Origin of the sequence: Plantibacter flavus (assembly GCF_051487245.1) — a bacterium.
Classification (GTDB): Bacteria; Actinomycetota; Actinomycetes; order Actinomycetales; family Microbacteriaceae; genus Plantibacter; species Plantibacter flavus_B.
Window position 1 is genome coordinate 170,951 of record NZ_JAHVDH010000006.1, and the last position, 225,437, is coordinate 396,387.

Sequence of the window (225,437 nt, forward strand, 5' to 3'; positions counted from 1 at the left end):
ATCCTCGGCTTCGCGGCGAACCACCCGACGATCAGCAGCGGGATGAGAACGAGGAGTGACGCGAGCACCCAACGCCCTGTCTCCGAGAAGCCCATCGTCACGAGGACGAACAGCAGGAACGCGAGCGTCAGGTACGAGGTGAACGGCGCGCCGAACAACCGGAAGGACGGCCGTTCGAGCTTCCCCTGCTTCGCCCAGCGCTGCAGCTGGATCTGGCACAGGATGATGGTCGCCCAGCCGCCGATGATGCCGATCGCGGAGATCTCGAGCACGATCTCGAACGCCTTCGACGGGACGAGCGCGTTGAGTCCCACACCGAGGAGGGTGAGCGCCGCCGTCAGCAGGATCCCACCGTACGGGACACCGTTCTTGCTCATCTTCGCGGTGAACGCCGGCGCGGAGCCGTTGACCGCCATCGAGCGCAGGATCCGTCCGGTCGAGTACAGACCGGCGTTGAGGCTCGACAATGCGGCCGTCAGCACGACGAAGTTCATGACCGACGCCGACACGGCACCCGCCTGCTCCGAGCCGATGTGCGAGAAGAAGGTGACGAACGGGCTCTCGCCTGCCTCGTACACCGTGTAGGGCAGGAGCAGGGACAGCAGGAGGACCGAGCCGACGTAGAAGATCGCGATGCGGAAGATGACCGTGTTCACGGCCTTCGGCATGATCTTCTTCGGCTCAGCCGTCTCACCCGCGGCCGTCCCGACGAGCTCGATCGCCGCGTACGCGAAGACCACGCCCGAGATCGCGACCATGGGGGCGAAAGCCCCGACGGGGAACAGCCCACCGTTGTCGGCGATGACCGAGAACCCGACGTCGCCGATGTCCGTGCGCCCGCCGAAGATGATGAAGCAGACGCCGACGATAAGGAAGATCACGAGCGCCGACACCTTGATCAGCGCGAACCAGAACTCCATCTCGCCGAACAGCTTCACCGAGACCAGGTTGAGCGAGAGCACGATCACGAGCGCGATGAGCGCGAAGACCCACTGCGGGAAGTCGGCGAGCTCCTGCCAGCCGAACAGCTTGCCGAACGTCTTCACGTACAGCGCCGCTGCCGTGACGTCGACGATCGAGGTCATGGCCCAGTTGAGGAAGTACAACCACCCGGCACCGAACGCCATCTTCTCGCCGTAGAACTCGCGGGCGTAGGAGATGAAGGAGCCGGAGGACGGCCGGTGGAGGACGAGCTCGCCGAGGGCGCGGAGGATGAGGAACGCGAAGAAACCGCAGAGCGCGTAGACGAGGATGAGCGCCGGGCCGGAGCTGTTCAGCCGGCCACCTGCGCCGAGGAAGAGCCCGGTGCCGATCGCGCCGCCGATGGCGATCATCTGGATCTGTCGCGGCTTGAGGGTCTTGTGGTACCCCTCCTCCTCGCTCGAGAAGTCCTGCACGGCGAGCATCTCGTCGCCGACCGTCTCCCGGTAGTTCTCGAGCTCACCGGCCCGTTCGTGCTGCGGTGATGTGCCTTCGGTCATGGCGTCCCCCTCGGGTCCGGGTCGTCCGGCACGTCATCGTGTCGTCCGCCGCCCACGTCGGAGCGACCCGCTCCACGTTAGTCGGGACTGTTCGAGATTTTCGGCCACAGCTGTCCGATTTTTGGAGGACACCGCGATCAGGAGTCGGGGCGCGACGCCTCGTGAGCCGGGCGCTCGGCGACGACGGGGAACGAGCCGGTGTACCCCTCGCGCGCCGCGGCAGCAGCCAGGATGCCGGGCTTCGCCACGTGCCAGCCGACGACGAGCGCGGGGACGATGACCACGATCGAGGCCAGCACCCATCGGCCCGTCTCGGAGAAGGCCAGTGTCGCCAGGACGAAGGCCAGGAACCCCAGCGTGAGGTACGCGGTGAACGGGGCTCCCGGCATGCGGAAGCTCGGGCGCTCGAGCAGACCCTGCTTCGCGCGCCGCTGCAGGGCGATCTGGCAGAGCACGATCGTCGCCCAACCGCCGACGACGCCGAGCGCCGACATCTCCAGGACGACCTCGAACGCTTTGGACGGGGCGACGGCGTTCAGGACGACGCCGAGGAGCGTGACGACGCCGGTGAGCAGGATGCCGCCGTAGGGCACTCCGGAGCGGTTCATCCGTGCCATGGATCGTGGTGCGGAGCCGTTCGCCGCCATCGAACGCAGGATGCGTCCCGTCGAGTACAGGCCGGCGTTCAGCCCGGACAGCGCTGCTGTGAGCACGACGAGGTTCATGACCGAGGCCACCGTCGTGCTCGTCTCGGGCGAACCGAGGTGGGAGAAGAAGGTCACGAACGGGCTGACACCGGCCTCGTAGGCGGTGAACGGGAGGAGCAGAGACAGGAGGAGGACGGACCCGACATAGAACACGGCGATGCGGAAGATGACGGCGTTGATGGCCTTCGGGATGCTCTTGCGCGGGTGCTCGGTCTCCCCCGCCGCGATCCCGACGAGCTCGATCGCCGCGTACGCGAACACCACACCGCTGATCGCGACCATCGGGGCGAGGGCACCCAGGGGGAAGAACCCGCCGGCGTCGGCGATGAGCGCGAAGCCCGTCTCGCCCAGATCGGTGCGTCCGCCGAAGACGATGAAGCAGACACCGAAGACCAGGAAGACGACGAGCGCCGCCACCTTGATGAGCGCGAGCCAGAACTCCATCTCGCCGAAGACCTTGACCGAGACCAGGTTGAGCGCGATGACGAGCACGAGGGCGACGAGCGCGAAGATCCACTGCGGGAAGTGCTCGAGTTCCGTCCACCCCGTGAGTCGCCCGAAGGTCTTCAGGTAGATGGCGATGGCCGTGACGTCGACGATGGAGACCATCGCCCAGTTCATGAAGTAGAGCCACCCTGCCCCGAACGCGAGCTTCTCGCCGTAGAACTCGCGCGCGTAGGAGATGAAGGAGCCGGAGGATGGGCGGTGCAGCACGAGTTCGCCGAGGGCGCGCAGGATGAGGAAGGCGAACGCGCCGCAGACGGCGTAGACGAGCATGAGTGCCGGCCCCGAACTCGCGAGCCTGCCGCCCGCGCCGAGGAACAGGCCGGTCCCGATCGCGCCGCCGAGGGCGATCATCTGGATCTGGCGTGGGGACAGACTGTGGTGGTACCCGCGTTCCTCAGCGCTGAAGTCGGGCGGGGTCGCGGGCACGGACGGCCCTGTGGACGGGTGAGAGGGCTGGTGCTGCACAGTGATCTCCGATCGTCGTGGCACGACGCCTCCCCGGACGCCGCATGAGTACCATCGACATTACTGAGATTTATGGTTGTGATGTATCAGGTGTCTGGATTGTGGATAATTCCGTGTCCGTCAGGCGAGCAGGGCCGCGACCACGATGAGCACCGGCACCGAGAGGATCGTCGTCAGGAGCACGGTGTCGCGAGCCAGCGCGACACCCTGCTCGTAGCGACTCGCGAAGTTGTAGACGTTCTGCGCTGCCGGCAGCGCTGCGAGCACGACCGAGGCGAACAGCGGGGTGCCGCTCAACCCGAAGCCGACGTGCGCGATGAGATAGGCGAACAGCGGCATCCCCACCGCCTTGATCATCGTCGCGACGAGGATCTCGCGACGCCCGCTCCCCGCCTGGAGCGGTCGCATACCGTGCAGGGACATGCCGAACGCCATGAGGATGAGCGGCACTGCCGCACCACCGATGAGTTCGAACGGCGCCATCACCGACTCGGGGAGGCGGACCCCGAACAGGTTGAGCACGACGCCGATGATGGACGCCACGATCATCGGGTTGCGGAACGGCTGCGTGATGATCCCGACGAACGAGACGCTCCCACGCTGACGGGCGTCGAGGATCGTGAGCGCGATGGGCGCGAAGACGAGCAGCTGCAGAAGGATGACGGGTGCGACGTACCCGGCCTCACCCAGCACGTACACGGCCACGGGGATGCCGATGTTGTTGGCGTTCACGTAGCCGGAGCCGAGTGCGCCGATGGTCGCGACCGAGATGTCCTTCCGGAACCACACGGCGTTCAGCAGCACGAAGAGTGCGGCTGCGGCGACCGCACTCGCGAGCGCCACCCAGATGAAACTGCTGAAGACCTCGTGGAGGTCGGCGGTGGCGAGCACGGTGAAGAGCAGTGCCGGATTGGTGACGAAGAACGCGACCCGGTTGAGCACGTGACCGGTGGTCGGCCCACCGATCTCCAAGCGCCCCGCGATGTAGCCGACGAGGATGACGGTGCCGATGATCGCGAATCCCGTCAGCACTCCACCCATGTCCCCAGCCTAGGGGCGGGGCGTCCTGGCCCAGACGCCAGGTGGCGGTTGTGGGCCGGGTGCCGGACGTGGAGAATCTGTGGAGGAGACTCGGGCACCACCACCGCATCGACGATCCGCTCCCACCAGGAGCCCGCACCAATCACCCACGAGGAGATCCGACGATGTCGTCATTCGACCCCGTCGCGTCCAGCGACGCGATGCACAGCACCACCCTTCCCCACGAACGCCTCTCGATCACGCACGGCCCCCGCTCCGGCCTCACGATCAGCGTGGCACTGCACTCGACCGTCCTCGGCCCCGCCCTCGGCGGCGCGCGGCTCTGGCGCTACGAGAACTGGCTCGACGCCGTCGACGACTCACTCCGGCTCGCGGCCGGGATGACGATGAAGAACGCCGCAGCCGGCCTCGCCCACGGTGGCGGCAAGTCCGTCATCCACCTGCCCATGGGCCGCACCCTCGACGACACCGAGCGGCGCGACGCCATGCTCGACCTCGGCGACGCCGTCGAAGCGCTCGGTGGCGCGTACCGCACCGCGGAGGACGTCGGCACGACCGCTGAGGACATGGCCGTCGTCGCGGAACGCACCGCTCACGTCAGCGGGTTGCCCGCCGACCGCGGTGGCGTCGGCGAGCCGAGCGACGCGACAGCAGCCGGCGTGCACGCCGCCGTCACCGCGACCCTCGAGACCGTCTTCGGCACGCCACTCGTCGCCGGACACCGCGCGACGATCTCGGGCCTCGGCCAGGTGGGCGGACGCCTCGCAAGGCGACTCGCCGCCGAGGGCGCACGACTCATCGTCACCGACGTCGACCCGCGCAAACGCGCGCTCGCCGAGGAGATCGGCGCCAGCTGGATCGAACCGGGCGACGAGCACCTCGTCGAGACGGACCTCTTCATCCCGTGCGGCGTGGGCGGCGCGATCAACTCGCGCGTCATCGGCCAGCTGCGCTGCCGCGCCGTGGTCGGCGCGGCGAACAACCAGCTCGCGACGCGTGCCGACGCCGTCGCGCTGGAGGAGCGCGGCATCCTATGGGCACCGGACTTCGTGGCGAACGCCGGCGGCGTGATCTACCTCGCGATGGCGTCTGAGCCCGGGGCGGACGCCGCGGCGATCGAGCAGCGCGTGGCCTCGATCGGCCGGACCGTCCAGGCGATCTACCGCGACGCATCGGCCGAGGGCATCACGACCCTCGAGGCCGCCGAACGGCTCGCGATGGCACGCGTCGACGCAGCGGCGGGTGTCCTCACCCCGGCCTGACGACGACGCGCGGTCCGTCCGCCCGAGTCGGGAGGACGGACCGCGCGTGGCCCTGGTGAGGGCGGACGAGGCGGGAGCCGCTAGAGCTTGACGACCATCTTGCCCGTGTTGGCGCCGCGCATCAGCGCGAGGAACGCGTCGAGGGAGTGCTCGATGCCCTCGTACACGGTCTCATCGAAGACGACCTGGCCGGCCTGCAGCCACGGGCCCATCTCGGCGGAGAACGCCGGGAAGTGCTGCGCGTAGTTGCCGACGGTGAAGCCCGTGAGTGTGAGGCCGCGCGTGACGATGTTGGACAGGTTGCGCGGTCCCTCCGGCTGCTCGGTCTCGTTGATCTGCGAGATGACGCCGCAGAGCGCTGCACGCCCACCGTCGTTGAAGGCGCCGATCGCGGCTTCGAGGTGCTCGCCGCCGACGTTGTCGAAGTAGACGTCGATCCCGTCGGGGGCAGCGGCCGCGAGCTGTTCGGCGACAGGGCCGTCCTTGTAGTTGAACGCGGCGTCGTACCCGTACTTCTCCGTCAGGAGTGCGACCTTCTCGCCGCTCCCGGCGGAACCGATGACCCGCTTCGCGCCCTTCAACCGGGCGATCTGGCCGACCATCGTGCCGACCGCGCCAGCGGCACCCGAGACGAACACGGTGTCGCCCTCGCGCATCTTGGCGACTTCGAGCAGGCCGACGTAGGCGGTCAGCGCCGTCATGCCGAGCACACCGAGATAGGCCGACAGCGGGATGCCTGGAAGCTCGGGGACGACGCGGAAGCCGGACGCATCCTCCTGCACCAGGTCGCGCCAGCCGAACTGGTGCAACACGACGTCGCCCACCGCGAAGCCGTCGGCCGCCGATTCGACGACGCGGCCGATCGCGCCGCCGGTCATCGTCTCACCCAGTTGGTAGGGGGCCACATACGAACGGACGTCGTTCATCCGGCCGCGCATGTACGGGTCGACGGACAGGAAGAGGTTCTCGACGCGCACCTGGCCGGCGTCCAGTGCGGGGAGCTCGACGGAGACGGTGCGGAAGTCGGCCTCGGTCGGCCAGCCGACGGGCCGGGAGACGAGCTGGATCTGGGTGCTGCGTGCTGGAGTGTTCACGTGGTGCCTTTCCGGGGGAACGGTGTTTCGGTGGGGAGGGCGCAGCACGTCTTCGGGTTGCGGACGGATGGGACTGACGTCCGGTGGGTCAGATCGCGAGGGCGATGATGAGCGCGATCACGCCGAGCGTCGGCGCGGTGCCCTGCACGAGTGCCGCGCGGGCCTTCGTGCGGTCGGCGGTGACGAGCACGAGGGCTGCGAGAGCCATCGAGCCGGCGGATGCGAAGACGAGGGCTGCGCCGATGCCGGTCTGCCCGGCGACGAGGAAGACGATGCCGACCGCGGCGCCGATGGCGAGGAAGAGGTTGTAGAAGCCCTGGTTGTAGGCGAGTCCGCGGGTGGTCTCGGCTTCGAGCTCGCTCGTGCCGAAGGTCTTGCGTGTGGCGGGCTCTGTCCAGCGAATCGACTCGAGCACGAAGATGTAGACGTGCAGCAGGGCCGCGATGCCGACGAGGATCAGACTGACGACGAGCATGGACGTGCCTTCCGGTGGTTCGGTCTCCGGTCACCAGGTCTGGTGATTTCTGTACCGATGGGTCTACTATAATAATGGAACGCTCGGTACACAACCCCGGGTGTCGATTCGATCGGGAGATCCACGAGGAGGACGCCATGGGGCGCACACAGGAGTTCGACACGGTCGCCGTCGTCCAGGCCGCCCGCGACGTCTTCTGGGACCGCGGCTTCGAGGCGACCTCCCTCGCCGACCTCGAGGAGGCGACAGGCCTGCGCCGATCAAGCCTCTACCACGCCTTCGACAGCAAGCGCGGGCTCTTCGACGCAGCCGTGCAGGACTACCTCGACACCGTCATCCGCCCCCGTCTCGCGGTCCTCGCGGCGGCGGACGACGGACGCGTCGGCCTCGCCGCCTACTTCTCCGGCGTGCAGACGGTCATCGCCACCCTGCCCGCCGGCTCCCCCCGCCGAGGCTGTCTGCTCCTCAACAGCGCCGCCGGGTTCGCCGGGCACGACGACGCCCTCCGACAGGTGGTCGACGGCTACCGCGCCGAACTCACCGGTGCCGTCTCAGACGCCCTCTCGCTCGCCCGACCAGACGCCGACGCGGCAGAACTCGCCGCAGAGGCGCGACTCCTCACCTCGCTGTCGGTGAGCGCACTCCTCCTCGCGCGGGTGAACCGCGAGGAGGCCGTCGCCATCCTCGACGTCGCCCTCGCTCAGCTCGACCGCTGGTAGCACGTCGCGCCACCGTCTCAGCGCCTACACCAGCGTGGGACGCCGTGTCACGGCGACGCGCGAATGTGACGTTCTGTTTCGACGGCCGGGAGCCGTGTTCCGACCTCGCGTAACATGCCGAGGGACCCCCACCACCGGAGCCCCGACATGACGACCGCAGCGCCCACTTCGATCCCTGCCGGCGATCACGCCGCGGATCGCGCGTTCCCGGTCGCGTTCACGGGCGTCGCCCGCGCCTTCCCGAGCGGCACGGGGAAGAACGCCGGCGAAGCTCGCCCCGTGCTCCGCGACGTCACGATCACGGCCGAGGCCGGCGAGGTCGTCGCGATCCTCGGGACGAGCGGGTGCGGCAAGTCGACCCTGCTGCGCATCGCCGCGGGGCTCGATCACCCCACGTCGGGCTCCGTCCTCATCGACGGCACCCCGGTCGACGGCATCGACCCACGGACGGCCTTCGGCTTCCAGGAGCCCCGGCTCCTCCCCTGGCGCACGATCGCCGCGAACGTCGCCCTCGGACTCCCGAAGCGCACGCCGAAGGCCGAAGGTCTGGCCCGAGTGGCCGAGCTCCTCGAACTCGTCGGTCTCGCCGACTTCGCCGGCCACCGCCCCCGCGAGGTGTCCGGCGGCATGGCCCAGCGTGCCTCACTCGCCCGCGCGCTCGCCCGCCGCCCCGGCGTCCTGCTGCTCGACGAGCCGTTCGGCGCCCTCGACGCGCTGACGAGACTGAAGATGCAGGACCTCCTGCTCTCCGTCCACGTCGCGGCGCCCACCACCATCCTCCTCGTGACGCACGACGTCGACGAGGCCCTCCAGCTCGCCGACCGGGTCATCCTCCTGGGTCGGGAAGAGGGACGCCCGGGTTCGACGATCGCGCAGACCGTGACCGTCCCGGGCCACCGGCCGCGCGACCGCGGCTCAGCAGAGCTCGCCGAGCTGCGCGGCCGCCTCCTCGACGGCCTGGGCATCGACCGCCACGGCCTCGCCCGCGGCGACCAACGCATGCCGGCGATCCCGCATTTCCCGTACTGAGCGATTCAGCCCCACCCGCGACGCCCTCGCACCAGCTCGACGCCGAGCAGCGGCTTTCCGCCGCGCCATCGGCCTCCACCAGCCCAACCCACCGCGCACGATCCACAGCAAGGACCAACGCATGACCATTCGCAGCCTCCTCACCGCCTCGCGTGCCGGCCGCACCGCGCTCGTCGCGGTCACCGCCGCCGCTGCCCTCGCGCTCTCCGGATGCGCGGCGGGCGAGAACGCACCCGCCGCAGGTTCCGACGGCACCACCTCGGGCGGCACCCTCAACATCGACTTCGCGACGTACAACCCGCTGTCGCTCGTCATCAAGGACCAGGGCTGGCTCGAGGACGCCCTCGACGACCAGGACATCACCGTCAACTGGGTGCAGTCGGCCGGCTCGAACAAGGCCAACGAGGCCCTCCGGGCCGAAGCCATCGACGTGGGCTCGACGGCCGGTTCCGCCGCGCTGCTCAACCGTGCCAACGGCTCACCGATCCAGGCGATCGACGTCTTCTCGCAGCCCGAGTGGTCGGCGATCGTGGTCGGTGCCGACTCGACCATCACCGACGTCGCCGAGCTCAAGGGCAAGACGGTCGCGGCCACCAAGGGCACCGACCCCTACTTCTTCCTCCTCCAGGCGCTCGAGGAAGCCGGGCTCTCGGCCTCCGACGTCACGATCGAGAACCTCCAGCACGCCGACGGCTGGGCCGCCCTGCAGAACGGCTCCGTCGACGCCTGGGCGGGCCTCGACCCGATCATGGCCGGCGCAGAGGAAGCGGGCGCGAAGCTCATCTACCGCAACGTCGACTTCAACAGCTACGGCATCCTCGCGGCGACCGAGTCGTTCACCCGGGACAAGCCCGATGTGGCCCAGACCGTCGTGAACGCGTACGAGCACGCCCGAGCGTGGGCCGCCGAGAACCCCGAGGAGACCGCGCAGATCCTCGCGGACGCCGCCGGCCTCGACCTGGCCGTCGCGACCAAGGTCATCACGGAGCGCTCGAACCTCGACGTCGACCCGACACCGGGCGAAGCGCAGGAGCAGGTGCTGTCCATCATCGGCCCGATCTTCGTGGAGTCCGGCGACGTCTCCTCGCAGGCGAAGGTGGACGACGCGCTGAAGAACCTCTTCAACCCGACGTTCGTCACGGACGCCGACCCGTCGGCCATCGGCGGCAAGTAGTCACCAGCCCTCGACGAGCTCGGGGACCGGTGGGGCTCGGCGAGCCAGGTCGGTCCCTGAGCCGCCTCGGTCCCTGAGCCGCCTCGGCCCCTGAGCCACATCGGTCCCTGAGCTTGTCGAAGGGCCCACCCACCACACAGCACCACCCGAGAGGACACCATGAGCGAGTACGCCGGCCTCGGGACGCCGACCGCAGGTTCCGCCGACGCCGCCGCGGGAGCCCGAGCGACGCAGTCCGGCCGTGAGGCGCGCACCGTGTCGGGCTCGCGCCGCATCGTCGTGGTCCTCGGCGGCTTCCTCGTCCCGGTGCTCATCCTCGTCGCGTGGCAGCTCGTCACGAGCCTCGGCCTCGTGCCGCCGACGCAGCTCCCCTCACCCGCCGAGGTCTGGGCAGCGGGTGTCGATCTGGCGCAGCGCGGCTGGCTCCAGACCGACGTCGCGATCTCCGTGCAGCGGGTCCTGATCGGCTTCGCGATCGGTGCGGCGCTCGGGCTCGTGCTCGGCGCGATCGTCGGACTCTCCCGGCTCGGCGACATCCTGCTCGCGCCCACCTTCGCGGCGATCCGCGCGGTCCCCTCCCTCGCCTGGGTGCCGCTGCTCATCCTGTGGCTGAAGATCGGCGAGGAGTCGAAGATCACCCTGATCGCCATCGGCGCCTTCTTCCCGGTGTACACGACCGTGTCGGCCGCGCTCCGCCACGTGGACAAGCATCTCGTCGAGGCAGGGCGCGCGTTCGGGCTCCACGGCGTCCCGCTGTTCACCACGGTCCAACTGCCGGCGGTGACCCCGTCGGTCGTGTCCGGCTTGCGGCTCGCGCTCGCGCAGTCCTGGCTGTTCCTCGTCGCGGCCGAACTCATCGCCTCGTCGATGGGTCTCGGATTCCGACTCGTCGACTCGCAGAACAACGGCCGGATCGACCGGATCTTCTTCGTGATCATCGTGCTCGCACTGCTCGGCGCGATCACCGACGCCCTCGTCGGCCTGTTCGACCGCTGGATCAAGCGGCGCTTGGGCTGATCCTCCCGAACACGGCGCCGGTCATCGGGCGGCAGCGCGCGTCTCCGCCCGGCCCCGTCTCGGTGGCAGTGGGACGAGCGCCGACACCCGGCGCTGGTACTCGGCGTACTCCGGGTATCGCCCCCGCGTGATCGACTCGGTGAACACGGTTGAGCCGATGAAGAGGAGTGTGAGCAGTGCCGCGCCGAGCACGGTCCACTGCACGAGACTCCCGGCGGCGACGGCACCGAAGAGGAACAGGATCCACCACTGCGCCTGCTCGAAGAAGAAGTTCGGGTGACGCGACCAGGCGAAGAGGCCCCGCTGGAGGAAGCGGGGTTGCGGATCGCGGCCGGCGGCGTGCTCGGAACGCTTCCATGCGTGGAAGTCCCACTGCTGCTGGTCAGCGACGGTCTCCCCAGCGAGCGCCGCGAGGAACAGGGCGGCGAGGAGGATGTCCAGCGGACCGAGCGCCGACGGATGCTGCCAGGCGGTGAGCGCGGGCAGTGTGATGAGCAGGATGATCGCGTTCTGGTACAGCGTGATGAAGACGAGGTTGAAGGCCTGGAACTGCCACGGTCGCATCCGGCTCCGCAGCACTGCCCAGCGGTAGTCCTCGCCACCTCGCGCATACCCGCCTTTCCGAGCGAAGTTGTAGGTGAGCCGGACACCCCAGAGCGTGACGAGCACGGCCATGAGGATGAGGCGAGGATCCTGCAGCCCACTCGCTCCGGCGAACACCCAGACGTAGGCGATCGGAAGGATGGACCAGAGGCGGTCCACCCAGGAATGCTCGTTCGTGACGAGCGAGAGGATCCACGCCACGGCGGAGGCACCGACGGCGATCCAGAGGCACAGCGACAAGGGGCTCACGGTCGGCATCCTATGCCCGGAGACGCCCGTTCGTGCACGCATCGGCGCAGGAGCATCCGCTCGCCGCAGAGTGGGCGGACGAACGCGCAGCTCCATGGCGCAAACGGTCAGATGTTGCAGAGAAGTCGCTCCTGACGCAAGAAAACTCCGCCGGGTTCGCCCGTACGCTCGAAGGGACCGCGATTCACTCGGAACACGCGGCACCTGCGCAGCGGTAAGGAGGTTCACCATGTCGAACGTCGCCACCACCCACACGAAGAGCATCGTCGGAGAGCCGGAGGTCGTCGAAGACGCCGCCGCCCTCGCGACGCACCCCGCCTGGCTGGACCTCAAGGCGGCCGCGATCGCACTGCAGGCCGTGCAGGTGAAGGACGGCTCGATCCCCGAGCCCACCGACCACAGTGCAGCCGCGACCCATGTCGCGACGATCACGAGTGCCGTCCGCACGCTCGCCCCGAGCTTCCCGCACGACGCCGAGTACCTCGACGCCCTCGTCGTCGACTTCGAACGCTGGGTCGCCGACGGCTTCGGCGTGCCCGACTTCCTCGACTCCCTCGTCGCCTTCCACCCCGAACTGCACCGCGTCGACGGGCTCGCGCACCTCGTCGTGTTCCCCATGGTCACGCAGAACGGATCGACCGACCGCCACATCGAAGCCGTGCTCGTCGAGGTCATCTGGCCGGCGTTCATCGCCGCGCTCGAAGCAGGCGAGTACACGAACGCACTGTTCGTCCCGATCCGGTTCGTGGACTTCACCCCCGGGTACGACACGAACTCAGCGGTGCTCTTCCCGGAGACCGTCGCCATGCGTGCGATCCCCCCGTTCACCTGGGGCGCGATCTTCCAGGACCGCGAGGCTGCGCGGTACCGCCGCGTCGTCCGGGAGGCGGCAGCCATCACGAAGCTCGACCTTCCGGCCGACGCCGCAGCCCTCCTCGACGACCAGCAGCTCGCCGAGGAGACGTTCGTGATGTGGGACCTCATCCACGACCGCACCCACATGCGCGGCGACCTGCCGTTCGACCCGTTCATGATCAAGCAGCGGATGCCGTTCTTCCTGTACTCGCTCGAGGAGCTGCGCTGCGACCTCACGGCGTTCCGGGAGTCGGTGCGCCTGGAACGCACACTCGCGGTGCGTGCCGAGACCGAGACGCTCGATCCAGCCGACGCGGCCGTCGCCTCGCACGCGAAGCTCGTGCAGTACGCGATCATCTTCGACCGCATCTTCCGCTTCGCGATCACCGGCTCGCGCGTACGCAACTACGACGGCCTCGGCGGACAGCTGCTGTTCGCCTGGATGCACCAGCACGGCGTGCTGCACTGGACGGACACGCAGCTCACGATCGACTGGGACGAGGTGCCCGACGTCGTCGTCCAGCTCGGCGAGAGCATCGACGAACTGTACTGGCGCTCCATCGACCGCCCGAAGATCGCCCACTGGCTGGCGGCCTACGAGCTGGTGTCGACGACGCTGACACCGCACCCGGCGTCGCAGTGGGCGCGCGGACTGTCCGACGAGGTGCTGAGCGGACCGCCGCGCGGACTCACCGACGCCGTCCTCGACGACGAGTTCCCGCTCTCGATGTTCTATGAGGCGCTCGGCAAGAAGATGACCGATGTGATCGCGTCGACCGCCGGCATCACGGGACGCACGGCCGCATAGGCGCCGCTCGCTGTCCGCGAACCGGTCCCTGAGCCCCAACCGGTCCCTGAGCTTGTCGGTCCCTGAGCGTGTCGAAGCGCCCTCGACACGCTCGGGGACCGACTCGTTCCAGGGACCCACCGCGTCGCGCGCTGGCGCCCGGGTGCGCGCCTCCTGCACAATGAGCGGACACCGCGACGTCCGTCCGGCAGAGCACACCCGGCGCGGATCGCCCGGCGACGATTGCAGGACTTGTGGACACAGCATCGATGAAGCCTCCGCACGCGGCGGCCGTCCTGACCGCGCTGATCCTCGCGGCAGGTGTCGCGAACATCAACCTCTCTGTCGCGAACGTCGCCCTCCCGACCATCGGCCTGGCGTTCGACGCCTCGCAGGACGCCCTGAACCTCGTCGCTGTCGCCTACACCCTGGGCCTCGCCGGCACCGTCCTCTACCTCGGGGCGCTCGGCGACCGGTTCGGGCGGAAGCGGATGCTGCTCATCGGCGTCGCCGTGAGCATCCCCGCCGCACTGCTCGCGGCGTTCGCGCCCAGCCTGCCGGTGCTGGTGCTCGCGCGCCTCATCGGTGGCGTGGCGGCCGGTGCCGCGTACCCGACGACGCTGTCGCTCATCACGGCACTCTGGTCCGGCAAGGCCCGGACACAGGCCATCGCGATCTGGTCGGGGGCAGGGGCCGCCCTGTCGGTCATGGGCCCACTGAGCGCCGGGTGGATCCTCGAGTGGGCGACGTGGGGGATCGCGTTCCTCGTGGCGATCCCGCTCGCGGTCGTCAGCATCGTGCTCGTGGTCGCCGTGGTGCCGTCCGGCGTGCACGAGTCGAGTGAGCCCGTCGACCACCTCGGCGGGGTGCTGTCGATCATCGCGGTGTCGAGTCTCGCGTTCGCCGTCCACACGCTCGCCTCCCCGGACGAGGCCGGCAAGGCACTCGCGTTCCTGGCCGTCGCGGTCGTCGCCGGCGGGGTGTTCGCGTGGCGGCAGTTGCACGTGAGTGAACCCCTGTACGACCTGCGGGTCGCGAAGCGGCGCGTGTTCTGGGTCGCCGCGGTGTCGGGCACGATCGTGTTCGGTTCGCTCACGGGCGCGATCTACGTCGGGCAGTTGTTCCTGCAGAACGTGCTCGGCTACTCACCGTTCGAAGCCGGGCTGTCGATCCTGCCCGCAGCCCTCCTCCTTCTGGCGAGCGCACCGGTGTCGGGGATCCTCGTGGAGCGGTTCGGCTCGCGCGTGGTGTTCCTGCTCGGCTTCGGGATATCGCTCGCCGGGTTCGCCGTGATGCTCCTCACCTGGAACATCGACACGGGCGTCGTGCCGGTGGGGGTCGCCTACGGGCTGATCGGCATCGGTGTCGGTCTCGCGGGCCTCCCGGCCTCCCGTTCACTCACCGGCTCCGTCCCGGTCCGCCGCGCCGGGATGGCGTCGAGCACCTCCGACCTCCAGCGCGATCTCGGGGCAGCCATCCTGCAGTCCCTCCTCGGCGCCGTGCTCACGGTCGGGTACACGGCCTCCTTCGGCAGACGGGTGGCCGAGGTCAACGCCGACCAGACGCTCGGGCTGACCGTCGGACCCGAGATCACGGGCCAGCTGCAGAAGTCCTACTCCGGCGCCGAGCAGATCGCCGAGCAGTACCCGCAGTACCACGACCAGGTCATCGGGGCGGCACGCGACTCCTTCCTCGCCGGGGCACAGGCCGCGTACCTCATCGGCATCATCGCCATGGCCGTCGGGGCGCTCATCGTCGCCATCTGGTTCCCCCGCAAGTCGCGCGAGGACGAGCTGTTCGCCCAGTACGCGCGCGAGGACGCCGAGCCACCGACCACCTGACCTCCGTCGTGCGACGGATGCCGGCGAACGCCCTCCCCGCTACCGTTGACGACATGAGCTCCTCCACCGCCGACCAGGGTCCGGAGACCCCGGTCGACCCCTACGACGCCCAGTGGCGGCGCCCGGGCGCGACACCGGCCGAGCTGCGCTTCGACATCGTCCTCGCGATCGCCCTCACCGTGGGTACGGTCCTCAGCCTCACGCTCTACTCGATCGCCGGTCTCTATCCAGAGCCGGCGCCGATGTGGGCGTCCCTGATCTGGGCGTTCGGCATCACCCTGCCCCTCGTACTCCGGCGACGCTTCCCGTGCACGGTCGTCGTCTCGGCGATGTTCATCGTCGGGGGCACCATCCTCGTGCCCGAGGTCCTGTTCACGAACATCACACTGTTCCTCGCCATCTACACCGTCGGCGCCTGGGTGCCGAACCGGCGCCGCGCAGCGATCGCCCGCGTCGCGATCATCGTGGCCATGTTCCTCTGGCTGCTCACCTCGATGTTCCAGCAGGCGACCGATCCCGATGCCCTCCCGAACTTCTCGCGGGTCGGACTCTTCTCACCGCTGGTCGCGTTCCTGCTCATCCAGATCCTCACGAACATCCTGTACTTCGGGGCGGCGTACTTCTTCGGCGAGCGCGTGTACCAATCGGCACGCGAACGAGCGGCCCTGGAGCAGCGGACGGCGGAACTCGAGGCGGAGCGCGCACGGACGGCCCGCCAGGCGGTCGCGCTCGAGCGGGTGCGGATCGCCCGTGAGCTGCACGACGTCGTCGCCCACCATGTGTCGGTGATGGGGGTCCAGGCCGGCGCGGCACGCACCGTGCTCGAGGTGAACCCTGCCGCCGCCCGCGATGCGCTCGCGAACGTCGAGCTCGGCGCTCGGAGCGCCATCGACGAACTGCGGAAGATGCTCGGGACGCTCCGGGCGCATGGCGAACAGCCCGATGCGAGCAGCCCGTCGACGGTCGGGGTCCGACAGCTCGGCGCGCTGGCCGACGAGGCGACGGCGAACGGCCTGCCGACGCAGTTCGAGCAGATCGGCGAAGCGGTCGCGATCCCAGCCGTCGTCTCGTTCAACCTCTACCGCATCGCCCAGGAGGCGCTTACGAACGCCCGGAAGTACGGCGGCACCGAGGCGACCGCCGAGCTGCGCCTTCGGTACCTCACCGACGGTGTCGAGCTCGAGGTCACGAACACCGGCACGGTCCAGCCCGTGGCACGACGTGGCGGCCTCGGGCTCATCGGGATGCGGGAGCGCGTCGCCTCGTCCGGAGGTTCGCTCGAAGCAGGTCCGCGCACCCGCGGCGGCTATCTCGTGCGGGCGTGGATCCCACTCGCCGGCTCGACCGACCAGGCCATGGAAGCCGCGGCGACCGTGTCGCCCGACACCCTCGAACCGACCACCGCGAAGGACCCAGCATGACCGAGCACCCCACCCGCATCCTGCTCGTCGACGACCAGGAGCTGCTCCGGGCCGGTTTCCGCATCATCCTCGGCTCGCAGCCCGGCTTCGAGATCGTCGGCGAGGCGTCGAACGGTTCTGAGGCGGTCGAGTTGGTGGCGACGCTGCAGCCCGACGTCGTCTGCATGGACGTCCAGATGCCCGTCATGGACGGACTGGAGGCGACCCGTCGGATCGTCGCCGACCCGGCACTCACCGCTGCGGTGCTCATCCTCACCACCTTCGACCGCGACGACTACCTCGCTGAGGCGCTGCGAGCCGGTGCGAGCGGGTTCCTCCTGAAGAACTCGTCGCCGGAAGAACTCGTCGCTGCAGTCCGGATCGTCGCCGGTGGCGAAGCGCTGCTCTCCCCCGCCGTCACCCGGCGGGTCATCGAGGGATTCGCCCAGCGGTCCGCCCCCGAGCAGCCCGCAGCGGTCGAGCCCGCCGCGGTCGCCTCGCCGCAGCTCGGATCCGACTTCGGAGCGCTGACGGAACGGGAGCGCGAGGTGCTGCAGCTCGTCGCGCAGGGGCTGTCGAACCAGGAGATCGCCACGGAGCTGTTCGTCGGGGAGGCGACCGTGAAGTCGCACGTCTCGAAGGTGCTGCAGAAGCTCGCGCTCCGTGACCGCATCCAGGCGGTCATCTACACCTACGAGCACGGACTCGCGACGCCTCGCGGCTGAGCGTTCGCTCCGGTTCTCCCCGAGGGGATCGAGGGGCGTCCGCTCAGGAGTAGCGTGACGACCATGGAATTTCGATACCTCGGAAACAGCGGATTCAAGATCTCAGAGATCATCTTCGGCAACTGGTTGACCCACGCCTCGCAGGTCGAGAACGACGTCGCCACGGCCAGCGTGCGGGCTGCGCTCGACGCCGGCATCACCACCTTCGACACCGCGGACGCGTATGCGAACACCGCGGCGGAGCAGGTGCTCGGTGACGCGCTCGCGGGTGAGCGCCGTGCGGGCATCGAGATCTTCACGAAGGTGTACTGGCCGACGGAGGCGAAGGGCCACAACGACGTCGGCCTCTCTCGGAAACACATCATGGAGTCGATCGACGGGTCGCTGAAGCGCCTCGGCACCGACTACGTCGACCTGTACCAGGCGCACCGCTACGACAGCGAGACGCCGCTCGAGGAGACGATGCAGGCGTTCGCCGACATCGTGCGTGCCGGAAAGGCGCTCTACATCGGTGTCAGCGAGTGGAACGCCGAGCAGCTGCGGGCCGGGCACGCGCTCGCGAAGGACCTCGGTTTCCAGCTCATCTCGAACCAGCCGCAGTACTCGATGCTGTGGCGGGTCATCGAGGAGGAGGTCGTGCCGGCCTCCCGTGAACTCGGCATCTCGCAGATCGTCTGGTCGCCGGTGGCGCAGGGCGTGTTGAGCGGCAAGTACCTGCCGGGCGCCGCACTCCCCGAGGGCACCCGCGCGACCGACGAGAAAGGCGGCGCGAACACCATCAAGCGCTTCCTCGACGACGAGGTGCTGACAGCGGTGCAGCAGCTGAAGCCGATCGCCGACGAGCTGGACCTCACCATGGCGCAGCTCGCGCTGGCGTGGGTGCTGCACAACGACAACGTCGCGGGCGCGATCGTCGGGGCGTCGCGTCCCGAGCAGGTCACGGCGAACGCTGCGGCTGCGGGTGTGAAGCTCGACGAGCTCGTGGTCGAGCAGATCAACCAGGCGATCGGTTCCGTCGCGGTCACCGACCCGTCCCAGACGGTCTCGCCCTCCTCCCGCCCCGCCTGATCCCCCTTTCCCTCGAGAGAGCGGCGGGAATTGACGACGCCCGGTATCCCCCATCCGATGGAGAGGGGTGCCGGGCGTCGCCGCGTCAACCCGCCACACGGGGGATGACCGTGGCCACCGCCGACCCGTAGCGTGATCGTCATACCGGGAGACCCCGGACGAAGACGCACAGGAGGCGGCCGATGCTCGAACTCAGCCACATCGACAAGTCGTACGGGGATCGGAAGGTGCTCGACGACGTCAGCTTCCAGGTCGCGCCCGGACGCATGACCGGCTTCGTCGGCGGCAACGGTGCCGGCAAGACCACGACGATGCGCATCCTCCTCGGTGTGCTCGCCGCGAACCGCGGGACCGTCACGCTCGACGGGACGCCGCTCACGCCGGAGGACCGCCGTCGTTTCGGGTACATGCCGGAGGAACGCGGCCTCTACCCGAAGATGCGCGTCGAGGAGCAGCTCGTCTATCTCGCCCGTCTCCACGGGTTCACGAGCCATGCGGCCAAGCGCAACGCCGACGAACTGCTCGACCGCCTCGGCCTCGGTGAGCGCAAGAACGACGCCCTCGAGAGTCTCTCGCTCGGCAATCAGCAGCGCGCGCAGATCGCCGCCGCCCTGGTCCACGACCCCGACGTCCTGGTGCTGGACGAGCCGTTCTCCGGCCTCGATCCGATGGCCGTCGACGTCGTCGTGGGGGTGCTCGGCGAGTTCGCCGCCGGCGGGGCGCCCGTCCTGTTCTCCAGCCACCAGCTCGACATCGTCGAGCGTCTCTGCGACGACCTCGTCATCATCGCCGGCGGCACCATCCGTGCCACCGGTTCCCGCGACGCCCTCCGTGCGGCGCACGCCGGCAACCGCTACGAACTCCTCGCGTCGTCCGACACGGGGTGGCTGCGCGAGCGCGCCGGCGTCCAGGTGGTCGACTTCGACGGCGGGTACGCCCTCTTCGACGCCGATGATGCGTCGGCGGCCCAGGCGGTCCTCCGCGAAGCCCTGACCCGCGGTGACGTCGCCAGCTTCGCCCCCCTCCGTCCCACCCTCGCCCAGATCTTCAAGGAGGTCATCCAGTGAGCACCGCAACGCACACCCCGACCGAGCCCGCCGCCAGCCGTCGCAGCGGCCCCGCATCCCCGAGCCTCACCCAGTCGATCGGCCTCGTCGCGGAGCGCGAGGTGAAGATGCGGCTGCGGAGCAAGACCTTCCTCATCTCCACCGGCATCCTGCTGCTCGTGATCCTCGCGGGCATCGTCGTCGGCGGATTCCTCGCGAAGAACACGGCGACGGAGACGACCAAGATCGCGGTCGTCGGCAGCGCCGGGTCTGGACTCACCGAGGGGTCTGCCGGGAAATTCGACGTCAGTGGCGTTCCGGACCGCGCTGCGGCCGAGGCCCTCGTGAAGGCCGGTGACGTGAAGGCCGCGATCGTGCCCTCCGACACGAACGCGACCGGCTTCGAGCTGATCTTCGCAACCGAGGCCGATCCGGCACTCGTCACGAGTCTGAGCGTCCAACCCGAGGTCACCATCCTCGACCCGGGCTCCGACGGCTCGGCCGGCTTCCTCCTCTACATCGTCTCGCTCGGGTTCGGCCTGGTGTTCTTCGTCTCCGCCACCACCTTCGGTGCGTCGATCGCGCAGAGCGTCGTCGAGGAGAAGCAGACGCGTGTCGTCGAGATCCTCATGTCGGCGATCCCGGTGCGAGCCCTCCTCGCCGGCAAGGTCCTCGGCAACAGCATTCTCGCGTTCGCGCAGATCATCGCGATCGCCGCGCTCTCGGTGATCGGACTGACGGTGACGGGGCAGACGGAACTCCTTGCGGGCATCGGTCTGCCGGTCGTCTGGTTCGTGGTGTTCTTCGTCCTCGGCTTCATCCTGCTGGCCGCCCTGTTCGCCGCTGCCGGATCCCTGGTCTCGCGTCAAGAGGACATCGGGTCGACCACGACTCCGATTACGATGCTCATCATGATCCCCTACTTCGCCGTCATCTTCTTCAACGACAACCCGTTGGTCATGACGATCATGTCCTACGTGCCGTTCTCCGCGGCCGTCGGCATGCCGGTGCGCCTGTTCGTCGGCTCCGCGCAGTGGTGGGAACCGCTCCTGTCGCTGATCATCCTCGCGGCGACCGCGGCGTTCGTCATCTGGATCGGGTCCCGCATCTACGAGAACTCGCTGCTCAAGATGGGCGGTCGTGTGAAGATCTCGGAAGCGCTGAAGGGATGACCGGGCTCGGCGGGCTCGACGAGGTCTTCAACCCGGGCGCCTTCGAGGCGAAGCAGTTCCTCGACGCGGAGCAGCAGCTGCCGGCTCCCGCACCCCTCGCGGGTGATCCGGTCGGCGACATCTACGGGGACGAGCCGATCAAGCTCGACCTCGTGGACCTCGACGAGGAGGACCAGGACGCGCGGTTCCCGACCGACGGGTCCCCCTCGGACGACGACGATTCCGCCGCTGCGGCGTCCTCGATCGCCGTGCACGCCCTCGCCTACGAGCATGCGCTCGCCCAGGAGGCCCCCGAACCGGAGGCGGACCCCGGAGCGCATGCCGATGTCGAGACGGCGATCGACGCGCCCTCCGCGGACGTCGAGCCCTCGGCGGACGGCCCGCGGCACGCTGCCGACTGACCGCACCACCCCATCCGCTCCCGCCCCTCCCATCCCTCCCCTTTTCCGACCCTTTCTCAGGAGACCTCCGGCGCGCCGCCCTCCGCGCGCTCCGGCACGCCGGAGGTCTCCTGAGAAAGGGCATCACCGCAAGAAGTCGGAGCCGGACGCAAGGAACATGCGGCACGTATGGGACAGGATGGTGTGGTGACCTCATCCCTGCATGACACCAGCGTCCGCGGTTTCGCCTCCGACAACTACTCGGGCGTGCACCCCGAGATCCTCGACGCCCTCGCCGCGGCGAACGGCGGCCACCAGATCGCGTACGGCGAGGACGACTACACACGCCGCCTCCACGAGGTCTTCGCCGAGCACTTCGGCCGCGACGTCTCCGTCTTCCCCGTGTTCAACGGCACCGGTGCGAACGTCGTCGGTCTGCAGTCGATGCTGCCCCGCTGGGGCGCGGTCATCTCGGCGTCGACCGCACACATCAACTCCGACGAGGGCGGAGCGCCCGAGCGCGTCGGCGGCATCAAGCTGCTGACGGTCGACGCCCCCGACGGCAAGCTGACGCCGGAGCTCATCGACCGCGAGGCCTGGGGGTGGGGCGACGAACACCGCGCACAGCCGCTCGTGGTGTCGATCACGCAGACGACGGAGCTCGGCACGCTCTACACGCCGGAGGAGATCCGCGCGATCGCCGACCACGTGCACGGTCACGGCATGAAGCTGCACCTCGACGGTGCCCGCATCGCCAACGCGGCGGCCGCCCTCGGGCTTGGGTTGCGCGCCTTCACGACCGACGCCGGTGTCGACGTCCTCTCCTTCGGAGGCACGAAGAACGGCCTGCTGTTCGGCGAGGCGATCGTCGTCCTGGAGCCGACCGCCTCGGAGGGTCTCGTCTACCTGAGGAAGCTCAACATGCAGCTCGCCTCGAAGATGCGGTTCGGCGCGGCCCAGCTGATCGCTCTGCTCGAACCCGCGGCCGACGGGGGCGACGGACTCTGGTTGCGTTCCGCATCCCACGCCAACGCGATGGCCGCGCGGCTGCGGACCTCTCTCGAAGAGCTCATCGCGGCGGGCGACGCCCCCGGACTCGGGTTCAGCCAGCCGACCGAGGCGAACGCGGTCTTCGCAACCCTCCCGGCGGGCGTCCCCGATCGTCTGCGCGAGCGCTTCCGTTTCTACGACTGGGACGCCGCCAAGGGCGAGGTGCGCTGGATGTGCTCGTTCGACACGACCGAGGCGGACATCGACGCATTCGTCGCCGCCATCCGTGAGGAACTCGCCCGCGCGTAGCATCCGTGTTCCGCCGATCGCACGGCTGCGCACGCCCGCCCACGGTATGGCATGGTTGATGACTGGGCTTCCCACGGATGAGAGAGACGGTCATGCACTATCAGTCGACGCGCGGTCACGACCTGCCGCAGCACTTCTCGGACATCCTCCTCGGCGGCCTCGCCCCCGACGGCGGCCTGTACCTGCCCGTGGAGTACCCGCAGCTGACCGCTGACGAGCTCGAGTCGTGGCGCGAGCTCTCGTATGCAGATCTCGCGTTCGCGGTGCTCTCGAAGTTCGCCGACGACATCCCTGCCGACGACCTCCACGACATCACCCGCCGCACCTACACCGCCGAGGTGTACTCGAACGGCCGCCCCGGCGACGACGCCGAGTTGATCACGCCGATCCGCACCCTCGGCGAGGAGGGCGGCGCAGCCCTGCAGCTGCTCGGCCTCTCGAACGGTCCGACGCTCGCCTTCAAGGACATGGCGATGCAGCTGCTCGGGAACCTGTTCGAGTACACGCTCGCGAAGAACGGTCAGGAACTCAACATCCTCGGCGCGACGTCGGGAGACACCGGGAGCGCCGCTGAGTACGCCATGCGCGGCAAGGCCGGCATCCGCGTCCTCATGCTGAGCCCGCACGGCCGTATGAGCGACTTCCAGCGCGCCCAGATGTTCAGCCTGCAGGACGACAACATCGTGAACCTGGCCGTCGAGGGCAACTTCGACGACTGCCAGGACATCGTGAAGGCCGTCTCGAAGGATGCCTCGTTCAAGGCGCACCACGCGATCGGCACCGTCAACTCGATCAACTGGGCTCGCGTCGTCGCGCAGGTCGTGTACTACGTCCACGGCTGGCTGCTCGCAACCGACGGCCCCGGCCAGAAGGTGTCGTTCTCGGTGCCGTCGGGCAACTTCGGCAACGTGTGCGCCGGTCACATCGCCCGTTCCATGGGTCTGCCCATCGACCAGCTGGTCGTCGCCACCAACGAGAACGACGTCCTCGACGAATTCTTCCGCACGGGCGTCTACCGTCCACGCTCGGCAGCCGAGACGCACCACACGTCGAGCCCGAGCATGGACATCTCGAAGGCCTCCAACTTCGAGCGCTTCCTCTACGACCTCGTCGGCCAGGACGCGTCGCGGCTCGGTGAGCTGTTCCGTCAGCTCGACGAGGACGGCGGCTTCGACCTGTCGGGCACGCCCGAGTTCGACCGGATCGCCGAGTTCGGTTTCGTTTCGGGTCGCAGCACGCACGCCGACCGTGTCGCCACCATCCGCGACGTCTCCGAGCGCTACGACATCACGATCGACCCGCACACCGCTGACGGCGTCGGGGTGGCCCGCCGACACCTGCGCGCCGGCGTGCCGATGATCGTCCTCGAGACGGCGTTGCCGGCGAAGTTCGCCGACATCGTGCGTGAGGCACTCGGCGAGGAACCGGAGCGGCCGGCGGCGTTCGAAGGCATCGAGGGTCTTCCGCAGCGCTTCGAAGTGGTCCCGGCCGACGTCGACCGCATCAAGGCAGTCATCGTGGAGCACACCGGCCGCTGAGCCGTCTCCTGCTGAGCGCACAGCCCCGAACCTGTCGACGGGCCGTTGCCCGGACCGTCGGCTCCCCGTACGCTGGCGCCATGGACGATCCGAGCACCCCTTCCCGCACCGACCCCATCGGTGGCGACGACGTGGTCGGCGACGCAGGACTCGACGACCCCAGCGACACCGAGGACGCCCTGGAAGCACTCGACGACGAGGACGAACTCTCCGAGCTCGAGCCCGTCGAGGACAGCTTCGGCGAGGGACCGGAGTAGTCGTCCACCACGCGGACGCGGTGCGGCACGCCGTCGACCGAACGTCTCGCTCTGTCCGGCGCGCCGCACGCGCGGCCTGAACCGTGGACGGCGAACCGCTCTACGGAACGAGGATCAGTTTGCCGCTCGGGTGACCGGACTCGCTCTCGCGGTGGGCCTCGGCGGCCTCGGCGAGTGGTCGGATCGTGCCGAGCTCGAAGCTGAAGCCGCCTCGCTCGGCGAGTTCCGCGACCGCCGGGATCGCCTCCGCGCGCCACGCCTGCTCCTGATCGGTCAGGGGAAGCGGGTTCCCACCCGACCACGCCTGGATTCCGAGTGCCGCCGCCTTCGCGCCGACGACGATCGTGCCGATGTGCTGCCGGTCGTCGACGAGCTCGAACGACGCCTCGAGTGCCTCATCCGTGCCGACGGCGTCGAGCACCCGGTCGATCCCCTGCGGGGCCGCCTCACGGATGCGCTCGACGAGCCCCGGGCCGTAGGCGACGGGGATCGCACCGATTTCACGGAGTCGTTCGTGGTTGCGTTCGCTCGCGGTGGCGATCACCGCTGCACCCCAGGCACGCGCGAACTGCACGGCGGCATGGCCCACCGAGCCCGATCCGCCGTGGATGAGCAGCGTCGTCCCGTCGGTGACCCCGAGCGAGCGGAGCGCCTGGTAGGCGGTGCTGACGGGGATGCCGATCGCGGCGGCCTCCTCGAAGGAGATCGCCGCTGGCTTCGCGATGATCTGCCGAGGCGTCACCACGAGGTGCGTCGCGTAGGTGCCGTCACCGTTCACGATGACGACCTCGTCGCCGACCGCCCATCCGTCGACGCCGTCACCCACCTCGACGATCACGCCTCCGCCGTCGCTCCCCACCCTGCGGGGTTCGGCGAGGTGCTGTCCTCCACGGATGCCGCTGCGGAGTTTCCAGTCGATGGGGTTCACCCCGGCCGCGCGGACCTCCACCACGAGTTCACCCGCCGCGGGGTGCGGGGTGGGGACCTCCACGAGCTGGAGGACGTCTGCCGAGCCGAGCTCGTCGTATTGGACGACGGTTGCCATGTCGTTCCCTTCTGTGCGGCACCACCTCGTGCGCGCCGCGTGTCGGCGATCGCCACGATGCCGTGGCTGCTCTGAGGCTAACCGTGACCGTCCTCCACAGCTTCCCGATCCGTCGATCGATGACGTCGGATGACCGTCGGATGGCGGAGGCGAGCGCCGGGGACGTAGCGTTGAGACATGCCTCCCACTGATGGACCGTCGTCTGCCGCGCCCGCCACGATCTCGAACCTGCTCGCCGAGACGCGCAGCTTCGCGCCGCCAGCGGACATCGCACGGACGGCCAACGTCGGACCGGGCGAGTGGGCCCGTGCTGCGGCCGATCCCATCGCGTTCTGGGAGGAGCAGGCCCACCGTCTCGACTGGGTGACACCCTGGGAGTCCGCTCACACCTGGGAACCCGCACGGCCGGTCGACGGCTCCGACCCGGCCGACCCGGCCCCCGAGCTCACCGTCCCCGCCGCGACCTGGTTCGCCGGCGGCACCCTGAACGTGGCCGTCAACTGCGTGGACCGCCACGTCGACGCCGGACGAGGCGACAAGATCGCGCTGCACTTCGAGGGCGAACCGGGCGACCGCCTCTCGATCAGCTACGCCGAACTACAGCGGGAGGTCGCGAAGGCCGCCAATGCGCTCACCGCGCTCGGCATCGGGAAGGGCGACCGAGTCGTCATCTATCTGCCGGTCATCCCCGAGACGGTCATCGCCACCCTCGCCGTCGCACGCATCGGCGCCATCCACTCGCTCGTCTTCGGCGGGTTCTCCGCTGAGGCACTGCGCTTCCGTGTCGAAGACACCGAGGCGAAACTCCTCATCACCACCGACGGCCAGTACCGCCGGGGCACCGCCGTGCCGGTGAAGCAGAACGCCGACGCCGCGGTCGAGGGTGTGCCGTCCATCGAGCACGTGCTCGTCGTGTCGCGCACCGGCGAGCAGACCCCGAACGTCCCGTGGACCGAGGGCCGCGACGTCTGGTGGCACGACGCCGTCGGAACCGCCGCAGACACCCACGAGGCCGAGGCGTTCGACGCCGAGACCCCGCTGTTCATCATCTACACGAGCGGCACCACCGGCAAGCCGAAGGGGCTCGTCCACACCTCGGGCGGCTACCTCACGCAAGCCTCCTGGACGCACTGGGCCATCTTCGACGCGAAGGACGACGACGTGCACTGGTGCACCGCCGATCTCGCCTGGGTCACGGCGCACACCTACGAGATCTACGGCCCGCTCTCCAACGGACTCACCCAGGTGATCTATGAGGGCACCCCGAACACGCCACACCAGGCCCGTCACTTCGAGATCATCGAGCGCTACGGCGTCACGACGTACTACACCGCGCCAACGCTCATCCGCACCCTCATGACCTGGTTCCCAGAGGGACCGCCCGCCCAGTACGACCTCTCCAGCATCCGACTGCTGGGCACCGTCGGCGAGGCGATCAACCCCGAGGCGTGGATGTGGTTCCGCGATCGCCTGGGCCGAGGCGAGGCGCCCGTCGTCGACACCTGGTGGCAGTCGGAGACCGGTTCGGCCGTCATCGCCCCCCTGCCGGGTGCCACGACGATCAAGCCCGGCTCGGGCAGCCGTGCGCTCCCGGGTCTCGAGGCGCTCGTCGTCGACGAGGAGGGCACGACCGTGCCGTACGGCTCTGGCGGGTACCTCGTGGTGAGTCGCTTCGGGCCGTCGCTCGCGCGAACCGTGTGGGGCAACCCCGAACGGTACCGCGACTCGTACTGGGCCAAGTACTGGAAGCAGGGCTACTTCTTCTCCGGAGACGGCGCGAAGTGGGATGAGGACGGCGACATCTGGGTGCTCGGCCGCGTCGACGACGTCATCAACGTCTCGGGCCATCGGCTGTCGACGATCGAGATCGAGTCGGCGCTCGTGTCGCATCCCCACGTCGGTGAGGCCGGTGTGGTCGGTGTCGACGACCCGATCACGGGCAGCGCGATCGCCGCGTTCATCATCCCGTCCTCCCGCTCCAACGGCCCCGAGGCCGACGGCGAGCAGTACTGGCTCGAGCGGGCCGCGGCGCTCCGCGAGTCCTTGCGCGGGCACGTCGCGAACGAGATCGGACCGATCGCGAAGCCGCGCGACGTCTTCATCGTGCCCGACCTCCCGAAGACCCGGTCCGGCAAGATCATGCGTCGGCTCCTCGGCGACATCGTCGATCGCCGCCCGCTCGGCGACACCACGTCGCTGCAGGACGAAGCGGCTCCGCACCGCATCGCCGAGATCGTGACCGCTTCACGGGAATAGGCCCACAACCCATTCAGTTGCATCGAGAGTCAATGGCGACGACCCCCATCCGTACCACACACCTCTTTGGAGATCACATGTCCATTGCCACCCGTACCGCGACGACCGACGCCCCGATCCTCGAGGTGCTCGCCGAGCGTTGGAGCCCCCGCGCCTTCGTGAGTGAGCCGGTCGCTGAGTCGAAGATCGCCTCCGCGCTCGAAGCCGCACGTTGGTCGCCGAGCGCGTACAACATCCAGCCGTGGCGCTTCATCGTCGGCAACCGTGGCACCGAGACCTTCGACCGCATCGCGGAGCAGCTCGTCGAGTTCAACCAGGCGTGGGCTGCCAAGGCAGGCACGCTCATCGTCGCCGTCGCCGAGACGGTCGACGAGAACGGCAAGGAGCGCTCGCACGCGATCTACGACCTCGGCCAGGCCGTGGCGCACCTGAGCGTGCAGGCGCACAGCGATGGCCTGTTCGCCCACCAGATGTCCGGGTTCTCGCCCGAGGGTGTCGCGGCGGCGTTCAACCTTCCCGACGGCCTCGTGCCGGTCACCGTCACCGCTCTGGGTGAGGTCGGCGACCCCGAGTCCCTCCCCGAGGGCATGCTCCGCGAGCGCGAGACCGCTCCGCGCACGCGTCTCCCCCTGGCAGACCTCATCATCGCCCAGGGCTAGTCACCCGCAACCCTCCTGCGAGGGGACCACGGTCCCCGAGTGCGTCGAGGCCACCTGAGCCGCCCGGTCCGCCGGGCGGCTCAGCTGCGTTTCGCAACGTGACGCTCGCTCCGCAGCCCGCGCCCTGAGCCTGTCGACGGGCACGGGTGTCCGGTCGAGACCGGTCTACAGTCCGGCGACGAGGTTGATGACGGTCGCGAGGATGACCGAACCGAAGAGGTACGACAGCAGGGTGTGTTTCAGCACGGTGCGGCGGAACTCGCTCGTCCGCAGCGTCGTGTCCGACACCTGGTAGGTCATGCCGAGGTCGAAGGCCAGGTAGGCGAAGTCGCTGTACTGCGGAGCCTCCTCCTGATTGAAGTCGATGCCGCCCTCGGGAGCCGCGAAGTACATGCGTGCGTAGCGGAGCGTGTAGATCGTGTGGATGAGCGCCCAGGAGAGGGCGACGCTCAGCACCGAGAAGCCAGCGATCACTCCCTGCTCGAACGCGGACGTCGCCGCGCGGGCTTGCAGGATGACGACGCTGAGCGCCACGAGACTGCCCACGCTCGCGAACACGATGAGCACTTCGCTGGTCGCTCGTCCCGGTTCCTCGCTCGTCGCGTGCTCACGGGTCCGCTCGGGGTCCATACGCCAGATCCGGAGCCACATCGTGACGATGAACACGAGGCATGCCGCACCCCAGCCGGCGAGGATCGCGCCCGCCCAGAACCAGGTCACCCCGGCGACTCCGCCGACGAGCAGCCCGACGGCGACCGAGACGGCGAGGCGCAGCTTCGCCCCGTGTCGCATCGCGACAGGTCCACCCGGAGAAGTGCTCACGTGCTGATCGTGGCACTCCCAGCGCCCAGGGCCGCTGAGGCTCGCGGAGGTGCTGTCCTCCCGCGGCCAGCGCGGCGCGCTGGCCGGTGACCGCCCCGGAAACCTGGGAGACGCACGGCCGCGCTTCCGACGAGTCGACTCAGTAGCCGCGGTCGGGGTCGTATCGGTTGAGGAGGGGTTCGCCGGTGCGCCAGCGACGGAGGTTGTCGACGAAGAGCGCGGTGAGCGTCGCGTTCTCGGTCTCGACCGTCGACGCCGAGTGGGGCGAGATCAGGACGTTGTCGAGGGTCCAGAGCGGAGAGTCGACTGCGAGCGGTTCCTCGGTGACGACATCGAGTGCGGCACCAGCGAGACGACCGCTCGCGAGCTCCTGGACGAGCGCGTCCTCGTCCACGACCGCGCCACGCGCGATGTTCACGAGGATCGCGCCGTCGGGAAGGGCAGCGAGCGCGGCGCGATCGATGAGGCCCTCGGTCTCCGGCGTGAGCGCGCAGCACAGCACGAGGACGTCGGTGTGCGGCAGCACGAGCGCGAGACGATCGGTGCTCGAGACGGCGACACCGTCCGCCAGGCCGTAGTCGCGCCCTGCCCGCCCGACCGCTGTGACGTGGCACCCCATCGCATCGAACACGCGGATGACGTTCCGCCCCATCGCACCCACGCCGACGACCGTGACCCGGCGACCCGCGAGCTGGCCGGTCGCCGCACGCTGCCAGTGTCTCGCCTGCTGGTCGCGACGCAGTTTCGGGACGTCTTTGACGAAGTGCAGGGCTCCGGCGAGGGCGAATTCCGCGAGGGGGATGGCGTGGACGCCGCTCGCCGTGGTGATCTCGATGCCGCGGCGTTCGAGGCGATCCGTTGCACGAAGGCGCCGATGCCCGCGCTCGTCGCCTGGATCCAGCGGAGGTCGGGAGCGCGGTGGGGGAGCGCGGCCGGGTCCTGCCAGTCGAAGTCGAAGGCGACGTCGGCCTGCGCGAGGAGACGTCGCCAGCGGTCGTCGTCGGCAGGCGAGAGCGTCGGGGCCGGGCCGTGGTGATCGGCAGGGTAGGCGGGGTGCGGCAGGAGATCAGGCGCATACAGCACGTCGACGCCCGGCTCCGCGGCGATCGTCGCCACATGCTCCGGCTCGAGCCAGCTCGCGATCAGGACGCGCACGTTCTCCGTCATGCGTCCATCCTGCCAGCGCGGTGCGCTGGACCGAACGCTGGGGCACCACACACACGCCAGCGACGAGCGCGAGGAGGAACGGGTGCCGGTCAGGACGTCGGGCGGGGCTGCTCTCGACGCGGGACGCGCAGGGTGGTCACACCGGCCGCCGCGTTGATCCGACGCACCACCGACCTCCAGAGGAATGCGGAGGCGACCGCGAGCAGCACCATGACCGGCACAGCGAGACCCACCATCGCCGGCGTCTCGGGGAACAGCAGAGCCCAGATCACCGTGTTGCCGTCCCAGAGACCGTGCATGAGCGCGACCCCGAGGTACGCTCCCACGACGCCGAGGCTCAGACGGAACCGGCCGTTCCTCGCGGCGGCGAACACCGCGGCAGCGAACAACGCCGTCCAGAGCGGGTGACCGACCGGGTCGAAGACGGTCCGGGCGAACGCCGTCCGTGCCGCCTCGAACGCCGGGTGCACGAGGATGACCTCGATCAGTGACGCACCCGCGGGGAGCTTTTCCGACGCCTCTGCCCCCGCCGCCCAGGACTGCCCGATATACCAGAGGTTCTCGAGCACCGCGAAGCCCACACCGACTGCACCGCCGACGAACAGTCCACCGCGGGCGGTCTTCACCGGGAGACGCCAGGCCACCACGACGACCGCGACGATCTTCGCGAGTTCCTCCGCGAGCCCCGCGGCGAACAGCCCCACGTCGTGCGGGTTCTGCCGGGCCTCGGTCGCTGCGACGCCGACGAGCGAATCGAGGCTGCTGCCGAGGGCGATGGCGACGAACCCGCCGACGAGCGCTGCCCAGAGCAGCACCGACACGGTCACACCGTCACCCGGCTGCAGGCGACGCGCCATGACGAAGAGCAGTGTGCCCGCGGCGAGGCCGGCACCCAGCAGGATCCAAGCGGGCACGATCGCGTCGTTGCCGAGCAGCACGTGGGGCACGAAGAGCAGGAACAGCCAGAGCCCGAGTCCGGTGAGGAGGAAGGCACGCGTCGCACGCGGTCGACGCCAGAGCGGCACCGTCGCGTCTGCGACCGCGGACGGCGGCGTGGGGGCTGCGTGCGACATCGGATCCTCTCGACCGCGGCGCCGGCTGTCGGCGCGAGCATCACGCTAGCGGCAGGAGACACGCGGAGACCAGATGTCGCGACGGTTCGCGTGTCGGGTGGACGGCGGAGTGAGGATGCGGGGCGAAGCCCTTCGACACGCTCAGGGACCGGCGACGCACGCGGGCACCGGGGACGGGACGGCACCGGGGACGGGCTCGGCACCGGGGACGGGCTCGGGCTCGGGCTCGGGCTCGGGCTCGGAAGAGCGTCGTCCGTGGGACGGCGGAAGGCCCGGGAGCGAGAACCGCTCCCGGGCCTTCCGGCGCCGCCGACGGGTCAGATGCCCACCGTGAGGCTGTCGCCGTCTGCAGCGAGGCCGACGCGCACGGTGTCGCCGTCGTGGATCGTGCCGTCGAGGATGGCGCGGGCCAGTCGATCGTCGATCTCGCGCTGCATGAGCCGACGGAGCGGACGCGCGCCGTACAGCGGGTCGTAGCCGCGCTCGGCGAGCCACGCCCTCGCATCGGGTGTGACCGCGAGGTGCAGTCGTCGCTCACCGAGTCGTCGCTGCAGGCGGTCGATGTACAGTTCGACGATCTGCCCGAGTTCCTCTTCGCTGAGCGCCTGGAAGACGACGATGTCGTCGAGCCGGTTGATGAACTCCGGCTTGAACGCCTGCCGCACCAGCTGCTGGACCGCCTCCTCCTTCTGCTCGATGCTGAGCGACGGGTCGACGAGGTACTGCGAACCGAGGTTGGAGGTGAGGACGAGGATCACGTTGCGGAAGTCGACCGTACGGCCCTGACCGTCGGTCAGACGCCCGTCGTCGAGGACCTGCAGCAGGACGTCGAACACTTCGGGGTGCGCCTTCTCGACCTCGTCGAGCAGCACCACCGAGTACGGTCGGCGCCGCACGGCCTCGGTGAGTTGACCGCCCTGCTCGTAGCCGACGTACCCGGGTGGGGCGCCGACGAGCCGCGACACCGAGTGCTTCTCGCCGTACTCGGACATGTCGATGCGGACCATGGCCTTCTCGTCGTCGAAGAGGAACTCGGCGAGTGCCTTCGCGAGCTCGGTCTTACCCACACCGGTGGGCCCGAGGAACATGAACGACCCTGTGGGCCGGTCGGGATCGGAGATCCCGGCCCTGGTGCGCCGAACGGCGTCGGAGACGGCAGCGACCGCTCGGTGCTGCCCGATGAGGCGGCGCGAGAGTTCCTGTTCGAGGTGCAGCAGCTTCTCGGTCTCGCCCTGGAGCAGGCGCCCGACGGGGATGCCCGTCCAGGCGGCGATGACCGCGGCGATGTCCTCGGAGGTGACCTGGTCGTTCACCATGCGCGGTTCGCCGTCCGCCTCCTGTTCAGCCGACTCGGCGAGGGCGAGCTCACGCTCCAGTTGCGGGATGTCGGCGTACAGGAGCTTCGAGGCCTGCTCGAGCTTGCCCTCGCGCTGCGCGCGCTCGGCCTTGCTGCGGGCCGCGTCGATCTGCTTCTTGAGGTCGCCGACGCGGTTGAGGCTGGCTCGTTCGCGCTCCCACCGCTCCTGCAGCACGCCGAGCGAGGCCTGGCGCGCGGCGAGGTCGTCGCGCAGCTTCGCGAGGCGTTCCTTCGAGGCGTCGTCCTTCTCCTTCTTGAGGGCGAGCTCCTCGAGCTTCAGTCGATCGACGCTGCGACGGAGCTCGTCGATCTCGACGGGTGCTGAGTCGATCTCCATGCGGAGACGGCTCGCCGCCTCGTCGATGAGGTCGATCGCCTTGTCCGGCAGCTGGCGGGCGGTGATGTAGCGGTTGGACAGCGAGGCTGCTGCGACGAGGGCGTTGTCGGCGATCGACACCTTGTGGTGCGCCTCGTAGCGTTCCTTGAGTCCGCGGAGGATCGCGATGGTGTCCTCGACGCTCGGCTCGCCGACGAACACCTGCTGGAAGCGCCGCTCCATGGCGGCGTCCTTCTCGATGAACTCGCGGTACTCGTCGAGCGTCGTGGCACCGATGAGCCGGAGTTCACCGCGGGCGAGCATCGGCTTCAGCATGTTGGCCGCTGCCACGGAACCCTCACCGCCACCGGCTCCCATGAGCACGTGCAGCTCGTCGATGAAGGTGATGATCTGGCCGTCGGACTCGTCGATCTCCTTGAGGACGGCCTTCAGGCGTTCCTCGAACTGGCCGCGGTACATGGCGCCGGCGACGAGCGCCGAGAGGTCGAGGGACACGAGCTGCTTGCCCTTGAGGCTCTCGGCGACGTCGCCCGCGACGATGCGTTGGGCGAGCCCCTCGACGACGGCGGTCTTGCCGACGCCCGGTTCGCCGATGAGCACCGGGTTGTTCTTCGTGCGCCGAGTGAGCACCTGGCTCACCCGACGGATCTCGGCGTCACGACCGATGACCGGATCGAGCTTGCCGGAAGCCGCGATCTCGGTCAGGTTGACGCCGTACTGCTCGAGCGCGCTGCGCTGGTCTTCCTGCTGAGGCTGCTGGCCTGCTGGCATCTGGACTGATCTCCTGTTCAAAAGTTGAGTTGACTTGGCTCAAGTTTACCACCGAAGTCCTGCCCCGACAAGGTCCATACCGGGCTCGCGCAGGTCCGAAGCCGACGCCAGCCTGTGGAGGAGCCTCGATCCTCGCCGACCAATGGCCCCGCCGAGCTTCGAAGGGTAGGCTTACCTACCGATGTCCCGACTCAGCCAACAATCCCCCGACTCGATCTTCATCCTCGTCGCAGCCGTCGTCACGCGGATCGAGCAGGTGAGCCCGAGCTACCGGCGTTTCACCTTCACGGGGCCCGAGGTGCAGCACATCGCGGACAACCGTCACGACCAGCGGATCAAGCTCCTGTTCCCGCTGCCCGAGACCGGCTTCGACGGACTCCCGATGCACGACGACTGGTACCAGGCCTGGCGCCTGTTGCCGACGCCCGAGCGGCACGCCATGCGCACGTACACGATCCGCGAGGTGCGTCAGGACGTCGCCGAGTTCGACATCGACATCGCCCTGCACGGCCGCGTCGGACCGGCGTCGACCTGGGCCCTCGACGCCCGGATCGGCGACGAACTCATCGTCAACGTGCCCAACGCGCGCGCTGCCGTCACCGCGGGCGGCGTCGACTGGCACGCCCCCGAGAGCGTCGACCAGGTGCTCCTCGCCGGCGATGAGACGGCACTGCCCGCCATCGCCGGCATCCTGGAGAGCTTGCCCGACACGTCCCGTGGGATCGCGGTCGTCGAGATCCCGCACCCCGACGACATCGCTGTGCTCTCGACGAAGCCCGACGGCGTCGAACTCGTCGTCCTCCCCCGCGGCGACCAGCCGGTCGGCACCCTGCTCATCCCCGAGGTCGAGCGCATCGCGAGCCGTCTCGCACCCACCGTCGACACCGCCGCGATCGCGACCCTTCCGACACTGGAGGACGTCGACATCGACCGCGAGCTGCTGTGGGAGGTGCCGGTCGACGAGCACGGTGGCCCCGTGCTCGCCTCCGCCCCGCTCTACGCCTGGCTCGCCGGCGAGGCCTCCGCCATCAAGACCCTCCGTCGCCACCTCGTCTCCGGCTGCGGGGTCGACCGGAAGTCGGTCGCCTTCATGGGCTACTGGCGGTACGGCAAGTCCGAGGACAACGGATAGTCGGTGAGCGCCGACCTCGACAGCCTGCGGCTCCCCACCGCGGCCGCACGCGCCCGACAAGCGTCGACCGGCATCGCCCGGACGACCGCGTCGAGGTCGCTGCTGCTCGTCGTCGCCATCGCCGTCCTCGCGGCGCTCGCGGTCGCCAGTCTCTTCATCGGTTCGGGAACGATCAGTCCGTCCGAGGTGTGGCGTGCGCTCACCCACGGAGGGACCGACACCGACGCCGTCCTCGTCACCGGCTTCCGTGTGCCCCGCATGCTGCTCGCGGTCGGTGTCGGTGCGGCACTCGGCCTGGCGGGAGCGATGATGCAGGCCGTCACACGCAACCCGCTCGCCGACCCCGGCATCCTCGGCGTGAACGCAGGCGCCTACTTCGCGGTCGTCGTCGCCGTGGCCCTCGCGGGTACCGCAGACCTCAGCTCGTACGTGTGGTGGTCGTTCCTCGGCGCCGGTGTCGCCTCGGTCGTCGTGTACGTCATCGGCTCGAGGGGCCGTGCCGGCGCGACCCCCGTCCGGCTCGTGCTCGCTGGCGTCGCGCTGTCGGCGGCGTTGCAGGGAGTCACGTTCGCCATCACGATCCGCAACCCGGACATCTTCGACAAGATCCGCTTCTGGCAGGCCGGTTCACTGCAGAACCGGCAGATCGACGTCTTCCTCGGTGTGCTGCCCTTCCTCGTCGTCGGCGTCGTCCTGGCACTCATCGTCTCGCGGTCACTCAACGCGGTCGCGCTCGGCGACGACCTCGCGACCTCGCTCGGCACGCGTGTCCTCCGCACCCGCATCCTCTCGGTCATCGCCATCACCCTACTCTGCGGTTCCGCCACGGCCGCCGCCGGACCGATCGCGTTCCTCGGTCTCATGTCGCCCTACCTGGCACGCGCGATCGTCGGCCCGGACCAACGCTGGGTCCTGCCGTTCACGATGGTGTTCGCACCGATCATCTTCCTGCTCTCCGACCTCGTCGGCCGCCTCGCCGTCCCGGGCGAGATGCCCGTGGGCATCGTCACGGCCTTCGTCGGTGCGCCCGTGCTCATCGTCCTCATCCGCCGGTCGAAAGCGCAGGGACTGTGAACGGGCCGCATCCCGGCGGTCGGCGGACGGACGCCGTCACCCTGGAGCCGGGCGCGCCGGTCGTCGGCAGGCAACGCGGCCGGGGAACGGTCCGCATCGGGCCGATCAGCTGGGTGATGCACCGGCGCGAGGTCCTCGTCGTCGGCATCCTCATCGCCGTGGTCGTCGCCGTCGGCGCCTTCGCCCTCACCCAGGGCGAGTACCGCATCCCGCTCGACCGACTGCTCGCGGCCTTCGCCGGTGACGGCTCGGAGAGCGTGCTGCGAATCGTCCTCGACTGGCGGCTCCCCCGCGTCGTGGTCGCGATCGTGGGCGGGATCGCCCTCGGGCTCTCCGGGGCCGTCTTCCAGTCGATCACCCGGAACCCGCTCGGCAGCCCCGACATCATCGGCTTCAACTCCGGCGCGTTCACCGGTGCGCTCATCGTGACGCTCGTGATCGGCGGGAACTACGCGGCGACCGTCACCGGGGCGCTGCTCGGAGGACTCGCGACGGCACTCCTCGTGTACGTGCTCGCCTGGTCGCGCGGCGTGCAGGGATTCCGTCTCATCGTCATCGGCATCGCCATGAGCGCGGTGCTGAACGCGTTCAACGACTACCTGCAACTGCGGGCCGACCTCAACGCCGCCATCGTCGCCGCGAGCTGGGGGATGGGTTCGCTCGCCGACCTCGGCTGGAGCGAGGTCGTTCCGGTCGCCGTCGCGGTCGCCGTCCTCGTCCCGCTGCTCGCGCTCCTCTCCCGCCGACTCGGCACGCTCGAACTCGGTGACGACATCGCGAAGTCGCTCGGCATCCCCGTCGAACGCACTCGGCTGATGCTCCTCGTCATCGGCGTCGCCCTCACGGCGACGGTGACCGCGGTCGCCGGGCCCATCATCTTCGTCGCCCTCGCGGCGCCGCAGCTGGCCCGCCGACTCACGAGGTCCGCCGGCATCCCCCTCGTCCCCTCAGCCGCCATGGGTGCGGCGTTGCTCCTCGTGAGTGACGTCGTCGCCCAACGGATCATCGCACCGGCGGCCCTGCCCGTCGGGGCGGTGACCGTGACGCTCGGCGGCATCTATCTGATCGTCCTGCTCATCGTGCAGGCGGGAAAGCGTTGACATGCAGACCGTAACCCCCACCTCGAGACTCGCCGGATCGAACCTCCGCGTCGGATACGACCAGCGGACCATCATCCACGAGCTCGACATCGCCATCCCCGACGACTCGTTCACGGTGATCGTCGGGCCGAACGCATGTGGCAAGTCGACGCTGCTGCGGACACTCGCGCGACTCCTGAAGCCGACGCAGGGTCAGGTCGTGCTCGACGGCAACGAGATCACGAGCTACCCGTCGAAGGAGGTCGCGAAGCGCATCGGCCTGCTGCCGCAGACGTCGATCGCGCCGGACGGCATCTCCGTCATCGACCTCGTGTCGCGCGGCCGCTATCCGCACCAGTCGATCCTGAAGCGCTGGTCGGAGGCAGACGAGGCCGCAGTGCTCGCCGCGATGGAGGCGACGAACGTGACCGAGCTGTCGGGGCGGCTCGTCGACGAACTGTCCGGCGGTCAGCGTCAGCGGGTGTGGGTGGCGATGGCGCTCGCTCAAGAGACGCCGCTGCTGCTGCTCGACGAGCCGACCACGTTCCTCGACATCACGCACCAGGTGGAACTGCTCGACCTCTTCACGCGACTCAACCGGGAGGGCGGACGGACACTCGTCGCGGTACTCCATGATCTGAACCAGGCGGCGCGCTACGCGACGCACCTCATCGCGATGCGCGACGGTCACGTCGTGGCCCAGGGGGCGCCGGCCGACATCGTGACGGCCGAGTTGGTGGAGGAGGTCTTCGGGCTGCGCTGCCGGATCATCGACGACCCCGAGTCGCACACGCCCCTCGTCATCCCGCTCATGGGAGCCCACTGACTTGTCTACGGTGATCGCCAGCGCGATGCGCTGGCGCCACCCCAGGACGTTATGCGGTTGTGACCTAGGAAGCTTAGGCTTACCTCATCCCCCGCACTCCGATCGAAAGCAGAACATGCGCAGCATGCCCCGCACCCTGACCGCCGTCGCCGCTCTCGCGGTCGCCGGACTCGCCCTCGCCGGCTGCACCTCGAGCGCCCCGAGCGACGACTCCTCGGCCGCCGTCCTCGGCACGGTCGACACGATGTTCGGCGAGGTCAGCGTGCCGGAGCCCACCGGCGACCTGACCGTCGTCGCGCTCGGCTGGTCCGACGCGGAGATGGCCCTCGCCCTCGGTGTCGTGCCCGCCGCCGTCTACGACTGGCAGGGCTTCGGCGCCGACAACAAGGGCGTCGGCCCCTGGGCCACGGACCTCTTCGGCGACGTCACCCCGGAGATCATCGAGGACAGCGGCGACACGGTCAACTACGAGCAGATCCAGGCCCTCGAGCCCGACCTCATCCTCAACACCCGCTCGGCCGGCGACGAGAAGCAGTTCGAACGGCTCTCCGAGATCGCCCCGACGGTGTACGCCCCCACGGGCACCGCGGCATTCGCCACCCCCTGGGACGTGCAGCTCGAGCAGGTCGCCGCGTCCCTCGGCAAGACCGAGGAGGGTGACGCACTCGTCTCAGCCACGAAGCAGTCGATCAACGAGGCAGCTGAACTGCACCAGGAGTTCGCCGGTCTCACGACGGTCGCCGCGACGAAGTTCGGCGACGCGTACGGGGCCTACCTCGAGGGTGACGGCCGCTTCGACATCCTCGCCGACCTGGGCTTCCAGCAGAACCCGGCCGTCCTCGACCTCGAACCCGCTGGTTTCTACGCGTCGGTCTCGGCCGAGCAGGTCGCGGCGTTCGACGCCGACGTCGCCGTGATCCTCCCCATCGGCTTCACCGCCGCCGAGACGACCGCCGACCCGCTCCTCGCGAGCCTCGCCGTGGTGCAGTCGGGTCGCGCGATCGTCCTCGACCCCGCGGACGAGCTCACGCAGGCCTACAGCGCCGCCTCGGTGCTGAGCATCCCGGTCGTGCTCGAGCAGCTCGTCCCGAAGCTCGCGGACGCAGCGGCGAAGGTCGCCGAGTAGGACCTCGCGCCAGCGCGCTGCACCACGGCAGGAGAAACGCACGGGAGCCGGACGGAATCACGCATTCCGTCCGGCTCCCGTGCGTTTCTCCTGTGGCTCAGGCGGGACGGGACAGCTTCTGCAACCGCGCGAACCCGATCGACCCCACGATCAGCAGCATGACGAGCAACACGACGACAGCGGCACCCGTCGCCACGGGGAGCAGCGCCGTCAACCCACCGCCCACGAGCAGGGCGAGCAGCACCGCGTCCGACTGCCAGAGCAGCACGTTCGCCGACGACGCGTCACCGAACGGCGTCGGGACGGGCATGAGCAGACCGATGGGCAACGGCCCCTTGGCCGCGTCGAACACGCGCAGGACGACGATCCACACCGCGAGCAGCAGCCACCACCACACCGGCACGAGCAGGCCCATGCCGCCCGGCGCGGCGGACGCGAGCGCACCGACGAGGGCACCGGCCCCACCGAACACGACCGCCGCACCGAGCGGCGCGACCGCCCCGGCGAGCACGAGGGCGAGCGGGCTGCGACCGTAGAGCGTCGGCGTCCCTGCGCTGTCGACGCCGTGTCGCACCGCGTCGCACCAGACGCCCACCGCGAGGTACGCGAGGAAGGCCGTCGGGACGGCGAGCATCCACCGCACGCCGTCGGGGAGTCCCAGCGACAGCCCGACCCCCAGGCCGCAGGCGAGGAGCACGATCGAACCGAGGAGCACGCGTCCCGCCGTCCGTCGGGCGCCGACGAGCGTCCGCCGCAGGACGACGAGCCAGAACGGGCCGTCCAACGACAGCTGGATGCGTCGTCCCCGGGTCGGCCTGGTTCGGAGCCCACCGATCGCGCCGGCCGCATCGCCCGACTGCAGGAGCATCCCGACCCGCTGCCAGCGACGCGCCTGGTCGAGCAGCGCAGCACTGCGCAGGCCGTCGAGCGACCGCGGGACGAGGAGCAGCGCGGCGATTCCGACCAGGAGTGCGGCGACCGCCGGCCACCACAGGGTGGGTGCTGGTCCAGCCGTCGCGAACCAGCCGGAACCCACCGCGAAGAGCGAGAACGACCCGCTCCCGGAGAGCGCCTGCGAGATGACGAACGCCTCCGGGCCACCGACGAGCATCGTCCAGAGCAGGCCAGACCACCCCCACGGCGTGACCAGCAGCGCAATCGGCACGACCATGCCGAGGAGCCCCGTCCCCGCGGCGATGACCGCGATCGACGCCACGACCCGGCGAGACCCTCGTTGGCCGAGCAGCCACACGACGCCGAGCATGAGGGCGAAGCCCACCGTGCCGACGAGGAAGGCGACGACGGCCCCTGGCTCCGTCGGCCCGGCGATCCCGATGATCAGCGCTGACGTCGTGCTCGCCCCGGCGGAGACGACGCTCCGCTCCCCCGGGATCAGCAGCCGTGACAGTCCGAGGACGCCCGCACCGAGCACACTGAGCCCGACGAGTGCCAGCAGCGATCCGATGAACGGCCGTCGCAGCGTCAGGCGACGAGGCAGCGGCGAATCGGCGAGGAACTGGACGGCCGCCGGACGGGGGACGACCGGTCCGCGCACCCGACCGCCGAGCGCGACGAGCAGCACCAGCAGTGCCGCAACGACGGAGGCGACACCCGCCCGGGTCGAGGCGACGACGCTCGCAGCATCCGGCTCGATGAGTCCGAGGACCGCGAACCGCACGAGCGGGGCTCCGACGATGAGGGTGACGAGGAGGCCCGCGTAGGCGATGTACGCGATGTCAGCGATGCGCGGTCGACCGTCGCGTGCCGCGAGCACGGCACGGCTCGCACGGAACACGTGGCGGTCGGCCCGACGTGTTGAGCGCTCGTCCCGACCGTCGCCGACGGCACCGGGCCTCCTGCCGTTCGGCGGCGTCACGGGGCCTCGACGGTGATCGCCTCGTCCGCGATCCGCTCGATCAGTTCGCCGTTGTGGCTGGCGAAGACGACGGCCGCACCACGTTCCTTGGCGAGGAGGACCCGATCGGCGACGAGCCCACGCCGCTCGGCGTCGAGGCGCTGCTCGGGTTCGTCGAGGATGAGGACGTCGAACGGGCGGACCAACGCGGTGGCGAGCGCGAACAGCTGCGACTGGCCGGAGGACAGCTCGTGGACGAAGCGCCGGGCGAGCGCGTCGATCCGGAACGCGGCCAGCAGTTCGTCTGCAGCGGCATCGGCGGCGCCCCCGGTCACGCCCCATGTCGTCGAGATGTACCGGAGATGCTCACGGAGGGTGAGGTCGGGTGCGTACGCGGGTGTGCCGATGAGCGCGGACACCGAACGGCGGACCGCTCGATCCCGGTCGTCGATGGTGCGGCCGGCGATGGTCGCCGTCCCGCTCGACGGCTTGAGGCGACCGCTCAGGATCCGGAGCAGTGTCGTCTTCCCCGAGCCGTTGCGACCGCGTACGGCGAGCGCCAGGCCAGGGTCGACCCGCACGTCGGTCGGCGCCAGCAGCACTTCGCCGTCGATCACCGCCCCGATGCCGTCCGCCTCGATCAGCGGCTGCACCGCACCGTTCACTGGTCCGTCGTCGTGTTCCCCCATCCGTCCATCCTGTCAGGCCGCAGGAGAACTGCACGGCCGGGCGGGTGCAGGGTGCAGAATGCTGAGCATGGTGATGAGCACGGGGACGAGCGCCTACGACGAAGCCGTGCGGGCAGTCCGGAGCGGTGGGCTCGGCCCCGACGCCGCAGCGGACCGACTCGTCAGCCAGCTCACCGACGCTGAACTGCTGTCGCTGCTCGACGGCGACGCCCCGCGATGGCAGCTCCCCCTCATCCCCTTCCTCCTCGGGCGACGGGCGTTCGTGGCAGGGGCGGTGCCACGGCTCGGTATCCCGGGCATCCGCTTCAGTGACGGTGCGCGCGGCGTCGTGATCGGCCGCTCCACCGCCTTCCCGGTGACGATGGCGCGAGCTGCGAGCTGGGACCCGTCGCTGGAGGAGGAGGTCGGCCGAGCGATCGGCGCGGAGACGAGGGCGCGCGGCGCGAACTACTCCGCGTCGGTCTGCGTGAACCTCCTCCGGCACCCCGCCTGGGGTCGCGCGCAGGAGTGCTACGGCGAGGATCCGGTGCTCACCGGGGTGATGGGCTCGGCGCTGACCCGCGGCGTCCGCATCCACACGATGGCCTGCGTGAAGCACTACGCACTGAACTCGATGGAGAACGAGCGGTTCGAGGTCGACGTCTCGGTCGACGACCACGCGCTGCACGAGGTGTACCTGCCGCACTTCAAGGCGGTGATCGACGCCGGTGCCGATTCGGTGATGAGCGCCTACAACCGGGTGCGCGGCGAGTACGTCGACGTCAACCGCCCGCTCCTCACCGACGTGTTGCGGGAGGAGTGGGGGTTCACCGGCTTCGTGACGAGCGACTGGGTGTTCGGAACGCACGATGCCGTCCAGAGCCTCGAGGCAGGGCTCGACATCGAGATGCCGCTCCGGCTCCGCAGGGCACGCGCATTGCCGGGTGCCCTCAGGGACGGCACCCTGCGGAGACAGACGGTCCTGCGTTCGGCCCGGCGCATCCTGCGGACGACACTGCAGCACGCCGCCCTCCGCGCCGCCGCGCCGCCGAGTACGGGGGCCATCGCCTCCCTCGAGCACCGCGCACTCGCCCGACGCACCGCAACCCAGTCGATGGTGCTGCTCGCAAATGCACCCGTCGACGGTGCACCGCTGCTCCCACTGGCGCCGGACCTCCGCCACGTCGCCGTCATCGGTCGGTTGGCGCGGGACGCGAACCTCGGCGACCACGGCTCGTCACGGGTGCGCCCACCGACCACCGTCTCACCGTTGCAGGGGCTCCGAGAGGCGCTCCCCGGCGTCCGGATCACCACGGACCTCGGCCACAGTGAGCACGCAGCGGCAGCCGTCGCGGCCGAGGCGGAGACCGCCATCGTGGTCGTCGGTCTGAACGAGCGCGACGAGGGCGAGTCGGTGCTGACCGGCGGCGTCGACATGGGTGTGCTCGGCGCCGCATTCGACTCCGGATTCGCGCGACGGCTCGTGACGGGCGTCGCACGGCTGGCGTCCCGGCTCGTCCGCGGCGGTGATCGCGCCTCCCTGACGCTCCGCCCCTCAGACGAGCGCCTCATCCAGGCGGTGGCCGCAGCCAACCCGCGGACGGTCGTCGTGCTCATCGGAGGCAGCGCGATCCTGATGGAGCGCTGGCGCGACCGCGTCCCCGCCATCGTGCTCGCCTGGTACGGCGGGATGGAGGGGGGCCACGCGCTCGCCGATGTGCTGACGGGGGCCGCCGAGCCCGGCGGGCGACTGCCGTTCGTCATCCCGACGGACGCCGCCCACCTGCCGCCCTTCGACTCCGCCGCGAAGTCCGTCTTCTACGACGCCCGCTGGGGCCAGCGCCTGCTCGACGAGGACGGGCACACACCGGCGTTCCCCTTCGGCTTCGGCCTCGGGTACACCACGTTCGAGCATCACCTCCTGGCGCACCGCTTCGACGACGACGGCGGCACCGCGGACGTCTCGGTGACCAACACCGGCGAGCGCCCTGGCTCGACCGTCGTCCAGATCTACGCTGCTGATGCCGCTCTGCATCGTCCGATCGCCCAGCTGCTCGGCTTCCGCAAGGTGACGCTGGCACCGGGCGAGGAGGTCACGGTGCGCATCGACCTCGACGCGGGGCCGACGCTGCAGCGGGACCCGCACACGCGGCAGTGGTCCGCGCGCGCCGGCGACTGGGTCGTCATCGCGGCGCAGCACAGCCCGTCGGAGTGGTCAACGGCCCAGCCGCTACGGCGTGCGAGCGCCACGACACCGGCCGAGCCCGCATCGGACGAACTGTCCGACTGACCGCCCCCGCGTTCGACTACTCCGGCGTCGGTACCGACGACGTCCCGAGGGGCTCGACGCGGACCCGCAGCGTCTCGTCGCCCCGCAGCACCGCACGCAGGAGCCGCTCCGTCCGGCGGCGCAGCGTGACGATCGACTCGTCGCGTCGGAGCAGGAGCCCGCCGTCGGCATGCGCGTAGCGGTGCTGCAGGTCGTCGACCTCCTCGGCCCGGAGCAGCGCGACCGTGCTGTCGTCCGCCGGGTCGACGAGCCTCGCGAGCGCGCCGGAACCCGTGAGGTCGCTCGCGACGATGCGCCTGGCGCTCGCACTGAAGATCGTCTTCTGCGCCGCCCTCGTCACGATCAGCGGCCGCGCGGGACCGTCGAGCAGCCACGAGACCACGTCGCGAGCCGCGTCCGGTCGACCGACCCTGCGTGCCGCCTCCTGCATCCGCTGGAGCTTGCCCGGTTCCTGCAGGATCTGGTCGATCTTCCAGCCGATGGTGGCAGCCGTGTTGCAGCGGACCGCCGCCCCTTGCTCCATCAGGTAGTCGCCGTTGCGGACCTCCTGCCCGGGGATCGGGTTCACGAGCACCATCGGCAGCCCGGCCGCCATGCACTCCGACGCCGACAGTCCACCCGGCTTGCCGACGAACAGGTCCGCCTGACGCAGCAGCTGCGGCATCTCCGTCGTGAACCCGTGCACCGTGTAGCGATCGTCCGACCCGACGACGCTCTCGATGCTCCGACGCAGTTCGTCGTTGCGTCCGCAGACGATGGTGGCGGTGAAGGACGAACGCAGGTGCATCGTCTGGCGCACGACGGCAAGGGCGTAGTCGCCACCCGACGCGCCGGCCGAGATCAGCAGCATTGGCGGCGCCGTGGCATCCCGTTCGGGCACCTCGACCGGCTGCGGTCTGATCGGGATACCGGTCGCCGCCACCCGGTCGACCGGCAGCCCGAGGGCGGTCAGCTGGACCCGACCCTCCTCCCTCGCGAGGAAGAGCTTGTGGAAGGCGCTCGTGAGCCACAACCCCTGGAAGTCGTAGTCGGTCGTGACGACGGCGGTCCGGGCGTCGATCGAACCACGGATGATCAGCGTCGCCACGAGCTGGGCGGGCAGGAAGTGCGTGCACACGATCGCCGTCGGCTGGAAGCGTTTGATCGCGCTGACGACGGGCATCGCGTTCGCCTGCGTCCACGGGTCGAGCGGTCCTCGGCGCCGGAACGGGGCGTCGCTCAGGTCGTAGCCCCACTCCACGAGCCACGGGGTCTCCTCGACGAGGACGAAGTAGCCCTTGCCGAGCACGTCGCGGTAGAGCGAGGTGCTCGCCTGCAGGACGTCGAGCACCTGGACCTCGGCGATGTCCGCGCGGCCCTCGCAGGCCTGCTGGACCGCCGCTGCGGCGCTGTTGTGCCCTGATCCGACTCCGGCCGAGAGGATCAGGACGCGCTCGGCGCCGTGGTTGTTCCCGGTTGTCGCTGCTGTCGTCCCCATGCAGTGATGCTACTGGGCGGCCCTCCCCACCAGCCGTGTGGGCGGATGCCGTCGTGGACGGTCGGTGGTGCGGGTGCGGCTATTCGGATCCAGGTCCGCCGAGCGCCGCCTCGTACAAGGCGATGAGGCGGGTCGTCTGCGTCGACTGCCGGAGGGTGTGCGCGAGCTCTGGCGCCACGACCGGCGCCGTGCCCGACACGATCTCGGCGACCGCCTGGCGCAATGCCTCTGCGAGCGCCTCGACGCTGCCGTCGGCGGGCTGCCAGATCGATTCCGCCGGAAGCTCGGCCGCGATGTTCGGGTCGCTGACGATCGGCGGGGTGCCGAGCGCGGCAGCCTCGAAGACGGTCATGCCCTGGGTCTCGAAGCCGATCGAGGTCTGGACGAGGGCGTCGGCGTCGGCGATGGCACGGAGCGAGTCCTGGTAGGAGACGCGACCGACGAAGACCACGTGGTCCGCGAGGTCGTGCTCGGCCACGAACGCCTGCGCCTTCCCGAGCAGGAGCCCCGCGCCGTAGAGGCGGAACACCGCGTCGACCCTCGCGAGACGGACTGCCTCGAGGAACTCCATGAGCCGCTTCTCGTGGCTGAACCGCCCGATCCAGACGAACGACGGCAGGCTGTGCGGTGCGGTCGGTTCCGCAGCGCGTTCGGCGAGGATCTCGTCGAGGACGGCGTCGTCCACGCCCGTCGACAGCACCTCTGCGTCACCCGTCACGCCGTTCTCCCGGAGCACCCGCGCGAAGTGGTGGGAGGGCGCGATGACGACCGCCGCACGCTTCGCGAACTCCTGCAGGTACGCCCAGACGCCGGTCGGCAGCGTGGAGAGCCGCGGCTTCAGCACCCGGTGCTGCCACCAGCTCAAGGCACCGATGACGAGCTGGGGCGCCGGCATCGTCTCCTCGATACCGACATCCATGCGGTTGTGCATGGTGTGGATGGCGGGGATGCCGTGGCGTTCGGCATACCGGTAGGCGGTGATGGCCTGCCAGAAGTCGGCCTGCACGTGCACGACGTCGACGGGCGGGAGCGCGGCCAGCCGGGCGTCGAGCCAGCGGTCGGTGAGGCGCCCCGGGACCGTCATCGCGTACTCGCGGTCGAGCGTGATCGGCATGGAGGGGGTGTCGAGGTAGTTCGGGTCGTCGTCGTGCGCCTGGTGCATGCGCGGCGAGCACACGGTCACGGTGTGACCTGCCGCTTCGAGGAACCGGCGCTGCAGTCGGATCGACACCTGCGCCCCGCCGGACGACTCGGGATGCTGGTCGCTGAAGACGAGGATGTGCATGGTCCCCAAGGCTACCCGCCCTCACTGAGTCGCCCGGAACTGCGCGTTTTCCGGCGATGTTCGAACCGTTCCGGGCGACTCAGGGAGTACGGGACGGCTTCGCGGCGTTCGTGAGGAACGACGCGGCGAACACGACGACGAGCACGACGACGATCGCACCGCGGAGGCCCACATGCTCGCCGATGAACCCGAGCAGCGGCGGCCCCACGAGGAACGCGACGTACCCGGCGGAGGCGACGGCGCCGACGGTCGTCGTCGGGTCGTCGCTCTCCCCCGCGGCCGACAGGGTGACGGGGAAGCCGAGCGCGGCACCGAGACCCCAGAGGACGACCGCGAGCCCTGCGACCACGACGTTGTCGGAGAAGATGACGAGCGCGATGCCGACGGCCGACACGAGGGCGCTCACGCGGAGCACCATCGCCTTGCCGAAGCGGTCGATGAGTGGTTCGCCGGAGAAGCGACCGATCGTCATCGCGAGCGCGAAGGCCGCGAACACCATCGACCCGACGGCCGCGGTCGTACCGTGCCCGTCGACCATGATGAGCGGGAGCCAGTCTCCGGCCGCGCCCTCGGCGAGCGCGAGCGCGAGGACGATGAGGCCGAGGAAGACGACGCGCTGCTGCTTCCACACCGCGAGCTGGGCGCGGATACCCGGCGCTCCCCCGGTGCCCGGTGCCTGGCGTCCGGTCTCCGAGGGGACCTTCGGGATCGCCCAGGCCATCGCGGCGATCGCGATACCCGCGACGACGAGCAGGTGGATCCACACCGGGAACGCGATCGCCGTCAGCACGATGCCTGCGACGGCCCCGATGACGGAGCCCAGGCTGTAGCAGCCGTGCAGCACCGGCAGGATCGAGCGGCCGGAGGCGTGCTCGATGGCCGCACCCTCGATGTTGATCGCGATCTCCGCGAGCCCGAAGCCGAGCCCGATCCCGATCAGTCCGAGGAACACGCCGACCCCTTGGCCCGCACTCGCCATGACGGACAGCAGCACGAGGCCGGTGATGAACGACGCACCGCCGAAGAGGATCGGGCGGCGCGCACCGAAGCGCCGGACGAGTGCCGCCGAGCTGAGGATGCCGGTCATCGAGCCGACCGAGATGCCGAACAGGATGAGACCCATCTCGGCCGTGCTCGCATGCACGAGGTCGCGGATCGCGGGCGTGCGCACGATGAACGACGACAGGCCGATGCCGATCGTCAGCATGAAGAGGAAGATCGCCGCCCGTCGACGGCGCAGCGGGCCGGACAGCGCCGGACGTGGGATCGCCTGGCCGGCGCGCGTACTCATACCTCGACCCTATTGGGCGAAACGCTCCCCTTTCACCGCATGACGCAGGTGATTGTTCAGGCCTCGTCGAGGACGGCGACGATCGACTCCTGCAGGTAGCCGAGCCAGGCGTAGATCGCTATCATCAACTGCGGGTCCTGCTCGTCGTCGTCGCTCGCGGGCGGGGGCTCGAACGGCTCGGTGTCGTCATCGATGCCGAGGCGGGCGGCGATGGTCAACCGTGTGTCGTTGAGGAACCGGAGCCAGGTCCACGCGGTGTCGCCAGCGAGCGTGACGGCAGCACCGTCCTCATGGCCCGGCGGGATGTCTCCGGGTGCCTGGGCGTCCCGCCCGGTTGCGGTGAGCGCGTCGAGCACGGTCTGCGCGGCGCTCACCTTGCCGCCGACGAGGTCGTCTGCGGTGAATCGACGGAACTCCTCAGCCGCCTCCGGATCGTCGCGGTAGCCCTCAGGGACGAGCCGCGCCATCGCGGGGTCGAGTTGCACGGCCGCTGCGATGCCTGCTCGGGTCGCGTCTTCGAGCATCTCCACGAGCTGCTCGGCGAGCTGACTCAGGATGGAGGTCTCCTGCTCGTCGAGCCGCAGCACGACGGGTCCCTCGGCGGGTCGGACGAACGCGCTCACGCGTCGGCCTTCGCCATCGACGCCCAGAGCCCGTAGCCGTGCATGGCCTCGACGTGCCGCTCCATCGCCTCACGGTTGCCGGTCGCGACGACGGCCCGACCCTCGTGGTGTACCGCGAGCATGAGTCGTTCGGCTTCCTCGTGCGTGTAGCCGAAGTAGCTGCGGAAGACGAGCGAGACGTACGACATGAGGTTCACCGGGTCGTTCCACACGATGGTGACCCAGGGCTGCATCGTGAGCGTCGTCTCGTCGACGATCGGCTGGTCGAGGATCTGCGCCATCCCTCAAGCCTGCCACGTCTCGCTGTGTCCGGGGCGAGTGGAACGGCCGACCTCGAACGTGTCCAGCGCCCAGTCCGGCACGTCGCCGGTGAGGTTCCGCGCGACGGCGCACACTCAGATCGGCATCGACGGCCCGCCCGCCACGGTCCGCGACTGACGCAGCGGCAGCACCACGGTGAACGTCGAGCCACGCCCCGCCCGACTCGCGACGCCGATCCGCCCCTCGTGCGCCTCCACGATCGACTTGACGATCGACAGGCCGAGGCCGACGCCCGGAAGCGCGTCATCGCGAACCGCACGCGCACGGAAGAAGCGGTCGAAGAGCTGGCGCTGGTCGTCCGGCGAGATCCCGATGCCGGTGTCGACGACGTCCAGTTGGCAGGCGTCGCCGGTCACGGTGAGCGTCAGTGTCACCCGCCCACCGCTCGGCGTGTACTTCACCGCGTTGGACAACAGGTTGTCGACGACCTGGCGGAGTCGCCCGGCGTCGCCGTCGAGCTCGACGAGAGCGGGCAGCTCTGTTCGCACGGCCACGCCGGCGTCTGACGCACGCGGCAGGATCGCGGCGGCGCTCTCGCGCGCGACCGCCGCCAGGTCGACCCGCCCGATCCGCACCCGCATCTCCGCGTCACCCGCAGCGAGCAGGTCGCCGATGATCGCGTAGAGCTGTTCCGCGTTGCGCTGGATGGTCGCGACCTCGCGATCGAGCCCGAGCGCCTGGAGGTCGTGCCCTTCGGACAGGAGGTCGAGGTAGCCGATGATCGAGGTGAGCGGCGTGCGCAGTTCGTGCGAGACGGCGATGAGGAACTCTTCCCGCACCGCGACGGCGTTCGCGAGGTCGGTGACGTCGTGGCCGACCGTCATGGTGCCGACGAACGTTCCGTCGGCGGTGTGCACCTGGCGGGCGTTGCCGATGAGCGCCCGCTGGTTCCCCGGCTCGCCGATCCAGTACAACTGCCCACGGAAGCTCTCGCCGCGCAACGCACGGTTCACGACCTGGTCGGCCGCCGGCATCTTCGTTCGTCGATCGGGTCCGTACACGTGGACGCCGGACTTCGTCGCGCGGTCGTATCCGGCCAGTTCCGCCTGCTCGTACGTGGCCTGGTTCCGCAGGGCGACCGTGCCGTCCGGGCGGAAGAACGCGACGGCGGCGTCGACCGATTCGGCGACCGTCGTCGCCACCGCCGCCGCCTCCGTTGCTGCCGCGAGGGCGATGCGTGCCCGGTCCTCGTGCGCGCGGAGCTGGCGCGCCCCGAGGTAGACGGTCACGGAGATGACGAGCACGAGTGCCGGGATGAGGAGGATCGCACCCCACCCTCCCGGGGTGGTCGGCCACGAACCCGAGCGGGCGACCGGGATGAGCGAGGTGAAGACGGTCCCGAGGACGGCGACGGGGACGGCCGAGACGCCGAACCCGCCCGAGAGCCACAACACCGGGACGACGATCAACAGACCGGAAGTGGGCAGGTTCGGGATGGTGTCGCGGAAGAACGCCACCGCGAGGATGTCGATCGTCGGCACGAGCACGAGCAGACCGCGCAGCCCGCCCGAGCTCGGCACGGCGAACAGGAGCGAGGTCGCGGCGGCAGTGAGGGCGAGGCCCAGGAGGAACTCCGGTGACAGGAGCGTCCAGCAGTCGGTGAAGGCGAGGTAGCCCCCCAGGAGGAGCACCGTCGCGATGAACGCGAACTGCGCGCCCGAGAACAGGTGGGCCGAACGCGGTGGGGCCACGGCGGCAGGCGGCACGGTGATCCCGGAGGTGGCAGCGGCGTCGACCGTGGGGACGGGACGCACTGTTCGTCGCTCTGCCATCGTCGCTCCTGATCGGGCCGAGGCCGTTTCAGTCACGGCGGTCATCCCGAACTGTACCGGGTGACCGGCGTGCCGTCGTGCGCTCAGACCCGGCGGAGAGCGGCGCCTGGGGCGTCACGTTCGATCGGAGGCTTCGGCGGATACACCCAGGTGACCATGACCACGGAGATCATCATGAGCAGGAACCACGACACGAGCTTCGTCAGGGGGACGAGCTGCCAGCCGTCCTCCTGGTTGGGGTAGAGCCAGGCGCCCGTGACCGTCCCGATGTTCTCGGCGATCCAGATGAAGCATGCGACGAGCAGGAATGAGAGCAACACAGGCATGCGGTGGGTGCCACGGAACACCCGGTAGTGCATCATCGTGCGGGCGAACACGACGAGCACCGCGGCCAGCAGCACCCAGCGGAGGTCGACGATGTAGTGCTGGCTGAAGAAGTTGACGTAGATGCCGGCCGCGATCAGCGTCGTGAGCCACACCCGTGGATAGCGGTCGAACCGGAGATCGAACAGTCGGTACACCCGCACCATGTACGAACCGACCGCCGCATACATGAAGCCCGTGTAGAGCGGCACGGCGCCGAGGTGCAGCACTCCCCCGCCGTCGTACTCCCACGAACCGACGCCGGTCTTGAACAGCTCCATGCCGGTGCCGACGATGTGGAACAGGACGATCACCCAGAGCTCGCGGCCCGTCTCGAGCCGTGTCGCGATCATCACCACCTGGATGGCGATCGCCGCGATGACGAGGGCGTCGTTGCGGGCGAGCCACACGTCGTCCGGGTACCAGAGCCTGGCGGCGACGATGACGACGAGCATGGCGGCGCCGAAGATGCACGCCCACGCCTGCTTCGCCCCGAACACGAGGAACTCGACGAGTCTCGCGCGGCCTCCACCCGAAGGAGCGTCGCGCAGGAGCCGGTTCGCACGGCTGTCGATCCACCGTTCGACGGCGGTGAGCTCGTGCCGATCCGCCGGTGCGGCCGCCCGCGGGGGCAGCTCGGCGGGCGTGGTCGGCTCGGGCATCGGGCCAGCATACGTGAGGCGGGAGCGCGGAACCCGGGCATCCCCCGTCAGCTCCGCCGTGCGCGGGCGAGGCCGTGCACTGAGCGCGCTCAGACGGCAGGATGGAGGGGGAGGAAAGGTGGGTCGGATGACCGAGTTGGAAGAGATCACCCAGGCATGGACGACGATCGAGCGAGTGCTCGCGGAGCACCTGCCAGAGGTGCTGCCGACCCTGCGGCCCGGGGCGAGCGATGCGACCATCGCCCGTCTGGAACACGAGGTCGGCCCGCTCCCCGAGGCGCTGATCGCGAGCTTGCGCATCCATGACGGTCAGGACAACCCCACGCGCTTGCTCGACGTGTACGACCACCTGACATTCCTCAGCGTCGACGCGATGCTCGAAGACCACCAGATGCGCATCGATGTCCACGGCGACGACGTGGACTCGACCGACTACTCCTGGATGACGCCGGACCGGGTCCGCACCATACCGAACAGCCGAGGATGGCTCCGATTCACGGACTCCGAGGGCCTTGGCCATGTCGTCGACCTCGACCCGCTCCCGAACGGTGAGCGCGGTCAAGTGATCTGGTGGCCGGTCGACGGCCCGACGCCGGTGCCCGTCGCACAGTCCTACGGGGCGTGGCTGACCGATCTGGCACGGCGGCTGGAGGCCGGGGAGTTCACCGTCGACGAGGAAGAGGGTCTGTGGCTCGATCCTGAGGCGACGACCTGACCGTCGACGCCGTCGCGGCCGGGGAAGGACCGTCTAGCGCCGGCGCGAGACGGTGACGGTGAACTTCTGGTTGCGGCCCAGTTGCTCGGTCGGGCCGACGATGCGCTCGAGCGCCTGGCGGTACCCGAGGTGGGAGTTCCAGACGACGGCGAGCGTTCCCCCGGGTCGCAGGACGCGCTGGGCGTCGGCGAAGAGGTCGAGGGCGACACCCGTGTGCACGGTGGTGCCCGTGTGGAACGGCGGGTTCAGGACGATGAGGTCGGCCGAGGCGTCGGGTTGGACCGACAGCCCGTCGTCGCGGACCACCGTGATGCGTTCGGCGAGACGCAGGTCATCGCGGTCGTTCGCGGCGATCGTCGCGGTGGTCGAGGCGACCGCCGACGCCGACTGGTCGGTCGCGATCACACGGATGTCCGGTCTCGCCTGCGCGAGCGACACCGCGAGGACGCCCGTGCCGCAACCGAGGTCGATCGCGACCTCGGCGTCGGGGACGATCTCCGGCAGGTATCCGAGGAGGAAGCGGGTGCCGATGTCGAGCTTGGTTCCGGCGAAGGCCGCACCCGCCGCGACGATCGTCAGTCCGACGTCGTCGTGACGCTCGCTGCGGAGCGTGACTGCCTCGGCGCCGCCCGCCGCATCCGGGTCGTCGGCGGAGGCCGAGGCACCCGGGGCGGCAGAGGTCGCGATGGGGTCGCTGGCTCGCAGCACCCGGGACTTCTGACGGGCGAGGCTCGCCGTGACCGTGCCGAAGCTGCGCTCGAGTACCTCGGTCATCGCGGGCGTCAGGTGCTTGACCCGGGCGCCGGCGAACACGCGCACCTCGGGGGCGGCCCAGCGTGCGATGGCTGAGGCGATCTCCGCAAGGGCGTCGAGGTGTTTCGGCAGCTGGACGAGCACGAGCGTCGCCCCCGACAGCACGTCCTCACCGAGCGGGAGGGTGCGGTACGTGCGGCCCAGACCGAAGGCCTTCGCGTTGGCGGCGAGCGCCCGTTCACCCACGAGGGCGTCCTGGTGCACGCGCACATCGGTGGCTCCGAGGAGCGCGACGGCCCCGAGTGTGAGCGCCCCGTAGTGGTCGCCGATCACGACCACGCTGCCGGGCGCGGGAGCGTCGCCGCCTGATCCGAGCAGGGCGTCAGCTGCGAGCGCCGCTGCTGCTTCGTCGAGCAGGAGGCGGTCGGTCGCGTCGGAGGCGAAGAGGTTGGCTGCCTCGTGGTCGGGGTGGCGGCGGAGTGCGTCGAATGAGAACTCGGGCATCGTCCCAGCCTAACGACCTGTCCAGTGTGCCCGTTCCGTCGTCCCGCCTGGCGACGGAGGAACGTCCGCGCTCGGCGCTACGGGCTCGGAACAGCCGCGATGGCGTCGATCTCGACGAGCGCGCCCGGACGGGCGGGCGAGACGGCCAGCACGGTGACGGCCGTGCGTCGGCCGCCCCACACGGTCGCCGTCGCCGCGTAGCCGTCACTCGGGTCGATGCCCGGGGCGAGGTAGATGGTGAGCTTGGCGACGTGTTCAGGGCCGGAACCCGCCTCTGCGAGCACCGTGAGCACGTTGCGGAGCGCCTGTTCCGTCTGCGGTCCGAGGCCGTCGAGCAACCTCCCCTCGGCGTCGACACCGTTCTGCCCTCCGACGTACAGGGTGCGTCCCGCCGGCAGGATCATCCCCTGCGCGAACGCAGGACTCCGGTACATGCCGGCCGGGTCGACACTGATCGCCTCTTCCATCCCTCCATGATGCGCGCGTGCGTTCCGGATGGCTAGACCTCCGACGCATCCGCCGCTCGTCCGCCCCTGATCGGGGCGAACCAGGCCTCGTTTGCTCGAAGGTGGGCGAACGGACGGCTCAGGCCGAGCGGCCGGCTCGTCGAGAGGCCCTGCTCGGCTTCTCCGCCTTGACGGCCCGCAGCACCGCCGGGAAGATCAGGGCGCCGAGCCCGGCGGACACGAACAGGTTCACGACGGTCGCGATCGCGATCCCCTGCCCGAAGGCCCGCACCGTCTCGATGCCGCTCGCGTCGTCGGCGCGGACCGAGGCGATCGCGCCGAACACGATGAAGACGCTGATGAGCGCGAACACGAGTTGCAACGGCACGGTCGCCCACATCCCCCAGTGCGTCACCGCGCCGGCCCGCTTCACACCGTGGGTGCGCAGCAGGCGGAGGCTGAGTGCGACACCGCCGAGGAACGCCACGACGCCGACCGCCACGTAGCCCCACACCCACACGCCGAAGGGCGGTGACAGGAACAGCAGCACGAATCCGAACGCCCGTGCGAAGCCGTCGACCCACTCGGCTTCGCCCGCACCGAACAGCACACCGAACAGCACGGGAGCGCCGATGACGACGAGGGCGATGAGCGGGAGCACCGCGGCGATCACGCCGAAGTACATCAGCGGGTACGCGAGCGCCCCGGCCAGCCTCGCCCCACGACGACGACGCGCGGTCGCGGGCGCCGTCTCGCCTCGGCTCGCCTCAGGGGTTGACGTTCCGGGCAGGGGCGTCCCGGGCGTCAGCGATCCGGTCGGGGCGGTCATGCTCCAACCCTACGCGGCAAGCGGGCGCACGGACCCGCTCAACCTCGGGCGGGTGCGCGATGTCCCTCTGTCCGGTGTCGGCGGCCGGGCGTAGCGTTTGCGCATGAGCGAACCACGAAGCTACCCGCTGGGTGTCACCTCCTGGATCGACCTCGAGTCGTCCGAGCTCGACGCCGCCATGTCCTTCTACGGCGCCCTGTTCGGCTGGACGTTCGAGCAGGCGACGCCACCCCAGGCGCCGCTCCGCTATGTCATCGCGAAGCTCGACGGCGCAGACGTCGCCGGGTTCGGCGAGCTCGGCACTGAAGACACCGATGGCGACGCCGCGGTGCGCGCGAGATGGAACACCTATGTCGCCGTCGACGACATCGAGGCCACCTGCGCAGCGGTACTGGCTGCGGGAGGCACGATCATCGACCCCCCGACGCCTGCCGGCGAGGCCGGCATCAGCGCCGTGTGCCTGGATCCGGCCGGCGTGCGGTTCTGCCTCTGGCAGGCGAAGTGGCGGCTCGGCGCCCAGGCCGTGAACGTGCCGGGCGGCTGGAACTTCAGCGACCTCCACGCGGCCGACCTCGCTGCGTCGCAGGACTTCTACCGACAGGTGTTCCCCTGGCGGTTCGTCGACATGGGCTTCGCGACCGTGATCCAGGTGCCGGGTTATGGCGAGCACCTGGCGGCGACGAGTGATCCCGACATCTTCGAGCGCCAGGCGGGCGTCGCACCGGAGGGGTTCGTCGACGTCATCGGCAGCATCCTCCCGGCAGGCTCCTCCGAGCCGCACTGGCAGGTCGTGTTCGCCATCGCGGATCGCGATGAGACCCAGCAGCGCGCCGTCGCTCTCGGGGCGGAGGTGCTGGGCGTCGAGCAGAACCGCTGGACGAAGGACGTCCTCCTCCGAGACCCCCAGGGCGCGATCGTCCGGGCGAGCCAGTTCGCGCCCTCAGACCGCTAGGCCCTCACAGACGCGCCAGGCGTCGTCATTCAGAGGGAATGACGACGCCGGGCGCGTTCTGATGATCTCTAGTTGTGCTCGGCAGGGCGCCAGACGACGACCTCGGTGCGACGACGCGTGCGAGTGCCGCTGCGGAGCGGTACGACGCCGCCCTCCATGCCGGCTGCGAAGACGCGGTTGCCGGGCGAGCGCAGGAGGGCGTCAGCGAGGGCGTGCTCGAGTTCGCGCACCCGGCCCTGGAGGGACGCGACCTCGTTCTCCAGCGTCAGGATTCGGGAGATGCCCTCGAGGCTGACACCCTCGGCACTCAACCGGGCGACCTCACGCAGCTGGGCGATGTCGCGCATCGAGTACCGGCGCGACTTTCCGGCAGTACGCGTCGGGGACACGAGTCCCAGACGGTCGTACTGCCGGAGCGTCTGCGGGTGGAGCCCGGCGAGCTCGGACGCCATCGCGATGGCGAAGATCGGCGACCGCTCGTCCATGCTCCCTACCCTTCCGTGTGCTTCCGCTTAACCCTTTGCCCGTGCGAGGAGTTCGTCGCGCGGGTTGTCCTTCGGCTCCAACTCGTGGAACCGTTCGAGTGCTTCCTTGGCCTCGCCGCCGAGGTGTGCGGGAACGACGATCTGGACGACGGCGAGGAGGTCGCCGGTGCCCTTCGTCGTCGCGACACCGCGGCCCTTGACCCGGAGGACACGGCCCGACGGCGTACCCGGGGCGACCCGCAGCTTGACGGGGTCGCCGCCGAGCGTCGGAACCTCGATCGTCGCGCCGAGCGCAGCCTCCACGAAGGTGACCGGCACGGTCACGCGGAGGTTCAGGCCGTCGCGTTCGAACACGGGATGCTTACGGACACTCACGGTGACCACGATATCGCCGGGCTCGCCGCCGTCAGGACTCGCCTGACCCTTGCCGCGAAGTCTGATCTTCTGCCCATCGGACACTCCCGCCGGGATCTTCACCTTGATGGTGCGACCCTCGGAGGTCTGCAGGGAGATCGTGTCTCCCTTGGTCGCCGTGATGAAGTCGATCGTCGTGTGCGCCGAGATGTCGCGTCCGGGCGTCGGCCCGCCGTAGCCGCGGTAGCCGCCGGTCGTCTGGCCGAAGCCTCCCTGACCGAACATGCCGCCGAGGATGTCCTCATAGCCCTGCGGCGCCTGCTGGTAGCTGTAGCTCTGACGACCACCGCCAGCACCACCACCGAACATCGTGCCGAAGACGTCCTCGAAGCCACCCTGCCCGCCACCGGAACCCGGGGCGGTGAAGCGTGCCCCACCGCCCATGGCACGCACGGCGTCGTACTCCTTGCGCTGCTCCGGGTCGGAGAGCACCGAGTGCGCCTCGCTGATCTCCTTGAACTTCGCTTCGGCCTTCGCATCGCCCGGGTTGGAGTCCGGGTGGTACTGACGCGCGAGCTTCCGGTAGGTCTTCTTGAGGTCAGCGGCCGTCACATCCTTCTTGACGCCGAGGACCTTGTAGAAGTCCTTGTCGAACCAGTCTTGACTCGCCATGGCTAGCTCGCCGGGACCGCGACGACCACCTTCGCGGCACGCAGCAGGGTGGACCCGAGCGTGTACCCGGTCTCCACGACGTCGAGGACGGTCTCGCCCTCGGCGCCCGGCGTGGGCTGCTGGAAGATGGCCTCGTGCACGTTCGGGTCGAAGGTCTCGCCGACCGCACCGAAGGGCTTGAGGCCGAGTTTCTCGGCGGCGCCACGGAGCTTGGCCGCGATCTGGGAGAACGGGGCGTCGCCGTCGAGGTCGCCGTGCTTCTCAGCACGGTCGAGGTCGTCGAGCACCGGCAGGAGGACCTTGGCGACCTCGCCGGTGGTGCGCTCGCGCTCCACCTCGCGGCCGGCCTCGGTGCGCTTGCGGTAGTTCGCGTACTCGGCGGTGACCCGCTGCAGGTCCTCGAGGCGTTCTGCAGCGAGCTTCTCGGCGGGCGAGAAGTCGCCCTGGATGGGCTCCTCGGGAGCGGCGTTGAGGATGTCCTCGACGGTCAACTCCTCGTCGGAGGCGGAGTCGTCAGCGGAGGCGGCAGGTGCGCCCGAGGGGCCGGCCGCGTCTGCGGCCTGCCCCTCGGTGCCAGGCTGACGAACCTCGCCGGTCTCCGGGTCGATGTGATCTTCCGGGTTCTGGTTCTGGTTCGCGTCAGTCATGGTTACTTCTTGTCCTTGTCGTCTTCGTCCTCGACGACCTCGGCATCCACGACGTCCTCATCGGACGCGGTGTCCTCCGCGGGCGCCTCGGTGCCTTCGGCCGACTCGGCTGCCTGCGCCTGAGCGTAGATGGCCTCGCCGAGCTTGACCTGGCTCTCGTTGAGCTTGTCGAACGCGGTCTTCACCGCGTCCTCGTCCTCACCGGCGAGCGCGCTCTTCAGGGCGTCGACGTCGCCCTGGACGTCGGTCTTGACGTCCTCGGGCAGCTTGTCGTCGTTCTCCTTGATGAGCTTGTCGATCGAGTAGGCGAGCTGCTCGGCGCTGTTGCGGACCTCAGCCTGCTCACGGCGGGCCTTGTCGTCGGCCGCGTGCTCTTCAGCCTCGCGGACCATGCGCTCGATGTCCTCCTTGCCGAGCGAGGAGCCACCGGTGATCGTCATCGACTGCTCCTTGCCGGTGCCCTTGTCCTTGGCGGACACGTGCACGATGCCGTTGGCGTCGATGTCGAAGGTGACCTCGACCTGCGGCACACCGCGCGGAGCCGGAGCGATACCGGTCAGCTCGAAGGTGCCGAGGTTCTTGTTGTCGCGGGTGAACTCGCGCTCACCCTGGAAGACCTGGATCGCGACGGACGGCTGGTTGTCGTCTGCCGTGGTGAAGGTCTCGCTGCGCTTGGTCGGGATGGCGGTGTTGCGCTCGATGAGCTTCGTCATGATGCCACCCTTGGTCTCGATACCGAGCGAGAGCGGGGTCACGTCGATGAGCAGGACGTCCTTGCGCTCACCCTTCAGCACACCGGCCTGGAGGGCTGCGCCGACGGCGACGACCTCGTCAGGGTTGACGCCCTTGTTGGGCTCCTGACCACCGGTGAGCTTCTTCACGAGCTCGGCGACGGCCGGCATACGCGTCGAACCACCGACGAGCACGACGTGTGCGATGTCGGAGACCTTCACGCCGGCTTCGGCGATGACGTCGTTGAACGGCTTGCGAGTGCGCTCGAGGAGGTCGTGGGTGAGCTCTTCGAACTTCGCGCGGCTGAGCGTCTCGTCCAGGTTCGCCGGGCCGTTCTCCGTGAGGGAGAGGTACGGGAGCTGGATGGAGGTCGACATCGAGGAGCTGAGCTCCTTCTTCGCCTGCTCAGCGGCCTCCTTGAGGCGCTGCTTCGCGATCTTGTCGCCCGAGACGTCGACACCGGTCGAGTCCTTGAAGCGCTTGATCAGGTAGTCGACGACACGCTGGTCCCAGTCGTCTCCACCGAGGCGGTTGTCACCGGAGGTGGAACGCACCTGGATGGTGGAGAAGTCGTCGTCCTTGCCCACTTCGAGGAGCGAGACGTCGAAGGTACCGCCACCGAGGTCGAAGACGAGGATGAGCTCGTCCTCCTTGCCGCGGTCGAGGCCGTAGGCCAGGGCTGCTGCGGTCGGCTCGTTGATGATGCGGAGCACGTTGAGGCCTGCGACCTCACCGGCCTCCTTCGTGGCCTGACGCTCGGCGTCGTTGAAGTACGCGGGGACGGTGATGACCGCGTCGGTCACCGTGTCGCCCAGGTACTGCTCGGCGTCGCGCTTCAGCTTCGCGAGGATGCGGGCCGACAGCTCCTGCGGCGTGTACTTCTTGCCGTCGACATCGAACTTCCAGTCGGTGCCCATGTGGCGCTTGACGCTCGCGATGGTGCGGTCGACGTTGGTGACGGCCTGGCGCTTCGCGGTCTCGCCGACGAGCACCTCGCCGTCCTTCGTGAAGGCGACCACCGACGGGGTGGTGCGGAAGCCTTCGGCGTTGGCGATGACGGTGGGTTCTCCACCTTCGAGGACGGCGACCACCGAGTTGGTGGTACCGAGGTCGATGCCTACTGCACGTGCCATGTGTTGGTTCTCCTTGTGTTGGCTGCCGGTTCAGAGTTCGTCGATCCGGCCGGCCTGCGGCGATCCTGCACTGCCGCTTCCGGCCGATTCGACGAGCTCGGCACCGAGCTGATTGGATGGGTGTTCCTGGTGGTTCATCAAGACTTGAGCCTCGATGACTCAATGCTACCGAAGGCGATTTCCTTCGTCAAGAAAGTTGAGCCTCAGCGACTCAACTCTCAGCGGATGGCCAGACTGCGACGGTGTCACGACGGGAAACGGGCCCGCGCATCTGCACGATGCACGGACCCGTTGCGACGATTCCCGACGACTACGCGGCCTGCACCAGGTCCGCAGCGGACTCGGTGACGACGATCGCGCCGTCGACTGCGTCGACCCGGACGACGACACCCTCGCCGACCCCTCCGGCCACGACGAGCTCCGCGATGCGGTCGTCGACCTCGCGCTGGATGAGGCGCCGAAGCGGGCGGGCACCGTACTCGGGCTCGTAGCCGAGCTCGGCGAGCAACGCCAGCGCAGCGGGCGTCGCCTCGAACGCGGCACCGCGGGCGGCGAGGCGTTCCGTCGTGCGTCCGAGCATGAGCCCGACGATCTCCTGGAGCTGCGCCTGGTCCAGCTTCCTGAACAGCACGATCTCATCGATGCGGTTGAGGAACTCCGGCCGCATGGCCTCACGCAGCTTGCCCATGACACGGGCCCGCAGCGCCTCCTCCGAGCCGAAGCCCGTCGGGTCGTCCGCTCCTCCGGCGACGAAGCCCATCGCGCCGGAACGCGACGCGAGGAACTCGGATCCGAGGTTCGAGGTCATCACGATGACGGTGTTGCGGAAGTCGACCGTTCGCCCCTGACCGTCGGTGAGACGGCCGTCGTCGAGCACCTGCAGCAGCAGGTTGAAGACGTCGGGGTGGGCCTTCTCGATCTCGTCGAAGAGCACCACCGAGTACGGGTTGCGGCGCACGCGCTCCGTCAACTGACCGGCCTCGTCGTACCCGACGTAGCCGGGAGGGGAACCGACGAGCCGCGACACCGTGTGACGTTCGCCGAACTCACTCATGTCGAAGCGCAGCACGTTCTCAGCACCAGAGTTCGTCGACGACGCGAACAGCGAGCCCGCGAGCGCCTTCGCGAGCTCCGTCTTGCCGACACCCGTGGGGCCGAGGAAGAGGAAGCTGCCGACGGGACGGTTCGCGTCGCCCATGCCCGTGCGATTGCGGCGCACAGCCTTGGCGACGGCCGTGACGGCATCATGCTGCCCGATGACGCGGGCGTGGAGTTCGCCCTCGAGGTCGGCGAGGCGCTCGCGCTCGCCCTCGGTGAGACGGCTGACCGGGATGCCGGTGGCACGGGAGACGACCCCCGCGATCTGCGCCTCGTCGACGACGGCACTGCTGTCGAGGCGGGCGCCTGGGCCCGCCGACGCCTCGTCGAGCTTCGCCTGCACCGCGGTGATCTCGTCACGGATCCGCGACGCCTCCTCGTAGTGCTCAGCGGACACCGCAGCATTCTTCGCCCCTTCGAGCGTCGCGAGCTCCTCGACGAGGGCACTCACGTCGACGGCGTTCCCGAGGCGCAGACGCAGCCGCGCTCCGGCCTGGTCGATCAGGTCGATCGCCTTGTCGGGGAGCACGCGGTCGGGCAGGTAGCGCGCCGAGAGTTCGACAGCGGCACGCAGGGCGTCATCGGTGAAGCGCACCGCGTGGTGCTCCTCGTAGGCGTCGCGGAGACCGTCGAGGATGAGGACGGCGTCCTCGATCGACGGTTCGCCGATGCGCACCGGCTGGAAGCGACGCTCGAGCGCCGGGTCCTTCTCGATGCCGCGGTATTCGCGGAGCGTGGTGGCGCCGACCAGGTGCAGTTCACCTCGGGCCAGGCGCGGCTTCAGGATGTTGCCTGCATCCATACCGCCCTCCCCGGAACCGCCCGCGCCGACGACCGTGTGCACCTCGTCGATGAAGACGATGAGCTCGGACCGGTTCGCGGCGATCTCGTCGAGGAGCCCCGTGAGGCGCTCCTCGAAGTCACCGCGGTAGCGGGTGCCCGCGAGCATGGCAGGCAGGTCGAGGGACACGACGCGCTTCTCGCGCAGCTGCTCCGGCACGTTGCCGTCGACGATCGCCTGCGCGAGGCCTTCGACGACGGCGGTCTTGCCGACGCCGGCCTCGCCGACGAGCACCGGGTTGTTCTTGGTGCGGCGCGAGAGGATCTCGATGGTCTGCTCGATCTCCTCACTCCGGCCGATCACGGGGTCGAGGGATCCACCGGCGGCGAGCGCCGTGAGGTCCGTGCCGAACCGGTCGAGCATCGGGGTGTCGGAGTCGGCGTCCTCGGCCTCATCGTCGACCGCACCGCCATCGGCCGACACGCCGGCGTCGCCCATCGTCTGCCGCATGCCCTGCGTCAGGGCGTCGGCGGTCACGCCGGCACGGGCCAGGACCTCACCCGACGGCGAATCCTGGTTGATGACGAGAGCGAAAAAGAGGTGTTCGGGGTCGACGTAGGTCGAGCCGGCTGCACGAGCCACCTGGTAGGCGTGGAACAGGGCGCGCTGAGCGGACGGCGTGATCGCCGGGTCCTTCACGCTCGGCGACGAGGCCTGCGGGAGGCGCTGCTCGGCGGCGCGCGCGATGGCCTTGGGGTCGACGCCGAGGCGGGCGACAGCGTCCTTGGCTGGCTCCTCGCTCACGATGACGCGCAGGATGTGGAGCGCGTCGAGTTCGTTCTGACCGCGTTCGAGGGCGAAGCGGCCGGCGCGCTGCAGGATCTCCTGCGTGCGGGCGGTGAGGAAGCGGCTGAGGTCGATGGTGCGGGCGGAACGAGCCCGTTCACCCTCGAGGTAGCGGGCGAGGAAGTCGTCGAACGACGACGATCCGCCGTCTGCAGCGGCGCTGTCCGGAGTGCGATCTTCGGGCACGTGAACCTCCTGGATTCAAACTTGAGTGTCTTGCGCTCAAGTTCAACGCGTCGGCCTCGTTCCTATTCCCGGTCGCCGATCCCGACTCAGCACATCCCCAGCATCCACAACTCCTGCTGCGGTTCGCGTGCGGCGCGGCTCGGGCTCACCGTGTCCGGATCCAGCCCGGATTGCAGGAGTTGTGCGGCCAGGCGAGGCGCTACCCACCGTTCACCGGGCGGCACTAGCCTCAGACCATGAGCACGACTCCGCCCGGCGGCACCGACGACTCCGGCATCAACGGCACCGAGGGCGAGCCACGCCTCGGCGCCCGCCCCCGCAACTTCCCACCGCCGCCACTGGTCAGCCCCGATGCGGCGGCGGCGACCGTCGACCTCGACACCTCCACCGTCGCGGCAGTGAAGGCGCAGTCGGCGCGGAAGGGTCGCATCTTCGCTTGGAGCCTCTGGGACTGGGGATCGGCGTCGTTCAACGCGGTCGTCACGACCTTCGTGTTCACGGTCTACCTCACCAGCAGCTCCTTCGGCGAGGAGGCGGCCGTCTCGGCGTCACTCGGCTGGGCGCTGGCCGCAGCAGGACTCCTCATCGCCGTGCTCGCCCCGGTCGTCGGCCAACGCTCCGACGCCGGCGGCCGCCGCAAGTTCTGGCTCGGCTTCAACACCTACGTCGTCGTCGCCGTGACGGCGCTCCTGTTCTTCGTCGCACCGGATCCGAACTTCCTCTGGCTCGGGCTCGTCCTCCTCGCCGTCGGCAACATCGTGTTCGAGTTCGCCGGCGTGAACTACAACGCGATGCTCGCGCAGGTGTCGACCCCGACCTCCATCGGCAAGGTGTCCGGGCTCGGCTGGGGCATGGGCTACATCGGTGGGATCGTCCTGCTCCTGATCGTGTACTTCGGCTTCATCTCCCCCGAGGTCGGCTTGTTCGGCGTGACGAGCGAGAACGGCATGGACGTCCGCGTCGCCATGCTCATCTCCGCCGCCTGGTTCGGGATCTTCGCGCTCCCCGTCCTGTTCGCGGTGCCCGAGTACCACGCGCCGAAGGCCGTCGCCCAGCCGCATGTCGGGTTCTTCGCCTCGTACGGGCTGCTCGCGAAGAGCATCGCCGAGCTCTGGCGCGACAGCCGCCAGACCCTCTACTTCCTCCTCGCGAGCGCCGTGTTCCGCGACGGGCTCGCCGGTGTCTTCACCTTCGGCGGCGTGCTGGCGGCGGGCACGTTCGGGTTCTCTCCGAGTCAGGTCATCATCTTCGCGATCGCCGCGAACGTCGTCGCCGGCGTCGCGACGATCACCGTCGGCCTCCTCGACGACAAGGTGGGCCCGAAGCCCGTCATCGTCGCCTCGCTCATCGGCCTCGTCGTCGCCGGCAGCGCCGTGTTCCTCTTCCATGAGGGCGGTACGACCGTCTTCTGGGTCTTCGGTCTCATGCTGTGCCTGTTCGTCGGCCCCGCGCAGTCCGCGAGCCGCTCGTTCCTCGCGCGCATCATCCCGGAGGGACGGGAGGGCGAGGTCTTCGGCCTCTACGCCACCACGGGGCGCGCGGTCTCGTTCCTGGCACCGACGGCGTTCGCAGTGTTCGTGACCCTCGGCGGCGAGCAGTTCTGGGGCATCCTCGGCATCGTGCTGGTCCTCCTCATCGGACTCGGCCTGCTGCTGCCGGTGCACGCGAAGCAGGGCAAGCTCACGCACCGGAGCTAGGCGATCCGCTGCCGTGGCTTGATTTCGTAATTACGGAATTTATACACTGGGGCGATGACCAGCAGCGATACGGACGACCTCGAGGCACGGGTACGGCGACTCGAGGCCGCCGTGTTCCCGAAGGCGTCCGATGCGACGCTCACCGCTCCGAGCACCACCGAAGGGGCCGCGGTCGCCGCCGACGAGCCGTTCTGGGCCCTCCGTGGCCTCGAGCAGCGCACCGCCGACCTCGACCACGGAGCAGTGCTCTTCACCGGTTCGGTGCGCACCGCCGCAGGCCCCGTGCAGTGGCAGTACGCCCGTACGACGGACGATCTCCTCGAGCTCGCGGCAACCGGCGCGGAGGACTCGCACCTCACCACGACGGCCGCGCGCTTCGCAGCGATCGGCTCACCCGTCCGCCTGCACCTCCTCCTCGCCGTCGCGAACGGCACGACCGCGCTCACGGACCTGGCCGCGCTCGACGGCATCGGAACCACCGGCCAGGTCTACCACCACGTGCGCGTGCTCACGACGGCCGGCTGGTTGCAGGCCGCCGGCAGAGGCCGCGTGACGATCCCGTCGACGCGGGTCGTGCCGTTGCTCGCCGCCATCGCCGCCATGGAATGACCGAGAAAGGACCGCACGCATGTCTCCATCGAAGCGCCCCAGGACCGCGCGAACCATCTCCGTCGTCGCCGCTGTCTGCACGGCGGCCGCCCTGATCATCGGGCTCTCCGTCCGCCCCGGCCCGTCGAAGCTGCCCGCCGAAGCGACCGGCGACCAGGACCTGGCCGCGACCGTCCGCGAGCTGACCGGCGACCATCGGAAGGCCCTCATCGCCGTCGTCGTCTCGCCTGACGGCACCCGCACGGCGACGATCGGGGCGGATACCGACACCCGATTCGAGATCGGCTCGATCAGCAAGGCGTTCACCGGGCTCCTCCTCGCGGACGCCATCGAGCGCGGTGACGTGACGTCGGACACCCGAGTCGGGGACCTGCTCGACCTCGGTGACGCACCGGTGGCCGACGTCACGCTCGAACAGCTCGCGACGCACAGCTCCGGGCTCCCCCGCCTGCCCCTCGACGTCGCGACCTTCGCATCCTCCGCGTGGTTCGCCCTGACCACGAGCAACCCCTACGGAGAATCCGTCGAGCAGATGCTCTCCCAGGCGAAGGCCGCATCGCTCGACACCCCGGCAGGCACCTACTCGAACCTCGGCTTCGAACTCCTCGGCGCGGCCCTCGGTGCCGCGTCAGGCACGAGCTACGACGAACTGCTGCAAGAGCGGATCACCGAGCCGCTCGGGCTGACCGCCACCGCACCGGTCGCCGACGACGCCGGACTCGGCCCAGCCGACCTGCTCGGCGAGACCGCTGGCGGCCGCGAGGCGGCAGCCTGGACGGGCCAGGCCCTCGGACCGGCCGGGGGCATCCGCTCCAACATCTCCGACCTCGCAACCTTCGCGGAGAGCCTGGTGGACGGTTCGACACCGGGGCTCGACGCACTGGAGACCCGGCGCGAACTCGGGGATTCGGAGATCGGATACGCCTGGATCACCGACCGCGAGGTGATCGACGGCGACGACCTCGTCTGGCACAACGGTGCGACCGGCGGCTTCGCCTCGTTCATCGGAGTCGTCCCCGAGGCAGGGACAGCCGTCGTCCTCGTCTCGGCGACCCAGGAGTCCGTCGATGCCGCCGGAGTCGCCCTCCTCGAGCGGATCGGAGCGGAACGATGATGGACATCCTGATCCCCGCAGTCGTCTTCCTCGTCGTCGCGTTCTTCGTGGGTGTGCAGCTCTCCAGGGCCTGGAGCACGGGTCGATGGGCGGCGAGCGACCGGTATCACCTCATCACGAGCGCTGTCGACAGTATCGTGGCACTCGCGCTCGTCCGAGCGGTCGCGACGCCGGTCGGTGTGTGGTCATGGGTGTGGGTGGTCGCCGTCGCTGCTGTCGGTTTCGGGATCGCCGGTGCAGCCCTCCGCTGGCGGGATGTGCCCTGGCACGCGCCCAAACCGAAGCGGACGCTCGACGCGGACGGCGTCGAGCAGGAGTCGACCGGTCCCTCCAACCCGCGCGGCCGTCAGACCATGGCAGGCGCCTACGCGCTCGTCGGCGCCGCCGTCGTCGCGCTCTGCTGGTAGGCACCGGAGATCCGCACCACAGCAGGACGTGTGCTCGCGAAACACCTGCTGTGGCGCTGATCTCCGAGTGTCACGCAGTCGGAGCCACGAGCCCCTTCCGCAGGGTGACGTTGCCGTACTTCCGCGTCTCACCCGTTCGGATCACGAGGAACGCGTTCGCCGCTTCCTCGTAGTAGGCGAAGCGGTCCACGAACCGCACCGCGGCCCGCGTCGTCCCGGCGGCCTCGATCAGCTCCTGCTGGACATCGAGCACCGTACCGTCGGCACTCGTCATGAGGTCGAGCACGGGTTCGTCGTCGAGCGGGATGACGGTCCGCACCGCCCGCAGCACCTCGGGCGTGCTGAGCGTCGGCAGCACGACCAGACGCGAGGACAACCGTGCCGCCGGGAAGTGGGCGTCGGCGACGACCACGGCGTCCGAATGGCCCATCGCGTCCAGGTGCAGCAGCAGTTCGCCGCTCAGGATGGGGTCGATCCCTGTCAACATCGTGACCTCCTCGTCGGTGTTGCGTTGTGTGCTGGGTGGGTGTTGCGATCCGGTCAGGCGCGGTGGCCGCCGAGCGGCGCGAGTCGGTAGACGGCGGCCGCGGTACCGCCGCGCAGCGACTGCTGTTCGGCCAGCGAGAGTTCGTCGACGAGCTCCGACAGGCCCGACCACACCGGCACGTATCCGCCGCTCGTGATGGTGATCGGCCAATCGCCGCCGAGCATCAGCCGATGGGGGCCGAACGCGTCGAGTGCCACCTCCCATGCACGGCGGGCGTCGGCCGCTGCGAACGGACGATCGGCGGTGCTCAGCCCGGACACCTTGGCGACGGTGTTGGGGAGGGCTGCGGCCGCCGCGAGCTCGGCCCTCCACCGCTCGAAGCCTTCGGTGCTGGCCGGTGGTTTGCCGAGGTGGTCGATCACGACCGTGAGACCGTCCTCGCTCGCGGCGAGTGCTGTGGCGTCGGCGAGCAGGCGCGGGAATCCGTCGGGGATGTCGAGGGGGAGGCCGCGTGCTGCGAGCATCGACGCGAGCGAGCGCCCGTCGGAGGTGAGCAGCAGACCGTCGCGCGGATCGTCGTGCAGGAGTTGCCGCACACCGCAGAACCGCGGGTGATCGGCCCACCGATCCAGGAGCGCTGCAGCCCGCGCGCCGTCGTCGATCGGCACCCAACCGACGACGCCCATGACCCAGTCGTTCGTGTCGGCCGTCGCCAGCAGGAACGCCGTGTCGTCCGCGGTGTCGTCGGCCTGCACGAGGATCGCTCCGTCCACTCCTGCCGCGTCGAGTTCCGCACGCGCCGCAGCCGCCGTGAAGCTCGCGTGGAGCGGGCCGGTGATGCCATCGAGCCAGCCGTAACCACCGGCGCCGAGCTCCCACAGGTGCAGGTGCGAATCGATCACGGACATCAGCCGAGCAGCCCAGCACGCTCGAGCTCGGTCCAGAAGCCCTCCGGGATCACCGCGCTTGCGCGCTCGACGTTCTGCACGATCTGCTCAGGGCGCGAGGCGCCGACCGCGACCGACCGCACTGCTGGATGACGCAGCGGGAACTGGAGGGCGGCCGATGGCAGCTCCACGCCGAAGCGTTCGCACACCGACGCGATCTCGACCGCGCGGTCGAAGACCGCCGCAGGCACCGCCCCGTACTCGTACCGGCCGCCGGAGTCCGGCACGGCGCGGGCGAGGAGGCCGGAATTGAACACCGAGGCGGCGACGACGCCGACCCCGTGCTCCACGCAGGCCGGCAGCACCTCGGCTCCGGCCGGCTGCTCGGCGAGTGTGTAGCGACCGGCGATCATGATGAGGTCCGTGAGCCCCGTGCGGACGGCCGCCAGCAGCGCTCCGACGTCCATCGAACCGATGCCCACCGAGCCCACCAAGCCTTCGTCGCGCAACGCGGCGAGCGCCGGGATGCCCGACGAGACGCCCGCCTCGGGCTCGTGCCGCTCCGGATCGTGGAGGTACAGCACGTCCACCCGGTCCAGGCCGAGCCGCTCGAGGGATTCGTCGAGGGAGCGTCGGACACCGGCCTCACTCGCATCCCACTCCCGCCGGAGCGTCGCGGGGACAGCGAAGTCGTTGGCCGTGTCGAGGGTGCCCTCTCCGTCCGGGTTCGGCACGAGGAGACGGCCGACCTTGGTCGACAGCACGTACTCGTGGCGCGGCTTGGTCTGCAGGAAGGCCCCGAGGCGGCGCTCGGACAGGCCGAGGCCGTAGTGCGGTGCGGTGTCGTAGAAGCGGATACCGCTCTCCCACGCGGCGTCGAGGACGGCCCAGGCCTCCTCGTCGCTCAGCGCACGGTACAGGTTGCCGAGGTTCGCTGCTCCGTAGGCGAGGCGCGGTACGGTCAACTCACTCATGAGCGGTGGATGCCAGCTCGGCTGGAACCTCGGCTCGGAACGTGAACTCCGCGATGGACGAGGCGAGCATCTCCGATCCGCCGCCCGGCACGAGCGGCGCGCGGTAGCGACCTGCGACGATCTCGACCGGGGCCACGAAGTGCTCGTGGAGGTGGTCGACGAATTCGATCATCCGTCCATCCTCGCTGCCCGAGACGGCGACGAAGTCGAACATCGACAGGTGCTGCACCGCCTCGCAGAGTCCGACGCCACCGGCATGGGGGCAGACGGGCACGCCGAACTTCGCGGCGAGCAGCAGGATCGTCACGTTCTCGTTGACTCCGGCGACGCGGGTCGAGTCGATCTGCAGGATCTGCAGGGCGTCCGCCTGGAGGAACTGCTTGAACATGATGCGGTTGGCCATGTGCTCGCCCGTCGCAACGGGGATCGGGGCGATGCCACGGGCGATGGCCGCGTGCCCGAGGACGTCGTCGGGGCTCGTCGGCTCCTCGATCCAGGCGGGGTCGAACGGCGCGAGCTGTGCCATCCAGTCGATCGCCTCGGCGACGTCCCAGCGCTGGTTGGCGTCGACGGCGATGCGGATGTCCGGCCCGACGGCGTTCCGGGCGATGCCGAGTCGGCGGACGTCGTCGGAGACGCTGCCACCGACCTTGAGCTTGATCTGCGCGAACCCGTCGGCCACGGCCTCCCGGCACAGACGGTCGAGCTTCGCATCGGAGTAGCCGAGCCAGCCCGGGGTCGTCGTGTACGCGGGGTACCCGGCGGCGAGGAGCGCCTCGGTCCGGGCGGCGCGACCAGGCTCCGCGCGCCGCAGGATGTCGAGCGCGTCCTCGGGGGTGAGGACGTCGCTCAGGTAGCGGAAGTCGACGAGCTCGACGAGCTGCTCCGGGGTCATGTTCGCGAGGAGCTGCCAGAGCGGCAGACCGGCGCGCTTTGCCTTGAGGTCCCAGAGCGCGTTGACGACTGCGCCGATCGCCATGTGCATGACGCCCTTCTCCGGGCCGAGCCAGCGCAGCTGCGAGTCGTAGACGAGTTCCTTCCAGAACGCGCCGAGCGAGTCGAGGACCGGCTCGACCTCCCGACCGAGCAGGTGGCTTCGCAGCGCGTCGATCGCCGCGACCTCGACGTCGTTGCCCCGACCGATGGTGAAGACGAAGCCGTGACCCTCGAGCCCGTCGTCGGCATCCGTGACGAGGCGCAGATATGCGGCCGAGTAGTCGGGGTCCGGGTTCATGGCGTCCGAGCCGTCGAGGCTGGTCGAGGTCGGGAACCGGACGTCGTGCGTCTCGAATCCGATGATGGTACTCACGTCGGCGTGCTCCTTACGATGGTGATGCGAGCATAAACATCCGATGTCTGGTCTGTCAATCTCTCCTCGCAGAGGATTTCACCGCCCAAATCGGATGCGGTTCGAGCTAGAGTTCAGATGTTATCGGCTACGAAGCCGGGCCTCAGGCAGCTGCGGACCCCGGCGCACCCGGAAGGACCAGCATGCGATTCGCCAGACTCGGCACCGTGGACGCGGAGATCCCCGTCGTCTTCGACGGCACCGGCACCACCGCCTACGACCTCCGCTCGATCACGGGCGACATCGACGGCCACTTCCTCGCCGGCGGCGGAGTCGAACGGGTGCGCGCAGCCCTCGAAGCAGGCTCACTGCCCGCACTCGACGGCGCGGACGACCTCCGCATCGGCGCCCCGATCGCCCGCCCGAGCGCCGTCATCTGCATCGGCATGAACTACGCGGCACACGCCGCCGAGTCCGGCTCTGCACCGCCGGAGATCCCCATCATGTTCCTGAAGACGCCCAACACGGTGGTCGGGCCGAACGACGACGTCCGCATCCCCCGCGGCAGCACGAAGACCGATTGGGAGGTCGAGCTCGGCGTCGTCATCGGCGAGCGCACCGCATACCTCGACAGTCCGGCCCAGGCACGCAGTCGCATCGCCGGCTTTGTGACCGCCAACGACGTCTCGGAACGCGACTTCCAGATGGCGGCGAGCGGTGGACAGTGGTCGAAGGGCAAGTGCGCACCGGGCTTCAACCCGACGGGGCCATGGCTCGTCACCGCAGACGAGGTCGACCCCGGTGCGCTCCGTCTGCAGAGCTGGGTGAACGGCGAGCCGCGCCAGGACTCGAACACCGCCGACCTCATCTTCGACGTCGACACCGTCATCTGGCACCTCAGCCAGTACGTGCAGCTGGAGCCCGGAGACCTCGTCCTCACCGGTACCCCGGAGGGCGTCGCACTGTCCGGCCGGTTCCCGTACCTCTCCCCCGGTGACGTGTGCGAGGTCGAGATCGAAGGACTCGGTCGCCAACGTCAGCGCTTCACCGAACCGGTCCCCGGCGTCGCACCCGCCGCGAAGCCCGCCGAGGCGCTCGGAGCGCGCGCGTGAGCGCCACGGCGGCTCGCCCCGGTGAGTTCGCCGGGCTCGTCGCCGTCGTGACGGGCGGCGCATCGGGCATCGGGGCGGCGATCGTTGACCGGTTGGCCGCGGACGGTGCGAGCGTCGCGATCCTCGACCTCAATCCGTCGACCGCCGCGGACTCGGCGACCCGCCTCTCCGTACAGGCGGACGTGGCCGACGACGCATCCGTGCGCGCAGCCGTCGACGCAGTGGTCGCACACTTCGGGCGGATCGACATCGTCGTGAACAACGCCGGTATCGGAGCGCAGGGCAGCGTCGAGGACAACAGCGACGAGGAGTGGCACCGGGTGTTCGACATCAACGTGGTGGGCATGGCCCGGGTGACGCGAGCAGCCCTGCCGCACCTGCGCGAGTCACCGTCGGCCGCCGTCGTCAACACGGCCTCCATCGCGGCGACCGCCGGACTCCCCCAGCGCGCCCTGTACTCCGCGACGAAGGGCGCCGTGCTGGCGCTCACGCGCGCGATGGCCGCCGATCACCTCCGCGAGGGCGTCCGCGTGAACTGCGTGAGCCCCGGTACTGCGGACACCCCGTGGATCGGTCGTCTGCTGGAGTCGGCTGCAGACCCGGTGGCCGAGCGCGCCGCCCTCGAGGCCCGGCAGCCGCACGGCCGACTCGTCTCGGCCGATGAGGTCGCCGGTGCGGTCGCCTATCTGGCGAGCCCGCGCTCCGGATCCACCACAGGCGTCTCCCTCGCCGTCGACGGCGGCATGCACGAGCTCCGCCTCCGCCCGGAGTAGCCACCGTCCGTCTCTCCCGACGCCCCCCCAGAACCCACCCCCCAACGCAGGAACCCATTCCCTAACTCAGGAACGCGTCGGCGTGTCGGGCTCAGGCAGCGCCCATCCGGGCCGACGCGCCGCCCGGGTCCTGAGTGAGGCAGGTGCGCGATGCCCGGACAGCGAGCGACTCATTCGTCGGGCGACTCCGCTGCACCGGCACGGGGCCAAGCGGCGACGAAGCGGGTGAGGTAGGCGGCGAACTGCGCGGCCTCCTCCTCGGAGAAGTCGGCGAGGGCGGTCGTGACCGCGTCGCGACGACCCCGATGCGCCTCCTGGAGCACCGACCGCCCGCTGGCGGTGAGCTGCACGACACTGCGCCGACCGTCGTTCGGATCGACCGCGCGGGCGACCTCGCCACGCTTCGTCGCTTCAGCCACCAACCGACTCGCGCGAGGCTGATCGACCCCGATCGCCTCGGCCAGCGCACTGATCCCCATCCCCTCGGCGACCTCCGGCCGGGCGAGCGCGTCGAGCATGCGGAATCGAGCCGCCTGGGCGATGGCCGCCTCGCGCGGGTGTCGCCCGCCGCCCGGACCCCAGGCAGCACCGGCACCCGGGCCCCATGGGCCGCCGAAACCGGGGCCGAAGCCGGGTCCACGACCGCGCCCTCGGCTGGAATCCTCGTCGCTTGCAGCGTGGCCATGCTGCTCGCCACGCTGCCCGTGCTCACCGCGATGTGGGCCGCCCGGGCCACCGCGCCCGCCGCGACCACCCGGGTGGCGCCTCGACTGGTCTCGACGGATCTGCACGAGGGCCTGCTCGATGAGCTGGACGGCGTCCGTTCCTGTGGGTTCGCTGGGCTGCGCTTGACGATCATCCGACATACATGTCATTATACATTTACATGTAACAGAGCATGCAAATAGGAGATCACTCATGAACACCACAGACGTCACTTCAGACCAGTCACACCAGCCCATCGGCCAGACCGTCGAGCGCCCGCTCGGCTCCTGGCTCCGCACCGTCGACCACTCGATCAAGCGATCGATGCACGACGCCCTCACCGAGGACGGCCTCGGCCGCCGCGCTTGGCGCACGCTCAGCGTGATCGAGTCCGGCGCGACGAGCGTCGACGAGATCGACGCCGCGCTCCCACCCCGTCGTCGTAGCCCGCATGGTCCCGGCCGTCGCCGCGGATTCGGGCCAGGCCGCGGATTCGGACGCCCTGATGGCGCCGAGCGCCCAGAGCGGGACGAACGCTCCGCAGATGCCACTGTCGGCGCCGACGCCTCAGCGCGTCCCGAGAGCGCCGCCCCGCCGAAGAACCACGAACACGGCCACCCCCTCGACGGACGCGGCATCAATCACGAACGCGACACCACCCACGAACGCCACTTCGGTCCAGGCTTCCGGCCCGGCGCAGGCGGCCCGTTCCGCCCAGGCTTCGAACGCGCACACGTCGGCGGCGCTCCGTTCGGCCACGACTTCCGCGGACAGCACGGCCCGCGCGGCCGTCGTCGTTCCACCGAAGAGGTCGTGCTGGACTTCGCCGCTCGCGGCTGGGTCACGATCGACGCCGCCGGCATCACCCTCACCGATGCCGGACGAGAGGCACACGCCGCGCTGCGCACGAAGGTCGATGCGGTGCGTCAGACCGTCACCGATGCCGTCTCCCCCGAGGACCTCGCGACGACGCTCGCGAGCCTCGAGAGCATCGCCCGAGCCTTCGGCTGGGACGAGCAGACGGCCCGCGAGCACGGCCCACGTGGCCGGTTCGGTCGCGGCCCGCGCGGCAACCGCTGATCGGTCGCCGGCGCCTCCCGCCCATGCGGACCCCAGCCGATCAGCACGCACAGAGCCCCGAGCAGCTACCGCTGCCCGGGGCTCTTTCCGCGCACAACTCCTGCGGCCCTCGCCGAATCAGCCTCTGGAGCCCGCAACAGACCCGGGGACCGCTCAGCGGCAGGAGTTGTGCACACCGGTCCGGCGGCAACAGATGCACGTCCGACGCTGCCCGGGACCGTGCACAACTCCTGCGCCCGCAGGCGAGCCGTGTCCAGCCGTCGAATACCGGCCGGTTCCGCATCGCCCTGCAGGAGTTGTGAATGCAGGGATCGCCGTTCGGAACACGCGATGCACCTCGCCTGGTTCTCCGGGAGGAACCCGAAACAGACCAGCGCTACCTGCGCGCAACTCCTGCCATCCGCCGAGGCGCGAGCGCACCCTTCCGCGCTACGGCGCCGATCCCGCACTTCCTATGGAGCAACCGCAGGAGTTGTGCACCGACTCGTGCGCGGTGGCTACTCCGTCAGGCCGTTGGCCCGCGCGACACCGCCGAGCCACGCGAGGCTCGGCTTGGGCGTGCGCACGAAGGTCTCGCGGTCGACGGCGATGAGGCCGAAGGTCGGCCGGTAGCCGCTCGCCCACTCGTAGTTGTCGAGCGCGCTCCAGTGCAGGTAGCCCTCGAGCTGGATGCCGTCCTGGATGCACGCATGCAGGTCCCGCAGCGCACCCTCGGTGTAGTCGATGCGACGGGTGTCGTCGGACGTGGCGATGCCGTTCTCGGTGATCATGATCGGCACCCCACCCGACAGCTCCCAGGCGCTCCGCACACCTTCGGCGGCAGCCGGCGGGTAGAACTCCCAGCCGGTCAGTGTCGTCTCGACACCCTCCTCGACGGGCAGCGGACCGTTCGGCCCGATGAACGTCCGGGTGTACGCCTGCACACCGAGGAAGTCGTCGCCGGCCGACTGTTCGAGGTACCAGTCGTCTCGCGGGTAGCCGTACTCGCGGAGCATCTCCTCGGAGCCCGGCTCACCGTTGGCGCGGAACGCCTGCGTCGCGATCGTCCAACCGCTCTTCAGCCCGGACACCTGCGACAGCACCTCGCGCGACCGCTTGTGCGATTCGAGCAGGGCGTCGGCGACTCCGAGGTCGGGGTTCGGCAGCCCGTAGGCGACGAGGTTGGCGGCGTCCTCACCACCGGCGAGCATCGCGGCGATGTTCGGCTCGTTGATCGTGCAGACGTAGTCGACGCCCTCGCCCACGATCGGCAGGGTCAGTTCCGTGTACCGCGCGAACAGGTCGGCGGCGTCCTTCGCCCGCCAGAACCCGTCGCGCTCGAACCAGCGCGGCACGGTGAAGTGCATGAGCGTGACGACGGGGTTGAGCCCCAGTTCGTGGGCGGTGTCGACCATCCTGCGGTAGTGGTCGACCTCTGCCCGGGAGACGATGCCGCGCTCCGGCTCGATGCGCGCCCACTCGATGCTGAAGCGGTACGTGTTCAGTCCGGCGTCGGCGAGCAGCTGCATGTCCTCGCGGTAGCGGTGGTAGCTGTCCATCGCGTCGCCGGAGGGCTCGACAATGTTCGTGCCAGCCTCATGCTCGTGCACCCACCAGTTGCTGTTGATGTTGTTGCCCTCGATCTGATGGGCAGCGGTTGCGGCGCCCCAGAGGAAGCCGTCGGGGAAGGTCAGCACGGGTGTCTCCTGTTCGTCGTGCGGTTCGTCCGCCCGTTGTTGGGCGAACAGGCGCTCGCCCGCCCACGAATGGGTGAGCGAGCGCCGGAAAGGTCAGCGCTTGGCGCGCGCCGGGTTCGGCACGGCGTCGAGCAGTTCGATCGTGTACGGGTCCTGCGGGTGCTGGAGCACCTTCGCCGTCTCTCCGCGCTCGACCACGCGCCCCTGGTTCAGCACCATGATGTTGTCGGTCACGAGGCGTGCCGACAGCAGGTCGTGCGTGATGTAGAGCATCGAGACGCCCCACTGCTCGCGCAGGTCCTCGAGCAGCGCCAGCACACCGGCGCGGAGCGAGACGTCGAGCATCGACACGGGCTCGTCGGCGATGAGCACCTGCGGGTCGCTCGCGAGCGCCCGGGCGATCACGACACGCTGTCGCTGACCACCGGAGAGCTGGTGCGGGAGCTTCGCCGCGAACTGCTCGACCGGTGAGAGTCCCACCGTCTCGAGCAGCTCGAGTACGCGCCTCCGGACGGCGTCACCCTTCAGACCGGTGAAGTTCACCACCGGCCGCGTGAGCGTGTACTCGACGGTGTGCAGCGGGTTCAGCGCGGCGTACGGGTCCTGGAAGATCATCTGCACGTTCTTGTGGAGGTCCCGGATGCCCTTGCGGTTCAGCTGCGCGACGTCGAGGTCGCCGAAGCGCACGGTCCCGTGCGTCGGCTTCTCGATGCCCGTGATGAGCTTCGCGATGGTCGACTTGCCGGAACCCGATGCGCCGACGAGCGCGAGCGACTGGCCGGGTTCGAGGGTGAACGTCACGTCGTCGACGGCGGTCACCGGGCTCTCGCCACGACGCGGCGGCGGGTAGATCTTCGAGACGCCCTCGACGATGACCGCCGACTCGGCCGAGCGGCCGGCACGGGAGGACGCCTTGCCGGAATCGGAGCTCGCACTCGTCGCGGTCGGCACGCTCGTCGTGGTCCCGGCCACCGGTGCCGTCCCGCGGTTCGCCCGCGAGGGGAATCCCGGCAGCTCGACGATCTCGGCACGCGGGTCGGCGTAGTGGCTGAGCAGCATCTTCGTGTACTCGTCCTGCGGGCGCTCGAGGATGTCCCGGCTCGGGGCGTCCTCGACGATCCGACCCTCGTGCATGACGAGCACGCGCTGGGTCGCCTCGAGCACCACCCCGAGGTCGTGGCTGATGAGGATGGCGGTGAAGCCCTCCGACTGCTGCAGCTCGGTGATGGTGTCCATGATCGCGTGCTGCACGAGCACGTCGAGCGCGGTGGTCGGCTCGTCGAACACCATGAGTCGCGGTTCGAGCGACAGCGCCAGCGCGATCGACACACGCTGACGCATGCCCCCGGACAGCTCACCCGGGAAGCGGACGAGCACCTGCGGGGTCAATCCGACCTTCTGGACGAGCTCCGACATGCGCGCATCCCAGCGGTCGCGCGACACATGGCCGTGGGCCTTGAAGATGTCGATGAAGTGGTTGCGGATCGTGCGCACCGGGTTGAGGGCGTTCATGCCCGACTGCAGCACCATCGCGAACCCGCCCTGGCGCTGCTCGCGCAGTTCCTCGGTTCCGAGCTCACGGATGTCGCGGTCGCCGAAGAGGATCTGGCCGCCGTTGATGCGTGCCGGCGGCTTCTGCAGACGTGTCACGGCGAAGCCGAGCGTCGACTTGCCGGAACCGGACTCACCGACGAGACCGATGAACTCACCGGCACCGACCGAGAACGACACGTGATCGACGGCCTGCACGGGTGCCGCACCGGTGGACTCGTAGACCACCGACAGGTCGCGGACCTCGAGCAGCGCACCGCTCGCGGCCGGGACGGCACCCGGGGACATGGTCTGGGTGTTCGCGTTCATCGTGACTTCCCTTCACGGAGGCGCGGGTTGCTGATCGCGTCGACACCGAAGTTGATGAGGGTGAGGCTCATCGCGAGGAGCGCGATGCAGAGGCCGGGGGCGAACAGCAGGATCCACTGTCCGGTGAGCAGCGCGTTGGAGTTCTGCGCCCAGTAGAGGATCGTGCCCCAGCTGACGATCGACGAGTCGCCGAGTCCGAGGAACTCGAGGCCCGCCTCGGCGAGGATCGCGCTCGTCGCCGCACCGAAGAACCCACCGGCGATGAGCGAGGTCATGTTCGGCAGGATCTCGTTGAAGACGATGCGGAACGGTCGGTCGCCGGAGAACCGGGCCGCCGTCACGAAGTCACGGGACCGCAGCGACTGCGTCTGGCTGCGGAGCACGCGAGCACCCCACGCCCAGCCGGTGATCACGATGACCGCCACGATCATCACGAGGCCACCGTTCTGCAGGTACGCGGCGATGACGATCATCAGCGGCAGGCCGGGCACCACGAGGAACAGGTTGACGATGAAGTTCACGACCTCGGCGCCGAACCCCTTGATGTATCCCCAGCTGAGGCCGATCAGGACGGCGACGATCGTCGACAGGATGCCGGCGATGAAGCCGACGGCGACGCTGATCTGCGAACCGTAGATGAGCTGGCTGAGGACGTCCTCGCCGGCGGCCGTCGTTCCGAACCAGTGCTCGGGGCTCGAGTCGGCGTTCCGCGGGAACCCGTCCTGACTCGCGCCGTACGGCGCCAGCAGCGGGGCGAAGATCGCCACGAAGACGAAGAACGCGAGGATGATCAGCCCGAGGCGCGACTTCCAGTTGGCCCAGAGGGTCGCTGCCGAACGGCCGATGAAGGCGAACCTCCGCGGCGGCCGGACGGCTTCGTCGGACTGCAGTGTCTTGACGTGCTGTGTGGTGGTCATCGGCGGGTCCTTGGGTCGAGTACGCCGTACAGAATGTCGACGAGGAAGTTGGCGACGAGCACGCTCACCGTGATGAGCAGGAAGAGCGCCTGCATGAGCGGGTAGTCCTGTCCGATCACCGCGTTGAACAGGAGGAAGCCGATTCCGGGGTAGCCGAACACCTGCTCCACGAGGATCGAGCCGCCGACGACACCACCGAGCGCGAGCCCGAAGCCGGTGAGGTTCGGGAGGATCGCGTTCCGAGCCGCGTACTTGATGGCGACCGTGCGGCCTCGGAGGCCGTTCGCCTCGGCGAAGGTGACGTAGTCGTCACCGAGGGTGTTGATCATCGCGTTGCGCATGCCGATGATCCACCCGCCGAGGCTCGTCACGAGGATCGTCAGCGCCGGCAGCACCGCGTGGTACGCGACGTCGACGATGAAGTCCCAGGTGAAGGCCGGCGTTGCCGTCGGCCCGAAGGCGCCCGAGGTCGGGAACCAGTGGGCCACGTAGCCGAGGAAGAAGAGCAGCAGGAGCGCCGTCCAGAAGTACGGGAAGGTGCTTGCGAAGGTGCCCGTCAGGGTCGGGAGCGCGTCGAGCCAGGTGTTCCGACGCCAGGCCGCCAGCACACCGATCAGGGTGCCGAGGATGAAGGCGACGATCGTCACGATGCCGAGGAGCACGATCGTGTACGGGAACGCCTGCCAGATGAGCTCCGACACCGACTGCGGGTAGAAGGTGTACGAGACACCGAAGTCGAAGGTGACGACCTGGTGCAGGTACGTGACGTACTGCTCCCACATGTTGCCGTCCGGCACGCCGAGCTGGGCTTCGATGGCGGCGCGGGTGGCCGCGCTCACCGGCCCGTTCTGCGCGAGCTTCGCGATCGCGGCGTCGGTCGGGGATCCGGGCATGAGCCGCGGCAGGAGGAAGTTCAGCGTGACCGCAGCCCACAGTGTGAGGACGAAGAGCCCGAGTTTGCGCAAGAGGTACATGGGTTACTCACCGTCCTTCCGGAGCTTGAGGTGCGTGAAGACGAGCAGCGGTGTCTGGTCGTAGGTCTGCGGTGGCGCGTACGGGTTGTCCGCATCGGGCCAACCGGTGAGCTTCGCGTCGTTGTAGAGGCCCCAGAGTCCGCCGTAGTACATGCCGATGACGGGCAGGTCGTTGTAGACGATCTGCTGCATCCGGTGACTGAGCTCCAGGCGCGCCGCCTCATCCGTCGTCTGCTTGTACTGGGCGAGCAGTTCGTCCATCTCGGCGTTCTTGTACCGACCGAAGTTGCTCGACGTGGTCTCACCGATGGGCTTCGCGAACTCGCTGTTGAAGCCGTTGTTGTAGGCCTGGAAGATGATGCCACCGCCCATGCCGCCCATCGCGACCTGGAAGTCACCGCTCTGGATGGCCTGTTGGTAGCCCGGGGGCTGCGGCTGCTTGATCTGGACGTCGATGCCGAGTGCGGTGAGTTCCTTGCGGACCTCCTGCACCGCCCGCAGCCAGTCGGCGTACCCGTTGGCGGTGGTGATCGAGAAGGTGAACTGGGTGCCGGACGCGTCGACGAGCTTGCCGTCCTGCTGCGTGTACCCGGCGGCCGCGAAGGCTTCGAGTGCACCGGCCGTGTCCTGAGCGATGAGCCCCTCGTTCGGGATGGTCGGGTCGAGTTCGGCGTTCTGGTTCGGCAGCATGAGGCCGGACTGGCCGGCAGCACCGAGATAGCCCTCGGTGGCAGCGTCGGCGATCTTGTCGCGGTCGAGCGCCAGGGCCAGGCCGCGGCGGACGTCGACGTTGTCGAAGGGGGCGACGTCCATGTTCGGGACGAGGCTGATCACACCTCCCGGCGGGAACCAGTACTTGTTGTTCGCGTTCGCATCCACCCAGGTCCCCTCGACGTTCGACATGAACGCGTACGCCCAGTCGAAGCCCTTGGTGACGATGTCGAGCTCGCTCGTGGAGGCGGGCAGCACGAGGTGGTTGACCTCGATCTTGTCGGCCTGCCAGTAGCTCTCGTTCTTGTCCATCGTGTACTGCTGCGAGGAGAAGTTGCCGAGGACGTACGGGCCGGTGCCGACCGGGTCGGGGTTCCGCCAGGTGTCGGGGCTCTTGACGTCTTTCCAGATGTGCTCGGGGACGATGAGCGTCTGGGAGATGATGTCGGAGGCCGGAGCATCGTCATCGAGCAGGTGCATGATGACGTGCTGACCCTTGACCTCGATCGTGTCGATGTGCTGCCAAGCACCCTTGACGTCGAGCGTCGGGAACTTCTTGATGAGGTCGAAGGTGAACATGACGTCTTCTGGGGTGAAGGCCTCGCCGTCCGACCAGGTCGCGCCGTCGCGGATCGTGTAGTCGATCGTGCGAGCGTCGGGAAGGTCGACCTTCTCGGCGAGCCACGGGGTCTCCTCGCCGTCGAGCACGTTGATCACGACGAGCGGCTCGTAGATGTAGCTCGAGGCCGCCCGCTTGTTCACGAGGTAGGGGTTGAAGTTCCTCTCGAGCATCGGGGTGCCCTTGTCGGCTGCCAGCAGCATCGTGTCGGCGGGGATCGTGGGATCCTGCTCGCTCTTGATCTGAATGCTGCAGCCGGAGACGAGCAGAGCCGCTGCGGCGATCATCGCCGCCGCTCCGAGTCGTCTGCGCCTGCGGACCTTCGTCCGCTCGTGCGTCGTGTGCGTCATCGCCACCGTCCTTGCTCAGGTCTGTACCGGTTGAGTGTAAGCGCATACATTCATTCGCGCAACCCGACTCCGATTTCCCTTTCTCAGGAACCCTCCGGCGTGTCGATACCTGTCGTCCTCGCCCGGCGCCGACACGCCGCCGCGTTCCTGAGTTAGGGCACCGAGACGGACGTGACGGGCTCGGAGCTCTCGCGGAGCAGGACCTCGACGGGGAGGCGGACGGACATCGCCGGCAGCTTCGGCTCACCGAGACGGCGCCCGAGGGCCTGCACGGCGACCCGTCCGAGCGTCTCCATCGGCTGGCGAACCGTCGTCAGGCGAGGCGTCGAGAGACGACCCGCATCGATACCGTCGAATCCCGTGACGATCAACTCCTCGGGCACGGCGACACCGGCGATGTGCGCGACGTCGATGACCCCGAGCGCCATCTGGTCGTTCGCGCAGACCACCGCGCGCGGCAGCGCGTCGCGGCCCAGCAGTTCGCGGCCGACCCGTCGACCGCCCTCCCGGGTGAAGTCGCCGCGCAGGACGGGTGCGTCCGGTGGCACCAGCTCCCGCTCGGTGAGCGCCTGACGGTAGCCCGCCCAGCGCTCGGCGTCGTCGGGCGAGTCCAGGCTTCCGGCGACGTACTCGAGGTCGCGGGCCCCGAGATCGTCGATCAGGTGCGCAGCGAGCGCCCGCATGCCCTCGGCGTTGCTCACCGACACGTGGTCGAGGTCGTCGCCGCGTCGGGGCCCGGCCATCACGACGATCGGGACGTGACGCGACAGCTGCGCCAACTCCTCCTCGCTCGCACTCCCCGCGAGGACCATGAGCCCGTCGACGCGACCGGCCATGTCGCGCACCGTCTGCGTCGCGGTCGAGCCTCGGCCGACGCCCACCAGCAGGGCGAAACCGCTCCGCCAGGCTTCGAGCTCACAGCCGCGCAGCACCTCGTCGAAGTACAGGTTCAACGTCCGGGTGTCGGAACGCTCGGGGACGTCGCGCACGATGCGGGCACCACCCGCGGCAGCCTCGTCGCCCTCGAACACGACCTCCCCGAGATCGTCCATGGCGTCGAGGCCTTGGAAGAACAGGCCGATGACGCCGGTGCGACGGGCGGCCAAGCCGCGAGCGGCCCCACTCGGCACATAGCCGAGGGCGTCGATCGAGCCGAGCACCCGCTCGCGCGTCGCGGGCTTCACGTCGTCAGGACGGCTGAGGACACGGGAGACGGTCGCGATGGAGACGCCCGCATGATGCGCGACGTCGTACACGGTCGGCGGTTTGGACATGGCTGCGCCTCCCTTCGGGCACCCATGATACGCAGGCCATCCGTTCCCCCTCCGCTGCACCGGCTCCCGGGGCACCCGCGAGAAGCCAGCCCTGGCAGCGCGGAATCACGGATCGGATCCGTGGAGCACCCGGCGTGTCGAACGCCATCCGGGACGCATGCCGCAACATTCCCTGAATTCTGGGCGCAAGGGGTCGACTGGTCGGTGAGGGCTGGCAGACTGCCGACATGACCACTCAGCATGAGAAAGCCGTCCACCTCAACTCGCTCCACGAGCCGGGTTCGCCCCTCATCGTCACGAACGTCTGGGACGCCATCACCGCCAAGGTCGTCTCCGAGGCTCCGGGCGTCGTCGCGCTGGCCTCCGCGAGCCACTCCGTCTCCAACGTGCGCGGGCTCGAGGACGGCGAGGGACTCGACGTCGACGAGGCGATCCGCGCGGCGACGATCATCGCCGGCGCCGTCGACCTGCCGGTGACGATCGACTTCGAGAAGGGCTATGCGGACGACGCCGCCGGCGTGCGCGAGAACGTCCGACGCCTCATCGTCGAGTCGGGCGCCGTCGGCATCAACATCGAGGACTCGGTGGGCGCGGCGAAGGCCCCGCAGTTCCCGATCGAAGAGGCCGCAGCCCGCGTCGCCGCAGCGCGCGCCGGCGCCGAGGACGCCGGGATCCCGCTCGTCATCAATGCCCGCGTCGACACCCTCGCGGGCGATCCGGAGGCCTGGGACGAGGCCGTCGCCCGCGCCAACGCCTACCTGGAGGCGGGGGCCGACGTGATCTTCTTCCTCGGTCTCGGCACCGAGGAACTCGTCGCGAAGGCGGTCGAGCAGGTCAACGGGCGCATCTCCGTCATCGGTTACCCGGGCGCCGTGCCGCTCGGCCGACTGGCTGAACTCGGCGTCTCGCGGGTGAGCTTCGGCCCCGGCACGCTCGGCCTCACGCTCGCCGCGCTGCAGCGCGCGGCGACCGACCTCACCGCTCTCGGCGAGTACCCCGAGGACCTCGGCTTCCCGTTCGCCCTCTGACCCACCGCACAGGGACGACCTTTCTCAGGAACGCCTCGGCGTGTCACCCCGCTGCACCACCTGCGCGGCGCGACACGCCGACGGCTTCCTGAGTTGGGGAGATCCCAGACGCGCCCGGGCCAGCTGGAGCGCGTGTCAGCCGGTGAGGGCCCAGTACCAGATGATGAGCATCGTCACGAGGAACCCGGTCAGGAAGTTCAGCCGCAGGAAGCGCTTCCAGCCGGCGTTCGCGCGTTCGGCCTCGTCCTCGCGGAGGTTCCAGAACGGCAGCACGCTCGCCGCGTACGGCAGTGCCAGCAGTCCGGCCAAGGGGATCGGCCACGGGGTCACGAGCATGAGCGCCCCGCCCGCCAGGTAGGCGAAGAACGCGAAGCGCACGGTCGCCGCAGCACCGATCACCGTCGCGACTGAGCCGATGCCGCCCTCCCGGTCGGCGATGATGTCCTGCACGGCCCCGAAGGCGTGGCTGGCGACGCCCCACAGGAAGTATCCGAGCAGCAGCGCCCAGAGCGCCGGGGTGAACACGGCTCCCGCGAGCACGAGGCCGTAGACGGCTGGGCTCACGAAGTGGGTGCTCGATGTGAGCGAGTCGAGGAAGGGCCGCTCCTTGAATCGCAGCTTCGGCGCGCTGTAGGCGATGAGCGCGAACACGCTGATCGCGAGGACCACCCACGACAGCGGGGAGCCGACGATGACGAGATATGCGAGGAATGGAATATTCGTCGCGATGGCCGCCGTGATCGTCAGGCGGTGGAGCCCACGATCGAGCACGGCACCCTCGACCCCGCCTTTCCGCGGGTTCCGGAGGTCGGATTCGTAGTCGAAGACATCGTTGATGCCGTACATGGCGAGGTTGTACGGGATGAGGAAGTACAGGGTTCCGAGCCAGAACGTCAGGTCGAGCTCCCGTGTGGTCAACAGGTACGCTGCGGCGAACGGGTACGCGGTGTTGATCCAGGACAGTGGGCGGGACGACAGCACGAGCTGTCCGAGACGATTCATGCCTGATCCTCCTGGAGCGGGGCGTGGGCGGACGGGAGTGGCGGTCTGCGCTCGAGCAGCACCCAGAGCGACGGCAGCAGCACAGCGGCGGCGATCGCATATGCGAAGTCCTCCAGCGGGGCGATGCCGATGAATGCTCCGGAGATGAGTGCCGGGTCGTAGCCGACGAGGCCGATGCCGATCATGATGTTGTCGAAGAGCGCCGTCATGAGGAGCAGCACGACGAGGCCGCCGCCGACGGCGAGCAGCCAGGTCGACACCGTCAGTCCGCGGGTCGACGCCCGTGTCGAGCTCCTCCGCAGTCGCACGATCGCAGCCGCCGCCGCGATCACCACGACGGCCAGGAAGCAGGCGTTCAACGCCCAGTAGCTCATCGGGCACCCTCGTTCGCCGAACGCGACGGCAGCCGGCCGAGTGCATGACGCGCAGCGCCGAAGAGGTTCATCGTGAGGTAGCAGAGCAGGGTGAGGAAGAGGACCTCTTCCACCGGCAGCTCCGGAGCGATCTGGAGCCCGGTCATGAAGGACGTCTCCCCTCGGAAGAAGATGCCGAGACCGATGCCGAAGAGGTCCCAGACGAGGAAGAACAGGACGCCGACGGGCAGGATGATCGCCGCCCGCCGACGATCGGCCCAGAAGAACAGACGGAAGCGCCGATCGAGCACGACCATGCCCGTGACGGAGACGAGCAGGGCGAGCAGGTAGACGAAGCCCATCAACCCTCCGCGATCGGGCGCGGGAGCAGCGGCTCGGGCATCGGCCCGGTCGTGAGGTCGCCGCGCATCCGCTTGACCACGAGTTCGGCGCTGATGAGGCACATCGGCAGGCCGATGCCGGGGATCGTCGACCCGCCCGTGTAGAACAGGCCGTCGACCTTCTTGCTCACGTTCCCTGCTCGGAACATCGCACTCTGCGAGAGGATGTGCGCCGGACCGAGCGCGGTGCCCTTCCAGACGTTGAGGTCCGTCACGAAATCAGCGGGACCGACATCGCGCCGGACCACGATGCGGTCCGCGAGGTCCGGAACCCCGGCCCACTCGGCAATCTGCGCGATCGCGGCGTCGCCGATCTCCGCGACACGCGCGTCTCCCCCGCCACCGATCGACGGGTCCGAGGGGACGGGGACGAGGATGAACAGGTTCTCGTGGCCCTCGGGCGCGACCCCGGCGTCGCTCGCGCTCGGCCGACACACGTAGAGCGACGCGGGGTTCGGCACGCTCGGCTGCTCCCCGAAGATGCGGCCGAAGTTGTCGCGCCAGTCGGCGGTGAAGAAGAGGCTGTGGTGCAGGAGTTCTGGCAGCTCACCGCGCACACCGAGCATGACCAGCACGGCGCCGGGGCCGGCCGTCCGCCGCTCCCAGTAGGACTCCGGATAGGTCTGCAACTCCGGCGGGAGCAGCTTCGTCTCGGTGTGGTGCAGGTCTGCCGCCGAGACCACGCGGTCTGCGCGGAGCAGCTGACGACGCCCGTCGGCGTCGAGGTAGGCGACACCGTCGACCCGCGCACGACGCCCGGCGGGCATCGTCGTGATGCCCGTGACCTCGGCGCCGGTGATGATCTCCACCCCCTCGGCGCGCGCGAGTTCGGCGATCGTCTCGATGATGCGGGAGAATCCCCCCTGCGGGTAGAGCACGCCCTCTTCGAGGTCGAGGTAGCTCATGAGGTGGTACATGCTCGGCGCTTCGAAGGGGGACGATCCGAGGAACACGGCCGGGTAGCCGAGGATCTGCTGGAGTCGGGTGTCGGTGACGGTGCGGGCCGCGAGGGTGTCGAGGTCCTCCGTCAGCAGCTTCGCCAGTTTCGGCAACCGGGCCAGGACCTCACGGCTCGCGAGTGTCCGGTACGACTCGAAGGTCGTGTACAGGAAGCTGCGGACCGCGATCTCGTAGGTCTCCTTCGCGCTGCGCAGGTACTCGTCCATCGCGGCGCCCGCACCGGGTTCGACGGACTCGAAGAGCTCCACGTTGCCGGCGCGGTCGGCGGCGAGGTCGAGGTGGCCGTCGCGACCCTCGGAGTACACGCGGTACGCAGGATCGAGCCGACCGAGCTCGAGCTGTTCCGCCGCCGAGGTGCCGAGCAGCCGGTAGAAGTGCTCGAAGACCTCCGGCATCAGGTACCAGCTCGGGCCGGTGTCGAAGGTGAAGCCGTCCTGCTCCCAGGTGCCTGCGCGCCCACCGAGCGCGTCACGGCGCTCCAGCAGGGTCACCCGCTGTCCGTCGCGCGCGAGGAGGGCTGCGGTGGCGAGACCGCTGATGCCGCCGCCGATGACGACGGTCCGGCCAGGTGCTGGGGTCATCGGTCTGTGCTCTCGTCGGTCGGGGTGGTGGGGATGGAGGTCGTCGGCGTGCGGCCCGCGAGCGCTCCGGCCGCGATGCGCAGCTTCACCGGATCGGGCACCCGGACGCGCGTGCGTACGAGTTTGGAGGCGGGCGTCGCTCGAATCCGTTTGGCGAGTTCGGCGAACAACTCCTGCGCCAGCGCGACCGCTCGGCGACTCGACTTCGGCAGCTTGCTGAGGACGGCCGCCGAACGGTCGAGGTCTGCGTCGATGTCGTCCAGCAGGCTGAGCTTCTGGGCCTCCGTGAGGTCGTCGACGGACACCCCGGGGAAGTAGCTGCGGCCGAGCTCGTCGTGATCGGCCGAGAGGTCGCGGAGGAAGTTGACCTTCTGGAACGCCGCACCGAGGCTTCGCGCGCCGACCACGAACGCCGCGCGCTCAGCGTCGTCGACGTCGTGGCCGCGGAGGAAGATGCGCAGACACATGAGCCCGACGACCTCGGCCGAGCCGTAGACGTATTCGCGGAACGTCTCCGGTGTGTGCTCGGTGCGCGACAGGTCGGCTCGCATGGAGGCGAAGAACGGACGGGTGAGGTCGCGCTCGATGCCCGCGGAACGAGCACTGATGGCGAAGGCGTGGACGACCAGGTTGCTGCTGTACCCCGTGTCCATCGCATCCTCGGTGTCGCGCTCGAGTGCGTCGAGCAGACCGAGCACACGCTCAGGCGGGAGCCCGGCCGTCGCAGCAACGCCGTCGACGATCTCGTCGGCGATGCGGACGAGCGCGTAGACGTTCTCGACGTCCTGACGGATCTCGTGGCCGAGCAGCCTCGCGGCCAGCCCGAACGACGTGGAGTACCGCCGGATCACGATGCTCGCGGTCTCCTGGGCGACGCGGTCGTAGAGGTCTCGGCCGTCGGTCACGGATCCCGTCGCACCGGTCGGCGTGCTGCCGGTCGGCGACGGTTCAGCGGCACTCATCGTGAGCGCTCGAGGACGGTCTGGACGATGGGACGGAGTTCTGCTCGGAGCGGTGCGGGGATGCTGGGGCTCGCGAGCTGCTCCCATGCGCGGTTGGCGTAGTCGCCGGCGAGGAGCATCGCGTGCTGCCTGGCCCCGCTCGCGGTGAGCACCTCGCGGATGCGCGCGGCGCCGTCCTCGTCGAGCTCCGGATCGCCGAACAGGTGCTCGATCTCGCGCCACTCGGGGCGCTCAGCAGCGAATGCGACCATCACCGTGTACTTGCCCTCGCGCAGGTCGCCGATCGTCGTCTTCCCGGTCGTCCGGGCGTCGCCGAACACCCCGAGCACGTCGTCGACGATCTGGTATGCGATCCCGATCTGCTGTCCGAACGCCGCGAGCGCGTCGATCGTCGCCTCCGGTGCGCCGGCGAGGACACCGCCCGACTGCAGCGGCGCCTCGAAGGAGTAGTACGCGGTCTTCAAGCGCTCCATGCGGATGATGTCGTCGACGCTCGGGACGACGCCGTCGACCGTGAAGTCGACGTCGGCGAGTTCGCCGGCTGCCGAAGCGGAGATCGTGTCGTCGAGGATCTCGCGGAGCCGACTCCGGACGGCGTCCTCGGTGCCTGCGCGGTCGATGAGTCGATACGCGGCACTCAGGGCGAGGTCGCCGGCGATGACGGCGACGGACATGCCGCGGTGTTCGGCGAGGGGCAGCGGAATCCCCGCGGTGCGGGCGATGTCGCGGTAGCTGCCGGAGACGTTGGGGCTGCCGCGCCGCACGAAGTCCCGGTCGATGACGTCGTCGTGGATGATGAGCGCGGTGTGCAGGAGTTCGTAGGAGGCGGCGACGTGCGCTGCGGCGACGACGTCCGTTCCGCCGAGCGCTTCGTATGCGGTCATGACCATGCGTGGACGGAAGCGCTTCCCGCCGGCCATGCTCCGCTCGATGGTCTCCCAGAGCCGCAGGTAGCCGGCTCCGCCGAAGCTGACAGCCTGCGTCTTCGCGAGGTCGAGGAACCGGACGAGCGCATCCTCGACGTGCTGCTGTGCCCGGTAGGGCACGTCGACGACGTGGTGGGTTTCCATGTCACGAGGCTACTTCACGGAGCGGGAAAATTAGTACGCTGGCTGCATATTCGCGATCGAGCCCCGAGTCGGGGACAATGGAGGCATGTCGGCTCCCGAAGAACTCGTCGTCCTCCTCGCAGAGGACGGCTCCCGAATCGGCACGACGCCGAAGGCGACCGTGCACACCGAGCAGACGCCGCTGCACCTCGCGTTCTCGTGCCATGTCATCGGCCCCGACGGCCGCATCCTCGTCACGCGACGTGCGCTGTCGAAGCTGACCTGGCCCGGTGTCTGGACGAACTCCTTCTGCGGTCACCCCGGCCCCGACGAGGACAGCGTGGACGCGGTGCTGCGTCGCGCGAGCGCCGAGCTGGGTCTGCCGATCTCGGCGCCGGAGCTCGTGCTCCCCGACTTCCGGTACCGCGCCGTGGACGCTTCCGGCGTCGTCGAGTACGAGATCTGCCCCGTCTACATCGCCCGCACCGAGGCCGTGCCTGCGCCGAACCCCGACGAGGTCATGGAGTGGGCGTGGGCTGAGCCGGCCGCACTGCTCGAATCGGTCGAGCGTGCGCCGTTCGCTTTCAGCCCCTGGCTCACCCTCCAGCTGCCGCTCGTCGTCCCGCTGCTCGCCGCCACACGCTGAGTCGCCCGGATCCGCGCCGAATCGACCCGATGTGGAACCGTTTCGGGCGAGTCAGTGAGCGTCAGGCGCCGCGGAGGGCCTCGAGGGCTGCGGCGATGCGCTTGTCGCGCGTCGCGTCGGTCTTCGCGAGCGCGATCGGCTCGGCGAGGGCACGCTGCTTGCTGAACGACAGCGCGTCGTACGCGGCGAGCGCAGCGGCATCGTCGGCGATGAGGGCGTCCAGCTCGGGTGGGAGCGGGAACACCCGCGGTGCGTCGTCCACCTCGAGCTCCACGTCGACCACGTCGCCACCGGCGACCCCGGCCGCGGCTCGGTTCGCGGCGCTCAGCGCGATGAGGTACTTGCCACCCATCGGCGTCACGGTGCTGCGGTAGGTGAGGTCGCCGACGGTGACGACGACCGGGATGCGCTTGCCGGCGTTCAGGCTCTCGACCACGGCGTCCGGGACGAGGATGCCGGTGTTGTTGCCCTGCAGTTCGATGACGGTCTGGAACTTCATGATGCCCAGTATGTCGACGCTCGGGGGCTTCGGACACCCCCAGGCGGCGGGGCGCGTCAGGTGGGGCGCGTGGCACTGCCGGGCGCGGGTCTCGCTGGGACGTTCGGCGCGGTGAAGACCACGACGATCGAGGCGGCGACGACCGCGACCCCGAGCACCTGCCCGAGCGAGAGCGCCTCCCCGAGCACGAAGAGGCCGGCGAACACCGCGACGACCGGACTCAACAGGCTCAGGAAGGACACTGAACCGACGGGCAGCAGACCGATGCCTCGGAACCAGAGTGCGTAGGCGAGCGCCGTCCCGACGAGGGTGAGGTAGGCGTATCCGCTGACGGCCGTGGCATCCGGCAGTCCACTCGGCAGCCCCTCGACGAGCAGCAGCACCGGAATGAGGACGAGCCCACCGGCCACGAGCTGCCAGGAGGTCACAGCGAGACCGGGCACCGGCCCGGTCGACGCCCTCCCGAATCGTCTCGCCCGCTCGGGCCTCCCCCACCGCTTGCTGAGCACCGCACCGAGCGACATCGACACCGCTCCGGCGAGCGCCGCCATGACGCCGACGAGGTCGAGTGCCGCGTCCGCCTGGAGGACGATGAGCGCGACGCCACCGATGCCCGCCACGCCCGCGAGCACGCGTCGCAGCGTCAGCCGTTCTCCGACGAGCAGGCTGGCGAGGACCGCGACGAGGATCGGTCCGATCGCCCCCATGGTGGCGGCGACCCCGCCGGGCAGCCGATAGGCGGCGAGGAACAGGAGCGCGAAGAAGGCTCCGATGTTGAGGGTGCCGAGCACCAGTGACCGCCACCACCATGACCCGATCGGCAGGGTCCTCGTGAGTGCGAGCAGGAGGAGGCCGGCCGGGAGTGCGCGCAGGACGGCGGCGAGCAGGGGCCGGCCTGGTGGGAGGAGCTCGCTCGTGACGAGGTAGGTCGTGCCCCAGGTGATCGGGGCGATGGCGGTCACGGCGGTGATCCGGAATTGATTGCTTAGCACTGAGCAATAATAGCTCACCGCTTAGTGAAATGCTACGATCGGACCGTGAACACCCGCGTCGACGACATCCTCGCCCAGTGGCACGCCGAGCGACCCGACCTCGACGTCTCCCCCATGGCGGTGATCGGCAGGCTCTCCCGCGCCGCGAGCGCCGTCGACAGCCGCCTCGGCGCGACGTTCGCCGAGCATGGACTCGACAGCGCGTCCTTCGACGTCCTCGCGACCCTGCTCCGCGCCGGGACGCCACACGAGCTGTCGCCGAAGGACCTCGCGCACTGGTCGATGGTCACCTCCAGCGCCATCGCCCAGCGCGTGAACAAACTCGTCGAACGCGGCCTCGTCACCCGCCGCCCGAGCGAGGTGGACGGCCGAGGGACGGTCGTCGCACTCACCGCGGAGGGACGGACGGTGATCGAGCAGGCGCTCCCCGACCACCTCGCCACCGAGCACGGCATCCTCGCGTCGTTCAGTCCCGCGGAGCGCGAACAGCTCGCGTCCCTCCTGGAACGCCTCGCCACCGCAGTCTGATCAGGGCCGCACGCGCAGACCCTGCGACACCGTCACCCCTCGACGCGGCGACCCTCGTTGTGCTCCTGCAGCCACCAGGTCGCGCCCTCATCGTCGGACACCCAGCTCTCCCAGGTGTAGGAGTCGTCGGTGATCGCACTGAAGTTCCACCGGATGAGCTTGTCGTCGTTGCGGGTGCCGTCCTGACGGATCCCGTCCGAGCGGTGCGGCGTCGCGACGAGCTGGCAGAACTCGCCACGTCGTGGTTCGAAGTAGCTCACGCGCCACGCGCCCATCACCCGGTCGTAGACGCGGACAGCGGTGCTGTACGTCTCGTACCCGGACGGCTCGGCATCGTTCGCGACGAGCTGCACGTCCTGCACCGCGCGTCCCTCGAGGATGTACGACACGAGCCAGAGGAAGTCGGACTCGACCCACTCGCCGGTCTGCTCGTCCAGACGACGGGAGTGCACGTTCCACGAGCCGACGAACTGCCCGAACCGCACCATCCGGCGCGGGTACAGCGGTGTCGGCTCATGGGCCACGACGGCGCGGGCGAAGTCGGGACGCTCAGACGTGCTCATGGCGGAGCCTTTCTACGGGTCCACCACACACCACGGCTGCGGACGGACCGCCTCAGTCGGACTTCAGCGCTGCGTCTCGCCGACGTCGGTCCGGTGGAAGTTCTGGAAGGAACGGGAGGCGGTGGGTCCACGCTGTCCCTGATACCTCGAACTGTACTCGCTCGAACCGTAGGGGCGCTCCGCCGGCGAGGTGAGACGGAAGAAGCACATCTGTCCGATCTTCATCCCCGGCCACAGCTTGATGGGCAGCGTCGCGACGTTGCTGAGCTCCAGGGTGACGTGCCCGGTGAAACCGGGGTCGATGAAGCCGGCCGTCGAGTGCGTGAGCAGGCCGAGGCGACCGAGCGAGCTCTTGCCCTCGAGGCGTGCCGCGACGTCGTCCGGCAGTGTGACGCGCTCGAAGGTGGAGCCGAGCACGAACTCCCCCGGGTGCAGGATGAACGGCTCGTCCGGCAGCGTCTCGATGAGGCGCGTCAACTCCGGCTGATCCTCTGCGGGATCGATGAAGGGGTACTTGTGGTTGTCGAAGAGACGGAAGAAGCGGTCGAGCCGCACGTCGATCGACGAGGGCTGGATCATCTCCGGCGAGTACGGGTCCAGCGCGATGCGCGAGGCGGCGAGTTCAGCTTTGATGTCACGGTCCGAGAGCAGCACGGTGCCAGTGTATCGGCCAGGACCCGGGCGTTTCGGCGGGGCCGTTCGCTACGCTGCTGGCAAGGCGACGGCACCCGCGTGCTCCGCGCCGCGACGGACGACCGTCACCTCGACCGGGAGGCGCCAGATGACCAGACCGCACGTCCTCATCCTCCAGCACGTGCCATGGGAGCAGCCCGCGGTCATCGGTGAGGTGCTGACCGCCGCCGGCATCGACTGGACCCTCGACTGCATCGTCGACGACCCCGAACTGCCGACCTCGCGCGAGGTCACCGGATTCGACGGCCTCGTGCTGCTCGGTGGACCGATGGGAGCGCTCGACGTCGACGAGCATCCGGGGCTCGGTCTCGAGGCGCAACTGGTCCGCGACGCCGCAGTCCTCGGCATCCCGGTCTTCGGGGTGTGCCTCGGGCATCAGCTCATCGCGACGGCGCTCGGCGCCACCCTGCACTCGGCCGCGGCGCACGAGGTCGGCGTCGGCGATGTGGAGCTGCTCGTGGACAGCGAACTGGGGCTCGCGGGAGAACTGCTGCCGGTGCTGCACTGGCACGGCGACGTCGTCGAGGCGCCGCCAGGGGCCGTCGTGCTCGCCTGCTCGCCGTCGACGCCCAACCAGGCGTTCCGGATCGACGACCGGGTGTTCGCGACGCAGTTCCACCTCGAGGTCGACGAGGAGATGCTCGGAGCGTGGCTGACGGAGGAGTCGATGCTCCGTGACCTCCCCGTCGTGCACGGAACGGCGGCCGAAGAGGCTCTCCGGCTGCGGGCGGCGTACCGAGAAGTCGCCGGGGCCGTGCGAGAGGCCGGCGACCGACTGTTCGGGGCGTTCGCCGACGCGATCCTCCGTCGGGCGAGTGTCGATCCGTCGCTGCGCTGACCAGCCCGCGCTCACGGACACATGACGAACGGCCGGGACCCTGAGGTCCCGGCCGTTCCGCCGTGCTGAGAAGCTTGGTGCTAGACGCTCTTGCGTCCCGTGATCGTCCTGATCAAGAACGCGATGATCGCGATCGCGAGCAGGACGAGTCCGACCCACAGCAGGAAGTTGAGGGATTGGACGAAACCACCGGTGATGGCGAGAACGACCGCAATGACGATGACGATGATAAGCAGGATGTTCATGGTGCAGCTCCTTTCGCAGAACTGCACCAACCGTATGGGGGCTGGGAGATTCCGTCTCGGGGGTTGACATCCGCAGCCCCGGTTCCGCTACGCGCGCGTCGCGTGTCGCATGTGTCGTGTGCCAGCGCGGTGCGCTGGCACCGGTTCACCTGCACTCGACCCAGCGCACCGCGCCGGCACACCTGCAGACGGATCAGAGGAGACCGGGCTGGTCCGCGGGGTCGCCGTCGCCGGGCTCGACGCGCGGGTCGTCATCACTCGGGGCCGCCATCGGATCGTCGCGCTCTGGTGCGTTGTCGGGCAGCGCTCGTGAGATCGCCTCCTTGGCGTCTCCGATCGGGTCCGGGATCTCGTCGCGTGGGTCTGACATGTGTGTCTCCGTCCTGTCTGCCACGACCGTACGCCCGATAGCCGGACTCGGGGAGGCCTGGACCGCACTCGGCTGATCGACTACCGCCCGACGGCGGCCGTCCGCGCCGCCTGCGCGAGCACGCGCGCTCCGGCGAACGGCTCGACCGGCGACGCACCCGCGGCGTCGAAGACCTCGACGTGCTCGGCGAGCCGACCGGACGTCTCCCATCCCGGCCGCCCTGTGCGCACGAACGACACCGCTGCTCCGTGGACGCGGTCCGCGAGCTCCTGCGGCGGGTTCGGGCCGGCGACGCGCGTGACGTCGGGATCGTCGAGCACGTCGAACAGGAACGGGACGTCGAGACAGTGCTCCGCGATCCCGGTCACCGCGGAGCGCCAGACGAAGTCGTACGCCCACGTCGGCGCATCGCCACGGAGCGCCAGCCACGGGAGGATGCGCGCTCGGAACATGACGTCGCTCAGGTACCGCCCGGCGACGATCCCCGTCGGCTCTCCGGGCGACGTCCGGGCATACTCCTCCGCGACCGCCGGTGAGGCGCCCATGAGCACCACAGCGCCGGCGGGCTCCAGCTCGGCGAAATCGTCGAGTCGCGAGGAGAAGAACCCGGCGAACTCCTCCCGCGTCGCACCGACGACGAGCGGCTTGTCAGCGCCTCGACCGGCAGCCAAACCGGCCTCGACGGTGTCGACGATCAGCTCGCCGTCGACCACCGGACCGAGGCCGAGGCGTCCGTTCATCGACGTCATCGAACGCAGCACCGACTCCGCGTCGTCCGCCCCGCCCGGAACGAGCTCGAACCCCTGCGCCTCGATCAGCTCGCGCTCCGAGACGCTCGCGAGACCGGCCGCGGTGGCCGGGACTCCGAGGTGCTCGGCCAGTCGTTCCGTGCGAGCGCGTGCGTCGGCGAGCGGCACGTCAGCGGGGACCCCGGACACGCACATCACCCGATCGAACAGATGTCGGGCCGAGGGGATGGTGAGAAGTGTCATGACCGACCCGCCACCGGCGGACTGCCCGGCGATGGTCACCTGCGTCGGATCACCACCGAACGCCGAGATGTTGTCCCGCACCCATTCGAGCGCGAGGATCCAGTCGAGCACGCCGCGATTCGCCGGCGCGTCAGGCAACCAGCCGAAGCCGTCGAAACCGAGGCGGTACGACACGGTCACCGTCACCACGCCGTCGCGGTTGAAGGCGCGGCCGTCGTACCAGGGGCTTGCGGGAGATCCGGCGACGAAGCCACCACCGTGGATCCAGACGAGGACCGGGAGCCCGTCACCGCCCGTGGCCGGGCGCGGTTGCGGGGTGAAGACGTTGACATTGAGGGTGGAGTCCCCCGGGATCGACGGTTCGGGGATGGTGGTGATCTCGGCGAGTGCCTTGCGCTGCGGGGTTGCGCCGAAAGTCTCGGCGTCGAGGACGCCGTCCCAGGGCGCCTTCGGGACGGGTGCCTGGAACCGACGCTCACCGAACGGGGGCTCGGCGAAGGGGATGCCGAGGAAGGCCGTCGACCCGTCGGGTCGGGTGGTACCGCGGACGCGGCCGGCCGTGGTCTCGACGATGGGCCGTGGTGCTGGGGATTCGGGCGCCATGTGTGTGCCTCCTGGTCGGTGCTGCACACCGTGGTGCGCCGAGGCGTCGTCACCTCGTCAGCCCAGTATGCAGCGAGGACCTGCGAAACCCAGACATCGCTCGGCATTCACTCGTCCGGCGGTCGCGTCAGCGCGGTGCGCTCGACCGAGCCCGGGCGGACCGCCACGGCAGCGCCCCTGTGGCGCGAGCGCGGGTCTCCGGAGACCCGCGCTCGCGCCACAGGGGCGCGCTCGGTCCAGCGCACCGCGCTGGCCCAGGGGGAACTAGACCGTGATGGCTGCCCGCAGGGCTGCCGCAGAAGCTGCGGGGTCGGCGGCGGAGTAGATGGCTCCACCCGCGACGGCGACCTGCGCACCGGCCCGCTGCACGGAGGCGATCGTCGACACGGTGACACCACCGGCGACGGAGAACGGGACGGCAGCGGTCTCACCGTCGGTGAGGAGCGTCTGGAAGGTGAAGCCCGGCTCCGCCTGCTCGTCGAGACCCGCGTGCATCTCGACGAACGCAGCGCCGAGGCCCGTGACCTCCTGTGCACGCTTCACCTTGTCGGCGACACCGATGAGGTCGACGACGACGGCCTTGCCGTGCGCGGTCGCAGCCTTCACCGCACCCACGATGGTGCTGTCGCCAGCGGTGCCGAGGACCGTCACGATGTCGGCGCCCGCGGAGAACGCGATGTCGGCTTCGAGCTCACCGGCATCCATCGTCTTCAGGTCGGCGAAGACGATCTTGTCGGGGTGGGCGCTCTTCACCGCGGTGATGGCGCGCAGGCCCTCGCTCTTGATCAGCGGCGTGCCGAGCTCGAGGATGTCGACGTAGGGTGCGACCTTCCCGGCGAGTTCGAGAGCTGCCTCAGTGGTGAGGACGTCCATGGCTACCTGGAGCTTCATGCGGTGCTGCTTTCTTTCGGTGGTGGAGTGCGCCGGTTGGATACCCGGCACGGGGGGACGACTGGAAGGAGAGGGCGAGGGAACGGTTCGGACGACCCGCGGATCACTCCTCGAGGTTCGCGTGGCGCGGCCACAACTCCTCCGCGCTGGTGCCGGCCGATTGCCACAGCGCGTGGAAGAAGGCGTCACCGAGCAGCATCAGCGCCTGCTCGAACAGGCTGCCCGAGTACTGCAGCGACACCGACCCGCGATGATCGGTCTTCTGCGCGGCAGGGATGACGATCGTCTCGGTCGCGAGTTCCGCGAGCGGCGAGCCCGGTGCGGTCGTGATCGCGATGACACCGGCACCGACCGACACGGCGGTGGTCGCGGAGCGGACGATGCCGGAGGTGGTCCCGGAGCCACTCGCGACGAGCAGCGCGTCACCCCGGGCGATGGCGGGTGCGGTCGTCTCCCCGACGACGTGCACGGTGAGTCCCAGATGCATGAGGCGCATCGCGGTCATCCGCAGTGCGAGCCCCGAGCGGCCGGCGCCGAGCACGAAGACCCGCTCGGCGCTGCGCAGCCGGTCGAGAGCCGCGGCGAATGGTGCCGGATCAGCGGCGAGGATGCTCGCGACCGTTCCACGCAGCTCGTCGTCGATCGCGGCGAGAGCGCCCTGGACGGTGGTCGTGGCAGCGAGGGCCGCAGTGGTGCTGGACATGTCTCCATCCTCTGACCGACCGGGTGGGTGCACCGCTGGCCAGGAGGACGGTCTTCCCTACCCGAACGGGTGGTTCAGCATGGATAGGGTAGGGTTCGGGCATGAATCAGCGCTCGGATGCCTACCCGATCGAACTGCTGCATGGCTTGGCCACCATCGCCTCCAGCTCGCTCCTGCGGATCGCAGGGGCGTTCTCCACCGTGCTCGAACCCGTCGTCGCGCACTCCGCGCTCGTCATCTTCACGGAGGACTGCACCGGCAGGCCGAAGAAGAAGGCCGGCGATCCGGCGATCATCGACGGCGTGACGATCGCCGAGCTCGACGACGTCCGCCGCGTCACGCCGCCCCGCCGCCACACCACGGCTCACGAGGGGTCGCCGACATCAGTGCTGCTTCCCACGACCGCGGTCATCGCCGGGGCGGAACGGCCGATCGTCGCCTGGCTCGCCGAGACCGGTGCACTGCTCGTGCTCACCGACCCGCAGGGCCCGGTGGACGACCGCCTCATCGGCGCGCTGTGGGAGATCGTGGCCGCCGACATCCGCCAGCAGGTCGCGACAGCCGCGCCCGACTACCTGCGCGATTCACGCACCGCGTCGAGCGAACGAGCGGGTGCGATCGCGGAACTCACCGACGCCCACGCGACGACCCTCGAATCGATCCTCGCGATCACCCGTTCGCGCCAGACGACGGCGGAGGATGCGCGACGCGCGGTCACCGAACTCGCCTCGGCGGCCATGGTCGAACTGCGCGCCGTGACCGACCGCGACCGCCAACTCGCCGAGGAACCCGTCGGACGAGCGTTCGCCAGGCTGAAGGAGGACCTCCGCCCGCTCGCCCGGTTCGGCGGACCGGAGGTGCAGTTCATCGAGCCACCGGTCGACGGGCGGGCCCTGCCCGGCGAGGTCGCGCACGCCGGCCGCGCGATCGTCCGAGGCACCGTGCTCGCCCTCGTGGAGCAGTCGGCCATCGGACGCGTCCGGGTGCAGTGGGACTGCGACGGCAGCAACCTCCTCATCGGCATCCGCGACGACGGTCCGGGCGAGTTGTCCGCCGACACCCCGAGTGTGCAGCAGCTCGGCGCGAGGGTGACCGCGCTCCGCGGCAGCCTCAACGTTCAGGCGACGCCCGGCTGGGGTTCCGAACTCCAGGTGACGCTCCCGCTCGATCCACCACCGGTGTCCCAGACCCGCGCGGGTGCGGCGTCGGCGCTCACCGACCGAGAGTGGAGCGTCGCCGAACTCGCGGCGAGCGGTGCGCGCAACCGCGCCATCGCCCAGGTGCTCACGATCAGTGAGAACACGGTGAAGTTCCACATCGCGAACGTGCTCCGCAAGGTCGGCGTCGCGAGCCGCGTGGAGCTCGCCGCCGCCCTCGCGTCCGGTCGCTGATCCGCGGCCTGTCCCGTCGTCCACCGCACGCGGTGACGGCCGCTCGCGTGCGCGGTGATCGATGGCAGTCGCGTCGGGGCGGTCAGCCCTTCCGGCGCTTCTCCGCCTTGTCGCCGAAGCGGCGCTTGATGAGGAAGTACCCGAGGATCCAGCCACCGAGCGCGGTCACGATCCAGACCACGAGCGGTGCGAGCACCCACGCGAGGACCCCGTCGATGCGCAGCCCGCCGGGGAAGATCGACGCGATGAACAGGGAGATGAGCGTGGTCACGAGGCCGATCCCACCGAGGATCGCCGAGGCGTACTGGCGGGCGACGTTGAACACGAACGGGCCGAGGATGCCCTGGGCGATGGTGAACACGATCACCGCGATGATGAACCCGCTGACCGAGAGACTCACCCCCGGGATCAGCCATGCGGCGATCAGGAGCCCGAGGACGGAGCTGATGAGACTGACGGCGATGCTCCACAGGAACCTGATCATGGTGACGACCATAGCGCGCAGGACCCTTCGGCAGGCAGAGGGAGCGGACCGGACGCCCTCCGGAGTGCGGCTCGGTGGTCGTGCTCAGGGATCCGAGGGAGAATTGGCGCATGACTGAGACGATGCGCCGAGCCACGACGGGCGAGTTGGTCGAGCTCCTGCGCGACGACCCCGTCGTCACCAGCGTCAAGGACGGTGCGGCACTCGACGAGGTGCTCGCGTCCGAACATCGCGTGGTCTTCCTGCTGTTCGGTTCCATCGTCGACATCGCCGACATCATCGCGCGCTGCAAGGCGGCCGGGAAGACGGTGCTCGTCGACGTCGACCTCATCGACGGGTTCGCCACGCGCGATGTGGTCGTCACCTGGCTCGCCACCCGGACCGAGGTCGACGGTGTGCTGTCGACGAAGACGAACCTCATCCGTGCGGCGAAGACCGCAGGCCTCCTGGCCGTGCACCGGTTCTTCCTCGTCGACTCCTTCTCCTACCACCAGATGCCTCGTGTCGTCGGGCAGCCGAAGCCCGACCTCGTCGAGATCCTGCCCGGGTGCATGCCGCGCGTCATCTCCTGGCTCCGCGAGGACCTCGACGTACCGCTCATCGCGGGTGGTCTGGTCTGCGACAAGGCCGACGTCATGGCGGCCCTGGGCGCCGGGGCATTGGCCGTCGCGTCATCGAACCGCGACGTGTGGTCGATGTGACGACCGGTCAGCCGACGATCGCCGCCGTCTGTCGGTAGATCACGTCGGTCTGCTCCGTGACCGATGCGTGGACCGGCCCGAGCGCCGCATAGATCGCGGCGTGCTCCGGATTCGGCTCGAAGCGGTCGCGTTCGCTGACCATCGCGGCGACGGCACTCGCGAAGTCGGCGTGCACCCCGGTCGCGACCGCGGCGCAGATCGCCGCGCCACGCCCGGCGGCGCTCTCGCCGATGGTCCGCACCGCGGGCACCTGGAAGACGTCGGCCAGGATCTGCAGCATGAGGTCCGATGACGACCCACCGCCGGAGACGACGACGCGCTCGTACGGGGTGCCGAGCTCTGCCGCCATCTCTCCGACGCGCGCCCGCATGGTGAGCGCGATGCCCTCGAGGATGGACCGGTACACGTGCGCTCGGCCCTGGCGGCCGTCGAAGCCCAGGATCGAGCCCTTCCGGAACACCGCGTCCGAGGGAGCGAGCCAGTCGAGCACGGTCAGGAGCCCGTCAGAGCCGGCGGGGACGCTCGTCGCCTCCCGGTTCAGGACGTCCTCGACGCGCTCCCCGGCAGCCTCAGCGGCAGCCGCGGTCGCCTCGCCGAGGAGGTCGCGGAACCAACTGACGGTCCACATGCCGCGACGGATGCCGCCGCTCTCGTACAGGTAGCGGCCCGGCTCCGACCCGAAGTTCGTCCAGAACGCCGAGCCGGTGCTGATGTCGCGGTCGCCGACCGACATGCCGGCGATGTAGGTGCCGAGCGAGAGGAGCACGGTCGTCGGTTCGAGCAGCCCGCAGCCGAGCGCCTCGACCGCCTTGTCGTTCGCGGTCGCCACGACCGGCAGACCTTCCGGCAACCCCGTTGCCCGAGCGGCAGCGGCGGTGACCTCGCCGAGGACGTCACCCGGCTGCACGAGCTCGAACAGCATCTCGCGAGACATGCCGGTACGGGCATACGCCTCGTCGTCATCGGACCAGGACCAACGCCCGGTGTCGATCGGCCACACACCCTGGTAGTTCGCGGCCGTGTCGCGGAAGACACCGGTCAGCCGGTGGGTGATGTACCCGGAGGAGGTCGTCACCCACCGGATGTCCTCGTGCTCCGGGGTGAACGGCCGCCCCACCCGCGCGTCCATCCAGCTGAGCACCGGTTGAGCGAGCGAACCGTCCGGGCGCAGCATCGCCCGGCAGAACCGGATGGTGCAGAGTCCGACACCCACGATGTCGGCCCGGTCGCCGCCGAAGCCCTCCAAAGCGATCCGGCAGGCTCCGGCGATGGAGTCCCAGAGGTCGTCCTCGGGGTGCTCCACCACCCCGGGTGTCGGCGTGCTGTTCTGCCGGAGCGCCACACGGCCCTCGCTGACAGCGACGCCGTGCTCGTCGAAGATCGTGACCTTCGACGACTGCGAGCCGTTGTCGATGCCGATGAGGTAGCGGGCCATGGTGATTCCAGTCGGACGGGTTCAGCGGTGGACGGGGTGATGGATCAGCGGACGGATGCCGCGGAACCGGCGTTCTCGGCGGCCGGCTGAATCGCTCCGGCAGCCGGGAAGATGGTGCCCTTGTTCATGATGCCGTTCGGGTCGAACGCCGTCTTGAGCGCCGCGAGGATCGGGTACGCGGTGCCGTGCTCCTCGAGCGTCCACGGCGTACGGTACTTGCCGATGCCGTGGTGGTGCACCATCGAACCACCGTGACGGAGCGCCTCCTCGACGATGATCGCGTTGAGCGGGATGTGGTACTTCTCGATCTCCTCCTCGGGTGAGCAGTCGATCCGGTAGTCGTACACGAAGTACATGTTGGTGCCGGTCTGGTAGCTGTGGGAAGAGTGCCCACCGAGCATCGTGAGGTCTGCCGCGTGCGGGTACTCCTCCCGGATGCGGCGCAGGACCGCGTCGTACACGTCGCCGACGGCGGACCAGTCCGCGGACACCTCGGTGGTGTAGCCGAGGTGCTTCGACTCGAGCATGACGCGCTTCTCAGCGTCGATCTTGTCCTGGCCCCAGTTCAGGTTGTCGAACCACGCCTCGATGAGCGCCGGGTCGACCGTCTCGTGGTGGTGCTTGCCGATGACCCGACGGATCTCCTCGCTGGTGGCCTTCACGATGCCTGCCGGCCCCTCTGCCACGAACACGACGACACACTTGTCGTTCGAGAAGTGCGCGAAGTGCTGCTTCGCGTCCTCCGGCGAGTACAGGCGGACGACGGAGGGGTGGAAGCCGTTCGTGATGACCTCACGGAGGATGGCGATACCGGTGCGCATGTCGTCGACGAGGGCGCCGTGGAACTCGTTGTTCTCCGGCTGGTACTTGAACACCTTCACGGTGACCTCGGTGATGAAGCAGAGTGCGCCCTCGTTGCCGATGACGATGTGCCTGATGTCGGGGCCGGCGGCACGACGCGGGACGCTCTTGATACGGCGTACGTCGCCGCCGGGGAAGACCGCCTCGACGCCCTGCACCATGTCCTCGATGGCGCCGTAGAGGGTGGAGAACTGGCCGATGGAGCGTGTCGCGACGAGTCCGCCGTACTGGGCGAGCGGCTTCGACTGCGGCGAGTGCCCCGTGGTGAGGCCGCGCTCACGCAGCTGGTCCTCGAGCACCTGCAGCTGGACACCGGCCTGCACGGTGACCTGCATGTTCTCCTCGTCGATGTTCAGGACGGCCTTCATGCGCGAGCCGTCGAGCACGATGGTGTCGACGACGCTCGTCTCGAGGCCGCCCTCGGTGCCGGTGCGTCCCGTGCGCGGCACGACGTTGACGAGGTTGTCGTTCGCGAAGCGCAGCACGGCTGCGACGTCGTCGGTGGACTCCGCGAAGACGATCGCGACGGGGGTCGGCGCGTCGTAGATGCCGTGGACGGACTGGTACTTCTTGAAGCGGTCGACGCTGGCGTCCTTGAGTTCGGCTTCGTCGGTGCTGATCTTGCTGCTGCCGACGAGGTCGACGAGACCGGCGAGGATGTCGGCGCGGTCGAGGGTGGCGATGGAGTTGATCATGGGTGGCGTTCCTTCCAGAGGGTGTTCAGATCAGTGGGACGAGCGGTGTCACCGGACGAGGTAGCCGCCGTCGACGGTGAGCGTGTGGCCGTTGACGTAGTCGGATGCGCGCGAGGCGAGGAAGACCGTCGCGCCCATGAGGTCGGCGACGTCACCCCAGCGCCCGGCGGGGATGTGGTCGAGCACCCGCTGGTTCGTCTCAGGGTTCGCGCGGGTCGCCGTGGTGATGGCCGTGGCGAAGTAGCCGGGCGCGATCGCGTTGACCTGCACGTTGTACTGCGCGAGCTCGTCGCAGTACGCCTTCGTGAAGCCGACGATGCCGTGCTTCGTGGCGGCGTACGCGGGCGACCACTGTCCACCGAGGAACGCGAACAGCGAGGCGATGTTGATGATCTTGCCGGAGCGCTGCCTGATGAAGTGCGCCGAGGCCGCATGACCGAGCGCGAACGGCGCGGTGAGGTTGATCGCGATCATCGGGTCCCATTCCGCACGGCCGAACTCCTCGACCGTGGCGAGCTTGCAGATCCCGGCTGAGTTCACGAGGATGTCGAGCCCGCCGAGGCGCTCGATGGCCGTGTCGATGATGCGCTGCGGTGCGTCGTCGCCGGTGATGTCGATCTCGAGGAACTCGTAGCGGCGTCCCTCGGCCTCGATCAGGCGGCGGGTGGTGCCGTCGTCGTCCATGACGCTCGGCACGAAGACGTCGGCGCCGGCCTTCGCGAGCGCGAGCGAGAACGCCTGCCCGAGTCCGGAGTTGCCCCCGGTGACGATGGCCACTTTGCCGGCGAGGGAGAACAGGTCGAGTGAGAAGTCGGTGATCTGCATGAGGTCAGTCCTTTCGGGTGGGGGTGGTGGGTTCGAGGATCTCGAGGACCTCGGCGGTTTCGGCACGCAGGGCGGTGTCGCGTGCCCTGGTGCGCATGGTCAGGGTGGTGAGGACGAAGCCGGCGGCGGCCGCGACGACCAGGAAGACGAACATCGAGGTGTAGCCGCCTCCCTGCTGTGGCACGTCGTTCGCCGGATCGCCGATCCACCAGGCCGCGATGGCCGGGAGGAACGCGTCGGGGAGGTAGGCGATGCCGGAGGCGAGCCCGATGACTCCACCGCGTTGGGCGACCGGGACCTCGACCTCGCCGACGGTGGCCCAGTACACGCCACGGGCGGTGAAGACCGCGAGACTCAGCACGAGCATCAGGGCGACGGCGATCCAGACGAGGTCCGGGTCGTGCGGCAGCACGAGGTAGCCGAGGGCGCAGACGCCCGCGAGGACGAAGGTCCATCGGAGGAACCGTGGCGCACTGTGCGTGACGCGGTCGACGACGATGCCGCCCACCGGCCCTGCGACGAACTGGAACACGTAGGTGCGGACGACGCCGATCACGCCGATGAACACGGCCGCGACGCCGAAGTTGTTCTGCAGCAGCGGGCTGAGGTAGCCGAGCAGCGTGTAGAAGCAGTACATCATCATGATGGTGCCGCCGATGAGCCAGGTGTACCGGTTGCGCGCAGCAGCCAGGAGTTCCCGCAGCGAGACGGCCTGACGTTCAGCGGCGTCGACAGCGCTGCGGTCCTGGCGGACGGCGAGGAGGACGAGCACCGCGAAGACCAGACAGAGCACGCCGTAGATGCGGATCATGGTGAGCACACCGTCACTCGCGACGATGGCCCCGGCGACGATGGCCGACCCGATGAAGCCGATGATCGTCGACGTCAGGCCGCGGGTGCCCTCCAGGAACCCGAAGAGCCTGCCCTGTTCGGCGGGTGAGCCCAGGAGACTGATCGACTTGACGAGCGCGGACCAGTACAGGCCGGTGCCGAACACGGCGAAGAGGATGTGGCCGATGAGGACGCCGACGACTCCGGGCACGGTCGCCAGGTAGAGGTCGACGAGACCGGTTCCGGCGAGCGCGATGACGATCAGCAGCTTGGGCGAGAAGCGGTCGGCGAACCAGCCGCCGCAGAAGTAGCCGACGACGGCGACGGCGCCGAACACCGACGTGATCTCGCCGTACTGCTGGATCGTGAGGTCGAGGGCGTGCGCCGTGTCGGCGAGGAAGACGAAGCGGATGTACGCCACCTGGAAGATGACACCACCGGTCATCGACAGGATGAGGAACGAGGTCAGGCGACGTGCCTTGCTCATGACCACTCCTTCGTGGGTTGACGTTTCGGACAGAGGATTCGGAGACAAAAAAAGAGAACAGCGAGCCCTGACGCCTGAAGCGTCTGTGGGCCACTGTTCTCTGAGTTCTGAGTGACTACCAGCCCCAGAAGGCTGGTCGATATTCGGATGTACTTGGGATGTTAGCACATCAGTTTGTGTACAAGCAGCCCGATCGGGCTAGAGCGGTCTCGCCGGCACCCCGACCGCACCGAGGTGCTGCGAGAGCTCTGCCGCCGCGCCCGCGACGTAGAGCCCCAGCTTGTCGAGCTGGCCGCCGATGCGCTCCTTGGGGGCACTGACGTTGATCGCGGCGATGATCCGTCCCGAGAAGTCGACGATCGGCGCCGAAGCCCCGACGACCCCGCGCTCGAGCTCCTCGTCGAGTGTCGCGTACCCGCGCTCCCGGATGCGCTGCAGCTCGACGAGCAGTGAATCGAAGTCGCGCACCATCGCCTTCTCGAGCGGTGGCGCTTCGAGCACCTGGAACCCGGCCGCCGCCATAGAGGGGTCGAGGGGCCCGACGACAGGGCGGTCCTGCCCGTGCTCGGCGTACCAGGCCGCCAGCGATCCACGGTCCCAGTCGCTGATGAGCACGCGGCCGGACGGCGTGCGCCAGGCGGCGGTCAGGATGCCCTCCCAGCCGGTGCTCCGCACCTCGTGCGGGCTGAGCTCGCTCTGCAGGGTGAGCACGTTGCCGCCACGCAGCACGCACAGGTGGGTCGTCTCGCGCGTCGCCCGAGCGATACGTCGCAGATGCATGCGCGCTTCGGAGGCGAGCGTCGACTCCAGGGTGCGCGCGGCGAGCGAGAAGATCCGACTGCCGAGGCGGTAGGTGCGCGTCTCCACGTCCCGATCCACCAGGCCTGCCTCCGACAGCGTCGCGAGGCTGCGCGAGATGATCGACTTGTCGCGCCCCGTGAGCTGCGCGATGCGCATGACGCCGAGGCCGTTGCCGCGGTCGGCCTCCACACCGCCGAGCACCTCGAGGATCTCGACGTCGCGTGCGAGCCCCGAGGAGTTCCGCCGGGGTGCCCGCTCATCCTCAGTCATCTCGCCAGCCTACGACTCGACGCCCGCGTCCCATCGGAGGCCGAGGCTGGAGCGGGTCGGTCGAGGGTCATGCCGCGCCGCCGGCGAACGGATCGGCGATGCCCACATACCGGGTCTCCAGGTACTCGTCGATCCCCTCGAACCCTCCCTCGCGGCCGAGGCCAGACTGCTTCACGCCGCCGAACGGCGCTGCGGGGTTCGAGACGATGCCGGTGTTGAGCCCGAACATGCCCACGTCGAGTTCCTCGGAGAGCCGCAGGCCACGGGCGAGGTCCTTCGTGAACGCGTACGCGACGAGTCCGAAATCGGTGTCGTTCGCAAGCTCGATCGCCTGCTGCTCCGAGCTGAAGGAGATGATCGGCGCGACCGGCCCGAAGATCTCCTCGTGCAGGATGCGCGCGTCGGCCGGCAACCCGGTGAGCACGGTCGGCTCGTAGAACCACCCGGGGCCCGGCACGGCACGGCCGCCGAGTGCGACTGTCGCGCCCGCGGCGACGGCATCCGAGACGAGCTCGTGCACCTTCGCGCGCGTCCCCTCGTCCACGAGCGGACCGATCTTCGACGCGGGAGCGGTCCCACGTGCGACGGTGTGCGCCTGCATGCGTTCCACGAGACGGGCGGTGAAGTCTTCGAGCACCGACTCGTGGACGATCAGCCGGTTCGCCGCCGTGCACGCCTCGCCGCCGTTCCGGAGCTTCGCGAGCATGGCCCCTTCGACCGCCTGATCGAGATCGGCATCCTCGAACACGATGAGCGGGGCGTTCCCCCCGAGCTCCATCGACACCCGCAGCACCTGCTGCGCAGCATCGGCGATCAGCCGCGTGCCGACGCCGGTGGAGCCCGTGAACGACAGCTTCTTGAGCCGCGGGTCGCGGATGAGCGGTCCGGTCACGGCACCGGCGCGCGTGGTCTGCACGATGTTGAGGACTCCGGCCGGGAGGCCGGCCTCCTGCAGGACGGTCGCGAACAGCAGGGAGGTGAGCGGGGTCAGCGCCGCAGGCTTCAGCACCATCGTGCACCCGGCGGCGATGGCCGGGGCGATCTTCCGCGTCGCCATCGCGAGCGGGAAGTTCCACGGGGTGATGAAGAGGCTGGGGCCGACCGGGCGCTTCGTGACGAGCAGACGGGACTTGCCGTCGGGCGCCGTCGCGTACCGACCGGAGACCCGTGAGGCCTCCTCGGAGAACCAGCGCAGGAACTCCGCACCATAAGCGACCTCACCGCGCGCCTCGGCGAGCGGCTTGCCCATCTCCATGGTCATGAGCAGGGCGAAGTCGTCGGCGCGGGCGGTGACGAGGTCGAACGCCCGCCGCAGGATCTCGGCACGCTCGCGGGGAGCGGTCCGTGCCCATTCGCGTTGAGCGGTGTGCGCGGCCGCCAGCGCGGCCTCACCGTCCTCCGGCGTCGCGTCGGCGATCTCCAGGAGCGTCAGGCCGTTCGACGGGTCGGTGACCGCGAAGGTCGAACCGTCCGAGGACGCACGCCAGACCCCGTCGATGAGGATGCCGGTGGGGAGGCTCGCGAGGAGCGCCCGCTCATCGCCGGCGCGGCTCGTGTCGTCGAGGTCGCCGATGAGGACGGCGGGCGCCTCGCTGTCGAGGATGGTCATGTGCGGTCCTTTCGCAGGGGTTCGGGTCGTCGGTCAGGCCGCGGAGGACTGGTCGGGGCCGAGGCGGAGCTCGGTGCCGATGAGATCCTCGTAGAGCTTCACGGGGGTCATCTCCCCCGCACGGTCGCCGTACTGGGCGCGGGCTCGGCGGTAGATCTGCTCGACGAGCCCCGAGAGTTCGGCGGGGACGCCGACGGAGCGGGCGAGGTCGATCGAGAGCCCCAGGTCCTTGCAGGCGAGCGCGATGGCGAAGCCCTCGTCGTAATCACCGTGGTCGAGGATCGACAGGACGTCGTTCTGCACGAAGTTGCTGTTGGCAGGGCTCGCGATGATCGACTCGCGCAGGACGCCGAGGTCGACGCCGGCCTTCACCCCGATGCTGAGCACCTCGGCCGTCGCGACGAGGTGGGAGAACCACAGCTGGTTGATCATCAGCTTGACCGCGTAGCCCGCACCGTGTCCGCCCACGTGGAGGATCCGCTCGGGGTCGCCCATCGCCTCGAGGACGGGACGGAGCCGTGCGACGTCGGCGGCGTCTCCACCGACGAAGATCTGCAGCATGCCGTTCGCCGCACCCACCGACATCCCGCTCACCGGCGCGTCGAGGATGTGGAGGCCGCGGGCGGCGGTCGCCTCCCGCACCTGGTTCGCGACCTCTGGCACGGACGTCGACATGTCGATCCACGTTCCACCGTCGGCGATGCCCGCGAGGATCCCGGTCGGTCCGTTCACCACCGCGTCGACGTGACGCGGTGTCGGCAGCATCGTGATGACGACGTCACTCGCCGCAGCGACCTCGGCCGGGGTGTCGGCCCAGCTGGCTCCGTCGGCGAGGAGCGCTTCGGCGGACTCCCGACGGATGTCGTTGACGACGAGCGGGAAGCCGGCCGCCTGCAGGTTCCGGGTCATCCCGGAGCCCATGTTGCCGAGGCCGATGAAGCCGACGGTGAGCGGCTGAGCAGCCGTGGTCGGTGCTTCGGTGGTCGGAGCGGGCGAAGTCATGATCGTTCTCGTTTCTGCAAACTGCGGTTCGGGGTCCGGCAGGGCCGGTCAGACGGTGAATCGGGCGACGGCGTCCCAGTCGATCTCGACACCGAGGCCCGGCGCGTCGGGCACGGCGAGCATGCCGTCGGCGTCGATCTCGAGCGGCTTCATGAAGAAGTCGCGGCGTGCGGGGGTCCAGCCGGGCGGGTCGTAGGGGAACTCCAGGTAGGGTCCGGCATCGACGCCCGCTGCGACGTGCAGGTTCGCGAGGAGACCGAGCCCGTTGCTCCAGGTGTGCGGCGTGAAGAGCCGGTGTCGGAGGTTCGCGGACTCCGCGACCTGACGAGCCCGGTGCATCCCGACGGCGAGGGCGACGTCCGGCTGATAGATGTCGAACGCGTCTGCCTCGATGAGTGCCATCATCTCGCCGAGGCTGCGCACCATCTCGCCGCCGGACACCTGGATGCCGGTCTGCGCGCGAACGCGCTTCGCTCCGGCGACGTCGGCCTGCGGCAGCGGCTCCTCGAGCCACAGCACGCCGAGCTCGGCGAGTTCCGCGGCGAGGCGTTGCACCCTCGCCAACGGGAGCGCCGCCTCGATGTCGCCGGACATGCGCCACATCTGGTTGAGGTCGACCATGAGGTCGAAGTCGTCGCCGACGGCTTCGCGAGCGGCCCGGACCGCGGCCACACCCTCGGACAACCGGTCACGGGCGATGCGGATCTTCACGGCGCGGAAGCCTGCCTCCCGAGCCGCGAGCACCGATTCGGCGCGCTCGGCCGGGGCCTTCAGCTCACCGCTCGACGCGTAGGCGGGGAGCCGGTCGCGCGCACCGCCGAAGAGGACGCTGACGGGGAGCCCGGCGACCTGGCCGATGATGTCCCAGAGCGCCGCCTCGAGCGGCCAGTAGCGACCGCCGTGGAAGTTGACCGTCTCGATCCGGCGGACCTGGTTCAGGATCTGGAGCGGGTCGGTGCCGAGGAACAGGTGCTCGTAGGCCTCGAACCCGTCCATCGTGTCGCCGGAGCCGTACCCGACCACGCCGGCGTCGGTCTCCACCGTCACCAGCGTGGCGGCGAAGTCGGTGCGTGGGATCGGATCCCAGGCTGCACGGAACGGTGGGTCGAGCGGGAGGTTCATCCGGGTGAGCCGGATGGCGGTGATCTGCATGGACGGTCAGCCCCTCGACGTCGGCGTCGGCGTGTAGAACGGGTTCGACGGAGCGTCGCGGGCGGCGAGCACCTCGGAGGTCTCTGGCAGCGATGCAGCACCGTTGCCGAGGGCCGTGCGCGTCGCCGTGCGGTTGTGCTGGTACACCGCATCCGCGTCGTCGGCCGACGGGTTCACCCACACGGCGGCGATCACCACGTGGGTGTCCGCCTGCTCCGCGGTGATGACGCCGTCGGCCAGGGCGTCGGCCACACCGGCAGCGACACCGGCCTGCGCGGGTCCCCAGATCAGCAGACCGTGCTCGTCGGACGCCGGGGCGGCCTTCGTGACGAACAGGGTCAGCGGCTTCACCGGCAGGGAGGGCCGCAGCACCGCGACGAAGGGGACGTGCCCCTGGCTGGGCGACGCGAGCGCGGTCGCCCACGCCGTCCCCGCCGGCCCGTCGCGGTGACCGAGCACCGTGTTGATGTGCGCGGCGTTCGCGCCCTCACCGATGAAGCTCTCGCCGATCTGGACGCTGTTCTGGAGACCCGCGCTCATCAGATGAGTCCCTGCTCAGTGAGCCAGTCGGTGGCGATGTCCTCGGGGTCTTCACCGTCGACGTCGGCGAGGGCGTTCAGCTTCTGCATCTCCTCCGTCGTCAGCAGCTCAGACAGCGGGGCGAGCACGTCGGCGATCTCCGGGTACTCGTCGAGCGTCTTCTGCTTGAGCGTGAACGCGCCCTGGTAGACGGGGAAGAACTCCTTGTCGTCCTCCATCACCGTGAGGTCGAGTGCCTTGATACGGCCATCGGTCTGGAAGACCTCACCGAAGTTGCAGTCGTCGCCCTTCTGCGTGGCCGTGTAGATGACGCCGGTGTCGAGCAGGGCGACGTTCGAGTCCGGGACGTCCAGACCGTACGCGGCCTTCAGCCCCGGCCAGCCGTCGTCACGCGTGGAGAACTCGCTCTCGATGCAGAACGTCTGCTCGTCGATGGGCAGCGAGGCGATGTCGCTGAGCGACGTCACACCGAGCTCCTTCGCCTTGTCGGAGCGGATCGCGAAGGCGTAGGTGTTGTTGAGCGGTGCCGGGTCGAGCCAGGCGATGCCGTTCTTCGCGTCAGCCTCCTTCGTCGCAGCGAACTGCGCCTCAGCGCCCTGCACGGGTGCCGTGTTGCCGTTGTAGGTGATCCACGAGGTGCCGGTGTACTCCCAGTAGCCGAGGAACTCGTCGTTCTCGAGCGCCGCCCGCACGTTCGCCGACCCGACGAGCTTCGTGTTCGCCTCGGTGTCCGCGCCGTGTGCGTTGAGGAGCTGGCTCGTGAGGTGGGCGAGGATGAACTGCTCGGAGAAGTCCTTGGCGCCGATGTCGCCGGTGAGGCCGTCGAGTTCCTCGCCCTTGCTACCGGCCGCCGCGCCGCCGCCGCCCGAACAGGCTGACAGGGCCAGGGCGCCGACGGCTGCGAGACCGATCAGCGCGAGAGTGGTGCGTTGCTTCATTGCGTGCTCCTTGGTGGGTGTTCGCTCCCCGAGGGTGTCGAGGGGCGGTGGGGGTGGGGTGGAGTGGGCTCAGATGCCCTTCGGTTTGAGGAGGTCCTCGGCGAGACCGGCGATCCAGTCGATGAGGAGGGCGATGCAGGCGACGAGGACGGCACCGACGATGAGGACGGGGAAGCGCTGCAGCTTCAAACCGTTCACGATCATGTCGCCGAGGCCGCCGGCGTTGATGAAGGTGGCGATCGTCGCGACACCGACGCAGAACACGAGCGAGGTGCGGAGGCCAGCGAGGATGACCGGCTGGGCGAGCGGCAGCTCGATGCGCACGAGCACCTGGTTCGGGGTCATACCCATGCCGCGCGCCGATTCTCGGACGTTCGCGTCGACCTGCTGGAGACCGATCATCGTGTTGCGCAGCACCGGCAGGAAGGCGTAGATGACGAGGGCGACGAGCGCCGTCGTGTAGCCGGTCTGCCAGACGATCGCGAGGAGGATCACGACGCCGACGGCAGGGGTGGCCTGACCGACGTTCGCGATCCCGAGGATCGTGACGCGCAGGGCCTTCGACCGCGTGCGGCTCAGCAGGATGCCGGTCGGGATCGCGAGGACCGCGACGAGCGCCGAGGCGACCACGGTGAGGCTCAGGTGCTCACCGACGCGCAGGGTGATGTACGTCCAGTTGAGGGTGCGCTCCTCGATCGAGTCGAGTTGGATGCTCGACACCCAGAGCAGCAGTGCGGCGAGGGCCACGACCACGATGATCGGCACGGTGAAACGCTTGAGCGTCCAGAAACGTTCGCGCGGCTGCTCCTGGCGGGCGGTCGCGATCGCCACGGTGGCGGATTCGACGGTCATCTCAGGCTCCGGCGTTCGACTGGGTGGCCGCCTGCTCGCGCAGCGCCGGCAGTTCGGCTCCGAGGGCGTCGGAGATGCGGCCCATGTCGAGCGAACCGACGATGCGTCCCTCCGAGACGACGTCGATGGCCTGGGAACCGTTCAGCACGAGGGCGTCGAGCGCGTCGCGGAGGCTGTCGCCGATGTCGACGGTGAGCGGACCTGCACCGCTGGCAGCGCCGAGGCCGGCGTCCGCCACCGGGAGCAGCGCGAGCCGCTTGAGCGCGGCACCCTTCCCGATGAAGGAGGAGACGTAGGCGTTCGCGGGTGCGGCGAGGATGTTCGCCGGGGTGTCGAACTGCTCGATACTGCTGCGGTCGCTCAGAACGGCGATGCGGTCGCCGAGCTTGATCGCCTCGTCGAAGTCGTGCGTGACGAAGATGATCGACTTGCCGATGCTCGCCTGCAGCCGCAGGAACTCCGCCTGCAGCTTCTCGCGGGTGATCGGGTCGGTCGCACCGAACGGCTCGTCCATGAGCATGACCGGCGGGTCTGCTGCGAGCGCCCTGGCGACCCCGACGCGCTGCTGCTGGCCACCGGAGAGCTGCTTCGGGTAGCGGTTCGCGAAGGTGCCGGGGTCGAGCTGCACCGTCTGGAGGAGCTCGTCGATGCGCTCGGCGGTCCGCTGCTTCGTCCAGCCGAGGAGTTTCGGGACGACCGCGATGTTCTCCGCGATCGTCATGTGCGGGAAGAGCCCGATCTGCTGGATCACGTAGCCGATGTGGCGGCGCAGTTCGTTGGGGTCGAGGGAGAGGACGTCACGGCCGTCGATCGAGATCGAGCCGGAGGACGGTTCGATGATGCGGTTGACCATCTTCATGGTGGTGGTCTTGCCACAGCCCGAGGGCCCGACGAACATGATGAGCTCACCCGGTTCCACGTGCATCGAGAAGTCCTCGACGGCCGGTGCGTCCTGGCCGGGGTAGATCTTCGTGACGTGGTCGAGCGTGATGCTCGCTCCGTCGGTCTTGCGGGCGATGGCGGTGATGGCGGTATCGGTTGATTCAGACACGAAGCCCCCTCGAGGTCGAGTAGCGGGTGATGAGGACGAAGAGCCCGTCGACGACGAGCGCGAGGATGATGACGCCGACGGTGCCGGTGAGGGCGAAGTTGAGGGCGTTCTTGGAGCCGAGCGACGACAGCCCCTGGAAGATGAACTGGCCGAGACCCGGGCCTGCGACGTAGGCGGCGATTGCGGCGATGCCGATGGTCAGCTGGGCGGCTACTCGCACCCCGGTGAGGATGATGGGCCAGGCGATCGGGAGCTGGATGGAGAAGAGCACCTTCGTGGGGCTCATGCCCATGCCGCGGGCGGACTCCATGATCGCGGGCGACACCTCGCGGAGTCCGACGACGGTGTTCCGCACGATCGGCAGCAGCGAGTAGAAGACGAGCGAGATCACCGTCGGCGTCCAGCCGAGGCCGAAGATCGGGGTGATGAGCGCGAGGAGCGCGAGCGAGGGGATCGTGAGGGCGACACCCGCGGCAGCGATCGTGACCGAACGCGGGACGGGCTTGTTCCAGACGAGGAGGCCGATGCCGATCCCGACGACCATGGCGATCAGGAGCGAGAGAGCGACGACGGCGAGGTGCTGTCCGACGAGCTCGAGGATGTCGTCCCAGCGTCTGCTCCAGAAGCGGAGCAGGCCATCGAGATCGAATGTGGTCACCGAGATGCCTCCGTACTCATCGTTGAGGGGATCCGACGCTGCCGTGCGGCGGGTGGGACATCCGGAACTCTATGAGCGGAGTTTCTATTTGCACAACGGATGATGCGTATATGGCAACACCAATGTGGACAGCACGATGCCGACACGGGCAGCGTCGAGCGCTCCCGTGTCCGCGGGCAGAGGCCCTCGGCTAGTCGAGCGCGAGCACTCGACCGGTGGCCACGCCCTCGACGGCCTTCACGAATGCGAGGCCGACCACAGCGGAGGAGACCGGAGCGAAGCCCGGGAACGACTCGTGGTAGCCGGGTGCGTCAGCGAGCACGGTGGGAGAGACCGCGTTGATGCGGATACCGCGTGGCAGCTCCGGCGCCGCCCCGAGGACGAACGACTCGAGCGCCCCGTTCGCCATCGACGCCGCAGCGCCCGTCGCGATGGCCTCGCGGGCGAGGATGCCCGTCGTGAGGGTGATCGAGCCGCCGTCGCGGATGAACGGGGTACCGATGCGGACGACGTCGAGCTGGCTGAGCACCTTGCCGAGGAACGCCGCACGGTAGTCGTCGCGGCCCAGCTCCTCGAGTGGCTTGAACGGCACGCTGCCGACGGCGACGATCACCGCGTCGACCTCGCCGACGCTCGCGAACAACGCCTCGATCGAGGCCTCGTCCGTCGTGTCGACGGCGGGTGAGGTGCTGCGCGACACGGCGATCACCTCGTGCCTGGCTGCGAGGGCGGCGTGTGCCGCCTGGCCGATGTGTCCGCTGGCGCCGATCAACAGGATTCTCATGCCGCCGACGCTAGCACCGGAACCCGGGTCGAGCCCGTGCCCCTGCTCCTGCTCCCGGCCATGCGCCGCCACCGCTCGCCGAGCGTGTCGAGGGCTCAGTGCGCGTCGTCCATCCCGGTGACGTGGACGGCGTACCCCTGACACCCCGCCAGCTGCCAGTCGTACGGCTGGTCGGACGGATTGGTGCCGCTGTAGGCCAGCGCCGCCGCCTCACTCTCGTCCATCAGGACCAACGACCCGTACGGCTCCAGCGCCTTCGTCCGATCGTTCGTCCAGGCGAACCAGAACCCCTGCTCCGCCATGCACTGCGCGGAGATCTGCTGTTGCGCCTCCCAGATCCCGTCGGCCTTCTCACCCCACTCGTTCACCTCGGGGATGAAGACGTCAGACGGGTCCGTCGTCGCGTCGTACCAGCCCTCTGGCGTCCGCGAGTAGTCGACACCGGCCGCCGGCGACACCGGATCTCCGCCGGGCGAGGCTGACGGATCGGCCGGGACGACCGGTTCGATGGCCGGCAGGTCGTCGAGCGCCGCAGCAGCTTCGACGACGGCCTGCCTGGACCGTTCGTCGTCAGCGGCAGCGCTCGCGACAGTCACACCGGCGAGTACCGCACCGCCGGCGACGACGAGCACACTGCTGAGAGCGATGCCCAGCCCGATGCGTCGCCTGATCACCGTCCCCCGCGACACCCCGTTCTGCTGGCCCCGCCCGTGCGTGCCGTCCATGCCGTTTCCCCCGGTCGTCTCATCCTCGTTCGTCATGCCGTCTCCCCCGACGTCACTCGATCCCCGACACGCTCCTTCGTCGGCCACCACCAGATCGCCGCGCCGAGGAACCCGAGTGCCGCACCGATGCAGACCGCGACGACGAGGATCCACCACGGCACGACGCCCTCCCGCCCGGACACGAACCTCGAGATCACCAGCTGGCCCGTCGCGCTCACGAAGTAGAGCACCTGCGCGCCCAGCATGCCGATCATCGCGGCGGACGGAGCCAGGATGAGCGCGCCGAGCCATCGGGTGCGCCGTCTGGCCGCGAGGATCACCGCCACGATCGCGAGCACGGTGAACACCGCGACCGGGAGCGTCTCACTCGGCGCCTGGTCGATGTCGGCGATCAGGAGCGCCCGTGCGACGCGCACCAGGAGGAACACCCCGAAGATCGCGATCAGTGCCCCACCGCCCACGACCAGCGTGGCGAGGGCGTTCCCGATCCGCCTCGTACCGAGCGGCATCGGATCCGCGGCGAAACCTGCGCGCAACTGGCCGGACCTCCACGACAGGTCGTGCGGGATCCCGCGCACGGCTCGCAGCACGATGTCCCGTCTCAGCCGCTCGGGCGGCACGCCGGCTTCCTCCGCCCACATGGCATGGTCGTGCAGGTCGGAGGCGATCTCGTCGCGGCGGTCGCCAGCCACCTCCGGAGCGAGGTCGCGGGTGTACCAGGCGCACCAGTCGAGGACACGGCGCGACGCCGAACGGTACTGGGGTGTACGGATGACGCTCATGCGATGGCCTCCCTCGATGTGACCGCCGACCAGGCCGCACCGGTCGCCCGAGCGGCACTTCGGCGTTCGGCGAGCAGCCTGGCGTGTTCGCGATCCCGCGCAGACGCCCCCTCGCCGGTGATCCGGTAGAGCCGACGACGCGGCCGCCCCTCCCCCTCGGCGACCGCCGGATCCTCCCAGGTGGCCTCGACGAGTCCGGCCGCGGTCATCCGGGACAGCGCTTTGTAGAGGGTGCCGTGGGCCGTCAGCGCGCCGTCCGCGTCGGCGAGCTGCTTGGCGAGTGCGAAGCCGTAGAAGCTGCCCTCGGTCGATTGCAGCACCGTGCCGACGTCGAGGATGTCGAGCTCGAGCGGGAAGAGCGTGCCGGGTCGTCTGCGTGCCATGAGACGACTATAGGAAGATAGGTGCCGATGCGTCAAGGGGCGATTCGCGTCCTGACAGCGCCATCCATTGGCCGTGACGCTTCGACGAGCCGGCGGCGCACCCTTCGGCAGGTTCAGGGAACGGAAGACGACGTTCCGGACTGCGAGCAAGCTCGCTCCGGCCCCGGAGCACCCCGGTCGCCGAGCGTGTCGAGGCGCCGCGCCTCAGCTCCCGTCGCGGAGGTCCGTCGGCGGTTCAGCGCCGAGCTCGATGTGGTCGAAGCGCGCCTCGCACGGTGGACCGAGCGGCGCCTGCGACAGGAAGCCGACCCGGACGGGCGCGTCGCTGTGCAGTCGGAACAGCCGGACGAAGTCCCAGGTCTCGCCGTCGGCGGAGCTGTGGAACGCCCAGGCGTCGCCGATCCGGCTGACGCGCATCCACACGCTGTCGGCGGTGACGAGCGTCGAGTTGACGTCGTCGGACCAGGCGTTCGTCACGACGCTCACGACCATCGCCTGACCCTGCGGCGACTGCTCGAAGCAGAGTTTGGCCCAGTGCTCGTCGTCGATCCACAGGGCGATCGCACCGGCGTCGAAGGTGCTGCGCTCGCTGACGACGGCGACGCGGGCGGAGAGGGTGAAGCGCTCCGGAGCGTCGAAGGCGAGCGACGTCGCACGCAGTTCGCGAGCGCCGCCGAGCGAGCTGTTGCTCCAGTCGACACCCGCCTCGGAGGTGAGCGAGAGCGCCCCGGTGGCGTCGTCGTACGCGCCGGTTCCGGGCGTACCGGTCCAGGACAGGGCGGGCAGGTCGGGGATCTGGATCACTTCGGTGTGCATACACCGACCCTAGCGATCGGGGAGCGTCGACATCGAGTCGCCGGGATGGCCCGCGACGTCCTCTGGAGTGGAGTGCCCGGCGGCCAACGGGCTCAGTGGGCAGCTGGGTCAGCGGGCGGCGCTCTGAGGGACGTCGACGACCCGCTCGACGCCGACCACCGGAACGAGAGCGCCGGCTGAGGCCGAGGCGATGTCGGCCTGCAACCGGTCGAGCTCGGTCGGAGGCACCCACAGTTCCAGCGCCACCTGCGCGGCGTACGCGGTCTCGCCGAGGGTCGCCCCGTGGTGCGCAGCCCAGTCGCGCAGGAGGTTGTCGTATCGACCGGCGTCCGCGTGCGGAACGTTGAGGACCACCTGTGTGAGCGTCTCCCGGCGCACGAGTGCCGCGAGGTCGAGCGTCTCGGATGCGCTGGACGAGTACGCGCGGACGAGTCCACCGGCACCGAGCTTCACACCGCCGAAGTAGCGGGTGACGACGACCACGACGTCGGTCAGCTCGCGCCGCCGGATGACCTCGAGGATCGGCATGCCTGCGGTTCCCGAGGGTTCGCCGTCGTCCGATGACCGCGCCTGATCACCGAGCAGCCCGGTCACCATGGCGACGCAGTGGTGACGTGCATCCCAAGCCTGCTTCTTCACCTGCGCGACGACCGCTTCCGCCTCCTCGGGAGACCCGATCGGGTGTGCCAGGCCGATGAACCGCGACTTCTTGATGACGAGCTCGTGCTCGACGGCCGAGGCGATCGTCGCCGGGTACCGTCGCTGCGTGCTCACCCGTCCGAGCGTACCTGTCGCGCCCGCCACCCCGAGTCGCCCGAATTGGCACGAAACAGCGCGATTTCCGTGCGATTCCGGGCGACTCAGCAATGAATCGGTTGATCGCCCCAGTAACGTGGAGACTCCGACCATCAGGAGCACCATGGCCCACACCGGCTTTGCCACGATCGACTTCGAGACCACCGGGCTGTTCCCCGGCGGCCACGACCGAGCCATCGAGCTGGCAGTCGTGCACTCCGATCCGGACGGGACCATAACCGGGCGTTGGGATACCCTCATCAACCCAGGCAGGGACCTCGGGCGGCAAGACATCCACCGCATCTCCGCAGCGGAAATCCTGCGTGCCCCGACGTTCGCCCAGATCGCGCCGGAACTCATCGAGCGGCTCGACCGACGTGTGATCGTCGCCCACAACGCCAGCTTCGACACGCGATTCTTGATCGCCGAGTTGGAGCGACTCGACTACACGCCGGACGTCGAACTCGTTGCCATGTGCACCATGCAGCTCGCGCGTGTCTTCCTTCCCGGCGCTGGACGTTCACTCGCCGACTGCTGCGCTGCGTTCGACATCTCACTCGACGGCGCGCACCGCGCTTCGGTCGATGCGCACGCAACGGCGAGGCTTCTCGCCGGCTACATCGACAACGCCGAGGACCGCAGCGCCTGGGATGACGCGCTGGAGCAAGCGGACCGGGCCCGACTCATCCGCTACACCGGCCCTTCCGTACCCTGGTTCCCACGCGAGCACGCGCAATCCGCCGATCGACATTTCCTTGAGCGAATGGTCGAGGTGCTTCCTCCATTCGGCGGCACTGATGCGGAGAACGAATACCTGGCGCTCCTCGACCGCTGCTTGCTCGACAGGGTCATATCGCAACACGAGTCCGATGGGCTCGTGACCATGGCGACAGAGTTGGGCATCACGCGCGCAAGCTGTGAGAACCTCCACCTCGAGTACTTCTGGTCACTCGGTGCCGCAGCGTGGTCCGACGGTGTCCTGACCAGAAACGAGCGGGCGGATCTCGAAACAGTCGCCGCCCTTCTCCACATCTCAGCCGATCAGGTGAGTCGAGTACTCGCCACGCCAGATCAACGCCCGAACGCACCTGATCGCCTCGATGCATCCCTCCCGTCGTTCCGGCTCGAGCCCGGTGATCTCATCACGTTGACTGGGGAGATGAGACGGCCGCGCGCCGAATGGCACGAGCTACTCGAACAGCGCGGGTTCATCCCGAAGGACGCCGTCACAAAGAAGGTGAAACTCGTCGTGGCTGCTGATCCTGACTCGCTGTCGGGCAAGGCTCGAAAAGCTCGCGACTACGGCATCACCGTCGTGGATGAGGCGGGGCTCGCCCGTTTGCTGTCCGTCTGAGCCACCCCGAGTCGCCCGAATCGGCACGAAACAGCGCGATTTCCGTGCGATTCCGGGCAACTCAGAGGCGGCGCTCGGGCGTCGGGGGACGTACGCGAGAGTTCGACCGCTCGAACGCGGAAATCCACCCACTCGAATCCATCCATCTGGATGGATTTCGGTGCTCGGAGCTGGCATGGTGGACGAATCGAAGGGGAGTAGCTTCCCGCCCGGACACGTCCGGGTAGCGGGTGCGTCGACATACTGGCGGTCACGGAGACCAGCCCGGCGCCCCACCCCGGTCACGAACGGGGCGAGCGAGACCTTCGGCCCATCAGCGGCCGGAGCCTCGCCATGCGCGTTTCCGGTCGTGCCCGACCGAAAGCAGCCTCCGTGCCTCCTGCACTGCTCCGGAGAATCCTCCTCTGTCTCACGATCGCCGCTCCGGCCATCGCCTTCCGCATCACCGGCTTCGCGCCGAACCCCGTGCTCGACCTCGTCGTCTTCGGCGCGGCCGTCGTCGCGGCGTCCTTCGTGCTCGCCTGGGCGGCGGAGGCCGCCCAGAAGGACATCTCGGGCGCGCTCGCCATTGCGATCCTCGCCCTCATCGCCGTGCTCCCCGAGTACGCCGTCGACCTCTACTACGCGTTCCGCTCCGGCTCCGACCCCGCCTACGAGCAGTACGCCGCCGCGAACATGACCGGCTCGAACCGGCTCCTCCTCGGCTTCGGCTGGCCGCTCGTCGTGTTCGTCGCACTGTTCGTCGCGCGTCGGGCCGCGAAGGCCCGCAGAGCCTCGGGGAAGGCGCTCCCACGCGTCCTCCAGCTGCCCGGGAGCAGCCGTCTCGACATCGGCGTACTCGCCGTCGTCTCCGTCATCGCGTTCGCCATCCCGCTCATGGGCATGATCGCGCTGCCGTTCGGCATCCTCCTGATCCTCATCTTCGCGGCCTACCTCTGGCGGGCGGGCAAGGTTCCCGACGACGGCGGCGAGGAGGAGTTCGTCGGCGCAGCCGCACTCATCGCAGACCTCCCGACACGTCGACGCCGCATCACCGTCATCGCGATGTTCCTCGGTTCCGCCGCCATCATCCTGAGCTCGGCTGAGCCGTTCGCCGACGCCCTCGTGCAGTCGGGCGGCAGCCTCGGCATCGACAGCTATTTCCTCGTGCAGTGGCTCGCACCACTCGCCTCCGAGGCGCCCGAGTTCATCATCGCCGTGCTGTTCGCCCTCCGGGGCATGGGTGCCGCGGCGATCGGCACGCTCATCGCGTCGAAGATCAACCAGTGGACCCTCCTCGTCGGCTCGCTGCCCGTCGCCCACGCGTTCGGTGGTGGCGGGTTCGACCTCGCCCTCGACGCACGTCAGATCGAGGAGTTCGTGCTCACCGCCAGCCAGACGGTCATGGGCGTCGCGATCCTGGTGTCGCTCCGGTTCCACCGCTGGTCCGCGATCGCCCTCGTCGCCCTGTTCGCCGTGCAGTTCTTCGTCACCGACACGAGTGGTCGCTACGTGCTGAGCATCATCCACCTGGCGATCGCCGCCGTGGTGCTGTTCGTGCACCGCCGGGAGATCCTGCCGACGATCACCGCCCCGTTCCGCAGGTCCGCGGCCGCGGAAGCGGACTCCCCCGCCCTCGAGCCGGTGCGCTAGCCCCGCTCAACCGCCGAGTCGCCCGGATCGGCACGAAATCTCGCGATTCTCGTGCAGATTCGGGCGACTCGGCGAGCTGCTTGTGGAGAACTCCAACGGGCGCAGCGATGGCGCGGGCACAGTGAAGGGCATGCCCCATGAGCTCCCCGACGGACCATTCCTCGTCAGCGAAGGGCTGCTCGCCGGCATGACACCCGGGCAGCTGCGGAGTGCACGGCTGCCGAAACCTGGGCACGGCATCAGGACGGCGCGGCCGGCGGACTCGCTGGAGGAGGTGTGTCGAGCGTTCCTGCACCGACTCGGAGCCCACGCCTTCATCTGCGGACCGACGGCTGCGCTCCTCTGGGGTCTTCCGCTCCCCCGGCGCTTCGAAGACGCCGAGAGCCTGGACGTCGCGGTCGCAGCGCCCGCACGCGCACCGCACGCGCGAGGCTTGTCCGGCCGATCGGTCACCGTCGACCATCCGGACGACCTCGTCGATTTCGACGGCATGCGCATCACCTCGGCTGAACGGACATGGCTCGATCTCGCGGCTCGATTGTCGCTCGCCGACCTGGTGGCAGCCGGTGACCACCTCCTCCGCACGGAGGCATCGACGCGCGAGGCACTGATCGCAGCGGCCGAGCGATATCCGAGCCGACGCGGTCGGCGCACCGTCGCCGCAGCGCTCCCCCTGCTCGACGCCCGGGCCGAGTCACCGCCGGAGTCGCTCGTCCGAGTCGCCCTCCATCTCGGCCGGGTGACGGGCTTCGAACCGAACCAGGAGATCCGTGGGGCCGATGGCGCGTTCCTCGCTCGCGGCGATCTCGTCCATCGTCCGGCACGAGTCGTCGTCGAGTACCAGGGCGACTATCACCGGGTGGAGTCCGGGCGATGGCGGAAGGACCGCGCGCGGTCGAACCGACTGCGGGCTGCCGGGTGGACGGTCATCGAACTCACCGCCGACGACCTCGGTTCGCTCCGCTCCGTCGTCGCTCAGGTACGAGCGGCCATCACCCACTGAGTCGCCCGGAAACGCACCAAAATCAGCGATTTACTTGCCGATTCGGGCGACTCAGCGGCGTCAGGCGCGCAGGCGGACGTTCCCGAGGACGCGCGCACTCGTCGTCGCCACCGCGCGTCGTGACAGCAGCCGCGTGCCGAGCGCGGTGAGGTGGTTCGCCCGACCGGACACGACGCTCGGGCCGCCGTCCGCGCGATCGAGCGCCCGGAAGGCGGTGTCGATCACCTGCGCACTCGTCTGCTTCCGTCCGACCGACGCCTCCTCGGTGCCGACGACGTCGAAGAACTCCGTCGTCGTCGGTCCAGGGCTCACCGCGAGCACACGGAGTCCGGTCCCTCGAGCCTCGGCCCACAACGCCTCCGTGAAGCTGAGCACGAACGCCTTGGTCGCGCCGTAGACCGCCATGCCGGGCGTGGGCTGGTAGGCGGCGGTGCTCGCGACGGTCACGAGCGCACCCTCTCCGGCGAGGAGCTGGGGCATGAACGCTCGACTGAGTTCGACGAGCGTGCCGACGTTGAGCTGGATCTCACCGGTCATCCGGTCGGGATCCGCGGCGTCGAACGCTCCGTGACTGCCGAAGCCGGCGTTGTTCACGAGCGAGGTGATGCGGAGCCCTCGTCGTTCGACCTCCTCGTGCAGAGCGGCTGCAGCCCCGGCCACCCCGAGATCAGCAGGGATGACCGCGACATCGACACCGTGTGATGCGCGCAGCTCTGACGCCAACGCCTCCAAGCGATCGGCCCGGCGGGCGACGAGCACGAGGTTGGATCCGCGGCCCGCGAAGCGTCTGGCGAATTCGACGCCGAGCCCGGAGCTCGCGCCGGTGATGAGTGCGGTCCCGCCGCGGAGGTCGAGGGTCATGAGGCTTCCTTCGGATACAGATCATGAATGTTGTCAGTGTCATCATTGCGCGGAGCGAGAGTGTTGTCAATGTCAACTTCCCGATAGGATCGTCCCGTGCCCGATCAGCCCTACCACCACGGCGATCTCCGCCGCACCCTCCTCGAGGCAGCAGCGGAAAGCATCGAATCCGACGGCGTCGACGCCCTGTCACTCCGCCAGCTCGCGCGCGACGCCGGAGTCAGCCATGCCGCCCCGAGCAGGCACTTCCGCGACAAACAGGCCCTGCTCGACGCCCTCGCCGAGGACGGTTTCCGGCGCATGTCTGCAGCGCTCGACGCGGCGATCGACACCGACGCGACCACGGCGGATGCAGTCCGGGCCAGGTTCGACGCGCTCGCCCGCGCCTACGTCGGTTTCGCGCTCGCGCAGCCGACGCTGCTGTCCCTCATGTTCGGGCTGAAGCACGCACCGGACGCCCGCGACGAACTCCTGGCCGCAGGACACGCGTCGATGGAGATCACCCTGCGCGTCGTCGCCGCCGCTCAGGACGCCGGAGCGATCGCACCGGGCGACCCGCAGCACATCGCGCTGGTCGCGTTCGCCACCTTCCACGGGATCGCCACGCTCGCGTCCGGCGGCCTGCTCGACGGCGTTCCGTCGGACGAGCTGGTCAGCTCGGCGGTCGACGTGTTCTGGCGGGGCCTCCAGCCCTGACGCAGCCGCGCTGAGTCGCCCGGATATGCACCGAATTCACCGAACTCCGCGCGTTTCTGGGCGACTCAGCGGACGACAGGGCGTCAGCCCACGCCGTTGAGCACGGAGGACGCGAAGGCCGCAGCCCGCTCCCGAAGCGACACGATGCGCTCCTGCCGGGCCGCCTCGGCGTCGAAGCCGACGTACGCGAGCGGAGGGAGCTTCCGCACGTTCGCGGAGCAGCCGAAGTCGGCGCACACGAGCGTGCCGACGGTGTCGCCGTTCTTGCCTGCCTGCCCCGCACGCTTCGCGCTGTAGAACACGACGTCGTTGCTGAGCGTCACGTCCTGGCACCAGGTGCACTGCGGGCGAGCGCGCGCCGACGCGTCGGCCTGCCGCAGCAGGATGCCAACGGGTTCGCCGTCGACGATGGACACGACATAGGCACGACGCGGCATCTTCTTGTCGCGCCAGCCGAGGACGTCGCGGGTGTCCCAGTCGATCTCGCTGAAGTCGACAGGCAGGTTCACATCGCTCACCTCCTTGCGTGAGGCGTTGACGAAGGAGGCACGGATCTGGGATTCGGTCAGGGGGATCATGAGTTCACCGGTTTCGGCAGGGCCGTCTCATGGACGGCGAGAGCGGGCGCAGCGGACGGACGTCCTGCAGCGCTCGGATGATGCGCGGTCCCGTCCGTTCTGCGCTGCTGGAGCGCACGCCGACGGAACCGACGTCCTCGCCAAGCAGGCGAGGTGATCGACGGTCAGAACCGTTCTCTCGGGCCGGCGATGCAGACGCCGACGACCCCCAGACGGCCCGTGGGCCCAGTGATGAGTGCGAACACGGACGCCACTCTAGCAAGCGCGGCGGAGAACGCCACCCCTCACGGCGGTCACCGGCGAACCGCGTCAGGCGCGGTCGCGGGCAGCCACCGCAGCGGCGACGATCGCGGCGAAGCCGTCGAGTTCCGGTCGCCGCGCGGCGTCGTACGGGAAGGTGAGTGTGCCCGACACGTCCATCTTCACCGACATCCACGCGCGCTTCTCCGAGAAGGTGACGACGGGCGAGAACGCGAGGTGGAACCGGTTCGCGTCGGTGAAGCCGAAGACCTCGAGCACTCGGCCGTCGAAGGTCATGAGCACCGTGGGCGAGGCCCAGACCTCGACGAACCGTCCGGCGGGAGTCGGCTGCGGGGCTGAGGCGAACGGATCCGGCGACATGCGCACATGCTAGCCGCGCGAGGTGTCCGGCAGGCATCCCTGAGGTGCCCGAGAATGCACGATTCCGACGTGAAATCGAACGATTACGGGCGACTCAGCGTGCGGCAGGCCAGGATGGTCGCATGAGCCTCGACGTCGCCAGCCTCCGCACCGCGTTCCCCTCACTCGCCTCAGGCATCGCCCATTTCGACGGACCGGGCGGCACGCAGACACCGCTGGTGGTCGGGCAGGCCATCGCCCAGACGCTCACCGGTCCGCTCTCGAACCGCGGCACCCTGATCGCCTCCGAGCAGCATGCGGAGGACGCCGTCGCAGCGTTCCGCCGAGCGGCCGCAGACCTCCTCGGCGCAGATCCGCGCGGCATCGTGTACGGGCGGAGTGCCACGCAGCTGAGCTACGACTTCGCCAAGCACCTCTCACGCTCCTGGGGCCCTGGCGACGAGGTCGTCGTCACCCGCCTCGACCACGACTCGAACGTGCGCCCCTGGATCCAGGCCGCCGAACGCACCGGCGCGACGGTCCGCTGGATCGATCTCGACGTCGACACCGCCGAACTCGACCTGTCCACGCTCGACGAGGTCATCACCGAGCGCACCAGGCTCGTCGCCGTCACGGCCGCCTCGAACCTCCTCGGCACCATGCCGCCCGTGCGGACCGTCGCCGACCGCGCGCACGCCGTCGGCGCCCTCGTGTACGTCGACGGCGTGCACTACACCGCGCATCAGGTGGTCGACATCGCGGCTCTCGGCGCCGACTTCTTCGCCTGCTCGCCGTACAAGTTCCTCGGCCCGCACTGCGGTGTGCTGGCGGCCTCCCCGGAACTGCTGGAGTCGATCCATCCCGACAAGCTCCTGCCGTCGACGAACGTCGTGCCCGAGCGCTTCGAGTTCGGCACGCTGCCCTACGAGATCATGGCCGGAGTCACCGCGGCCATCGACTTCCTGGCGGCGATCGACCCGGGCGACGCGACCATCCGACGTGAGCGACTCATCGCCTCGGCAGCGTCGGTGCACGAGCGTGAGCTCGCCGTGCGCACCCGCATCGAGGCGGAGCTGGCCGCACTCGGCGACGACGTCGTGGTGCACTCTCGCGCGGCGAACCGCACGGCGACACTGTTCCTCACCTTCCCCGGGCGTTCCTCCGCCGCCGCGTGCGCGATGCTCGCCGAGCGCGACGTCCTCGCCCCGTCCGGTTCGTTCTACGCGATCGAACCCTTCACCGCCCTCGCCCTCGTGGATGACGCCGGTCTCCGGGTCGGTCTCGCGCCGTACACCTCCGACGACGACGTCGAGCGCCTGCTCGCCGGCCTCCGCGAGTTCGTCACGGGCTGACCGCCCGACGTCCCCGGTCGTTCTCATCGGGCGAGAACACCGGTGGCGACCAACGCTGGCCCGTCGCACGCTGTACACGTCACCCGACCAGTAGCGCCTCGACGAGGAGGAACCCGTGAAAGCAGTGCGACTGCACCGGTACGAAGAGCAGCCGAGCATCGACGAGGTGGCGGAGCCCACCATCACCGGCCCATGGGACGTCATCGTCGACGTCGGCGCCGCAGGCGTCTGCCGCACCGATCTGCACATCATCGAGGGCCAGTGGGAGCCGATCCAGCACCCCTCACTCCCCTACATCCTCGGGCACGAGAACGCCGGATGGGTGCGCGAGGTCGGCAGCGCCGTTCACAACGTGTCCATCGGCGACACGGTCATCATGCACCCGCTCACGAGTTGCGGCCTCTGCCCCGCGTGCCGTGTCGGGCAGGACTCGCACTGCGAGAACGCCACCTTCCCCGGCATCAACGTGAACGGGGGCATGGCGCAGCAGCTCCTGACCAACGCTCGTGCGGTCGTGAAACTCGACACCACACTGCAGCCGAAGGACGTCGCGGCGCTCGCCGACGCCGGGCTGACCGCGTACCATGCGGTCCGGAAAGCGGCCGATGTGCTGTTCCCCGGGACCCACGCCGTCGTCATCGGTGCGGGCGGACTCGGCCACATCGGCATCCAGGCGCTCGCCGCGATCACGAGTGCGACGATCACCGTTGTCGATCGCAGCGAGCAGGCCCTCGAACTCGCCGCCCGCCTCGGCGCGCACCACACGGTGCTGTCGACGAGTGACGAGGATGTCGAACGCCAGGTGCTGGAGATCACCGGCGGTGGCGCGCACGTCGTGTTCGATTACGTCGGCGAACGCGGAGCCGAGCGGCTCGCGCCGAAACTGTTGCGGAACCGCGGTTCGCACTACGTCATCGGCTACGGCGGACAGATCGAGATCCCGACGATCGACATCATCTCGCGCGAGATCAACGTCGTCGGCAACCTCGTCGGAACCTACAATGACCTCGTCGAGCTCATGACCCTCACTGCGCAGGGCCGTGTGACGCTGCACACCTCGACCTACCCGCTCGACGCCGCACTCGACGCCCTCGCCGACCTCGACGCCGGCCGTCTCATCGGCCGCGGCATCCTCGTCCCCTGAGCCGCCACGAGCGCAGCACCGGGAGCATCGAAGCACGGCACCACCAGCCCCACCGGTTCCACCCCACCCGAGCAAAGGAGCTCAGTCATGGCATTCCCCGCCAAATACCCGCAGCTGAACGAGACGGCTCTGACGGAGGAAGCACGCAGTGTGCTCATCCGCGTGATCCGGGTCGCGTTCCCCCACCCGAACTTCCCCGACGGCCCGTACGAGCGCACCGCCGACACGATCCTGCAGGCGGCCGCCGAGTCGACCTGGTTCCGCGTCGCGCTCACCCAGGGACTGCTCACGCTCAGCCACCTCGCCGGTGGCGATTTCCGCGAACTCGACGAGGAAGCGGCCACGAAAGTGCTGCGCCGCATCGAGTCGACGGAGTTCTTCGGCTTCATTCGACGCACCACCGTCCTGAACCTGTACGACGCCCCGGATGTCTGGGAGGCGCTCGGGTACGAGGGCCCCTCGTTCGACAAGGGCGGGTACGTGAACCGTGGGTTCGATGATCTCGACTGGCTGCCCGCTGCCCGCATCGACACCTACGACGGCCCTGAACGGCTCGTCGAGATCGCCGAGGACGTCCCACTCTCCCGCGTGCGCGGCGCGGAGCCGCACGCCGAACGTGACACCAGCAACCAGCCGGGCGAACGCGCGGCCGCACTCGCGGAGGTGCGCAAGTGACCGCCATCGCGCACGACGAGGAAGCGATCGTCATCATCGGTTCCGGCGCGGGTGGCGGCACACTCGCCTACGAGCTCACGGCGAAGGGCATACCCGTCGTCGTGATCGAGGCCGGCCCGTACCTCACGAACGCCGACTATGAGAACGACGAGTGGGCGGCCTTCAATCAGATGGCCTGGCTCGACCCGCGCACCACCTCGGGTTCATGGCGGGTGGCCCGTGACTTCCCGAACCTGCCCGCGTGGATCGTGAAAGCCGTCGGGGGGACGACCACCCATTGGTCGGGCGCAACGCCGCGGTTCAAGGCCCACGAGTTCGCAGCCCGCAGCACCTACGGGCGCATCGACGGGGCGAACCTGCTCGACTGGCCGATCACGCTCGCCGAGCTCGAGCCGTACTACGACCGTGCAGAGATCGCCATGGGATCCACGCACGTACACGGCCGCAAGCCGCTCCCGGCGAACAACAACTACACCGTGTTCGCGAACGGTGCCGAACGCGTCGGCTACCACTTCTACGCCACCGGTCCGTACGCCACGAACGCCGAGGAGTACGACGGCCGCCCGGCCTCCGTCCAGGACGGCTTCAACTTCCAGGGCGACAAGAACGGCTCCAAGTGGTCGACGATGGTGCGCGAGATCCCCCGCGCGGAGGCGACCGGCCTGCTCGACCTCCGCCCCGAGTCGCACGTCGTGCAGATCACGCACGACGCCGAGGGGCGCGCCGACGCTGTGCTCTACCTCGACAAGGAGGGCAACCTGCAACGCCAGTCCGCCAAGCTGGTCGCCGTCGCCGGCAACTCCATCGAGACGGCGCGCCTCCTCCTGCTCTCCGGCAGTCCGATGTTCCCCGACGGTCTCGCGAACTCCTCTGGTCAGGTGGGCCGCAACTACATGCGGCACACGACCGGTTCCGTCTACGCCCGCTTCGACGACCCGGTGCGGATGTACCGCGGCGAGACGATGGCGGGCGTGATCGCCGACGAGTCGAAGCACGACCCCGACCGCGGGTTCGCCGGAGGCTACTACCTGGAGACCATCTCCCTGGGGCCCGCGTTCCTCGCGAGTTTCGTCGACCCCGGTGCTTGGGGTCGCTCCTTCACCGAGATCCTCGAGGCCTATGCGAACACCGCCGGACTGTGGATCGTCGGGGAGGACATGCCGCAGGAGAGCAACCGCATCACGCTCAACACCTCGCTCTCCGACAAGTTCGGGTTGCCGGTGCCGAACGTGCACTTCGACGACCACGCCAACGACGTCGCCATGCGTGATCACGGCTACCGCCGGGCCGAACTCCTCTACGAGGCCGTGGGCTCCGTCGGTTCCCACCGCACACCGCCGTATCCGTCGACCCACAACCTCGGCACCGCGCGAATGAGCGAGAAGCCTCAGGACGGCGTCGTCGACAAGTGGGGCAGGACCCACGACGTCCCCAACCTGTTCATCAGCGACGGCTCGGTGTTCACCACCGGCGCAGCCGCGAACCCGACACTCACGATCGTCGCCCTCGCCATCCGGCAGGCCGAGTACATCGCCGAACAGCTGCGCACGGGAGGTATCTGAGCACACGGACCACCACGACCGCACGGACCGCACCACCCACGAATCGAACGGACAAGGAGTCCACCCATGAGCACCACCACGAGCACTGCGAACCCCTACGAGCAGATCGCGCACGTCCCCTCGTTCACGGTCACGTCCACCGACGTCGCCGACGGTGAGCAACTCCCGACACCCCAGGTCAGCGGGATCTTCGGTGCCGGCGGGACCGACACCAGCCCGCAGCTGAGCTGGAGCGGGTTCCCCGCTGAGACGAAGAGCTTCGTCGTCACCGTGTACGACCCCGACGCGCCCACCGCCGCGGGATTCTGGCACTGGGCCGTCGTCGACATCCCGGCGTCCGTCACCGAACTCGCCGCCGGCGCGGGCGACGACAGCGGCTCCGGTCTGCCCCAAGGCGCCTGGCAGGCGAAGAACGATGCGAGTCTCGCCCGCTACCTCGGCGCAGCCCCGCCCGCCGGCAGCGGCAAGCACCAGTACTTCATCGCCGTGCACGCCGTCGACGTGGAGTCCCTCGGTCTGGATCACGGCGCGACCCCGTCGTTCATCGGCTTCAACCTGTCCGGCCACACCCTCGCCCGCGCGGTCATCGCACCGTGGTGGGAAGCGGTCTGAGACGGTCTGAAGAGACCAGGAGGAAGATCATGTCGAACACGCAGACACCGGTGCCGGTCAGGACCGTCATCAGCCCAGGACGTTACGTCCAGGGCGCCGGGGCCATCACCCGACTCGGGGAGTTCCTCGCTCCCATCGGCAGCACGCCACTCATCGTCTCGGACGACGTGGTGTGGGGGTTCGTCGGGCACGACGTCGAGGCGTCGCTGCAGGCCGCGGACCTCACCGTCGTCCGGGAGAAGTTCAACGGCATCCCGTCATCGCGCGAGATCGACCGCCTCGTCGAAGTCATCCGGGCGGCCGGAGCGGACGTGGTCGTCGCGGTCGGCGGAGGGAGCACGATCGACGCAGTCAAAGCGGCCGGCTACCTCGCGGGTGTCCGCTGGGTGACTGTTCCGTCCGTCGCCTCCACCGACGCGCCGACCTCCGCACTGGCCGTCGTGTACACCGAGGATGGTGAGTTCGAGGAGTACCGCTTCTTCCCTCGGAACCCCGACCTCGTGCTCGTCGACTCGCAGCTGGTCGCCAACGCACCGGCCGCGTTCCTCGCAGCGGGTGTCGGTGACGCTCTCGCCACCTGGTTGGAGGCGCGCGCGACCCAGCGGTCGAACTCACTGACCATGGCTGGCGGGCTGCCCACCCAGACCGGCACGGCCTTGGCTCGGCTCAGTTGGGACGTCCTGTGGGAGAACGCCCTGCCTGCCCTCGACGCGGTGCGCGATCACCTCGTGACCCCCGCGGTCGACAAGGTCATCGAAGCGAACACGCTCCTCTCGGGGCTCGGTTTCGAGTCGGGAGGCCTGGCAGCGGCGCACGCGGTCCACAACGGCCTCACCGTCTCGGCGGCGACCCACGGGCTGGCGCACGGTCAGAAGGTGAACATCGGTTCGATCACCCAGTTGGTGCTCGAGGGGGCTCCGACCTCGGACATCCGCGACTTCATCGAGTTCACCACGCGTGTCGGGCTACCGACGACGCTCACCGAGGTGGGCTTGCGCGCCGACGACACGGAGTCGCTGCTGGCGATCGCCGAGGCCGCGACGGTGCCGGGCGAGACGATCCACAGCATGCCCTTCGAGGTGCGCGCGGCGGACGTCGCATCGGCTCTCGCCTCGATCGAGCGGTTCGCCCGTCGCGTGCGGAGCGAGGCAGGACTCCCCGCCCCGGAGCCGTACCACGCGCACTGACGGATGAACGATGACGGGCCGACCTCCCGCGGGAGGTCGGCCCGTCATCGTTCATCCGTTCAGCGGCGCAGTTGGCCGGAGCGATAGTAGTTGCTCACGTGGTTCGCGGTGTCGCGCAGCTGATGCTCGAGTCGGCGCTCGCGGTCCGGCGAGATTTCGCCGCTCGGTGCGCTGATCGCCACTGCACCGACCAACTGGCCCGCCCCGTTTCGCACCCCGATCGCCGCGCACGTCATGTCGGGCACGAACTCCGCGTGCTCCCAGGCGATACCGCGATTGCCGACCTCGGCGAGATGGTCGTCGAGCTCGGCGCGATCGGTGATCGTCGATGCCGTCAACCTCGGCATGCCGTGGACCGCGAGGTACTGGTCAAGCTGTTCTGCGCTCATGCCCGCCAGCAGTGTCTTGCCGAACGCGGTCGCATGCGCGGCCTCATGGAATCCGAAGTTCAGCGGGGTGAGCCGCCGATGACGCGGGCTGTCGACGACATAGGCGACCACGACGTCGGCACCCCGGTACACGGCGAAGTACCCGGCCGTCTGCGCCGTGTCGTGCAGCCGGGCGATCTCGGCGCGCACGGGCGTCGGCACTCCGACCTGGCGGTGGAGCGAGACGCCGAGCCGGTCGAGCTTGTAGCCGAGCTCGAAGCGGCGGTCGTCCTTCAGGTGCACGAGGTAGTCGCTCTGCACAAGCGCCTGCATGAGCCGGTAGACGGTCGGCAACGGATAGCCGAGCGCGAGTGAGACCTCCTTCGCCGATGCCCCACCGCGCTCGGCGACGATCTCAAGGATCGAGAGGGTCTTCTCCACCGTCTGTACCCCCGACTCACGGGTCTTGACGGGTGATCCCGCGGCGAGAACTGACGAATCGACACTGTTTCGCATGCACTCGATTGTCCCGTGACGGAGGACGCCGGGCAACACCCTTCTCACCGCGCGAGAACTCGCCGCGTGGCTGAGTCCCGCGCACTCGTCCGACTCAGTGCTCCTGACCGGAGGCGAACATCTTTCCGTGGGGGTCGAGCGTGGTGAGGAGCGCTGAGGAGATCTCCCCCAGCTGGGCGACCTGCTCCGGGGTGAGGGCGTCGAGGACGAGCGAGCGGACGTTCTCGACGTGGCCGGGAGCCGCCTGGACGACCTTCGCCCAGCCCGCCTCGGTGAGGGAGACGTTGGTGGCCCGGCGATCCTCAGCACACGGCGAACGGGCGATGTAGCCCTCGTTCTCGAGGCGGGTGAGCACCCGGGAGAGCCGCGGGAGCGTCGCGTTCGTGCGCGCGGCGAGCGCCGAGGTCCGCAGGACTCGGTCGGGGGCCTCCGACAGCATCGCCAGGGTGAAGTAGTCGAAGTGCGTGAGGTGCTCGTCACGCGTGAGCTGGAGGTCGAGCGCCGCCGGCAGGAGTTCGAGGACGGCGGCGAAGCGCACCCATGCGACCTGTTCGTCGTCACTCAACCATCGCGTCTCCGTCATGACCCCAGCCTAGCGATACTTGCCGATACAACTAACCCGAACGGGTAGCCTCGAAGCGTGACCGACGACCGCAGCGCCCACTCGCAGACGCTCTCACGCGGCATCCGCATGCTCGAGGTCCTCGCCGACGCCCGCGCCCCGCTCACGATCGACGAGCTGAGCGTCGCGCTCGGCCTGCACCGCAGTGTCGCCTACCGCCTCCTCCGCACCCTCGAGGACCACCGTCTCGTCGTCCGCGACGCCTCCGGACGCATCGTCCTCGGCTCCCGTCTCGCTGCCCTGGCGGCCGGTGTCTCACACGATCTGCAGGCTGCGGCGCTTCCGGAGCTGACAGCGGTCGCGAACGAACTCGGCACCACCTGCTTCCTCGCGGTGCTCGACGGCGAGGAGATCGTGACGCTCGTCAGTGTGGAACCGCGCCACACGATCGGCTCGGTCGCCCAACGCCCGGGAACCCGTCACCCCGTGGGCATCGGAGCCCCTGGTAAGGCCATCGCCTCACGCCTGCCGGAATCGCAGTGGCCGGACACCCTCGACGACGCCCACCGGGTCGAGCTCGCCGAGGTGCGCGCGAGGGGTTGGGCATCGAGCCACGACGAGGTCATCACGGGGCTTCGCGCGGTCGCCGTGCCGCTCGTGACGACCGCTGCCGCGCAGGGGGCCGCACTCGCGGTCGTCTACGTGTCGAGCACGGTACCCGAGGCGGAGATCGCCGCGCGCCTCGCGAGCGGTGCCGCGGCGATCGTCTCCCAGCTCTAGCGCGCGTCGGCCCCCGTGTCGGCACCGGGCGAGGCCGGCCCGAACTCCGCTTCCCCGAGGGTCTCGTCGGCGTCCGCCGCGCCGTGCCCGATGCGCGCGTAGACCTCGGGTCGGGTCCGCCGGAGGCGCAGCCCCCACAGCACGCCGACGAGACCGGGCACGATGACGAGCGCCGGGAGCACGACGGTCGTCGCGTCCGGTTCCACCTGCCCGAGGAGGACCGGGAAGTTCACGATGATGAGCGCGAACACCCCGAGCAGCAGCACACCGGACAGGATCGGCGCGACGAGCCGTGATCCGATGCCGACACCGCGTGCGTCGCGACGGAAGTATCCGACGACCGCGGCCGAGACGATCGCCATGAGCAGCACGAGGCCGAAGGCGCCGGCGTTCGTCAGCCAGGTGAAGAGCGTCAGCACGGCGAACGGCCCGTTCTCGGGGTTCCAGCCGAGCTCGCCGATCGCGAAGCCGATGACGACGATCACCGCGACGACGCTCTGGAACAGCGATCCCGCCCATGGTGCGCCGGAGCGCTCCCGGACCGCCGCGAGCCTCGCGGGCAGCACGCCCTCGCGTCCGAGGGAGAACGCATACCGGGCGACGGCGTTGTGGAAGGACACCAGCGCTGCGAACAGGCTCGTGATGAAGAGGATCGACATGAGGTCGACCCACAGCGTGCCGAGGTGTTCGGCGACGAAACCGAAGAACAGCGGTGGGCCGGCGATGTCTGGGGTGATGCCGTTCGGGTCGGTGATGGTGTCGACACCGACCGCGAGGGCGAGCGCCCAGGCGGAGATCGCGTAGAACACCCCGATGACGGCGACGGCGAGGAAGGTCGCCCGTGGGATGGTGCGGCGCGGGTCCTTCGACTCCTCGCCGTAGATCGCCGCCCCCTCGAAGCCCATGAAGGCGGCCACGCCGAAGGCGAGCACCGCTCCGACGCCGGGTACGAACAGTGCGGCAGGCGACACGGGTTCGGCGGAGAAGCCCTCGGCGCCCTGGGTGAACGCGACGACGTCGAACACGATCACGACGAGGAACTCGGCGGCGACGAGCACTCCGAGCACCTTCGCCGACAGGTCGACGCGGTTCACCCCCATCCAGCCGACGATGACGATCCCGACGAGCACACCGACCCACCACGGGATCTGGGCGCCGGTCTTCTCGGCGATGAAGGTCGACACCTGGAACCCGAACATGCCCCAGATCCCCACCTGCATCATGTTGTAGGCGACGAGCGCGAGCACGGAGGCACCGACGCCGGCCGGCCGGCCGATGCCCTGCGCGACGTAGGCGTAGAAGGCACCGGCGTTCGTGATGAAGCGGCTCATCGCGGCGTAGCCGATCGCGAAGACCGCGAGGATCGCGGCGAGCAGCAGGAAGCCGACCGGGACGCCGGCGACGTGCGTGACGGAGAAGGTCGACGTGACCCCACCCGCGATGACGGTGAGCGGCGCGGAGGCCGCGACGATGAGGAAGGCGACGGCGAGGACACCGAGTCTGCGTCGGCCTGAGGCCGGGGCCACCGGGGTGGCGGTGCGAGCTGTGCTGGTCATGTCTCTCCTTCGAAACGATGCCCGACCGCGCTTCGGGGCGCGATGGTGACGGGACGATTCTGCCCATCGACGCCGCCCGGCACTGTTCCGTCCGTGCACGAACCTTGACTGCGCGGGAACCGTACACGCACCGTCAAGCCGCACGCACTGCGGGTCAACCGCCACCGCCGGCTGCCCGCGCATACTGGTCGGACGGTACCCATCGACGACGAGGACGACCATGCACCACGAGCACGCCGACCACCACGGGCACGCGCACGACCCGAGCGCGCACGAGCACGAGTCGCTGCACACCCACGGCGCCCGCGTCATCACCCCGTCAGACGTCCGGCATCCGCTCGATCCTCTGGTCGAGTCGGAGATCGCCGACGCCGCGCGCATCCTCACCGACGCCGGTCTCCTCGGTGGCACGGCACGGGTCGCGCAGTTGCTGCCGGTCGAACCCGACAAGTCGTTCCTCGCGGCGTGGTCCCCGGGCGTCCCGTTCGACCGCAGTGTCGTCGTCACCCTCCTCGACACGGCGAGCGGTGAGGCGGCGGAGGCCGTCGTCTCGGTCACGGACGGGACGGTCGTCGAGCACCGCAGGCTCGCCACCGATCAGCCGCCCTACGGGCAGCCCCAGTACCTCTTCGAGGAGTACGACCGTGCGGCCGAGATCGTGAAGGCTTCGGCCGAGTGGCAGGCCGCCATGCGTCGTCGCGGGCTCGAGGATCGCATGGCCCTCGCGTTCTGCGCGCCGCTCGCACCGGGATTCTTCGGTCGGGCGGACGAGGTCGGCCGCCGCATCATCCGTTCGCTCACCTTCCTGCGCGACCACGAGCAGGACAGCCCGTGGGCCCACCCGGTCGAGGGTCTCATCGTCCACATCGACCTCACGCTGGGACGGGTGATCCGCATCGAGGACGACGGCGACGTGCCCGTCCCGGCGGGCCACGGCAACTACGGACTCGAGGCGCAGGGGCCCGCCCGCACGACCCTGAAACCGATCGAGATCACGCAGCCGGAGGGGCCGAGTTTCAGCGTCGACGGGGCGCTCGTCGAGTGGCAGGGCTGGTCGTTCCGGGTCGGCTTCAACGCCCGCGAGGGTCTCGTGCTGAACTCGGTGACCTTCCGCGACGGTGAGGAGGAGCGCCAGGTGCTGCACCGCGCGAGCGTGCCGGAGATGGTCGTGCCCTACGGGGACACGACCCCGACGCGCTTCTGGATCAGCTACTTCGACGCCGGCGAATACCTCCTCGGGAAGAACGCCAACAGTCTCGCCCTCGGGTGCGACTGCCTGGGCGTCATCCAGTACTTCGACGGGTTCGTCGCGGACGACCACGGCAACCCCGTGCGCATCCCGCAGGTGGTCTGCATGCACGAGGAGGACTTCGGCGTGCTGTGGAAGCACACTGAGCCCGGCACCCGCGGCGAGGTGCGACGGAGTCGGCGGCTGGTGATCAGCTACTTCGCGACGATCGGCAACTACGACTACGGCTTCTTCTGGTACTTCTTCCCCGACGGCACGATCCAGGTGGAGGCGAAGGCGACCGGGATCGTGTTCGCGGGCGCCGGCCTCCCCGGTGCCGCGAACCCGCACGCCCCCGAGATCGCCCCCGGCCTGTTCGCGCCCGTGCACCAGCACCTGTTCTGCGCCCGTCTCGACGTCGCGATCGACGGCGAGGACAACACGCTGCACGAGGTCGACGTCGTGGGTGTCCCGACCGGCGAGCGGAACCCGTACGGGAACGCCTTCACCTGGGAGAGCCGACAGCTCACCCGTGAGTCCGAGGCCGCACGCCTCGCAGACCCTGCCGCGTCCCGCGTCTGGGAGGTCGCGAGTGCCCACCGGACGAACCGGGTGGGCAAGCCGACCGCGTACCACCTCATCCCCGAGGGCCGGTCGGTGCTCATGGCGCAGCCGGACTCCTCGGTGTTCGCGCGGGCGACGTTCGCGAGCAGGCACCTCTGGGGCACCGCGTTCGATCCGGCCGAGCGTTTCCCGGCGGGTGACTACCCGAACGCGCACCAGGGCGGTGGCGGACTCCCCACGTGGACCGCGGCGGACCGCGACCTCGACGGCACCGACCTCGTGCTCTGGCACGTGTTCGGCCCGACGCACGTGCCGCGCCCGGAGGACTGGCCGATCATGCCCGTCGACGTCTCGGGCTTCGTGTTCAAGCCATACGGCTTCTTCGATGAGAACCCGGCCATGGACCTCCCCGACGGGGCCGCCGCCGAGGACCACTGCGCGCATTGACCGACGCCCGTGCGCGCCGTCCGCCACGACGTGCACGGGCCGACAAGACGCGAGCGCGGGCGGTCAACGGCGACGTCGGCAGCACTCGTAGCGTGGGATGCGACGCAGCGGTCACCCGGGCGGCTCCGTCGACTGGAGGACCCATGACCACCTACGAGAGCCTGCTCGCCGCCGTCACCACCGACGGTGACGGACGCGAGGTACTCGACCCCGCGACCGGCGAACGCATCGGCACGGCACCCGTCGTCGACACGGCCGCCGTCGGTGACGCCGTCGCCCGCGCCGCTGCCGCCCAGCCCGCGTGGGCCGCACTCGGCCATGCGGAACGGAGTGCACTGCTCCATCGCGCGGCGGACGCGGTCGAGGCGTCGAGCGAGGCCCTGGCCGAGATCCTGTCACGCGAGCAGGGCAAGCCGCTCAACGGCCCGAACGCCCGCTTCGAGGTCGGTGCGTGCGCGGCGTGGCTCCGCGTCACCGCCGACACACCGACGCCGACGCAGGTGGTCGTCGACGACGGCACCGACTTCGCCGAACTGCACTACCGGCCGATCGGCGTCGTCGGTGCGATCACGCCGTGGAACTGGCCCATGATGATCGCGATCTGGCAGCTCGCCCCGGCGCTCCGCATGGGCAACACGGTCGTCGCGAAACCCAGCCAGTACACGCTGCTGTCGGGCCTCGCACTCGTCGAGGTGCTGAACACCGTCCTCCCCGCCGACGTCCTCATCGCCGTGCCCGGCAGCGGTGAGCTCGGCGCAGCGCTCGTCACCGACCCCGCGGTCGGCAAGATCATGTTCACGGGTTCCACCGCCACCGGCAAGAAGATCATCGAGGCCTCCGCCGGCAACGTCACCCGGCTCACGCTCGAACTCGGCGGCAACGACGCGGGCATCGTCCTGCCGGACGTCGATCCGAAGGCGATCGCCGAGCAGCTGTTCTGGGGTGCGTTCATCAACACCGGCCAGACGTGCGCCGCCTTGAAACGCCTCTACGTGCACGACGACGTGTACGACGCGGTCTGCGAAGCGCTCGTCGACGTCGCCGGCGCGATGCCGATGGGCGTCGGGCTCGACGAGGCGAACGTCCTCGGGCCGCTGCAGAACGCCATGCAGTTCGACGTCGTCGACCGACTCGTGGAAGCCGCGAAGGCTTCCGGCGCACGGGTCCTCCTCGGCGGCGACCCCGAGCGCACGCAGCCCGGTCACTTCTACCCGGCCACGCTCGTCGCCGACATCGACCCGGCCAACGCGCTCGTCGTCGAGGAGCAGTTCGGTCCGGCGCTGCCGATCATCCGCTACTCCGACCTCGACGACGCGATCGCACTCGCGAACGGACTCGACGTCGGCCTCGGAGCGTCGGTGTGGTCGGCCGACCGCGACCGGGCCCGCGAGGTCGCTGCACGCATCCAGGCCGGCACGGTGTGGATCAACTCGCACGGCGGCGTGCACCCGATGATCCCGTTCGGCGGGGTGAAGCAGTCCGGCTACGGTCTCGAGTTCGGCGCGGAGGGTCTCAAGGCCGTCGCCGTCCCCCAGGTCGTCAACGGCTAGAGCCTCGGCGGCAGCCGGCCACCGCCCGACACCGACACCGGCCCCGCAGCGCTGCTGCGGGGCCGGTGAGGTGCGAGCGTCAGACGCGTGAGCCGTAGATCTGCCCGCGCCCCTGCTGCTCCTCCGCGTCGCCACCGAGCGGGATGCCCGTGCGGTCGCGCAGCAGCAGCGTGGCGGCGAACGCGATGACGATCATGCCCGCGATGTAGAAGGCGACGCTCGTCGCAGAGCCGGTCGCCTGCACGAGCCACGTCGCGATGGTCGGCGCGAACGCCCCACCGAGGATCGCACCGATCGCGTAGGTCACCGAGACGCCGGTGTACCGGATGGACGCGGGGAACAGCTCGGCGAAGTACGCCGCCTGCGGCCCGTAGGTGAAGCCGTTGCCGACGGTGAACAGCGCGAGGCCGAGGAACAACAGCCAGGGGTTGCCCGTGTTCACGAGCGGGAACAGCGCGAAGACCGTCAGCAGGAACGCGACCCAGCCGATGATGTACGTGTTGCGGCGGCCGATGCGGTCGGAGAGCGAACCGGCGAACCAGGTGACGATCAACCACACGACCGCGGAACCCGTCACCGCCAGCAGCACGGGTGTGCGCTCCATCCCGACGAGCCCGCCGTCGGCGATCGGGGTCGTCGCGTAGTTCTGGATGTATCCGCCGGTGGTCATGTACCCGGCGGCGTTGTTGCCGGCGAAGGTGAGCGCGGCGAGCAGCACGAGCAGCCAGTGGCGGCGGAACAGATCGACGATCGGCACGCGCTTGCGCTCCTTGTTGCGGGCGAGCGCGACGAACACAGGACTCTCGTCCACCTTCCGGCGCACCACGTACCCCACGATGATGAGCACGAAGCTCAGCAGGAACGGTACCCGCCATCCCCACTCGAGGAACGCGTCGCCGGGAGAGATCACCCCGGTCATGAGCGCGAGCATGCCCGAGGCGAGCAGCAGTCCGATCGGCACGCCGATCTGCGGGAACGCGCCGAAGCGGCCTCGGCGACCGGTCGGGGCGTGCTCCACGGCCATGAGCACCGCGCCGCCCCATTCACCGCCGGTCGAGAGCCCCTGCAGGATGCGGAGGAAGACGAGCAGTGCCGGCGCGAGGACGCCGATCTGGTCGTAGGTGGGCAGCAGTCCGATGAGCGTCGTCGCGGCACCCATCAGGAAGAGCGTGATGACGAGCATCTTCTTGCGCCCGATGCGGTCACCGAAGTGTCCGGCGACGAAGGCACCGAGTGGGCGGAACAGGAAGCTCACACCGACGGTCGCGAACGACAGCAGGAGTGCGGCCTGAGGACCCGCGGGTTGGAAGAAGAGCTGCGAGAACACGAGGCCGGCGGCGCTCGCGTAGAGGAAGAAGTCGTACCACTCGACCGTCGTCCCGATGACGGTGGCGAAGGCCACCCGTCTGAGTTCTGCGGGTGTGGTGGCCCGCGCCAGTGAAGCCGTTGTCATGTTCGAGACCCCTTTGTCCGTCGCGGCCCGTCATCGGACCGCCAGAATGTACATCACATCGTATACAATCGTTGGACAGGCGCAAGAGGCAGTCGACGGCGACGCACCGTATCGTGATCGCCAGAAGCCTTGCCCCAGCAGACGAGGACGTGATGCGATGCAGGACCACGAACGGCGATCGATCGCCGACGAACTGGCCGAGGCCCACGAGCGACGGACCATCATCCCGCGCCTCACGGCCCGCCACCCCGGGATGACCGTCGAGGACTCGTACGCGATCCAGGCGCTCTGGGCCGAGCGCAGGATCGCCGCCGGCCACCGCGTGGTCGGCCACAAGATCGGCCTCACGTCGAAGGCGATGCAGCAGGCGACCGGCATCACCGAACCCGACTACGGCGTCATCTTCGACGACCAGGTCTTCGAGTCGGGCGCGACGCTCGACTTCGACGCCTACTCCAACGTCCGCATCGAGGTCGAGCTGGCCTTCGTGCTCGGCCGACCACTGCAAGGCCCGAACTGTTCGATCTTCGAGGTCCTCGACGCGACCGACTACGTCGTCCCAGCCCTCGAAGTCCTGAACTCGCACATCGAACTGGAGGGTCGCACGATCGTCGACACGATCTCCGACAACGCCGCACTCGGCGCGATGATCCTCGGCGGCACCCCCGTGCGCCCCGACGCGATCGACCCACGCTGGGTGTCGGCGCTCCTCTACAGGAACCAGACCATCGAGGAGTCGGGCGTCGCCGGCGCCGTCCTCGGCCACCCGGCCCTCGGTGTCGCCTGGCTCGCGGGCAAGCTCGCACAGCACGGCGGCAGTCTGGCCGCCGGTGAGATCATCCTCGCGGGTTCGTTCACGAGACCGATGTGGGTCGAGCGCGGCGACACCGTGCACGCCGAGTACCAGGGACTGGGGGCCGTGACATGCCGATTCGAATGAGCCTGCCGCCGACCTTCGGCGAGCGACTGCGCACCGCCGAGCGAGGGCTCGTCGGGATGTGGGTCGTCTCCGGCAGTCCGGTCGCAGCGGAGATCGCCGCGGGCAGCGGGCTCGACCTGCTGCTGATCGACGGCGAGCACTCGGCCAACTCGCTCAGCAGCATCCAGATGCAGTTGCAGGTGGCGGCAGCCTTCCCGGTGTGCCCGCTCGTGCGTGTCCCGTTCGGTGACCCGGTGATCATCAAGCAGGTGCTCGACCTGGGGGCGCAGAACCTCATCGTGCCGATGGTCGAGTCGGCAGAGCAGGCCGCTGCGCTCGTGCGCGCTGTCCGCTATCCGCCTGCGGGCGTGCGGGGCGTCGGGAGTGCGCTCGCTCGGGCGTCACGCTGGAACCGGGTCGACGACTACGTCACCGGCGCCTCCGACACGGTGTCGCTCACGGTGCAGATCGAGTCGGCGAGCGCGGTGGAGCATGCGGCGGAGATCGTCGCGGTCGACGGGGTGGACGCGGTCTTCGTCGGGCCGGCGGATCTCGCCGCCTCACTGGGCATCCTCGGGCAGCAGGGGCATCCCGAAGTGATCGCAGCCGTGGAGCGAGTCCTCGCCGCTGCGCAGGCGGCCGGGAAGCCGGCGGGCGTGAACGCCTTCGACCCGGCCACCGCGGACCGCTACCTCGCGGCCGGCGCCGCATTCGTCCTCGTGGGTGCTGACGTCTCGCTGCTGGCGCGCGCCTCGGAGGCGCTCGCGGACCGGTTCATCGACCGCGCGCAGGAGTCCGGACGCGGGGACGGATACTGACCCTTCCGCATCATCGCCACATCGTATATGATTTCGTATACCGACAACGAGGACGAGAGATGACCATCGACGACAGCACCGCAGCCGCACAGTCGGCGGCCCACCGGAGCGCCGGTGCCGCCACCGGCGGCAAGATCATCGCCGTGCACCTCAACTACCCCTCACGTGCCGCGCAGCGAGGCCGCACCCCGGCGCAGCCCTCGTACTTCCTGAAGCCGTGGTCCTCGGTCGCCGTCAGTGGCGAGACGATCGAACGGCCGGCGGGCGCCGAACTCCTCGCCTTCGAGGGTGAGATCGCGATCATCATCGGCGAACCGGCTCGACGCGTCTCCGTCGCAGACGCCTGGTCGCACGTCTCGGGCGTCACCGCCGCGAACGACTTCGGCCTCTACGACCTCCGGGCCGCCGACAAGGGCTCGAACCTCCGCTCCAAGGGCGGCGACGGCTACACCCCACTCGGCCCGGCGATCATCCCGGCCGCCGACGTCGACCCCACCGCCATCCGCGTGCGCACGTGGGTGAACGGCGACCTCGTGCAGGACGACACGAGCGACACCCTCCTCTTCCCCTTCGCACAGCTCATCGCCGACCTCTCCCAGCTCGCCACGTTGGAGACGGGTGACGTCATCCTCACGGGAACCCCGGCAGGCTCCTCGGTCGTCGTCCCCGGAGACGTCGTCGAGGTCGAGGTGGACGCCCCCACCGCGCCAGGCACGCCCACCACCGGACGACTCGTGACCACCGTCGTGCAGGGCGAGGTCCCGTTCGGCGACGTGGGCTCGAAGCCGGCGGTCGACGACCACCAGCGCATCGAGGCCTGGGGCGACGCGGAGCGGGCCGGCGTCGGGCCGACGGTGTCGCCCTCCCCCGCCGAACCCCTCGACCCCCTCGTCGCCGAACAGCTCGCGCAGGTCGCCACCGCCACGCTGAGCGCCAAGCTCCGCGGCCGCGGCTACACCGAGGTCTTCGTCGAGGGCGTCCAGGCCTCGCGTCCCGGCACCCGAATGGTCGGCGTCGCGCGGACGCTCCGTTTCGTCGCCTACCGACCCGATCTGTTCGCCGAACGAGGCAACGGGTTCAACGCGCAGAAGCGCATCTTCGACACCGTCGAGCCCGGTGAGGTCATCGTCATCGAGGCGCGCGGCGAGCGCGGCACCGGCACCGTCGGCGACGTCCTCGCCCTGCGCGCCCAGCATCGCGGAGCAGCCGGCGTCGTCACCGACGGCGGCATCCGTGATCTCGAGCAGGTGGCGTCCTTCGCACTGCCCACGTTCTCCCAGGGCGGCCACCCGTCGGTCCTCGGTCGACGGCACGTGCCGTGGGAGATCGACGTCGCGGTCACCTGCGGAGGCGCGACCATCCTGCCCGGCGACGTCATCGTCGGCGACGGCGACGGCGTCATCGCGATCCCCCGGACCCTGGTCGCCGAGATCGCCGCGGAGGCCGTCGCCCAGGAGGCCGAGGACGCGTGGATCGCCGAGCAGGTGGTGCAGGGCGCGGCCGTCGACGGACTCTTCCCGATGAACGCCGCCTGGCGGGCACGGTACGACGCGGCTCGGGCCGCCGAACTGGACAGCGAGGATCTCCTGTGACGACCGAATCCAAGTCCGAGCGGGCATACCGCTTCATCCGTACCGCCATCGACGACGGCCGTTTCGTGCCCGGCTACCGCCTGGTGCTCGGCCAGATCGCGGGCGAACTCGACGTCAGCGTGGTCCCGGTCCGCGAGGCCATCCGTCGCCTCGAGGCCGAGGGGCTCGTCACCTTCGAACGCAACGTCGGCGCGCAGGTCGCCCTCCTGCAGGAGACCGAGTACCTCTTCACTATGCAGACGCTCGCGCTCGTGGAGGGCGCGGCCACCTCGATGAGCGCCGCCTACCTCACCGACGACCACCTCGCCCGTGCACGGGCGATCAACGAGCGGATGCGCCGCACCCTGGACGACTTCGACCCGCACACCTTCACGGCGCTCAACCTCGAGTTCCACGCGGTGCTGTTCGAGGAGTGCCCGAACCCGCACGTGCTCGACCTCGTCCACCGCGGTTGGAGCAGGCTCAACGTCCTCCGCGACTCGACGTTCAGCTTCGTGCCGGGCCGCGCCCGCGAGTCCGTGGCCGAACACGACGGCATCCTCGAACTCATCGCGGCGGGAGCCTCGCCCCTCGAGATCGAGATCGCCGCCCGCGAGCACCGCACGGCGACGCTCGACGCGATGCTCGCCTACCAGGCCGACCACAAGCCGCCCACCGCAGCACCGCTGTCCCGCGAGGCTCACCCGGCGTCCACCACCCAGCAGAGGAACCACTCATGACCCAGCACGTCCCGGCAGCGCTGCCCGACCGTATCCGGCACTTCATCGACGGCGCGTTCGTGGACTCCGTCGACGGCGGCACCTTTGACGTCCTCGACCCCGTGTCCAACGAGACCTACGTGCAGGCTGCCGCCGGCAAGCAGGCCGACATCGACCTCGCGGTCGCGAGTGCGAAGCGCGCGTTCGACGAGGGTCCGTGGCCGAAGCTGCTCCCCCGCGAGCGCAGCCGCGTGCTCCACCGCATCGCAGACGCCGTCGAGGCGCAGGACGCCCGGCTCGCGGAACTCGAGAGCTTCGACACCGGCCTGCCGATCACGCAGGCGCTCGGCCAGGCGAAGCGCGCCGCCGAGAACTTCCGGTTCTTCGCCGACCTGATCGTCGCCCAGCACGACGACACCTACAAGGTTCCGGGCCGCCAGGTGAACTACGTCAACCGCAAACCGATCGGTGTGGCCGGGCTCATCACCCCGTGGAACACACCCTTCATGTTGGAGAGTTGGAAGCTCGCGCCGGCGCTCGCCACGGGCAACACGGTCGTGTTGAAGCCTGCGGAGTTCACGCCGCTGTCGGCGAGCCTCTGGGCGGAGATCTTCCGCGGCGCCGGCGTCCCCGACGGCGTGTTCAACCTTGTGAACGGTCTCGGTGAGGAAGCCGGCGACGCGCTCGTCAAGCACCCCGACGTGCCGCTCATCTCCTTCACGGGCGAGAGCCGCACCGGCCAGCTGATCTTCGCGAACGCCGCCCCGTTCCTCAAGGGCCTGTCGATGGAGCTCGGCGGCAAGTCGCCCGCCGTCGTCTTCGCCGACGCCGACCTGGAGGACGCGATCGACGCGACCGTGTTCGGCGTGTTCTCCCTGAACGGCGAGCGCTGCACCGCGGGCAGCCGCATCCTCGTGGAACGCGCCATCTACGACGACTTCGTCGAGCGGTACGCGGAGCGAGCCCGCAACATCGTCGTCGGCCACCCGAACGACCCCGCCACGGAGGTGGGTGCGCTCGTGCACCCGGAGCACTACGAGAAGGTCATGGGCTACGTCGAGATCGGCAAGGGCGAGGGTCGCCTCGTCGCCGGCGGCGGTCGCCCTGAGGGGTTCCCGACCGGCAACTACGTCGCCCCCACCGTCTTCGCGGACGTGTCGCCCGACGCCCGGATCTTCCAGGAGGAGATCTTCGGACCGGTCGTCGCGATCACCCCGTTCGACTCCGACGAGGAGGCACTCGCGCTCGCAAACAACACCGCGTACGGGCTCGCCGCGTACATCTGGACGAACAACCTGAAGCGCGCACACACGTTCTCGCAGAGCGTTCAGGCGGGCATGGTGTGGCTGAACTCGAACAACGTCCGAGATCTGCGCACGCCGTTCGGCGGGGTGAAGGCGTCCGGTCTCGGGCACGAGGGCGGCTACCGCTCGATCGACTTCTACACCGATCAGCAGGCCGTCCACATCACGCTGAATCAGGCGCACTCGCCCCGCTTCGGCACCGGCGGGCAGCTGTCCGCCGCGCACTGACGCCCCTCCACCTCCCCACCCACCCGACATCACGCAAGGACGCAGACCATGTCGAACCCCATCACCCCGTCATCAGCCGAGCCCGTCATCACCACCACCGACCCGATCCCGGCTCCCGCGAACCGCATCAGGACGCCCACTGCCACGCCGCCTGACATCCTCCGCTGCGCGTACATGGAGATCGTCGTCACGGACCTCGCCGCGAGCCGCAAGTTCTACGTGGACGTGCTCGACCTCGTCGTCACCGAGGAGGACGAGAACGCCGTCTACCTGCGGAGTTTCGAGGAGTTCATCCACCACAACCTCGTGCTGCGGCAGGGGCCCGTCGCAGCCGTCGCGGCGTTCAGCTACCGGGTGCGGACACCCGCGGACCTCGACCGTGCGGTCGCGTTCTACACGGAGCTCGGGTGCCGGGTGGAGCGTCGCGCCGAAGGGTACGTGAAGGGCATCGGCGACTCCGTGCGCGTCGAGGACCCGCTGGGGTTCCCGTACGAGTTCTTCTACGACGTCGAGCACGTCGAGCGTTTGGCGTGGCGGTACGACCTGTACACGCCGGGTGCGCTCGTGCGGCTCGATCACTTCAACCAGGTGACGCCGGACGTGCCGCGGGCCGTCGCCTACATGGAGGATCTCGGCTTCCGCGTCACCGAGGACATCCAGGACGAGGCCGGCACGACCTACGCGGCGTGGATGCGCCGCAAGCCGACGGTGCACGACACGGCGATGACGGGTGGCGACGGCCCGCGCATGCACCATGTCGCGTTCGCCACCCACGAGAAACACAACATCATCGCCATCTGCGACAAGCTCGGTGCGTTGCGGATGTCGGACGTCATCGAGCGCGGACCCGGTCGCCACGGGGTGTCGAACGCGTTCTACCTGTACATCCGCGACCCCGACGGCCACCGCATCGAGATCTACACGCAGGACTACTACACGGGCGACCCGGACAACCCGGTCGTCACCTGGGACGTCCACGACAACCAGCGCCGCGACTGGTGGGGCAACGCCGTCGTGCCGAGCTGGTACACCGACGCGTCGCTCGTGCTCGACCTCGACGGCAACCCGAAACCCGTCGTCTCCCGCACCGACGACTCCGAGCTCGAGGTCACCATCGGTGCCGACGGCTTCTCCTACACCCGCAAAGGCGACGAAGCCCAGGGATTCAAGCTCGGCAACACGCTGTAGGCGCGCCGTCGCCACGAGGCGGATCGTCGACCGCGCGCACCACGCCGACGATCCGCCGTCGGACACGCTTCGACATGGAGGAGAAACCGCCCGATATCACCCCATCTTTGGGGGCAACAGCACCACGAAAACGAGTCGGTCGACTGTCATACTCGGCACGTGACTACACCAGAACCGCTGGGGGGCGGCTCGCAGCAGCCCCACCCCGCCTACGCCCAACAGCCCGTCGCTCCCACGACCCCGTACGCCGGCGCAACGACCGCACCCCCGCCGTACGGTCAGCAGGCTCCGCTACCGAACAAGCCGCTCGGGCTGGCCCTCGCGGCTCTCATCGTCGGAATCGCCGCGTTCCTGATGGGCCTCATCCCGGTCCTCGGCGCACTCGTGGGAATCACTGCGGTCGTGCTCGGAATCCTGGCACTCCGCAAGCTGCAGTCGAAGGGCATGGCCGTCACCGGTATCGTCCTCGGCGGCATCGCGGTGATCGCGTCGTTCGGTGCCCTCGTCGGGGTCGGGGCGGCAGTGAACAGCGTCTCCGACAACAAGCCTGCAGCGATCGTGGAGGCCACGGCGCCTGCGGCCGACGCAGCCGCGAAGCCTGTCGAGACGGCAGCGCCAGTCGAAGAGCCTGAGGCACCAGTCGCACCGGCTGTTCCCGTGGAGTACCAGTCCGCGTTGACGAAGGCGAAGAGCTACTCCGACCTCATGCACATGAGCAAGGCCGGCATCTACGATCAGCTCACGTCTGAGTATGGCGAGAAGTTCGCACCAGAAGCAGCACAGTACGCAGTCGATACCCTCGTAGCCGACTACAACGCGAACGCCCTCGCGAAGGCGAAGTCCTACCAGGAGACGATGTCGATGTCGCCCGAAGCGATTCGCGACCAGCTCACCAGTGAGTACGGCGAGAAGTTCACCCCGGAGGAAGCCGACTACGCGATCCTCCACCTGAACGACTGATCGATGTCCGACAGGGAGAGCCTCGCCCATCGGGCGGGGCTCTCCGCCGTTCGCGGACGATGTGGACGACCGGCGCGTCGATCGCCCGCTCAACGACTCAGGCGCCTGTCTCCGATGTGGAGGCAGGCGCCTGATTCGTTCACCTCCGGCACTGCGGAGGTTGTGGACTAGCGGTTCTTCACCCGGGTGACGGCGTCGGTGTTCTCAGCCCGGCTGTTCGCCGACTTCTTGTCGGCCTTCGCGGTGCGCTTCTCTTTCAGCGTCTTCGCCGGTGCGGTCTTGCCGCCTTCTTTCCGTGCGGACTTCTCGCCCATGATGGTGCTCCCTTGACGCGCCACGATGGCCCGGTACCGCAGAGGCTACAGCGGGAACCTGTCAGTGGCACAGGTTCCCGGGAAGTCCGCCCTCGCCTCGTCGTGCCGCCGATGCCATGCTGGAGCGATGGAAGCACTCATGCGACGACGCAGGGGGACGACGGCGCTCGTCACCGGGGCAGGACACGGCATCGGTCGGGCGTGCGCGATCCGGCTGGCGGAGGAGGGCGCACGGGTTGCCGTCGCCGACCTCGACGAGGCGGCCGCTGCCCGGGTCGTGCACGAGCTGCCGGCCGTCGAGGGCGGCCATCTCGCCATCTCGCTCGACGTGACCCTGGCTGACTCCGTCGACGCGGCGTTCACCGAGGTCCGGTCGACGTTCGGCGGACTCGACACCCTCGTCAACGTCGCCGGCGGCAGCGTGCCGCACGGCGCCTTCGAGGAGACGTCCGACGAGGTGTGGCAGCAGATGGTGGACCTCAACCTGCTCGGAGTCGTCCGCTGCTGCCGCGCCGCGATCCCCCTGCTCCGACGCAGCGCCGCGTCGCCGTCGATCGTGTCGATCACCTCCGTGAACGGCCTGACCGCGCTCGGCCTGGAACCGTACTCCGCCGCGAAGGCCGGGATCCCGTCGCTCACGGCGAATCTCGCAGCGAGCCTCGGGCCGGAGGGCATCCGGGTGAACGCCGTCGCCCCGGGGACGATCCGCACGCGTGTCTGGGACGATCAGGACGGCGGTGCCGATCGGATGCTCGACCTCTACCCGCTCGGCCGTGTCGGTGAACCCGAGGACATCGCGGCCGCCGTCGCATTCCTGGCTTCGAGCGACGCGTCCTGGATCACGGGCCACACCCTGCCGGTCGACGGCGGCCTGATGACGAACCACTGACGGCGCCACCTCTGACGACAGCGAGCTCACGTGCATTGTCTTCAGAACACGTTCAGAACGACGATGGCACGCATGCACACCATGTCCGAAGCCCGACGAACGTTCCAGTCGTCCGATCTCAGCCGGCATTCCGGTGCGGTGTTCGACGCCGCTGAAGACCACCCTGTCCAGGTCACACGTCGCGACGGTGAAGCGCTCGTACTGATGTCCCAGCGCGAGGCGGACGCACGCGAGTCATTGCTGCAGCTCGCCGCACAATTGATCGCCGCCGCCACCAGCGAGCACGGCACGCTGGCCGAGTGCATGGCTGAACTCTTCCCATGGATGCTCGCGCTGACAGTCGCCGACCAGGAGAAGTGCGCCGCAGACCTCCTGCGCACGTCACGGGCATCGTTCGCGACGAATCAGGCGCATCTCGCAATCGCGGAACTCACCGCCTGGCGCGAGACCGCCGACGCCATCGCAGCCGGACTCGGCACGGATCTCGTCATCGAGTGGATCACTGACGACGACGTCGAGCGCCCGTAACCGATGGCGAGAGTCCCAGCCGTCGCCCGTGCCATCAAGCGGAACGAGTTCTCGATCTGCTTCGCGTCCACCCAAGCCCGCCGCGGCTGGACGGATCTGTGTGCCACCATCCGCGGCCCACTTGCATCGGGCAGGCACATGAACGGCAGGGACTCCGCGTCACCTGCCATGTCCAGGATACGGCCGGGGTGGGGGCTTGCCGCAAGAGCCGGGTGAGCGGGCATGATGGGTCGCCGTGGCCGCAGCGGCCGCAGGGACGAGGCGGGCATGCACGACGTGATCATCAGTGGCGGCGGGCCGACGGGCGTGATGCTGGCAGCGGAGCTCCGCCTGCACGGTGTGCGCGTGCTCGTCATCGAGCGCGATGCCGAACCGAGCCAGGCGGTCCGCTCCCTCGGCCTGCACCCGCGCAGTATCGAGATCCTCGACCAGCGCGGCATCCTCGACCGCTTCCTCGCCGAGGGCACGCAGTACCCGGGCGCGGCGGGTCACTTCGCCGGTATCGTGCCCGCCAGCCCCGTCCAGCTCGACACCGCCCACGACTACATCCTCGGCCTCCCCCAACCCGTCACCGACCGCCTCCTCACCGAGCACGCCGTCGAGCTCGGCGCCGAGCTGCGTCGCGGCGTCGACGTGACGGGATTCGACCAGGACGAGGGCGGCGTGACCGTGCAGCTCGCCGACGGCACCCTGGAGCGCTCCTCCTGGTTCGTGGGCTGCGACGGTGGTCGCAGCTTCGTCCGCAAGCAGCTCGGCATCGGATTCCCCGGCGACGCGGCGCAGACCGAGTGGCTCCTCGGCGAAGTGCGGACGGCCATGCCCGCCGAGGAGATCACCGCCATCGGCACCAGAGTCCGCGAGACCCACCGTGGGTTCGGCATCGGCCCCGCCGGTGACGGGCTCTATCGGGCGGTCGTCCCCGCGGCCGTGGTCTCCGAGGACCGCACCGTCGCTCCGACGCTCGACGAGTTCCGTGCCCGACTGCGCGACGTCGCCGGCACCGACTTCGGTGTCCACTCACCGCGGTCGATCACCCGCTTCACCGACGCCACCAGGCTCGCGGAGCGCTACCGGGATGGACGAGTCTTCCTCGCGGGCGACGCCGCCCACGTGCACCCGCCGCTCGGTGGGCAGGGGCTGAACCTCGGCATGCAGGACGCCTTCAACCTCGGTTGGAAACTCGCGGCGGCGATCCGCGGCTGGGCACCGAACGGCCTCCTCGACAGCTACGGCACCGAACGGCACCCGGTCGCGGCGGACGTCCTCACCATCACGCGCGCGCAGAGCGAGCTGCTCTCCACCGAACCCGGCCCGCAAGCGGTGCGCCGACTCCTGACCGAGCTGATGGACATCGAGGACGTCGCCCGGCTGCTCGGCGAACGGGTCACGTCGATCGGCATCCGATACGCGGTCGGGACGGACGGTGACCCCGCGTTCCTCGGCCGCCGCCTGCGTGACCTGCCGCTCTCGGACGGGCGGCTCTACGAGCACACGCACGCCGGTCGTGGCCTGCTGATCGATGGCACCGGCGAGCTGTCCGTCGACGGCTGGGAGGACCGCGTCGACCTGCTCGTCGACCGTGGAGCCGAACTCCCGGCCCCGGCCCTGCTCCTCCGTCCAGACGGCCACGTCGCCTGGGCCGGCACCTCTCAGCCCGACCTCTCCCCCTGGTTCGGCCCGCGAACGGTCGCAAACGCACCGTCCGGAGGGGCCAACACTGCCCGTTCGTGACCGTTCGCGGGATCAGTCGTGGTCGATGGACTCGATCGCTTCGGCCGCCTTCGACTTGCCGGCTTCGACCCGGTCGTCGTCGTTGGTCATGATGCCGATCGTCTCCTCGATACGGCCCTCCACGGCGGCGAGCACGGCTTCCGGTTGCGGAGCCTCCGGGCGCTTGTCGTCGCTTGCGGAGGCCTCGTCCTCGAGGACGCGCAGCGTGTCGTCGTCGCCGTCGGCCGCAGTTCGCCTGGCGTGGTCGACGCACAGCTTCGCGACCTCCTCGGCGTGCGCGTACATGACGGAGTGCGCTGCGCCCGGGATCTCCCAGAGCCGCGACGACGGCAGCAGCTCGCCCACCCGCTCGACCCACTCACGCGGCGCGACAGCGTCGTACTCGCCACGGATCACGAGGGTGTGCGCCTGGATGTCCGGGAGCGCCTTCTCGATCGGGTACTTCAGCATCTCGGGCAGCACCCGGGAGAACCACTTGAACCCGCAGAGCGCGTAGGCGCTGATCGCGAGCACCTTGACGGTGAGCGGCTCGTGCCAGCTCGCCTGCAGGAAGCGCTTCGCCTGGGTGAGGACGCGGCGCTGGCCGGGCACGACGACCGGTCCGATGAGGATCAGCGTCGTCAGTTCGGGGCGTCGGGAGACGAGGTCGCTGACCACCTGGCTCCCCATGGAGTGACCGACGATGATCGGGTCGTCGAGTTCGAGTTCGTCGATGACCTTGCCGACGAGGTCGGCGTACTCGCGGATGGTGAGCGTCGATGCCGGGTGCGGCACACCGCCGAACCCCGGCAGGTCGAGGGCGTGCACCGGCCCGAACTCGTTGAGGTGCGGCGCGAGGCGCTCGAAGTAGGTGGAGGAGACGCCGATACCGGGGATGAGGACGAACGACCGGTTGTCGCCCGACCCGACCGAGTTCACGCGCACATACGTGTCACCGTCGTAGACGCGCTCGACCCGCACCTTCCGGCGACGACGTTTCCGTTCGATCCTCGACATGACTCCAGCGTACAAGGGGGCCCGGCGACGAGCCGATGTCAATGGGCGTCGCCCGCGACGCCGGCTTGGGAGGATGGAGGTCACCCGGGGCGCGTCGTCGCTCCCTCGAAAGGCCTGTCCACATGAGCACTCCCCGCGTCCTGATCTCCGGTGCCAGCATCGCCGGTCCGTCCCTCGCCTTCTGGCTCACCCGCTACGGGTGGGAGACGACCGTCGTCGAGCGAGCTCCGGCGTTCCGCGACGGGGGCCAGAACGTCGACATCCGCGGGGCGGCACGGGAGGTGCTGCGCCGCGCAGGCCTCGAGGACGCCGCGCGGGAGGCGACCACCGGGGAACTCGGCACCCGCTTCGTCGGCGACCACGGCGAGACCATCGCCGAGTTCCCCGTCACCGACTCCGACACCGACGGCGCGACCGCCGAGGTCGAGATCCTCCGCGGCGACCTCGCGCGGATCTTCGTCGATCGCACCGAGGGCAGCAGCACCACGTACCGGTACGGCGACCGCATCACCGCCCTCGACGACGACGGCACGCGCGTGCGGGTCTCCTTCGAGGACGGCGAGGACGAGGACTTCGACCTGGTCATCGCAGCGGACGGCATCCGATCGTCGACCCGCGATCTCGCGTTCGGGAGGGAATCCGTCGTACGCTCGCTCGGCCTCGAGATGACCTATCTCACGATCCCCCGCGACGACACGGACATCCCGTGGTGGCAGTGGTACTCGGGCGTCGGCGGGCGGAGCATCACGTTGCGTCCGGATCGCCACGGCACCACCCGCGCGGTCCTCACCGAGGTGACGAAGGACCGCGGCGACGGCGTCATCCCGCCCCGCCGCAGCGCGCAGGCGCAACGGGCGCACCTCCGGGAGCGGTTCGCCGACCTCCCGTGGCAGGCCACCCGTATCCTCGACGCGATGGACGGCGTCGACGACATCTACTACGAGTCGATCGGCCAGGTGCGGAGCCCGCGGTGGGCGTCGGGTCGGGTGGCGCTGCTGGGTGACGCCGCGTGGTGCGCGTCACCGGTCAGCGGCATGGGGACGAGTCTGTCGATCGTCGGCGCCTACGTGCTGGCCGGGGAACTCGCCTCCCACGTCCACCATCGCGACGCCTTCCTCGGCTATGAGCGGATCATGCGTCCCTACGTGGAGCAGGCGCAGTCGCTGCCGCCGGGCACCCCGCAGCTCGCCAATCCGACGTCCCGAGCGGGCGTCGGCGCCTTCCGGACGGTGCTGCGGATCGCGGCGTCGAAGCCCGCCAAGCGTCTGGGCGCGCAGCTGTTCTCCCCGCCCGCCGACAAGATCGACCTCCCGGAGTACGAGCACCTCCTCGCCACCCGCTGAGCCGCCCGAATCTGCGGCGATTTCCGCGTTTTCCGCGCAGTTCCGGGCAACTGAAAGGCACCATGACGATCGAGGACATCTCCCGGACGGCTCCCCTGCTGCGCGGACCGGTCGTGGCCGCACAGGAGTGGCGGCAGCTGGCCTTCGTGCATTGGCGGGTTCCGGCGTCCACCGTCGCGCCGCTGCTTCCGGCGGGCGTGGTCCCGGACCTCTTCGACGGCTCGAGCTGGGTCGGCCTGATCGCGTTCCGCCTGGGCGATGCTCGCATCGGGCCGCTCCCGCCGACGCCGATCGGGGGTTCGTTCACGGAGGTGAACGTGCGACTCTACGGCGTCGACGCGCAGGGGCGACGCGGCGTCGTGTTCAGGTCGTTGGACGCATCGAGTCTCCCGGCCGTGCTCGCAGCCCGGGCACTCTTCACCCTCCCCTACCAGTGGGCCCGGACCGCGCAGCGTCCCACCGACGACGGCTGGGAGTACGCGTCGCGCCGCATCAGCGCGTCACCGAGGTCGCTCGGCCCGGGCTTCGAGCTGGCCGTCTCGGTGGACCCGACCCACACGGTCGATGACGAGCTGTCTCGATTCCTGACCGCACGGTGGGGTCTCTTCCAGAGCCGTCTCGGTCGCACGCAGTGGTTGCCGAACGAGCACGAACCGTGGGTGCTGCATCCGGCGACCGTGACGGGACTCCGCGACGACCTCTGCGCTGCTGCGGGACTCCCCGGCATCGTCGAGCGCCCGCCGGACTCCGTGCTCTTCAGTCCCGGTGTCGACGCGAGGTTCGGCCGGGGCTCGTTCTTGCGTCGCTGACTCGCCCGATTCGGCGCGATTCAGGGCGTTTTCCGTGCCGAATCGGGCGACTCAGCGCGTGGTCAGGCGCCGACGGACGACGACGGGCATGCCCCATCCTCACACGCAGCCTCGGCGATGCGGGCGCCGCGACGAGGTCACCCGTGACACATCGCACCTGTACGGGTTCGATCAGTCGTCCTGCACCCGTGACCGCGCGCTACGGTGAGGCCATGAACGAGGTCCGGAAGGCCGACCACAAGCGCGACGTCGCGAGCTACCGCGCCCGCCGCGGCGTCTTCTCCATCATCGAGGTCCCGCCAGTGCAGTATCTGATGATCGACGGCCACGGTGATCCGAACACCGCCGACGCCTACCGGGAAGCGATCGAGACGATCTACCCGCTCGCCTACAAGCTCAAGTTCCTCAGCAAGACGGCCCTCGGGCGCGACTACACCGTGATGCCGCTCGAGGCGCTCTGGTGGGCGGAGGACATGGCGACCTTCACGGATGCGCGCGACAAGAGCGCGTGGAGCTGGACGCTCCTGAACCTCGTCCCGGATTGGCTGACCGAGGAGCACGTCGCCGAAGCGCGATCGCGTGTCGAGGCGGCGGGCGGCGCTCCCGTGCTCGACGCCGTCCGGCTCGAACGGCTCGAGGAAGGCCTCTGCGTGCAGACGCTCCACGTCGGCTCGTACGACGACGAGGGTCCCGTCCTCGACACCATGCACCACGAGTTCATCCCGACGAACGGCCTCCGCATGACCGGCCGTCACCACGAGGTCTACCTCAGCGACGCCCGTCGAACCGCTCCCGACAAGCTGCGCACGATCCTCCGCCAGCCCGTGGAGCACACCGACCCGAGCTGACGACTCGTCCCGATCACCTCGGCGGTCGGACGGGAGACCGAGCCGCTTCGGCACCGTGCGTCGCCGCGGCATCCCGCAGGACCGCGGGCAGGAACCGGTCGACGAGCTTCAGCAGCACCGCGAAGACGATCGCCACGACGAGGATCAGGAGCGAGTCCACTGCAGCCGCCCCGAAACCGATCTTCGTGACGTCGAGGAAGGGGTACGGGTACCACCCGGTGATCCCGCCACGGATGAACGTGAAGAGCACCCAGGCGGTCGGCCAGACGAACGCCCAGGCCACGGTGCTCCAGGTGAACCGCGGACGCGGCCCGAAGAACAGCCAGGCGCCGAGCGTCAACCAGGGTGAGATGTAGTGGAAGCCGATCGTGATGACGAACGCCCACCCGGTGAGGTTCACCTGCGGCGCGAGCACCACCGCGTACACGACACCGGTGATGACGATGCTCAGCAGGGCGTCGAGCCGCAGCACCCGCCAGAACCGTCCGTCGCGCAGCGGGTTGCGAACGATCAGGATCGCCATGACGAGCACGATGATGTTGCTGAGGATCGTGAACGCACTGAAGATGCGCGCCATGCGGACGCCGAGGTCCACGGACATGTCCACACCGCCGGAGCGGGCATCCGCGCCGCCGGTGACGACGAGGATCATCTGGATGACGAGCGAGACCCCGATGACGACCGCGAGCAGGAAGTGGGTGATGCGGCTGGCGGTGATCATCCGCCCACCCTAGCCGCGCACCCGCCCGCTCGGTCCCTCAGGCCGGAAGCAGGACGCCGCGGAAGAACGCGGCGAGCTCGTCGGTCGCGGCAAGCGGCAGGACCGCCGCGACGTACTGGTCCGGACGCACCACCACGATCGCGCCGGCGCGACTGATCCCGCGATCCTCGAACACGTCCTCACCGGGCAGGGCCGCGTACACCTTCTCGTAGTCGACGAGGCCGAACGGGCCGACGTTCGGCAGGAAGACCCGTGGCACGCGTTCGATCGCCACATCCTCGTGGGGCTGCTGGTAGACGACCTTCACGTCGAACACGGCATCCGGGTCGCCATCAGCCGGCGTGTGGAGGAGCAGTGGGGATGCCGGATCACCCGCGAACCACTCGGCCCATGCGGCGAGCGCCGACGCCTCACCGGCTGCCGGTGCGTCGGCGAACGCGTACACGCGCCAGCGCCCGTCGGCTCGGTGATGGTGGCCGAGGTGCACGGGGTTGGTGTCTGCGACGCGCGAGACACGGGCGGACGTGAAACGCTTCCCGATCGGGAACCCCGTCGCGCTCGCCTGGTGCTCGTCGCCGCCGATGATGATGGAAGGGGTGTACTGCGTCATGAAGCCCGCTGGGAACTCCGCAGTGCGGGTGTAGAACTCTTCGAGCTCCGAGGGGTCTGCGAGGTCCTCCGGACGGGTCGCCATGAGGGTCGACCACTCCTTGTCGAAGTCGATGAGGTCCTTGGCGACGACCTGGCGTTCGGCGGAGTACGTGTCGAGCAGCCGCTCCGGGCTGCGGCCCTCGAGGACCGCTCCGAGCTTCCACGCGAGGTTGAAGCCGTCCTGCATGGAGACGTTCATCCCCTGCCCGGCCTTGGCGCTGTGCGTGTGGCAGGCGTCACCGGCGATGAACACTCGCGGCGTCCTCGTGCCGCGCTCCTCGGGCAGCACGTCGTCGAAGCGGTCGGTGAGGCGGTGTCCGACCTCGTACACGCTGTGCCAGGCGACGTTCCGCACGTCGAGGGTGTACGGGTGCAGGATCTCATTGGCGCGGGCGATGATCTGCTCGAGGCTCGTGGAGCGCACGGCACCGGCATCGTCTGCGGCGACTTCCCCGAGGTCGACGTACATGCGGAAGAGGTGGCCGCCCTCACGCGGGATGAGGAGGATGTTGCCGCCCGAGTGCGACTGGATGGCGCACTTGGTGCGGATGTCGGGGAAGTCGGTGACGGCGAGCGCATCCATGACGCCCCAGGCGTGCAGGGCCTGGTCGCCTGCGAGTGTGCAGCCGATCGACGCCCGGACGGCACTGCGGGCGCCGTCGGCCCCGAGCACGTACTTGGCGCGGACGATGCGCTCCTCTCCCGCGAGCGGGCCCTCGGTGCGGGCGAGCGTCACGGCGACGGGGTGTTCGGCTCCCTGCACGACGTCGAGGCCGCGGAACTCGTAGCCGAAGTCGGGGCGCATCCGCGTGGGTGCGTTGGCCATGACCTCGGCGAAGGAGTCCAGCACGCGCGCCTGGTTGACGATGAGGTGGGGGAACTCGCTGATCCCGGCGGGGTCGTCGACGGCGCGAGCGGCGCGGACGATGTTCGCGGGCTCTGCGGCGTCTGGCTTCCAGAACGCCATCTCGGTGATGCGGTAGGCCTCCGCCGTGATGCGGTCCGCGAAGCCGAACGCCTGGAAGGTCTCGACGCTGCGAGCCTGGATGCCGTCCGCCTGACCGATCGCGAGGCGTCCGGCTCGTCGCTCGACGATGCGGGTCGTGATCCCGGGGAACTGTGCGAGCTGGGCTGCGGCGATCATGCCGGCCGGTCCGGTGCCGACGATGAGCACGTCGACCTCGTCGGGCAGTTCGTCCGGGCGGTCGAGGCCGACCCCTGCGGCCTCCTGGATGCGCGGATCGGTGGACACGTATCCGTGGTGGTGGAACTGCACGGCTTCCTCACTTCTTCGTGGGTTCTGGCGAGCATTGTTCGATATGAGAACGTCACGTTCGTTTATCGCTCACGGCATCCTACGAGTCGAATCCTCCGCCGACAAGCACTCCCGAGGGATTCCTGCGGAGACCGGGTACGATTCAGGCACCACGAGGATGTGAGGTGACCCGATGCCTGCCGTGAGCGACCTGCTCCCGTTGACCGAATACCGCACCGCCGTCGCGCGCGCGGTGGTCTCGCTCGACGTCCACGCCGAGGGCGACGCGCCCTTCGTCGGCCGCCTCGACGCCGTCGAAGCCGGTGACATCCACCTCCTCGACCTCCGCGCCAGCGCGCACTCGGTCAACCGCACCCCGGCGCTCATCGAGCGTTCGACCGAGGCGTACTTCAAGTTCACGCTCGTCGAGCACGGCACGGCGATGATCGTGCAGGATGGCCGGGAGACGACCCTCAGCGCCGGCGACATGGTGTTCTACGACACCGCACGCCCTTACTCCCTGCTCTGTCACGACGACATCCGGCTGTCACTCCTGATGTTCCCGCGCAATCTCCTCGCGCTCCCACCCGAGGTCGCGTCGCGGCTCACCGCCACGCGTCTCGACGGGCGCAGCGGCGTCGGCGGCGTCATCCGGCCGTATGTGAAGTCGCTCACGCAGCAGATCGACGGCGTGGACGCACGCACGGCCCGGCGCTTGGCGCGCAGCGCGATCGACATGGTCGGCACGCTCGTCGAGGCGTCGCTCAGTTCCGTTCCGGAGGCGACCGCCGCGGCCTCGCACCGCGACGTCATGCGCCGCATCCTCGACTACATCGACGAGCACCTGAGCGACCCGGAACTCAGCCCGGCCGGCATCGCGGCAGCGCACTTCATCTCCCTGCGGCACCTGCACGGGCTGTTCAGCGAGATCGGCTCGACGGTGTCCACCGTCGTCCGCACCCGGCGCCTCGAGCGCTGCTACGACGAGCTCGTCCACCCGCTGCACGCGCACCGCTCCGTGACGTCGATCGCGCAGTCGAACGGTTTCCTCGACGCGGCGCACTTCAGTCGCCTGTTCCGCGCGCACTTCGGCGTCCCGCCGTCGGTCGCCCGTCGACGCGAACCCTGACTCCGCCACTGAGTTGCCCAGAACGGCGCGAAATCCGGCGGAATCCGCGCAGTTCCGGGCGACTCAGCGCGCGTGCGCAGCGATGAACTCGCGGACGTCGTCGATCTCGGCCTGGTTGATGCCGTGGGCGAGACCCGGATAGGTGCGCTCGGTGAGCGTCGTGTGGAGCGGCAGCCACGACGCGGTGCGCGCGACGGCCGGTTCGGCGATGACGCGGTCCTCGGTGCCCCGACCCCAGAACACGGCGGGCAGCGAGGCCGCGAGGTCCTCGTCGCCGGGCTGCGGTGCGCTCAACACGAAGCCCGCGAGGATGACGGGCGCGATCACGCGCTCGGGTCTGGTCCGCAACAGCTGCGACGCCATGAACCCGCCCTGCGAGAAGCCGATCGGCAGGATGCGGGCCTCGGGCGAGACGTTCTCGTCGATCCACGCCCACACGGCGGCGGTCGCGGCGGCGATCGGTTCCGGGTCGGGGTTGCCGGGTGTCGTGATCTCGAACCAGGCAGCACCGCCGTGTCCCATCTCGAGCGGCGCGCGCAGCGACACCCACGGCAGCGTGAGGCCGAGTGGCTCGACGAGGCCGGTGAGGTCGTGCTCGTTCGAGCCGTAGCCGTGCAGCAGCAAGACGACGATGGGGGCCGCGGAAGCGGCATCCGCCCAGTCGGACGAACGGACGTCGCGCAGTGTGGTCATCGGGACAACAGCTCCTCGGTCGAGAGGTCGGGCAGGGCGACGGTGACGCGGGTGCCCCACGGGTCGGAGACCGTCAGGGAACGACCGTCGGCGTCGAACGGGATGGTGCGGGTGCGCAGGCGCGCCGCCAGCGTATCGAGGTTCGCGACGTCGGGGACCGTGATCGACACGTCGCCGAGTCCGAGCGCTGCGGCACGCGGCCCGGCTCCCTGGCTGTCCCACACGTTCATCGCGATGTGGTGGTGGTAGCCGCCGGCCGACGCGAACACGGCACCCGGGTAGTCGGTCTGCGTCGCCTCGAACCCGAGCGCGTCGACGTAGAACGCGCGAGCGGTCGGGATGTCGCCGACCTGCAGGTGCACGTGGCCGACCGTCCCCGCGAGCGACGGGCCAGCACCGAGGGCCGCCTCGGTGAGGTGGCGCTGGAGATAGGCGTTGGGGTCGAGGTACGTCGTCGTCATGGCGATCTGGTCGCCGTTCCGCACCCAGGTGTTGCGCGGACGGTCCGTGTAGAGCTCGACACCGTTGCCCTCGGGGTCGGTGAAGTAGAACGCCTCGCTGACGAAGTGGTCGCTCGAGCCGACGAACTGCCCACGCGGGTCCTGGGCTGCGCGGTAGACGGTGGCCGACAGGCTGGCCTCGTCCTCGAAGAGGAAGGCCGTGTGGAACAGTCCGGCTTGGCGCGGGTCGGTACCGGGGAGATCGGGGGTGTGCACGAGACGCACGAGCGGGGTGGCGCCTCGCCCGAGGACCCGGTGCACCTCGCGGGAGCGACTGCGCTCCTCGAGGGGTTCCATCGCGAAGGCGTTCGCGTAGTAGCCGGACATGAGGTCGAGGTCACCGACGCGGAGCGTGACCGCACCCATCGAGGTCTCCGGGGCGAGCAGGCGCTCGTCGAGAGCTGCGGACATGGTGTCTCCGTTCGGGAAGCGTTCGTCGGGATTCTATCCCATTTACTTGTAGATGTAACTAAATCGCGGCTCGGGTATTCCCGCTGATCCGGCGACACGCGTGTCAAGCCCTATGTCACGCGAGCGGCGCCGGTGTTGGCTTGACGTTCACGACGAGAAGAGCTGACATGACCGATGCCCGAAGCGCGGCCGACCGCAGACGGAGTCGCCGCGGACTCCCCCCGATGAAGACCATCCTGAGCGACCTCCGCGAAGACGTGGTGCGCCTCGTCACGGGGGAGATCGCCCTGTTCAAAGCCGAGATGACCAAGAAGGCGAAAGACCTCGGCATCGGTGCGGGAATGCTCGTCGCCGCCCTCGTCCTCGTCCTGTTCGGGTTCGGCACGCTCATCGCCGCCGCGGTCCTCGCCCTCGCGACCGTGCTGCCCGCCTGGCTCGCCGCCCTCATCGTCGGGGTCGCCCTCATCCTCGTCGCCGGCATCCTCGCGCTCGTCGGCATCAACAAGCTCAAGGCCGGCGCGAAACCCGTGCCGGAACGCAGCGTCGAGGCACTCACCGGAGACCACCTCGCAGCACACCGTGACGACGACACGACGTCCCCCACCGGACCGGCACACACCAAGGAGGCCGCAGCATGAGCGACCACGACGCGATCCGACCGGCCCCTCCGGAAGGTGCCGGGCTCAACAGCCTCCAGCTGGAGGTGGAACAGACGCGCGAGCACCTCGCACAGACCCTCGACCTGCTGTTCCAGAAGTTCGACGTGCGGACCGCGGTGGCGTACCACCTGCGCACCACGGCGATCGTCGTCGCCTCAGCCGCCGTGATCGGTGCCGGCGTGCTGCTCTGGCGCGCACGGCGGGGGCACCGTGTCTGAGCCGGACACGAAACGCGGGACGAGACCCGTCGACCCGGAGCACGCGCACGACGCCGAACAGACGATGACGCCCCAGCGGGTCCCGATCCCCTGGGGCTACGTGCTGAAGCGCACGCTGCACTCCTTCGGTTCGAACCAGTGCACCGACCTCGCCGCCGGCCTCACCTACTTCGCGATCCTGTCGATGTTCCCAGCGGTCCTCGCGCTCGTGTCGATCCTCGGCATCTTCGGCCAGAGCCGCGCAGGCACTGACGCGCTCCTGGAGATCGTCGGCAACCTCGCACCCGGTGACAGTCTCGGCTTCCTCACCGACGCCGTGAACCAGTTCGTGCAAGCCCCCGCGATCGGTTTCGCCCTCGTCGTCGGCATCGCCGGTGCCGTGTGGTCCGCCTCCGGCTACGTGGGCGGGTTCGGGCGCGCGCTCAACCGCATGTACGGCGTCGAGGAGGGGCGGAAGATCTGGTCGCTCCGACCGACCCAGCTAGCCGTGACCCTCGTCGTGCTGGTCGTGATCACCCTCATCGCACTGGCGCTCATCCTGTCGGGTCCGGTGGCGCAGGCGATCGGGCAGGCACTCGGTTTCGGTGACACGGGACTCACCGTGTGGTCGATCGCGAAGTGGCCGGTGATGGCCGTGGCGCTCGTCTTCGTCATCGCCGTGCTGTACTCGGCGACACCGAACGTGAAGCCGGAGAGGTTCCGCTGGATGAGTGTCGGTGCGCTCGCAGCGCTGGTGATCCTCTTGATCGCCTCTGTCGGCTTCGGGTTCTACATCGCGAACTTCGGCAGCTATGACGCCACGTACGGTTCCCTCGCGGGCATCGTCATCTTCCTGCTGTGGATCTGGATCGCGAACCTCGCGCTGCTGTTCGGCGCGCAGCTCGACATCGAGGTGCAGCGGGGTCGCCAGCTGGCGTCGGGCGTCGCCGCCGAGACGGAGCTCCAGCTGCCGTTGCGCTCCGATGCGGCGATCAAGGCGATGGCCGATCGCGACGCCAAGGACGCCCTGGAGGGCCGACGCGTCCGTCGCGCCGCCGAACGCGAGCACTGACCACCTGAGTCGCCCGAAACGGCACGGAATCCAGCGGATTCCGTGCCGTTTCGGGCAGATCGAGGGGCCCGACTACGGGGTCGGCATGCCGCCGTTCACGTTCAGGGTCTCGCCCAGGACGTAGCTCGACTCGGGTGAGGCGAGGAACACGTAGGCGGGCGCGAGCTCCGCGGGCTGCCCCATCCGTCCAAGCGGGGTGTCCTCCCCGAACTCGGCGATCTTCTCCTGCGGCTGACCGTCCGACACCTGCAGCGGCGTCCAGATCGGACCGGGCGCGACGGCGTTCACGCGGATGCCCTTCGGCGCCAGCTGTTGGGCGAGCGCCTTCGTGAAGGCGTTGATCGTCGCCTTCGTCGACGCGTAGTCGACGAGGATGTCCGACGGCGAGTACGCCTGGATCGACGTGGTGTTGATGATCGACGATCCTGCCGGCAGGTGCGGCAGCGCGGCCTTGGTGATCCAGAACATCGCGTAGACGTTGGTCTTGAAGGTGTCGTCGAACTGCTCGTCGGTCAGGGTCGTGAGGTCCTCGTTGAAGACCTGCTTGCCGCCGTTGTTCACGACGATGTCGAGGCCGCCGAGGCCGTCGACGGTCTGGGCGACGAGTTCGCGGCAGTAGGCCGCGTCGCGCAGGTCCCCTGGGAGGGTCAGGACCGTGACACCGGCCTCGCGCACGATCCCGGCGATGCGCTGGGCGTCCTCCTCCTCCTCGGGCAGGTAGGACAACGACACCGAGGCGCCCTCGCGGGCGAAGGCGATCGCCGTCGCGGCCCCGATGCCGGAGTCACCGCCCGTGATGAGTGCCTTCCGCCCCGTCAGTCGGCCGGTGCCGCGGTAGCTCTCCTCGCCGAGGTCGGCCTTCGGATGGAGATCGGCGTCGAGTCCCGGTTCGGGCTGGTGCTGCTTCTGAGCCGTGATGTCGGCGTAGAGCTTCGCCGGATCGGTGAAGGTGTACTGGTCGTTTCCCATGGTGGGTCCGTTCTTCGTGGTGGCCTCGTGAGCCGGGGTGATGGAGTGGTGGACGTGGCCGGGTCGGCCGTCCAGGTCAGATCGTCGCGACCGAGCCTGCGTCGACGCGGTAGTTCGAGCCGTTCACGAACGACGCCCGATCGGAGCAGAGGAACGCGATGACCGTCGCGACCTCCTCCGGCTCGCCTCGACGGCCGAGCTCCATGTACGGACGCTCCTCCTCGAGGAACGACTCGATCGCCTTCGCCGGCGTCGTGCCGAGCTCGTCCGCACGTTTGCGCATCATCGCGTCCGTCATCGGGGTGTGGATGAAGGCCGGCGAGACGGCGTTCACGAGCAGGCCCTCGGAGGCGTAGGAGCGCGAGAGTCCCTTCGCGAGGGCGAGGATGCCGGCCTTGGCGGCGCAGTACGGGAGCTCGTCGTCGTAGGGCTGCACGGCGTCCTCCGAGGCGAGGAACACGAGGCGACCCCAGCCGCCCTTCCGGAGCGACGGGAGGAACTGGCGGACGAGCCGGACCGGACCGATCAGGTCGATCTCGATGGTCTTCGTCCAGCCCTCGTCGGTGATCTCATGGAAGAGCCCCTGCGCCCCCGTGATGCCGGCGGACTGCACGAGGATGTCGATGTCGCCGACGGCCTCCTGCACCTGTTCGTGGAGCTGCGCGAGCGCGTCGACGCTCGTGATGTCCGCTGCGAACGCGAAGAGCTTGCCGCTGGGGGCGTCGAGTTTCTTGGCCGCCTTGTCGAGGGCGTCCTGATCCTGGTCGGAGATGACGACCGTCGCGCCCTCCTCCAGGAGCAGGCGTGCGGTCTCCCAGCCGATGCCGGAGTCCGCTCCGGTGATGAGGGCGGTGCGGGTTGCGATGCCGAGGTCCATGTCGCTCCTTCTGCTCGATGTGAGCCGTTGGTGTCGGTGTCGGTCGATGTGGTCGGTGGTGTGTCCGGCCGGTGGTGCGTCCGGCCGAGGTGTCTGCGGTGGGTGGGTGCGGTGGGTGGGTGCGGTGGCGCGCCCGGTCAGGCGGCGTCGTCGAAGACGTTGACGGGGCGGCCGGTGGCGAGGCCGTCGAAGCGGAGGATCCCACCGCTGCACGGGAACCGTTCGAGGTCCTCCTCGCTGAGGTTCTCGCGGGCCGTGCCGACGAAGAGTGTGCCGAGGCCCGGCCCGCCGAAGGCGACGGAGGTCACGTTCGGCGCCGGAACGTCGAGGCGCTCCTCCACCTCGCCGTCGGCACTCCACCGGAGCACGGCGCCTCCGCCGTACACGCCGTTCCAGAACCGGCCCTCGGTGTCGAGGGCGAGCCCGTCGGAGGCGTGCCCGACGAGGAACGGTTCGAGCTGGCCGAGCGCACCGTCCGCTCCGTACGGCGCGCGGTACACGGTCTGCACGGCGGTGTCGGTGACGTACATGGTCGAGCCGTCGTCCGACCATTCGAAGCCGTTCGCGACGCCGAACCCGCCGCGCAGAAGGCGGACGGCGCCGTCGGCGGCGACGGTGTAGAGCGCACCGTCCGGCGCGCCGGTGGTCACGTTCATGGAACCGACGAGGAAGCGTCCGAACGGGTCGACCTTGCCCTCGTTGTTGCGGATCCCCGCGTGCGTGTGGGAGGTGGGAGCGAGGGTATCGACGATGAGGCCGTCGTCGTCGAGGGTGACGAACCGGTCTCCGAGAGCGGCGACATACCCACCGGTCGCGCGCGGCTGGACGGCACTGAGCGGTGGCGGCAGTTCGGTGACCCGGTCATCGCTTCCGTCCGTCGCCCCGTCGAGCGACGCCCGGTGGAGCGTGCCGGCGGTGATGTCCACCCAGACGAGCTCGTCCGAGCGGGCGTCCCAGAAGATGCTCTCCACGAGGATCGCGGGGCTGTCTCGGAAGACCTGCGGCTGAACATCCATTGCCTCCACGGTACGGATCCGGGCGGACCCGGCCGCGGGGCTTGTTTTCCCAGGAAGCAGTGGCTATTCGCGCAGCGCACGCTCAGGACGGGTCGAGCTCCGCGATCGTCAGCGCGGCGTTGATGAGTCCGAGGTGGCTGAGGGCCTGCGGCAGGTTGCCCCAGTGCGAGCCGTCCGACGCGTCGATCATCTCGGCGAAGATCCCGACGTCGTTCCCGAGGGTGACGAGCTCGTCCATCGCGGCGACGGCCTCCCTGTGACGACCCACGCAGGCGAGTGCGCTCGCCCGCCAGAACGCGCAGGCGACGAAGGTGTGCTCCTCCTGCTGCACGCCCGAGTACCGGTAGAGCAGCGCGCCCTCTCCGAGTTCGGCCGTCAACGCGTCGATCGTCGACGACATCCGCTCTCCACGATCGAAGCCGCTGATCGCGTGCAGCAGCACGGAGGCGTCGAGGTCGTCGGAACCCGGGTGCATCACGTACGCGCCGCGCTCCTCCGACCAACAGTGCTCCGCGATCCACTCGGCGATGCGCTCCTGCTCGGACCTCCAGCGATCCGCGCTCCCCGCGACCTGGCCGAGCTCGGCGAGATGGACCGCATCGCCGAGCGCCTGCCAGCAGCCCATCTTGGAGGACGTGTAGTGCTGCTCCTCCGGAAGCTCCCACATGCCGGCGTCACGGTTGCGCCAGAGGTCGCAGGTGCGGTCGGCGATCGACGCGAGCAGTCGACCGGTCTCGACATCGAGGACGTTCCCGGCGTCGACGTAGGTGCGGCAGATCGCGAACAGGTCGCCGTAGACGCCGAGCTGGAGTTGACCCTGCGCCGGATTGCCGGTGACGACGGGCTCGATGCCGCGCCACCCCGCCACGTCGTGCTCCTGCACCGCCTCCGGAACGCCGCCCTCCAGACCGTAGAAGATGTGCAGCTCGGGCCCGTTCTCCCGGATGGTGCGGAGCAACCAGGACACCGCCGCGTGTGTCTCCTCGCGCAGCCCGAACCGGACGAGCGCGTGGGCCGTGTAGGCGAGGTCGCGCACCCAGGCGAAGCGGTAGTCCCAGTTCTTCCCGCCGCGGGGGTTCTCGGGCAGCGAGGTCGTGGCGGCGGCGGCGATCGCACCGGTCGGGCTGAAGATGAGCAGCTTCAGGGCGAGGGCGCTCCGCTGCACCGCGTCCGACCAGGGCCCGTCGTAGGAGAACGCGCGCGACCAGGTGCGCCAGTTCCCGATCGTGCGGTCGATGCCCTCGTCGACGATCAGCGGGTCGGGCAGGTGGATCGGCTCGGCGTGCGTGGCGACGACGACGAGCAGGTGCCGCGAACCTTCCGTGGTCGAGAACACGCCACTCAGCTCAGGTGCGTCGGAACCGGCGTCCTCGGCGGGCTTCGGTCCGTGCTCGCTGCCCACGACCGCGACGGTCGTCTCGCCGGCTCGGATGATCGGACCGCGGGTGCTCTCCTCGATCCACGGCGACGCCGTACCGAGCGCCGTCCCGGGCCGCACCCGCCAGGCGAACTCGACGGTGCCCGATCGACCCTCGACCCGGCGTGCGAGCTCCGCCCACGGGAGCCGTCCGGCGATCCCGGTCACGAGCGCGTCGGTGACCGTCGCGCTCCCACCATCGGTCGTGAAGGTGGTCCGGAGCACGTTCGTTCGCGCGACATAGCGACGGGTCACCGTGTACTCCCCCACCGGTTCGAGCTCGATACAGCCGCCGGTGTCGTCGTCGAGGAGCCTGGCGAACACGGGCATCGAGCCGAGGTTCGGGATCGGCAACCAGTCGACCTGTCCGCGAAGGCCGATCAGGGCGACCGTGCGGCCGTCACCGATCGGCGCGTAGGAACGGAGGTCCTCACCTGGAGTGCTCATGGCTGCAACGCTACGCACGCGACGGCGCTCCCCTCCCGGGCTGGCGGCTCCGCCGAGCGCCTGCTAGCAGGCTCCGCGCGAGCGGGCGCCTCCGCCCGCGTCGCCGACACCCGGGCGCACGTCAAGCCCTCGCCGGATGGAGCAGGATCGGCTTTCCTGGAGAGACCGAGACCGAAGACTGAAGACCGCCGACCGACGGAGGACACGATGAACCAGCCAGCGCAGCAGCAGCGCCCGCCCGGGACGGAGGCGGAGCTCACGCCACTCGCCGATCACGGCGAGACCAGCTACCGCGGGTCCGGCAAGCTCACCGGCAAGGTCGCGATCATCACCGGCGCCGACAGCGGTATCGGGAAGGCGGTCGCCATCGCGTACGCGCGGGAGGGGGCGGACGTCGTCGTGAGCTACCTGAGCGAATCAGAGGATGCCGCGGACACGGTGCGCTGGGTGGAGGACGCGGGGCGCGCGGCGCTCGACATCGCCAGTGACCTCACCGATCCGGAACACTGTCGGGACATCGTCCGTCAGACGGTCGAACGCTTCGGCAAGGTCGACGTGCTCGTGAGCAACGCCGCGTACCAGATGACCCGCGACAGCCTCGACGAGATCCCCGACGAGGAGTGGGACCACACCCTCGCGACGAACCTCAGCGCCTTCTTCCACCTCAGCAAGGCGGCCGTCCCGCACATGCCGTCGGGTGGCTCCATCATCACCACGAGCTCGATCCAGGGCGATTCGCCGTCGCCGAAGCTCATGCCGTACGCCATGACGAAGGCCGGTCTCGCGAGTATGACCGGTTCGCTCGCCCAGATGCTCGGCCCCTCGGGCATCCGCGTCAACGCCGTCGCTCCCGGCCCCATCTGGACGCCGCTCATCCCGTCCACGATGCCACCGGAGAAGGTGGAGGCGTTCGGGACGGACACCCCGCTCGGCAGACCGGGACAGCCCGCCGAAGTCGCCCCGCCCTTCGTGCTCCTCGCGTCCGACGAGGGCAGCTACATGTCGGGCGCGGTCATCGCCGTCACCGGCGGGAAACCGATCCTGTAACAGGAGCATCCGCCGGCGCACATCCGCCGCATCATCGAGGGACGAGAGCATGGGAGCGTTACGGGTCGCCGCAGGTCCCTGGTACCAGTTCGAGGACCACGAGCTGGATCTGCTGCGCCTCACCATCATCGAGCGACTCCTGGCACGGCGACCGGTCATGCTCCACATCCATCGCGCAGGCTCGGCCGGCCGGATCGACAGTGTGCTCATCGTTCCGGAGACCGCGGTCGCGTTCTTCTTCGACGCGGCCGAACTGCCCCCGCTCGACCGGGCTGACGTGCGCTGGATGCTCGACGAGCTCGAACTCACCGGGGCGCTCCGGTGTGCAGCGGCCTGACGCGACCGACCGGCATCCGCCGCGCTGGGCTGCGCCGTGCGCGCGCGTGCGGTAGGTTCCAACTCAACGATCAGCCGCGGGACGAGAGGAGACGGCACGATGGGAAGCATTCTGTACGGCAGCGCGCAGGAACCGATCACGCTCGACGACGAGACCCTGGCGTATGTGAAGACGATCGCCGTGATGAAGCTCCGTCGCAACGAGTCGTTCCTGCTGTCCTGGCAGCCCGCAGGTTCCGGGCGTGCCTCGGTGTGGCTCCATCCGGCGATCAGCCTGCAGTTCCGGTTCGAGCATCCTGAACTCCCCCAGCTCGATCGGGACCGCCTCGAGCGCCTGATGCAGCAGACCAACCAGACCGGTGATCTGCATGTGCCGTCCGAGGAGCCGATCGGCTGAGGCGTCGCCTGCCGCGCTGCACCGGGCCGGGTACAGTAAGCCTCTATGGGGCACCTCGTCTACGGACACGACAAATTCGAGATCGAAGATCGGCTACTCGCTCACCTGCAGCATGTGATCGTCGCGAAACTGCGCAAGCAGGAGGCGTTCCTGTGCTCGTGGACCGTCGAGCCGGCCCAGGGCTCCGGCCAGATCGCCATCTGGATCGACGCCGGCCTGCCGCTCACCTTCCGGTTCGACGGTTCGCGTCCGATCAGCATCAACCGCACCTGGTTGAACGCGATGGTCGAGCGCTCGTACACGACCGCGGGCCTGGAGCTCATGCCGGAGAGCGAGTACCCGGAGACCCCCGCCTCCTGACCGCTCGCGGGCAGGGAACGGGTTCAGAGCCCGAGGATGTCGGTGAGTTCCCAGTCCGTCATGTCGAACGGACGCGCCGATTCGCCCGCGTTCCAGGCGGCGTCCGGTACCTCCTCCGAGGTGAGCAGCACGGTGACACCGGGGCTCACGAGGACGCTCACCTCGACGTCGCCCACGACCATCACCTCGACGAACCGCCCTCCGCTGCGGACAGCGTCCTCGGCGGATTCCTTCAGTGCGGCGATCTCCGTGCCCTCGACGAGCTCGTAGGACGCCCGACCGATCGTGAGTGTGTTCCGCAACATCGTTCGCGCCCCAGCCTGTCGGTCTCGTCTTCTGTCCGTTCGAGGTTTCGACGCTACGCGCCGACCCGGCAACCACACAGGGCTTGACGCTCCGCGCCGAGTGTGAGGGGGCTCGGCATCGGCCCATCAGCTGGTCTGCGCCTCCTGGACGCTCGCGACCTCAGCGTGAATGCGACGGAGGGCGAAGAGGATGCTCTCGCTCGCCGGGTCGTCACCGGGTTCTGGTTCGCCGGCGTCGGCGCCTGCGGAGTCTCCGTCCCTGATCACACGACGCAGCCCGCGGAGCGTCCGGTCCGATCCGGCGAGCGCCTCGCCGCGCTGCTGTTCGTCTTCGGCGGCGATCAGATCGGCTGCGGCCTCGATCGCGTCGGCGAGGGCACCGACGGCGTTGTCCGGGAGCTCGACGGCGACCGGCAGCCCCCAGAGGGCGGCGCGCAGCGAGTCTCCGATCTCGAGCACCGGAGGGGCCATCTGCTGCAACATCTCCAGCTGCCCCTCGTCGGTCCGCATGTCGTGGCGGTTCCATCTGGCACGAGGGTTCGCGCGGCGGCTCTCCTTGGCGTCTCGCACGCGGTCGCGGGCGGCGTCGAGGTCGCGCCGGATCTCCGAGGCGGCCGGCTCCCAGGCCGGCGGGTCGTCGGATTCACGGGGGCTGTCGGAGCGGAGCGCGCCAGCCATCGCGCGCAACGCGTCGGCCATCCGTCCGCGCGCCGCAGCGATCCCCGCGGTCGACTCGCGGACGTACAGCGGCGGCATGATGAGCACGTTGACGAGCAGCCCGACGCCGACGCCGAGCGCCATCTGCACGAGGTAGCCGATGGAGAAGTCGTTGGCGTCCGCGCCACCGATGATGATGACGAAGAGCGCGGCGATCGGCACGTAGTCGCGCCCCTGTCCGAGCCCGGGCAGTCCGGCGAGGAGCGTCCCGAGCCCGATCGCGAGCGCCACGGACGCCCACCCGGGCAGCGGGGAGACGATCAGGGCCCAGGCGAGCCCGATGCCGACCCCGAGACCGATGAGCGTCTGCACGCTGGATCGGACGGAGTCCATGAGTGTCGGCGTGAGGCTCACGAGCGCTCCGAGGGGCGCGTAGTAGGAGAAGTCGCCCAGTTCGCCTGGGAGCAGGCTTCCGAGGAACCAGGCAGTGGTGGCGGCGACCGCCGTCTTGCCGGCGAGCATGAGCCGCCAGGGACGCACCGCGGGCGCCACCCACGTCGTGAAGCGGCGCGCCGCCGATCGGGGCACGCCGCCCGGTGCACTCCCGAGACCCTTCGCCTGCACGGGCCCTCCATTCCTGCCTCAGTCGATCAGACGGGTGATGCTGCGCCGTCAAGCCCCTCCGGTCGCAGCAGTCCTGCGCCTAACGTGGCCGTGGTCATCATCGATGACGTCGACCAGGAAGGAACCGAGCATGACGAACGCATCATCGCACCCCGACGCAGGCTCATCGCGCCCAGACGCCGAGGACATCCCCGACGGCTCCGGCTCCGACGGCAGCGCGCCCGAGGAGGGCGAGGACACCGCGTCCGGCGGCGGCGCCGACGAGTAGGCTCCACCGGAACCGACCCGCGCCCCGTTCTCGGACGGCGGCGCGGGTCGGTGGTTCAGCGGGTCTTCCCGGCGGTGCGGTTCTCCGAGCTGATCATCCAGGCGAACTGTTCGAGTTTCTCGATCACCGCGTGCAGGATGTCCGCGCTCGTGGGGTCCTCGTCGTCGACCTCGTCGTGCACCCGGCGCATCGTCGCGACGGTCGCTTCGAGCCGCACGGTGATGAGGTCGATCGTCTCCGAGGTGTCGATCTCGCCCTGCGGGTACTCGGGAAGCGTGGTGGTCTCGGCGACGATGTCGCTGCGGCCGTCTGGCACGGCGTGCAGCGCGCGCATCCGTTCAGCGACGGTGTCGCTGAACTCTCGAGACGCCTCGATGATCTCGTCGAGCTGGAGGTGCGTGTCGCGGAAGTTCCGGCCGACGACGTTCCAGTGCGCCTGTTTCCCCTGGATGCCCAGTTCGATGAGGTCGACGAGCACGGCCTGCAGGTTCTCGTCGAGCTGCTTGGACGCGACGAAGCCCTGCTCCGCGTTCTGCCGACGGGTGGTCTTGGGCCCTGATCCGCCCGGGGCGGAGCGGTTCGTGGACGTGCGCTTCGTGGTGGTCTTCTCTGCGGTTGCCATGCTCAGCAGGCTACGTCCGTGGGACTGTGGACCACCGACCCTTGACATCCGCGCGTCCTCTCGCGTGCTTGCACGAGAGGCCGGTCATATCTGCCATTGGGTTTTCTCCGCAAGTCGCCCTATGGTGAAGCATCACGGGCAACACGGCAACACGGGAGACGAGTTCACCGATGGGAAAACTGATCTACGGTTCAGAGGTTTCGATCACCTTCGAAGACCGCCTGCTGGCGCACCTGCAGTTCGTCATCGGCGCGAAGCTGCGTCGCAACGAGGCGTTCTACTTCGGCTGGAAGGACGATCCGCGCGCGGGCGACGGTCGGAGTGTCATCTGGATCCACCCGGCCCTGCCGCTGCGCTTCAAATACTCCGGCAGCATCCCGATCGAGCTCAACCGTTCCTGGATCGAGGCACTCAACGTGACCGCCAACTCCGCGCACGGCTTGTCCGTCGTCGCGGAACCCGCCCCGAGTCGAGCCGGGCAGCTCGCATGAGCCGCATGGAGATCGTCTACCAGGGCCTGCCTTACTCGCTGGCCGTGTCGGACCCGGACGCATTCCGCGCGGAGGTGCTGGAGAGCATCAGCTCCGGCGTGTACCGCTGGTTGGAGGTCGACCGAGGCGAAGGGCTTCTGGAGCCGGTCACCATCCTCATCGGACCGGGGATCGGCATCGCGATGGGCACCCCGGACGGACCGTCGCAGGACATCCACAGTGTGCCCCCGATCGGCGTCGACGAGACTCGCGACGACGACGAGTCACCCGACGGCCTTCAGGTGTCTTAGCGCACCCGATCCCCCGAAATCAACACTTCGGGGCAGAATGCTCGTCTGTCTAGACTTCTTCAGCGGACAGTGACACGGGCCTCCAGCCCTGCCGCTCGACGCCGGTGAACTCGTCCGGCGCCGATCGACGGAGGCCCGCAGAAGGGCACGCAGTATGGGCACGATCGTCTACGGGACCAGTGAGCAACGGTTCGTCCTCGACGACCGAACGCTCGCGCATCTGAAGACGATCACGCTCATGAAGCTGCGTCGGAACGAGTCGTTCTCGATCACGCTGCGCGACTCCTCCTCGGACCACGGCCGCGTGACGCTCTGGCTGCACCCTTCGATCCCCCTGCAGTTCGCCTTCGACACGGACGAGACCTTCGACATGGACCGGCCGCTGCTCGAAGAGCTCATGCACGGCGCCAACGGCGGAGAGCTCACCGTCCGCTGACCGCGCTGAGTCGCCCGAGAGTGCACGAAACAGGAGGGCTTTCGTGCAGTTCCGGGCGACTCGGTCGGGTCAGCTCACTCGGAAGCGCGCGGAGCGGAGCGCGGATGGACGGGATGAGGCGTCGACGAGATCGAGCAGGAATCGAGAAGCACCGTCGAGGTGGCGCGGGTAGCGTGATGCTCGAACCAGCACCCACCGAGGAGGAACCGTCATGGCCGAGACCACGAAGTCCACGAAGAGCGGCTTCACCGCCGAGGAACGCGCGGCGATGAAGGAGCGCGCGAAGGAACTCAAGGCGTCGGAGAGCCGCGCCGAGGCCCGGAAGACCTGCGAGGACGCCATCGCCGAGATGGACCCGGCAGACCGCGCCATCGCAGCGCCACTCCACGAGTTGATCCTCGGCGGCGACTTCGGCCTCGACGCGAAGACCTGGTACGGCATGCCCGCCTACGCGAACGCCGAGGGCAAGGTCGTCGTCTTCTTCCAGCCCGCCGCGAAGTTCAAGGCTCGCTTCTCCACGCTCGGGTTCAACGACACCGCCACGCTCGACGACGGCGACCTCTGGCCGACGGCCTTCGGCATCGTCGCGTGGAACGACGCGGTCGCGAGCCGCGTGTCGGACCTCCTCACCCGCGCCGTCTGACGCACTGAGTCGCCCGAATCGGTCCGATTCCGGCCCGATTCCGTGCCTTTCCGGGCGACTCAGCCGCGGTAGTGCTGCTCACCGACGGCCGCCTTCGCGACGACGTCGGCGATCCGGGCGGCTCGGGTGGCCGGCGTCTTGATGGCGTTCAGCCGGAAGAACACCCGGAAGCGGTCGGTGCGGCGGAGCGAGGCGAAGTACGCCGCAGCCTCGGGGTTCGCGTCGAGCGCCGCCTGCAGGTCGTCGGGGCAGACCGCGTCCTTCTGCCGGTATGCGGCATCCCAGCGACCGTCGGCCTGCGCGCGCTCCACCTCGGCCAGGCCTCCGGCCCGCATGCGCCCCTCGTCGACGAGCCGGGCGACGTGCTCCTGGTTGATCTGCGACCACGGGCTGTCCTTCCGGCGGGGTGTGAACGCCTGCAGGGAGTAGTCGTCGTCGAAGCGCTTGCTCTGGCCGTCGATCCAGCCGTAGCAGAGCGCCACGTCGAGCGCTTCCGACCAGGTGATCCCGGGCGCCTTGGAGGTCTTCTTGCGCAGCTTCAACCGCACGCCGTCGTCGCTCGGATCGTCCGCCAGGTAGTGCTCCCACTGCTCCAGCGTGAGGTCCAGGATCGGTTTCTCCTCGAAGCTCGCCACAGCGAGAGGCTACCGCGGACCACCGTCACCAGGGGCTCCGGAGGGCGGACTCCCCAGCCGCGGCGGTCTCAGCCGGCTGGCAGCACCCGTGGGCCGGACGCGCGCGCTCGGAGGATGGCCGCGCCACCTGCAGCGATCGCGACGACGGCGCCGTAGACGAGAACCGTCGTGTGCAACCCGACCGCGGCGGTGAGGACACCTGCGAGGACGGCGGGGACCCCGAACGACAGGTACGCGACGATGTAGAGCGAGGCGAACAGTTCGGCCCGCTCGTGCAGGGCGGCCAGGGGGATGAGCGAGGCGATCGTGCCCATGAACGCCGTGCCGAAGCCGGTGCCCGCGATGACGATGGCGGCGATGGCGACGGGCAACGACGCGGTGACGAGCGCGACCAGCAGCAGCACGGTGCCCACCGACAGGGCGCTCGCCCCGTAGACCGCGGCGACGATCGGTCGACGGCGGTGGAGCACGAACGCCGCGACCGCACCGGACGCAGGGAGGAGACCGATGACGAGCGCTCCACCGAGCTGTCCGTCGACGCCGAGCTCCGTGTGGACGATGGTCGGACCGAGCGACAGGAACAGCCCACCGGTCGCCCACCCACCGAGCACGATCGGCACACTGATGCCGAACAGTCGCCGCGCGGCCGGGGGGACGGCGGCCCGCGGACGCAGCGCCCGAGCCCAGCCCGCCGTGCGTGGAGAGGTCTCCGGGACGAACCAGACGAGTCCGGCGATCACGAGGTAGGCGACGACCAGGGGCAGGAACGTCCAGCTCGCGGCGTCCGCCACGGTCTGGAGCAGGAGACCCGCGATGATCGTGCCCAGCGCCAGACCCGACATCGGCGCCATCGTGTTGACGAGCGTCGCGAGCTGCGGCCGGCGCGGTGGGGCGAAGTCGGCGATGGTCGCGGAGAGTGTGGAGATGAGCGCCCCGCTGGCGAGCCCCTGGACGACCCGGGCGACGTACAGGGCGGTCCCCGAGTCCACCCGCCACAGCAGGAACACGCTCACCGCCAGGAGCACGAAACCGACGGCGATGACGGGTCGACGGCCGAGATGATCGGAGATGGAGCCGATCGTGAGCAGCGCGACCAGGAGGGCGAGGGCGTACAGCGCGAACGCGATCGTGACGCCGATCGCGCCGATCCCGAGCCGCTCCTCGAGCGCGGGGTAGAACGGCGACGGAGCGCTCGCGCCGGCGAGCATGAGCGTGCTCGCCACCCCGGCGAGCGCGAAGCCGAAGCCACGACGCACGCGCGGTGGCGTCGTCGTCGGAGCCGTCGTCGGAGCATGTTCGGCGGGTGCCTGCACCGCCCGTGCGGTGGGGATCGTCTCAGTCGTCACGGATTCGGCCGCCCTTCAGTTCCAAAATCTTCGAACGGTGCGACGATACTCGCCTGGCGGCGATAGTTCAACTATTATCGAACCATGCCGACGCCCGCTGACCTCACGCACCCCGAGCGCGACGCGATCGACCTGGGCGCCGTGCTCTTCGCCCTGAGCGATCCGGACCGCCTCGAGATGGTGCGCCAGCTGCGCGACGGACCGATGGACGCCGCGAACTGCACCGCTCTCGACCCGTCGATCCCGAAGTCGACGAAGTCGCATCTCATGAAGGTGCTCCGCGAGGCCGGCGTCATCAGGAACGAGCCGAACGGACGCAATCGCACGCTCACCCTGCGGCGCGGCGACCTCGACGCCCGGTTCCCCGGCCTGCTCGACTCGGTGCTCGACGCACGCTGAACCGCCGCCCTGGACTCGTCAGGATGTCGGGAGCGTAGCTTTCGCAGGTCGACCGGACACGGCGAGCAACAGCTCGATCGCGTCACCTCGCACCTCGGGACCACTCCCCCGCGCGATCCCCGCATCGGCGACGACGAGCCGCAGACCGCGGACCCGTTCCTTGCCGCCTCCCATCCTGACACTGGTCCGCACCTGGTAGTCGAGCGCTGCGACGACGGCGTCCACCGGGTACGCCGACGCGATCCCCAGTGGGCGCCGGATGTCCTCACCGTGCACGAAGGACTCGACGAGACGCGTCGCGAGGTCGCCCGGCGGCGTCCGCGTGAGATCGGCTGCGTCCGCGAGTGCCGCGAGGGTGTCGGCCGGCCGACTGCGGCGTTCGCGGACGATCCCCCGCTCGTTGTCGCGGTCGAAGTCGAAGCGCGCCGCGAGGAGGCGCCCGGCGAACGAGAGCCTCGTCGTCTTCGCGGAGTCGACGAGGTGCGCGACGACGTCATGGACACTCCAGCCGGGGCACAGTGACGGCGACGCCCACTGGTCTTCGGTCAGGCCTTCGAGGTCGGCGACGAGCGCCCGTCGCTCGGATCGAACGATCGGCCAAACGGTGCGTGCGGTGGTCTGCATGATTCCATCCTGCCGTGGGGAGCAGGACCCGCGCCTGGAGCAGGCGCCACTCAGAGCGGGTGCTGTTCCAAGCGGTGGAAGTTCCGGTTCTGATAGACGAGTGCCGGCGACTCGGAGCCGGGCGGGATGACGTCGAGCACCTCGGCGATGACCAGCATGGAGCTGCCTGCCGGGACCGTCTGCGCGATCCGAGCCCGGAGGATCGCCCGCGCATCAGGCAGGTAGGGCTCGCCGGTTTCGAGGCGGGACCAGCCCTGCTCGGGCGTGAATCGTGGCTCCCCCGTCTTGGCGAATGCGCGTGCCACATCGAGGTGGTGATCGGCGAGCAGGTGGACGACGACGACGCCTGCACCGAGGAGCCCTCCGGCGGATCCCGTCGCCCGCGTCACCGAGAACGAGAGCATGGGCGGGTCCACCGCGACGGACGCGACCGATGATGCTGTGAGTCCGACGTCGCCGCGATCGGTCGCCGCGCTGATGAGCGCGACACCCGCCGGGTGATCGCGGAACGCCGCCTTGAAGCCGTCGACCGTCGCCGCAAGGTGGAGTGCGGCCGGATCCGCGGACGGCGTGGTGGGAATCGTCATGTTCCAACCGTAGAACGTCAAGTGTGCTTGAGGTCAACTCCGCCCCTGCGAAGGTGCCCCGAACCGCGTGCTCTGCGATTCGGGCCGCCTTCACATTTGCGGAACCCGACTCGTTATGCGTCGTGTCGGCGCACAGTCGCGCGCAAGTACTCAGCATGCTCGTAAATGCTGTCCAACGTCTCAAGCGCATGCTTGGTTTCGACCTTGTCCTCATCGAACAAGCCCAGGTACTTCTGCTTCTTCCCGTTAAACCAGAGCCGAGCGATCGGTTTCCGATTGTTGTCGTCGAGCAGAACGGCGAAGTACGATTTGGCGTCGCGGTGGACGATTCGCTCCGGCTTGACCTCACTGCACGCGATCGCCTTAACAATCTGGTATCCCTCGAGCTCTTCCAGCGTCGTTTCGATCTCGGTGTCACGGTCGAGGTCATTCTCCGCAATCGGTGCGCTTGTGACCGTCTCTGGTCGCGCTTCGGCCCCGAGGGGCGCCGTGTACGACGCCCCGAGTGCCGTCTTGAGCCGATCGTTTACCTGCTCGTTCAGGAACTGCTTCGACGCCTTCCCAACCAAGCTGGTGAATTGAACGCGTGCGTCCTGGGTGAACCGGCCGTCGTAGACGCGGGAGGTAAACAGACGGACGAAGTCTTCCTCCGGCTCACGGAACTGCGCCGCGATCGCCCGCTTCAGTGCACCGACGTATTTCAGCTCTTCCGCAGCACTGATCACCGAGTCAAGGTCGAAGACTTCCTTCGTCAGCTTTCGCAGCTCCGGCAGCAGCGTCTCATCAATATCCGCCAGATCCAGCACGAGGAACGGCCGGTCATCCATCTTATTCGGCGCGTCGAGGTCGGTGTAGAAGTTGTAAACCTCACCATTCGTGAGGACGGCGATGCGCGCGTTGGTCACCGAAAAGTACCGGAAGAGCTGGGAGGCATGTTCGATGCGGAGCGGGTCGGTCGACTTCTTGCACTCGATCAGAATCTGGACTTCACCGTCGCGCACGATGGCGTAGTCGACCTTCTCACCGCGCTTCACACCCACATCGGCAGTGAACTCCGGCACGACCTCGAGGGGGTTGAAGACGTCGTAGCCGAGAATCGTCGAGATGAACGGCATGACGAAGGCGTTCTTCGTGCCCTCCTCCGTCTGGATCGCCTCACGCTGATTCCGAACCTTCGTCGCCAACGCGGCGAGACGCTCTTCAAATTCCACTTTTCCTCCTGGGTCGTTTTTAGATTAGTCGGTGAACCGACCCGTTTCGCCAAAGAGACGGGCGCCGTGTCGACTCGCGCCGCGCGAGACAGTGCACCGGACCGAGGCAGGTGCTTGAGCCTGCCGAAGCCCACCTCCTGGCCAACTTGCGTTGGATAAAAACGCAGATCAAACCCACATTTCCTTCCTTCTCCAGTGTCGGTGGTTGGTGTTTGGATGGAACCATGACCAGCACCGCACCGAACCCACTCACCGCCGTCGCGGCCGGGTTCGGCACGGTGTGGGCGGGCGCGCTCGATCCGATCCGGCCGGGCGCCGACATCTCCCAGCAGATCGAGAACATGAACGACGAAGCCGTCGTGCGCGTCCTCGACGCCCTCGGTGCGGCGCAGCAAGCGCTCGATGTCCTCGCGGCCAGGATCACCGGCTCGATCGCTCTCCGCTCTGCACCGAATCGCGGAGCCGACCGCCTCACGCGCCGCGCCGGCTACGCGAACGCCGGCGTCATGGTGTCCGAACGGTGGCGGGTGAACAGGGGCCGCGGGGCCAGCATCGCCGAGGTCGGCCTGGCCATCACCCCCACCCGCGGCTTCCTCGGCGAAACCGAGGAATGCGCGTTCCCCGACATCGCCGCCGCCCTCGACGCCGCACCAGAAGCCCCCGGAGACACCTCCGGGTGCTTCCCACCCCGACCAGCGCTCACCGTCGACGCCGCCGCGATCATCCTCCGCGAGGTCACGAGCACCGCCCGCATCTGCAGCAGAGACGCCGTCCGAGCAGCGACCGGCGTCGCAATCGAACACAGCATCGGTGCTCCCCTCCACGACGTCACCCGCATCGCGAAGCTCGTCCGCACCCGCCTCGACCAGGACGGCCTCGAACCCCGCGACGACCTCCTGCGCATGTCGGAACACTGCACGATTCGCGAGCTCCCGAACGGCATGACCCGACTCCAGGCCGACCTCGCCCCCGAGAACGCAGCCTTCGTGAAAGCCGGACTCGACGCCCTCGTCAGCGCAGCGATCCGCCGCCCCACCTTCGTCGACCCCGACACCCTGCCAGCACCAGACCCTGCAGCAGGGCTCCCCATGCCCGAGGGAGTCTCGATCCGCTCCATCGAACGCCGCCGCGCGATCGCCCTCGCCGACGTCTTCCGCCACACCGCAGGCTGCCGCAACGCCGCCACCGACCTCGCACCCGTCAGCATCGTCGTCCGACTCGACAAGGCGACCCTCGAACACGACCTCGGCGCCGCCCACATCGACGGCATCGAGGAACCCATCGGCGCCGGAGCCGCCCGCCGGCTCGCCGCCGACGCCCGCATCATCCCCATGGTCCTCGGCGGCGCATCCCAGATCCTCGACCTCGGCACCGGGGCCAGGCTCTTCTCCACAGCCCAGAAGCTCGCGCTCGCGGAACGCGACGGCGGCTGCGCCTGGTCCGGCTGCACCCACCCACCCAACTACACCGAAGCCCACCACCTGAAGTGGTGGTCACGGGGAGGAACGACCGACCTCGACAACGGCATCCTCCTCTGCTCCTTCCACCACCACCGCATCCACGACGACCACTGGGAGATCGAGGTCCAGAACGGCGTGCCCTGGTTCACCCCACCCGCCATCATCGACCGCACACGCACCCCCATCCGCGGCGGCCGCATCCGCCTCGCCGCCTGAACACGGTCCCGACGATCCCACTGACTCGCCCGAATCTGTCCGAAAACGGGCGCTTCTTGCGCCGAACCGGGCGACTCAACGCCCAGGGTGAGCTACTCGAACATCTCGGCGAGGAGGGCGTGCGGGTCGCCCTCGACCCGGTGAGCCGACACGCCCTCCGGCCAGAACGTCACGCCGTCATCGTCCCAACACGGCACGACGTGTAGATGCAGGTGCGGCACACTCTGCCCCGCATCGACCCCCGACGCACTGAGCACCACGACACCCGTCGCATCGAGAGCCGCCTTCATCGCGCGACCCACCCGCTGCGCGAGGGCGATCGTCGCCTGCAACGATCGCGGATCGGTGTCGAGCAGGCCGACGCTGTGCGCACGCGGGACCACGAGCGTGTGCCCGGGCGCGAGCTCCGACGCCGGAAGCGGGCGGAACGCCACAGCCTCAGCCTCGCGCTCGACCCAGACCGTGTCATCCGACTCTTCAGTGATGATGCGGCAGAAGGTACACGGCTCGGACATCGTTCCATTGTGGCTGCTCACCCCACTGAATCGCCCGGAACGGCACGAACATCACCGATTTCCGGACGTTTCCGGGCGACTCAGCCAGACGGCACACCCTACGATCGAGACGATGACGACGAACCCCGCTCCTCCCGCGTGGGCCGCCTGGCTGGAACGCCGACAGGTGCTCCTCTGCCTCGGCGCCATCGCGCTGGGGGCGGCACTCGGCCTCACGATCCCCGGCTCGCCTGCCGCGGCGGTTGCGATCACCCCGATCCTCGGGCTGCTGCTGTTCGCGACGTTCCTGGCGGTGCCGCTCGCCGACCTCGCCCGGGGCTTCCGCGACACCCGCTTCCTCCTGACGCTCTGCGTCGTCGACTTCGTCGTCGCACCGCTTCTCGTGTTCGGGCTGTCCCGCTTCGTCGCAGACTCAGACGCGCTGCTCATCGGCCTGCTACTCGTACTCCTGACCCCCTGCGTCGACTATGTGATCGTCTTCGCCGGTCTTGCAGGCGGTTCGAGCGCTCGCCTGCTCGCGGCGACGCCGGTCCTCATGATCGCCCAGCTCCTGCTCCTCCCGGTGTACCTGACATTGTTCGGCGGGCCGACGCTCGTCGCGCTCGTCGACCCTGCACCGTTCGTCGAGGCCTTCGTGTTCCTCATCCTCCTCCCCCTCCTCACCGCGACGGTCGTCCAGCTCGCCGCCCGCCGCTCCCGGGTTGCCGTCGCTCTCATGTCGATCATGCAGACGGCACTCGTGCCCCTGATGCTGGCGACGCTCCTGGTCGTCGTCGCCTCCCAGATCCGCGGTGTCGTCGGGCAGGTCGGCGCGCTTCTCGTCGTCCTCCCGCTCTTCATCGTGTTCATCGTCGTGATGGTGCCGGTCGGTGCGCTGGCCGCTCGCGTCGCCCGTCTCGATGTGCCCGGAGCGCGGGCGGTCACCTTCAGCGGCGTCACCCGGAACTCGCTCGTCGTCCTCCCGCTCGCGCTCGCCCTGCCCGCGCATCTCGCCCTCGCGCCGATCGTCGTCGTCACCCAGACACTCGTCGAGCTCCTCGGTCTCGCCGTGCTCGTCCGCCTCGTGCCGCGACTGATCCGCAGCCGCGAGCGACGCTGAGACACCGGCATCGTTCGCCCGCACCGATTGGGCGCACGCGCGATAGCCGACGACGGCGCACCGGGCAAGCCCGGCCGACGATGAGACGAGTGCGACTAGCGTCCACAGCATGAGCACACGAGAGCACGACAGCGCTGACGACGGTCGGCACGACCAGTTGACGACGGCCCCGAAGTCGACCGAGGCGGATGCCGCGCCTCGCATCGACGTGACCGATCAGGGCGACGGCGTGAAGCGCATCGACATCCGCGACGACGCAGCGGTGCGCCCCGGAACCGACCCCGACGACTGAGCCGCCCGGATCGGCTCGGTTCTCGCCCAAAACGCGACGGTTTCGGGCGACTCAGCGCAGACTGGCGCGGTCTCTGGCGCCACGAAGCAGGCGAGGCCCGACGACCCAGATGGCGACGACGACCACCGCGACTCCCGATCCCGCCCAGATCCCGGCCGGCGGGGCGAGCACGAAGTCGAAGACGAAGAGTACGATTCCGGCGAAGAGCACCGACGCCGCAGCGAGGCACACGAGCAGGACGCCGCTCGCGGCACGGACGAGTTCCGGTTTCTCCCGCCGTGCGAAGACGAGACGGTGCAGGATCACGGGCGCGAGGGCGAGCAGCGTCACACCGACCGCGAGGAGCACGAGCACGAGGTAGAGCGCGTGATCGAACGCCGTCAGCTCGGTGAACCGCGGCTGGAACGGCAGGGTCAGCAGGAAACCGGCGAGGATCTGCGTGCCCGTCTGCAGCACGCGGAACTCCTGCAGGAGCTCCGACCAGTTGCGGTCGGAGCGCTCATTCGGGGTCTCGTCGCGGCCGTCTCCCGGCCGTGCGTCCTCCTCGCCGCCGTCCGTCATCACACCTCGCGGTCTGGGGTCTCCAGCACGTCCGGCTCGTCGGCGGTGTCGTCCTCGGGGTCGTCGGGCACCTCGGTGGGCGGGATGCCGGCGTTGAGGTCGGGGTCGATGCCTTCGGCGCTGACGCCGGGGATGTCGCTCATATCGGTGCCTCTCCTGTTCGATGGTGCTGCAACCGTACGCACCTGGGCCACGCCTGCGCCCCGGCTTGACAGACGCGCCGCGACCCGCAGCGTCGCTCAGTCCTCCCGCAGCATCGAGATCAACTCGTGCTTCCGCTTGTCGGAGTAGCCGCTCAGTCCGAGTTCCTTCGCACGCTTCCGCAACTCTGGGACGGTCCAATCGTCGTAGGAACCCGCTTCACCGCCCTTCGCACCGATCACCGACCGACCCTGCTTCGCGGCGGCATTCGAGATGCGGGCGGCCTTGCCCTTCGAAGCCCCGTCGTCGCGCAGCTTCTCGTACAGCTCGGGATCCTTGAGCGACGGGTTCTGCTTGTCCGGCATGGTGTCCTCCTGGTGTGACTCGACGTGAACCGCCCGGAAGTGCGCGAGATCTGGCGATTTCCGCGCGTGTTCGGGCGATTCAGCGCGTGGGTGACGGGTCTGGGATCTCGTGCGGCCGGTACTTCGGCAGACGGCTCGCGGGCAGGATCGCGAGGGCACTGACCGCAGCCATGATGAGCAGGCCCAGCTTGAGCGCCGAGAGTCGCGCTTGCGTGTTCACGGCGACGGCGGCCTCCACCTGCGCCGGCGTGGCGTCGGTCACCTCGGCGAGCGTCGTGCGCAGCTGGTCGTTGCTGACGAAGTTCACGCTGTCGAGGTCCACCTGGGAGACGAGCTCGGGCGGCAGGTCGACGTCGTTCACCACGGCCGTCCCGACGTTGAAGGCGAGGATCGTCACGAGCAGCGCTCCCGACACCGCGGTGCCCACGGCCGACGCCAGGTTCTGCGTGGTGCCGCGGATCGACCCGACGTCACCGGCGAGCTCCTTCGGTGCCGCCGTGACGAGCACGTTGAACACGAGCGTGACGAGCGCCCCCTGGCCGACGCCGAAGACGAACAGGCCGAGGATGGTGGGCAGCGTCTCCCAGTCGTTGGTCACGACGAGCGAGAGCCACAAGAGCGCGACGGTCGTGAGCCCGAATCCGACCATGCCGATCGTGCGCGGCGGGAACCGCTTGTACAGGCGCACGACGAGGGTCGCCGTGACGAACACCGTGAGGTTGAACGGCATCATCGCGAGCGAGGTGTCGAACGGTGTCCGGCCCTGCACGATCTGGATGTACAGCGGCACGGTGAAGTTGAGGGCGGCCTCGAGCGACACGACGACGAACATCGCGTACACCGCGGCGCGCTCGCGCGAGGACCCGAGGACGGCGAGGCTCACGAGCGGCACCTTGCCCGCCTTCGTCCGCCGCCTCGTCCACATGAGGAACGCCTGCCCGAGCACGACGCCCACGACGATGAGCAGGGGCGCCGGTGACAGACCGACGATGTCGAACGGCGCGGCAGCGGTGGCCTCGAGCACGCCCCAACCGTTGAGGTTGTTGAAGCCGAGGGTGAGCGCCACGATGCCGCCACCGATGAGCACCGCTGCGACGAGGTCGATCTTCACGGCTGGGTTCCCGGCGTCCGAGCGCAGACGGAAGCTGAACAGGAACACCGCGACGGCGAGCGCCAGCACGATGCCGAACACCGGACGCCAGCCGACGAAGGTGGCGAGCGTGCCGCCGACGAGGAACGCGCTCACGCCGGCGAGTGCGCGGGCGGAGCCGAGCGAGCCGATCGCCGTCGCCTGCTGCGCTCCGCGGTAGTTCTCGGCGATGAGGGCGACGAGCGACGGCACGATGATGGCTGCCGATGCACCGGCGAACGCCTGCGCGGTGATCACCCAGGCGACCGTCGGCGACAGGATCATGAGGAGCGCCGAGACGGCGAACAGCGCGACGACGATGCGGAACATGATGATCCAGCCGACGCGTTGGCCGAGCTTCGCGCCCACCATGACGAGGGCGGCCACGACCAGGCCGTAGGTGACGATCGCCGTGCTCACGCTCGTGGGCGGCACCCCGAAGTCGGCGACCATCCCCCGAGGGAGACGGGGAGCGCCGAGACGTTGAACGACATCAGGATCTGGGCGAGGAAGAGCCCGACCATGGGCACCCAGGAGGTGCGGACCTCTGGCGCGTTCGTCTGCTGGGTGGTCATCGTGTCTCCCCCTGGTTGCGGTTCCGGCCGATGCGGCTGCTCACCGTGTGCTCCGCCGATGCGAAGATGTTCAGCCCGAGGGCGCGTGACAGGTACGCGGTCGCGCGTTGCCCCCGCACACTGTTCCCCGCCGGGTCGAGCCGGGGCGAGAAGACGCCGATCCCGCCCTTGCCCGGCGCGATGGTGACGATGCCGCCCGCGACGCCGCTCTTGCCGGGCAGCCCGATCTCGAATAGCCATTCGCCGGAGCGTTCGTAGAGCCCCGTGGACGCCATGACGGCGAGCGTGTCGCGGCACACCTCGGGCGAGACGACCTGTTCACCGGTGACGGGGTTGACGCCGCCGTCGGCGAGCGTGGCGCCCATGATGGCCAGGTCTCGGGCGGTGACGAGGAGCGCGCACTGCCGCGTGTACACGTCGACGACGGCGAGCGGGTCGAGCTCGATACGTCCGTAGCTTTCGAGCAGCCGGGCGATCGCGCGGTTCCGCTGGTTGGTCGCGGCCTCGGAGGCGTAGACGACCTGGTCGACGTCGAGCGCGCGACCCGCGAACCGCGAGAGTCCGTTCCGCACGGCCTCCCACTGCTCCTCCGGGGAGTCGCCGGGCATGAGTGCCGTGGTGGCGATCGCCCCGGCGTTCACCATCGGGTTCATGGGGTGGCCGTCGTTGAGTTCGATGGCGACGACGGAGTTGAACGCGAGCCCGGTGTTGTTCACGCCGATGCGTTCGCGCACGAGGTCGTGCCCCAGCTGTTCGCAGACGAGTGCGTAGACGAAGGCCTTCGAGATCGATTGGATGGAGAACGGCACGTCGGCGTCGCCTGCCTCGTGCACCTCCCCGTCGACCTCGGCGACGCAGACGCCGAAGAGCTCCGGATCGACCTCGGCGAGGATGGGGATGTAGTCGGCGACCGCCCCGTCGGTGTGGGTCCGGCTCCGGGCATGGGCTGCGGCGACGTGCTCCTCGACGGCTTCCCAGCCGGGCAGCGCGCCAGTGGCGACACGTTGTTCGACGCCGTGCGAGTCCAGTTCCATACCCACCACCCCTCGCGGGTGCACAAGGGCCACCCCGTGGACCCCATCATGCCGCTCCGACCCCGGAGCGCGCGAGTGTTTCCGCGTCGGAACCCCCGCCCACGAGGAACCGGGCCCAGGCTCGCTATCCTGATCGGATGAGTCGAGGCGAGGAGTACATCGGGTTCCTCATCCGGCGAGCCCAGCAGGCCCACGTGGCGGCGTGGCAGCGAGAGGTCTCGACGGAGATCACGAGCGTGCAGTTCGGCGTGCTCGACGTCGTCGACACCGAGCCGGGCGTGAGCCAGCGCGAACTGTGCGATCGACTCGACCTCGACCGCTCGACGATCGCCGACGTCGTCGCCCGCCTCGAACGCCGCGGGCTCCTCGCGCGCGTGCGACTCCCGGAGGACCGCCGCCGGAACGTGCTCGACACGACGGAGCAGGGCGAGCTCGAGCTCCGCGCGCTCCGCCCACGCGTCGCGCGCATGGACGCGGTGCTCACGGCACCGCTCGACGACGCGGAGCGCGCGGCGCTCGCCGCCACGCTCACGCGCCTCCTGGACCGGTAGCGAGCAGCGCCCGCCGAGCCGCCCCTTCGACATGCTCAGGGAGCGATGCGGCCCCAGGGACCGGACTCGGCGAGCGCTGCTCGACTCAACTCAGCTCTGCAGGAACCAGTCGCGGGGGTGCTGGTCGGCGGTCGGCGGGGTGCGCTCGATGGTCGGGCGTACCCACTCGGCGGCGTTCGCCAACACCCGCTGGATGTCGGGGTGGTGGTACACCGGGTACTCCTGGTCGCCGGGTGAGAAGTAGAAGACGCGCCCACGACCACGGTGGTACGCGACGCCGGAGCGGAACACCTCACCACCGGCGAAGGTCGAGAGGAACACCTCCTCGTCGGGCCGCGGGATGTCGAAGTGCTCGCCGTACATCTCCTGCCGGTCGATGACGATCGGGTGCGGCACCCCCTGGGCGATGGGGTGGTCGGGCAGCACCGTCCAGACGAGCTCGCGCTCGCCGTCGTTGCGCCACTTCAGCGCGCACGTCGTGCCCATCAGCCGCTGGAACACCCGCGAGTAGTGTCCGGAGTGCAGCACGACGATGCCCATGCCGGCGTGGACGTGGGCGACGACGCGTTCCACGACCTCGTCGGACACCTGATCGTGTGCGATGTGCCCCCACCAGAAGAGGACGTCCGTCTGGGCGAGCACCTCCTCGGTGAGCCCGTGCTCGGGGTCCTGCAGCGTCGCGGTGCTGACGCTGACGCCGTCACCGAGCGACGCCGCCAGCCCGTCCGCGATCACGCGGTGGATGCCGTCGGGGTAGTGGCCGAGGACGACGGCGTCGCCGCGGGACTCGTGCTCGTTCTCGTTCCAGACGAGGGCGCGGATGGGGGCGCTCATGCCTGCACCTCCACTTCGTGACCGGCGGCCGCCGATTCGTAGGCCGCGTCGATGACCCGGCTGCGGTGCAGCGCGTACTCGCCGTGGTGTCCGGCGAACCGCAGCTCGCCTCCCGCCGCCTCGCCGGCGCGGATGGTGTCGAGGAACTCGGCGATGACCGACTGGTGGTGTCCGGACGGCACGTGCACGGCCGGGCGTTCGATGGTCGGTGCGCCGGCGACGTCGCGGAAGATCGTCACCGTGCCGTCGGTGTTGTAGTTGTCGACGTGGAGCCGCACACCGCCCTCCGAGCCGAGGAGCTCGACCGAGATGTCCTCGTCGGCCTTCGAGTACGACGCCCAGGAGGCCTCGAGGTGCAGGCTGCCGCCGTCCTCGAAGCGCAGCAGCGCCGAGGCGAAGTCCTCGACGTCGAACGCGTGGTTCGTCCGCTGCGACACTGCGCCGCCGGTGACGGAGCCACCGCGACCGGCGCGCCCGAGTTCGTTGTAGGCGACCGCGGAGACGTGCGTCACGCGGGGCTCACCGAGCAGGGACAGGGCGATGTCGAGGACGTGCGAGCCGAGGTCGATGAGCGGTCCGCCACCGGCCGCGGCCTTGTTCGTGAACCAGGAGTCGATACCGGGCACGCCCTGACGACGCAGCCACGAGGCGCGCGAGTGGTAGACCCGCCCGATCGGCTCTTCGGAGAGGTACCGCGCGAGGTACGCGACATCGGCACGGCGGCGGTGGTTGTAGGCGACCTCGAGCACGCGGTCGGCCGCGGTCGCGGCTTCGACCATCTCGGCGGCGAGCTCGGCCGTCGTGGCGAGCGGCTTCTCGCAGAAGACGTGCTTGCCACTGCGCAGCGCGGCGACGGCGATGGGGTGGTGCAGGGCGTTCGGCACGCCGATGGAGATGATGTCGAGGTCGTCGCGGGCGACGAGGTCCTCCCAGTCGGCGTAGGTCTCGGGGACCCCGCGGCTCTCAGCGAGCTCGGCGAGACGGGCCGGCTCCTGACCGGACAGGGCGACGACCGTCGCTCCCGGCAACGCGGTGAACGCGTCGAGGTGGGTGGTGCCGGCGAATCCGAGGCCGATCACTCCGACTCGGAGGTCTTCGACCCTCCGCAGCTCGGGAGCGGTCGTCGGGGTGGTACTGGTGTCCATGCGGCTGCGGTTCCTTTCGGGATGCGGGCGCCGGACTCGCGTGTCGTGACCGGCGTTGGGCGACCTTCGCCACTAAATATAGCGGCTATATCTAGTAATGCAACCCTGCTACAGTCAGCCCATGGTCGGACACGACGCGGACGCGGGCAGAGGGAGCATCGAACTCGTCGCCGCCCACGCCTTCGACCATGGCGCCTTCACCGCCACGGAGGTCATGGCGGCCACCGGCCTCACTCGTGCCACCGTGCTGAAGAGCTGCGACGAACTCGCCGGGAACGGCTGGATCCGCGAACTCGACGACGCCCGCGCTGCCGGCGACTACCGCAAGGGACGGCCCGCGAGACGCTACGAACTCGCCGAGGACGCGGCGTTCGTCGTCGGGCTCGACGTCGGGCAGCACCGCGTGGCGGCCCTCGTTGCCAACCTCCGCGGCACGATCGTCGCCCGCGCCGAGACCGCCGACCTGGACGGCGAGGAGGACCCCGCACGCCGCCTCGCGACGAGTCGCACCGTGATCGAACACGCGACCAAGCGGGCCGGAATCGTCCCACGGCAGGTCCTCGTCACGACCGTCGGCGTCCCTGCCCCGGTCGATGCGCAGGGTCGCTCACCCCGTGGCGACCACGACTACTGGGCGCGGATGAACCCGGGCTTCGCCGAGGAACTCGAGCACTGGGGCGAGATCACACTCGAGAACGACGCCAATCTCGCGGCCGTGGCGGAGCTGACCCACGGGGCGACGGCACAGCAGTCCCTCGGCGTCCTCCTGGCGGGTGAGCGGTTCGGAGCCGGCCTCATCGTCGACGGCGTCCTCCTCCACGGCGCGAACGGTGGAGCCGGCGAGCTGCGCATGCTCGACATGGTCGAGGGCGTCGGATCCTCGAAGGGACTCGACGCGGCGGCACGGGAGTGGGTGCACGAGGACGACCTCGCGGGCGTCGTCCCGCAGGGCTCCCCGCTCGCGACACTCGACACCGACCACCTCGACGTGAGCGCCCTCCTCGCTGCATCTTCCGCCGGCGACCCGTACGCGCAGGCGATCGTCGACCGGTTGGGTGAGCGCCTCGGCCGCGTGTGCGCCGTGCTGACGAGCCTGCTCGACGTCGAGGAGATCGTGGTCGCCGGCGGTCGGTCCATCGAGGCGACCCCGGTGATCGCGCGCGCGCAGGAATGGATGGAGTCCGAGAGTTACGCGCCCACGCCGTCGGTGCGCGCCTCGATCCTCGGGACCGACGTCGTCGCCCTCGGAGCAGTGGCCCGGGCCCTGGCCACGCTCCGCTCCCGCCCGGCGCGCTTCGCACACCCGCTCCCCCGCTGAGCTGCCCGGATCTGCACCGGAATCGCGGGATTTCGCGCGTTTTCGGGCGACTCGCCGTGGCGCCACCGGCACAGACAGAGAAGGGCCCCACCTTCCGCCAAGATCGGTGGGGCCCTTGCGCGGCGTGAGCCGCGATGTCAGCAGTCGTCCCGGCCGTACTCGTTCGGACTGCTCACAGGGGTGGGCGAGCGGCATGTGCTCGCCACGATGTCAGGCTTGCAGGGTCAGCGCCTCCGCAGCCTCGCGTACAGCGGGGAAGTGCGGCAGGTGCTCGCCCGCGAGGGCTTCGAGCACACGCACGACCTGGCAGCTGTAGCCGAACTCGTTGTCGTACCAGACGTAGAGGATCACCCCGTCAGGCGTCGCGATGGTCGCGAGCCCGTCGACGACGCCCGCATGGCGCGAGCCGAGGATGTCGCTCGAGACGATCTCGGGCGACTCGAGGTAGTCGATCTGGCGACGCAGCGGCGAGTCGAGGGAGATGCGCCGCAGGTGCGCGTTGATCTCCTCGCGCGTGACCTGACGCTCGGTTCGGAGGTTGAGGATGGCGAGCGACACGTCCGGCGTCGGCACGCGGATCGCGCTACCGGTGAGCTTGCCCGCCATCGACGGCAACGCCTTCGCGACGGCCTTCGCGGCGCCCGTCTCGGTGATCACCATGTTGAGCGCCGCGGAACGACCGCGTCGGTCACCGGCGTGGAAGTTGTCGATCAGGTTCTGGTCGTTCGTGAACGAGTGAACCGTCTCGACGTGGCCGGAGACGACACCGAGCAGTCCGTCGACCGCGTGCAGCACGGGCGTGATCGCGTTCGTCGTGCAGGAGGCGGCGGAGACGATGCGGTCGTCGTCCTCGATGTCGTCGTGGTTGATGCCGTAGACGATGTTCTTCAGCTCGCCCTTGCCAGGGGCGGTGAGGAGCACGCGTGCGACACCGGGCGCTTCGAGGTGCTGCGCGAGACCCTCGGCATCACGCCAGCGTCCGGTGTTGTCGACGACGATCGCATCGGTGATGCCGTAGGCCGTGTAGTCGACGGTCGACGGGCTGTCGGAGTAGATGACCTGGATGAGCGTGCCGTTCGCGAGGATCGTGTCGCGCTCCTCGTCGACCGTGATCGTGCCCTCGAACGGGCCGTGCACGGAGTCGCGGCGGAGCAGGCTCGCCCGCTTGTGGAGGTCCTTGTCGGAGCCGCGGCGCACGACGATCGCCCGGAGACGGACACCTGAGGCCGCACTGCCGTGCTCGATGAGGATGCGGGCGACGAGACGGCCGATGCGGCCGAAGCCGTAGAGGACCACGTCGCGCGGCGCATGCGGGCCGGTCGGCTCGGCGCCGACGATGTCGTCGAGCTCGCGGCGCAGGAAGTCCTCGAGCGAGACCCCGGAGTCGTCGGTGCGGAAGCGGTAGGCGAGCTGTGCGACGTCGATGGACGCGGCGCCGAGATCGAGCTGTGCGAGCGAGCTGATGATCGGCAGGCTCTCCGACAGCGGCAGTTCGGTCTCGTCGAGGTGGCGGGCGAACCGGTGCGCTTTGAGGACGTCGATGGCAGACCGGTTGATGAGGCTGCGACCGTGCAGGGAGGTGACGATGCTGCGTTCCCGGTACAGGGAACCGATGATCGGGATCATCGCCTCGGCCCGAGCCTGGCGGTCCGCCCAACTCGCGGCCTGCAGGTGGTGTTCGGTGGTGGTCACTGCAGCCTCTCGCTCACCGTCGACGCGTGGGTCTCACCGTCGACGTGTGGTTCTCATCGAGAATCGCAGCAGTTTCCGCCGCCATGCCTCCATTTCGGGTGTTAAGAATTGCGGTTCTTCAGTTTTTGGTAACGCAATGGGTCCGAGTCGTGCCGACGTCTAGGGTCGAGACATGCTCGACGAACTCACGGGAGCGCTGCGCGGCGTCGCCAGCCCCGACCTGTCCGACATCATCGCGAGGTTGCAGCAGCATCTGGAGGGCGACCCCGACCTGTCCTTCCAACTCGCCGCCTACCGCGACGGCGAACGGATCCTCGACGTCTGGGGTGGTCCGCACCTCGAACACGACTCGCTCATCGTCCCCTACTCCGTGTCGAAGAACACGATCGGCCTCGTCGTCGGCCTCCTCATCCAGCGCGGACAGCTCGATCTGGACACGCCCGTCGCCGAGTACTGGCCGGAGTTCGCCGCGAAGGGCAAGCACGCGGTCACCGTGCGTCAGCTCCTCTCGCACCAGGCCGGCCTCCCACAGGCGACACCCGTGCTGTCGTGGGCGGAGCTCCTCGACCACCACGCAGCCGCCGAGCGCCTCGCAGCCAGCCGCCCCTTCTGGCACCCCGGGTCGAGCTTCGGCTATCACGCGATCAGCATCGGCAACCTCGCCTCAGAACTCGTCTTCCGCATCACCGGCTCGACACTCAACGAAGTCTTCGACCGCGAGATCCGCGAGCCGTTCGACCTCGACGTCTTCCTCGGGCTCCCCGCCGCGGAGGAGTCCCGTCGGGTGCCGGTCCTGCCGATCGTGAAGCCCGTCATCGCCCCGGAGGGCGCTGCGGGCACGGCGCTCGGCCCGCGGATCATGGCGATGAGCGGCGAGCCGGTCGACCTCGGCAACGATCCCGTCAGCTGGCGGTTCGGCCATCCCGCCGCATCATCGACCGTGACGGCCGACGGGCTCGCGAGGATGTTCGCGGCGACCGTCACCGGGCTCGAAGGCGCGGCGCCCCTGCTCGACGCGGACACGGTCGAGGTCATCGGCCAGCAGCAGGTGCGCGGCTTCGACGAGGTCCTGGGGCTCCCCGATCGCGCGCACTCCATCGTGTTCCAGAAGCCATCGAGCGGGCTGCCGTTCGGTGGCCCGAGGGCGTTCGGCCACGACGGTGCGGCCGGCGCCTTCGCCTGCGTCGATCCCGACGCGGGCCTGGCGCTCGGCTACACGGTCGCCCGCGGCCCGTGGCCGGGCGGCGCGGACCCGCGTGCGATCGCCGTCGCCGTGGACCTCAACGCCCGCTACACCCGCTGAGTCGCCCACAACTGCTCGAACTGGCGCGATTTTCGCACTCTTTCGGGCGACTCAGGAGGGTGCACACGACTACTGCACCGACCAGCCGCCGTCGGAGGGCAGGATCACGCCGTTGACGTTGACGCCGTCGTCGCTCAGCAGGAAGGTGATCGACGCGGCGAGCTGCTCGGCCGTCGCGATCGTGGGGATCGCCGCCTGGAACGGGGCGAGGCGGGCGGAACCGGCCTCGGAGACGTTCGGCGGGAAGGGGATGCCGGTCGCGACGCCGCCGGGCGCGACGGCGTTCACACGCACACCCTTCGGGCCGTACATGAACGCGGCGCTCTTCGTCATGCCGACGACCGCGTGCTTCGACGTCGTGTAGGCGTTGCCCGAAGCGTTCCCGCGGAGCCCGGCCTCGGAGGCGATGTTGACGATCGAACCGGAGCCGGCGGCGACCATCGCCGGCAGGACCGCGCGCGTCAGCTTGAACGCACCCGTCACGTTGACGTTCATGACGCGCTCCCACGTGGCATCGGACGTCTCGTGCAGCGGCGAGAAGTCGTCGTTGATGCCTGCGACGTTCGCGAGCGCGTCGATGCGGTCGCCGGCCGCGGCGACGATCGCGTCGATGTCCTCCTGTTTCGTGATGTCGCCCGCGACGGTCACGACGTCCGCGCCCGGCAGGGACGCGGTGAGGTCGGCCAGCTTGTCGTCGAAGAGGTCGACGGCGACGACCCGGCCACCCTCGCGGGCGACGCGGGACGCCGTGGCACGACCGATACCCGAGGCAGCACCGGTGACGATGACCGTCTTCCCCGCGAAACGACCACCGGTGACGCGCTCCTGCCATCCGGAGGGCTCGTCGTCGACGGGCACCACGCCGTCGTTCGCGGCCAACACGAGATCGTCGACGAGCGACTGGGGCAGCTGCCCCTGACTCATCGCGACGAGTTGCTGCAGCGGGAGGCCTGCGATCGGCGCGAGCTGCGACTCGTCGGTGCCGAGCTGCGAGAGCAGCCCGCGGATGAGTGGGCCTCCCGTGGGGTCGGCGAGCCAGGTCGAGATCGGGGTGTTGGCGGTGAGCGCACTCATGGGGGTTCCTCTGCTCGGGCCGGTGAGGCGGACGACGGGTTCATCGGGCACGCACGCCTAACCGGACATCTTTGTCCGGTCTAGATTACTCGCCTCTCCCCGCCGAGCGCCAGGGCACACGGTGACCTCCCAGGAGCAGGCCACCGAGCACGTCGCGGCGGTACGCTACGAGGATGCCGCCCGCCGCTCCGAAGCCGAATCGCGGCCCGAGCGCCGGGCCCGAGAACCGACGAGCGCTCGTCGCAGCCGCCCGCGAGGTGTTCGGCGCCGAGGGCTTCACGGCCCCGCTCAGCGCGGTCGCGAAACGCGCGGGCGTCGGTCAGGGCAGCCTGTACCGCCACTTCCCCGACCGGCTCTCGCTCGCCCTCGCCGTGCTCGACGAGAACGTCGCCGAACTCGAAGCGCATGCCGAGCTGCCGGAGGCCACCCTCGACTCCCTCCTCGACGTCGTGATCGATCAGGCGCTCGTGACCACGCCGTTCGTCGATGCGATCCTGGGCGAAGGGGACGACCCACGCGTGGCCGCCCTCGGCACCCGTCTCGACGCCCTCGCCCACCGGCTCCATGCGCGCGAAGTCGCCGCGCACCGCATCGCCGAGCATGTCGAGGCCGACGACATCCTCATGGCCGTCTCGATGGTGGGCGCCACCCTCACCCACATCCCTGAGTCGCATCGCGCCGACACCGCCGCGCGCGCGAAGGCGATGTTCCGGCGGTCGTTCTCCCGCTGACTCAGCGAGTGCAGCCCGGGGGCTCGGAGTTCCCGCTGATCGTGAAGTCCCCGCAGGTGAGGAAGGCGGACTGGTTCGCGCCGAGGCTGAACGCGATCACGGCGATGACGACGACACCGAGGACGACCAGCCAGCGGCGAGCGATCGAGATCCCCTCACCGAACTCCGGCCACATCATCCTGGCGAGCACCCACAGCGTGGCGGGCAGCCCGAGCAGGGCGACCGCGCCGGCCAGCAGGTCCAACACGTCGAGGAGCAGCGGCGCTGAGTCGCTGTCCGTGACGAAGGAGAGGGCGAGCCAGAGGCTCGGGATGGACAGGGCGAAGACCCGGCGAACGCGATACCGGCTACCACGGCGTTGGATGAGCACCGCGAACAGCGCACCGGTCGCGGCGGCCCACACCGTCAAGAGCTGGTCGAAGAAGAACTGGCCCCAGGCGCCCAGAGTGAAGGCAGGCCACCAGATCGCGACGCTCATGCCGACGAGGATCGCACCCGTCACGCGCGCGGAGGCTCCTGGTGGCACGGCGCCAGCGCGAGGCTCGTCCTCGGGGCTCGCTGGCTGGTTCGACACGGTCATACGGTAGCGCACGGGGCCGGCGGGAGTCAGGCGTCGACGAGCGTCGGAACGGTGCGTCATCGGGCTCGGTGCGATGGCTTCCCCGCCGCCCTCTCCCCGCTCAGCTTGTAGGCTCACGCCATGAGCGCCGAACCGCTGTCCGGAGACGAGACCCTGCTGCTGCCGGAGTTCGACAGCCCACCGGCAGAGCCCATGCGGCTCGCGCAGGAGTGGCTGGCCGCCGCCATCGAGCGCGGTGTGCGAGAGCCTCGGTCCATGACGCTCGCGACCGCGACACGCCTCGGCGTCGTGAGCGCCCGTGCCGTCGACGTGAAGATGCTCGACGACCGCGGGCTCGTCTTCGGCACCTCGACACGCAGCCCGAAGGGTGGCCAGCTGGCGGAGAACCCGAGCGCCGCGCTGCAGGTCTACTGGCGCGAGACGATGCAGCAGCTGCGGTTCGAGGGACGCGTCGAACAGTTGACCGACGCCGAATCGGACGCGCTGTTCGCGGACCGCTCCCCCGCCTCGCGTGCCGCCACCGCGGTCGCGCACCAGTCGACGCCGTTCGGCGACGGTCCGGGAGAGACCCTCGAGCACCTCATCGCCGAGGCGAACGCGCTGCTGGAACGCGAGGGCGACGACGTCCCGCGCCCAGCGGTCTGGGTCGGCTTCCGGCTCGTACCCGACCACGTCGAGTTCTGGCACGCGAGCCGCGACCGTATGCACCGCCGCCTCCGCTACCTCGCGTCCGACGGCGGTTGGCTCGTCGACCGACTGCAGCCGTGACGCCCTGAGTTGCCCGAAAAGGCACGAGATCCCGCGGATTCCGTGCCTTTCCGGGCGACTCAGTGGGGTGGCTACGCCTCCGGCGACCTCGGCGCTCGCACGACGACGACACCACCCGCCGGCGGTTCGACGACGGCCGTGCCGTTGTCGGCGTCGACCGCGATGACGTACGCCCCCACCGCGACGCGCTGCACTCCGGCGGACGCGGGATGCACGATGACGTCGAGGCCGGGTGAGACCGGAGCGGAGTGCGCCGGTTCGTCCGTCGTCAGCACGTGGGCCGCGTGCGAGCGTTCCGCGACGGCCTCGCGGCGGGTGAGCTCCGCGGACGGCGCGGCGACGTGTGCGGACGTGCGGTACGCGTCCGAGGCGGCGAGCGGGGCGGCGGCGGCAGCGAGCAACCCCGACATGCTGAGCGGGAGCGACGTCTCCGCGCCGTCGACTGCCACGCGTCGCTTCCCTGCACCCGTGGCTTCGGCCGTCGCCACGGATCCCGTGTGGTGCGGCGGGTGAGTGCGTTCGAGCGCGGAACCCTCCACGTCGACGTTCGGGAGGATGCGGTCGAGCCACTTCGGAATCCACCAGGCGCTCTTCCCGAGCAGGTGCATGACCGCCGGGATGAGCAGCATGCGCACCACGAACGCGTCGACGAGCACACCGAACGCGAGACCGAAGCCGATCGACCGGATCATCGCCGAGTGGGAGAAGATGAACCCGCCGAAGACGGAGATCATGATGATCGCCGCCGCGACGACGACCGTGCGACCGGCGTGCAGACCGCGCTGCACGGCCAGGCGCGCCGGGGCACCGTGGGCGAACGCCTCACGCATGCCCGACACCAGGAACAGCTGGTAGTCCATCGCGAGCCCGAACAGGATGCCGATGAGGATCGTCGGCAGGAAGCTCAGGATCGGGCCAGGGTCGTGCACGCCGAACACCGGGCCGAGCCAGCCCCACTGGAAGATCGCCGTGATGCCCCCGAAGGTCGCGGCGAGCGACAACATGAAGCCGAGCGTCGCCGTGATCGGCACGAGGATCGAGCGGAACACGAGGATCATGATGATCAGCGACAGGCCGACGACGAGCGCCAAGTAGAGCGGCAGGGCGTCGGACAGCTGCTGCGAGACGTCGATGTTGCCGCTCGCACTGCCGGCCACTCCGAGTTCCACATCACCCTGCAGCGGCGACAGGTCCCGCAGGTCGCGCACGAGCTGCTCGGTCGAGACGCTGTTCGGGCCCTCCTCCGGGATCACCTGGAACGCCAGCACCGTGTTGTCGTCGGAGGCACCGACCGGCGCGACCGCACTCACGTCGGTCTGGTCGGCGATCTTCTGACCGATCCGGACCTGCTCTTCGAGCACCTCATCATCGGTCGCTGCGTCGGGCAGCGTCGCGACCACGAGCAGCGGACCGTTGACGCCGGCACCGAACTTGTCCTCGATGAGCGTGTAGGACGTGTACTGCGTCGAGTCGACCGCCTCCGAGCTGCCGTCCGGCAGGCCGAGGCGCATGTCGAGGGCGGGGAGGGCGACGACGCCGAGCACGACGAGTCCGGCGACGAGCGTGCCGATCGCACGGCCTGTGCCCATCGCCTTCGTCGGTGCGCTGTCCGGGCGGGGCGTGCCGATGGTCGCGCGCGCCTTCCTGCTGAGGATCCGCAGGCCGAGGAGCGAGAGCATCGCCGGTGTGAGGGTGACCGCGAGCATGATCGCGACCGCGACGCAGATCGCGCCGACCGTGCCCATCATGCCGAGGAACGGGATCCCCGTGACGTTGAGCGCCAGCAGGGCGACGAGCACGGTCGAACCGGCGAACACGACCGCGTTGCCCGAGGTGCCGTTCGCGAGGCCGATGGAGTCGTGGAGCTCGACGCCGTCGAGCAACTGCTTGCGGTGCCGGTTGAGGATGAAGAGCGAGTAGTCGATACCGACTGCGAGTCCCAGCATCACGCCGAGCACGGGCGTGATGGAGAGCATGTCGACGACGCCCGACAACGACAGCGACGCCGTCACACCGACACCCACCCCGACGATCGCGGAGACGAGCGGGAGGGACGCGGCGATGACCGTGCCGAGCATGACGAGGAGCGTGATCGCGGCGATGATGAGCCCGACGGCCTCACCGACGCCGAACAGCTGCGGCAGGCTCTGCGCGAGTTCGTTCGAGAAGTCGACCTCGACGCCGTCCGGCACACCGCCCGAGACGTGGTCGATCACGGACTGCTTCGTCTCGGGGGTGACCTCCTGCTGGCGGTCGTCGAACACGACGTTCGCCACGGCGGTGGTGTCGTCGGTGGAGACGGTCCGGATGCCGGACGACAGGTCGAGCAGCTGCGAGGACAGCTTGAGCTTCGTGCTCTGCTCGTCGAGCGTCGTGCGGTTGTCGGTGATCGTCTGCTGCTGAGCGTCGAGCGCGGTCTGCTGCTGGTCGATCGCCGCCTGCTGGGCGTCGAACTGGGCCTGTGCGGCAGCGGGGAGCGTGCCGCCCGCCTGCGCCTGAGCCTGCGTGAGCGCCGCCGTCAGCTGGGTCTGGGCGTCGGTGAGCTGCTGCTGCCCGGCGTCGAGCTGCGCCTGGCCGGCCGTCAGTTGCGCCTCGCCATCCGCGACCTTCTGCGTGCCGTCGGAGATCTGCTGCGCCTGGTCGGCGATCGTCGCCTGGGTCTCGAAGGGGTTGACCGTCGTGTCGACGCCCTTCAGCTTGGCGGTGCTGTCGAGCAGGTCACCGATCGCCGTCTTCTGGCTGTCGGTGAACGCGTCGCCGTCGCTCGTGTGGAAGACCATCGCGCCGGTGCCGCCACTGGCGCTCGGGAACGACTCGGCGAGCTGGTCGGTCACCTTCGCAGTCGGCGTCCCGGGAATGGTGACGGCGCTCGACAGGGTGCCACCGAACGCGAGGAAGGCGCCGACGGCGATCCCGAGGATCACGATCCAGGAGATGAGGACGGCCCACGCGCGGCGCGCGGAGAAGCGTCCGAGGCGGTACAGCAGTTCAGCCAAGGGGGTCTCGATTCTTCGGAGGGTGGTGCTCGTGTCGTGCGGGGGACGGGATGCGGATCAGTGCTCGGAGCCGTAGCCCTGGCGGACGCTCGCGATGAGTCGTTCCAGCAGGGAGGTCCAGAGGGCACGGGCATCGTCGTCCGTGGTGGCGCCGGTGGCCGCGATCCAATGATGCGCGAGCACCTCCACGCCGTGCATGAGGGAGGAGACGAGGAACCCGGCTTCGAGCTCGTCGACGTCGCTGTTGCGTTCGGCGAGCTCCTGCGCCAGCTCCTGGGTGGTGCGGGAGAAGGTCGCCTGGAAGAGCTGTCGCGGCCGCGAGTCGTCGGGAGCGAACCCGCCGAGCGCGTTCCAGAGGAACGAGATGATGCCCGGGATGTCCGTGTCGCGGAGCGCCGCGACGACGTCCTCGAACATCGACGCGCGTGATCCGGGACCGGTCGGGCGGGCGCTGACGGAGGTGCGGAAGTGCTCGATGAGCACCGCCAACTCCTCGGTGCACGAGCTCGTCACGAGGTCGTCGATCGAGGAGAAGTGGTTGAAGACCGTGCGGCGGGAGACGTCCGCGCGCTCGGCGAGCAGCTCCACGTTGAAACCCGCGATCCCCTGCTCGGCGATGATCCCGCGCGCCGCGTCGAGGATGGCGCGATGGTGCCTGGCGCGCAGGGCGGCGCGACGATCCTCAGCGGGGGCGGTGGTGGACACGTGGGTACACTACGTGCACCGATGCACGGAGTGCAACTTGTTTGGGAAACACTCAGCTTCGTCACCACGCACGGTCACCGTGAGTTGCCCTGAACGGTGCGAAACGAGGCCGGATTCGCGCATTGTCGGGCGAGTCAGCCTCGCCCAGTGCGTCAGATGGAGGCCTTGGCGGCGCTGGCGGGTCCGCTGAAGTCGATGTAGGCCGTCCCCGTGCGGACGACGGGTTCGCGCTCGAGCTGGTTGTTCATCCCACTGTTCGGGTCGCCGGCCTTCTTCAGCACGTGTCGGGTCACCATGGCCACGAGGACGCGGTCCTCGGGTGAGTGCATGACATCGAGGGCGAAGGTGCCGGGCATCGCCTGGTCGCGGTAGATCCTGGTGAGCAGGTTCTGCAGGGCGGGGTCGGACGTCGAGGTGACGGTTTCGAGCATCGCCCACACCTCGGCCGGGTCGGTCGAGCTGAACTGCTGCTGGATGGCGACCTTCATCTTGCCGCCGCCCGGCGTGCGCCAACGGCGGGACCACCAGATGATCCCGACGATGCCGATGCCGACGAGGATCAGCGGGGCGATGATCATGCCCAGACCGCCTCGCACGCCGACGCCCTCGCGCCCGCCCCGCACGAATGCCTCGGGGTTGACGATGGCGAGGACACCGATCCCGATGCCGACGAGGGCGACCAGCACCCAGATCGTCGTGCGGATCGGCGAGCGCTCGGGACGGAAGATGTCCGGGCGGGTCTTCAGATACCGTCCCAGCCCCATGCCAACATCGTCCATCAGTACTCCGGCCATCGTTCTTCCCCCTGGTTCAGTGCGACTGCGTGGATCGGACCTCTCGCCGATTCGCACTTCCACGATAGTGCGCGGCGGACGAACGGTCGGGTCGGGCGGACGCGTGGTCGGGTGGACCGTGGGCGCATGCGTCAGGCTGGGACCATGACGAGCGACACCATCGACTCCCCCCGCACCGACTCCGTACCCGTCCCCTCCGCACCGCGCGACCGCACGGCCTGGGCGGCGATCGCGGTGATGATGGCGACGAGCTTCGTGCTGGTGCTCGCGGAGTTCCTGCCCCCGAGCCTGCTGCCGTCGATGGCCGCGTCCCTCGGCATCTCCGAGGGGCAGGCGGGACAGGCGGTCACGGCGACCGCGTTCATCGGCTTCCTCACCGCGCCGACGATCGGGATCCTCGTCCCGCGCCTCGACCGCCGCCTCCTGCTCGTGCTGCTCGCCGCCGGAGCCGCCGTGTCGAGTGCCGTCGTCGCGATCTCCGCCGACTTCATCATGCTGCTCGTCGCACGCCTGCTGCTCGGTGCCGCCCTCGGTGCGTTCTGGGCGATGTCGATCGCGATCGCCGCCCGCCTCTCCACCCCGAAGCACCTCGGTCGGGCGATCATGCTCGTGAACACCGGCACCACCGTCGCGACCGTCGCCGGCGTCCCCGTCGGCACCTACCTCGGCTCGATCATGGACTGGCGCCTCATCTTCGCGGGCGTCGCGATCATCACCGCCGTCGTCGCCGTCGCACTGCGTCTCGTGCTGCCACCCGTCGCACCGGCCCCGTCGAGCGGTGGCCTGCGCTCCCTCGTCGACACCCTCCGCGTCCCCGGCATCCGTCTCGGCCTCACCGGCCACATCCTCACGGTGCTCGGCCACTTCATCGCGTTCACCTACATCCGTCTCGCGATCGAGCGGGTGCCGGACCTCGACGCGGCCGGCATCGCCGTGCTCCTCGCGGCGTTCGGTCTCGGCGGCGTGGTCGGCAACTTCATCATCGGCCTGCTCGTCGACAAGCACCTCACGGTCCTCCGCTACATCGTCCCGGCCCTCATCGGCGTCTCGATCGCCCTCGTCACCGCGTTCCCCGACCACCTGTGGATCGTCACCATCGCGATCACCACCTGGGGCATGGGGTTCGGCGCCTGGCTCACGACGCTCAGCACCTGGATGGGACGCATCGTGCCTGACCGCATGGAGTCGGGTGGTGGGCTCGTGGTCGCCGGCTTCCAGCTCGCGATCACCGTCGGTGCGGGCGTCGGCGGACTCCTCGTCGACACGATCGGGATCGTGCCCGCCCTCACCGTGGCGGCCGTCTCCGCGATCGTCGGTGGGGCGATCTTCGGGGCGGCCGGCGGGGCGCGCACCCGTCGCTGAACCGCGGGACCAGCTGATCGGTCGTCATCCGCTGGGCTGACGATCGCCACGGAGCTCAGGCGGCGAGCGCCGCCTCGGTGCGCCAGCGAGCCGGCGTGCTGCCCGTGTAGCGGTGGAAGGCACGACTGAAGCCGTCTTCAGAGGTGTAGCCGAGCGCTCCCGCGAGGTCGGCGATGCTGGCGCTGCCGGTGAGCAGGAGTCCCTTCGCGGTCTCCATGCGCACGGTCGTGAGGTAGGCGCGCGGGGTCTCGCCGACGACGGCTCGGAAACGTTCGGCGAAGGCGGAACGGGACATCGTCGCGATGCGGGCGAGTTCGTCGAGCGTCCACGGGTGGCCGGGTTCCGCGTGGAGGGCGTCGAGGACGGTACCGATGTAGGGGTCGCCGATGCGCTGCAGCCAGCGTTCGGTGGCACAGCCGGCCTCGTTCCAGGTGCGGAGCGCTGCCGACACGATCGTCGTCGCGATGCGGCTGCAGATGACGTTGTCGCCCGGGCGTGGCCGACCGGACTTCTGGGGGCACCCCATGCCCTCGAGGAGCGCGACCATCGTCTGCTCCTGGCCGGCGAAGTCGGTGACGTGCAGTCGCTCCGGCAGGGAGTCCGCGACCTGCTGGCGGGCTCCCGGCGGGGTGAAGGCGACGTCGAGGAGCTCCGTGTCGTCGAGCGCGAGCACTGCGGTGGTGTGGGCCCGGGGGAAGAACACGAGGTCGCCGGCGGCGAGGTCGAGTGACGGTTCGCCGGAGTCGGTGAGGCGGATGCGACCGCTCGACACGTAGACGAAGCCCGAGGCGGCGTGTGGACGGACGAGTGGCATGCCGGCGGCGAGGTGGTCGCGGTCGGTGCCGTGGATCGTCCACTCGAGGCTCGCGAGCGCGCGGTCGAGGGTGTCGGCCGGGGGCGCTGGCGGTGTCAGGGTGAGGGTCACACGTTCCTTGAACGCGCCCACCCGTCCGAATGTTCCGTTCGGCGTCCGCTGAGTCGCCCGGAGTTGCACGGTTTCCGCCGGATTCCGTGCGTTTCCGGGCGACTCAGTTGGTGGGGCCCCTGCCGTCGACGACGGACATGAGACCGGCGATGGCGAACGCCCCCGGGACGACGTACAGCAGGGTCCGCGTGACGAACCAGCCCGCAGCTCCGAGCACCGCCCGCATCGTCCGGGTGCGTGCCCGGACGCCGATTCGTCGACCGTCGGCATCGATCACGGAGGGCCGCCTCGTCCACGGCCGATCCTGCTCCAGCGCCGCTCGGGCGTCCGCCAGCATGCTCTCGGCCTCCTGGCCGGGAACGCGTTCGTCGCGATAGCGCTCGGCCTTCGTCACGATGCGCGGGACGAGATCGTCGAGCATCGCCCCGACGGCGAGCCAGGGCGCGGGAGCGGAGAAGTCGGCCACGGGCGAGCTGAAACAGATGAGCCGGTCGTCGACGATCTCGACGTTGTAATACGCGGCGGTGCTGATCAGCGACGACATGACGTCGGGCGTCAGGACGTACCGGGCGTCGACCCCGTACCCGTCGGGCGCGTACACCCGGAACCACGAGTCGAAATCGCCCTCGAGCGAGATGCGTCGGCTGCGGTCCACGCCCGGTGGGAGGTCACTGCGGAGGCCGTCGTTCTTCGTCGCATCGAGGACGAGGTGCGGCAGCGCGGCAGGCAGGGTGACCGCCAGGTAATGCCAGTCGCCCGAGCGCCTCGACCGGTCCACCAGATTGCCGAACTCCACACCGGGAGCGACGAACCGCGGCGAGACCCGGAACTCCCGCGGTCGCGTCGTGACGAACGCGTTCGAGATCGCCCCGCAGATCGTCATGAGCGAGGAGAACGTCGGTGCGTGCTTCGGGTCTGGCTCGAAGCCGTTGGCCTGCGCGGTGAGCGTCTGCCGCCACTCGGCGATCCTGGCGCGCGGTGACGGCGGCCGGTTCGACCAGCGCAGGACCGCGTACGCACCGGAGAGCCAGGCGAGCGTGATGATCGCGACGACCACGAGTCCGAGGACGTCGTCGCCGCGGATCCGGCCGTCGTGGAACTCGTCGACGCTGACGCCGATGGGGACGAGGGCGATCGCGAGGTACCAGAGCAACAGGCTGAAGGTCACATGGAACAGCACCCGGCGCCTGGTCGGCACCCACTTCGGTCGTCCTGCTCGGCGTTGTGCGGCCATCGCGGCGGCCACGTCACCCTCCGGTGCCGTCAGCCATCGCGTCTCCACCGTCACGATCGTCAAGCCTAGGCCGCGGCTCGCCGCGAGCCACGTTCAACCGCCCGGAACTGCACGGGAATCCGCGAAATCCGGACCGATCGGGGCGACTCGGCGAGCGCTGCGTAGGAGGTTCGTGAGGAATCCGGCGAGCGCCGTATGGAAACCGTGAGGACCGCCGCCGGAGGTCGCTGACGGGTGTTGGCTCTGAGCTGTCCCCAACGGGACGCAGCACCACGCACCCGCACCACGCACCCACTGGAGTCCTCTTGCTTGACATCGTCTACGTGATCGGCGTCCTCGCCGTCTTCGCGCTGGTCGGCCTCGTGGCCCGAGGGGTGGAGAAGCTGTGATCTTCTTCAACCTCCTCGCCGCGGCCCTCGCCGTCGTCGCCGTCGTGTACCTCGTGTACGCGCTCGTGAAACCCGAGAGGTTCTGATGGAGACCCTCTTCGCGATCCTCCAGGTCTCGACCCTCGTCCTGGTCCTCGTCCTGCTGTACCGCCCGCTCGGCGAGTACATGGCGCGCATCTATTCGTCCCGGAAGGACTTCGCCGTCGAGCGCGGGTTCTACCGCCTCATCGGTGTGGACGCCCGCTCCGAGCAGACCTGGCAGGCCTACCTCCGCGGGGTCCTCGCGTTCTCGCTCATCGGCGTCCTGTTCGTCTACGCACTCCAGCGCGCGCAGGCCGTCCTGCCGTTCGCCCTCGGTCTCCCCGCGGTGCCGGAGGGGCTGTCCTTCAACACGGCGGTGTCCTTCGTCACGAACACCAACTGGCAGTCGTACTCGCCCGAGGTCACGATGGGCTACTCCGTGCAACTCGCGGGACTCGCGGTGCAGAACTTCGTCTCGGCGGCTGTCGGCATCGCCGTCGCCATCGCCCTCGTCCGCGGATTCGCGAGCAGGCGCAGTGGGACGATCGGCAACTTCTGGGTGGACCTGACGCGAGGGACCCTGCGCCTCCTCCTCCCCCTCTCCGTCCTCATGGCGATCGTGTTGATCGCCGGCGGCACCATCCAGAACCTCAACGGGTTCACCGACGTCACGACCATCACCGGCGCGACGCAGACCATCCCCGGTGGTCCGGTCGCATCGCAGGAGGCCATCAAGCTCCTCGGCACGAACGGCGGCGGGTTCTTCAACGCGAACTCCGCGCACCCCTTCGAGAACCCGACCGCGTGGACGAGCCTCGTCCAGAACATCCTCATGCTCGCGATCCCGTTCTCCCTGCCGCGCACCTTCGGCCGGATGGTCGGCGACCGCAAGCAGGGCTACACGATCGTCGCGGTCATGGGCGTCATCTTCCTCGCGTCCTTCTCGATCCTCACGGCGCTCGAAGCCCGCGGCCTCGGTGCAGCACCGATGGCGGCCGGCGGCGCGATGGAGGGCAAGGAGCAGCGCTTCGGCATCTTCGCCTCGACCCTGTTCGGCACGACCTCGACGCTCACCTCGACCGGTGCGGTCAACTCCATGCACGACTCCTACACGGCGCTCGGCGGCATGATGCCGATGATCAACATGATGCTCGGCGAGATCGCTCCAGGCGGTGTCGGATCCGGCCTCTACGGCATGCTCATCCTCGCGGTCATCGCCGTGTTCATCGGCGGACTGCTCGTCGGCCGGACGCCGGAGTACCTCGGGAAGAAGATCGGTCCTCGGGAGATCAAGCTCGCGAGCCTCTACATCCTCGTCACCCCGACGATCGTGCTCACGGGCACCGCGCTGAGCTTCGCGATCCCGGGCGTGCGCTCGGATGTCGAATCGACCTCGATCTGGAACCCCGGCCTCCACGGCCTGTCCGAGGTGCTCTACGCGTTCACGTCGGCCGCCAACAACAACGGGTCCGCATTCGCCGGGCTCACCGCGAACACCCCCTGGTTCAACACGGCGCTCGGCGTCGCGATGCTCCTCGGCCGGTTCGTGCCGATCGTGCTCGTCCTCGCCCTCGCCGGTTCGCTGGCCGCGCAGGATCGTGTGCCGTCGACCGCCGGGACGCTGCCGACCAACCGGCCGCAGTTCGTCGGCCTCCTCACCGGTGTCGCCGTGATCATCACGGCCCTCACCTACTTCCCCGTACTCGCGCTGGGTCCCCTGGCGGAAGGGCTGTCATAAACCATGTCCACCACGCAAACGCTTCCCGCCGCAGCGGAACCCGAGCAGGAGCAGGAGCACCACCACCAGCCGGCGAAGGCCGCGTTCGGTCCCGCACAGCTGCTCGCGGCACTCCCTGGCGCTCTCCGCAAGCTCGACCCGCGGTTCATGGTGAAGAACCCGGTGATGTTCATCGTCGAGGTGGGCGCGGCCCTCACGACGGTGCTCGCCATCGCGGAGCCGTTCCTCGGCGGCGCTGAGGACTCGGGCGGTTCACCGGTTCCCGCGTCGTTCACCTGGGGGATCGCCGTCTGGCTGTGGCTCACGGTCGTCTTCGCGAACCTCGCGGAGTCGGTCGCCGAGGGCCGGGGCAAGGCGCAGGCGGACAGCCTCCGCAAGACCCGCACGTCGACGCTCGCGAACCAGGTCACCGCCTACGACGCCGATCGCGACCCGTCGGCGGAGCATGCCGCACTCGGTCAGGTCTCGTCGGCCGACCTCACCCTCGGTGACGTCGTCGTGGTCACGGCGGGCGAACTCATCCCGGGAGACGGTGACATCGTCTGGGGCATCGCCTCCGTCGACGAGTCGGCGATCACGGGCGAGTCCGCTCCCGTCGTCCGCGAATCGGGTGGCGACCGCAGCGCGGTCACGGGCGGCACCCGTGTGCTGTCCGACCGCATCGTCGTGCGCATCACCTCGAAGCCGGGCGAGACCTTCGTGGACCGCATGATCGGTCTCGTCGAGGGCGCCGCCCGCCAGAAGACGCCCAACGAGATCGCGCTCAACATCCTCCTCGCGAGCCTGTCGATCGTCTTCGTGGTCGTCGCGCTCACCCTGAACCCCATCGCCTCCTACGCCGCAGCACCCGTGAGCGTGCCGGTGCTTGTCGCCCTCCTCGTCTGCCTCATCCCGACGACCATCGGCGCCTTGCTCTCCGCGATCGGCATCGCCGGCATGGACCGACTCGTGCAGCGCAACGTGCTCGCGATGTCGGGCCGCGCGGTCGAGGCGGCCGGCGACGTCACGACACTGCTGCTCGACAAGACCGGCACCATCACCTACGGCAACCGCCAGGCGGCCGAGTTCATCGCGCTGAGCGGTGTCCCCCGTGAGGATCTCATCCGCGCGGCCGCGCTGTCGTCGTCGAGCGACCCGACCCCAGAGGGCAAGTCGATCGTCGATCTTGCAGCCACCGAGGGCGACATCCACCTGGGTGACTTCGTCGCCGGCGACGTCGTCCCGTTCACCGCGCAGACGCGCATGAGCGGCCTCGACCTGCCAGACGGCACGGTCATCCGGAAGGGCGCCGGTTCCGCCGTCATCGCCTGGGTCGAGGAGTCCGGGCGGCTCGCGAGCTCGGTGCACGCCGAACTGCAGGAGCACGTCGAAGCGGTCTCCCAGAGCGGTGGTACGCCGCTCGTCGTCGCACGGAGGTCCACGACCGGTGAGGCGCAGGTCCTCGGCGTCGTGCGGCTGAAGGACGTCGTGAAGTCCGGTATCGCCGAGCGCTTCGCCGAGCTGCGCGCCATGGGCATCCGCACCGTCATGATCACCGGGGACAACCCGCTCACCGCGAAGGCCATCGCCGCCGAGGCCGGGGTCGACGACTTCCTCGCCGAGGCGACGCCCGAGCAGAAGCTCGCGCTCATCCGCAAGGAACAGGAGGGCGGCAACCTCGTCGCCATGACGGGCGACGGCACGAACGACGCCCCGGCGCTCGCACAGGCCGACGTCGGTGTCGCGATGAACACGGGAACCTCCGCCGCGAAGGAGGCCGGCAACATGGTCGACCTCGACTCCGACCCGACGAAGCTCATCGACATCGTGCGGATCGGCAAGCAGCTGCTCATCACCCGAGGTGCGCTCACGACGTTCTCGATCGCGAACGACGTCGCCAAGTACTTCGCGATCATCCCGGCGATGTTCGCGGGGGTGTTCCCCGGCCTCGCGCTGCTCAACATCATGCAGCTGCACTCCCCTGCGTCGGCGATCCTCTCGGCGATCATCTTCAACGCGATCATCATCGTCATCCTGATCCCGCTCGCGCTCCGCGGCGTGAAGTACCGGCCGCTCAGCGCCTCGAAGGTGCTCAGCCGGAACCTCCTCGTCTACGGGCTCGGTGGCGTGATCGCCCCGTTCATCGGCATCAAGCTCATCGACCTCGTGGTGAGCCTCATCCCCGGCTTCTGAACCGGCCCACTCCGTCGCCCAGGCGCTTCGTCACACCACCACAGGAAAGCAGAAAGATCATCATGAGTGCATCCCGCAGCGGCATCGCCCAGTACTGGGTCGCCATCAGGGCCATGCTCGCCCTCACCGTCGTCCTCGGCGTCGGCTACCCGCTCGTCGTCACCGGGCTCGGGCAGGCGACGATGTCCTCCCAGGCGAACGGGTCGACCATCAGCGAGGGCGGCGAGACCGTCGGCTCGGCGCTCATCGGGCAGTCGTTCACCGACGCGGACGGCAACCCGCTGCCGCAGTGGTTCCAGTCGCGGCCGTCGGCGGCCGGCGACGGCTACGACGGCGGCGCGTCGAGCGGCAGCAACCTCGGCCCGGAGAACGCGGACCTCGTCGCGTCGATCGAGGAGCGTCGTTCCGCCATCGCGGCGTTCGAAGGCGTGGACCCGGCGAGCATCCCCGCCGACGCCCTCACCGCCTCCGCCTCGGGCCTCGACCCGCACATCAGCCCCGCGTACGCGCTGCTGCAGGTGCCGCGTGTCGCCGCTGAGCGCGGGCTCGACGAGGGCGAGGTCCGTGCGCTCGTCGAGCGCCTGACGCAGGGCCCCGACCTCGGCTACCTTGGGGAGTCCACGGTCAACGTCCTGCAACTGAACCTCGCCGTGGCCGGACTGAACGGATAGCGATGCAGCGAGGACGAGACCCGCGCAGGCTGCGGCACGCCGGGCACGGCGGACGCCGAGCCACGGAGAACGGATAACCATGCAGCGAGGACGGCTCCGAGTGCTCCTCGGCGCGGCGCCCGGGGTCGGCAAGACCTACGCGATGCTCGAGGAGGGCCATCGCCTGCACGCCGAGGGTGTCGACGTCGTCGTGGCGATCGTCGAGACCCACGGGCGGCGCGCGACGGCGGCCATGACCGACGGTCTCGAGATCGTGCCGCGCCAGGGTGTCGAGCACCGCGGCGTCGTCCTCGACGAGATGGACCTCGAGGCCGTCCTCGCCCGCCGTCCGGCGCTCGCCCTCGTCGACGAACTCGCCCACACGAACGCCCCCGGCGCCGTGCACGAGAAGCGGTGGCAGGACGTCGAGACCCTGTTGGCCGCAGGTGTCTCCGTCCTCTCGACGGTGAACATCCAGCACATCGAATCCCTCAACGACGTCGTGCGGCAGATCACCGGTGTGCCGCAGCGCGAGACCATCCCGGACGCCGTCCTCCGAGCCGCCGACCAGATCGAGCTCATCGACCTCGCTCCGCAGGCCCTCCGCGACCGACTCTCCGACGGCCGCGTCTACCCCGCCGAACGCATCGACGCCGCCCTGTCGAACTACTTCCGCCTCGGCAACCTCACCGCACTGCGCGAACTCGCCCTCCTGTGGTTGGCCGACGAGGTCGACTCGGCGCTCCGCGACTACCGGGCCGAGCACGGTATCGACAGCACCTGGGAGGCACGCGAACGCGTCGTGATCGCGCTCACCGGTGGCCCCGAGGGCTCGACCCTGCTACGACGTGGCGCACGCATCGCCGCTCGCTCCTCCGGTGGCGAACTCATCGCCGTGCATGTGACGACCCACGACGGGCTCCGCACGGCGAACCCCGGCGCACTGGCCGAGCAGCGCGCGCTCGTCGACACGCTCGGCGGCACCTTCCACCAGGTCGTCGGCGACGACGTGCCGCGGGCGCTCGTCGACTTCGCGAAAGCGGCGAACGCGACGCAGCTCGTGATCGGGGTGAGCCGCCGCAGTCGTCTCGCAGCCGCGGTCACCGGGCCCGGCATCGGAACGACCGTCATCCGCGAGTCCGGCAACATCGACGTCCACATCGTCAACCACGAGGCCGCCGGCGGTCGGTTCCGGCTCCCGAAGCTCGGCGGTGCGCTGAGCGCACGACGGCTCGTCGCCGGGTTCGTGTCCGCGCTGATCGGCGGGCCGCTCGTCACCTGGCTGCTCATGCTCACCCGCACGGAGGAGTCGATCACGAGCGAGGTGCTCGCCTATCAGCTCCTGGTCGTGATCGTCGCGCTCATCGGCGGCTTCTGGCCGGCCGTGTTCGCGGCGGTGCTGTCAGGGATCACGCTCGACTTCGTGTTCGTCCAACCGCTCTACACGGTGACCATCGACAATCCCGCGCACCTCGTCGCCCTCGTGCTCTACGTGGTCATCGCGGTGATCGTGAGTGCCGTCGTCGACCTCTCCGCGAGGCGGGCACGGACGGCGCAGCGGGCGGCGGCGGAATCGGAGTTGCTCGCCACGGTCGCAGGCAGCGTGCTCCGGGGCGAGGGCGCACTGCAGGCCCTCGTGAGCCGGACCCGCGAGGCGTTCTCGCTCGCGGGCGTTCGCCTCGTGGCCGGTGACGACGTCCTCGCTGTCGACGGTGAGCCGACCCGCGGCGGGGAGTTCACGGCCGTCCCGATCGGCACGCGAGCGGTGCTCGAACTCCACGGCGGGGTGCTCGCGGCCGCAGACCGCCGGCTGCTCACGGTGATCGCGACGCAGCTCAACGCCCTGCTCGAGCACACCGATCTGGAGGCGACCGCGCAGGAGGTCGGCCCGCTCGCCGCCACCGATCGCGTCCGGAGCGCTCTGCTGTCCGCGGTCAGCCACGACCTCCGGCGCCCACTCGCCGCCGCCACCGCCGCCGTCACCGGCCTCCGCGCGACCGACGTCGAACTCACCTCCGTCGACCGCACGGACCTGCTGGAGACGGCCGACGACAGCCTCCGCACCCTGGCCTCCCTCGTCACCAACCTGCTCGACGTCAGCCGTCTGCAGGCCGGGGTGCTCGCCGTCACGGTGACCGGGATCGACGTCGAGGACGCCATTCTTCCCGCCTTCGACGAGCTGGGGATCGGCCCGCACGACGTCGAGCTCGACCTCGATCCCGAGCTCCCACCGGTCCTCGCCGACGCAGGACTCCTGCAACGGGTGATCGTGAACCTGCTGACGAACGCGCAGCGGTTCTCCCCCGACGACGCACCCGTCCGCATCGCGACGAGCGCGTTCCGCGGCACCGTCGAGATCCGTATCGTCGATCACGGGCCCGGCATCGCCCCAGACCGCCGGGAGGACGTCTTCGTGCCGTTCCAACGCCTCGGCGACACCGACAACCTCACGGGCCTCGGTCTCGGTCTCGCCCTGTCGAAGGGCTTCGTCGAGGGGATGGGCGGCACGCTCGAACCCGAGGACACCCCGGGCGGTGGGCTCACGATGGTCGTGTCCTTGCCGGTGTCGCCACCGGTGTCGCCCTCCGCGGCGCCGCCGTCCGCCGCGTCACAGAACGGAGCCTCCTCCCGATGAAGATCCTCATCGCCGACGACGACCCGCAGATCCTCCGCGCACTCCGCATCACCCTCACCGCGCGCGGCTACGAGATCATCACGGCCGAGGACGGCACGGCAGCGCTGAACGCCGCGATCGAGCACCGACCGGACCTGTACCTCCTCGACCTCGGCATGCCGGGGCTCGACGGCCGTCAGGTGATCGAGGGTTTGCGGGGGTGGACCGATGCCCCCGTCCTCGTCGTCTCAGGTCGGGCCGGGTCGACCGACAAGGTCGAGGCGCTCGATGCCGGCGCCGACGACTACGTGACGAAGCCGTTCGCGATCGACGAGCTGCTCGCCCGTATCCGGGCGCTGACCCGTCGGGTTCCGGGGGCCGAGGCCGCACCGACCGTGCAGTTCGGTGACGTCGTCGTGGACCTCGCCGCGAAGCAGGTGACGAAGCAGACGCCCGGTGCACCTCCGGTCCCCGTTCGGCTCACCCCGACCGAGTGGCAGGTGCTCGAGATCCTCCTGCGCAATGCCGGCAGACTCGTCACCCGGCAGACGCTCCTCACCGAGATCTGGGGCCCGATGCACGTGACCGACACCGGCTACCTGCGCCTCTACATCGCGCAGTTGCGGAAGAAGCTGGAACCGGAGCCCGCCACGCCACGCCATCTGCTCACCGAGGCCGGCATGGGCTATCGCTTCCAGCTCTGACGCCCCTGAGTCGCCCGGATGCGCGCCGAAATCGCCAGATTCGGCGCCGATTCGGGCGACTCAGCGGGGAGTCAGTGCGCCTGCGCCTTCGAGAGCGACTTCTGCAGCGGACGATAGTGGTCGATGACCGCCTGACGGTAGGCGTCGACGTCACCGTCCAGGGCGGCGGCGAGCATCGCACCGTGCGCGGCCGCGGTGTCGCGGATGTCCGCGGGCACCGCGATGCCGAGTTGAGGGACCACCGCCGTGTGCACATCCCAGAACGCGCCGACGAGCTGGACGGCGAGCTGGTTGCCGGTCGCGGCGAACAGCGTCGTGTGGAACGCCCGATCCGCTTCGAGGAAGCTCTCGCCTCGGGACGCCTTGTCGACCATCTCGTCGACGAGCGCCGAGAGCTCGCTCGAATCCTCCAGGACCGCTGCACCGACGATGGTCTCGGCGAGTGCCAGGTCGAGCGCGAGGCGCACCTCGACCACCTCGCGCAGGGCGTCGAGCGACCCCTCGGGCGAGAGCACGCCACGGAAGACGAGGGCCTCGACCATGGGGTCGAGGGACATGGCCCCCACGTAGGTTCCGTGCCCGTGGCGCACGTCGACGATGTCGAGCGTGGAGAGGGTGCGGATGGCCTCGCGGACGGAGGAGCGCGACACGTCGAGCGCCTCGCAGAGCTCCGGCTCCGTCGGCAACGGGTCGCCGGGTTTCAGGTTCCGCGTCAGGATGAGCTTCTTGATCTCGTCCGCCGCGGTCGATCGCCGCATCCGGGCCGAGCGCTTGTCGGGCAGTGACATCCAGACTCCGTCCTCATCAGTTCCTCGAACATTACAAGTTCGTTTCTGCCATTGCGGTTCTGACCGAACCTGTGTTTATAGTACATCGGACGTCTGATGTCCGGCAATGTCGCCCCACCCATCCGCCCCACCCATCTGGAGAACACATGCATCCCCTGCCAACCCGCCGCCGCGCGGGCCGTGTCACCGCCCTCGTCGTCGGCACCGTCGCGACCGCAATCGTCCTCGCCGGCTGCGGCGCATCGAACCCGTCCACGTCAGGCTCAACCGCGTCGGCCGCGATCGATCCCGACGGCATCATCGAAGCCGGCATCTCCTACTCGCTCAACGGCAGCTTCGACCCGATGATCGCCTCCGGTGCGGTCACCGTCTCCGCGAACTGGCACATCTTCGAGGGCCTCGTCGACCTCGACCCGGTGACGAAGCAGCCCTACGCCGCCCTCGCGGCCGAGATGCCGACCAAGGTCGACGACACCACCTACGAGATCGACCTGCGCGAGGGGGCGACGTTCCAGAACGGTGACCCGGTCACCGCCGACGACGTCGTGTTCAGCTACCAGCGCGTGCTCGACCCCGCCAGCGAATCGCTCTTCACCAGCTACATCGACTTCATCGACACGGTCACCGCGGTCGACGCGGACACGGTGCGCATCACCACCGACTACCCGTTCTCGCTCATCGACAGCCGTCTCGGCATCGTCAAGATCGTCCCGAAAGCCGTCGTGGAGGCCGACCCGGAGGGCTTCGGCGCGGCGCCGATCGGCTCAGGTCCCTACTCCCTCGTCTCCGCGGTGCCCGAGGACAAGATGGTCTTCGAGCGCTACGACGACTACAACGGCCCGCGCCCTGCACTCGCCGCCGGCATGACCTGGAACCTGCTGGCCGACTCGGCCGCGCGGGTCACCGCGATGTCGTCCGGCACGATCCAGGCGATGGAGGACGTCCCGTACATCGACGTCGACACCCTCGCCTCCTCGGCCGACGTCGAGAGCGTCCAGTCCTTCGGGCTGCTGTTCATGATGTTCAACACGAACGCCGCGCCCTTCGACGACCCGAAGGTCCGGCAGGCTTTCTTCTACGCGCTCGACATGGACAAGATCATCGAGACCGGCATGCTCGGCAACGCGACCGCCGCCACGTCCTTCCTCCCCGAGGACTACGCGAACTACCACGAGGCTTCCACGGTCTACACCTACGACCCGGACAAGGCGAAGGACCTGCTCGACGAGGCCGGCGTCTCCGACCTGGCCATCACGCTCCTGACGACCGACACCGGCTGGGTGAAGGAGGTCGCGCCGCTCATCAAGGAGTCGCTCGACGCCATCGGGGTCGACGTGACGCTCGACATCGGCCAGTCCGCAGCCGCCTACGCGAAGGTCGACTCCGGCGACTACACGGTCATGGTCGCCCCCGGTGACCCGTCCGTCTTCGGCAACGACCCGGACCTCCTCATGAACTGGTGGTACGGCGACAACGTGTGGACGAACACCCGCACGAACTGGTCGGACACCGCCGAGTACGCGAAGCTGCGCGAGCTGCTCGCCACCGCCGTGCAGGAGGAGGGCGACGCCCAGCAGGACACCTGGAACGAGGCCTTCGACCTGATCGCCGACCAGGCCGTCCTCTACCCGCTGTTCCACCGCAAGCTCCCGACCGCGTGGAGCAACCAGGAGCTCGTCGGGTTCAAGCCGGTGCCCACCACCGGTCTGTCGTTCCTCGACGTCGGCGTCGCCGCGAAGTAGCGGAACAGGTCCACCCAGCACCGACCCGAACGCGGGGGTGCGTCGCCCAGGCGCACCCCCGCATCCCCCACACTCCGGAAGGAGCGGCCCGTGTCCAACACGCTCCGCCTCATCGGCCGCAGGCTGCTGCAGTTGCCGCTGATGATCCTGGGCATCACGTTCCTCGTGTTCTTCGTGATGTCCTTCTCCCCGGTGGATCCGGCGCGCACCGCGCTCGGTGAGACCGCATCCCCGGCCGCTCTCGAGGCCTACCGTGACGCGCAAGGGCTGAACGACCCGCTGCTCGTCCGCTACCTGTCCTTTCTCCTGGGGCTGCTGCGCGGCGACCTCGGCACCTACTCGGCCAGAAGCCTGCCGGTCGGCGACGAGGTGGCCCGCGCCTTCCCGATCACCCTGTCGCTGACGTTCCTCGGCCTCCTCATCGCGGTGGTGGTCGCCTTCACCCTCGGTGTCGTGGCCGCCGTCTACCGCGACCGCTGGCCCGACCAGGTCATCCGCATCGTCGGCGTCGCGTCGCTGTCGACCCCGTCGTTCTGGCTCGCGATCCTCCTCATCCAGCTCTTCACCCTGCAGCTGAACGCGCTCCCGGCCTCCGGCAGACTGCCGGAGTTCTCCGCGGACCCGGGCGGCTGGCTCGCCCGCATGGCGCTGCCGGCGATCGCCCTCGCCGTGCCCGTCATCGGCCAGCTCTCGCGTGTCGTCCGCACCTCGATGGTCGAGGAGCTCGACCGCGACTACGTCCGCACCGCCCTCGGCACCGGCGTCCCGCGCCACATCGTCGTCGCCCGCAACGTCCTGCGGAACGCGCTCATCACGCCCGTCACCGTGCTCGGCCTCCGGGTCGGCTACCTGATCGGCGGCGCCGTCGTCATCGAGGTCATCTTCGCGATCCCCGGCATGGGCACGCTGATCCTCAACGGCGTCACCAACAACGAACCCAACCTCGTGCAGGGGGTCACCCTGGCGGTCGCTCTCGCCTTCGTCGTGATCAACATCGTCGTCGACCTGCTGTACGTCCTGATCAACCCGCGAATCCGGGCGGTGTGAGGCCATGAGAAGAACCCTGACCGAACGACTTTCACGCCCGGGACTCCGCTTCGGCGCCCTCGGCATCGGCTCGACCATCTGCCTCGCGATCGTCGTCCTCGTCGCGCTCGCGGCGATCCTGGCGCCGTTCATCGCGCCGTACGACCCGCTCGCCTCCGGCGCACCCGTCCAGCCGCCGAGCGCCGAGCACTGGTTCGGCACCGACCGCCAGGGCCGCGACATCTTCTCGCGGCTCGTCTACGGTGGCCGCTACTCGCTCACGATCGGCCTCGGCGCGACCGTCAGCGCCCTCGCCGTGGCCTGTGTGCTCGGCACCATCGCGGCGACCGCGCCCAAGTGGATCGCCGAGACACTGATGCGCGTCATGGACGTCGTGATGTCCTTCCCGGGCATCGCCCTCGCCGCCGTCTTCGTCGCCGTGTTCGGCAAGTCGCTGCCCGTCCTCATCCTGACGATCGCGTTCCTCTACGTGCCGCAGCTCACCCGCATCGTGCGCGCCAACATCCTCGATCAGTACGGCGACGACTACGTGTCCGCCGTGCGGGTGATGGGGGCGTCGACACCGCGCATCATCGTCAAGCACGTGGCCCGCAACACCATGGCGCCGGTGCTCGTGTTCGCGACGGTGCTCGTCGCCGATGCGATCGTCTTCGAGGCGTCGCTGTCGTTCCTGCAGGCGGGCGTGCCCGACCCGGAGCCCTCCTGGGGCAACGTGATCGCGGCCGGCCGCAACCTGCTCATGAGCGGTGCGTGGTGGGCGACCTTCTTCCCCGGTCTGCTGATCATGGTCACCGTGCTCTGCCTGAACATCCTCTCCGAGGGGATGACGGACGCGATGCTCACCCCGCGGTCGCGGAAGCTGTCCGCCGATGCCGCGTCCACCGAGCAGGCGACGAGCGAGCTGGAGGCCGCGCAGGCCGCCCCCGGTGACGACGTCTCCGCTGCCGAGATCGGCGACGGGAGCGCCTACGACGGCGTCGGTGTGCCGGTCGTCACCGTGTCCACCCCGACCCTCGGCGCCACCACGGCAGTCGTGCCGTTGGAGGAACGGCTCGCCGAACTGCGGCGCGTGGAGCTCACCCGCGCCGACCGGCTGCAGCTCGCGACCGATGCCCCGCCGCTCCTCGAGGTCAGGGACCTGTCGATCTCCTTCCCGCGCCACGGCGACGTCAACGTCGTCGACCACGTCACGTTCTCGGTCCGACCGGGAGAGACGATGGCGCTCGTGGGCGAGTCCGGCTGCGGCAAGTCGATCACCTCGCTCGCGATCATGGGGCTGCTCGACCCGCGGGCGCAGCTCACGGGCGAGATCCTGTTCGACGGCCGGAACCTGCTCGAGATGTCGCCGAAGGAGCGCAATGCGCTGCGAGGGCACGACATCGCGATGATCTACCAGGACGCACTGTCCTCGCTGAACCCGGCCATGCTCATCCGCTCGCAGATGAAGCAGCTCACCTCGCGCGGCGGCACCCGCACCGCGGAGGACCTGCTCCACCTCGTCGGGCTCGACCCGAAGCGCACGCTCGCGTCCTACCCGCACGAGCTGTCTGGCGGTCAGCGGCAGCGCGTGCTCATCGCCATGGCACTCACCCGCAACCCCCGTCTGGTCATCGCGGACGAGCCGACCACGGCGCTCGACGTGACCGTGCAGGCGCAGGTCGTCGACCTCCTGAACTCGCTGCAGGAGGAACTGGGGTTCGCGATGCTCTTCGTGTCCCACGACCTCGCACTCGTCGCCGAGCTCGCCCACCGGATCACGGTGATGTACGCCGGCCAGGTCGTCGAGCAGGGCACGACGCGCGAGCTGCTCACCCAGCCCGTGCACGAGTACACCAGGGGCCTCCTCGGTGCCGTGCTCTCGATCGAGTCGGGCTCCGACCGTCTGCACCAGGTGCCGGGCACGGTCCCATCGCCTCGTGACTTCCCCGCCGGCGACCGCTTCGCCCCGCGATCCTCCGATCCGGAGCGCGGCCGCGGCGTCGCCCCCGTCCGTCGCCGCATCGACGGCACCGAGCACTTCTACGCCGCCCACCCGGACGACGCACCCGTCTCACCGATCGGAGGTGCACGATGACCGAGTCGATCATCGAGCTGCAGGACGTCCACGTGCGGTTCAAGACGCGTACGTCGGGACTGTTCCAGAAGAGCTACGTCGATGCGCTCGCCGGCGTCTCACTCACCGTGAAGCGCGGGCAGACCCTCGGGATCGTCGGCGAATCGGGTTCCGGCAAGTCGACTGCTGCGAAGGTCCTCGTCGGACTCGAGCAGCCGACCTCCGGCCGGGTCGTGTTCGACGGAGTACCGGTGCGCAGCTTCACGACCAGCGTCCGGAAACGACTCGGCGGCATCCTGTCGGTGGTCTTCCAGGACCCCGCCACCGCGCTCAACGCCCGCATGACGATCCGCGACGCGCTCCTCGACCCGATGCAGGTGCACCGCATCGGCGCGCCGGCGCAACGCGATCGGCGTGTCAAGGAACTCATCGGCCTCGTCGGGCTGCCGCAGTCGGCACTCGACGCCCTGCCGTCGCAGCTCTCCGGCGGACAGCGGCAGCGCGTCGCCATCGCCCGGGCGCTCGCGCTCGACCCGCAGGTGATCGTCGCCGACGAACCGACCTCGGCCCTCGACGTCTCGGTCCGGGCGCAGATCCTGAACCTCCTCACCGACCTCAAGAACGAGCTGGGTCTCGGAATGGTCTTCATCTCGCACGACATCCAGACCGTCCGATACCTCTCGGACGAGATCGCGGTGATGAACCGTGGTCGCGTCGTCGAATTCGGCGACGCGTCGCGGATCTTCGAGGCCCCGTCCGACCCCTACACGCGCAGTCTCCTCGGCGCGGCCCCGTCCCTGCTGCATCCGCACCTCCCAGCCTGACCCCGTCCCTGATCCGCATGCTCCACCTCTCTCACCTGGACTGACTCATGACCTCGACCACCTCTCCCGCATCCGTCCGCTTCAGCGGCGTCGTCCCTCCTGTGGCGACCCCGCTGCTTCCTGGCGGCGCGATCGACCACGCCTCGCTGGCGCGCCTCGTCGACACCCTCATCGACTCCGGGTGCTCCGGGCTCTTCGCCCTCGGTTCGACCGGCGAGACCGCCTACTTCACCGACGACCAACGGGTCGCCATCGCCCGCACCATCGTCGACACCACGGCCGGTCGGGTGCCGATCATCGCCGGAGCGATCGAACTGACCGCCGCACGCATCATCGAGACCGCGCGCCGCCTCACCGCGGTCGGCGTCGACGCGATCGTCACCACCGCACCGCTCTACACCCTGAACTCACCCACAGAGGTCGCAGCCCACTTCCGGGCGATCGCCGCCGCCATCGACGCACCGCTCTGGGCGTACGACGTGCCGGTGCGGGTCCACACGAAGCTCGGTCTCGACCTGCTCATGGGTCTCGCGACCGAGGGCGTCATCCACGGCGTCAAGGACTCGTCAGGCGACGACGTCGGCTTCCGTCGGCTCCTCGCCGCCAACGAAGCTGCCGGCCACCCGCTGCAGCTGCTCACGGGTCACGAGATGGTCGTCGACGCCATGCTGCTCGCCGGCGCCGACGGCGTCGTGCCCGGCTTCGCGAACGTCGAGGCCGACGGGTACGTGCGCCTCTGGGAGGCTGCTGAGCGCGGCGACTGGTCGGCGGCACGGGTCGAACAGGAGCGGATCAACCGACTCTTCGAACTCGTCTTCCAGCCCGCCGGGCTCTCGGGCGACGCCACCGGCGTCGGCGCCTTCAAGGCGGCGATGGTCGCCCGCGGCCTGATCGACCACGCCGTCATGGCCTCCGGGGTCGAATCGCTCGACGACGTCGCGGTGGAGAAGATCCGCGCAATCCTCGGCGCACACGACCTGCTGCCCGTCTGATGGGCGGCATCGTCCTCGCCGTCGACATCGGCGGGACCAAGACGGTCGCGGCGCTCGCCGACGGGGACGACGTCATCCTCGATGAACTCGCCGCGCCGACCCGCGGTGCCGAGGGTCCTGGCGCCGTCATCGGCACCGTGCTCCGCCTGGCAGCCCGGCTGCTCGACCGTGCGCCGACGGCCAGGCTCCGCGGCGTCGGGATCGGTACGGCCGGGGTGGTCGACGTCCGCACCGGGACCATCGTCTCCTCGACCGACACCCTCACCGACTGGACGGGCACTCCGGTCGCCGCACTCGTGCGCGCCGGGCTCGGATCACGACTCCCGGCCGACGCGGTCGTCCACGTCCAGAACGACGTCGACGCCCACGCGGCCGGCGAGTTCCGCCACGGCGCGGCGGCAGGGGCGGACAGTGCGCTCGTGATCGCGGTCGGGACCGGCGTCGGCGCGGGCGTCATCCTCGACGGCCGCTCCCTCCGCGGTGCGCGCCACGTCGCCGGTGAGATCGCGCACGTCCCGACACCGGGCGCCGGGCACCTCCGCTGCCCGTGCGGCCGGGTCGGCCATCTCGAGGCCATCGGTTCCGGGATCGGTCTGTACCGGCACTATCTGACCCTCGGCGGAGACCCCTCCGAGACCGACGCCCGCGGCATCGCCCGTCGGGCGGCCGCCGGCGAGTCGCAGGCCGTCCAGGCCGTGCGCGACTCCGCCGCAGCCGTGGGTCGAGCCATCGCGGCAGCCGCGACCCTCCTCGACCCCGAACGCGTCGTCATCACCGGCGGCGTCCCGGAGATCGGTGAACCGTGGTGGTCGCCGATGGACGCAGCATTCCGAAGCGAGGCGATCGACGCCCTGCAAGACCTCCCCATCGTCGCCGGGACCCTCGGTGGCCACGCCCCGCTCCGAGGAGCCGCCGCCTCCGCCTGGGCGGCACTGAAAGGAACACCGTGAACACCCGTCCGACGGACATCCTCGACCGGCTGGCAGGCGGCCTCATCGTCTCCTGCCAGGCCTATCCCGGCGAACCCATGCGCGACCCCGGCACGATGGCGCAGCTCGCCCGCGCCGCCGTCGTCGGCGGAGCGGTCGGCATCCGCTTGCAGGGGATCGCCGACATCCGCGCCGCCGCAGACCTCACCGTCCCGATCGTCGGCCTGTGGAAGGACGGCGACGACGACGTGTTCATCACCCCGACGCTCGAACACGCGCGTGCAGTCGCCGACGCCGGAGCGCACATCGTCGCCGTGGACGGCACCCGCCGTGACCGACCGGACGGGCTGACCCTTGCGGAGACGGTCGCGGGCGTGCGCGCCTCGCATCCCGACGTGCTCGTCATGGCCGATTGCGGCTCGCTCGACGACGCGATCGCCGCAGAGCAGGCCGGAGCCGACATCCTCGGCACGACGCTGTCGGGGTACACCGGCGAACGACCGAGGACGTCGGGTCCCGACCTCGAGCTCATCGAGCTCATCGCCTCGCGTTGTGCGACGCCGATCATCGCCGAGGGCCGCATCCACTCCCCCGCCGATGCCGCAGCCGCCCGTCGGAGCGGTGCGTCCGCCGTGTGCGTGGGGACCGCGATCACCCACCCCTCGACGATCACCTCCTGGTTCGTCGCCGCCCTCGGAACCGGAACGGACGTCAGCTGATGGAGGTCGTCATCACGCCGGAGGCGTCGATCGGCGAGCTCGTCGCCGACGACATCACCGCGCTCCTCACCCGGAAGCCGGACGCGGTGCTCGGTCTCGCCACCGGTTCCAGTCCACTGCGGATCTACGACGCCGTCGCCGCCCGGGTCGCGCGCGGCGAACTGTCCTTGGCCGGTGCGCGCGCCTTCACCCTTGACGAGTACGTCGGCCTGCCGGTCGGCGATCCGCGCGCGTACCGCACGGTGATCGAAGCGGACTTCGTGTCGCGCGTCGATCTGCCCACCGAGCTCGTCCATGGACCCGACGGCCGTGCCCCGGACCTCGCCGCCGCCTGCGCCTCGTATGAGGAGGCCATCCGCTCGGCCGGAGGCGTCGACCTGCAGATCCTCGGCATCGGCACGGACGGCCACATCGCGTTCAACGAGCCAGGCTCCTCCTTCGCGTCCCGGACGCGGGTGAAGACGCTCACCGAGCAGACGCGCCGGGACAACGCCCGCTTCTTCGACGGTGAGCCGGACCTGGTGCCGATGCACTGCGTGACCCAGGGACTCGGAACGATCATGGAGGCGCGGCACGTCGTGCTGGTCGCCGCCGGAGGGGGCAAGGCAGAGGCGGTGCACCACCTCGTCGAGGGGGCCGTCTCCGCCCTCTGGCCCGCGACGATCCTGCAGCACCATCCCCGTGTGACCGTGTTCGTCGACGACGAGGCCGCCTCGCGACTGCAGCTCGCCGACTACTACCGGTCGTCATATGCCCGACGCGGCATGGTGACGCGATGACGCCGTCCGTCGGGACGAACGGCATCCTCGTCAGTGCCTATGCGGCGTCGCCGGCGCACACCGCCTGGGATCCCGCGCTGGAGGCCGAGGTGCTGCCGGCGCTGTGCGCACTGCCGGGCGTCGTCGGCCTGGAGGTGCCCTGGCTCGGTTCGGTGCACCCGCACGATGACGAGTGGTTCCTGGAGCACGTTCCAGCGGGTGCGCGGTTGGCGCTCACCGCGTTGCCGTTCGTGATGCGCAGGAACGCCGCAGGCGCCGGATACGGCATCGCCTCACCGGACGCGGACGGCCGTGCAGCCGCGGTCGCCGACCTCCGGGCCCTCGCAGCCGACCTCCACCTGCTGAACGACCGGTCGCGGGCCGAGGTCGCCGTCGTCGCGCTGCACACCGCTCCGCACGCCTCGGGTTCCGGCGACGCGCTGCTCCGTTCGCTCGACGAGCTCGGTGCGGTCGACTGGGACGACGCCCGACTCGTCATCGAGCACTGCGACGCGGCCGTACCGGGCCGGCGGTACGAGAAGGGCTTCCTGTCCGTGGAGGACGAGCTCGCAGCCGTTGCAGCGAGCGCAGCGGTCGACGGACTGTGGATGAACTGGGGTCGCTCGGCGATCGAGCTGCAGGGCGCCGATGCGGTGAGCGCTCAGATCGCCTCGGTCGCGGACTCCGGAGCGCTCGTCGGACTCACCCTCTCGGGAGCGGCCGCGGTCGACGGACCGTACGGTACCGCGTGGGCTGACGCGCACCTGCCGATCCGCGAGGCGGACCCCACCTCCGAATCACTGCTCGACACCGACCGCGTGCGCGATGCGATCGTCGCCGCGGGTTCCGTGCCGTGGCTCGGGCTCAAGGTCAGCCGTCGCCCCACGGACCGCACCGCCCAGGACGTGGTTCGGACGGTCGCCCACAACCTCGCGCTCGCCTGTTCGCAGCGCTGAGTCGCCCGAATTCGCGCCGAAATCGCGCTGTTCGGCGCGGATTCGGGCAACTCAGCGGGGGCGCCGACGCGAGCGACGGATGTACCCGGGCAGGAGCACCCGGTGCGAGACACCGGAACGGCGCGCGAGGATCTCACCGAGCGTGACGCCCGCCGCCAGGGCGAGCCCGGTGAGCCCGGCCTGCAGGAGGAGTTCGGTGCCCGTGGAAGCGTGCTCCTCGTTCACGAGCGCGAGCATGCCGCGGTAGATCGCCAGGCCAGGCAGGAGCGGGACGATGCCGCAGATGGTCAGGATGATCGCCGGGATGCGCAGCCGCGGCCCCAACGCTTCAGCCGCGAACCCGATGACGAGGGCGGCGAGCGCACTGGCGGCCGCCGGGTTCACTCCACTGCCTGTCACACTCGTGGACACGGCGAACGCGACGGCCCCGGTGACACCCGCGAAGCAGGCGGTTCGGATCGTCGCGTAGGACGCCATCGCCCACGCCGCGGACGCGACCGCTGCGCCGACGACCTGCACCGCGATCGGCCACGGGCTCACGGGCAGGTCGATGAGCACCAGGGAGACGCCGAGGCGTCTGGCGAGGTCGAGCACACCACCGATGCCGACGACGATGCCGATGGTGAGGAGGAGCACCTCGACGAGTCGGCCACTCGCGGTGACGGGGAAGCCGTTGAGCGCGTCGTCGGCAGCCCCCACGAGTGAGGCGCCAGCCAGCAGGACGACGATCCCCGACGCCACGACGAGCGCCGGCGGGAGCGCGGAGAGGTCGGCCGGGACGTACGGGCTGAGGACGGAGATGAGGACCGCGACGGTCGTCGCGATGGCCGCTCCCGCGAGTTGCAGGAAGAAGACGGGCAGTTTGAGGACACCGAGGGCTCGGAAGGCGCTGTCGATGAGCGCGGTCGTGGCGGCCGCAAGCAGCATCGAGAGCACCCCGCCGCCGAGCAGCACGGAGACGGCGGCGGCCATGAGCGACAGGAGCGCCGTGATGAGGCCGCGGCGGTAGGTGCGACGTGCCCCGAGGATGCGGTCGAGCTCGCGATGGGCCGCGCCGAGGCGTTCGTGCAGTTCGTCGCGCAGGTCCGTCTCGTCGTCGAGAGCGGCGTCGGTCGCGGTCATGATCGGTTCGGTCCGCGTCGTGATCGTCTCGGAGAGCGTGACGACCTTGGCGAGGCGGTCGTAGTCCGCCGCCGGCGCAGCGACGACGCGCAGCACGGTCACTCCCGGTGAGCGCTCCGAGCCGTCGTGGGCGATGAGGATGGAGGTGAAGGTGAGGTCGACCTGGCACTCGAGGTCGAACGCCCTGCAGACCCTGCGGATGGCGTCGGTGACCTCGGCAGCGGCCGCCCCGAGCGACAGCATCGACTCGCCGATCCGGCCGGCGAGTTCGAGCACTTCACGGACCGGGCGTTCGGCGTTCAGCCGCGCGGACCGGGCTTCCGCGACGCCCTCGGGCACCGCCCCGCCGACACTCCCGGCGAGTTGACCGAACATCGAACGCAACCCCACCGGGACATCGTACGTTGCGAGCGGGAGCGGCGAAACTACCCCTCTCGAATGTCAGTGGCCCATGGTGGACTGAGGTCATGACCGAGACCAGCACCCGCGAGCACCCGGGCGACGTGTTCGCGTTGCGGCTAGCGTCGTTCACCGACCGCTTCGTGGCGCTGTCCCGGCAACGCGCAGCGCTCGACGCCGCTGAGGCCCGGCTCCTCGCCGATGCTGCGGCGTTCGCCGATGCGACCGCGTCCTCCGTCGCGCCCGCCGCGACCCCGTCAGCAGAGGCCCGAGACCTGGCCCGTCGCTCGATGTGCGCGTCGCTCGCGATGGCGACCCGCACGTCCGAATCCACCCTGCAACGCCGCATCGGCGACGCGGAAGCCCTCGTCCACCACGCCCCCACCGTGCTCGACGCCCTCGCCCGCGGCATGGTCAGTGCCGGACACGCCCGGGTCATCACGGATCAGCTCCGCGACATCCCCGCCGCCGGACGACGCCTGTTCCTCGACCAGGTGCTGCCCCTCGCCCTACGGTCCACCCCGGCCAGGCTCACACACCGCGCACGCATCCTCCGGGAACGCCTGCACCCGGAGTCCATCACCACCCGCACCAGTCGTTCCACGTCCGACCGGCGGGTGGACGTCGAGCCCGCCGCCGACGGCATGGCCTGGGTGCACCTGTTCACCACCGCACCCCTCGCCTACGCGATCCGGGAACGCCTCGACGCCGCCGCGATCCCCACCCGGGTCGCGGGTGATGCGCGGAC

222 protein-coding genes (1 of these 222 cut by a window edge) are annotated in these 225,437 nt (G+C 69.4%); 104 read left to right on the top strand and 118 right to left on the bottom strand.

What is annotated here, in order from left to right; all coding sequences use genetic code 11:
* From KXS11_RS16255 to KXS11_RS16265, 3 genes are all read right to left on the bottom strand, one after another.
* Positions 1-1,481 carry the 5' portion of an amino acid permease gene (locus KXS11_RS16255; RefSeq protein WP_437386671.1) on the bottom strand. It extends 121 nt beyond the left edge of the window, so 1,481 of the gene's 1,602 nt are visible here — the first part of the coding sequence; it begins with the start codon at positions 1,479-1,481; its stop codon lies beyond the left edge, outside the window.
* Between the two features lie 137 nt (positions 1,482-1,618).
* A complete protein-coding gene (locus tag KXS11_RS16260) occupies positions 1,619-3,121 on the bottom strand; it encodes an amino acid permease (RefSeq protein ID WP_437386672.1) in 1,503 nt (500 codons plus the stop codon).
* Between the two features lie 159 nt (positions 3,122-3,280).
* Positions 3,281-4,201: an AEC family transporter gene (locus KXS11_RS16265; protein ID WP_437386673.1), complete on the bottom strand. Its 921-nt coding sequence runs from the start codon at positions 4,199-4,201 to the stop codon at positions 3,281-3,283.
* A gap of 164 nt (positions 4,202-4,365) precedes the next feature.
* On the opposite strand from KXS11_RS16265, the gene KXS11_RS16270 reads away from it, so the two are divergent.
* The gene (locus tag KXS11_RS16270; protein WP_437386674.1) at positions 4,366-5,463 is read left to right on the top strand and encodes a Glu/Leu/Phe/Val dehydrogenase dimerization domain-containing protein; all 1,098 of its coding nucleotides are present in this window, start codon (positions 4,366-4,368) and stop codon (positions 5,461-5,463) included.
* A gap of 80 nt (positions 5,464-5,543) precedes the next feature.
* Here KXS11_RS16270 and KXS11_RS16275 read toward each other — a convergent pair whose 3' ends face one another.
* Both KXS11_RS16275 and KXS11_RS16280 read right to left on the bottom strand, forming a co-directional pair.
* On the bottom strand, positions 5,544-6,557 hold the full coding sequence (locus tag KXS11_RS16275; RefSeq protein ID WP_437386675.1) for an NADP-dependent oxidoreductase: 1,014 nt from the start codon (positions 6,555-6,557) through the stop codon (positions 5,544-5,546).
* 88 nt (positions 6,558-6,645) lie between these two features.
* Complete coding sequence (locus KXS11_RS16280; protein WP_437386676.1) at positions 6,646-7,032, bottom strand: DUF1304 domain-containing protein; 387 nt, start codon at positions 7,030-7,032, stop codon at positions 6,646-6,648.
* A 137-nt stretch (positions 7,033-7,169) separates the two neighbouring features.
* Here KXS11_RS16280 and KXS11_RS16285 point away from each other — a divergent pair, with 137 nt between their 5' ends.
* The 4 genes from KXS11_RS16285 to KXS11_RS16300 all read left to right on the top strand — a co-directional run bounded on the left by KXS11_RS16285 (position 7,170) and on the right by KXS11_RS16300 (position 10,971).
* Entirely contained in the window at positions 7,170-7,751 is a 582-nt protein-coding gene (locus KXS11_RS16285) for a TetR/AcrR family transcriptional regulator (RefSeq protein ID WP_437386677.1), read from the top strand.
* A gap of 147 nt (positions 7,752-7,898) precedes the next feature.
* Positions 7,899-8,780 carry an ABC transporter ATP-binding protein gene (locus tag KXS11_RS16290; RefSeq protein WP_437386678.1) on the top strand — a complete coding sequence of 294 codons (882 nt, stop codon included), beginning with the start codon at positions 7,899-7,901 and terminating at the stop codon, positions 8,778-8,780.
* A gap of 121 nt (positions 8,781-8,901) precedes the next feature.
* A complete protein-coding gene (locus tag KXS11_RS16295; protein ID WP_437386679.1) occupies positions 8,902-9,954 on the top strand; it encodes an aliphatic sulfonate ABC transporter substrate-binding protein in 1,053 nt (350 codons plus the stop codon).
* A 159-nt stretch (positions 9,955-10,113) separates the two neighbouring features.
* On the top strand, positions 10,114-10,971 hold the full coding sequence (locus KXS11_RS16300) for an ABC transporter permease (RefSeq protein WP_437386680.1): 858 nt from the start codon (positions 10,114-10,116) through the stop codon (positions 10,969-10,971).
* 21 nt (positions 10,972-10,992) lie between these two features.
* Here the strand turns inward: KXS11_RS16300 and KXS11_RS16305 are convergent, their stop codons facing one another.
* The gene (locus tag KXS11_RS16305; protein ID WP_437386681.1) at positions 10,993-11,823 is read right to left on the bottom strand and encodes a DUF1295 domain-containing protein; all 831 of its coding nucleotides are present in this window, start codon (positions 11,821-11,823) and stop codon (positions 10,993-10,995) included.
* Between the two features lie 229 nt (positions 11,824-12,052).
* Here KXS11_RS16305 and KXS11_RS16310 point away from each other — a divergent pair, with 229 nt between their 5' ends.
* The 11 genes from KXS11_RS16310 (at position 12,053) to KXS11_RS16360 (ending at position 24,191) form a co-directional block, all read left to right on the top strand.
* A complete protein-coding gene (locus tag KXS11_RS16310) occupies positions 12,053-13,486 on the top strand; it encodes a DUF6421 family protein (protein ID WP_437386682.1) in 1,434 nt (477 codons plus the stop codon).
* 248 nt (positions 13,487-13,734) lie between these two features.
* Positions 13,735-15,306 carry an MFS transporter gene (locus KXS11_RS16315; protein WP_437386683.1) on the top strand — a complete coding sequence of 524 codons (1,572 nt, stop codon included), beginning with the start codon at positions 13,735-13,737 and terminating at the stop codon, positions 15,304-15,306.
* 53 nt (positions 15,307-15,359) lie between these two features.
* Complete coding sequence (locus KXS11_RS16320) at positions 15,360-16,727, top strand: sensor histidine kinase (protein ID WP_437386684.1); 1,368 nt, start codon at positions 15,360-15,362, stop codon at positions 16,725-16,727.
* The gene (locus tag KXS11_RS16325; RefSeq protein WP_437386685.1) at positions 16,724-17,431 is read left to right on the top strand and encodes a response regulator; all 708 of its coding nucleotides are present in this window, start codon (positions 16,724-16,726) and stop codon (positions 17,429-17,431) included. Before KXS11_RS16320 ends, KXS11_RS16325 begins: the two co-directional genes overlap by 4 nt.
* Positions 17,432-17,494: 63 nt before the next feature.
* Positions 17,495-18,499, top strand: a complete 1,005-nt coding sequence (locus tag KXS11_RS16330) for an aldo/keto reductase family protein (protein ID WP_437386686.1) — start codon at positions 17,495-17,497, stop codon at positions 18,497-18,499.
* Positions 18,500-18,681: 182 nt separating this feature from the next.
* A complete protein-coding gene (locus tag KXS11_RS16335; RefSeq protein WP_437386687.1) occupies positions 18,682-19,566 on the top strand; it encodes an ABC transporter ATP-binding protein in 885 nt (294 codons plus the stop codon).
* Entirely contained in the window at positions 19,563-20,717 is a 1,155-nt protein-coding gene (locus tag KXS11_RS16340; protein WP_437386688.1) for an ABC transporter permease, read from the top strand. The genes KXS11_RS16335 and KXS11_RS16340 overlap by 4 nt, the downstream gene beginning before the upstream one ends.
* A complete protein-coding gene (locus KXS11_RS16345; RefSeq protein WP_437386689.1) occupies positions 20,714-21,118 on the top strand; it encodes a hypothetical protein in 405 nt (134 codons plus the stop codon). Before KXS11_RS16340 ends, KXS11_RS16345 begins: the two co-directional genes overlap by 4 nt.
* A 186-nt stretch (positions 21,119-21,304) precedes the next feature.
* A complete protein-coding gene (locus KXS11_RS16350) occupies positions 21,305-22,396 on the top strand; it encodes a threonine aldolase family protein (protein WP_437386690.1) in 1,092 nt (363 codons plus the stop codon).
* Between the two features lie 92 nt (positions 22,397-22,488).
* Complete coding sequence (gene thrC / locus KXS11_RS16355) at positions 22,489-23,934, top strand: threonine synthase (protein WP_437386691.1); 1,446 nt, start codon at positions 22,489-22,491, stop codon at positions 23,932-23,934.
* Between the two features lie 80 nt (positions 23,935-24,014).
* Positions 24,015-24,191, top strand: a complete 177-nt coding sequence (locus KXS11_RS16360; protein ID WP_437386692.1) for a hypothetical protein — start codon at positions 24,015-24,017, stop codon at positions 24,189-24,191.
* A gap of 100 nt (positions 24,192-24,291) precedes the next feature.
* Here KXS11_RS16360 and KXS11_RS16365 read toward each other — a convergent pair whose 3' ends face one another.
* Positions 24,292-25,236 carry an NADP-dependent oxidoreductase gene (locus KXS11_RS16365; RefSeq protein WP_437386693.1) on the bottom strand — a complete coding sequence of 315 codons (945 nt, stop codon included), beginning with the start codon at positions 25,234-25,236 and terminating at the stop codon, positions 24,292-24,294.
* A 177-nt stretch (positions 25,237-25,413) separates the two neighbouring features.
* Between KXS11_RS16365 and acs the strand changes: the two genes are divergently transcribed.
* Together acs and KXS11_RS16375 are read left to right on the top strand one after the other, a co-directional pair.
* Positions 25,414-27,492 (top strand): acetate--CoA ligase, encoded by a 2,079-nt coding sequence (acs, locus tag KXS11_RS16370; RefSeq protein ID WP_437386694.1) that lies wholly within the window; start codon positions 25,414-25,416, stop codon positions 27,490-27,492.
* A 77-nt stretch (positions 27,493-27,569) separates the two neighbouring features.
* Positions 27,570-28,151 (top strand): nitroreductase family protein, encoded by a 582-nt coding sequence (locus tag KXS11_RS16375; protein WP_437386695.1) that lies wholly within the window; start codon positions 27,570-27,572, stop codon positions 28,149-28,151.
* Between the two features lie 165 nt (positions 28,152-28,316).
* Here KXS11_RS16375 and KXS11_RS16380 read toward each other — a convergent pair whose 3' ends face one another.
* From KXS11_RS16380 to KXS11_RS16395, 4 genes are all read right to left on the bottom strand, one after another.
* Positions 28,317-28,973, bottom strand: coding sequence for a DUF1345 domain-containing protein (locus tag KXS11_RS16380; protein ID WP_437386696.1), 657 nt, complete (start codon positions 28,971-28,973; stop codon positions 28,317-28,319).
* A 139-nt stretch (positions 28,974-29,112) separates the two neighbouring features.
* Positions 29,113-29,964 (bottom strand): D-2-hydroxyacid dehydrogenase, encoded by an 852-nt coding sequence (locus KXS11_RS16385; protein WP_437386925.1) that lies wholly within the window; start codon positions 29,962-29,964, stop codon positions 29,113-29,115.
* Positions 29,965-30,229: 265 nt separating this feature from the next.
* Positions 30,230-31,213: a PrsW family glutamic-type intramembrane protease gene (locus tag KXS11_RS16390; RefSeq protein WP_437386697.1), complete on the bottom strand. Its 984-nt coding sequence runs from the start codon at positions 31,211-31,213 to the stop codon at positions 30,230-30,232.
* Between the two features lie 317 nt (positions 31,214-31,530).
* Positions 31,531-33,678, bottom strand: a complete 2,148-nt coding sequence (locus KXS11_RS16395; protein WP_437386698.1) for an ATP-dependent Clp protease ATP-binding subunit — start codon at positions 33,676-33,678, stop codon at positions 31,531-31,533.
* A 181-nt stretch (positions 33,679-33,859) separates the two neighbouring features.
* Between KXS11_RS16395 and KXS11_RS16400 the strand changes: the two genes are divergently transcribed.
* The 5 genes from KXS11_RS16400 to KXS11_RS16420 all read left to right on the top strand — a co-directional run bounded on the left by KXS11_RS16400 (position 33,860) and on the right by KXS11_RS16420 (position 38,915).
* Positions 33,860-34,810, top strand: coding sequence for a siderophore-interacting protein (locus KXS11_RS16400; RefSeq protein WP_437386699.1), 951 nt, complete (start codon positions 33,860-33,862; stop codon positions 34,808-34,810).
* Positions 34,811-34,813: 3 nt separating this feature from the next.
* Positions 34,814-35,884 (top strand): iron chelate uptake ABC transporter family permease subunit, encoded by a 1,071-nt coding sequence (locus KXS11_RS16405; protein WP_437386700.1) that lies wholly within the window; start codon positions 34,814-34,816, stop codon positions 35,882-35,884.
* Positions 35,881-36,984 (top strand): FecCD family ABC transporter permease, encoded by a 1,104-nt coding sequence (locus tag KXS11_RS16410; RefSeq protein ID WP_437386701.1) that lies wholly within the window; start codon positions 35,881-35,883, stop codon positions 36,982-36,984. Before KXS11_RS16405 ends, KXS11_RS16410 begins: the two co-directional genes overlap by 4 nt.
* A gap of 1 nt (position 36,985) precedes the next feature.
* Entirely contained in the window at positions 36,986-37,789 is an 804-nt protein-coding gene (locus KXS11_RS16415; protein ID WP_437386702.1) for an ABC transporter ATP-binding protein, read from the top strand.
* A gap of 124 nt (positions 37,790-37,913) precedes the next feature.
* On the top strand, positions 37,914-38,915 hold the full coding sequence (locus tag KXS11_RS16420) for an ABC transporter substrate-binding protein (protein ID WP_437386703.1): 1,002 nt from the start codon (positions 37,914-37,916) through the stop codon (positions 38,913-38,915).
* Between the two features lie 97 nt (positions 38,916-39,012).
* Here KXS11_RS16420 and KXS11_RS16425 read toward each other — a convergent pair whose 3' ends face one another.
* Both KXS11_RS16425 and KXS11_RS16430 read right to left on the bottom strand, forming a co-directional pair.
* Positions 39,013-40,791, bottom strand: coding sequence for a hypothetical protein (locus tag KXS11_RS16425; protein ID WP_437386704.1), 1,779 nt, complete (start codon positions 40,789-40,791; stop codon positions 39,013-39,015).
* Positions 40,788-41,459 carry an ABC transporter ATP-binding protein gene (locus KXS11_RS16430; RefSeq protein ID WP_437386705.1) on the bottom strand — a complete coding sequence of 224 codons (672 nt, stop codon included), beginning with the start codon at positions 41,457-41,459 and terminating at the stop codon, positions 40,788-40,790. Before KXS11_RS16430 ends, KXS11_RS16425 begins: the two co-directional genes overlap by 4 nt.
* A 67-nt stretch (positions 41,460-41,526) precedes the next feature.
* Between KXS11_RS16430 and KXS11_RS16435 the strand changes: the two genes are divergently transcribed.
* The gene (locus tag KXS11_RS16435; RefSeq protein WP_437386706.1) at positions 41,527-43,728 is read left to right on the top strand and encodes a beta-glucosidase; all 2,202 of its coding nucleotides are present in this window, start codon (positions 41,527-41,529) and stop codon (positions 43,726-43,728) included.
* A gap of 16 nt (positions 43,729-43,744) precedes the next feature.
* Here the strand turns inward: KXS11_RS16435 and KXS11_RS16440 are convergent, their stop codons facing one another.
* The 7 genes from KXS11_RS16440 to KXS11_RS16470 form a co-directional block, all read right to left on the bottom strand.
* On the bottom strand, positions 43,745-45,205 hold the full coding sequence (locus KXS11_RS16440; protein ID WP_437386707.1) for an MGDG synthase family glycosyltransferase: 1,461 nt from the start codon (positions 45,203-45,205) through the stop codon (positions 43,745-43,747).
* Positions 45,206-45,284: 79 nt separating this feature from the next.
* Complete coding sequence (locus KXS11_RS16445; RefSeq protein WP_437386708.1) at positions 45,285-46,490, bottom strand: glycosyltransferase; 1,206 nt, start codon at positions 46,488-46,490, stop codon at positions 45,285-45,287.
* Positions 46,491-46,569: 79 nt separating this feature from the next.
* Positions 46,570-47,781 carry an MFS transporter gene (locus KXS11_RS16450; protein ID WP_437386709.1) on the bottom strand — a complete coding sequence of 404 codons (1,212 nt, stop codon included), beginning with the start codon at positions 47,779-47,781 and terminating at the stop codon, positions 46,570-46,572.
* Positions 47,782-47,837: 56 nt separating this feature from the next.
* The gene (locus tag KXS11_RS16455; RefSeq protein WP_437386710.1) at positions 47,838-48,404 is read right to left on the bottom strand and encodes a DUF2017 family protein; all 567 of its coding nucleotides are present in this window, start codon (positions 48,402-48,404) and stop codon (positions 47,838-47,840) included.
* Positions 48,401-48,685: an ATP-dependent Clp protease adapter ClpS gene (gene clpS, locus KXS11_RS16460; RefSeq protein WP_437386711.1), complete on the bottom strand. Its 285-nt coding sequence runs from the start codon at positions 48,683-48,685 to the stop codon at positions 48,401-48,403. The genes KXS11_RS16455 and clpS overlap by 4 nt, the downstream gene beginning before the upstream one ends.
* A 114-nt stretch (positions 48,686-48,799) precedes the next feature.
* Positions 48,800-50,497 carry a sensor histidine kinase gene (locus KXS11_RS16465; RefSeq protein WP_437386712.1) on the bottom strand — a complete coding sequence of 566 codons (1,698 nt, stop codon included), beginning with the start codon at positions 50,495-50,497 and terminating at the stop codon, positions 48,800-48,802.
* Between the two features lie 83 nt (positions 50,498-50,580).
* Entirely contained in the window at positions 50,581-51,522 is a 942-nt protein-coding gene (locus KXS11_RS16470) for a DUF817 domain-containing protein (protein WP_437386713.1), read from the bottom strand.
* A gap of 127 nt (positions 51,523-51,649) precedes the next feature.
* On the opposite strand from KXS11_RS16470, the gene KXS11_RS16475 reads away from it, so the two are divergent.
* On the top strand, positions 51,650-52,237 hold the full coding sequence (locus KXS11_RS16475; protein WP_437386714.1) for an SMI1/KNR4 family protein: 588 nt from the start codon (positions 51,650-51,652) through the stop codon (positions 52,235-52,237).
* A 33-nt stretch (positions 52,238-52,270) separates the two neighbouring features.
* On the opposite strand, the gene KXS11_RS16480 is transcribed toward KXS11_RS16475, so the two are convergent.
* The 3 genes from KXS11_RS16480 to KXS11_RS16490 all read right to left on the bottom strand — a co-directional run bounded on the left by KXS11_RS16480 (position 52,271) and on the right by KXS11_RS16490 (position 54,769).
* Complete coding sequence (locus tag KXS11_RS16480; protein WP_437386715.1) at positions 52,271-53,494, bottom strand: class I SAM-dependent methyltransferase; 1,224 nt, start codon at positions 53,492-53,494, stop codon at positions 52,271-52,273.
* A gap of 77 nt (positions 53,495-53,571) precedes the next feature.
* Entirely contained in the window at positions 53,572-53,961 is a 390-nt protein-coding gene (locus tag KXS11_RS16485; protein WP_437386716.1) for a RidA family protein, read from the bottom strand.
* Between the two features lie 118 nt (positions 53,962-54,079).
* Positions 54,080-54,769, bottom strand: a complete 690-nt coding sequence (locus KXS11_RS16490; protein WP_437386717.1) for a hypothetical protein — start codon at positions 54,767-54,769, stop codon at positions 54,080-54,082.
* A 103-nt stretch (positions 54,770-54,872) separates the two neighbouring features.
* Between KXS11_RS16490 and KXS11_RS16495 the strand changes: the two genes are divergently transcribed.
* Entirely contained in the window at positions 54,873-55,721 is an 849-nt protein-coding gene (locus KXS11_RS16495; RefSeq protein WP_437386718.1) for a VOC family protein, read from the top strand.
* Positions 55,722-55,789: 68 nt separating this feature from the next.
* Here KXS11_RS16495 and KXS11_RS16500 read toward each other — a convergent pair whose 3' ends face one another.
* The 5 genes from KXS11_RS16500 to KXS11_RS16520 all read right to left on the bottom strand — a co-directional run bounded on the left by KXS11_RS16500 (position 55,790) and on the right by KXS11_RS16520 (position 62,655).
* The gene (locus KXS11_RS16500) at positions 55,790-56,206 is read right to left on the bottom strand and encodes a heat shock protein transcriptional repressor HspR (protein ID WP_437386719.1); all 417 of its coding nucleotides are present in this window, start codon (positions 56,204-56,206) and stop codon (positions 55,790-55,792) included.
* Between the two features lie 27 nt (positions 56,207-56,233).
* Positions 56,234-57,232 (bottom strand): DnaJ C-terminal domain-containing protein, encoded by a 999-nt coding sequence (locus tag KXS11_RS16505; protein WP_437386720.1) that lies wholly within the window; start codon positions 57,230-57,232, stop codon positions 56,234-56,236.
* Between the two features lie 2 nt (positions 57,233-57,234).
* Positions 57,235-57,879: a nucleotide exchange factor GrpE gene (locus KXS11_RS16510; protein WP_437386721.1), complete on the bottom strand. Its 645-nt coding sequence runs from the start codon at positions 57,877-57,879 to the stop codon at positions 57,235-57,237.
* Positions 57,880-57,881: 2 nt separating this feature from the next.
* A complete protein-coding gene (dnaK, locus tag KXS11_RS16515; RefSeq protein ID WP_437386722.1) occupies positions 57,882-59,744 on the bottom strand; it encodes a molecular chaperone DnaK in 1,863 nt (620 codons plus the stop codon).
* Positions 59,745-60,054: 310 nt separating this feature from the next.
* A complete protein-coding gene (locus tag KXS11_RS16520) occupies positions 60,055-62,655 on the bottom strand; it encodes an ATP-dependent Clp protease ATP-binding subunit (protein WP_437386723.1) in 2,601 nt (866 codons plus the stop codon).
* Between the two features lie 236 nt (positions 62,656-62,891).
* Between KXS11_RS16520 and KXS11_RS16525 the strand changes: the two genes are divergently transcribed.
* Genes KXS11_RS16525 through KXS11_RS16540 form a run of 4 tightly spaced genes read left to right on the top strand, consistent with a single transcriptional unit; the run spans position 62,892 to position 66,482 of the window.
* Entirely contained in the window at positions 62,892-64,352 is a 1,461-nt protein-coding gene (locus KXS11_RS16525; protein WP_437386724.1) for an MFS transporter, read from the top strand.
* Between the two features lie 54 nt (positions 64,353-64,406).
* Positions 64,407-64,961 (top strand): ArsR family transcriptional regulator, encoded by a 555-nt coding sequence (locus tag KXS11_RS16530; protein WP_437386725.1) that lies wholly within the window; start codon positions 64,407-64,409, stop codon positions 64,959-64,961.
* 19 nt (positions 64,962-64,980) lie between these two features.
* The gene (locus KXS11_RS16535; protein WP_437386726.1) at positions 64,981-66,075 is read left to right on the top strand and encodes a serine hydrolase domain-containing protein; all 1,095 of its coding nucleotides are present in this window, start codon (positions 64,981-64,983) and stop codon (positions 66,073-66,075) included.
* Positions 66,072-66,482 carry a hypothetical protein gene (locus KXS11_RS16540; protein ID WP_437386727.1) on the top strand — a complete coding sequence of 137 codons (411 nt, stop codon included), beginning with the start codon at positions 66,072-66,074 and terminating at the stop codon, positions 66,480-66,482. The genes KXS11_RS16535 and KXS11_RS16540 overlap by 4 nt, the downstream gene beginning before the upstream one ends.
* Before the next feature lie 70 nt (positions 66,483-66,552).
* Here KXS11_RS16540 and KXS11_RS16545 read toward each other — a convergent pair whose 3' ends face one another.
* The 4 genes from KXS11_RS16545 to KXS11_RS16560 are packed head-to-tail and all read right to left on the bottom strand — an operon-like array spanning position 66,553 to position 70,139.
* A complete protein-coding gene (locus KXS11_RS16545) occupies positions 66,553-66,969 on the bottom strand; it encodes an RbsD/FucU family protein (RefSeq protein ID WP_437386728.1) in 417 nt (138 codons plus the stop codon).
* 53 nt (positions 66,970-67,022) lie between these two features.
* Positions 67,023-67,877, bottom strand: coding sequence for an amidohydrolase family protein (locus KXS11_RS16550; RefSeq protein ID WP_437386729.1), 855 nt, complete (start codon positions 67,875-67,877; stop codon positions 67,023-67,025).
* Entirely contained in the window at positions 67,877-68,830 is a 954-nt protein-coding gene (locus tag KXS11_RS16555) for an aldo/keto reductase (RefSeq protein WP_437386730.1), read from the bottom strand. The genes KXS11_RS16550 and KXS11_RS16555 overlap by 1 nt, the downstream gene beginning before the upstream one ends.
* Positions 68,823-70,139 (bottom strand): L-fuconate dehydratase, encoded by a 1,317-nt coding sequence (locus tag KXS11_RS16560; RefSeq protein ID WP_437386731.1) that lies wholly within the window; start codon positions 70,137-70,139, stop codon positions 68,823-68,825. The genes KXS11_RS16555 and KXS11_RS16560 overlap by 8 nt, the downstream gene beginning before the upstream one ends.
* Positions 70,140-70,321: 182 nt before the next feature.
* Here KXS11_RS16560 and KXS11_RS16565 point away from each other — a divergent pair, with 182 nt between their 5' ends.
* The gene (locus KXS11_RS16565; RefSeq protein WP_437386732.1) at positions 70,322-71,230 is read left to right on the top strand and encodes a fumarylacetoacetate hydrolase family protein; all 909 of its coding nucleotides are present in this window, start codon (positions 70,322-70,324) and stop codon (positions 71,228-71,230) included.
* Positions 71,227-72,003, top strand: a complete 777-nt coding sequence (locus KXS11_RS16570; protein ID WP_437386733.1) for an SDR family NAD(P)-dependent oxidoreductase — start codon at positions 71,227-71,229, stop codon at positions 72,001-72,003. The genes KXS11_RS16565 and KXS11_RS16570 overlap by 4 nt, the downstream gene beginning before the upstream one ends.
* A 170-nt stretch (positions 72,004-72,173) precedes the next feature.
* On the opposite strand, the gene KXS11_RS16575 is transcribed toward KXS11_RS16570, so the two are convergent.
* Positions 72,174-72,869 (bottom strand): MarR family winged helix-turn-helix transcriptional regulator, encoded by a 696-nt coding sequence (locus KXS11_RS16575; RefSeq protein ID WP_437386734.1) that lies wholly within the window; start codon positions 72,867-72,869, stop codon positions 72,174-72,176.
* Between the two features lie 52 nt (positions 72,870-72,921).
* Between KXS11_RS16575 and KXS11_RS16580 the strand changes: the two genes are divergently transcribed.
* Positions 72,922-73,788: a hypothetical protein gene (locus KXS11_RS16580; protein WP_437386735.1), complete on the top strand. Its 867-nt coding sequence runs from the start codon at positions 72,922-72,924 to the stop codon at positions 73,786-73,788.
* A gap of 497 nt (positions 73,789-74,285) precedes the next feature.
* On the opposite strand, the gene KXS11_RS16585 is transcribed toward KXS11_RS16580, so the two are convergent.
* From KXS11_RS16585 to KXS11_RS16610, 6 genes are all read right to left on the bottom strand, one after another.
* Positions 74,286-75,464, bottom strand: a complete 1,179-nt coding sequence (locus tag KXS11_RS16585) for a glycoside hydrolase family 1 protein (protein WP_437386736.1) — start codon at positions 75,462-75,464, stop codon at positions 74,286-74,288.
* A gap of 93 nt (positions 75,465-75,557) precedes the next feature.
* Positions 75,558-77,324, bottom strand: coding sequence for an ABC transporter ATP-binding protein (locus tag KXS11_RS16590; RefSeq protein ID WP_437386737.1), 1,767 nt, complete (start codon positions 77,322-77,324; stop codon positions 75,558-75,560).
* The gene (locus tag KXS11_RS16595) at positions 77,321-78,241 is read right to left on the bottom strand and encodes an ABC transporter permease (RefSeq protein ID WP_437386738.1); all 921 of its coding nucleotides are present in this window, start codon (positions 78,239-78,241) and stop codon (positions 77,321-77,323) included. The genes KXS11_RS16590 and KXS11_RS16595 overlap by 4 nt, the downstream gene beginning before the upstream one ends.
* Complete coding sequence (locus tag KXS11_RS16600; RefSeq protein ID WP_437386739.1) at positions 78,238-79,215, bottom strand: ABC transporter permease; 978 nt, start codon at positions 79,213-79,215, stop codon at positions 78,238-78,240. The genes KXS11_RS16595 and KXS11_RS16600 overlap by 4 nt, the downstream gene beginning before the upstream one ends.
* A 3-nt stretch (positions 79,216-79,218) precedes the next feature.
* On the bottom strand, positions 79,219-80,895 hold the full coding sequence (locus tag KXS11_RS16605) for an ABC transporter substrate-binding protein (RefSeq protein WP_437386740.1): 1,677 nt from the start codon (positions 80,893-80,895) through the stop codon (positions 79,219-79,221).
* Between the two features lie 152 nt (positions 80,896-81,047).
* A complete protein-coding gene (locus tag KXS11_RS16610) occupies positions 81,048-82,169 on the bottom strand; it encodes a LacI family DNA-binding transcriptional regulator (RefSeq protein WP_437386742.1) in 1,122 nt (373 codons plus the stop codon).
* A gap of 227 nt (positions 82,170-82,396) precedes the next feature.
* On the opposite strand from KXS11_RS16610, the gene KXS11_RS16615 reads away from it, so the two are divergent.
* Positions 82,397-83,197 (top strand): isocitrate lyase/PEP mutase family protein, encoded by an 801-nt coding sequence (locus KXS11_RS16615; protein WP_437386743.1) that lies wholly within the window; start codon positions 82,397-82,399, stop codon positions 83,195-83,197.
* Positions 83,198-83,332: 135 nt separating this feature from the next.
* Here the strand turns inward: KXS11_RS16615 and KXS11_RS16620 are convergent, their stop codons facing one another.
* From KXS11_RS16620 to KXS11_RS16645, 6 genes are read right to left on the bottom strand one after another with little or no spacing between them, the layout of a single operon-like run.
* Positions 83,333-84,199: a prenyltransferase gene (locus tag KXS11_RS16620; RefSeq protein ID WP_437386744.1), complete on the bottom strand. Its 867-nt coding sequence runs from the start codon at positions 84,197-84,199 to the stop codon at positions 83,333-83,335.
* Positions 84,196-84,573: a lycopene cyclase gene (locus tag KXS11_RS16625; protein ID WP_437386745.1), complete on the bottom strand. Its 378-nt coding sequence runs from the start codon at positions 84,571-84,573 to the stop codon at positions 84,196-84,198. The genes KXS11_RS16620 and KXS11_RS16625 overlap by 4 nt, the downstream gene beginning before the upstream one ends.
* Positions 84,570-84,914, bottom strand: a complete 345-nt coding sequence (locus KXS11_RS16630) for a lycopene cyclase domain-containing protein (RefSeq protein WP_437386747.1) — start codon at positions 84,912-84,914, stop codon at positions 84,570-84,572. The genes KXS11_RS16625 and KXS11_RS16630 overlap by 4 nt, the downstream gene beginning before the upstream one ends.
* The gene (crtI, locus tag KXS11_RS16635; protein ID WP_437386748.1) at positions 84,914-86,494 is read right to left on the bottom strand and encodes a phytoene desaturase family protein; all 1,581 of its coding nucleotides are present in this window, start codon (positions 86,492-86,494) and stop codon (positions 84,914-84,916) included. The genes KXS11_RS16630 and crtI overlap by 1 nt, the downstream gene beginning before the upstream one ends.
* The gene (locus KXS11_RS16640) at positions 86,491-87,456 is read right to left on the bottom strand and encodes a phytoene/squalene synthase family protein (protein ID WP_437386749.1); all 966 of its coding nucleotides are present in this window, start codon (positions 87,454-87,456) and stop codon (positions 86,491-86,493) included. Before KXS11_RS16640 ends, crtI begins: the two co-directional genes overlap by 4 nt.
* Positions 87,453-88,526, bottom strand: coding sequence for a polyprenyl synthetase family protein (locus tag KXS11_RS16645; protein ID WP_437386750.1), 1,074 nt, complete (start codon positions 88,524-88,526; stop codon positions 87,453-87,455). The genes KXS11_RS16640 and KXS11_RS16645 overlap by 4 nt, the downstream gene beginning before the upstream one ends.
* Positions 88,527-88,611: 85 nt before the next feature.
* On the opposite strand from KXS11_RS16645, the gene idi reads away from it, so the two are divergent.
* Positions 88,612-89,151, top strand: coding sequence for an isopentenyl-diphosphate Delta-isomerase (gene idi, locus KXS11_RS16650; protein ID WP_437386751.1), 540 nt, complete (start codon positions 88,612-88,614; stop codon positions 89,149-89,151).
* Between the two features lie 61 nt (positions 89,152-89,212).
* On the opposite strand, the gene KXS11_RS16655 is transcribed toward idi, so the two are convergent.
* Positions 89,213-89,650 (bottom strand): YdeI/OmpD-associated family protein, encoded by a 438-nt coding sequence (locus tag KXS11_RS16655; RefSeq protein ID WP_437386752.1) that lies wholly within the window; start codon positions 89,648-89,650, stop codon positions 89,213-89,215.
* A gap of 56 nt (positions 89,651-89,706) precedes the next feature.
* On the bottom strand, positions 89,707-90,642 hold the full coding sequence (locus KXS11_RS16660; RefSeq protein WP_437386753.1) for an EamA family transporter: 936 nt from the start codon (positions 90,640-90,642) through the stop codon (positions 89,707-89,709).
* 45 nt (positions 90,643-90,687) lie between these two features.
* On the opposite strand from KXS11_RS16660, the gene KXS11_RS16665 reads away from it, so the two are divergent.
* A complete protein-coding gene (locus tag KXS11_RS16665) occupies positions 90,688-91,170 on the top strand; it encodes a MarR family winged helix-turn-helix transcriptional regulator (protein WP_437386755.1) in 483 nt (160 codons plus the stop codon).
* A gap of 32 nt (positions 91,171-91,202) precedes the next feature.
* Here KXS11_RS16665 and KXS11_RS16670 read toward each other — a convergent pair whose 3' ends face one another.
* Both KXS11_RS16670 and dcd read right to left on the bottom strand, forming a co-directional pair.
* The gene (locus KXS11_RS16670) at positions 91,203-91,733 is read right to left on the bottom strand and encodes a hypothetical protein (protein WP_437386756.1); all 531 of its coding nucleotides are present in this window, start codon (positions 91,731-91,733) and stop codon (positions 91,203-91,205) included.
* 63 nt (positions 91,734-91,796) lie between these two features.
* Entirely contained in the window at positions 91,797-92,387 is a 591-nt protein-coding gene (dcd, locus tag KXS11_RS16675; protein ID WP_437386757.1) for a dCTP deaminase, read from the bottom strand.
* Positions 92,388-92,514: 127 nt separating this feature from the next.
* Here dcd and KXS11_RS16680 point away from each other — a divergent pair, with 127 nt between their 5' ends.
* Positions 92,515-93,264, top strand: coding sequence for a type 1 glutamine amidotransferase (locus KXS11_RS16680; protein WP_437386758.1), 750 nt, complete (start codon positions 92,515-92,517; stop codon positions 93,262-93,264).
* A gap of 80 nt (positions 93,265-93,344) precedes the next feature.
* Here the strand turns inward: KXS11_RS16680 and KXS11_RS16685 are convergent, their stop codons facing one another.
* From KXS11_RS16685 to hxlB, 5 genes are all read right to left on the bottom strand, one after another.
* On the bottom strand, positions 93,345-93,509 hold the full coding sequence (locus KXS11_RS16685) for a hypothetical protein (protein ID WP_437386759.1): 165 nt from the start codon (positions 93,507-93,509) through the stop codon (positions 93,345-93,347).
* A 193-nt stretch (positions 93,510-93,702) separates the two neighbouring features.
* Positions 93,703-93,879 (bottom strand): hypothetical protein, encoded by a 177-nt coding sequence (locus KXS11_RS16690; protein WP_437386760.1) that lies wholly within the window; start codon positions 93,877-93,879, stop codon positions 93,703-93,705.
* Between the two features lie 80 nt (positions 93,880-93,959).
* Positions 93,960-95,474, bottom strand: coding sequence for a carboxylesterase/lipase family protein (locus tag KXS11_RS16695; RefSeq protein WP_437386761.1), 1,515 nt, complete (start codon positions 95,472-95,474; stop codon positions 93,960-93,962).
* Between the two features lie 264 nt (positions 95,475-95,738).
* A complete protein-coding gene (gene hxlA / locus KXS11_RS16700; RefSeq protein ID WP_437386762.1) occupies positions 95,739-96,365 on the bottom strand; it encodes a 3-hexulose-6-phosphate synthase in 627 nt (208 codons plus the stop codon).
* Between the two features lie 103 nt (positions 96,366-96,468).
* Entirely contained in the window at positions 96,469-97,068 is a 600-nt protein-coding gene (gene hxlB, locus KXS11_RS16705; protein WP_437386763.1) for a 6-phospho-3-hexuloisomerase, read from the bottom strand.
* A gap of 101 nt (positions 97,069-97,169) precedes the next feature.
* On the opposite strand from hxlB, the gene KXS11_RS16710 reads away from it, so the two are divergent.
* Positions 97,170-98,459: a LuxR C-terminal-related transcriptional regulator gene (locus KXS11_RS16710; protein WP_437386764.1), complete on the top strand. Its 1,290-nt coding sequence runs from the start codon at positions 97,170-97,172 to the stop codon at positions 98,457-98,459.
* Positions 98,460-98,541: 82 nt separating this feature from the next.
* Here KXS11_RS16710 and KXS11_RS16715 read toward each other — a convergent pair whose 3' ends face one another.
* Entirely contained in the window at positions 98,542-98,943 is a 402-nt protein-coding gene (locus KXS11_RS16715; protein WP_437386765.1) for a phage holin family protein, read from the bottom strand.
* A 110-nt stretch (positions 98,944-99,053) separates the two neighbouring features.
* On the opposite strand from KXS11_RS16715, the gene KXS11_RS16720 reads away from it, so the two are divergent.
* Positions 99,054-99,644 (top strand): glycerol-3-phosphate responsive antiterminator, encoded by a 591-nt coding sequence (locus KXS11_RS16720; RefSeq protein ID WP_437386766.1) that lies wholly within the window; start codon positions 99,054-99,056, stop codon positions 99,642-99,644.
* 7 nt (positions 99,645-99,651) lie between these two features.
* Here the strand turns inward: KXS11_RS16720 and KXS11_RS16725 are convergent, their stop codons facing one another.
* The 19 genes from KXS11_RS16725 to KXS11_RS16815 form a co-directional block, all read right to left on the bottom strand.
* Positions 99,652-101,079, bottom strand: a complete 1,428-nt coding sequence (locus KXS11_RS16725; protein WP_437386768.1) for an FGGY-family carbohydrate kinase — start codon at positions 101,077-101,079, stop codon at positions 99,652-99,654.
* A gap of 44 nt (positions 101,080-101,123) precedes the next feature.
* The gene (locus KXS11_RS16730) at positions 101,124-102,635 is read right to left on the bottom strand and encodes an FAD-binding oxidoreductase (RefSeq protein WP_437386769.1); all 1,512 of its coding nucleotides are present in this window, start codon (positions 102,633-102,635) and stop codon (positions 101,124-101,126) included.
* A gap of 48 nt (positions 102,636-102,683) precedes the next feature.
* Positions 102,684-103,460, bottom strand: a complete 777-nt coding sequence (locus KXS11_RS16735; protein WP_437386770.1) for an SDR family oxidoreductase — start codon at positions 103,458-103,460, stop codon at positions 102,684-102,686.
* Positions 103,461-103,464: 4 nt separating this feature from the next.
* A complete protein-coding gene (locus KXS11_RS16740) occupies positions 103,465-104,778 on the bottom strand; it encodes an MFS transporter (protein ID WP_437386771.1) in 1,314 nt (437 codons plus the stop codon).
* Positions 104,779-104,976: 198 nt separating this feature from the next.
* A complete protein-coding gene (locus KXS11_RS16745; protein ID WP_437386772.1) occupies positions 104,977-105,849 on the bottom strand; it encodes an IclR family transcriptional regulator in 873 nt (290 codons plus the stop codon).
* A gap of 67 nt (positions 105,850-105,916) precedes the next feature.
* Entirely contained in the window at positions 105,917-107,458 is a 1,542-nt protein-coding gene (locus tag KXS11_RS16750; RefSeq protein ID WP_437386774.1) for an NAD-dependent succinate-semialdehyde dehydrogenase, read from the bottom strand.
* Between the two features lie 33 nt (positions 107,459-107,491).
* Positions 107,492-108,460 carry an NAD(P)-dependent oxidoreductase gene (locus KXS11_RS16755; protein WP_437386775.1) on the bottom strand — a complete coding sequence of 323 codons (969 nt, stop codon included), beginning with the start codon at positions 108,458-108,460 and terminating at the stop codon, positions 107,492-107,494.
* Between the two features lie 48 nt (positions 108,461-108,508).
* Entirely contained in the window at positions 108,509-109,612 is a 1,104-nt protein-coding gene (locus KXS11_RS16760) for a mandelate racemase/muconate lactonizing enzyme family protein (RefSeq protein WP_437386776.1), read from the bottom strand.
* A 6-nt stretch (positions 109,613-109,618) separates the two neighbouring features.
* Entirely contained in the window at positions 109,619-110,152 is a 534-nt protein-coding gene (gene fae, locus KXS11_RS16765) for a formaldehyde-activating enzyme (protein WP_437386777.1), read from the bottom strand.
* Positions 110,152-111,090, bottom strand: a complete 939-nt coding sequence (locus tag KXS11_RS16770) for a glycine betaine ABC transporter substrate-binding protein (protein WP_437386778.1) — start codon at positions 111,088-111,090, stop codon at positions 110,152-110,154. The genes fae and KXS11_RS16770 overlap by 1 nt, the downstream gene beginning before the upstream one ends.
* Before the next feature lie 69 nt (positions 111,091-111,159).
* On the bottom strand, positions 111,160-111,942 hold the full coding sequence (locus KXS11_RS16775) for an ABC transporter permease (RefSeq protein ID WP_437386780.1): 783 nt from the start codon (positions 111,940-111,942) through the stop codon (positions 111,160-111,162).
* A 1-nt stretch (position 111,943) separates the two neighbouring features.
* Positions 111,944-112,993, bottom strand: coding sequence for an ABC transporter ATP-binding protein (locus KXS11_RS16780; protein ID WP_437386781.1), 1,050 nt, complete (start codon positions 112,991-112,993; stop codon positions 111,944-111,946).
* Entirely contained in the window at positions 112,986-113,651 is a 666-nt protein-coding gene (locus KXS11_RS16785; RefSeq protein ID WP_437386783.1) for an ABC transporter permease, read from the bottom strand. Before KXS11_RS16785 ends, KXS11_RS16780 begins: the two co-directional genes overlap by 8 nt.
* Before the next feature lie 190 nt (positions 113,652-113,841).
* Positions 113,842-114,435, bottom strand: a complete 594-nt coding sequence (locus KXS11_RS16790; RefSeq protein ID WP_437386785.1) for a short chain dehydrogenase — start codon at positions 114,433-114,435, stop codon at positions 113,842-113,844.
* 95 nt (positions 114,436-114,530) lie between these two features.
* Positions 114,531-115,196 (bottom strand): hypothetical protein, encoded by a 666-nt coding sequence (locus KXS11_RS16795; RefSeq protein ID WP_437386786.1) that lies wholly within the window; start codon positions 115,194-115,196, stop codon positions 114,531-114,533.
* A complete protein-coding gene (locus tag KXS11_RS16800) occupies positions 115,193-115,942 on the bottom strand; it encodes a hypothetical protein (RefSeq protein WP_437386787.1) in 750 nt (249 codons plus the stop codon). The genes KXS11_RS16795 and KXS11_RS16800 overlap by 4 nt, the downstream gene beginning before the upstream one ends.
* Positions 115,939-116,325 (bottom strand): PadR family transcriptional regulator, encoded by a 387-nt coding sequence (locus KXS11_RS16805; protein ID WP_437386788.1) that lies wholly within the window; start codon positions 116,323-116,325, stop codon positions 115,939-115,941. The genes KXS11_RS16800 and KXS11_RS16805 overlap by 4 nt, the downstream gene beginning before the upstream one ends.
* A 204-nt stretch (positions 116,326-116,529) precedes the next feature.
* Positions 116,530-117,141: a DUF1349 domain-containing protein gene (locus KXS11_RS16810; RefSeq protein ID WP_437386790.1), complete on the bottom strand. Its 612-nt coding sequence runs from the start codon at positions 117,139-117,141 to the stop codon at positions 116,530-116,532.
* Between the two features lie 108 nt (positions 117,142-117,249).
* Positions 117,250-117,915: an IMPACT family protein gene (locus tag KXS11_RS16815; protein WP_437386791.1), complete on the bottom strand. Its 666-nt coding sequence runs from the start codon at positions 117,913-117,915 to the stop codon at positions 117,250-117,252.
* Positions 117,916-118,060: 145 nt separating this feature from the next.
* Between KXS11_RS16815 and KXS11_RS16820 the strand changes: the two genes are divergently transcribed.
* From KXS11_RS16820 to KXS11_RS16830, 3 genes are all read left to right on the top strand, one after another.
* The gene (locus KXS11_RS16820) at positions 118,061-119,290 is read left to right on the top strand and encodes an exonuclease domain-containing protein (protein WP_437386792.1); all 1,230 of its coding nucleotides are present in this window, start codon (positions 118,061-118,063) and stop codon (positions 119,288-119,290) included.
* A 372-nt stretch (positions 119,291-119,662) separates the two neighbouring features.
* Entirely contained in the window at positions 119,663-120,922 is a 1,260-nt protein-coding gene (locus KXS11_RS16825) for a sodium:proton exchanger (protein ID WP_437386793.1), read from the top strand.
* A 130-nt stretch (positions 120,923-121,052) separates the two neighbouring features.
* The gene (locus KXS11_RS16830; protein ID WP_437386795.1) at positions 121,053-121,925 is read left to right on the top strand and encodes an endonuclease domain-containing protein; all 873 of its coding nucleotides are present in this window, start codon (positions 121,053-121,055) and stop codon (positions 121,923-121,925) included.
* 60 nt (positions 121,926-121,985) lie between these two features.
* Here KXS11_RS16830 and KXS11_RS16835 read toward each other — a convergent pair whose 3' ends face one another.
* Positions 121,986-122,786, bottom strand: a complete 801-nt coding sequence (locus KXS11_RS16835) for an SDR family NAD(P)-dependent oxidoreductase (RefSeq protein ID WP_437386797.1) — start codon at positions 122,784-122,786, stop codon at positions 121,986-121,988.
* Positions 122,787-122,882: 96 nt separating this feature from the next.
* On the opposite strand from KXS11_RS16835, the gene KXS11_RS16840 reads away from it, so the two are divergent.
* Complete coding sequence (locus KXS11_RS16840) at positions 122,883-123,482, top strand: TetR/AcrR family transcriptional regulator (protein ID WP_437386798.1); 600 nt, start codon at positions 122,883-122,885, stop codon at positions 123,480-123,482.
* Between the two features lie 83 nt (positions 123,483-123,565).
* Here KXS11_RS16840 and KXS11_RS16845 read toward each other — a convergent pair whose 3' ends face one another.
* Together KXS11_RS16845 and KXS11_RS16850 are read right to left on the bottom strand one after the other, a co-directional pair.
* The gene (locus tag KXS11_RS16845) at positions 123,566-124,060 is read right to left on the bottom strand and encodes an FBP domain-containing protein (RefSeq protein ID WP_437386799.1); all 495 of its coding nucleotides are present in this window, start codon (positions 124,058-124,060) and stop codon (positions 123,566-123,568) included.
* Positions 124,061-124,369: 309 nt separating this feature from the next.
* Entirely contained in the window at positions 124,370-124,681 is a 312-nt protein-coding gene (locus tag KXS11_RS16850; protein ID WP_437386800.1) for a hypothetical protein, read from the bottom strand.
* 122 nt (positions 124,682-124,803) lie between these two features.
* On the opposite strand from KXS11_RS16850, the gene KXS11_RS16855 reads away from it, so the two are divergent.
* The 6 genes from KXS11_RS16855 (at position 124,804) to KXS11_RS16880 (ending at position 131,192) form a co-directional block, all read left to right on the top strand.
* On the top strand, positions 124,804-126,012 hold the full coding sequence (locus KXS11_RS16855; protein WP_437386801.1) for a cysteine desulfurase-like protein: 1,209 nt from the start codon (positions 124,804-124,806) through the stop codon (positions 126,010-126,012).
* Between the two features lie 115 nt (positions 126,013-126,127).
* Positions 126,128-127,156, top strand: a complete 1,029-nt coding sequence (locus KXS11_RS16860; RefSeq protein ID WP_437386803.1) for an NAD(P)-dependent alcohol dehydrogenase — start codon at positions 126,128-126,130, stop codon at positions 127,154-127,156.
* An 87-nt stretch (positions 127,157-127,243) separates the two neighbouring features.
* Complete coding sequence (locus tag KXS11_RS16865; protein WP_437386804.1) at positions 127,244-127,831, top strand: hypothetical protein; 588 nt, start codon at positions 127,244-127,246, stop codon at positions 127,829-127,831.
* Positions 127,828-129,393, top strand: a complete 1,566-nt coding sequence (locus KXS11_RS16870) for a GMC family oxidoreductase (RefSeq protein ID WP_437386805.1) — start codon at positions 127,828-127,830, stop codon at positions 129,391-129,393. Before KXS11_RS16865 ends, KXS11_RS16870 begins: the two co-directional genes overlap by 4 nt.
* Before the next feature lie 66 nt (positions 129,394-129,459).
* Complete coding sequence (locus KXS11_RS16875) at positions 129,460-130,005, top strand: YbhB/YbcL family Raf kinase inhibitor-like protein (RefSeq protein WP_437386806.1); 546 nt, start codon at positions 129,460-129,462, stop codon at positions 130,003-130,005.
* Positions 130,006-130,034: 29 nt separating this feature from the next.
* The gene (locus tag KXS11_RS16880) at positions 130,035-131,192 is read left to right on the top strand and encodes a glycerol dehydrogenase (RefSeq protein ID WP_437386807.1); all 1,158 of its coding nucleotides are present in this window, start codon (positions 130,035-130,037) and stop codon (positions 131,190-131,192) included.
* Positions 131,193-131,251: 59 nt separating this feature from the next.
* On the opposite strand, the gene KXS11_RS16885 is transcribed toward KXS11_RS16880, so the two are convergent.
* Together KXS11_RS16885 and KXS11_RS16890 are read right to left on the bottom strand one after the other, a co-directional pair.
* Complete coding sequence (locus KXS11_RS16885; protein WP_437386808.1) at positions 131,252-132,076, bottom strand: IclR family transcriptional regulator; 825 nt, start codon at positions 132,074-132,076, stop codon at positions 131,252-131,254.
* Between the two features lie 94 nt (positions 132,077-132,170).
* Positions 132,171-132,659: a MarR family winged helix-turn-helix transcriptional regulator gene (locus KXS11_RS16890; RefSeq protein WP_437386810.1), complete on the bottom strand. Its 489-nt coding sequence runs from the start codon at positions 132,657-132,659 to the stop codon at positions 132,171-132,173.
* Positions 132,660-132,716: 57 nt separating this feature from the next.
* On the opposite strand from KXS11_RS16890, the gene KXS11_RS16895 reads away from it, so the two are divergent.
* Positions 132,717-133,418 carry an IclR family transcriptional regulator gene (locus KXS11_RS16895; protein ID WP_437386811.1) on the top strand — a complete coding sequence of 234 codons (702 nt, stop codon included), beginning with the start codon at positions 132,717-132,719 and terminating at the stop codon, positions 133,416-133,418.
* On the opposite strand, the gene KXS11_RS16900 is transcribed toward KXS11_RS16895, so the two are convergent.
* A complete protein-coding gene (locus tag KXS11_RS16900) occupies positions 133,415-134,974 on the bottom strand; it encodes an APC family permease (protein ID WP_437386812.1) in 1,560 nt (519 codons plus the stop codon). The two genes, KXS11_RS16895 and KXS11_RS16900, sit on opposite strands and share 4 nt — an antisense overlap.
* 220 nt (positions 134,975-135,194) lie before the next feature.
* On the opposite strand from KXS11_RS16900, the gene KXS11_RS16905 reads away from it, so the two are divergent.
* The gene (locus KXS11_RS16905) at positions 135,195-137,213 is read left to right on the top strand and encodes a primary-amine oxidase (protein WP_437386813.1); all 2,019 of its coding nucleotides are present in this window, start codon (positions 135,195-135,197) and stop codon (positions 137,211-137,213) included.
* Positions 137,214-137,356: 143 nt separating this feature from the next.
* Positions 137,357-138,763, top strand: coding sequence for an aldehyde dehydrogenase family protein (locus KXS11_RS16910; RefSeq protein WP_437386815.1), 1,407 nt, complete (start codon positions 137,357-137,359; stop codon positions 138,761-138,763).
* Between the two features lie 79 nt (positions 138,764-138,842).
* On the opposite strand, the gene KXS11_RS16915 is transcribed toward KXS11_RS16910, so the two are convergent.
* Positions 138,843-140,216 carry an MFS transporter gene (locus KXS11_RS16915; protein WP_437386817.1) on the bottom strand — a complete coding sequence of 458 codons (1,374 nt, stop codon included), beginning with the start codon at positions 140,214-140,216 and terminating at the stop codon, positions 138,843-138,845.
* 157 nt (positions 140,217-140,373) lie between these two features.
* Between KXS11_RS16915 and KXS11_RS16920 the strand changes: the two genes are divergently transcribed.
* The 7 genes from KXS11_RS16920 (at position 140,374) to KXS11_RS16950 (ending at position 147,923) form a co-directional block, all read left to right on the top strand.
* On the top strand, positions 140,374-141,156 hold the full coding sequence (locus tag KXS11_RS16920; RefSeq protein WP_437386818.1) for a 2-keto-4-pentenoate hydratase: 783 nt from the start codon (positions 140,374-140,376) through the stop codon (positions 141,154-141,156).
* Positions 141,141-141,953, top strand: coding sequence for an HpcH/HpaI aldolase family protein (locus KXS11_RS16925; protein WP_437386820.1), 813 nt, complete (start codon positions 141,141-141,143; stop codon positions 141,951-141,953). Before KXS11_RS16920 ends, KXS11_RS16925 begins: the two co-directional genes overlap by 16 nt.
* 59 nt (positions 141,954-142,012) lie before the next feature.
* Positions 142,013-143,545 carry a fumarylacetoacetate hydrolase family protein gene (locus KXS11_RS16930; RefSeq protein ID WP_437386821.1) on the top strand — a complete coding sequence of 511 codons (1,533 nt, stop codon included), beginning with the start codon at positions 142,013-142,015 and terminating at the stop codon, positions 143,543-143,545.
* Complete coding sequence (locus KXS11_RS16935; RefSeq protein WP_437386823.1) at positions 143,542-144,264, top strand: GntR family transcriptional regulator; 723 nt, start codon at positions 143,542-143,544, stop codon at positions 144,262-144,264. The genes KXS11_RS16930 and KXS11_RS16935 overlap by 4 nt, the downstream gene beginning before the upstream one ends.
* Complete coding sequence (gene hpaE / locus KXS11_RS16940) at positions 144,261-145,775, top strand: 5-carboxymethyl-2-hydroxymuconate semialdehyde dehydrogenase (RefSeq protein ID WP_437386825.1); 1,515 nt, start codon at positions 144,261-144,263, stop codon at positions 145,773-145,775. Before KXS11_RS16935 ends, hpaE begins: the two co-directional genes overlap by 4 nt.
* A 48-nt stretch (positions 145,776-145,823) precedes the next feature.
* Positions 145,824-146,963, top strand: a complete 1,140-nt coding sequence (hpaD, locus tag KXS11_RS16945; RefSeq protein ID WP_437386826.1) for a 3,4-dihydroxyphenylacetate 2,3-dioxygenase — start codon at positions 145,824-145,826, stop codon at positions 146,961-146,963.
* A 159-nt stretch (positions 146,964-147,122) separates the two neighbouring features.
* Positions 147,123-147,923, top strand: a complete 801-nt coding sequence (locus tag KXS11_RS16950; RefSeq protein WP_437386827.1) for an Ltp family lipoprotein — start codon at positions 147,123-147,125, stop codon at positions 147,921-147,923.
* Between the two features lie 167 nt (positions 147,924-148,090).
* Here the strand turns inward: KXS11_RS16950 and KXS11_RS16955 are convergent, their stop codons facing one another.
* Positions 148,091-148,237 carry a hypothetical protein gene (locus KXS11_RS16955; RefSeq protein WP_437386828.1) on the bottom strand — a complete coding sequence of 49 codons (147 nt, stop codon included), beginning with the start codon at positions 148,235-148,237 and terminating at the stop codon, positions 148,091-148,093.
* Positions 148,238-148,364: 127 nt separating this feature from the next.
* Between KXS11_RS16955 and KXS11_RS16960 the strand changes: the two genes are divergently transcribed.
* From KXS11_RS16960 to KXS11_RS16970, 3 genes are all read left to right on the top strand, one after another.
* A complete protein-coding gene (locus tag KXS11_RS16960; RefSeq protein ID WP_437386829.1) occupies positions 148,365-149,126 on the top strand; it encodes an SDR family NAD(P)-dependent oxidoreductase in 762 nt (253 codons plus the stop codon).
* Positions 149,127-149,198: 72 nt separating this feature from the next.
* A complete protein-coding gene (locus tag KXS11_RS16965) occupies positions 149,199-149,654 on the top strand; it encodes a prevent-host-death protein (protein WP_437386830.1) in 456 nt (151 codons plus the stop codon).
* Positions 149,655-149,921: 267 nt separating this feature from the next.
* Positions 149,922-151,385: an FAD-dependent monooxygenase gene (locus tag KXS11_RS16970; RefSeq protein ID WP_437386831.1), complete on the top strand. Its 1,464-nt coding sequence runs from the start codon at positions 149,922-149,924 to the stop codon at positions 151,383-151,385.
* A gap of 12 nt (positions 151,386-151,397) precedes the next feature.
* Here KXS11_RS16970 and KXS11_RS16975 read toward each other — a convergent pair whose 3' ends face one another.
* The gene (locus tag KXS11_RS16975) at positions 151,398-152,381 is read right to left on the bottom strand and encodes an alpha/beta fold hydrolase (protein ID WP_437386833.1); all 984 of its coding nucleotides are present in this window, start codon (positions 152,379-152,381) and stop codon (positions 151,398-151,400) included.
* 122 nt (positions 152,382-152,503) lie between these two features.
* Here KXS11_RS16975 and KXS11_RS16980 point away from each other — a divergent pair, with 122 nt between their 5' ends.
* The 3 genes from KXS11_RS16980 (at position 152,504) to KXS11_RS16990 (ending at position 155,381) form a co-directional block, all read left to right on the top strand.
* Complete coding sequence (locus KXS11_RS16980; RefSeq protein ID WP_437386834.1) at positions 152,504-153,724, top strand: FAD-dependent monooxygenase; 1,221 nt, start codon at positions 152,504-152,506, stop codon at positions 153,722-153,724.
* 62 nt (positions 153,725-153,786) lie between these two features.
* Positions 153,787-154,533 (top strand): YqjF family protein, encoded by a 747-nt coding sequence (locus KXS11_RS16985; RefSeq protein ID WP_437386835.1) that lies wholly within the window; start codon positions 153,787-153,789, stop codon positions 154,531-154,533.
* Positions 154,534-154,745: 212 nt separating this feature from the next.
* Positions 154,746-155,381 (top strand): GyrI-like domain-containing protein, encoded by a 636-nt coding sequence (locus tag KXS11_RS16990; protein WP_437386836.1) that lies wholly within the window; start codon positions 154,746-154,748, stop codon positions 155,379-155,381.
* A gap of 13 nt (positions 155,382-155,394) precedes the next feature.
* Here KXS11_RS16990 and KXS11_RS16995 read toward each other — a convergent pair whose 3' ends face one another.
* Both KXS11_RS16995 and KXS11_RS17000 read right to left on the bottom strand, forming a co-directional pair.
* Entirely contained in the window at positions 155,395-156,102 is a 708-nt protein-coding gene (locus tag KXS11_RS16995) for a Pr6Pr family membrane protein (protein WP_437386838.1), read from the bottom strand.
* 37 nt (positions 156,103-156,139) lie between these two features.
* Positions 156,140-158,029 carry an FAD-binding monooxygenase gene (locus tag KXS11_RS17000; RefSeq protein ID WP_437386839.1) on the bottom strand — a complete coding sequence of 630 codons (1,890 nt, stop codon included), beginning with the start codon at positions 158,027-158,029 and terminating at the stop codon, positions 156,140-156,142.
* 172 nt (positions 158,030-158,201) lie between these two features.
* Here KXS11_RS17000 and KXS11_RS17005 point away from each other — a divergent pair, with 172 nt between their 5' ends.
* A complete protein-coding gene (locus KXS11_RS17005; protein WP_437386840.1) occupies positions 158,202-159,137 on the top strand; it encodes a helix-turn-helix domain-containing protein in 936 nt (311 codons plus the stop codon).
* A gap of 63 nt (positions 159,138-159,200) precedes the next feature.
* Here KXS11_RS17005 and KXS11_RS17010 read toward each other — a convergent pair whose 3' ends face one another.
* Together KXS11_RS17010 and KXS11_RS17015 are read right to left on the bottom strand one after the other, a co-directional pair.
* On the bottom strand, positions 159,201-159,830 hold the full coding sequence (locus KXS11_RS17010; protein WP_437386841.1) for an alpha/beta hydrolase: 630 nt from the start codon (positions 159,828-159,830) through the stop codon (positions 159,201-159,203).
* The gene (locus KXS11_RS17015; RefSeq protein ID WP_437386843.1) at positions 159,827-160,741 is read right to left on the bottom strand and encodes a VOC family protein; all 915 of its coding nucleotides are present in this window, start codon (positions 160,739-160,741) and stop codon (positions 159,827-159,829) included. Before KXS11_RS17015 ends, KXS11_RS17010 begins: the two co-directional genes overlap by 4 nt.
* Positions 160,742-160,908: 167 nt before the next feature.
* Here KXS11_RS17015 and KXS11_RS17020 point away from each other — a divergent pair, with 167 nt between their 5' ends.
* From KXS11_RS17020 to KXS11_RS17030, 3 genes are read left to right on the top strand one after another with little or no spacing between them, the layout of a single operon-like run.
* Positions 160,909-161,379: a phage holin family protein gene (locus KXS11_RS17020; protein WP_437386844.1), complete on the top strand. Its 471-nt coding sequence runs from the start codon at positions 160,909-160,911 to the stop codon at positions 161,377-161,379.
* Positions 161,376-161,618 (top strand): DUF3618 domain-containing protein, encoded by a 243-nt coding sequence (locus KXS11_RS17025; RefSeq protein ID WP_437386845.1) that lies wholly within the window; start codon positions 161,376-161,378, stop codon positions 161,616-161,618. Before KXS11_RS17020 ends, KXS11_RS17025 begins: the two co-directional genes overlap by 4 nt.
* A complete protein-coding gene (locus KXS11_RS17030) occupies positions 161,611-162,669 on the top strand; it encodes a YihY/virulence factor BrkB family protein (RefSeq protein WP_437386846.1) in 1,059 nt (352 codons plus the stop codon). The genes KXS11_RS17025 and KXS11_RS17030 overlap by 8 nt, the downstream gene beginning before the upstream one ends.
* A 72-nt stretch (positions 162,670-162,741) precedes the next feature.
* Here the strand turns inward: KXS11_RS17030 and KXS11_RS17035 are convergent, their stop codons facing one another.
* From KXS11_RS17035 to KXS11_RS17050, 4 genes are all read right to left on the bottom strand, one after another.
* Positions 162,742-163,638, bottom strand: a complete 897-nt coding sequence (locus KXS11_RS17035; protein ID WP_437386847.1) for an SDR family oxidoreductase — start codon at positions 163,636-163,638, stop codon at positions 162,742-162,744.
* Positions 163,639-163,714: 76 nt separating this feature from the next.
* Positions 163,715-164,515: an SDR family NAD(P)-dependent oxidoreductase gene (locus KXS11_RS17040; RefSeq protein WP_437386848.1), complete on the bottom strand. Its 801-nt coding sequence runs from the start codon at positions 164,513-164,515 to the stop codon at positions 163,715-163,717.
* Between the two features lie 137 nt (positions 164,516-164,652).
* On the bottom strand, positions 164,653-165,531 hold the full coding sequence (locus KXS11_RS17045) for an SMP-30/gluconolactonase/LRE family protein (RefSeq protein ID WP_437386850.1): 879 nt from the start codon (positions 165,529-165,531) through the stop codon (positions 164,653-164,655).
* 82 nt (positions 165,532-165,613) lie between these two features.
* Positions 165,614-167,395 carry a glycoside hydrolase family 15 protein gene (locus tag KXS11_RS17050; RefSeq protein ID WP_437386851.1) on the bottom strand — a complete coding sequence of 594 codons (1,782 nt, stop codon included), beginning with the start codon at positions 167,393-167,395 and terminating at the stop codon, positions 165,614-165,616.
* 207 nt (positions 167,396-167,602) lie between these two features.
* Here KXS11_RS17050 and KXS11_RS17055 point away from each other — a divergent pair, with 207 nt between their 5' ends.
* From KXS11_RS17055 to KXS11_RS17070, 4 genes are all read left to right on the top strand, one after another.
* A complete protein-coding gene (locus tag KXS11_RS17055; protein ID WP_437386852.1) occupies positions 167,603-168,442 on the top strand; it encodes an SDR family oxidoreductase in 840 nt (279 codons plus the stop codon).
* Between the two features lie 49 nt (positions 168,443-168,491).
* The gene (locus KXS11_RS17060) at positions 168,492-168,779 is read left to right on the top strand and encodes a DUF7882 family protein (protein WP_437386853.1); all 288 of its coding nucleotides are present in this window, start codon (positions 168,492-168,494) and stop codon (positions 168,777-168,779) included.
* Positions 168,780-168,878: 99 nt separating this feature from the next.
* Positions 168,879-169,175, top strand: a complete 297-nt coding sequence (locus KXS11_RS17065) for a DUF7882 family protein (RefSeq protein WP_437386854.1) — start codon at positions 168,879-168,881, stop codon at positions 169,173-169,175.
* A 45-nt stretch (positions 169,176-169,220) separates the two neighbouring features.
* A complete protein-coding gene (locus KXS11_RS17070) occupies positions 169,221-169,535 on the top strand; it encodes a DUF7882 family protein (protein ID WP_437386855.1) in 315 nt (104 codons plus the stop codon).
* A 23-nt stretch (positions 169,536-169,558) separates the two neighbouring features.
* Here the strand turns inward: KXS11_RS17070 and KXS11_RS17075 are convergent, their stop codons facing one another.
* Both KXS11_RS17075 and KXS11_RS17080 read right to left on the bottom strand, forming a co-directional pair.
* Positions 169,559-169,840 carry a hypothetical protein gene (locus tag KXS11_RS17075; protein WP_437386856.1) on the bottom strand — a complete coding sequence of 94 codons (282 nt, stop codon included), beginning with the start codon at positions 169,838-169,840 and terminating at the stop codon, positions 169,559-169,561.
* A gap of 126 nt (positions 169,841-169,966) precedes the next feature.
* A complete protein-coding gene (locus KXS11_RS17080) occupies positions 169,967-171,121 on the bottom strand; it encodes an FUSC family protein (protein WP_437386857.1) in 1,155 nt (384 codons plus the stop codon).
* A 130-nt stretch (positions 171,122-171,251) separates the two neighbouring features.
* Between KXS11_RS17080 and KXS11_RS17085 the strand changes: the two genes are divergently transcribed.
* Positions 171,252-171,389 carry a hypothetical protein gene (locus KXS11_RS17085; protein WP_437386859.1) on the top strand — a complete coding sequence of 46 codons (138 nt, stop codon included), beginning with the start codon at positions 171,252-171,254 and terminating at the stop codon, positions 171,387-171,389.
* A gap of 55 nt (positions 171,390-171,444) precedes the next feature.
* Here the strand turns inward: KXS11_RS17085 and KXS11_RS17090 are convergent, their stop codons facing one another.
* Complete coding sequence (locus KXS11_RS17090) at positions 171,445-172,011, bottom strand: Dps family protein (RefSeq protein ID WP_437386861.1); 567 nt, start codon at positions 172,009-172,011, stop codon at positions 171,445-171,447.
* A 170-nt stretch (positions 172,012-172,181) separates the two neighbouring features.
* On the opposite strand from KXS11_RS17090, the gene KXS11_RS17095 reads away from it, so the two are divergent.
* From KXS11_RS17095 to KXS11_RS17110, 4 genes are all read left to right on the top strand, one after another.
* Positions 172,182-172,502, top strand: coding sequence for a DUF7882 family protein (locus tag KXS11_RS17095; protein ID WP_437386862.1), 321 nt, complete (start codon positions 172,182-172,184; stop codon positions 172,500-172,502).
* The gene (locus KXS11_RS17100) at positions 172,499-172,792 is read left to right on the top strand and encodes a hypothetical protein (protein WP_437386863.1); all 294 of its coding nucleotides are present in this window, start codon (positions 172,499-172,501) and stop codon (positions 172,790-172,792) included. Before KXS11_RS17095 ends, KXS11_RS17100 begins: the two co-directional genes overlap by 4 nt.
* A gap of 154 nt (positions 172,793-172,946) precedes the next feature.
* Positions 172,947-173,228, top strand: a complete 282-nt coding sequence (locus KXS11_RS17105) for a DUF7882 family protein (protein ID WP_437386864.1) — start codon at positions 172,947-172,949, stop codon at positions 173,226-173,228.
* Between the two features lie 211 nt (positions 173,229-173,439).
* Complete coding sequence (locus tag KXS11_RS17110) at positions 173,440-173,871, top strand: hypothetical protein (protein WP_437386865.1); 432 nt, start codon at positions 173,440-173,442, stop codon at positions 173,869-173,871.
* A gap of 59 nt (positions 173,872-173,930) precedes the next feature.
* On the opposite strand, the gene KXS11_RS17115 is transcribed toward KXS11_RS17110, so the two are convergent.
* Both KXS11_RS17115 and KXS11_RS17120 read right to left on the bottom strand, forming a co-directional pair.
* On the bottom strand, positions 173,931-174,506 hold the full coding sequence (locus KXS11_RS17115) for a YdeI/OmpD-associated family protein (protein WP_437386867.1): 576 nt from the start codon (positions 174,504-174,506) through the stop codon (positions 173,931-173,933).
* A 68-nt stretch (positions 174,507-174,574) separates the two neighbouring features.
* Complete coding sequence (locus KXS11_RS17120; RefSeq protein WP_437386868.1) at positions 174,575-175,852, bottom strand: MFS transporter; 1,278 nt, start codon at positions 175,850-175,852, stop codon at positions 174,575-174,577.
* An 84-nt stretch (positions 175,853-175,936) separates the two neighbouring features.
* On the opposite strand from KXS11_RS17120, the gene KXS11_RS17125 reads away from it, so the two are divergent.
* Positions 175,937-176,251: an ArsR/SmtB family transcription factor gene (locus KXS11_RS17125; protein ID WP_437386869.1), complete on the top strand. Its 315-nt coding sequence runs from the start codon at positions 175,937-175,939 to the stop codon at positions 176,249-176,251.
* A gap of 18 nt (positions 176,252-176,269) precedes the next feature.
* On the opposite strand, the gene KXS11_RS17130 is transcribed toward KXS11_RS17125, so the two are convergent.
* The 3 genes from KXS11_RS17130 to KXS11_RS17140 all read right to left on the bottom strand — a co-directional run bounded on the left by KXS11_RS17130 (position 176,270) and on the right by KXS11_RS17140 (position 178,673).
* Complete coding sequence (locus tag KXS11_RS17130; protein WP_437386870.1) at positions 176,270-176,875, bottom strand: maleylpyruvate isomerase family mycothiol-dependent enzyme; 606 nt, start codon at positions 176,873-176,875, stop codon at positions 176,270-176,272.
* Positions 176,876-176,925: 50 nt separating this feature from the next.
* Positions 176,926-177,462 (bottom strand): flavin reductase family protein, encoded by a 537-nt coding sequence (locus KXS11_RS17135; protein ID WP_437386872.1) that lies wholly within the window; start codon positions 177,460-177,462, stop codon positions 176,926-176,928.
* 113 nt (positions 177,463-177,575) lie between these two features.
* On the bottom strand, positions 177,576-178,673 hold the full coding sequence (locus tag KXS11_RS17140) for a type I restriction endonuclease (RefSeq protein WP_437386873.1): 1,098 nt from the start codon (positions 178,671-178,673) through the stop codon (positions 177,576-177,578).
* 224 nt (positions 178,674-178,897) lie between these two features.
* Between KXS11_RS17140 and KXS11_RS17145 the strand changes: the two genes are divergently transcribed.
* Positions 178,898-180,349: a DUF222 domain-containing protein gene (locus KXS11_RS17145; protein WP_437386874.1), complete on the top strand. Its 1,452-nt coding sequence runs from the start codon at positions 178,898-178,900 to the stop codon at positions 180,347-180,349.
* Positions 180,350-180,441: 92 nt separating this feature from the next.
* Here the strand turns inward: KXS11_RS17145 and KXS11_RS17150 are convergent, their stop codons facing one another.
* Positions 180,442-180,864, bottom strand: coding sequence for an HIT family protein (locus tag KXS11_RS17150; protein ID WP_437386876.1), 423 nt, complete (start codon positions 180,862-180,864; stop codon positions 180,442-180,444).
* 112 nt (positions 180,865-180,976) lie between these two features.
* On the opposite strand from KXS11_RS17150, the gene KXS11_RS17155 reads away from it, so the two are divergent.
* Both KXS11_RS17155 and KXS11_RS17160 read left to right on the top strand, forming a co-directional pair.
* On the top strand, positions 180,977-181,963 hold the full coding sequence (locus KXS11_RS17155) for an arsenic resistance protein (protein ID WP_437386877.1): 987 nt from the start codon (positions 180,977-180,979) through the stop codon (positions 181,961-181,963).
* 109 nt (positions 181,964-182,072) lie between these two features.
* Positions 182,073-182,255, top strand: coding sequence for a multidrug transporter (locus KXS11_RS17160; RefSeq protein ID WP_437386878.1), 183 nt, complete (start codon positions 182,073-182,075; stop codon positions 182,253-182,255).
* Between the two features lie 51 nt (positions 182,256-182,306).
* Here KXS11_RS17160 and KXS11_RS17165 read toward each other — a convergent pair whose 3' ends face one another.
* The 6 genes from KXS11_RS17165 to glsA form a co-directional block, all read right to left on the bottom strand.
* On the bottom strand, positions 182,307-182,816 hold the full coding sequence (locus KXS11_RS17165; RefSeq protein WP_437386879.1) for a DUF6328 family protein: 510 nt from the start codon (positions 182,814-182,816) through the stop codon (positions 182,307-182,309).
* Positions 182,816-182,959 carry a hypothetical protein gene (locus KXS11_RS17170; protein ID WP_437386880.1) on the bottom strand — a complete coding sequence of 48 codons (144 nt, stop codon included), beginning with the start codon at positions 182,957-182,959 and terminating at the stop codon, positions 182,816-182,818. The genes KXS11_RS17165 and KXS11_RS17170 overlap by 1 nt, the downstream gene beginning before the upstream one ends.
* 96 nt (positions 182,960-183,055) lie before the next feature.
* Entirely contained in the window at positions 183,056-183,322 is a 267-nt protein-coding gene (locus tag KXS11_RS17175; protein WP_437386881.1) for a DUF7218 family protein, read from the bottom strand.
* A gap of 79 nt (positions 183,323-183,401) precedes the next feature.
* A complete protein-coding gene (locus tag KXS11_RS17180; RefSeq protein ID WP_437386882.1) occupies positions 183,402-184,904 on the bottom strand; it encodes an MFS transporter in 1,503 nt (500 codons plus the stop codon).
* Positions 184,868-185,026 carry a hypothetical protein gene (locus KXS11_RS17185; protein ID WP_437386883.1) on the bottom strand — a complete coding sequence of 53 codons (159 nt, stop codon included), beginning with the start codon at positions 185,024-185,026 and terminating at the stop codon, positions 184,868-184,870. Before KXS11_RS17185 ends, KXS11_RS17180 begins: the two co-directional genes overlap by 37 nt.
* Positions 185,023-186,060, bottom strand: a complete 1,038-nt coding sequence (gene glsA / locus KXS11_RS17190) for a glutaminase A (RefSeq protein ID WP_437386885.1) — start codon at positions 186,058-186,060, stop codon at positions 185,023-185,025. The genes KXS11_RS17185 and glsA overlap by 4 nt, the downstream gene beginning before the upstream one ends.
* 137 nt (positions 186,061-186,197) lie before the next feature.
* On the opposite strand from glsA, the gene KXS11_RS17195 reads away from it, so the two are divergent.
* Complete coding sequence (locus KXS11_RS17195; protein ID WP_437386886.1) at positions 186,198-186,611, top strand: MarR family winged helix-turn-helix transcriptional regulator; 414 nt, start codon at positions 186,198-186,200, stop codon at positions 186,609-186,611.
* Positions 186,612-186,701: 90 nt separating this feature from the next.
* Here the strand turns inward: KXS11_RS17195 and KXS11_RS17200 are convergent, their stop codons facing one another.
* Both KXS11_RS17200 and KXS11_RS17205 read right to left on the bottom strand, forming a co-directional pair.
* A complete protein-coding gene (locus KXS11_RS17200; RefSeq protein WP_437386887.1) occupies positions 186,702-187,445 on the bottom strand; it encodes a ThuA domain-containing protein in 744 nt (247 codons plus the stop codon).
* On the bottom strand, positions 187,442-188,590 hold the full coding sequence (locus tag KXS11_RS17205) for a Gfo/Idh/MocA family protein (protein WP_437386889.1): 1,149 nt from the start codon (positions 188,588-188,590) through the stop codon (positions 187,442-187,444). The genes KXS11_RS17200 and KXS11_RS17205 overlap by 4 nt, the downstream gene beginning before the upstream one ends.
* A gap of 121 nt (positions 188,591-188,711) precedes the next feature.
* Between KXS11_RS17205 and KXS11_RS17210 the strand changes: the two genes are divergently transcribed.
* Positions 188,712-189,908 (top strand): ROK family protein, encoded by a 1,197-nt coding sequence (locus tag KXS11_RS17210; protein ID WP_437386890.1) that lies wholly within the window; start codon positions 188,712-188,714, stop codon positions 189,906-189,908.
* Between the two features lie 210 nt (positions 189,909-190,118).
* Here KXS11_RS17210 and KXS11_RS17215 read toward each other — a convergent pair whose 3' ends face one another.
* Complete coding sequence (locus tag KXS11_RS17215) at positions 190,119-191,534, bottom strand: glyceraldehyde-3-phosphate dehydrogenase (protein ID WP_437386926.1); 1,416 nt, start codon at positions 191,532-191,534, stop codon at positions 190,119-190,121.
* 238 nt (positions 191,535-191,772) lie between these two features.
* Between KXS11_RS17215 and KXS11_RS17220 the strand changes: the two genes are divergently transcribed.
* Positions 191,773-192,903 (top strand): serine hydrolase domain-containing protein, encoded by a 1,131-nt coding sequence (locus KXS11_RS17220; RefSeq protein ID WP_437386892.1) that lies wholly within the window; start codon positions 191,773-191,775, stop codon positions 192,901-192,903.
* Positions 192,904-192,972: 69 nt separating this feature from the next.
* Here the strand turns inward: KXS11_RS17220 and KXS11_RS17225 are convergent, their stop codons facing one another.
* A complete protein-coding gene (locus KXS11_RS17225) occupies positions 192,973-193,977 on the bottom strand; it encodes an SDR family NAD(P)-dependent oxidoreductase (protein WP_437386893.1) in 1,005 nt (334 codons plus the stop codon).
* Between the two features lie 173 nt (positions 193,978-194,150).
* On the opposite strand from KXS11_RS17225, the gene KXS11_RS17230 reads away from it, so the two are divergent.
* Entirely contained in the window at positions 194,151-194,708 is a 558-nt protein-coding gene (locus KXS11_RS17230; RefSeq protein WP_437386894.1) for a TetR family transcriptional regulator, read from the top strand.
* Between the two features lies 1 nt (position 194,709).
* Here the strand turns inward: KXS11_RS17230 and KXS11_RS17235 are convergent, their stop codons facing one another.
* On the bottom strand, positions 194,710-195,282 hold the full coding sequence (locus tag KXS11_RS17235; protein WP_437386895.1) for a hypothetical protein: 573 nt from the start codon (positions 195,280-195,282) through the stop codon (positions 194,710-194,712).
* Between the two features lie 126 nt (positions 195,283-195,408).
* On the opposite strand from KXS11_RS17235, the gene KXS11_RS17240 reads away from it, so the two are divergent.
* The gene (locus tag KXS11_RS17240; protein WP_437386897.1) at positions 195,409-196,056 is read left to right on the top strand and encodes a pyridoxal 5'-phosphate synthase; all 648 of its coding nucleotides are present in this window, start codon (positions 195,409-195,411) and stop codon (positions 196,054-196,056) included.
* Positions 196,057-196,127: 71 nt separating this feature from the next.
* Here the strand turns inward: KXS11_RS17240 and KXS11_RS17245 are convergent, their stop codons facing one another.
* From KXS11_RS17245 to KXS11_RS17255, 3 genes are all read right to left on the bottom strand, one after another.
* Positions 196,128-199,052, bottom strand: coding sequence for an MMPL family transporter (locus KXS11_RS17245; RefSeq protein WP_437386898.1), 2,925 nt, complete (start codon positions 199,050-199,052; stop codon positions 196,128-196,130).
* A gap of 57 nt (positions 199,053-199,109) precedes the next feature.
* Positions 199,110-199,757 (bottom strand): TetR/AcrR family transcriptional regulator, encoded by a 648-nt coding sequence (locus KXS11_RS17250; protein ID WP_437386899.1) that lies wholly within the window; start codon positions 199,755-199,757, stop codon positions 199,110-199,112.
* 152 nt (positions 199,758-199,909) lie between these two features.
* The gene (locus tag KXS11_RS17255) at positions 199,910-200,521 is read right to left on the bottom strand and encodes a hypothetical protein (RefSeq protein ID WP_437386900.1); all 612 of its coding nucleotides are present in this window, start codon (positions 200,519-200,521) and stop codon (positions 199,910-199,912) included.
* A 174-nt stretch (positions 200,522-200,695) separates the two neighbouring features.
* Between KXS11_RS17255 and KXS11_RS17260 the strand changes: the two genes are divergently transcribed.
* Positions 200,696-201,913 (top strand): MFS transporter, encoded by a 1,218-nt coding sequence (locus tag KXS11_RS17260; RefSeq protein ID WP_437386901.1) that lies wholly within the window; start codon positions 200,696-200,698, stop codon positions 201,911-201,913.
* Between the two features lie 55 nt (positions 201,914-201,968).
* On the opposite strand, the gene KXS11_RS17265 is transcribed toward KXS11_RS17260, so the two are convergent.
* Both KXS11_RS17265 and KXS11_RS17270 read right to left on the bottom strand, forming a co-directional pair.
* Positions 201,969-202,838, bottom strand: a complete 870-nt coding sequence (locus KXS11_RS17265) for an AraC family transcriptional regulator (protein ID WP_437386902.1) — start codon at positions 202,836-202,838, stop codon at positions 201,969-201,971.
* A 103-nt stretch (positions 202,839-202,941) separates the two neighbouring features.
* Positions 202,942-204,126 (bottom strand): hypothetical protein, encoded by a 1,185-nt coding sequence (locus KXS11_RS17270; protein ID WP_437386903.1) that lies wholly within the window; start codon positions 204,124-204,126, stop codon positions 202,942-202,944.
* A 331-nt stretch (positions 204,127-204,457) separates the two neighbouring features.
* Here KXS11_RS17270 and KXS11_RS17275 point away from each other — a divergent pair, with 331 nt between their 5' ends.
* The 6 genes from KXS11_RS17275 to KXS11_RS17300 all read left to right on the top strand — a co-directional run bounded on the left by KXS11_RS17275 (position 204,458) and on the right by KXS11_RS17300 (position 212,360).
* Complete coding sequence (locus KXS11_RS17275; RefSeq protein WP_437386904.1) at positions 204,458-204,547, top strand: potassium-transporting ATPase subunit F; 90 nt, start codon at positions 204,458-204,460, stop codon at positions 204,545-204,547.
* Positions 204,547-206,220, top strand: a complete 1,674-nt coding sequence (gene kdpA / locus KXS11_RS17280) for a potassium-transporting ATPase subunit KdpA (protein WP_437386906.1) — start codon at positions 204,547-204,549, stop codon at positions 206,218-206,220. Before KXS11_RS17275 ends, kdpA begins: the two co-directional genes overlap by 1 nt.
* A gap of 3 nt (positions 206,221-206,223) precedes the next feature.
* Positions 206,224-208,392, top strand: coding sequence for a potassium-transporting ATPase subunit KdpB (gene kdpB / locus KXS11_RS17285; RefSeq protein WP_437386907.1), 2,169 nt, complete (start codon positions 206,224-206,226; stop codon positions 208,390-208,392).
* Positions 208,393-208,454: 62 nt separating this feature from the next.
* Positions 208,455-209,063, top strand: a complete 609-nt coding sequence (gene kdpC, locus KXS11_RS17290) for a potassium-transporting ATPase subunit KdpC (protein ID WP_437386908.1) — start codon at positions 208,455-208,457, stop codon at positions 209,061-209,063.
* A gap of 79 nt (positions 209,064-209,142) precedes the next feature.
* Positions 209,143-211,677 carry an ATP-binding protein gene (locus KXS11_RS17295; protein ID WP_437386909.1) on the top strand — a complete coding sequence of 845 codons (2,535 nt, stop codon included), beginning with the start codon at positions 209,143-209,145 and terminating at the stop codon, positions 211,675-211,677.
* Positions 211,674-212,360 carry a response regulator gene (locus KXS11_RS17300; RefSeq protein ID WP_437386910.1) on the top strand — a complete coding sequence of 229 codons (687 nt, stop codon included), beginning with the start codon at positions 211,674-211,676 and terminating at the stop codon, positions 212,358-212,360. Before KXS11_RS17295 ends, KXS11_RS17300 begins: the two co-directional genes overlap by 4 nt.
* 71 nt (positions 212,361-212,431) lie before the next feature.
* Here KXS11_RS17300 and KXS11_RS17305 read toward each other — a convergent pair whose 3' ends face one another.
* Positions 212,432-213,148 carry a FadR/GntR family transcriptional regulator gene (locus KXS11_RS17305; RefSeq protein WP_437386912.1) on the bottom strand — a complete coding sequence of 239 codons (717 nt, stop codon included), beginning with the start codon at positions 213,146-213,148 and terminating at the stop codon, positions 212,432-212,434.
* Between the two features lie 146 nt (positions 213,149-213,294).
* Here KXS11_RS17305 and KXS11_RS17310 point away from each other — a divergent pair, with 146 nt between their 5' ends.
* The 9 genes from KXS11_RS17310 to KXS11_RS17350 all read left to right on the top strand — a co-directional run bounded on the left by KXS11_RS17310 (position 213,295) and on the right by KXS11_RS17350 (position 223,168).
* Positions 213,295-214,890, top strand: a complete 1,596-nt coding sequence (locus KXS11_RS17310; RefSeq protein ID WP_437386913.1) for an ABC transporter substrate-binding protein — start codon at positions 213,295-213,297, stop codon at positions 214,888-214,890.
* A gap of 90 nt (positions 214,891-214,980) precedes the next feature.
* Entirely contained in the window at positions 214,981-215,937 is a 957-nt protein-coding gene (locus KXS11_RS17315) for an ABC transporter permease (protein ID WP_437386914.1), read from the top strand.
* A 4-nt stretch (positions 215,938-215,941) separates the two neighbouring features.
* Positions 215,942-218,011, top strand: a complete 2,070-nt coding sequence (locus tag KXS11_RS17320) for a dipeptide/oligopeptide/nickel ABC transporter permease/ATP-binding protein (protein WP_437386915.1) — start codon at positions 215,942-215,944, stop codon at positions 218,009-218,011.
* On the top strand, positions 218,008-218,814 hold the full coding sequence (locus KXS11_RS17325) for an ABC transporter ATP-binding protein (protein WP_437386916.1): 807 nt from the start codon (positions 218,008-218,010) through the stop codon (positions 218,812-218,814). The genes KXS11_RS17320 and KXS11_RS17325 overlap by 4 nt, the downstream gene beginning before the upstream one ends.
* Positions 218,815-218,861: 47 nt before the next feature.
* Positions 218,862-219,806, top strand: coding sequence for a dihydrodipicolinate synthase family protein (locus KXS11_RS17330; RefSeq protein ID WP_437386917.1), 945 nt, complete (start codon positions 218,862-218,864; stop codon positions 219,804-219,806).
* The gene (locus tag KXS11_RS17335) at positions 219,806-220,756 is read left to right on the top strand and encodes an ROK family protein (protein ID WP_437386918.1); all 951 of its coding nucleotides are present in this window, start codon (positions 219,806-219,808) and stop codon (positions 220,754-220,756) included. Before KXS11_RS17330 ends, KXS11_RS17335 begins: the two co-directional genes overlap by 1 nt.
* Positions 220,753-221,454 carry an N-acetylmannosamine-6-phosphate 2-epimerase gene (locus KXS11_RS17340; protein WP_437386919.1) on the top strand — a complete coding sequence of 234 codons (702 nt, stop codon included), beginning with the start codon at positions 220,753-220,755 and terminating at the stop codon, positions 221,452-221,454. The genes KXS11_RS17335 and KXS11_RS17340 overlap by 4 nt, the downstream gene beginning before the upstream one ends.
* Entirely contained in the window at positions 221,454-222,233 is a 780-nt protein-coding gene (gene nagB, locus KXS11_RS17345; RefSeq protein ID WP_437386920.1) for a glucosamine-6-phosphate deaminase, read from the top strand. Before KXS11_RS17340 ends, nagB begins: the two co-directional genes overlap by 1 nt.
* A complete protein-coding gene (locus KXS11_RS17350; RefSeq protein ID WP_437386921.1) occupies positions 222,230-223,168 on the top strand; it encodes a DUF4862 family protein in 939 nt (312 codons plus the stop codon). The genes nagB and KXS11_RS17350 overlap by 4 nt, the downstream gene beginning before the upstream one ends.
* Positions 223,169-223,219: 51 nt before the next feature.
* Here KXS11_RS17350 and KXS11_RS17355 read toward each other — a convergent pair whose 3' ends face one another.
* The gene (locus KXS11_RS17355) at positions 223,220-224,680 is read right to left on the bottom strand and encodes a threonine/serine ThrE exporter family protein (protein ID WP_437386922.1); all 1,461 of its coding nucleotides are present in this window, start codon (positions 224,678-224,680) and stop codon (positions 223,220-223,222) included.
* 77 nt (positions 224,681-224,757) lie between these two features.
* Here KXS11_RS17355 and KXS11_RS17360 point away from each other — a divergent pair.
* Positions 224,758-225,437: DUF222 domain-containing protein (locus KXS11_RS17360; RefSeq protein WP_437386923.1), on the top strand; the 680-nt coding region annotated here is incomplete at its 3' end.

Coding starts and splice junctions, on each gene's coding strand:
- KXS11_RS17180 (WP_437386882.1), bottom strand. CDS start 184,904: ATGGTCGCCGACTTCGGGGTGCCGCCCACGAGCGTGAGCACGGCGATC.
- KXS11_RS16845 (WP_437386799.1), bottom strand. CDS start 124,060: ATGATCCCCCTGACCGAATCCCAGATCCGTGCCTCCTTCGTCAACGCC.
- KXS11_RS16900 (WP_437386812.1), bottom strand. CDS start 134,974: ATGACCAGCACAGCTCGCACCGCCACCCCGGTGGCCCCGGCCTCAGGC.
- KXS11_RS16965 (WP_437386830.1), top strand. CDS start 149,199: ATGCACACCATGTCCGAAGCCCGACGAACGTTCCAGTCGTCCGATCTC.
- KXS11_RS16985 (WP_437386835.1), top strand. CDS start 153,787: ATGACGATCGAGGACATCTCCCGGACGGCTCCCCTGCTGCGCGGACCG.
- KXS11_RS16435 (WP_437386706.1), top strand. CDS start 41,527: ATGGTGATGAGCACGGGGACGAGCGCCTACGACGAAGCCGTGCGGGCA.
- KXS11_RS17170 (WP_437386880.1), bottom strand. CDS start 182,959: ATGAGCGACATCCCCGGCGTCAGCGCCGAAGGCATCGACCCCGACCTC.
- KXS11_RS16630 (WP_437386747.1), bottom strand. CDS start 84,914: ATGGGCTTCGTCTACCTGCTCGCCCTGCTCGTCTCCGTCACGGGCATG.
- KXS11_RS17330 (WP_437386917.1), top strand. CDS start 218,862: ATGACCTCGACCACCTCTCCCGCATCCGTCCGCTTCAGCGGCGTCGTC.
- KXS11_RS16710 (WP_437386764.1), top strand. CDS start 97,170: ATGAATCAGCGCTCGGATGCCTACCCGATCGAACTGCTGCATGGCTTG.
- KXS11_RS16465 (WP_437386712.1), bottom strand. CDS start 50,497: ATGGCAGAGCGACGAACAGTGCGTCCCGTCCCCACGGTCGACGCCGCT.
- KXS11_RS16625 (WP_437386745.1), bottom strand. CDS start 84,573: ATGAGCTACTGGGCGTTGAACGCCTGCTTCCTGGCCGTCGTGGTGATC.
- KXS11_RS16730 (WP_437386769.1), bottom strand. CDS start 102,635: ATGATCAACTCCATCGCCACCCTCGACCGCGCCGACATCCTCGCCGGT.
- KXS11_RS16440 (WP_437386707.1), bottom strand. CDS start 45,205: ATGGGGACGACAGCAGCGACAACCGGGAACAACCACGGCGCCGAGCGC.
- KXS11_RS16615 (WP_437386743.1), top strand. CDS start 82,397: ATGACCACTCAGCATGAGAAAGCCGTCCACCTCAACTCGCTCCACGAG.
- KXS11_RS16345 (WP_437386689.1), top strand. CDS start 20,714: ATGACCGGGCTCGGCGGGCTCGACGAGGTCTTCAACCCGGGCGCCTTC.
- KXS11_RS17025 (WP_437386845.1), top strand. CDS start 161,376: ATGAGCGACCACGACGCGATCCGACCGGCCCCTCCGGAAGGTGCCGGG.
- KXS11_RS16775 (WP_437386780.1), bottom strand. CDS start 111,942: ATGACCGTCGAATCCGCCACCGTGGCGATCGCGACCGCCCGCCAGGAG.
- KXS11_RS17090 (WP_437386861.1), bottom strand. CDS start 172,011: ATGGCAACCGCAGAGAAGACCACCACGAAGCGCACGTCCACGAACCGC.
- KXS11_RS16270 (WP_437386674.1), top strand. CDS start 4,366: ATGTCGTCATTCGACCCCGTCGCGTCCAGCGACGCGATGCACAGCACC.
- KXS11_RS17110 (WP_437386865.1), top strand. CDS start 173,440: ATGGCCGAGACCACGAAGTCCACGAAGAGCGGCTTCACCGCCGAGGAA.
- KXS11_RS17230 (WP_437386894.1), top strand. CDS start 194,151: ATGCCGCCCGCCGCTCCGAAGCCGAATCGCGGCCCGAGCGCCGGGCCC.
- KXS11_RS16880 (WP_437386807.1), top strand. CDS start 130,035: ATGTCGAACACGCAGACACCGGTGCCGGTCAGGACCGTCATCAGCCCA.
- KXS11_RS16930 (WP_437386821.1), top strand. CDS start 142,013: ATGACCATCGACGACAGCACCGCAGCCGCACAGTCGGCGGCCCACCGG.
- KXS11_RS17200 (WP_437386887.1), bottom strand. CDS start 187,445: ATGAGCGCCCCCATCCGCGCCCTCGTCTGGAACGAGAACGAGCACGAG.
- KXS11_RS17055 (WP_437386852.1), top strand. CDS start 167,603: ATGAACCAGCCAGCGCAGCAGCAGCGCCCGCCCGGGACGGAGGCGGAG.
- KXS11_RS16480 (WP_437386715.1), bottom strand. CDS start 53,494: ATGCCCGAGTTCTCATTCGACGCACTCCGCCGCCACCCCGACCACGAG.
- KXS11_RS16535 (WP_437386726.1), top strand. CDS start 64,981: ATGTCTCCATCGAAGCGCCCCAGGACCGCGCGAACCATCTCCGTCGTC.
- KXS11_RS17010 (WP_437386841.1), bottom strand. CDS start 159,830: ATGACCACACTGCGCGACGTCCGTTCGTCCGACTGGGCGGATGCCGCT.
- KXS11_RS17165 (WP_437386879.1), bottom strand. CDS start 182,816: ATGACGGACGGCGGCGAGGAGGACGCACGGCCGGGAGACGGCCGCGAC.
- KXS11_RS17150 (WP_437386876.1), bottom strand. CDS start 180,864: ATGTCCGAGCCGTGTACCTTCTGCCGCATCATCACTGAAGAGTCGGAT.
- KXS11_RS16755 (WP_437386775.1), bottom strand. CDS start 108,460: ATGACTTCGCCCGCTCCGACCACCGAAGCACCGACCACGGCTGCTCAG.
- KXS11_RS16575 (WP_437386734.1), bottom strand. CDS start 72,869: ATGTCGGATGATCGTCAAGCGCAGCCCAGCGAACCCACAGGAACGGAC.
- KXS11_RS17325 (WP_437386916.1), top strand. CDS start 218,008: ATGACCGAGTCGATCATCGAGCTGCAGGACGTCCACGTGCGGTTCAAG.
- KXS11_RS16485 (WP_437386716.1), bottom strand. CDS start 53,961: ATGGAAGAGGCGATCAGTGTCGACCCGGCCGGCATGTACCGGAGTCCT.
- KXS11_RS16400 (WP_437386699.1), top strand. CDS start 33,860: ATGTCCCGACTCAGCCAACAATCCCCCGACTCGATCTTCATCCTCGTC.
- KXS11_RS16530 (WP_437386725.1), top strand. CDS start 64,407: ATGACCAGCAGCGATACGGACGACCTCGAGGCACGGGTACGGCGACTC.
- KXS11_RS17060 (WP_437386853.1), top strand. CDS start 168,492: ATGGGAGCGTTACGGGTCGCCGCAGGTCCCTGGTACCAGTTCGAGGAC.
- KXS11_RS17320 (WP_437386915.1), top strand. CDS start 215,942: ATGAGAAGAACCCTGACCGAACGACTTTCACGCCCGGGACTCCGCTTC.
- KXS11_RS17130 (WP_437386870.1), bottom strand. CDS start 176,875: ATGCAGACCACCGCACGCACCGTTTGGCCGATCGTTCGATCCGAGCGA.
- KXS11_RS16770 (WP_437386778.1), bottom strand. CDS start 111,090: ATGAAGCAACGCACCACTCTCGCGCTGATCGGTCTCGCAGCCGTCGGC.
- dnaK (WP_437386722.1), bottom strand. CDS start 59,744: ATGGCACGTGCAGTAGGCATCGACCTCGGTACCACCAACTCGGTGGTC.
- KXS11_RS17105 (WP_437386864.1), top strand. CDS start 172,947: ATGGGCACGATCGTCTACGGGACCAGTGAGCAACGGTTCGTCCTCGAC.
- KXS11_RS17145 (WP_437386874.1), top strand. CDS start 178,898: ATGACCAGCACCGCACCGAACCCACTCACCGCCGTCGCGGCCGGGTTC.
- KXS11_RS16475 (WP_437386714.1), top strand. CDS start 51,650: ATGACCGAGTTGGAAGAGATCACCCAGGCATGGACGACGATCGAGCGA.
- KXS11_RS16715 (WP_437386765.1), bottom strand. CDS start 98,943: ATGATCAGGTTCCTGTGGAGCATCGCCGTCAGTCTCATCAGCTCCGTC.
- KXS11_RS16420 (WP_437386703.1), top strand. CDS start 37,914: ATGCCCCGCACCCTGACCGCCGTCGCCGCTCTCGCGGTCGCCGGACTC.
- KXS11_RS16670 (WP_437386756.1), bottom strand. CDS start 91,733: ATGAGCACGTCTGAGCGTCCCGACTTCGCCCGCGCCGTCGTGGCCCAT.
- KXS11_RS17155 (WP_437386877.1), top strand. CDS start 180,977: ATGACGACGAACCCCGCTCCTCCCGCGTGGGCCGCCTGGCTGGAACGC.
- KXS11_RS16555 (WP_437386730.1), bottom strand. CDS start 68,830: ATGAGTGAGTTGACCGTACCGCGCCTCGCCTACGGAGCAGCGAACCTC.
- kdpC (WP_437386908.1), top strand. CDS start 208,455: ATGAGTGCATCCCGCAGCGGCATCGCCCAGTACTGGGTCGCCATCAGG.
- KXS11_RS17210 (WP_437386890.1), top strand. CDS start 188,712: ATGGTCGGACACGACGCGGACGCGGGCAGAGGGAGCATCGAACTCGTC.
- KXS11_RS17260 (WP_437386901.1), top strand. CDS start 200,696: ATGACGAGCGACACCATCGACTCCCCCCGCACCGACTCCGTACCCGTC.
- KXS11_RS17070 (WP_437386855.1), top strand. CDS start 169,221: ATGGGGCACCTCGTCTACGGACACGACAAATTCGAGATCGAAGATCGG.
- KXS11_RS16920 (WP_437386818.1), top strand. CDS start 140,374: ATGCAGGACCACGAACGGCGATCGATCGCCGACGAACTGGCCGAGGCC.
- KXS11_RS16545 (WP_437386728.1), bottom strand. CDS start 66,969: ATGTTGACAGGGATCGACCCCATCCTGAGCGGCGAACTGCTGCTGCAC.
- KXS11_RS16905 (WP_437386813.1), top strand. CDS start 135,195: ATGCACCACGAGCACGCCGACCACCACGGGCACGCGCACGACCCGAGC.
- KXS11_RS16360 (WP_437386692.1), top strand. CDS start 24,015: ATGGACGATCCGAGCACCCCTTCCCGCACCGACCCCATCGGTGGCGAC.
- KXS11_RS16610 (WP_437386742.1), bottom strand. CDS start 82,169: ATGTCCAAACCGCCGACCGTGTACGACGTCGCGCATCATGCGGGCGTC.
- KXS11_RS16540 (WP_437386727.1), top strand. CDS start 66,072: ATGATGGACATCCTGATCCCCGCAGTCGTCTTCCTCGTCGTCGCGTTC.
- KXS11_RS16830 (WP_437386795.1), top strand. CDS start 121,053: ATGCCCCATGAGCTCCCCGACGGACCATTCCTCGTCAGCGAAGGGCTG.
- KXS11_RS17295 (WP_437386909.1), top strand. CDS start 209,143: ATGCAGCGAGGACGGCTCCGAGTGCTCCTCGGCGCGGCGCCCGGGGTC.
- KXS11_RS16835 (WP_437386797.1), bottom strand. CDS start 122,786: ATGACCCTCGACCTCCGCGGCGGGACCGCACTCATCACCGGCGCGAGC.
- KXS11_RS17240 (WP_437386897.1), top strand. CDS start 195,409: ATGAGCGCCGAACCGCTGTCCGGAGACGAGACCCTGCTGCTGCCGGAG.
- KXS11_RS16875 (WP_437386806.1), top strand. CDS start 129,460: ATGAGCACCACCACGAGCACTGCGAACCCCTACGAGCAGATCGCGCAC.
- KXS11_RS16265 (WP_437386673.1), bottom strand. CDS start 4,201: ATGGGTGGAGTGCTGACGGGATTCGCGATCATCGGCACCGTCATCCTC.
- KXS11_RS16295 (WP_437386679.1), top strand. CDS start 8,902: ATGACCATTCGCAGCCTCCTCACCGCCTCGCGTGCCGGCCGCACCGCG.
- KXS11_RS16605 (WP_437386740.1), bottom strand. CDS start 80,895: ATGACGCACACGACGCACGAGCGGACGAAGGTCCGCAGGCGCAGACGA.
- KXS11_RS17015 (WP_437386843.1), bottom strand. CDS start 160,741: ATGTCCGCAGCTCTCGACGAGCGCCTGCTCGCCCCGGAGACCTCGATG.
- KXS11_RS16620 (WP_437386744.1), bottom strand. CDS start 84,199: ATGAATCGTCTCGGACAGCTCGTGCTGTCGTCCCGCCCACTGTCCTGG.
- KXS11_RS16285 (WP_437386677.1), top strand. CDS start 7,170: ATGGGGCGCACACAGGAGTTCGACACGGTCGCCGTCGTCCAGGCCGCC.
- KXS11_RS16820 (WP_437386792.1), top strand. CDS start 118,061: ATGGCCCACACCGGCTTTGCCACGATCGACTTCGAGACCACCGGGCTG.
- KXS11_RS17225 (WP_437386893.1), bottom strand. CDS start 193,977: ATGAGTGCGCTCACCGCCAACACCCCGATCTCGACCTGGCTCGCCGAC.
- KXS11_RS16280 (WP_437386676.1), bottom strand. CDS start 7,032: ATGCTCGTCGTCAGTCTGATCCTCGTCGGCATCGCGGCCCTGCTGCAC.
- KXS11_RS17065 (WP_437386854.1), top strand. CDS start 168,879: ATGGGAAGCATTCTGTACGGCAGCGCGCAGGAACCGATCACGCTCGAC.
- KXS11_RS16955 (WP_437386828.1), bottom strand. CDS start 148,237: ATGGGCGAGAAGTCCGCACGGAAAGAAGGCGGCAAGACCGCACCGGCG.
- KXS11_RS16975 (WP_437386833.1), bottom strand. CDS start 152,381: ATGTCGAGGATCGAACGGAAACGTCGTCGCCGGAAGGTGCGGGTCGAG.
- KXS11_RS16805 (WP_437386788.1), bottom strand. CDS start 116,325: ATGGCACGCAGACGACCCGGCACGCTCTTCCCGCTCGAGCTCGACATC.
- KXS11_RS16320 (WP_437386684.1), top strand. CDS start 15,360: ATGAGCTCCTCCACCGCCGACCAGGGTCCGGAGACCCCGGTCGACCCC.
- KXS11_RS17035 (WP_437386847.1), bottom strand. CDS start 163,638: ATGGGAAACGACCAGTACACCTTCACCGATCCGGCGAAGCTCTACGCC.
- KXS11_RS16980 (WP_437386834.1), top strand. CDS start 152,504: ATGAGCACTCCCCGCGTCCTGATCTCCGGTGCCAGCATCGCCGGTCCG.
- KXS11_RS16365 (WP_437386693.1), bottom strand. CDS start 25,236: ATGGCAACCGTCGTCCAATACGACGAGCTCGGCTCGGCAGACGTCCTC.
- KXS11_RS17305 (WP_437386912.1), bottom strand. CDS start 213,148: ATGTCACTGCCCGACAAGCGCTCGGCCCGGATGCGGCGATCGACCGCG.
- KXS11_RS16395 (WP_437386698.1), bottom strand. CDS start 33,678: ATGCCAGCAGGCCAGCAGCCTCAGCAGGAAGACCAGCGCAGCGCGCTC.
- KXS11_RS16885 (WP_437386808.1), bottom strand. CDS start 132,076: ATGCGAAACAGTGTCGATTCGTCAGTTCTCGCCGCGGGATCACCCGTC.
- KXS11_RS16760 (WP_437386776.1), bottom strand. CDS start 109,612: ATGCAGATCACCGCCATCCGGCTCACCCGGATGAACCTCCCGCTCGAC.
- KXS11_RS16925 (WP_437386820.1), top strand. CDS start 141,141: ATGCCGATTCGAATGAGCCTGCCGCCGACCTTCGGCGAGCGACTGCGC.
- KXS11_RS16890 (WP_437386810.1), bottom strand. CDS start 132,659: ATGACGGAGACGCGATGGTTGAGTGACGACGAACAGGTCGCATGGGTG.
- KXS11_RS16800 (WP_437386787.1), bottom strand. CDS start 115,942: ATGAGCGTCATCCGTACACCCCAGTACCGTTCGGCGTCGCGCCGTGTC.
- KXS11_RS17215 (WP_437386926.1), bottom strand. CDS start 191,534: ATGATCCCGATCATCGGTTCCCTGTACCGGGAACGCAGCATCGTCACC.
- KXS11_RS16810 (WP_437386790.1), bottom strand. CDS start 117,141: ATGCACACCGAAGTGATCCAGATCCCCGACCTGCCCGCCCTGTCCTGG.
- KXS11_RS16850 (WP_437386800.1), bottom strand. CDS start 124,681: ATGTCGCCGGATCCGTTCGCCTCAGCCCCGCAGCCGACTCCCGCCGGA.
- KXS11_RS16510 (WP_437386721.1), bottom strand. CDS start 57,879: ATGACTGACGCGAACCAGAACCAGAACCCGGAAGATCACATCGACCCG.
- thrC (WP_437386691.1), top strand. CDS start 22,489: ATGCACTATCAGTCGACGCGCGGTCACGACCTGCCGCAGCACTTCTCG.
- KXS11_RS17125 (WP_437386869.1), top strand. CDS start 175,937: ATGCCGACGCCCGCTGACCTCACGCACCCCGAGCGCGACGCGATCGAC.
- KXS11_RS17160 (WP_437386878.1), top strand. CDS start 182,073: ATGAGCACACGAGAGCACGACAGCGCTGACGACGGTCGGCACGACCAG.
- kdpA (WP_437386906.1), top strand. CDS start 204,547: ATGGAGACCCTCTTCGCGATCCTCCAGGTCTCGACCCTCGTCCTGGTC.
- KXS11_RS17205 (WP_437386889.1), bottom strand. CDS start 188,590: ATGGACACCAGTACCACCCCGACGACCGCTCCCGAGCTGCGGAGGGTC.
- KXS11_RS16300 (WP_437386680.1), top strand. CDS start 10,114: ATGAGCGAGTACGCCGGCCTCGGGACGCCGACCGCAGGTTCCGCCGAC.
- KXS11_RS16915 (WP_437386817.1), bottom strand. CDS start 140,216: ATGACAACGGCTTCACTGGCGCGGGCCACCACACCCGCAGAACTCAGA.
- KXS11_RS16910 (WP_437386815.1), top strand. CDS start 137,357: ATGACCACCTACGAGAGCCTGCTCGCCGCCGTCACCACCGACGGTGAC.
- nagB (WP_437386920.1), top strand. CDS start 221,454: ATGGAGGTCGTCATCACGCCGGAGGCGTCGATCGGCGAGCTCGTCGCC.
- KXS11_RS16790 (WP_437386785.1), bottom strand. CDS start 114,435: ATGAGAATCCTGTTGATCGGCGCCAGCGGACACATCGGCCAGGCGGCA.
- KXS11_RS16725 (WP_437386768.1), bottom strand. CDS start 101,079: ATGGCCCGCTACCTCATCGGCATCGACAACGGCTCGCAGTCGTCGAAG.
- KXS11_RS16750 (WP_437386774.1), bottom strand. CDS start 107,458: ATGACCATCCTCGACAGCGAGGCGCCCGCCGTCCTCATCGGCGACCTC.
- KXS11_RS16310 (WP_437386682.1), top strand. CDS start 12,053: ATGTCGAACGTCGCCACCACCCACACGAAGAGCATCGTCGGAGAGCCG.
- KXS11_RS16640 (WP_437386749.1), bottom strand. CDS start 87,456: ATGAGTGCCGCTGAACCGTCGCCGACCGGCAGCACGCCGACCGGTGCG.
- KXS11_RS16735 (WP_437386770.1), bottom strand. CDS start 103,460: ATGCAGATCACCGACTTCTCACTCGACCTGTTCTCCCTCGCCGGCAAA.
- KXS11_RS16600 (WP_437386739.1), bottom strand. CDS start 79,215: ATGTACCTCTTGCGCAAACTCGGGCTCTTCGTCCTCACACTGTGGGCT.
- KXS11_RS16970 (WP_437386831.1), top strand. CDS start 149,922: ATGCACGACGTGATCATCAGTGGCGGCGGGCCGACGGGCGTGATGCTG.
- KXS11_RS17135 (WP_437386872.1), bottom strand. CDS start 177,462: ATGACGATTCCCACCACGCCGTCCGCGGATCCGGCCGCACTCCACCTT.
- KXS11_RS16470 (WP_437386713.1), bottom strand. CDS start 51,522: ATGCCCGAGCCGACCACGCCCGCCGAGCTGCCCCCGCGGGCGGCCGCA.
- KXS11_RS17300 (WP_437386910.1), top strand. CDS start 211,674: ATGAAGATCCTCATCGCCGACGACGACCCGCAGATCCTCCGCGCACTC.
- KXS11_RS17075 (WP_437386856.1), bottom strand. CDS start 169,840: ATGTTGCGGAACACACTCACGATCGGTCGGGCGTCCTACGAGCTCGTC.
- KXS11_RS16680 (WP_437386758.1), top strand. CDS start 92,515: ATGACCAGACCGCACGTCCTCATCCTCCAGCACGTGCCATGGGAGCAG.
- hxlA (WP_437386762.1), bottom strand. CDS start 96,365: ATGAAGCTCCAGGTAGCCATGGACGTCCTCACCACTGAGGCAGCTCTC.
- KXS11_RS17175 (WP_437386881.1), bottom strand. CDS start 183,322: ATGCCGGACAAGCAGAACCCGTCGCTCAAGGATCCCGAGCTGTACGAG.
- KXS11_RS17095 (WP_437386862.1), top strand. CDS start 172,182: ATGGGAAAACTGATCTACGGTTCAGAGGTTTCGATCACCTTCGAAGAC.
- KXS11_RS16505 (WP_437386720.1), bottom strand. CDS start 57,232: ATGGCGAGTCAAGACTGGTTCGACAAGGACTTCTACAAGGTCCTCGGC.
- KXS11_RS16330 (WP_437386686.1), top strand. CDS start 17,495: ATGGAATTTCGATACCTCGGAAACAGCGGATTCAAGATCTCAGAGATC.
- KXS11_RS16315 (WP_437386683.1), top strand. CDS start 13,735: ATGAAGCCTCCGCACGCGGCGGCCGTCCTGACCGCGCTGATCCTCGCG.
- acs (WP_437386694.1), top strand. CDS start 25,414: ATGCCTCCCACTGATGGACCGTCGTCTGCCGCGCCCGCCACGATCTCG.
- KXS11_RS16990 (WP_437386836.1), top strand. CDS start 154,746: ATGAACGAGGTCCGGAAGGCCGACCACAAGCGCGACGTCGCGAGCTAC.
- KXS11_RS16745 (WP_437386772.1), bottom strand. CDS start 105,849: ATGACTGAGGATGAGCGGGCACCCCGGCGGAACTCCTCGGGGCTCGCA.
- KXS11_RS17085 (WP_437386859.1), top strand. CDS start 171,252: ATGACGAACGCATCATCGCACCCCGACGCAGGCTCATCGCGCCCAGAC.
- KXS11_RS17185 (WP_437386883.1), bottom strand. CDS start 185,026: ATGACCACCCAGCAGACGAACGCGCCAGAGGTCCGCACCTCCTGGGTG.
- KXS11_RS16430 (WP_437386705.1), bottom strand. CDS start 41,459: ATGGGGGAACACGACGACGGACCAGTGAACGGTGCGGTGCAGCCGCTG.
- KXS11_RS17100 (WP_437386863.1), top strand. CDS start 172,499: ATGAGCCGCATGGAGATCGTCTACCAGGGCCTGCCTTACTCGCTGGCC.
- KXS11_RS17335 (WP_437386918.1), top strand. CDS start 219,806: ATGGGCGGCATCGTCCTCGCCGTCGACATCGGCGGGACCAAGACGGTC.
- glsA (WP_437386885.1), bottom strand. CDS start 186,060: ATGGAACTGGACTCGCACGGCGTCGAACAACGTGTCGCCACTGGCGCG.
- KXS11_RS16415 (WP_437386702.1), top strand. CDS start 36,986: ATGCAGACCGTAACCCCCACCTCGAGACTCGCCGGATCGAACCTCCGC.
- KXS11_RS16495 (WP_437386718.1), top strand. CDS start 54,873: ATGAGCGAACCACGAAGCTACCCGCTGGGTGTCACCTCCTGGATCGAC.
- KXS11_RS17255 (WP_437386900.1), bottom strand. CDS start 200,521: ATGGGGCTGGGACGGTATCTGAAGACCCGCCCGGACATCTTCCGTCCC.
- hxlB (WP_437386763.1), bottom strand. CDS start 97,068: ATGTCCAGCACCACTGCGGCCCTCGCTGCCACGACCACCGTCCAGGGC.
- KXS11_RS16445 (WP_437386708.1), bottom strand. CDS start 46,490: ATGCACATCCTCGTCTTCAGCGACCAGCATCCCGAGTCGTCCGGCGGG.
- KXS11_RS17195 (WP_437386886.1), top strand. CDS start 186,198: ATGAGTCGAGGCGAGGAGTACATCGGGTTCCTCATCCGGCGAGCCCAG.
- KXS11_RS16550 (WP_437386729.1), bottom strand. CDS start 67,877: ATGTCCGTGATCGATTCGCACCTGCACCTGTGGGAGCTCGGCGCCGGT.
- KXS11_RS17005 (WP_437386840.1), top strand. CDS start 158,202: ATGCCTGCCGTGAGCGACCTGCTCCCGTTGACCGAATACCGCACCGCC.
- hpaE (WP_437386825.1), top strand. CDS start 144,261: ATGACCCAGCACGTCCCGGCAGCGCTGCCCGACCGTATCCGGCACTTC.
- KXS11_RS17045 (WP_437386850.1), bottom strand. CDS start 165,531: ATGGATGTTCAGCCGCAGGTCTTCCGAGACAGCCCCGCGATCCTCGTG.
- KXS11_RS16525 (WP_437386724.1), top strand. CDS start 62,892: ATGAGCACGACTCCGCCCGGCGGCACCGACGACTCCGGCATCAACGGC.
- KXS11_RS16795 (WP_437386786.1), bottom strand. CDS start 115,196: ATGACGAACGAGGATGAGACGACCGGGGGAAACGGCATGGACGGCACG.
- KXS11_RS16375 (WP_437386695.1), top strand. CDS start 27,570: ATGTCCATTGCCACCCGTACCGCGACGACCGACGCCCCGATCCTCGAG.
- KXS11_RS16995 (WP_437386838.1), bottom strand. CDS start 156,102: ATGATCACCGCCAGCCGCATCACCCACTTCCTGCTCGCGGTCGTCATC.
- KXS11_RS16960 (WP_437386829.1), top strand. CDS start 148,365: ATGGAAGCACTCATGCGACGACGCAGGGGGACGACGGCGCTCGTCACC.
- KXS11_RS16565 (WP_437386732.1), top strand. CDS start 70,322: ATGCGATTCGCCAGACTCGGCACCGTGGACGCGGAGATCCCCGTCGTC.
- KXS11_RS16690 (WP_437386760.1), bottom strand. CDS start 93,879: ATGTCAGACCCACGCGACGAGATCCCGGACCCGATCGGAGACGCCAAG.
- clpS (WP_437386711.1), bottom strand. CDS start 48,685: ATGGCGCAGATCCTCGACCAGCCGATCGTCGACGAGACGACGCTCACG.
- KXS11_RS16290 (WP_437386678.1), top strand. CDS start 7,899: ATGACGACCGCAGCGCCCACTTCGATCCCTGCCGGCGATCACGCCGCG.
- KXS11_RS16720 (WP_437386766.1), top strand. CDS start 99,054: ATGACTGAGACGATGCGCCGAGCCACGACGGGCGAGTTGGTCGAGCTC.
- KXS11_RS17020 (WP_437386844.1), top strand. CDS start 160,909: ATGACCGATGCCCGAAGCGCGGCCGACCGCAGACGGAGTCGCCGCGGA.
- crtI (WP_437386748.1), bottom strand. CDS start 86,494: ATGACCCCAGCACCTGGCCGGACCGTCGTCATCGGCGGCGGCATCAGC.
- KXS11_RS16740 (WP_437386771.1), bottom strand. CDS start 104,778: ATGAGCAAGGCACGTCGCCTGACCTCGTTCCTCATCCTGTCGATGACC.
- hpaD (WP_437386826.1), top strand. CDS start 145,824: ATGTCGAACCCCATCACCCCGTCATCAGCCGAGCCCGTCATCACCACC.
- KXS11_RS16655 (WP_437386752.1), bottom strand. CDS start 89,650: ATGAAGTTCCAGACCGTCATCGAACTGCAGGGCAACAACACCGGCATC.
- KXS11_RS17350 (WP_437386921.1), top strand. CDS start 222,230: ATGACGCCGTCCGTCGGGACGAACGGCATCCTCGTCAGTGCCTATGCG.
- KXS11_RS16685 (WP_437386759.1), bottom strand. CDS start 93,509: ATGAACATCCTGCTTATCATCGTCATCGTCATTGCGGTCGTTCTCGCC.
- KXS11_RS17040 (WP_437386848.1), bottom strand. CDS start 164,515: ATGGACCTCGGCATCGCAACCCGCACCGCCCTCATCACCGGAGCGGAC.
- kdpB (WP_437386907.1), top strand. CDS start 206,224: ATGTCCACCACGCAAACGCTTCCCGCCGCAGCGGAACCCGAGCAGGAG.
- KXS11_RS17310 (WP_437386913.1), top strand. CDS start 213,295: ATGCATCCCCTGCCAACCCGCCGCCGCGCGGGCCGTGTCACCGCCCTC.
- KXS11_RS16580 (WP_437386735.1), top strand. CDS start 72,922: ATGAACACCACAGACGTCACTTCAGACCAGTCACACCAGCCCATCGGC.
- fae (WP_437386777.1), bottom strand. CDS start 110,152: ATGAGCGCGGGTCTCCAGAACAGCGTCCAGATCGGCGAGAGCTTCATC.
- KXS11_RS17220 (WP_437386892.1), top strand. CDS start 191,773: ATGCTCGACGAACTCACGGGAGCGCTGCGCGGCGTCGCCAGCCCCGAC.
- KXS11_RS16490 (WP_437386717.1), bottom strand. CDS start 54,769: ATGACCGCCCCGACCGGATCGCTGACGCCCGGGACGCCCCTGCCCGGA.
- KXS11_RS16590 (WP_437386737.1), bottom strand. CDS start 77,324: ATGAACGCGAACACCCAGACCATGTCCCCGGGTGCCGTCCCGGCCGCG.
- idi (WP_437386751.1), top strand. CDS start 88,612: ATGTCGGCTCCCGAAGAACTCGTCGTCCTCCTCGCAGAGGACGGCTCC.
- KXS11_RS16325 (WP_437386685.1), top strand. CDS start 16,724: ATGACCGAGCACCCCACCCGCATCCTGCTCGTCGACGACCAGGAGCTG.
- KXS11_RS16855 (WP_437386801.1), top strand. CDS start 124,804: ATGAGCCTCGACGTCGCCAGCCTCCGCACCGCGTTCCCCTCACTCGCC.
- KXS11_RS16390 (WP_437386697.1), bottom strand. CDS start 31,213: ATGTCGCACGCAGCCCCCACGCCGCCGTCCGCGGTCGCAGACGCGACG.
- KXS11_RS16500 (WP_437386719.1), bottom strand. CDS start 56,206: ATGGACGAGCGGTCGCCGATCTTCGCCATCGCGATGGCGTCCGAGCTC.
- KXS11_RS16450 (WP_437386709.1), bottom strand. CDS start 47,781: ATGAGTACGCGCGCCGGCCAGGCGATCCCACGTCCGGCGCTGTCCGGC.
- KXS11_RS16645 (WP_437386750.1), bottom strand. CDS start 88,526: ATGGAAACCCACCACGTCGTCGACGTGCCCTACCGGGCACAGCAGCAC.
- KXS11_RS16695 (WP_437386761.1), bottom strand. CDS start 95,474: ATGGCGCCCGAATCCCCAGCACCACGGCCCATCGTCGAGACCACGGCC.
- KXS11_RS17050 (WP_437386851.1), bottom strand. CDS start 167,395: ATGAGCACTCCAGGTGAGGACCTCCGTTCCTACGCGCCGATCGGTGAC.
- KXS11_RS16595 (WP_437386738.1), bottom strand. CDS start 78,241: ATGACCACCACACAGCACGTCAAGACACTGCAGTCCGACGAAGCCGTC.
- KXS11_RS16335 (WP_437386687.1), top strand. CDS start 18,682: ATGCTCGAACTCAGCCACATCGACAAGTCGTACGGGGATCGGAAGGTG.
- KXS11_RS16865 (WP_437386804.1), top strand. CDS start 127,244: ATGGCATTCCCCGCCAAATACCCGCAGCTGAACGAGACGGCTCTGACG.